The organism is Achromobacter aloeverae, assembly GCF_004121055.1.
Lineage (GTDB): Bacteria > Pseudomonadota > Gammaproteobacteria > Burkholderiales > Burkholderiaceae_B > Bordetella_C > Bordetella_C aloeverae.
On the sequence record NZ_PYAL01000002.1, the window covers coordinates 1 to 230,686 of the forward strand.

General features: G+C 66.9%; 200 protein-coding genes, 4 tRNA genes and 1 rRNA gene (1 of these 205 cut by a window edge). 118 read left to right on the plus strand and 87 right to left on the minus strand.

Annotated features, from left to right (window positions below; genetic code table 11):
- The 3 genes from rrf to C7R54_RS06900 all read left to right on the plus strand — a co-directional run.
- Positions 1-103: ribosomal RNA gene (gene rrf / locus C7R54_RS06890) — 5S ribosomal RNA — on the plus strand; the annotation flags it as partial.
- Positions 104-525: 422 nt separating this feature from the next.
- Positions 526-1,857: a dicarboxylate/amino acid:cation symporter gene (locus tag C7R54_RS06895; protein WP_129149487.1), complete on the plus strand. Its 1,332-nt coding sequence runs from the start codon at positions 526-528 to the stop codon at positions 1,855-1,857.
- A 180-nt stretch (positions 1,858-2,037) separates the two neighbouring features.
- A complete protein-coding gene (locus C7R54_RS06900) occupies positions 2,038-4,557 on the plus strand; it encodes an NEL-type E3 ubiquitin ligase domain-containing protein (protein WP_129149488.1) in 2,520 nt (839 codons plus the stop codon).
- A gap of 25 nt (positions 4,558-4,582) precedes the next feature.
- Here the strand turns inward: C7R54_RS06900 and C7R54_RS06905 are convergent, their stop codons facing one another.
- The 7 genes from C7R54_RS06905 to C7R54_RS06935 form a co-directional block, all read right to left on the minus strand.
- Positions 4,583-5,212, minus strand: a complete 630-nt coding sequence (locus tag C7R54_RS06905) for a Maf family protein (RefSeq protein ID WP_240039422.1) — start codon at positions 5,210-5,212, stop codon at positions 4,583-4,585.
- Positions 5,213-5,263: 51 nt separating this feature from the next.
- Positions 5,264-5,734 carry a 23S rRNA (pseudouridine(1915)-N(3))-methyltransferase RlmH gene (gene rlmH / locus C7R54_RS06910; RefSeq protein ID WP_129149490.1) on the minus strand — a complete coding sequence of 157 codons (471 nt, stop codon included), beginning with the start codon at positions 5,732-5,734 and terminating at the stop codon, positions 5,264-5,266.
- Positions 5,735-5,786: 52 nt separating this feature from the next.
- Entirely contained in the window at positions 5,787-6,212 is a 426-nt protein-coding gene (gene rsfS, locus C7R54_RS06915; protein ID WP_129149491.1) for a ribosome silencing factor, read from the minus strand.
- A 71-nt stretch (positions 6,213-6,283) separates the two neighbouring features.
- Complete coding sequence (nadD, locus tag C7R54_RS06920) at positions 6,284-6,874, minus strand: nicotinate-nucleotide adenylyltransferase (protein WP_129149492.1); 591 nt, start codon at positions 6,872-6,874, stop codon at positions 6,284-6,286.
- A complete protein-coding gene (gene hemF, locus C7R54_RS06925) occupies positions 6,871-7,818 on the minus strand; it encodes an oxygen-dependent coproporphyrinogen oxidase (protein ID WP_129149493.1) in 948 nt (315 codons plus the stop codon). The genes nadD and hemF overlap by 4 nt, the downstream gene beginning before the upstream one ends.
- Positions 7,819-7,846: 28 nt before the next feature.
- Positions 7,847-9,157 (minus strand): phosphoribosylamine--glycine ligase, encoded by a 1,311-nt coding sequence (gene purD, locus C7R54_RS06930; RefSeq protein WP_129149494.1) that lies wholly within the window; start codon positions 9,155-9,157, stop codon positions 7,847-7,849.
- 113 nt (positions 9,158-9,270) lie between these two features.
- Positions 9,271-10,002, minus strand: coding sequence for a YebC/PmpR family DNA-binding transcriptional regulator (locus C7R54_RS06935; protein WP_129149495.1), 732 nt, complete (start codon positions 10,000-10,002; stop codon positions 9,271-9,273).
- A 161-nt stretch (positions 10,003-10,163) separates the two neighbouring features.
- On the opposite strand from C7R54_RS06935, the gene C7R54_RS06940 reads away from it, so the two are divergent.
- Complete coding sequence (locus tag C7R54_RS06940; protein WP_129149496.1) at positions 10,164-11,759, plus strand: helicase HerA-like C-terminal domain-containing protein; 1,596 nt, start codon at positions 10,164-10,166, stop codon at positions 11,757-11,759.
- Positions 11,760-11,835: 76 nt separating this feature from the next.
- Here the strand turns inward: C7R54_RS06940 and C7R54_RS06945 are convergent, their stop codons facing one another.
- The 8 genes from C7R54_RS06945 to C7R54_RS06980 form a co-directional block, all read right to left on the minus strand.
- Positions 11,836-13,203 (minus strand): aspartate aminotransferase family protein, encoded by a 1,368-nt coding sequence (locus C7R54_RS06945; RefSeq protein WP_129149497.1) that lies wholly within the window; start codon positions 13,201-13,203, stop codon positions 11,836-11,838.
- Positions 13,204-13,320: 117 nt separating this feature from the next.
- The gene (locus C7R54_RS06950; RefSeq protein WP_129149498.1) at positions 13,321-14,244 is read right to left on the minus strand and encodes a DMT family transporter; all 924 of its coding nucleotides are present in this window, start codon (positions 14,242-14,244) and stop codon (positions 13,321-13,323) included.
- 15 nt (positions 14,245-14,259) lie between these two features.
- Positions 14,260-15,342 carry a histone deacetylase family protein gene (locus tag C7R54_RS06955; protein ID WP_129149499.1) on the minus strand — a complete coding sequence of 361 codons (1,083 nt, stop codon included), beginning with the start codon at positions 15,340-15,342 and terminating at the stop codon, positions 14,260-14,262.
- A gap of 105 nt (positions 15,343-15,447) precedes the next feature.
- The gene (locus C7R54_RS06960) at positions 15,448-15,774 is read right to left on the minus strand and encodes a cupin domain-containing protein (RefSeq protein ID WP_129149500.1); all 327 of its coding nucleotides are present in this window, start codon (positions 15,772-15,774) and stop codon (positions 15,448-15,450) included.
- 100 nt (positions 15,775-15,874) lie between these two features.
- Positions 15,875-17,572: an ABC transporter ATP-binding protein gene (locus C7R54_RS06965; protein ID WP_129149501.1), complete on the minus strand. Its 1,698-nt coding sequence runs from the start codon at positions 17,570-17,572 to the stop codon at positions 15,875-15,877.
- A 22-nt stretch (positions 17,573-17,594) separates the two neighbouring features.
- The gene (locus tag C7R54_RS06970; protein WP_129149502.1) at positions 17,595-18,434 is read right to left on the minus strand and encodes an ABC transporter permease; all 840 of its coding nucleotides are present in this window, start codon (positions 18,432-18,434) and stop codon (positions 17,595-17,597) included.
- Positions 18,431-19,435, minus strand: a complete 1,005-nt coding sequence (locus tag C7R54_RS06975; protein ID WP_129149503.1) for an ABC transporter permease — start codon at positions 19,433-19,435, stop codon at positions 18,431-18,433. Before C7R54_RS06975 ends, C7R54_RS06970 begins: the two co-directional genes overlap by 4 nt.
- 61 nt (positions 19,436-19,496) lie before the next feature.
- Entirely contained in the window at positions 19,497-21,068 is a 1,572-nt protein-coding gene (locus tag C7R54_RS06980; protein ID WP_129149504.1) for an ABC transporter substrate-binding protein, read from the minus strand.
- Between the two features lie 342 nt (positions 21,069-21,410).
- Between C7R54_RS06980 and pdxR the strand changes: the two genes are divergently transcribed.
- From pdxR to C7R54_RS06995, 3 genes are all read left to right on the plus strand, one after another.
- A complete protein-coding gene (gene pdxR / locus C7R54_RS06985; RefSeq protein ID WP_129149505.1) occupies positions 21,411-22,922 on the plus strand; it encodes a MocR-like pyridoxine biosynthesis transcription factor PdxR in 1,512 nt (503 codons plus the stop codon).
- A 48-nt stretch (positions 22,923-22,970) separates the two neighbouring features.
- On the plus strand, positions 22,971-24,038 hold the full coding sequence (locus C7R54_RS06990; protein WP_129149506.1) for a tartrate dehydrogenase: 1,068 nt from the start codon (positions 22,971-22,973) through the stop codon (positions 24,036-24,038).
- Between the two features lie 373 nt (positions 24,039-24,411).
- On the plus strand, positions 24,412-25,416 hold the full coding sequence (locus tag C7R54_RS06995) for a hypothetical protein (RefSeq protein ID WP_240039423.1): 1,005 nt from the start codon (positions 24,412-24,414) through the stop codon (positions 25,414-25,416).
- A 104-nt stretch (positions 25,417-25,520) separates the two neighbouring features.
- On the opposite strand, the gene C7R54_RS07000 is transcribed toward C7R54_RS06995, so the two are convergent.
- The 4 genes from C7R54_RS07000 to C7R54_RS07015 all read right to left on the minus strand — a co-directional run bounded on the left by C7R54_RS07000 (position 25,521) and on the right by C7R54_RS07015 (position 30,433).
- Positions 25,521-27,125, minus strand: a complete 1,605-nt coding sequence (locus C7R54_RS07000) for a DHA2 family efflux MFS transporter permease subunit (RefSeq protein ID WP_129149507.1) — start codon at positions 27,123-27,125, stop codon at positions 25,521-25,523.
- A 45-nt stretch (positions 27,126-27,170) separates the two neighbouring features.
- A complete protein-coding gene (locus C7R54_RS07005; RefSeq protein ID WP_129149508.1) occupies positions 27,171-28,361 on the minus strand; it encodes an HlyD/EmrA/EmrK family protein in 1,191 nt (396 codons plus the stop codon).
- Between the two features lie 19 nt (positions 28,362-28,380).
- Positions 28,381-29,832, minus strand: coding sequence for an efflux transporter outer membrane subunit (locus tag C7R54_RS07010; protein WP_129149509.1), 1,452 nt, complete (start codon positions 29,830-29,832; stop codon positions 28,381-28,383).
- A gap of 100 nt (positions 29,833-29,932) precedes the next feature.
- Complete coding sequence (locus C7R54_RS07015) at positions 29,933-30,433, minus strand: MarR family winged helix-turn-helix transcriptional regulator (RefSeq protein WP_192903611.1); 501 nt, start codon at positions 30,431-30,433, stop codon at positions 29,933-29,935.
- Between the two features lie 154 nt (positions 30,434-30,587).
- Between C7R54_RS07015 and C7R54_RS07020 the strand changes: the two genes are divergently transcribed.
- From C7R54_RS07020 to C7R54_RS07030, 3 genes are all read left to right on the plus strand, one after another.
- Entirely contained in the window at positions 30,588-31,553 is a 966-nt protein-coding gene (locus C7R54_RS07020) for a DMT family transporter (protein WP_129149510.1), read from the plus strand.
- A gap of 58 nt (positions 31,554-31,611) precedes the next feature.
- A complete protein-coding gene (locus C7R54_RS07025) occupies positions 31,612-32,601 on the plus strand; it encodes a quinone oxidoreductase family protein (protein ID WP_129149511.1) in 990 nt (329 codons plus the stop codon).
- Positions 32,602-32,794: 193 nt separating this feature from the next.
- Complete coding sequence (locus C7R54_RS07030) at positions 32,795-33,016, plus strand: YgdI/YgdR family lipoprotein (protein WP_129149512.1); 222 nt, start codon at positions 32,795-32,797, stop codon at positions 33,014-33,016.
- Positions 33,017-33,130: 114 nt separating this feature from the next.
- On the opposite strand, the gene C7R54_RS07035 is transcribed toward C7R54_RS07030, so the two are convergent.
- Positions 33,131-34,150, minus strand: coding sequence for a class 1 fructose-bisphosphatase (locus tag C7R54_RS07035; protein ID WP_129149513.1), 1,020 nt, complete (start codon positions 34,148-34,150; stop codon positions 33,131-33,133).
- A gap of 23 nt (positions 34,151-34,173) precedes the next feature.
- Entirely contained in the window at positions 34,174-36,879 is a 2,706-nt protein-coding gene (gene pepN, locus C7R54_RS07040; RefSeq protein WP_129149514.1) for an aminopeptidase N, read from the minus strand.
- Positions 36,880-37,044: 165 nt separating this feature from the next.
- Between pepN and C7R54_RS07045 the strand changes: the two genes are divergently transcribed.
- On the plus strand, positions 37,045-37,689 hold the full coding sequence (locus tag C7R54_RS07045; RefSeq protein WP_129149515.1) for a DUF4136 domain-containing protein: 645 nt from the start codon (positions 37,045-37,047) through the stop codon (positions 37,687-37,689).
- A 253-nt stretch (positions 37,690-37,942) separates the two neighbouring features.
- Here C7R54_RS07045 and C7R54_RS07050 read toward each other — a convergent pair whose 3' ends face one another.
- Positions 37,943-38,305 carry an H-NS histone family protein gene (locus C7R54_RS07050; protein ID WP_129149516.1) on the minus strand — a complete coding sequence of 121 codons (363 nt, stop codon included), beginning with the start codon at positions 38,303-38,305 and terminating at the stop codon, positions 37,943-37,945.
- 150 nt (positions 38,306-38,455) lie between these two features.
- On the opposite strand from C7R54_RS07050, the gene C7R54_RS07055 reads away from it, so the two are divergent.
- From C7R54_RS07055 to glcF, 7 genes are all read left to right on the plus strand, one after another.
- Positions 38,456-39,256, plus strand: a complete 801-nt coding sequence (locus C7R54_RS07055) for a carbon-nitrogen hydrolase family protein (protein ID WP_240039424.1) — start codon at positions 38,456-38,458, stop codon at positions 39,254-39,256.
- Between the two features lie 81 nt (positions 39,257-39,337).
- Positions 39,338-40,798, plus strand: coding sequence for a metalloprotease TldD (gene tldD, locus C7R54_RS07060; RefSeq protein WP_129149518.1), 1,461 nt, complete (start codon positions 39,338-39,340; stop codon positions 40,796-40,798).
- Between the two features lie 281 nt (positions 40,799-41,079).
- Complete coding sequence (aroG, locus tag C7R54_RS07065) at positions 41,080-42,153, plus strand: 3-deoxy-7-phosphoheptulonate synthase AroG (protein WP_129149519.1); 1,074 nt, start codon at positions 41,080-41,082, stop codon at positions 42,151-42,153.
- Positions 42,154-42,243: 90 nt separating this feature from the next.
- Positions 42,244-43,653: an FAD-binding oxidoreductase gene (locus C7R54_RS07070; protein WP_129149520.1), complete on the plus strand. Its 1,410-nt coding sequence runs from the start codon at positions 42,244-42,246 to the stop codon at positions 43,651-43,653.
- Positions 43,654-43,750: 97 nt separating this feature from the next.
- Complete coding sequence (locus C7R54_RS07075; RefSeq protein WP_129149521.1) at positions 43,751-45,253, plus strand: FAD-linked oxidase C-terminal domain-containing protein; 1,503 nt, start codon at positions 43,751-43,753, stop codon at positions 45,251-45,253.
- 14 nt (positions 45,254-45,267) lie between these two features.
- Complete coding sequence (gene glcE / locus C7R54_RS07080; RefSeq protein WP_129149522.1) at positions 45,268-46,380, plus strand: glycolate oxidase subunit GlcE; 1,113 nt, start codon at positions 45,268-45,270, stop codon at positions 46,378-46,380.
- A 6-nt stretch (positions 46,381-46,386) separates the two neighbouring features.
- Positions 46,387-47,691, plus strand: coding sequence for a glycolate oxidase subunit GlcF (gene glcF, locus C7R54_RS07085; protein ID WP_129149523.1), 1,305 nt, complete (start codon positions 46,387-46,389; stop codon positions 47,689-47,691).
- Between the two features lie 40 nt (positions 47,692-47,731).
- Here glcF and C7R54_RS07090 read toward each other — a convergent pair whose 3' ends face one another.
- From C7R54_RS07090 to C7R54_RS07100, 3 genes are read right to left on the minus strand one after another with little or no spacing between them, the layout of a single operon-like run.
- Positions 47,732-49,180: an NAD(P)(+) transhydrogenase (Re/Si-specific) subunit beta gene (locus C7R54_RS07090; protein ID WP_129149524.1), complete on the minus strand. Its 1,449-nt coding sequence runs from the start codon at positions 49,178-49,180 to the stop codon at positions 47,732-47,734.
- A complete protein-coding gene (locus tag C7R54_RS07095) occupies positions 49,177-49,509 on the minus strand; it encodes an NAD(P) transhydrogenase subunit alpha part 2 (protein ID WP_129149525.1) in 333 nt (110 codons plus the stop codon). Before C7R54_RS07095 ends, C7R54_RS07090 begins: the two co-directional genes overlap by 4 nt.
- Positions 49,510-50,628, minus strand: a complete 1,119-nt coding sequence (locus C7R54_RS07100; protein ID WP_129149526.1) for a Re/Si-specific NAD(P)(+) transhydrogenase subunit alpha — start codon at positions 50,626-50,628, stop codon at positions 49,510-49,512. It abuts the gene before it with no gap.
- Between the two features lie 253 nt (positions 50,629-50,881).
- Here C7R54_RS07100 and mnmA point away from each other — a divergent pair, with 253 nt between their 5' ends.
- Entirely contained in the window at positions 50,882-51,994 is a 1,113-nt protein-coding gene (gene mnmA / locus C7R54_RS07105; RefSeq protein ID WP_129149527.1) for a tRNA 2-thiouridine(34) synthase MnmA, read from the plus strand.
- Between the two features lie 125 nt (positions 51,995-52,119).
- On the opposite strand, the gene C7R54_RS07110 is transcribed toward mnmA, so the two are convergent.
- Complete coding sequence (locus tag C7R54_RS07110; RefSeq protein ID WP_129149528.1) at positions 52,120-52,731, minus strand: glutathione S-transferase; 612 nt, start codon at positions 52,729-52,731, stop codon at positions 52,120-52,122.
- A 157-nt stretch (positions 52,732-52,888) separates the two neighbouring features.
- Between C7R54_RS07110 and purB the strand changes: the two genes are divergently transcribed.
- From purB to C7R54_RS07125, 3 genes are all read left to right on the plus strand, one after another.
- Positions 52,889-54,265 carry an adenylosuccinate lyase gene (gene purB, locus C7R54_RS07115; protein WP_129149529.1) on the plus strand — a complete coding sequence of 459 codons (1,377 nt, stop codon included), beginning with the start codon at positions 52,889-52,891 and terminating at the stop codon, positions 54,263-54,265.
- 491 nt (positions 54,266-54,756) lie between these two features.
- Complete coding sequence (locus C7R54_RS07120; RefSeq protein ID WP_129149530.1) at positions 54,757-54,936, plus strand: hypothetical protein; 180 nt, start codon at positions 54,757-54,759, stop codon at positions 54,934-54,936.
- Positions 54,937-55,029: 93 nt separating this feature from the next.
- Complete coding sequence (locus tag C7R54_RS07125; RefSeq protein WP_240039425.1) at positions 55,030-55,335, plus strand: hypothetical protein; 306 nt, start codon at positions 55,030-55,032, stop codon at positions 55,333-55,335.
- 321 nt (positions 55,336-55,656) lie between these two features.
- Here C7R54_RS07125 and C7R54_RS07130 read toward each other — a convergent pair whose 3' ends face one another.
- Positions 55,657-55,974, minus strand: a complete 318-nt coding sequence (locus C7R54_RS07130; protein ID WP_129149531.1) for a hypothetical protein — start codon at positions 55,972-55,974, stop codon at positions 55,657-55,659.
- A 364-nt stretch (positions 55,975-56,338) separates the two neighbouring features.
- Here C7R54_RS07130 and C7R54_RS07135 point away from each other — a divergent pair, with 364 nt between their 5' ends.
- A complete protein-coding gene (locus C7R54_RS07135; RefSeq protein WP_179283975.1) occupies positions 56,339-56,545 on the plus strand; it encodes a cold-shock protein in 207 nt (68 codons plus the stop codon).
- Between the two features lie 247 nt (positions 56,546-56,792).
- Positions 56,793-57,113, plus strand: a complete 321-nt coding sequence (locus C7R54_RS07140) for a hypothetical protein (protein ID WP_129149532.1) — start codon at positions 56,793-56,795, stop codon at positions 57,111-57,113.
- 353 nt (positions 57,114-57,466) lie between these two features.
- Here C7R54_RS07140 and C7R54_RS07145 read toward each other — a convergent pair.
- Together C7R54_RS07145 and egtD are read right to left on the minus strand one after the other, a co-directional pair.
- Positions 57,467-57,543: transfer RNA gene (locus tag C7R54_RS07145), tRNA-Met, on the minus strand.
- Positions 57,544-57,698: 155 nt separating this feature from the next.
- The gene (gene egtD, locus C7R54_RS07150; protein WP_129149533.1) at positions 57,699-58,706 is read right to left on the minus strand and encodes an L-histidine N(alpha)-methyltransferase; all 1,008 of its coding nucleotides are present in this window, start codon (positions 58,704-58,706) and stop codon (positions 57,699-57,701) included.
- Between the two features lie 311 nt (positions 58,707-59,017).
- Here egtD and C7R54_RS07155 point away from each other — a divergent pair, with 311 nt between their 5' ends.
- From C7R54_RS07155 to C7R54_RS07170, 4 genes are all read left to right on the plus strand, one after another.
- Positions 59,018-59,353, plus strand: a complete 336-nt coding sequence (locus tag C7R54_RS07155; protein WP_129149534.1) for an ElaB/YgaM/YqjD family protein — start codon at positions 59,018-59,020, stop codon at positions 59,351-59,353.
- A 43-nt stretch (positions 59,354-59,396) separates the two neighbouring features.
- Positions 59,397-59,939 (plus strand): hypothetical protein, encoded by a 543-nt coding sequence (locus C7R54_RS07160; RefSeq protein ID WP_129149535.1) that lies wholly within the window; start codon positions 59,397-59,399, stop codon positions 59,937-59,939.
- A 1-nt stretch (position 59,940) separates the two neighbouring features.
- A complete protein-coding gene (locus C7R54_RS07165; protein WP_129149536.1) occupies positions 59,941-60,261 on the plus strand; it encodes a hypothetical protein in 321 nt (106 codons plus the stop codon).
- 142 nt (positions 60,262-60,403) lie between these two features.
- Complete coding sequence (locus C7R54_RS07170; protein WP_129149537.1) at positions 60,404-61,849, plus strand: phospholipase D-like domain-containing protein; 1,446 nt, start codon at positions 60,404-60,406, stop codon at positions 61,847-61,849.
- Between the two features lie 23 nt (positions 61,850-61,872).
- On the opposite strand, the gene C7R54_RS07175 is transcribed toward C7R54_RS07170, so the two are convergent.
- Positions 61,873-63,360 carry an RNA polymerase factor sigma-54 gene (locus C7R54_RS07175; protein WP_129149538.1) on the minus strand — a complete coding sequence of 496 codons (1,488 nt, stop codon included), beginning with the start codon at positions 63,358-63,360 and terminating at the stop codon, positions 61,873-61,875.
- Positions 63,361-63,704: 344 nt separating this feature from the next.
- Between C7R54_RS07175 and C7R54_RS07180 the strand changes: the two genes are divergently transcribed.
- Positions 63,705-64,157 (plus strand): PRC-barrel domain-containing protein, encoded by a 453-nt coding sequence (locus C7R54_RS07180; RefSeq protein WP_129150361.1) that lies wholly within the window; start codon positions 63,705-63,707, stop codon positions 64,155-64,157.
- A 45-nt stretch (positions 64,158-64,202) separates the two neighbouring features.
- On the opposite strand, the gene C7R54_RS07185 is transcribed toward C7R54_RS07180, so the two are convergent.
- The gene (locus C7R54_RS07185; RefSeq protein ID WP_129149539.1) at positions 64,203-65,210 is read right to left on the minus strand and encodes a sigma-54 interaction domain-containing protein; all 1,008 of its coding nucleotides are present in this window, start codon (positions 65,208-65,210) and stop codon (positions 64,203-64,205) included.
- Between the two features lie 319 nt (positions 65,211-65,529).
- Between C7R54_RS07185 and C7R54_RS07190 the strand changes: the two genes are divergently transcribed.
- The gene (locus C7R54_RS07190) at positions 65,530-66,921 is read left to right on the plus strand and encodes a sigma-54-dependent transcriptional regulator (protein ID WP_129149540.1); all 1,392 of its coding nucleotides are present in this window, start codon (positions 65,530-65,532) and stop codon (positions 66,919-66,921) included.
- A gap of 90 nt (positions 66,922-67,011) precedes the next feature.
- A complete protein-coding gene (locus C7R54_RS07195; RefSeq protein ID WP_129149541.1) occupies positions 67,012-67,554 on the plus strand; it encodes a type 1 glutamine amidotransferase domain-containing protein in 543 nt (180 codons plus the stop codon).
- A gap of 80 nt (positions 67,555-67,634) precedes the next feature.
- Here C7R54_RS07195 and C7R54_RS07200 read toward each other — a convergent pair whose 3' ends face one another.
- The 3 genes from C7R54_RS07200 to C7R54_RS07210 form a co-directional block, all read right to left on the minus strand.
- Entirely contained in the window at positions 67,635-68,018 is a 384-nt protein-coding gene (locus C7R54_RS07200) for a hypothetical protein (RefSeq protein WP_240039426.1), read from the minus strand.
- Between the two features lie 155 nt (positions 68,019-68,173).
- On the minus strand, positions 68,174-69,163 hold the full coding sequence (locus C7R54_RS07205) for a tripartite tricarboxylate transporter substrate binding protein (protein ID WP_129149542.1): 990 nt from the start codon (positions 69,161-69,163) through the stop codon (positions 68,174-68,176).
- 64 nt (positions 69,164-69,227) lie between these two features.
- A complete protein-coding gene (locus C7R54_RS07210; RefSeq protein WP_129149543.1) occupies positions 69,228-70,316 on the minus strand; it encodes a tartrate dehydrogenase in 1,089 nt (362 codons plus the stop codon).
- Between the two features lie 113 nt (positions 70,317-70,429).
- On the opposite strand from C7R54_RS07210, the gene C7R54_RS07215 reads away from it, so the two are divergent.
- Entirely contained in the window at positions 70,430-71,380 is a 951-nt protein-coding gene (locus C7R54_RS07215) for a LysR family transcriptional regulator (protein ID WP_129149544.1), read from the plus strand.
- Positions 71,381-71,461: 81 nt separating this feature from the next.
- Here C7R54_RS07215 and C7R54_RS07220 read toward each other — a convergent pair whose 3' ends face one another.
- From C7R54_RS07220 to C7R54_RS07235, 4 genes are all read right to left on the minus strand, one after another.
- Positions 71,462-73,123: an FMN-binding glutamate synthase family protein gene (locus tag C7R54_RS07220; RefSeq protein ID WP_129149545.1), complete on the minus strand. Its 1,662-nt coding sequence runs from the start codon at positions 73,121-73,123 to the stop codon at positions 71,462-71,464.
- Positions 73,124-73,441: 318 nt separating this feature from the next.
- Positions 73,442-74,668, minus strand: a complete 1,227-nt coding sequence (locus C7R54_RS07225; RefSeq protein WP_129149546.1) for a YeeE/YedE family protein — start codon at positions 74,666-74,668, stop codon at positions 73,442-73,444.
- 382 nt (positions 74,669-75,050) lie between these two features.
- The gene (locus C7R54_RS07230) at positions 75,051-76,343 is read right to left on the minus strand and encodes an arsenic transporter (RefSeq protein WP_129149547.1); all 1,293 of its coding nucleotides are present in this window, start codon (positions 76,341-76,343) and stop codon (positions 75,051-75,053) included.
- A 19-nt stretch (positions 76,344-76,362) separates the two neighbouring features.
- Complete coding sequence (locus C7R54_RS07235) at positions 76,363-77,313, minus strand: AEC family transporter (RefSeq protein ID WP_129149548.1); 951 nt, start codon at positions 77,311-77,313, stop codon at positions 76,363-76,365.
- 191 nt (positions 77,314-77,504) lie between these two features.
- On the opposite strand from C7R54_RS07235, the gene C7R54_RS07240 reads away from it, so the two are divergent.
- Complete coding sequence (locus C7R54_RS07240; protein WP_129149549.1) at positions 77,505-77,939, plus strand: GNAT family N-acetyltransferase; 435 nt, start codon at positions 77,505-77,507, stop codon at positions 77,937-77,939.
- Between the two features lie 158 nt (positions 77,940-78,097).
- Here C7R54_RS07240 and C7R54_RS07245 read toward each other — a convergent pair.
- Positions 78,098-78,182: transfer RNA gene (locus tag C7R54_RS07245), tRNA-Leu, on the minus strand.
- A 214-nt stretch (positions 78,183-78,396) separates the two neighbouring features.
- Positions 78,397-78,481 (minus strand) — tRNA-Leu (locus C7R54_RS07250).
- A gap of 94 nt (positions 78,482-78,575) precedes the next feature.
- Between C7R54_RS07250 and rnr the strand changes: the two genes are divergently transcribed.
- The 6 genes from rnr (at position 78,576) to C7R54_RS07280 (ending at position 86,511) form a co-directional block, all read left to right on the plus strand.
- Complete coding sequence (gene rnr, locus C7R54_RS07255; protein ID WP_129149550.1) at positions 78,576-81,026, plus strand: ribonuclease R; 2,451 nt, start codon at positions 78,576-78,578, stop codon at positions 81,024-81,026.
- 239 nt (positions 81,027-81,265) lie between these two features.
- Positions 81,266-82,027: a 23S rRNA (guanosine(2251)-2'-O)-methyltransferase RlmB gene (gene rlmB, locus C7R54_RS07260; RefSeq protein ID WP_129149551.1), complete on the plus strand. Its 762-nt coding sequence runs from the start codon at positions 81,266-81,268 to the stop codon at positions 82,025-82,027.
- Positions 82,028-82,083: 56 nt separating this feature from the next.
- Positions 82,084-84,123 (plus strand): COG3904 family protein, encoded by a 2,040-nt coding sequence (locus tag C7R54_RS07265; RefSeq protein WP_129149552.1) that lies wholly within the window; start codon positions 82,084-82,086, stop codon positions 84,121-84,123.
- A gap of 192 nt (positions 84,124-84,315) precedes the next feature.
- On the plus strand, positions 84,316-85,560 hold the full coding sequence (locus C7R54_RS07270; RefSeq protein ID WP_129149553.1) for a cystathionine gamma-synthase family protein: 1,245 nt from the start codon (positions 84,316-84,318) through the stop codon (positions 85,558-85,560).
- Positions 85,561-85,921: 361 nt separating this feature from the next.
- On the plus strand, positions 85,922-86,194 hold the full coding sequence (locus C7R54_RS07275) for an HU family DNA-binding protein (RefSeq protein ID WP_057650488.1): 273 nt from the start codon (positions 85,922-85,924) through the stop codon (positions 86,192-86,194).
- A gap of 241 nt (positions 86,195-86,435) precedes the next feature.
- A tRNA-Val gene (locus C7R54_RS07280) sits at positions 86,436-86,511 on the plus strand.
- A 140-nt stretch (positions 86,512-86,651) separates the two neighbouring features.
- On the opposite strand, the gene C7R54_RS07285 is transcribed toward C7R54_RS07280, so the two are convergent.
- Together C7R54_RS07285 and C7R54_RS07290 are read right to left on the minus strand one after the other, a co-directional pair.
- The gene (locus tag C7R54_RS07285) at positions 86,652-87,347 is read right to left on the minus strand and encodes a DJ-1/PfpI family protein (protein ID WP_129149554.1); all 696 of its coding nucleotides are present in this window, start codon (positions 87,345-87,347) and stop codon (positions 86,652-86,654) included.
- 120 nt (positions 87,348-87,467) lie between these two features.
- Entirely contained in the window at positions 87,468-88,076 is a 609-nt protein-coding gene (locus tag C7R54_RS07290; protein ID WP_338026131.1) for a nucleotidyltransferase family protein, read from the minus strand.
- A gap of 69 nt (positions 88,077-88,145) precedes the next feature.
- Here C7R54_RS07290 and C7R54_RS07295 point away from each other — a divergent pair, with 69 nt between their 5' ends.
- Positions 88,146-89,318, plus strand: a complete 1,173-nt coding sequence (locus C7R54_RS07295) for a Fic family protein (protein ID WP_158021168.1) — start codon at positions 88,146-88,148, stop codon at positions 89,316-89,318.
- An 86-nt stretch (positions 89,319-89,404) separates the two neighbouring features.
- Here C7R54_RS07295 and C7R54_RS07300 read toward each other — a convergent pair whose 3' ends face one another.
- The 5 genes from C7R54_RS07300 to C7R54_RS07320 all read right to left on the minus strand — a co-directional run bounded on the left by C7R54_RS07300 (position 89,405) and on the right by C7R54_RS07320 (position 95,043).
- On the minus strand, positions 89,405-90,316 hold the full coding sequence (locus C7R54_RS07300) for an NAD(P)-dependent oxidoreductase (protein ID WP_129149556.1): 912 nt from the start codon (positions 90,314-90,316) through the stop codon (positions 89,405-89,407).
- Between the two features lie 35 nt (positions 90,317-90,351).
- Positions 90,352-91,674 (minus strand): cation:dicarboxylate symporter family transporter, encoded by a 1,323-nt coding sequence (locus C7R54_RS07305; protein ID WP_129149557.1) that lies wholly within the window; start codon positions 91,672-91,674, stop codon positions 90,352-90,354.
- 60 nt (positions 91,675-91,734) lie between these two features.
- Positions 91,735-92,721: a Bug family tripartite tricarboxylate transporter substrate binding protein gene (locus tag C7R54_RS07310; RefSeq protein WP_129149558.1), complete on the minus strand. Its 987-nt coding sequence runs from the start codon at positions 92,719-92,721 to the stop codon at positions 91,735-91,737.
- Between the two features lie 80 nt (positions 92,722-92,801).
- A complete protein-coding gene (locus C7R54_RS07315) occupies positions 92,802-93,830 on the minus strand; it encodes an amidohydrolase family protein (protein WP_129149559.1) in 1,029 nt (342 codons plus the stop codon).
- Between the two features lie 76 nt (positions 93,831-93,906).
- Positions 93,907-95,043: a 4-oxalomesaconate tautomerase gene (locus tag C7R54_RS07320; protein ID WP_129149560.1), complete on the minus strand. Its 1,137-nt coding sequence runs from the start codon at positions 95,041-95,043 to the stop codon at positions 93,907-93,909.
- A 93-nt stretch (positions 95,044-95,136) separates the two neighbouring features.
- Between C7R54_RS07320 and C7R54_RS07325 the strand changes: the two genes are divergently transcribed.
- Positions 95,137-96,522 (plus strand): LysR family transcriptional regulator, encoded by a 1,386-nt coding sequence (locus tag C7R54_RS07325; RefSeq protein WP_129149561.1) that lies wholly within the window; start codon positions 95,137-95,139, stop codon positions 96,520-96,522.
- Between the two features lie 114 nt (positions 96,523-96,636).
- The gene (locus C7R54_RS07330; RefSeq protein ID WP_240039427.1) at positions 96,637-97,536 is read left to right on the plus strand and encodes an amidohydrolase family protein; all 900 of its coding nucleotides are present in this window, start codon (positions 96,637-96,639) and stop codon (positions 97,534-97,536) included.
- Between the two features lie 65 nt (positions 97,537-97,601).
- Here the strand turns inward: C7R54_RS07330 and C7R54_RS07335 are convergent, their stop codons facing one another.
- From C7R54_RS07335 to C7R54_RS07350, 4 genes are all read right to left on the minus strand, one after another.
- Positions 97,602-98,225, minus strand: coding sequence for a UdgX family uracil-DNA binding protein (locus C7R54_RS07335; protein ID WP_129149562.1), 624 nt, complete (start codon positions 98,223-98,225; stop codon positions 97,602-97,604).
- Positions 98,226-98,377: 152 nt separating this feature from the next.
- Positions 98,378-99,991: an inorganic phosphate transporter gene (locus C7R54_RS07340; RefSeq protein ID WP_129149563.1), complete on the minus strand. Its 1,614-nt coding sequence runs from the start codon at positions 99,989-99,991 to the stop codon at positions 98,378-98,380.
- 97 nt (positions 99,992-100,088) lie between these two features.
- On the minus strand, positions 100,089-101,072 hold the full coding sequence (locus C7R54_RS07345) for a Bug family tripartite tricarboxylate transporter substrate binding protein (protein WP_129149564.1): 984 nt from the start codon (positions 101,070-101,072) through the stop codon (positions 100,089-100,091).
- A gap of 53 nt (positions 101,073-101,125) precedes the next feature.
- Positions 101,126-101,959, minus strand: coding sequence for an alpha/beta fold hydrolase (locus C7R54_RS07350; RefSeq protein WP_129149565.1), 834 nt, complete (start codon positions 101,957-101,959; stop codon positions 101,126-101,128).
- Positions 101,960-102,228: 269 nt separating this feature from the next.
- Here C7R54_RS07350 and C7R54_RS07355 point away from each other — a divergent pair, with 269 nt between their 5' ends.
- The 18 genes from C7R54_RS07355 to C7R54_RS07440 all read left to right on the plus strand — a co-directional run bounded on the left by C7R54_RS07355 (position 102,229) and on the right by C7R54_RS07440 (position 121,986).
- Positions 102,229-103,053 (plus strand): energy transducer TonB, encoded by an 825-nt coding sequence (locus C7R54_RS07355; protein ID WP_129149566.1) that lies wholly within the window; start codon positions 102,229-102,231, stop codon positions 103,051-103,053.
- A gap of 1 nt (position 103,054) precedes the next feature.
- Complete coding sequence (locus tag C7R54_RS07360) at positions 103,055-103,966, plus strand: MotA/TolQ/ExbB proton channel family protein (RefSeq protein WP_129149567.1); 912 nt, start codon at positions 103,055-103,057, stop codon at positions 103,964-103,966.
- Positions 103,967-104,425, plus strand: a complete 459-nt coding sequence (locus C7R54_RS07365) for an ExbD/TolR family protein (RefSeq protein ID WP_129149568.1) — start codon at positions 103,967-103,969, stop codon at positions 104,423-104,425. It begins immediately after the preceding gene.
- Between the two features lie 342 nt (positions 104,426-104,767).
- A complete protein-coding gene (locus C7R54_RS07370; protein WP_129149569.1) occupies positions 104,768-105,448 on the plus strand; it encodes a response regulator transcription factor in 681 nt (226 codons plus the stop codon).
- A 252-nt stretch (positions 105,449-105,700) separates the two neighbouring features.
- Positions 105,701-106,726, plus strand: a complete 1,026-nt coding sequence (locus C7R54_RS07375; RefSeq protein ID WP_338026154.1) for a sensor histidine kinase — start codon at positions 105,701-105,703, stop codon at positions 106,724-106,726.
- Complete coding sequence (locus tag C7R54_RS07380; RefSeq protein ID WP_129149571.1) at positions 106,723-108,627, plus strand: potassium transporter Kup; 1,905 nt, start codon at positions 106,723-106,725, stop codon at positions 108,625-108,627. The genes C7R54_RS07375 and C7R54_RS07380 overlap by 4 nt, the downstream gene beginning before the upstream one ends.
- A gap of 137 nt (positions 108,628-108,764) precedes the next feature.
- Entirely contained in the window at positions 108,765-109,535 is a 771-nt protein-coding gene (locus C7R54_RS07385; RefSeq protein ID WP_129149572.1) for an IclR family transcriptional regulator, read from the plus strand.
- Positions 109,528-110,673, plus strand: coding sequence for a thiolase family protein (locus tag C7R54_RS07390; protein WP_129149573.1), 1,146 nt, complete (start codon positions 109,528-109,530; stop codon positions 110,671-110,673). The genes C7R54_RS07385 and C7R54_RS07390 overlap by 8 nt, the downstream gene beginning before the upstream one ends.
- The gene (locus C7R54_RS07395) at positions 110,670-111,011 is read left to right on the plus strand and encodes a Zn-ribbon domain-containing OB-fold protein (protein WP_129149574.1); all 342 of its coding nucleotides are present in this window, start codon (positions 110,670-110,672) and stop codon (positions 111,009-111,011) included. Before C7R54_RS07390 ends, C7R54_RS07395 begins: the two co-directional genes overlap by 4 nt.
- 70 nt (positions 111,012-111,081) lie before the next feature.
- Positions 111,082-112,071 (plus strand): tripartite tricarboxylate transporter substrate binding protein, encoded by a 990-nt coding sequence (locus C7R54_RS07400; RefSeq protein WP_129149575.1) that lies wholly within the window; start codon positions 111,082-111,084, stop codon positions 112,069-112,071.
- A gap of 17 nt (positions 112,072-112,088) precedes the next feature.
- Positions 112,089-114,272, plus strand: coding sequence for an acetate--CoA ligase family protein (locus C7R54_RS07405; protein ID WP_129149576.1), 2,184 nt, complete (start codon positions 112,089-112,091; stop codon positions 114,270-114,272).
- Positions 114,273-114,379: 107 nt separating this feature from the next.
- Positions 114,380-115,354, plus strand: coding sequence for a Bug family tripartite tricarboxylate transporter substrate binding protein (locus tag C7R54_RS07410; RefSeq protein ID WP_129149577.1), 975 nt, complete (start codon positions 114,380-114,382; stop codon positions 115,352-115,354).
- Between the two features lie 12 nt (positions 115,355-115,366).
- The gene (locus C7R54_RS07415; RefSeq protein WP_129149578.1) at positions 115,367-116,719 is read left to right on the plus strand and encodes an acyclic terpene utilization AtuA family protein; all 1,353 of its coding nucleotides are present in this window, start codon (positions 115,367-115,369) and stop codon (positions 116,717-116,719) included.
- Positions 116,720-116,735: 16 nt separating this feature from the next.
- Positions 116,736-117,101, plus strand: coding sequence for an AtuA-related protein (locus C7R54_RS07420; protein WP_129149579.1), 366 nt, complete (start codon positions 116,736-116,738; stop codon positions 117,099-117,101).
- A 5-nt stretch (positions 117,102-117,106) separates the two neighbouring features.
- Positions 117,107-117,868, plus strand: coding sequence for an SDR family NAD(P)-dependent oxidoreductase (locus C7R54_RS07425; RefSeq protein WP_129150368.1), 762 nt, complete (start codon positions 117,107-117,109; stop codon positions 117,866-117,868).
- Between the two features lie 91 nt (positions 117,869-117,959).
- Complete coding sequence (locus C7R54_RS07430) at positions 117,960-119,189, plus strand: acyl-CoA dehydrogenase family protein (RefSeq protein ID WP_129149580.1); 1,230 nt, start codon at positions 117,960-117,962, stop codon at positions 119,187-119,189.
- Positions 119,186-120,352, plus strand: a complete 1,167-nt coding sequence (locus C7R54_RS07435) for a phosphotransferase (RefSeq protein WP_129149581.1) — start codon at positions 119,186-119,188, stop codon at positions 120,350-120,352. Before C7R54_RS07430 ends, C7R54_RS07435 begins: the two co-directional genes overlap by 4 nt.
- Positions 120,349-121,986: an acyl-CoA synthetase gene (locus tag C7R54_RS07440; protein ID WP_129149582.1), complete on the plus strand. Its 1,638-nt coding sequence runs from the start codon at positions 120,349-120,351 to the stop codon at positions 121,984-121,986. Before C7R54_RS07435 ends, C7R54_RS07440 begins: the two co-directional genes overlap by 4 nt.
- Before the next feature lie 73 nt (positions 121,987-122,059).
- Here C7R54_RS07440 and argG read toward each other — a convergent pair whose 3' ends face one another.
- Both argG and C7R54_RS07450 read right to left on the minus strand, forming a co-directional pair.
- Positions 122,060-123,388 (minus strand): argininosuccinate synthase, encoded by a 1,329-nt coding sequence (gene argG, locus C7R54_RS07445; protein ID WP_129149583.1) that lies wholly within the window; start codon positions 123,386-123,388, stop codon positions 122,060-122,062.
- Positions 123,389-123,424: 36 nt separating this feature from the next.
- Positions 123,425-124,378, minus strand: coding sequence for a LysR family transcriptional regulator (locus tag C7R54_RS07450; RefSeq protein ID WP_192903612.1), 954 nt, complete (start codon positions 124,376-124,378; stop codon positions 123,425-123,427).
- Positions 124,379-124,571: 193 nt separating this feature from the next.
- Between C7R54_RS07450 and C7R54_RS07455 the strand changes: the two genes are divergently transcribed.
- The 11 genes from C7R54_RS07455 (at position 124,572) to C7R54_RS07505 (ending at position 134,607) form a co-directional block, all read left to right on the plus strand.
- Positions 124,572-125,435: an amidohydrolase family protein gene (locus C7R54_RS07455; RefSeq protein WP_129149585.1), complete on the plus strand. Its 864-nt coding sequence runs from the start codon at positions 124,572-124,574 to the stop codon at positions 125,433-125,435.
- A 50-nt stretch (positions 125,436-125,485) separates the two neighbouring features.
- Positions 125,486-126,439: a Bug family tripartite tricarboxylate transporter substrate binding protein gene (locus C7R54_RS07460; RefSeq protein ID WP_129149586.1), complete on the plus strand. Its 954-nt coding sequence runs from the start codon at positions 125,486-125,488 to the stop codon at positions 126,437-126,439.
- Between the two features lie 3 nt (positions 126,440-126,442).
- The gene (locus C7R54_RS07465) at positions 126,443-126,985 is read left to right on the plus strand and encodes a carboxymuconolactone decarboxylase family protein (RefSeq protein WP_129149587.1); all 543 of its coding nucleotides are present in this window, start codon (positions 126,443-126,445) and stop codon (positions 126,983-126,985) included.
- Positions 126,986-126,996: 11 nt separating this feature from the next.
- Complete coding sequence (locus tag C7R54_RS07470; protein ID WP_129149588.1) at positions 126,997-127,584, plus strand: DUF4286 family protein; 588 nt, start codon at positions 126,997-126,999, stop codon at positions 127,582-127,584.
- A gap of 233 nt (positions 127,585-127,817) precedes the next feature.
- Positions 127,818-128,402 carry a cupin domain-containing protein gene (locus tag C7R54_RS07475; RefSeq protein WP_129149589.1) on the plus strand — a complete coding sequence of 195 codons (585 nt, stop codon included), beginning with the start codon at positions 127,818-127,820 and terminating at the stop codon, positions 128,400-128,402.
- Between the two features lie 39 nt (positions 128,403-128,441).
- Positions 128,442-129,107 carry an amino acid ABC transporter permease gene (locus tag C7R54_RS07480; RefSeq protein WP_129149590.1) on the plus strand — a complete coding sequence of 222 codons (666 nt, stop codon included), beginning with the start codon at positions 128,442-128,444 and terminating at the stop codon, positions 129,105-129,107.
- A gap of 30 nt (positions 129,108-129,137) precedes the next feature.
- The gene (locus tag C7R54_RS07485; protein WP_129149591.1) at positions 129,138-129,893 is read left to right on the plus strand and encodes an amino acid ABC transporter ATP-binding protein; all 756 of its coding nucleotides are present in this window, start codon (positions 129,138-129,140) and stop codon (positions 129,891-129,893) included.
- Positions 129,894-129,971: 78 nt separating this feature from the next.
- The gene (locus C7R54_RS07490) at positions 129,972-130,814 is read left to right on the plus strand and encodes a substrate-binding periplasmic protein (RefSeq protein WP_240039429.1); all 843 of its coding nucleotides are present in this window, start codon (positions 129,972-129,974) and stop codon (positions 130,812-130,814) included.
- 70 nt (positions 130,815-130,884) lie between these two features.
- Positions 130,885-131,955, plus strand: a complete 1,071-nt coding sequence (locus C7R54_RS07495) for an arginase family protein (RefSeq protein ID WP_129149592.1) — start codon at positions 130,885-130,887, stop codon at positions 131,953-131,955.
- A gap of 2 nt (positions 131,956-131,957) precedes the next feature.
- On the plus strand, positions 131,958-133,211 hold the full coding sequence (locus tag C7R54_RS07500) for a M20 family metallo-hydrolase (RefSeq protein ID WP_129149593.1): 1,254 nt from the start codon (positions 131,958-131,960) through the stop codon (positions 133,209-133,211).
- 193 nt (positions 133,212-133,404) lie between these two features.
- Positions 133,405-134,607 (plus strand): GGDEF domain-containing protein, encoded by a 1,203-nt coding sequence (locus C7R54_RS07505; RefSeq protein WP_129149594.1) that lies wholly within the window; start codon positions 133,405-133,407, stop codon positions 134,605-134,607.
- A gap of 29 nt (positions 134,608-134,636) precedes the next feature.
- On the opposite strand, the gene C7R54_RS07510 is transcribed toward C7R54_RS07505, so the two are convergent.
- A complete protein-coding gene (locus tag C7R54_RS07510) occupies positions 134,637-135,293 on the minus strand; it encodes a glutathione S-transferase family protein (protein ID WP_129149595.1) in 657 nt (218 codons plus the stop codon).
- 186 nt (positions 135,294-135,479) lie between these two features.
- Here C7R54_RS07510 and C7R54_RS07515 point away from each other — a divergent pair, with 186 nt between their 5' ends.
- Positions 135,480-136,103 (plus strand): FMN-dependent NADH-azoreductase, encoded by a 624-nt coding sequence (locus C7R54_RS07515; protein WP_129149596.1) that lies wholly within the window; start codon positions 135,480-135,482, stop codon positions 136,101-136,103.
- A 1-nt stretch (position 136,104) separates the two neighbouring features.
- On the opposite strand, the gene C7R54_RS07520 is transcribed toward C7R54_RS07515, so the two are convergent.
- Positions 136,105-137,028, minus strand: coding sequence for a LysR family transcriptional regulator (locus C7R54_RS07520; protein ID WP_129149597.1), 924 nt, complete (start codon positions 137,026-137,028; stop codon positions 136,105-136,107).
- Positions 137,029-137,271: 243 nt separating this feature from the next.
- On the opposite strand from C7R54_RS07520, the gene C7R54_RS07525 reads away from it, so the two are divergent.
- Complete coding sequence (locus C7R54_RS07525; protein ID WP_129149598.1) at positions 137,272-138,021, plus strand: SDR family NAD(P)-dependent oxidoreductase; 750 nt, start codon at positions 137,272-137,274, stop codon at positions 138,019-138,021.
- Between the two features lie 64 nt (positions 138,022-138,085).
- Here the strand turns inward: C7R54_RS07525 and argF are convergent, their stop codons facing one another.
- On the minus strand, positions 138,086-139,027 hold the full coding sequence (gene argF / locus C7R54_RS07530; protein WP_129149599.1) for an ornithine carbamoyltransferase: 942 nt from the start codon (positions 139,025-139,027) through the stop codon (positions 138,086-138,088).
- Between the two features lie 322 nt (positions 139,028-139,349).
- Between argF and C7R54_RS07535 the strand changes: the two genes are divergently transcribed.
- Positions 139,350-139,694: a DUF3579 domain-containing protein gene (locus C7R54_RS07535; protein WP_129149600.1), complete on the plus strand. Its 345-nt coding sequence runs from the start codon at positions 139,350-139,352 to the stop codon at positions 139,692-139,694.
- Between the two features lie 62 nt (positions 139,695-139,756).
- On the opposite strand, the gene C7R54_RS07540 is transcribed toward C7R54_RS07535, so the two are convergent.
- Both C7R54_RS07540 and C7R54_RS07545 read right to left on the minus strand, forming a co-directional pair.
- Positions 139,757-140,716 carry a 2-hydroxyacid dehydrogenase gene (locus C7R54_RS07540; protein ID WP_129149601.1) on the minus strand — a complete coding sequence of 320 codons (960 nt, stop codon included), beginning with the start codon at positions 140,714-140,716 and terminating at the stop codon, positions 139,757-139,759.
- A 108-nt stretch (positions 140,717-140,824) separates the two neighbouring features.
- Positions 140,825-141,802 (minus strand): Bug family tripartite tricarboxylate transporter substrate binding protein, encoded by a 978-nt coding sequence (locus C7R54_RS07545; RefSeq protein WP_129149602.1) that lies wholly within the window; start codon positions 141,800-141,802, stop codon positions 140,825-140,827.
- Between the two features lie 314 nt (positions 141,803-142,116).
- Here C7R54_RS07545 and C7R54_RS07550 point away from each other — a divergent pair, with 314 nt between their 5' ends.
- The 4 genes from C7R54_RS07550 to garL all read left to right on the plus strand — a co-directional run bounded on the left by C7R54_RS07550 (position 142,117) and on the right by garL (position 146,043).
- Positions 142,117-142,815 carry a FadR/GntR family transcriptional regulator gene (locus C7R54_RS07550; protein ID WP_240039472.1) on the plus strand — a complete coding sequence of 233 codons (699 nt, stop codon included), beginning with the start codon at positions 142,117-142,119 and terminating at the stop codon, positions 142,813-142,815.
- Between the two features lie 69 nt (positions 142,816-142,884).
- On the plus strand, positions 142,885-144,009 hold the full coding sequence (locus tag C7R54_RS07555; RefSeq protein ID WP_275669687.1) for an Ldh family oxidoreductase: 1,125 nt from the start codon (positions 142,885-142,887) through the stop codon (positions 144,007-144,009).
- 219 nt (positions 144,010-144,228) lie between these two features.
- Positions 144,229-145,194: a Bug family tripartite tricarboxylate transporter substrate binding protein gene (locus C7R54_RS07560; protein WP_129150374.1), complete on the plus strand. Its 966-nt coding sequence runs from the start codon at positions 144,229-144,231 to the stop codon at positions 145,192-145,194.
- 84 nt (positions 145,195-145,278) lie between these two features.
- On the plus strand, positions 145,279-146,043 hold the full coding sequence (gene garL, locus C7R54_RS07565) for a 2-dehydro-3-deoxyglucarate aldolase (RefSeq protein WP_129149604.1): 765 nt from the start codon (positions 145,279-145,281) through the stop codon (positions 146,041-146,043).
- A gap of 248 nt (positions 146,044-146,291) precedes the next feature.
- On the opposite strand, the gene rpsT is transcribed toward garL, so the two are convergent.
- The 10 genes from rpsT to C7R54_RS07615 all read right to left on the minus strand — a co-directional run bounded on the left by rpsT (position 146,292) and on the right by C7R54_RS07615 (position 154,239).
- On the minus strand, positions 146,292-146,555 hold the full coding sequence (rpsT, locus tag C7R54_RS07570; RefSeq protein WP_129149605.1) for a 30S ribosomal protein S20: 264 nt from the start codon (positions 146,553-146,555) through the stop codon (positions 146,292-146,294).
- Positions 146,556-146,656: 101 nt separating this feature from the next.
- Positions 146,657-147,664, minus strand: coding sequence for a FecR family protein (locus C7R54_RS07575; RefSeq protein WP_129149606.1), 1,008 nt, complete (start codon positions 147,662-147,664; stop codon positions 146,657-146,659).
- Between the two features lie 272 nt (positions 147,665-147,936).
- On the minus strand, positions 147,937-149,493 hold the full coding sequence (gene murJ, locus C7R54_RS07580; protein WP_129149607.1) for a murein biosynthesis integral membrane protein MurJ: 1,557 nt from the start codon (positions 149,491-149,493) through the stop codon (positions 147,937-147,939).
- A gap of 113 nt (positions 149,494-149,606) precedes the next feature.
- Positions 149,607-150,365 carry a 3-hydroxyacyl-CoA dehydrogenase gene (locus C7R54_RS07585; RefSeq protein ID WP_129149608.1) on the minus strand — a complete coding sequence of 253 codons (759 nt, stop codon included), beginning with the start codon at positions 150,363-150,365 and terminating at the stop codon, positions 149,607-149,609.
- 10 nt (positions 150,366-150,375) lie between these two features.
- Positions 150,376-151,029: an adenylate kinase gene (gene adk, locus C7R54_RS07590; protein WP_129149609.1), complete on the minus strand. Its 654-nt coding sequence runs from the start codon at positions 151,027-151,029 to the stop codon at positions 150,376-150,378.
- 104 nt (positions 151,030-151,133) lie between these two features.
- The gene (gene kdsB / locus C7R54_RS07595) at positions 151,134-151,898 is read right to left on the minus strand and encodes a 3-deoxy-manno-octulosonate cytidylyltransferase (protein ID WP_129149610.1); all 765 of its coding nucleotides are present in this window, start codon (positions 151,896-151,898) and stop codon (positions 151,134-151,136) included.
- The gene (locus tag C7R54_RS07600) at positions 151,895-152,089 is read right to left on the minus strand and encodes a Trm112 family protein (RefSeq protein WP_129149611.1); all 195 of its coding nucleotides are present in this window, start codon (positions 152,087-152,089) and stop codon (positions 151,895-151,897) included. The genes kdsB and C7R54_RS07600 overlap by 4 nt, the downstream gene beginning before the upstream one ends.
- 10 nt (positions 152,090-152,099) lie before the next feature.
- The gene (gene lpxK / locus C7R54_RS07605; protein WP_129149612.1) at positions 152,100-153,164 is read right to left on the minus strand and encodes a tetraacyldisaccharide 4'-kinase; all 1,065 of its coding nucleotides are present in this window, start codon (positions 153,162-153,164) and stop codon (positions 152,100-152,102) included.
- On the minus strand, positions 153,161-153,577 hold the full coding sequence (locus C7R54_RS07610) for an ExbD/TolR family protein (protein WP_129149613.1): 417 nt from the start codon (positions 153,575-153,577) through the stop codon (positions 153,161-153,163). Before C7R54_RS07610 ends, lpxK begins: the two co-directional genes overlap by 4 nt.
- The gene (locus C7R54_RS07615; protein WP_129149614.1) at positions 153,574-154,239 is read right to left on the minus strand and encodes a MotA/TolQ/ExbB proton channel family protein; all 666 of its coding nucleotides are present in this window, start codon (positions 154,237-154,239) and stop codon (positions 153,574-153,576) included. The genes C7R54_RS07610 and C7R54_RS07615 overlap by 4 nt, the downstream gene beginning before the upstream one ends.
- 375 nt (positions 154,240-154,614) lie before the next feature.
- On the opposite strand from C7R54_RS07615, the gene xseA reads away from it, so the two are divergent.
- The 4 genes from xseA to pcaF all read left to right on the plus strand — a co-directional run bounded on the left by xseA (position 154,615) and on the right by pcaF (position 159,638).
- Positions 154,615-156,021 carry an exodeoxyribonuclease VII large subunit gene (gene xseA, locus C7R54_RS07620; RefSeq protein ID WP_129149615.1) on the plus strand — a complete coding sequence of 469 codons (1,407 nt, stop codon included), beginning with the start codon at positions 154,615-154,617 and terminating at the stop codon, positions 156,019-156,021.
- 130 nt (positions 156,022-156,151) lie between these two features.
- Positions 156,152-156,730 carry a superoxide dismutase [Fe] gene (sodB, locus tag C7R54_RS07625; protein WP_129149616.1) on the plus strand — a complete coding sequence of 193 codons (579 nt, stop codon included), beginning with the start codon at positions 156,152-156,154 and terminating at the stop codon, positions 156,728-156,730.
- 208 nt (positions 156,731-156,938) lie between these two features.
- Positions 156,939-158,321 (plus strand): chloride channel protein, encoded by a 1,383-nt coding sequence (locus tag C7R54_RS07630; RefSeq protein ID WP_129149617.1) that lies wholly within the window; start codon positions 156,939-156,941, stop codon positions 158,319-158,321.
- A gap of 111 nt (positions 158,322-158,432) precedes the next feature.
- On the plus strand, positions 158,433-159,638 hold the full coding sequence (gene pcaF / locus C7R54_RS07635; protein WP_129149618.1) for a 3-oxoadipyl-CoA thiolase: 1,206 nt from the start codon (positions 158,433-158,435) through the stop codon (positions 159,636-159,638).
- A gap of 256 nt (positions 159,639-159,894) precedes the next feature.
- Here pcaF and C7R54_RS07640 read toward each other — a convergent pair whose 3' ends face one another.
- Together C7R54_RS07640 and C7R54_RS07645 are read right to left on the minus strand one after the other, a co-directional pair.
- On the minus strand, positions 159,895-160,395 hold the full coding sequence (locus C7R54_RS07640) for a DUF192 domain-containing protein (RefSeq protein WP_129149619.1): 501 nt from the start codon (positions 160,393-160,395) through the stop codon (positions 159,895-159,897).
- A gap of 205 nt (positions 160,396-160,600) precedes the next feature.
- Positions 160,601-160,846 carry a cold-shock protein gene (locus C7R54_RS07645; RefSeq protein WP_012417758.1) on the minus strand — a complete coding sequence of 82 codons (246 nt, stop codon included), beginning with the start codon at positions 160,844-160,846 and terminating at the stop codon, positions 160,601-160,603.
- A gap of 223 nt (positions 160,847-161,069) precedes the next feature.
- On the opposite strand from C7R54_RS07645, the gene clpS reads away from it, so the two are divergent.
- From clpS to C7R54_RS07735, 17 genes are all read left to right on the plus strand, one after another.
- On the plus strand, positions 161,070-161,384 hold the full coding sequence (clpS, locus tag C7R54_RS07650) for an ATP-dependent Clp protease adapter ClpS (protein ID WP_094853072.1): 315 nt from the start codon (positions 161,070-161,072) through the stop codon (positions 161,382-161,384).
- Positions 161,385-161,523: 139 nt separating this feature from the next.
- The gene (locus C7R54_RS07655) at positions 161,524-166,722 is read left to right on the plus strand and encodes an alpha-2-macroglobulin family protein (RefSeq protein WP_240039430.1); all 5,199 of its coding nucleotides are present in this window, start codon (positions 161,524-161,526) and stop codon (positions 166,720-166,722) included.
- The gene (gene pbpC / locus C7R54_RS07660; RefSeq protein ID WP_129149620.1) at positions 166,674-168,923 is read left to right on the plus strand and encodes a penicillin-binding protein 1C; all 2,250 of its coding nucleotides are present in this window, start codon (positions 166,674-166,676) and stop codon (positions 168,921-168,923) included. The genes C7R54_RS07655 and pbpC overlap by 49 nt, the downstream gene beginning before the upstream one ends.
- Positions 168,924-168,975: 52 nt before the next feature.
- On the plus strand, positions 168,976-171,279 hold the full coding sequence (clpA, locus tag C7R54_RS07665) for an ATP-dependent Clp protease ATP-binding subunit ClpA (RefSeq protein WP_192903614.1): 2,304 nt from the start codon (positions 168,976-168,978) through the stop codon (positions 171,277-171,279).
- Complete coding sequence (locus tag C7R54_RS07670) at positions 171,279-172,592, plus strand: paraquat-inducible protein A (RefSeq protein WP_129149622.1); 1,314 nt, start codon at positions 171,279-171,281, stop codon at positions 172,590-172,592. Before clpA ends, C7R54_RS07670 begins: the two co-directional genes overlap by 1 nt.
- A 152-nt stretch (positions 172,593-172,744) precedes the next feature.
- The gene (locus tag C7R54_RS29195) at positions 172,745-174,679 is read left to right on the plus strand and encodes a PqiB family protein (protein WP_240039431.1); all 1,935 of its coding nucleotides are present in this window, start codon (positions 172,745-172,747) and stop codon (positions 174,677-174,679) included.
- A gap of 110 nt (positions 174,680-174,789) precedes the next feature.
- Positions 174,790-175,425, plus strand: a complete 636-nt coding sequence (locus C7R54_RS07685) for a PqiC family protein (RefSeq protein ID WP_240039475.1) — start codon at positions 174,790-174,792, stop codon at positions 175,423-175,425.
- Between the two features lie 122 nt (positions 175,426-175,547).
- Positions 175,548-176,420: an ABC transporter permease gene (locus tag C7R54_RS07690; RefSeq protein WP_377814358.1), complete on the plus strand. Its 873-nt coding sequence runs from the start codon at positions 175,548-175,550 to the stop codon at positions 176,418-176,420.
- 3 nt (positions 176,421-176,423) lie between these two features.
- The gene (locus C7R54_RS07695; RefSeq protein WP_129149624.1) at positions 176,424-177,485 is read left to right on the plus strand and encodes an ABC transporter ATP-binding protein; all 1,062 of its coding nucleotides are present in this window, start codon (positions 176,424-176,426) and stop codon (positions 177,483-177,485) included.
- Positions 177,486-177,496: 11 nt separating this feature from the next.
- The gene (locus C7R54_RS07700) at positions 177,497-178,420 is read left to right on the plus strand and encodes an ABC transporter permease (protein WP_129149625.1); all 924 of its coding nucleotides are present in this window, start codon (positions 177,497-177,499) and stop codon (positions 178,418-178,420) included.
- Between the two features lie 105 nt (positions 178,421-178,525).
- Entirely contained in the window at positions 178,526-179,773 is a 1,248-nt protein-coding gene (locus C7R54_RS07705) for a metal-dependent hydrolase family protein (RefSeq protein ID WP_129149626.1), read from the plus strand.
- 42 nt (positions 179,774-179,815) lie between these two features.
- The gene (gene putA, locus C7R54_RS07710) at positions 179,816-183,634 is read left to right on the plus strand and encodes a trifunctional transcriptional regulator/proline dehydrogenase/L-glutamate gamma-semialdehyde dehydrogenase (RefSeq protein WP_129149627.1); all 3,819 of its coding nucleotides are present in this window, start codon (positions 179,816-179,818) and stop codon (positions 183,632-183,634) included.
- Positions 183,635-183,776: 142 nt separating this feature from the next.
- The gene (locus C7R54_RS07715; RefSeq protein WP_129149628.1) at positions 183,777-184,895 is read left to right on the plus strand and encodes an ABC transporter substrate-binding protein; all 1,119 of its coding nucleotides are present in this window, start codon (positions 183,777-183,779) and stop codon (positions 184,893-184,895) included.
- A 153-nt stretch (positions 184,896-185,048) separates the two neighbouring features.
- The gene (locus tag C7R54_RS07720) at positions 185,049-186,662 is read left to right on the plus strand and encodes an amidohydrolase family protein (RefSeq protein ID WP_129149629.1); all 1,614 of its coding nucleotides are present in this window, start codon (positions 185,049-185,051) and stop codon (positions 186,660-186,662) included.
- Positions 186,652-187,830 (plus strand): CobW family GTP-binding protein, encoded by a 1,179-nt coding sequence (locus tag C7R54_RS07725; RefSeq protein WP_129149630.1) that lies wholly within the window; start codon positions 186,652-186,654, stop codon positions 187,828-187,830. Before C7R54_RS07720 ends, C7R54_RS07725 begins: the two co-directional genes overlap by 11 nt.
- Positions 187,831-188,174: 344 nt before the next feature.
- On the plus strand, positions 188,175-189,230 hold the full coding sequence (locus tag C7R54_RS07730; protein WP_129149631.1) for an extracellular solute-binding protein: 1,056 nt from the start codon (positions 188,175-188,177) through the stop codon (positions 189,228-189,230).
- A gap of 218 nt (positions 189,231-189,448) precedes the next feature.
- Positions 189,449-191,326: a PhoX family protein gene (locus tag C7R54_RS07735; protein WP_129149632.1), complete on the plus strand. Its 1,878-nt coding sequence runs from the start codon at positions 189,449-189,451 to the stop codon at positions 191,324-191,326.
- 152 nt (positions 191,327-191,478) lie between these two features.
- Here the strand turns inward: C7R54_RS07735 and C7R54_RS07740 are convergent, their stop codons facing one another.
- Together C7R54_RS07740 and C7R54_RS07745 are read right to left on the minus strand one after the other, a co-directional pair.
- On the minus strand, positions 191,479-192,765 hold the full coding sequence (locus C7R54_RS07740) for an Nramp family divalent metal transporter (RefSeq protein WP_129149633.1): 1,287 nt from the start codon (positions 192,763-192,765) through the stop codon (positions 191,479-191,481).
- A gap of 262 nt (positions 192,766-193,027) precedes the next feature.
- Complete coding sequence (locus tag C7R54_RS07745; protein WP_129149634.1) at positions 193,028-193,450, minus strand: OsmC family protein; 423 nt, start codon at positions 193,448-193,450, stop codon at positions 193,028-193,030.
- A 162-nt stretch (positions 193,451-193,612) separates the two neighbouring features.
- Here C7R54_RS07745 and lhpI point away from each other — a divergent pair, with 162 nt between their 5' ends.
- The 7 genes from lhpI (at position 193,613) to C7R54_RS07780 (ending at position 200,703) form a co-directional block, all read left to right on the plus strand.
- Positions 193,613-194,569 (plus strand): bifunctional Delta(1)-pyrroline-2-carboxylate/Delta(1)-piperideine-2-carboxylate reductase, encoded by a 957-nt coding sequence (gene lhpI / locus C7R54_RS07750; protein ID WP_129149635.1) that lies wholly within the window; start codon positions 193,613-193,615, stop codon positions 194,567-194,569.
- A 223-nt stretch (positions 194,570-194,792) separates the two neighbouring features.
- Positions 194,793-195,995: an ABC transporter substrate-binding protein gene (locus C7R54_RS07755; protein WP_420809125.1), complete on the plus strand. Its 1,203-nt coding sequence runs from the start codon at positions 194,793-194,795 to the stop codon at positions 195,993-195,995.
- Between the two features lie 247 nt (positions 195,996-196,242).
- Positions 196,243-197,154 carry an ectoine/hydroxyectoine ABC transporter substrate-binding protein EhuB gene (ehuB, locus tag C7R54_RS07760; RefSeq protein WP_240039432.1) on the plus strand — a complete coding sequence of 304 codons (912 nt, stop codon included), beginning with the start codon at positions 196,243-196,245 and terminating at the stop codon, positions 197,152-197,154.
- A 140-nt stretch (positions 197,155-197,294) separates the two neighbouring features.
- A complete protein-coding gene (gene ehuC / locus C7R54_RS07765) occupies positions 197,295-197,936 on the plus strand; it encodes an ectoine/hydroxyectoine ABC transporter permease subunit EhuC (protein WP_129149638.1) in 642 nt (213 codons plus the stop codon).
- Positions 197,933-198,655 carry an ectoine/hydroxyectoine ABC transporter permease subunit EhuD gene (ehuD, locus tag C7R54_RS07770; RefSeq protein WP_129149639.1) on the plus strand — a complete coding sequence of 241 codons (723 nt, stop codon included), beginning with the start codon at positions 197,933-197,935 and terminating at the stop codon, positions 198,653-198,655. Before ehuC ends, ehuD begins: the two co-directional genes overlap by 4 nt.
- Positions 198,652-199,422, plus strand: a complete 771-nt coding sequence (locus tag C7R54_RS07775; RefSeq protein ID WP_129149640.1) for an amino acid ABC transporter ATP-binding protein — start codon at positions 198,652-198,654, stop codon at positions 199,420-199,422. Before ehuD ends, C7R54_RS07775 begins: the two co-directional genes overlap by 4 nt.
- Positions 199,423-199,587: 165 nt before the next feature.
- Positions 199,588-200,703, plus strand: coding sequence for an NADH:flavin oxidoreductase/NADH oxidase (locus tag C7R54_RS07780; protein ID WP_129149641.1), 1,116 nt, complete (start codon positions 199,588-199,590; stop codon positions 200,701-200,703).
- A gap of 7 nt (positions 200,704-200,710) precedes the next feature.
- Here C7R54_RS07780 and C7R54_RS07785 read toward each other — a convergent pair whose 3' ends face one another.
- The 6 genes from C7R54_RS07785 to C7R54_RS07810 form a co-directional block, all read right to left on the minus strand.
- Positions 200,711-201,361: a dUTPase gene (locus C7R54_RS07785; RefSeq protein ID WP_129150380.1), complete on the minus strand. Its 651-nt coding sequence runs from the start codon at positions 201,359-201,361 to the stop codon at positions 200,711-200,713.
- Between the two features lie 121 nt (positions 201,362-201,482).
- The gene (locus tag C7R54_RS07790) at positions 201,483-202,076 is read right to left on the minus strand and encodes a hypothetical protein (protein ID WP_129149642.1); all 594 of its coding nucleotides are present in this window, start codon (positions 202,074-202,076) and stop codon (positions 201,483-201,485) included.
- 12 nt (positions 202,077-202,088) lie between these two features.
- Positions 202,089-202,736, minus strand: coding sequence for a DedA family protein (locus C7R54_RS07795; RefSeq protein ID WP_129149643.1), 648 nt, complete (start codon positions 202,734-202,736; stop codon positions 202,089-202,091).
- Positions 202,737-202,880: 144 nt separating this feature from the next.
- Positions 202,881-204,077, minus strand: a complete 1,197-nt coding sequence (coaBC, locus tag C7R54_RS07800) for a bifunctional phosphopantothenoylcysteine decarboxylase/phosphopantothenate--cysteine ligase CoaBC (protein ID WP_129149644.1) — start codon at positions 204,075-204,077, stop codon at positions 202,881-202,883.
- 97 nt (positions 204,078-204,174) lie between these two features.
- Positions 204,175-205,377: an aminotransferase class V-fold PLP-dependent enzyme gene (locus C7R54_RS07805; protein ID WP_129149645.1), complete on the minus strand. Its 1,203-nt coding sequence runs from the start codon at positions 205,375-205,377 to the stop codon at positions 204,175-204,177.
- Between the two features lie 114 nt (positions 205,378-205,491).
- Entirely contained in the window at positions 205,492-206,439 is a 948-nt protein-coding gene (locus tag C7R54_RS07810; RefSeq protein WP_158021170.1) for a Bug family tripartite tricarboxylate transporter substrate binding protein, read from the minus strand.
- Positions 206,440-206,587: 148 nt separating this feature from the next.
- On the opposite strand from C7R54_RS07810, the gene C7R54_RS07815 reads away from it, so the two are divergent.
- Positions 206,588-207,508, plus strand: coding sequence for a LysR substrate-binding domain-containing protein (locus C7R54_RS07815; RefSeq protein WP_129149647.1), 921 nt, complete (start codon positions 206,588-206,590; stop codon positions 207,506-207,508).
- A gap of 55 nt (positions 207,509-207,563) precedes the next feature.
- Here C7R54_RS07815 and lspA read toward each other — a convergent pair whose 3' ends face one another.
- From lspA to C7R54_RS07830, 3 genes are read right to left on the minus strand one after another with little or no spacing between them, the layout of a single operon-like run.
- Positions 207,564-208,082 carry a signal peptidase II gene (gene lspA / locus C7R54_RS07820; protein WP_192903615.1) on the minus strand — a complete coding sequence of 173 codons (519 nt, stop codon included), beginning with the start codon at positions 208,080-208,082 and terminating at the stop codon, positions 207,564-207,566.
- The gene (gene ileS / locus C7R54_RS07825) at positions 208,075-210,936 is read right to left on the minus strand and encodes an isoleucine--tRNA ligase (protein WP_129149648.1); all 2,862 of its coding nucleotides are present in this window, start codon (positions 210,934-210,936) and stop codon (positions 208,075-208,077) included. The genes lspA and ileS overlap by 8 nt, the downstream gene beginning before the upstream one ends.
- Positions 210,926-211,891, minus strand: a complete 966-nt coding sequence (locus tag C7R54_RS07830; RefSeq protein WP_129149649.1) for a bifunctional riboflavin kinase/FAD synthetase — start codon at positions 211,889-211,891, stop codon at positions 210,926-210,928. The genes ileS and C7R54_RS07830 overlap by 11 nt, the downstream gene beginning before the upstream one ends.
- 137 nt (positions 211,892-212,028) lie before the next feature.
- On the opposite strand from C7R54_RS07830, the gene purN reads away from it, so the two are divergent.
- From purN to C7R54_RS07875, 9 genes are all read left to right on the plus strand, one after another.
- Positions 212,029-212,628: a phosphoribosylglycinamide formyltransferase gene (gene purN, locus C7R54_RS07835; protein WP_129150383.1), complete on the plus strand. Its 600-nt coding sequence runs from the start codon at positions 212,029-212,031 to the stop codon at positions 212,626-212,628.
- 607 nt (positions 212,629-213,235) lie between these two features.
- A complete protein-coding gene (locus C7R54_RS07840; protein ID WP_129150385.1) occupies positions 213,236-214,618 on the plus strand; it encodes an RsmB/NOP family class I SAM-dependent RNA methyltransferase in 1,383 nt (460 codons plus the stop codon).
- Between the two features lie 350 nt (positions 214,619-214,968).
- Positions 214,969-215,649: an RraA family protein gene (locus C7R54_RS07845; protein WP_129149650.1), complete on the plus strand. Its 681-nt coding sequence runs from the start codon at positions 214,969-214,971 to the stop codon at positions 215,647-215,649.
- On the plus strand, positions 215,646-216,848 hold the full coding sequence (locus tag C7R54_RS07850) for an aminotransferase class I/II-fold pyridoxal phosphate-dependent enzyme (RefSeq protein ID WP_129149651.1): 1,203 nt from the start codon (positions 215,646-215,648) through the stop codon (positions 216,846-216,848). The genes C7R54_RS07845 and C7R54_RS07850 overlap by 4 nt, the downstream gene beginning before the upstream one ends.
- 58 nt (positions 216,849-216,906) lie before the next feature.
- Positions 216,907-217,728: an ABC transporter substrate-binding protein gene (locus C7R54_RS07855; RefSeq protein WP_129149652.1), complete on the plus strand. Its 822-nt coding sequence runs from the start codon at positions 216,907-216,909 to the stop codon at positions 217,726-217,728.
- 114 nt (positions 217,729-217,842) lie between these two features.
- Positions 217,843-218,532, plus strand: a complete 690-nt coding sequence (locus C7R54_RS07860) for an amino acid ABC transporter permease (protein WP_129149653.1) — start codon at positions 217,843-217,845, stop codon at positions 218,530-218,532.
- Positions 218,525-219,214 carry an amino acid ABC transporter permease gene (locus tag C7R54_RS07865; protein WP_129149654.1) on the plus strand — a complete coding sequence of 230 codons (690 nt, stop codon included), beginning with the start codon at positions 218,525-218,527 and terminating at the stop codon, positions 219,212-219,214. The genes C7R54_RS07860 and C7R54_RS07865 overlap by 8 nt, the downstream gene beginning before the upstream one ends.
- Before the next feature lie 10 nt (positions 219,215-219,224).
- Positions 219,225-219,959: an amino acid ABC transporter ATP-binding protein gene (locus tag C7R54_RS07870; protein WP_129149655.1), complete on the plus strand. Its 735-nt coding sequence runs from the start codon at positions 219,225-219,227 to the stop codon at positions 219,957-219,959.
- Positions 219,960-219,989: 30 nt separating this feature from the next.
- Positions 219,990-220,961, plus strand: a complete 972-nt coding sequence (locus C7R54_RS07875) for a LysR family transcriptional regulator (RefSeq protein WP_129149656.1) — start codon at positions 219,990-219,992, stop codon at positions 220,959-220,961.
- A 245-nt stretch (positions 220,962-221,206) separates the two neighbouring features.
- Here the strand turns inward: C7R54_RS07875 and C7R54_RS28845 are convergent, their stop codons facing one another.
- Positions 221,207-221,647, minus strand: a complete 441-nt coding sequence (locus C7R54_RS28845; protein ID WP_158021171.1) for a hypothetical protein — start codon at positions 221,645-221,647, stop codon at positions 221,207-221,209.
- Positions 221,648-221,923: 276 nt separating this feature from the next.
- Here C7R54_RS28845 and C7R54_RS07885 point away from each other — a divergent pair, with 276 nt between their 5' ends.
- Together C7R54_RS07885 and C7R54_RS07890 are read left to right on the plus strand one after the other, a co-directional pair.
- Positions 221,924-223,132: a DesA family fatty acid desaturase gene (locus tag C7R54_RS07885; RefSeq protein ID WP_129149657.1), complete on the plus strand. Its 1,209-nt coding sequence runs from the start codon at positions 221,924-221,926 to the stop codon at positions 223,130-223,132.
- On the plus strand, positions 223,129-225,438 hold the full coding sequence (locus C7R54_RS07890) for a UvrD-helicase domain-containing protein (protein ID WP_129149658.1): 2,310 nt from the start codon (positions 223,129-223,131) through the stop codon (positions 225,436-225,438). Before C7R54_RS07885 ends, C7R54_RS07890 begins: the two co-directional genes overlap by 4 nt.
- A 176-nt stretch (positions 225,439-225,614) precedes the next feature.
- On the opposite strand, the gene C7R54_RS07895 is transcribed toward C7R54_RS07890, so the two are convergent.
- The 5 genes in view from C7R54_RS07895 to dapC are tightly spaced (at most 24 nt apart) and all read right to left on the minus strand, a layout consistent with a single transcriptional unit that may run on beyond the window.
- Positions 225,615-227,570 carry an ABC-F family ATP-binding cassette domain-containing protein gene (locus tag C7R54_RS07895; protein WP_129149659.1) on the minus strand — a complete coding sequence of 652 codons (1,956 nt, stop codon included), beginning with the start codon at positions 227,568-227,570 and terminating at the stop codon, positions 225,615-225,617.
- A complete protein-coding gene (prmB, locus tag C7R54_RS07900) occupies positions 227,567-228,466 on the minus strand; it encodes a 50S ribosomal protein L3 N(5)-glutamine methyltransferase (RefSeq protein ID WP_129149660.1) in 900 nt (299 codons plus the stop codon). Before prmB ends, C7R54_RS07895 begins: the two co-directional genes overlap by 4 nt.
- On the minus strand, positions 228,463-229,614 hold the full coding sequence (gene dapE / locus C7R54_RS07905; protein WP_129149661.1) for a succinyl-diaminopimelate desuccinylase: 1,152 nt from the start codon (positions 229,612-229,614) through the stop codon (positions 228,463-228,465). Before dapE ends, prmB begins: the two co-directional genes overlap by 4 nt.
- Complete coding sequence (dapD, locus tag C7R54_RS07910) at positions 229,614-230,435, minus strand: 2,3,4,5-tetrahydropyridine-2,6-dicarboxylate N-succinyltransferase (RefSeq protein WP_129149662.1); 822 nt, start codon at positions 230,433-230,435, stop codon at positions 229,614-229,616. Before dapD ends, dapE begins: the two co-directional genes overlap by 1 nt.
- Positions 230,436-230,459: 24 nt before the next feature.
- On the minus strand, positions 230,460-230,686 hold the end of the coding sequence (dapC, locus tag C7R54_RS07915) for a succinyldiaminopimelate transaminase (RefSeq protein ID WP_129149663.1). Its footprint extends 973 nt past the window's final position; 227 of the gene's 1,200 nt are visible here — the last part of the coding sequence; the start codon falls outside the window, past its right edge; it ends in the stop codon at positions 230,460-230,462.

The window sequence follows — 230,686 nt, forward strand, 5'->3', positions numbered from 1 at the left end:
ATAGCGAGTTGGTCCCACTCCTTCCCATCCCGAACAGGACAGTGAAACGACTTTGCGCCGATGATAGTGGACGGACGTCTGTGAAAGTAGGTCATCGTCAGGCTCTTATCCTCAAACCCCCGCTGGTCACCCAGCGGGGGTTTGTCTTTGGGCGGACGGAATGTGCGCGGGCTGAGGCAGGGATCGCTTGCCCCGCCCCGCGGCCGAAGGCGCAAGCCAGGCGCGCCCCGAAACGAACCCAAGCATGCACGAAAACAAGGCCCGCCCAGGTAATCCAGGCGGGCCTTTGTCCGGCATTCCGCCCATCCATGGATGGATTGCTGTTTTCCACCCGCTCGCGGCGACATCTCCCCGTAAGTTGGACTACCATTACTAATTACCACCGGGCGGCACGTAAGCTGGGACACCAGCACGGCCGAAATTCCCATAAGTGAACCCTCATAAGTGAGAAGGGTAGTAAAGCTAACGTGACCTTCCCGCCGCACCCAAGGCGGAGAGCGCACGACCGACATCACGGATTATTAAATGATTGACGCAGACCACATCGAAGTCCCGAGCAAGCCGCACAAGTGGTACCAGATTCTTTACGTGCAGGTGATCATCGCCATCGTCATCGGCATCGCGCTGGGGCATTTCAAACCTGACCTGGGCGAGGCCATGCGGCCGCTGGGCGACGGCTTCATCAAGCTGGTGAAACTCATCATCGCGCCGGTGATCTTCCTGACGGTGGTGACCGGCATCGCCGGCATGAGCGACCTCAAGAAAGTGGGCCGTGTCGCGGGCAAGGCCTTCATCTACTTCCTGACGTTCTCCACCGCCGCGCTTATCGTCGGCATCCTGGTCAGCCATGTGGCGCAGCCGGGCGTGGGCATGCATATCGATCCCGCCACGCTGGACGGCAAGAAGGTGGCCGATTACGTGACCAAGGCGCACGACTCGACCATCACCGGCTTCCTGATGAACATCATCCCCAGCTCGCTGGCCGGTCCCTTCGTCACCGGCGACATCCTGCAGGTGCTGTTCGTCTCCGTCCTGTTCGGCGTGGCGCTGGCCCTGGTGGGTGAACGCGGCCGTCCCATCTACAACCTGCTGACGTCCTTGAGCATTCCCGTCTTCAAGATGGTCGCCATCCTGATGCGCGCCGCGCCCATCGGCGCGTTTGGCGCCATGGCGTTCACCATAGGCGCATATGGCATCAAGTCGGTGGTCAACCTGGCGGCCCTCGTCGGCACCTTCTACGCCACGGCCATCCTGTTCGTGCTGATCGTGCTGGGCGCCGTCGCGCGCTACAACGGTTTCTCCATTATCAAGCTGGTCCGCTACATCCGCGAAGAACTGCTGCTGGTGCTGGGCACCAGTTCTTCGGAAGCCGCCCTGCCTTCGCTGATGCAGAAGCTGGAGCGTGCCGGCGCCGCCAAGTCGGTAGTCGGCCTGGTCGTGCCCACGGGTTACTCCTTCAACCTCGATGGCACCAACATCTACATGACCATGGCTGCGATGTTCATCGCGCAAGCCTGCGATATCCATCTGACCTGGTCGCAACAGATCCTGCTGCTGCTGGTGGCGATGGTCAGCTCCAAGGGCGCGGCGGGCGTGACGGGCTCGGGCTTCATCACCCTGGCAGCCACCCTGACCGTGATTCCGGACCTGCCGGTCGCCGGCATGGCGCTGATCCTGGGCGTGGACCGTTTCATGTCCGAATGCCGCGCCTTGACCAACCTGGTCGGCAACGCTTGCGCCACGGTGGTGGTGGCGCGCTGGGAAGGCCAACTGGACAAGAACGCCCTGGATGCCGCGCTCAACGGCGATCCCCTGCCGGGACCGACGTCCACGCCGGCTGCCACCGGCTCGCACTAACCCCTGGCTCCCGCGCCGGCCGACCGCCGTCCCGCCGGCCCACCCAAAGGCCACGCCGTCCGCGGCGTGGCCTTTTTGCCGCCCGCGGCCGCTCCCAGGCAAGAGAGTGTTAATAAGCTGGAACGATTGTGGAGCATAGGTAACTGATCGCCGTCACTCTTTACCGAGCGGAGATCAGGAATGACAGTGCCTCCTTTATCCGGCCACGGCGTCGTGTGGAACATCGCCCCCGACGACACGCTGCCGCCCCCCATCTTGTGCGGCGACCCGGTATTGACGCCATGGTTGCTCGGCTCCCTGCCGCCGGCACAGTACGAACGCCTGCACGCGACGTTGAAATGCGTCTCCGCGGATCCCAATGGGCGGACCCTGCTACGGGCCTACGCGATCTGGGCGGAAGTGCACGGAACGACGCCGGATATCGTCTGGCGCGAAAGCAGCGGTCCGGCCATCCGGCAAGGCATCTCGATCGGCGCGCAAGGAGGCGTGGGCTGGCTGGTGGACCTGGACTACCTGGCGGACGCGGCGCTTCCGCAAATGCTCAAGACCTTGGGCGATTTGTACGTGGACCTGACGCAGGTGCGTCGCCGCGATCCTTTTGCCTCCCTCGCGCCGGACCACGTCTTGCGCGCCGTGGACCCAGCGCTCGAACAGGCTTGGAATCAGTGGCTGGTCAGTGTCCCGGAGGGGGCACGGCGGGATGCCCGGGCGCGCGCCATCGTGCAGATGCGCGCCAGTCTCTTTGAAATGCGTTGTCATGGCGGTTTGGATCTTGAGCAGTTTCGGCACCTGCTGACCGTGTTGAGCGCGGCAAGGTCGCGCACCTTGCCGATCCCGGCCTCGCTGGATCTCAGCAACCTGGGCCTGGACAGCGTTCCGCCCATTCCTCCGTCGATCGATGCACTGAATTTGTCCGGAAATAGCATCAGCGACTGGGGCAACATGCCCGCCTCGTTGCGAATGCTGGAGCTGCGCCGCCAGCGCGGGACCTGGCCCGAGATGCTCATGTTGCCGCCGGGCTTGACCGATCTTGATCTTTCGCAGAGCGACCTGCGGCAGGCTTCGTCCGGCTTCCTGGACAACTTGCAGGCCTTGGGCCGGCTCAAGACGCTATTGCTCGCCGACACGGATATAGCGTCCTTGCCGCAACTGGGAAACAGCATTCGGTCGCTCGATATCTCCGGCAATCGGTTTTCCGCCATTCCCGCGAATCTGCCGACGGGCGTCGTGTTCCTGTATGCCGCACGCAATCCCCTGGAGTCCTTGCCGGCAAGAAGGGAGGACCTGCCCGCCAGCTTGCGGGGGCTGTACGTACGGTCGATCTCGACCCAGTTTCTTGAGGTTCCCGAGGCCTTGCTGCGCGACCGCGATTTGTCGATAGACATGGGGCCTAGGCGCGAGCGGGCGACCGGACAGACGGAAATCCTGCTGCGCGCCCAGCTGCGGTCCTTGCTGATGCGCCCGGACGGCGCCTCTGACGTGCAACGCTGCAAGGACGCCGCGGCGCGATGGGATGGAATATGCCGCGACCTTTTCACGGTGTCTCACCAGGCAGGGCATAACCCTGGCCTCCATCAGGCCGGCGGCCCAGGTCACTCCCATGCCGGCGAAGCGACGGCGTTCTATTCCTTCCTGCAACGCCTGGAACAGGTCCCCGCCTACCGGAAGCATGAGGATTTCCGCCGTAACGTACGCGACTGGCTGGTGGACCTTGCGTCTCGCAAAGGCTTGCGGGAAACCACGCTGGGCGCATGCCTGGAGGCCAACGAGACATGCTCCGACAGGCTGCTGCTGGCCTATAACCGTCTGATGATGCACCGACTGGGCAGCGATATCGAGGAGGGACTCCTGGATGAGGACATCCCCCGCGTGATCGATATTGCCCGGCAGGCCTACACCCTGGAAGTATTGACCGATATCGCCGAGCAGATCGTATCCGAGTTCAGGCGCAATTCCGTTGAACGCTTCATCCAGGCGGCGGGCCGCTCACGCGCCTCCAGCCACCTGGGCGACGATGCCATCGACGGGTTCGATTACGTCGCGGAGGGCGGCCGCCTCGATGCCGATTTCGTCGGCGCGCCCGAGGCGTTGGGCCAGTTCAGCGAGCTCGAACTCCGGATAAACCGGGACTCCCAGCAGGACTTCGTCCTGGACGAGGTGGAAATCCATCTGGCGATCCTGTGCCTGGTATGCGCCCCGGACGCACTGGACCTGTGGGCGATCGCGCCCGAGCGCATGGCGCTCGAGTCCTCCCAGATAGACGGGCCGTCCGTCAAGGTCATGGCCATGGCCGAGGTGCGGCGGCGCGGCGAGCAGGAATTCCTGTCTTTCCTGGCGCTGGACTATTCCCCGTGGACCGGGCTGCTCAAGCGCAAGGCGGCGCAGGCGTATGACGAGGCCGACGCGCGGCGGCATGCAGCGCTGGAAACGGACTACGAGGCGGGCCTCGATGCCGCGATGCAAGCCCTGGCGCTGGAGGCGGGCGAGGGCGCGGTGCGCGACGACGCCCGCAAGGATGCAGGGCCGGCCGTGGCGCGTCGCCTGCAACTGGAAGCCTTGCTGCCGGTGACCCTGGCGGTGTTGGAGGGGGCGGCGGCGGGGACGCCGATCAGGCTGCCGTTCGGCGCGGGGAGGAGCAAGGACGCATCGGCAGCCCCACCCCCGTCCACGGCCTCGGCGGCCGGCTGGCAACGAGTCTAGGAGATATCAGCGCGGCAGGAAGATATCAGGGCAGCAGGACGCCCGCGCGGCCCAGCAGCTCGGCCGTCTCGAAGACCGGCAAGCCCATCACCCCGGTATAGCTTCCCGCGATGTGCGCGACGAAGATTCCCGCCAGGCCCTGGATGCCATAGGCGCCGGCCTTGCCGAAGGGTTCGCCGCTATCGCAATAGCGCTCGATGTCGCGCCGGTCGAGCGGACGCAGACGAACGTCGGTCACGGAAACGGCCTCGTGCAGCATGCCGCCGGCGGCCACCACCACGGCGGTATGCACCTGGTGCGCGCGGCCGGACAGGCGTTGCAGGATCGCGATGGCGTCTTCGCGGTCGGCGGGCTTGCCCAGCACGTCGCCGTCCAGGATGACCGTGGTGTCCGCGGCCAGCAGCGGCAGGGGCGCCAGCGCCTGGTCGCGCAGGTAGCGGACGCCGCGCTCCGCCTTTTCCCGCGCCGTACGGCGCACGTAGACTTCCGCCGCTTCGCCGGCATGGCGCGGTTCGTCCTCTCCGGGCGGCGCCGGCACGGCGAGCACCTGGTGGGCGACGCCGATCTGGGCCAGCAGTTCGCGCCGGCGCGGGCTCGCGGAAGCAAGGTAAATGCGGGGCGCGTCCTGCGCGGGGTCGGAGAGAACAGTCGTCACGGTAACGTCACGGTAAGTGCAGGCCATCCGGGCCGGCGGCGGCGCGGCCCATCAGGCCCGATGATAGGGATGATTGGTGAGGATGGCCCAGGCCCGGTACAACTGCTCGGCCAATACCACCCGCACCATGGGATGGGGCAGGGTCAATGACGACAACCGGATCTGCGAGGCGCACGATGCCTTCAGCGCCGCGTCCAGTCCGTCGGGCCCGCCGACCAGGAACGCGACGTCGCGGCCCCCGGCCCGCCACTGCTCCAGGGTCTGCGACAGCGCCATGGTCGTCAGGTCGCGGCCGCGCTCGTCCAGGGCGATGCGCAGGGCTTGCGGCGGCAAGGCCGCGTCGATGCGGCGCGCTTCGGCCGCCATCATCTGGACCGGCGTCTTGCCGCTGGTACGGGGTTCCGGCTTGATTTCGCGTAATTCCAGCGCGCAATCGGGCGGCATGCGTCGCGCATAGTCGTCCCAGGCCGTTTCGACCCAGGCCGGCATGCGGTTGCCGACGGCGGCGATGATCAGTTTCACGGCGTGCGGGCGTCAGTGGCGTGCCTGGAAAGCAGGCGGGTTCGGACGGCGGTCAGAGTTCGTCGCCGTCGTCGTAGGTCGAGCCGCTCATCGTGCCGGTCATGCTGCCCGAGAGGGCCGGCGAGGTCGATTGCGGCAGCAGCTTGACCCGCACCGGCTTGCCGCCCCAGATTTCCTCCAGGTTGTAGTACTGCCGGATCGCGGGTTGCATGATATGCACGACGATGTCGCCCAGGTCCACGACCACCCATTCACCGGTGTCCTCGCCCTCGATCGTCGGCTTCAGCTTGAGGAAGTCGCGGGCGCGTTCGCTGACGCTGGCCGCCAGGGCGCGCGTCTGCCGGTTGGACGTCGCGCTGGCGATGATGACGCGATCGAACAGGCTGGTCAGGTGGGTGGTGTTGAAGACCTTGATGTCTTGTGCCTTGACGTCCTCGAGGGCGTCAATAACGGCGCGTTGCAATTTTTGTATGTCCATAGTCGCAAATATAACCTCCGGCGAACGGCGCGCCGGTTGTTGTGCAGCCGGATGCACAAATGCCGGCAGGCTCAATCGTGATAGAGATGATGGGTGCGGATGTAATCGACCACCGCCGCGGGCAGCAGCTCGTCGACCGGCAGATCTTGCGCCAGTCTGCGCCGGATTTCCGACGCCGACACCGGCATGTCGGAAAAAGGCAACTGTTGCAATTGACGGTTCAGGCGGCCCAGGGCGCCGGCGAGGGCTGGCGGCGGGGTCAGCGAGCTGCCGGGACGGGTGGCCACGGCCAGGTCCACCAGGGCGACGATGTCTTCCCAGGCGTGCCAGGTGCAGAAATTGGCCAGTTGGTCGGCGCCCAGCAGCCATACATAGGAGGCGTCCGGGGGCAGGGCGCGCAGGGTGTCCACGGTATAGGTGGGGCCTTCGCGGTCGACTTCCATGGTGTTCAGGGCGATGCCGGGCGCGTCCGCGATGGCCAGGCGGATCATGTCGCAGCGCTGCCGCGGGCTGGCTTGCAGGGGCGCGCGCTGCCACGGCTGGCCGGCGGGCAGCAATTGCACCTGGTCCAGCCCCAGGCCGTCGAGCGCGCTGCGGGCCAGCGCCAGGTGCGCCAGGTGCACCGGGTCGAAGCTGCCGCCGAGCAGGCCTATCTTCTTCAAAGCCACTCCCGCGGCTTCAGGTAGCCGGCCAATACCGCTTCCGGCGTGCCGCTTTCCGGGGCCCAGTCGTAGCGCCACTGGGCCAGCGGCGGCATGGACAGCAGGATGGATTCGGTGCGGCCGCCCGATTGCAGGCCGAACAGCGTGCCACGGTCATAGACCAGGTTGAATTCGACGTAGCGGCCGCGCCGGTAGGCCTGGAAATCGCGTTCGCGTTCGCCATAGGCCTGGTCCCGGCGCAGGGCCACGATGGGCATGTAGGCGGGCAGGAAGGCGTCGCCGACATCCCGCACCAGGGCGAAGGCCGCGTCGAAGCCGCCTTCGTCCAGGTCGTCGAAGAAAATACCGCCCACGCCGCGCGTTTCGTTGCGGTGCTTGAGGAAGAAATACTCGTCGCACCACTTCTTGTAGCGGGCGTAGTAGTCCGCCCCGTGCGGCGCCAGCGCGTCGCGGCAGGTCCGGTGGAAATGCCGGGCATCCTCTTCGTAGGGGTAGTAGGGCGTCAGGTCCATGCCGCCGCCGAACCAGAACACATCGGACTCGCCGCTATGGCGGGCCGGCGCCACGAACAGGCGCACGTTCATGTGGACCGTCGGGATATAGGGATTGCGCGGATGCAGCACCAGCGACACGCCCATGGCCTGCCACGGGCGTCCCGCCAGCTCGGGGCGGCGGGCGCTGGCCGTCGGCGGCAGCGCGGCGCCATGCACGTGGCTGAACAGCACGCCCGCGCGCTCCAGCAGCTGGCCGCCTTCCAGCAGGCGCGAGCGCCCGCCGCCGCCTTCCGGACGTTGCCAGGGATCGCTGCGAAAGGCGGCGCCCTCGGCCTGCTCCAGCGCCGCGACGATGCGGTCCTGCAGGCCGGTGAAATAGTCGCGCGCCGCGTCTATCGGCAATTCGTCCGGCAGGGCGGATGGGACGGAGGGGAGGGTGCCCGCATTCATGGCCGTACCCGCGATGAGCCGCCGCGGCTCACGACCCCGCCTTCGGCTTGGCCGGGGCGGGGGTGCGCTTGAGCGCGCGCCAGCCGATGTCGCCACGGTACTGGCGGCCGTCGAACACGACGCGGTCCACGGTTTCATAGACCCGCTCGCGCGCCATGCGCACCGAGTCGCCCAGCGCCGTGACGCATAGCACGCGGCCGCCCGAGGTCTTGATGGCGTCGCCGTCGCGCTTGGTGGCGGCGTGGAAGACCATGCAGTCGGCGGCGTCTTCGGGCAGGCCGGAGATCGCGTCGCCGGTGCGCGGCGTGCCAGGATAGTTGTGCGCGGCCAACACCACGCCCAGGGCGGTGCGCCGGTCCCACACGATGTCGGCCTGGTCCAGGGTGCCGGCCACGGCGTGCTCGAAAACGTCCAGCATGTCGCTTTTCACGCGCATCATGATGGGTTGGGTTTCGGGGTCGCCCATGCGGCAGTTGAATTCCAGCACCTTGATCGCGCGGTCGGGATCGTCGCCCGGCGCGATCATGAGGCCGGCATAGAGGAAGCCTGTGTAGGGGATGCCGTCGCGCTGCATGCCCTGCACGGTGGGCAGGATGACTTCGCGCATGATGCGGTGATGCATTTCCGGGGTGACCACCGGAGCGGGCGAGTACGCGCCCATGCCGCCCGTGTTGGGGCCTTCGTCGCCGTCGCGCAGGCGCTTGTGGTCCTGGCTGGTGGCCAGCGCCAGCACGTGGCGTCCGTCGACCATGACGATGAAGCTGGCTTCCTCGCCCAGCAGGCATTCCTCGATGACCACGCGGGCGCCGGCGGCGCCCAGCGATCCGTCGCCCAGCATGGCGTCGACGGCGGCGTGGGCTTCTTCCAGCGTGGCGGCGACCACCACGCCCTTGCCGGCGGCCAGGCCGTCGGCCTTGATCACGATGGGCGCGCCTTCACGGTCGATGTAGGCGTGGGCGGCCGCCGGGTCGGTGAAGGTCTCGTAGCGGGCCGTGGGGATGTTGTGCCGCACCATGAAGGCCTTGGCGTAATCCTTGGAGCTTTCCAGCTGGGCGGCGGCCTTGGTGGGGCCGAAGATCTTCAGGCCGCGGGCGCGGAAGGTGTCGACCACGCCGGCCGCCAGCGGCGCTTCGGGGCCGACCACGGTCAGGGCGATGCCTTCGCGCTGGACGAAATCGGCCAGGTCGTCGGCGCTGGTCAGGGCGACGTTTTCAAGGCTGCCGCCTTGCGTGCCGCCGTTGCCGGGCGCGACATAGACCTTGTGCACGCGCGGCGATTGCGCGAGGCGCCAGGCGAGGGCATGTTCACGGCCGCCCGAGCCGATTACCAGGAGTTTCATGATGGAGGGTTCTGCGTCTGGAGGATTCTGGGTGCGGGCCCCGCGCCGCCTGGCGCGGGAGACCCGACGCCCGCCGGCCAGGTGGCCGGCGGGCCGGTACGGATGGAATGGCGTTATTGCGCCTCGTCGAGCACGGCCGTCGTGTAGACATCCTGTACGTCGTCCAGCGCTTCCAGCGCGTCCAGCAATTTCTGCATCTTGGCGGCGTCGTCGCCGACCAGTTCGGTTTCGTTCAGCGCCTTCATGATGATGCCGTCCACTTCGGCCTTCAGGCCGGCGGCATCGAAGGCCTGGCGCACGGCCGCGTAGTCGGCCGGCGCGGTGATGACCTCGATCACGCCTTCCTCGTCCGTGACGATGTCTTCGGCGCCCGCTTCCAGCGCGACTTCCATCACCTTGTCCTCCGGCGTGCCGGGGGCGAAGATGAACTGGCCGCAATGCTTGAACATGAAGGCCACCGAGCCTTCCTGGCCCAGGTTGCCGCCGTTCTTGGCGAAGGCATGGCGCACTTCAGCGACGGTGCGGGTACGGTTGTCGGTCATGCAATCGACGATGACCGCCGCGCCGCCGATGCCGTAGCCCTCGTAGCGGACTTCATCGTAGTTGTCGCCGTCCGCGCCGCCGGCGCCCCGCTGGATGGCCCGCTGGACGTTGTCCTTGGGCATATTGGCGTCGGTGGCCTTGTCCCAGGCCAGGCGCAGCCGGGGATTGCTGTCCGGATCGGCGCCGCCGGCCCGTGCGGCGACGGTGATTTCACGAATGATCTTGGTCCACAGCTTGCCGCGCTTGGCGTCTTGGCGACCCTTGCGGTGCTGAATATTGGCCCATTTACTGTGTCCGGCCATGGCGTTCCGATTTTTGATTTAAGCAAAGACGGCTATTTTACCGTGCCGCCGGGTGCGCCGCCCGGGCCCGGTGTTGCGCGGACGCAGCGTCCGGCCCCGTACACTCGGGCGGCGGCTCGCTCTACACTTGCCGCAACCGTCCTATTCACGGAGTTTCAGCCATGTCCGACCCCGTCGCTTCCGTCCCCCCGCTGCTGGTCGCCAAGAACGGCGCCGCCGAACTGGCCCTGCTGCCGGCCCTCGCCAACCGGCACGGCTGCATCACCGGCGCGACCGGCACCGGCAAGACCGTCACCCTGCAGGTCCTGGCGGAGCAGTTCTCGCGCATCGGCACGCCGGTCTTCATGGCGGACATCAAGGGGGACCTGACCGGCATCGCGCAGCCGGGCACGCCCGCGCCCAAGCTGATGGAAAGGCTGCAATCCCTGGGCGTGCCGGCGCCGGCCTGGAGCGGCAGCCCCGTGGTCTTGTGGGATGTATTCGGCGAACAGGGGCATCCGGTCCGGGCCACCATTTCCGACATGGGGCCGCTGCTGCTGGCCCGCATGCTGGAACTGAACGACACCCAGGAAGGGGTCTTGTCCCTGGTGTTCAAGGTGGCCGACGACGAGGGCCAGCTGCTGCTGGACCTTAAGGACCTGCGGGCCATGCTGCAGGACGTGGCCGACCGCGGCGCGGAACTGAAAACCCGCTACGGCAATGTGTCGGCGGCTTCGGTGGGCGCCATCCAGCGGGGTCTGTTGACCCTGGAGTCGCAAGGCGCGGACAAGTTTTTCGGCGAGCCCATGCTGGACGTGGCGGACCTGATGCGCACCGACGCGCAGGGCCGCGGCGTGGTCAACATCCTGGCCGCGGACAAGCTGATGCAGGCGCCGCGCCTGTACGCCGTCTTCCTGCTGTGGCTGCTGGCGGACCTGTACGAGAAGCTGCCCGAAGTGGGCGACCCCGACAAGCCCAAGCTGGTGTTCTTCTTCGACGAGGCGCACCTGCTCTTCACCGATGCGCCCAAGGCCTTGCTGGACAAGATCGAGCAGGTGGTGCGGCTGGTGCGCTCCAAGGGCGTCGGCGTGTATTTCGTGACGCAGAATCCCCTGGATATTCCCGATACGGTGCTGGGCCAGCTGGGCAATCGCGTCCAGCACGCCTTGCGCGCCTTCACGCCGCGCGACCAGAAGGCGGTGCGCACGGCCGCGCAGACCATGCGTCCGAATCCCGGGCTGGACCTGGAGGCGGCGATCACCGACCTGGGCGTGGGCGAAGCACTGGTGTCCTTCCTGGACGTGAAAGGGCGTCCGGGCATGACCGAGCGTGCATGGATACTGCCGCCCGCCAGCCGCATCGGTCCTTGCACGGCGGCCGAGCGCCAGGCGCTGCGCGATGCGTCGCCGCTGAAGGGCAGGTATGAGCAGGCGATAGACCGCGTTTCGGCTTATGAGGTGCTGACCCGGCGCACCTTGGGGAACGACGTCGGCCAGGGGGCGGGGCCGGCGGGGGCTGATGGGAATGGGGCCGGTGGGGCCAGTGGTCCGGGCGCCGCCGTGCCGACGGGCACCGCATCGGCTGGCCAGGCGGGACAGTCCCAGGGCGAGGGCGGGCTCATGAAAGAGGTGAGCGACGTCCTGTTCGGTTCAACCGGCCCGCGCGGCGGCAAGCGCGACGGCGTGGTGCAAAGCATGGCCAAGACCGCCTTGCGCCAGGCCGCGCGCGAGCTGGTGCGCGGCGTCCTGGGTTCCCTGATGGGGTCGCGTCGACGCTGATCCGACCGCGCCCGGCGGCGCATGAAAAAAAACCGGCCGCGGGAGACCGCGGCCGGTTTTTCTCCTGCATGGCCGGTCAGGCCCCGACGTAGCGGGTAACGTCGTCCAGCGTGCGCTTGAAGCGCGTCACCATTTCGCGCACTTCGGCCGGCGTAATGATCAGCGGCGGGCAGAAGGCCACGGTGTCCTGGATGCCGCGGATGATCAGGCCGTGTTCGTGGGCCTGTTCATAGGCATAGGCGCCGGCCTTGCCCAGCGGGTCGAAGGGCCGCTTGGTGGCCTTGTCGGCTACCAGCTCGACGCCGGCGATCAGGCCGGTGCCGCGCACTTCCCCGATCAGCGGGTGATCGGCCAGGGCGCGCAATTCCTCGTGCAGCAGCGCGCCGCAGTCGGCGGCGTTCTCGATCAACCCGCGCTCGTCGATGATCTTGAGGTTTTCCAGCGCCACGGCCGTGGCCACGGGGTGGCCGCTGGCGGTGTAGCCGTGTCCCAGCGTTCCCACCTTGCCGCTGTTTTCGGCGATGACTTCATTGACCTTGGGCGACAGCAGCACGGCGGCCAGTGGCTGGTAGGACGAGGTGATCTGCTTGGAGAACACCATGATGTCCGGCTCGATGCCATACACGTCGCTGCCGAAGCGCTTGCCCAGGCGGCCGAAGCCGGTGATGACCTCGTCGGCGATGACCAGGATGTCGTGCTTGCGGCATACGGCCTGGATTTTCTGCCAATAGGTGCGCGGCGGCGCGATGACGCCACCGGCGCCCATCAACGGCTCGCCGATGAAGGCCGCCACGGTGTCCGGGCCTTCCTGCTGGATCAGCGCTTCCAGCTCGTTGGCCAGGCGGGTGGCGAAGTCCTCTTCGGACTCGCCGGGGTTGGCATGGCGATAGTGGTGCGGACACGAGGTGTGCTTGATCTGCGGCAGGGGCAGATCGAAATCGCGATGGTTGCCGGCCAGGCCGGTCAGGCTGGCCGACGCCACGGTCACGCCATGATAGGCGCGCTGCCGGGCGATGATCTTCTTCTTCAGCGGCCGGCCCAGGGCGTTGTTGTAGTACCAGACGAACTTGACGACCGTATCGTTGGCCTCGGACCCGGAGTTCGTGAAAAAGGCCGTCGCCATGCGCCCTTCGGTGTAGTCCACCAGGCGCTGGGCCAGCTCGATGACGGGCAGGTGGGACTTGTGCGTGAAGGTATGGTAGTACGGCAGCTGGCTCATCTGGCGCGTGGCGGCCTCGACCAGGCGCTGTTCGCCGAAGCCCACGGCCACGCTCCACAGGCCGGCCATGCCTTCGATGTACTGCTTGCCCTGGTCGTCGTACACGTAGATGCCGGCGCCGCGGTCGATGACCCGCGGGCCGGTGCCGCGGTGCTTGATGACGTTGGTATAGGGATGGAGGTGGCTGCGGACGTCGGTGCTATGGCTGTCTTGGAGGGAGGACATGGTTTGCGTTTCCTGCTGTGGGGGCCGCGGCAACAAGTGGGTATTGCAAGGGAACGATGCGCGGCCAATAGACGGATGATATATGGGACGGCCAGCGCCGTCAGCGTGGCGGCCTTCCTAGGTGCGTGGCCGGCGGCTCAGCGCCAGGAACAGGCCGGCGCCGCAGATCAGCGCGATGCCCGCGGCGGCGACGAGGTCGGGCGGCCGGTCGAACAGGAAGGTGCTGTAGGCGACCGCCATCGGCAATTGCAGGTAGTTCAGCGGCGCCAGGGTGGACGCCGCCACCCGTTGGAAGGCGGCGATAAGCAAGACCTGTGCGATGCCGCTGCACATGCCCAGGACCAGCAGGGCCAGCAGCTCGCCGGCCCCCGGCGTGGCCGCCGGCGGGAAGAAGGGCGCCGGCAGCGCCGCGCCTATCCAGCAGATTGCCGTTGCGTAGCCGAATTGCACGTAGCCGGGCGTCTGCGCGGCCAGGCGCCGCGTGACCAGCTGGAACAGGGCGTAGGCGATGGCGGCCGCCACCATCAGCGCCGTGCCTATCCAAGGCAGCTCGCCGCCCGGACGCACGATCAGCAGCATGCCGCCGAAGCCGACCCCCACCGCCAGCCATTGCAGCACGCGCACGCGCTCGCGCAGCAGCCACGGCGAGAGCGCGACCATGATGAGCGGGGACGTGAAATAGATCGCCGTGGCCTCGGACAAAGGCATCCAGATCAGCGCGGTCATGTAGCAGGTGCCCACCGTGCAGAGCAGCAGTCCGCGCGTCACCAGCAGGCGGGTGGGGACAGGGCGTGCCTGGGCGTCGGTGTCCGGCGCGCCCCGGTCGCGGCCGCGCCAGACGCGCAGCAGCCAGAACGCGCCCACCAGCGCCACCGACGTATAGCGCATCAGGTTGAGGAAGGTGGGCGGATAGCGCGTGATCATGTACTTCGAGCCGGCGTCGAAGGTGGCGAAGGCCACCAGCGCGCCCAGGAACAGCAGGCAGCCGGCGCGCTGGGCGGCGGCCGCCGAGGGCGACAAGGCGCGGGTCGCGGTGTTCATCCTAGGGTGTTCATCCTAGTTGGCGCGCTGCGGCTGGCCGTCCGGCACCAGGCCTTGCAGGAAGGCGTCCAGGGCCGCGCCGATGGCTTGCACCATGTAGCCGCCTTCCTGCACCACCACCGTGGGCAGGCCCAGGCCGGCAATGCGTTCGCCCAGCTGGCGGTAGGCGTCGATGTCCACCTGGAGCACGCTGATGGGGTCGTCCTTGTAGGTGTCGAAGCCCAGCGGTAGCACCAGGGCCTGCGGCCGGTAGTCGCGCAGGGCGGTCAGGGCCTCGTCCAGCGTGGCCAGGAAGGCCGCGCTGTCCGCCCCATGCGGCAGCGGGTAGTTGATGTTGTAACCGTGTCCGCCGCCATGGCCCCGTTCGTGCGCGTAGCCGGTGTAGAAGGGGTAGTACTGGGCGGGGTCGGCGTGCAGCGACAGCGTCATCACGTCGGCGCGGCGGTAGAAGATGTTCTGCGTGCCGTCGCCGTGATGGGCGTCGACGTCCAGCACGGCCACCTTGTCGTAGCTCAGGCGCAGGCGCTGCGCGGCGGCGGCGCTGCTGTTCAGGTAGCAGAAGCCGCCCGCGCGGTCCGCGTGCGCGTGGTGGCCCGACGGGCGGCATAGCGCATACGCGCTGCCCTGCGTGGCGCGGGCGTGGTCGGCGGCGGCGACGGCGCTGTGCGTCGACCGCAGCGCCGACCGCCAGGTGTGGGGGCCGATGGGGCAGGACAGGTCGCTCAGGTAGTAGCCGGTCTGGGCCACGATGGACGGCGACGGGCAGGGGCCGCGCGCGTCGTCCTCGACGCGGCCGTTGTAGTAGGGCGAGAGGTTGGGCAGCACCTCGATGCCGGGCTCGATGGCGCCGGGTTTTTTCAAGGCCTGCCAGCGGTCCCAGGCGCTTTCCAGGTAGTCCAGGTAGGCGTCCGCGTGCACGCCCGCCAGTGGGGCGCGGCCAAAGTCCGGCGGCGTTTCGACGGGGATGCCGCGTCCCCGCAGTTTGGCCAGCAGCGCTTCGGCGCGCGCCGGCAGGTCGGTGGGCTTGCTGATGCGGCCCAGCCGCATGAATTGCTGCGGGTCGTGCAGGATCTGGTCTTCGGAGAAGAAAGCCTTCATGGCGGTCCTTCGGGGGCGGTGGTTATTGGGGGCGCTGGATCGCGGATGCGGAAGAAGACGCGGCGCGGGCGTGCTGGCCAGCGCCGCGTGCTCCGTGCGCAGGCGTCAGGTGCCGCCCGCCGGTCCGCAGCAGCCCTCGCCGCCCGCGCCCTTGAGCTCGATCTCGACGAAAACGAATTCTTCCTTCCCGGGATTGATCACGTTGTGCTCGACCCCGACCGGGCGGTAATAGGACTTGCCCGTGGTCAAGGGGCTGCGAACCTCGCCTTGCGGGGTCTCCAGCAGCAGTTCGCCGGTGGTCTGCGGCACCACGACGTAGTGCATGCCATGGCGGTGCCAACCGGTTTCGCCGCCCGGAGGAAAGCGCCACTCCGTGACTTTGACGAGTTCGTTGTCGATCTGGACGGTGGGGATGGCGGCGGGGCGTTGCATCGTATGTCTCCTGATATCTGAATTGGGATTGCCGATGGCGATGGCGCTGGCGAGGCGGCGATCGGGGTCGAGTCCGGGGCGGGGCAGGCCGCCGCCGGCCTCAAGCCTGGGCGCCTCCCGTGTTCACGCGCGTGCTGTCCCAGCCGCGGCCGGGCACCGCGCCGATAAGGCGCTGGGTGTAGCCATGCTGGGGGGCATCGAAAATCTGGGATGGGCTGCCGTATTCGACGACCTTGCCCTGGTGCATGACCAGCACGGCATTGCAGATCTGTGCCGCGACGCGCAGGTCGTGGGTAATGAAGACCAGGCCGATGCGCAGCCGCTGCTGCAGGTCGCGCAGCAGCTCCAGCACCTGTGCCTGCACCGACACGTCCAGGGCCGAGACGGATTCGTCGGCCACCAGGACCTTGGGGTCCAGCGCCAGTGCGCGCGCGATGCCGATGCGCTGGCGCTGGCCACCGGAGAACTGGTTGGGGTAGCGGTCGAACGCCGAGGCGTCAAGGCGCACCAGCTCCAGCAGCTCGCGCGCGCGGGCATGGGCCTGCTCGCGAGTCTTGCCGGCCGCGATGGGGCCGTCGCTGATGATGCGGCCCACGGTCTGGCGCGGATTGAGCGACGCGAAAGGGTCCTGGAATATCATCTGGATGTCCTTGCGCAGGGGCCGGAACGCGCTTTCCGACAGGGGAGCGATGTCCTGCCCGTCGAACAGCATCTGGCCGCCGTCGATGCCCACCAGCTTGAGCAGGCATTTGCCGATGGTGGACTTCCCCGACCCCGATTCGCCGACGATGCCCAGGGTTTCGCCCCGGCGCACGCGGAAGCTGACATCGTCGACGGCGCGCACCACGCGCTTCTTGCCGAACCAGCCATGGCCGGTGACATAGGTCTTGCGCAGGTTCTTCACTTCCAGCACCACCTCTTCCCGCGCCGCGTCGGCTTGCTCCCTCGCGCGCCGGTGCGGCACCGCCGCGATGAGGCGCCGCGTGTAGGGATGCACCGGCCGGTTCAGCACCTGTTCGGCCGGTCCCTGCTCGACCACCAGTCCCTTTTCCATGACCACCACGCGGTGCGCGATCTCGGCCACCACGCCGAAGTCATGGGTCACGAACATGACGCCCATGCCTTTCTCTTTCTGGATGCGGGCGATCAAGGACAGGATCTGCGCCTGCGTGGTGACGTCGAGCGCCGTGGTGGGCTCGTCGGCGATCAGCAGCGCCGGCTCCAGCGCCAGCGCCATGGCGATCATGACGCGCTGGCGCTGGCCGCCGGACAGGCGGAAGGGGTAGGTGTGGAACAGCGTGGCGGGATCCGGCAGGCCGACGAACGCCAGCATTTCCAGCACCCGCTGCTCGCGCGCGGGACCGGGATAGGCGTCGTGCACGCGCATGACTTCGGCGATCTGCTCGCCCACCGTCATCAGCGGGTTCAGGGCCGACAGCGGCTCCTGGAAAATCATCGCCATGTCCTTGCCGCGCATGCCGCGCAGCACGCCTTCGGGCTGGGCCAGCAGGTCCTGGCCGCGGAAGAGGATCTGGCCCCGTTCCGGACGCAGGTAGTTCGGCAGCAGGCCCATGATGGCGTTGGCGCTCATCGACTTGCCCGAGCCCGATTCACCGACGATGCAAAGGATCTCGCCGGCGCGGATGTCATAGCTGATGTCGCGGACGGCGTACGGACGGTCGCCGCCGGCGGGCAGGGCGATGCTCAGGTCGCGGATGGCCAGCAGCGGCGCGGCGTCATCGCGCGGCGGCTTGGGCTGGGGTTCGGGCTGGATGGTCGTATCTTGTCGAGGGGGCATTTGCAGGGTCATCGTCCGCCTCCTATTCGCCGCGGCGGCGCAGTTGCGGGTTCAGCGCGTCGTTCAGGCCTTCGCCGATCAGGTTGATGGCCAGCACGGTCAGCAGGATGGCCAGGCCGGGCCAGACGCTCATCCACCACGCATCGCGGATCATGGTGCGCGCCGCGCCTATCATGAATCCCCAGCTCATCAGGTTGCGGTCTCCCAGGCCCAGGAAGGACAGCGACGATTCCGTCAGGATGGCCGTGGCCACCATGAAGGACGCCGACACGATGATGGGCGACATCGCATTGGGCAGGATTTGGGTGGCGACGATGCGGGCCGGCTTCTGCCCGATGACGATGGCCGCCTGCACGAATTCGCGCTGCTTCAGGGTCATGAACTCGGAACGCACCAGGCGCGCGGCCGGCGGCCACGAAACCACGGCGATCGCGCCCATGATGGAGTAGATCGAAGGGCCCAGCACGGCCACGATCACCACTGCCATCGCCAACTGCGGGATGGTCTGGAAGAACTCGGTGAAGCGCATCAGCACGTCGTCGACGCGGCCGCCGCAGTACCCGGCGGTGGCGCCTACGGCCACGCCGAACAGCAGGGCCACGCCGGTCGACAGCAAGCCTATCATCAGCGACACGCGCGCGCCCCATACCAGTCCGGCGGTGATGTCGCGCCCCAGCATGTCGGTGCCGAAGGGGTAGGCGGGATCCGCGAAGGGCTTGATCAGCGGCGACGCCACCATCATCCAGGGCGAGTCCTCGTAAAGATAAGGCGCGGCGATGGCGGCGGCGATCACCACCAGGATGATGACCAGTCCCACCACCGCGCCGTAGTTGCGCGCATAGCGCCTGAAAAAAGCCTTCATGCGCCCGCTCCTTGTCCGCCGGCGCCGATGCGCGGGTCGACCAGCCGGTAGATAATGTCCGTGATCACGTTGAAGACGACCACCATCACGGACGTGACCAGGAAGATGCCCAGCAGCAGCTGGTAGTCGCGCTGCAACAGGGCGTCGAACATCAGGCGTCCGATGCCGGGCCACGCAAATACCGTTTCGGTGAGCACCGCGCCGCCCGCCATCTGCCCCAGCTGGATGCCGGCGAACGTAATCACGGGCAGCAGCGCATTGCGCAGCACGTGGGCACGGATGACGCGGCCCGGCGCCACGCCCTTGGCGCGGGCGGTCTTGACGAATTCCATGCCGATGACCTCCAGCATGGACGCGCGCGTCAGGCGCACATACACGGCCATGAAGAAGCAGCCGAGCGTGATCACGGGCAGGATCAGGTGTTCGGCGATGTCGCCCACCCGCGTCCAGCCGGTCAGGTTGGCGCCCACCGTCTCCATGCCGAAGGCCGGCAGCCAGCCAAGCAGCACCGAGAACAGCAGGATTCCCATCAAGGACAGCCAGAACAGCGGCGTGGCATAAAGCAGCAGGGCGCCGCCCGTGACGACGCTGTCGAGCCAGCGGCCGCGGTTGTCGTAGCGCGCGCGCGCCGCCACCACGCCGAACAGCACGCCCAGCACGATGGAGAAGACGAAGGCGCAACTCATGAGAAGAAAAGTGGCCGGCAGGCGTTCGACGATGAGGTCGATCACCGGCACGTGGTTGCGATAGGAAAAGCCCAGGTCCAAGGTGGCCACGCCTTTCAGGTAGAGGCCCAGCTGGGTCAGCACCGGCTTGTCCAGGCCGAAGGCGGTGCGCAGTTGCTCGACGTAGGCGGCGTCGCTGGCGCCGGCCTGGCCCGCGAGCACCGCGGCCGGATCGCCGGGCGCCAGGCGGATAAGGAAGAAATTGATGATCACGACGCCCAGCACGACCACCAGGGCCTTGCCGACGCGCGACAACAGGAAAGACAGGAATTTCATGCAGGCATCCCGGTGGGCGCGCGCCGCGGCGGCGCGTTCGTGGCCGCGGCGCGCGCGTGCATCACTTGTCGATATAGACGTCGTCGAAGCTCTCGTTCAGCCCGATGGCGGTCTTCACCAGGTTGTGCACCTTGCCGCGATACAGCGTGGGGTATTCGAGATCGAGCAGGAAGCCGTTGGCGACGTCGGTGACCAGCATCGTCTGGATCTTCGTATAGAGCTCCTGGCGCTTGGCCTTGTCCACCTCGGACGCGGCCTGGTTCCACAGCTTGTCGGCCTCGGGGTTGTTGTAGCCCTGCACGTTGGCGAAGGGCGAGCCCTTCACCATGTTCGACGCGACATACAGGCGCTGCACGCCCAGCGCGGGATCGCCATACTGGTAGGTGAAGTTCAGCGTGATGTCGAAGTCCCAGTTGCCGGTGCGGCTGGCCCAGCCGCCGGCATCGGTCGATTCGGTATCGACCTTGAAGCCCAGCTGCTCCAGCGCCTGCTTGACGTATTCGCCCAGGCGATCCCAGGTTGCGCCGTAGGGGAAGGCCAGTTGGCGGATGGTGTAGTCGCCCGGCTTGATGCCCGATTCCTTGATCAGTTCGCGCGCCTTCTTCATGCTGAAGTCCAGCGGCGGCGTGTTCTTGTCGTAGAACATCTCGGTGGCGACCAGGGGGCCGGTCGACGGCTTGCCCAGGCCGAAGAAGATGTTGTCGACGATGAGCTTGCGGTTGAGCGCGGCCATGACGGCCTGGCGTACCTTGACGTTGTCGAAGGGCGGCTTGCGCATGTTCATCAGCAGGTAGGCCTGCGGCGAGAACATTTCCCAGCCCGCGGTCGTGTACTGGACGTTGGGCAGGGCGCGCATGCGCTTGACGTCGACGTTGTCGATGTCGCCGCCGCGCAGCACGTCGACCGAGCCACGTTCGAACGCCACGGCGCGCGAGGCGGAATCGGGGATGACGTTGAAGACCAGCTCGTCCAGGTAGGGCTTGCCCGCTTTCCAGTAATTGGGATTGCGTACCAGCTTGATGTACTCGCCGCGTTTCCATTCCTTGAAGATGAACGGGCCCGTGCCGACCGGCTTCTGGTTCGCCGGATTGGTCATGTAGTCGGTGCCGGCATAGATGTGCTTGGGCATGATGGGCGCGAAGCCCGGCTCGAAGGCCAGCAGGAAGGCCGGGAACGGCGACTTAAGCTTGACCACCACCGTCAGGTCGTCGGTCTTCGCGACCGACGCCACGAACTGGTTCAGCAGCACGCGGGCGCGGGCGTGCGTCTTGGGCAGCATGTCGGCCAGGGAGAACACCACGTCATCGGCGGTGAAGGGCTGGCCGTCCTGCCATTTGACGCCGTCCTGCAGATGGAAGGTATAGGTCAGTCCATCGGCCGACACATCGTAGGACTTGGCCAGGCTGGGCTGCGGCTTGAGGTCGGCCGAGTAGGTGAACAGGCTTTCGAAGATCTTGCCGGCCACGAACTGGGTGGGGGCCTGCTGGTTGATGGCCGTCACGATGACCGGCGGCTCGGGCTGCACGATCATGTTGAGCGTGCCGCCGCGTGTTTGCGCCTGGGCGCCCAAAGGCAGCGCGGCCGCGACGGCCAGCGACGCCAGAACGAGTTTGAAGCTTAGTTCGAGTTTCACAACAGGCCTCCATGGAGGAAGTAAGTGCGTCGCCTGGCGGCCCTTGTGGGGACGCCGGGGGTGGGAGAAAGCAAAAAACAGGTTCAGTTCCCGCCGGTCGGCGGAATTACGGCGTGGGAGGAGCCTTGGCGGGCAAGCGTGGATGGCGACAGCCGCATCGTCGGCGCGGGCGCGTGGCTGGCAATGATGTGTCGTCCGACTGCAAGATATTCCCCTTGAGGCGGGCCCTTCCAGGCCCGGACTAAGCATTTTTCTTGTGGACTGCCTTGAACCGCTGGGCGCAGCGTATCGAATATTTGGTACTCTCAATAGAGCCAAATTTCTTCGCATGGATGGTGCCACTTGCGCGATGTCAATCTGTCCGAGGTCCTGCTGCGTCGACTGGATCGCAGCGAGAAGGAGCCCTTATCGCGGCAGATATATACCGTTCTGCGCATGTTGATACTCGACGGGGAGATCGCCGCGGGGGTCAAGATGCCCGCCACGCGGACCTTGGCGACCGACCTGGGGTTATCCCGCAACACCGTCATGCACGCCTACGAACAGCTGCTGGCGGAGGGCTATGTCGAGTCCGCGTTTGGCAGTGGCACCTTCGTTTCCGACACGGCGCCGCGTATCCGCGGCAGCGGGCCGCCCGAGCACCGCCCCGATGATCCGGCCTGGCACCAGGCCGCGCTGTCCGCCCGCGGCAACCAGCTGGTGCGCCTGGCCTCGGTATCGGACCGCCAATTGGGCGCTTTCGTCGCCGGCGTGCCGGATGTTTCCCTCTTCCCGCACGGGATCTGGAACAAGCTGCTGAGCCGGCACTGGCGCGCGCCGCCGCCGGAGTTGCTGACATATGCGCACGGGGCCGGCTACATGCCCCTGCGCCGGGTCCTGGCCGAGCACCTGCGCATGTCGCGCGCGGTGCGCTGCGAGCCCGAGCAGGTGGTGCTGACCACGGGCATCCACCAATCCATCGGCTTGCTGGCTCGCCTGCTGGGCGATCCGGGGCATACGGCCTGGATGGAGAACCCGGGCTACTGGGGCGCGCGCTCCATGCTCCAGGCCTGCGGCATAACGACCATACCGGTGGACGTCGACGACGAGGGCCTGGCGCCCGACGCCAGGCAATTGGCGCAGCCGCCGCGCTTTATTTTCGTGACGCCGTCGCACCAGTACCCGCTGGGGCACATCATGAGCCTGACGCGCCGGCGCGGCTTGCTGGACTACGCCCGCGAGCATGGTGCGTGGATCGTCGAGGACGACTACGACAGCGAATTCCGTTTCGGCGGCAAGCCGCTGGCGTCCCTGCAAAGCATGGACCAGCACGATCGCGTCCTCTACCTGGGCACGTTCTCCAAGACGCTTTACCCCGGCATACGGCTGGGCTATATGGTGCTGCCGCGGGCGCTGGCCACGCCGTTCGGCATCGGCCTGTCCGAGCTGTACCGCGAGGGGCGGCTGATGGACCAGGCCGTGCTGGCGGAGTTCATCGAGAAAGGCCACTATGCGACCCACTTGCGGCGGATGCGCCAGGTGTACGCGCGCCGCCAGACCTTGCTGCGCGATGCCATTACCGCCCAGTTCGGGGCCGACTGGCCTATTTCGACCCACGAAGCGGGCCTGCATCTGGTCATGCACCTGCCCGCCGGCACCGACGACCTGGGCATCGCCATCGCGGCGCGCACGCTGGGGTTGACGGTGCGTCCGCTGTCGCGCTATTACGAGGGCTCGGCCGGCGCGCCCGGCTTGTTGCTGGGGTATGCCTGCGTGCCCGATAATCTCATCGGCCCGTCCTTCCAGCGGCTGGTGCAGGTGATCACGCCCGCGCTGGAGCACAGCCGGCGTGCCCCCGTGGCGCGCCGCGCGTGACGCGGGCGCCGTCCGGATTCCCGGCATCGTATCCAAGGAGACAGCCCAGTGGCAAAGAAACACAAGATCGCGGTCATCGCCGGTGATGGCATAGGCAAGGAAGTCATGCCGGAAGGCCTGCGCGTGCTGGAGGCGGCGGCCACGCGCTTCGGCATCGATTTCCAATGGGACCATTTCGACTGGAGCTGCGACTATTACGCCAGGCACGGCAAGATGATGCCGGACGACTGGCGCGAGCAGATCGGCGGCCACGAGGCGATTTTCTTCGGCGCCATCGGCTGGCCGGACAAGGTGCCCGACCATGAGGCCTTGTGGGGCTCGCTCTTCCGTTTCCGCCGCGATTTCGACCAGTACATCAACCTGCGCCCCGTGCGGCTGATGCCCGGCGTGGTTTCCCCGCTGGCCAACCGCAAGCCGGGCGACATCGATTTCTTCATCGTCCGGGAGAACACCGAGGGCGAGTATTCGAACAGCGGCGGCACGCTGTTCGCGGGCACCGAGCGCGAAGTCGTCATCCAGGAGAGCGTCTTCACCCGCATCGGGGCCGAGCGCGTGCTCAAGTTCGCCTTCGAGCTGGCGCGCAAGCGGGGCAAGCACCTGACCGCGGCCACCAAGTCCAACGGCATTTCCATTTCCATGCCGTGGTGGGATGCCCGCGTGGCCGAGATGGCCCAGCATTATCCGGACGTGCGGTGGGACAAGTTCCACATCGACATCCTGTGCGCGCACTTCGTGCAGCATCCGGACCGCTTCGACGTGGTGGTGGCGTCCAACCTGTTCGGCGACATCCTTTCCGACCTCGGTCCGGCTTGCACGGGGACGATAGGCATCGCGCCGTCGGCCAACCTCAATCCGGAGCGCAAGTTTCCGTCGCTGTTCGAGCCGGTGCATGGGTCGGCGCCCGACATTTATGGCAAGGGCATCGCCAATCCCATCGGGCAGATCTGGAGTGGGGCGCTCATGTTGGACTTCCTGGGATATCCGGAGGCGTCGCAGGCGGTGGTGCGCGCCATCGAGGCCGTCCTGGAGCACGGCCCTCGCACGCCGGATATGCAAGGCGGCGCCAAGACGGTCGATGTGGGCAAGGCGGTCGCCGACCGGCTGGCGCAGGGGTGAGGCCTAGGAAAATCCAGGGAACCGAGGTTGCGTCGTTGTTACAGACGACGCGACGCGCCGATGCCGCACTGAGTGAAACGGAACGTCCCTTTGATGTAACAATCCTATGCTGATCCGTATAAACGGCCACAAATCCACGAAAATCACAAGGTGTTCAGCGAGGATCCTCGGTTTTGAATTCTGCGTTTCATCAAATTTTCAATTTTGAATGCGGTTGTAAGGTTATAGTCGCCTATGCAGTGCCGGACCGATGGGCGCGGGGGCGTCCAGTGACACTGGCGGAGCTGCATTCCTTATCCGCACTAAATGATCACTGAGTACGAGTTTGGCATTGTTACCATCTACAAGTCTGGCTATCGACACCGCTGAGGGCATGCCCGGTGCCGCGCCGCCGCGTACCTACGGCGACGGCGGCGGCGTGGTGCTTTACAACGGCAAGGTGGGGAACCAGCGGCTGGATCGTTTCTGGCGCAAGTTCTATGCGGCAATGCGCAGCCGGCGCATGCAGCACAATCGGCACCTGTGGCCGTACGTCTCGATCAAGCGCGACGCGACGGGCGCCATTTCGGCATTCAAGGCTTTCCGCCATTCCGTGCCGCTGACTCCGGTCGCCGAAGCCTTCACCGATTCCCCCGAACTGGTGCACCTGATACTCAGCGGCCCTTCCATCGCCGAGATCCAGTACGACCGCCTGCCCATCGCCGCGGCCATGGGCGTGAACGGTTCCATCGCGCTGGTTCACAAGTTCGATATCCCGTTCAAGTATTACTGCGTCATCGACCAGAATTTCGTCCGGCGCCGCATCGACCTGATGCGCGAAGTGGTCTCGCGCGACCTGACGCTGTTCGTCACGCCGGATGTGTTGCGCTACCTGATGCAGGGCATTCCGCCGGCGACCTACAAATGCCGCATCTGCGTCATCGAAGTGGTATCCGAGCGCGCCTACCAGCCCTCGTCGACGCCGCAGGAGTTGCTGGCGCTGGCGCGGGCGCGTCCGGAAATGTCGGTGTTCGACGCCGAGCGCGCACTGGGCTACAGCTTCAACGTGGCGCGTGGGGTGTTCGACGCGGATACGGTGGCCTATGCCGCCTTGCAGGTGATGGTCGCCGGCGGCGTGAAAAAGCTGTACATCCATGGGCTGGACCTGGGTTTTTCGAGCGGCCGCCGCTTCTATGACGAGGGCGAGCGTCCCGAGACCAGCCGGCTGGTGCGTAATTTCGAGCGCATGATAGAGCCGTCCTTTGCCCAGGCCGCCGGCCTGTTGAAGGAGCGCGGCGTGGAGCTCTACAACCTGTCCCTGGACAGCGCGCTGTCCGAACGCATCATCCCCAAGGTGGACTGGCGCAGCCTGTTGTCCCCCGTCGCAGCGGCAGCCTAGCGGCCGCGCCGTTTCCCGCCGATGCATGAAAGACATACGGGCCGCGCAAGCGGCCCGTATGTCTTTCAACGCGCGGCCCGTTCGTCACGGGCCGGCAGCCGGCTTCAATGCGCCCCGGCCGCCGCCTCGGCCGCGCCGCCGCCCTTGGCGGCCCGCTGGGGGCGGGCGAACCAGACCAGCACGATCAGCATCAGGAAAATCAGCGCCGACGCATAGAACACGTCCAGCGCCGACAGCGTGAAGGCTTGGGCGTTGACGATGCCGTCCACCGCGGTGAGCGACTGTTGCGGCGACATGCCGACGTTCGACAGCGCATGCACCGCCTGGTCGAATGCCTGCGTCCCCGGCTTGGCCGTCTCGGTCAAGTGGGCATGGTGCATGGTCGCGCGGTTTTCCCAGACCGTGGTGGCGATGGAGGTGCCGAAGCCGCCCATCGTCAACCGGCAGAAGTTGGACAGGCCCGAGGCCGCGGGAATGCGCCAGGGCTCGATGCCGGACAGCGTGATCGATGTCAGCGGAACGAAGAAAGCCGCCATGGCCGCGCCCTGGATGATGGTCGGTATGACCAGGTTGCGCATGTCCGTCTGCGGCGTGAAGCCGGCGCGAAGGTAGCACACCAGCGCGAAGACGCAGAAGGCGAACGTGACCAGGTGGCGGGGATCGCGCGTGGCCAGCAGGCGGCCGACCACGGGCGTCAGCAGGATGGCGAGGATGCCGACGGGCGCGGTGACGATGCCGGCATCCGTCGCGGTGTAGTTCATATTGCTTTGCAGCCATAGCGGCAATAGCACCACGTTGCCGAAGAACACGCCATACGCGACCGCCAGGGTGATCGCGCCCACCGAGAAATTGCGGATCTTGAAGAGCCGCAGGTCCACCACCGGATGGGCGTCGGTCAATTCCCAGATCACGAAGAACACGAAGGCGACGATGACCACGACCGCCAGGGTGACGATGGTCGAGCTCTGGAACCAGTCCAGCTCCTTGCCCTTGTCCAGCATCACCTGCAGCGAGCCGACCCAGACCACCAGCAGGATCAGGCCCACCTTGTCGATGGGGCGCTTGTGCGTGACCGATTCGCGCTTGCCGTAGATGCGCCAGCTGACCCAGGCGGCCAGCAGGCCGACGGGGACGTTGATATAGAAGATCCAGGGCCAGGTGTAGTTGTCGGAGATCCATCCTCCCAGCAGGGGCCCGGCCACGGGCGCCACCAGCGTGGTCATGGCCCAGACCGCCAGCGCCATGCCGGCTTTCTCCTTCGGGAAGCTGGCCAGCATCAGCGCTTGCGAAAGCGGGATCATGGGGCCGGCGACGGCGCCCTGCAGCACGCGAAAGCCGATCAGCGCCTCCAGGGTGGGCGCGAAGCCGCACAACCAGGAGGCCAGCACGAAGAGCAGGGTGGAGGCCAGGAACAGCCTCACCTGGCCGAAGCGCTGCGTCAGCCAGCCCGTCAGCGGCACGGTGATGGCGTTGGCGACCGCGAACGACGTGATGACCCAGGTGCCCTGGCTGGTGCTGACGCCCAGGTCGCCTGAAATGGTCGGGATCGATACGTTGGCGATCGAGGTGTCCAGCACGTTCATGAACACCGCGGTCGACAGGGCCACGGCGCCGATGATCCGCGTGGCCCCCGTCAGGGGCGCATAGGTGCCGGCGGGCGGCGCCGGCGTGGCCGGCGCCGAACCGGCGTTGGAGGTTTGCTCGCTCATGGCGTCTGTTCGAGAGGGGCGGGGACGCGTGGTGCGCGGATGGGTTTATTGCGCCAGGTTGGCCTGGATGATCTTCTGGATCATGGCATCGGCTTCCTTGTGGTCAGGCTCGAACGCGCGGGTGACCCAGACCGGCTCGGTGCGGGTGGCTTGCGTCACGGCCTGGCCTTCCTGCTTGCCGACGTCCACTTCCACGTCCATCGACAGGCCGATGCGCAGCGGATGCGCCTGCAGTTCCTTGGGATCCAGGGCGATGCGCACGGGCACGCGCTGCACCACCTTGATCCAGTTGCCGGTGGCGTTCTGCGCCGGCAGCAGGGCAAACGCGCTGCCGGTGCCCGCGTCCAGGCCTATCACCTTGCCGTGATACTTGACGCTGCCGCCATACAGGTCGGCGGTCAGTTCCACGTCCTGGCCCACGCGCATATTGCGCAGCTGGCCTTCCTTGAAATTCGCTTCCACCCAGACCTGGTCCAGCGGCACGATATTCATCAGCGTGTTGCCGGGCGCCACGCGCTGGCCGACCTGCACGCCGCGCCGCGCCACCATGCCCGTCACCGGCGCCGGCAGCACCGTGCGCGAAGTCGCCAGCCATGCGTTGCGCACGTTGGCGGCGGCTTCCAGGACGTCGGGATGCCGTTCCACCGTGGTGCCGTGCGTCAGGGCCTGGTTGGTGGCCAGCTTGGCCTTGGAGGCGGCCAGCGAGGCCTTGGCCTGGGCCAGGCCGGACTCGGCGCTTTTCAGCGTGGTCTGCGCGTGCAGGATTTCCTCGCCGCTGACGCCGCCGGACTTGGCCAGGGCCTGGCGCCGCGCGAGATCGCTGCGGGCGCGCGCCAGGTCTGCCTGGGCGCGTTCGATGTCGGCCAGGCGCACGTCGACGTCGGCGGCCAGCGCATCGTTCTGCACATACAGCGTGCGCACTTGCCGCACCGTCTGGCCCAGCTTGGCCTCGGCCTGCGCCAGCGCGATGTCGGTGTCGGCGGGATCCAGGCGCACCACCGGCGCGCCGGCCTTGACGGTTTCGGTGTCGTCGGCTTCGATGGCCACTACCGTGCCGGGCACCTGCGGGGTGATCTGCACGAGGTTGCCGTGCACGTAGGCATCGTCGGTGCTTTCGAAGTGCGAACCGACTACCCACCACCAGACGGCGTAGGCGATGGCGATCAGAACGAAAATGCCGGTGGCCAGCAACATCAGGCGTTTGCGGGCGGAATTGGAAGTCTGCGGGGCATTCATGACGTAGTGTCCGAGGGGTTCAATGGGTGTTGTTCTGGTCGTCGGAGGCCGGGGCAGTCCCTGCCGCGGCAAGGGCCGCGTCGGCGGTCTCCACATAACCGCCGCCCAGGGCCTTGGCCAGGTCGGCGTCGAGCTTGTACGCGCGGAAGCGCAGGTCGGTGTCCAGGCGCGCCTGCACCAGCACGCTATCCTGCGCGATCAGCACGGTCAGGTAGTTGCCCAGGCCGGCGCGATAACGGTTCACGGCAAGTTCATAGGCCGCGTCGGTGGACGTGCGCGCCTGGCGCTGTTCCGTGGTTTCGCGTTCCAGCAGGCGCAGCGCGTCAAGCGCATCGGCGGTCTGGCGCACCGCGGTCAGCACGGTCTGGTTGTAGTCGGCGGCCGCCAGGTCGGCATCGGCGCGGCGGCCTGCCAGATTGGCGTTGAGCTCGCCGTTGTGGAACAGGGGCAGCGAAATCGCCGGGCCGATGTTGGCGGCGCGGCTGCCGGCGTCCAGCAGGTTGTTGGTGCCCAGCGCCTGGAAGCCGATGAAGGCGGTGAGGTTCACGTTGGGATAGAACTGCGCCTTGGCGACGTCGATTTCCTTGCGCGCCGCTTCCGCGCGCCAGCGCGCGGCCGTGACATCGGCGCGATGGCCCAGCAGCTCCAGCGGCACGGAGGCTGGCACGCCGCCTCCGGGCGCCGTCATCGTGGCCGCGACCAGCCGCTGGCCGCGTTCGGGACCGGCGCCGACGAGGGCCGCGACCTGGTTGCGCAGTTGCGCCAGCGTGGTCTCGATCTGGGTCAACTGCACCTTGCCGGCGGCCAGCGCGGCGTCCGCCTGCTTGACTTCCACCTGCGTGTCCAGGCCCGCGCTGAAGCGCTGGGCGGTGATGGCCTGCACATTCTCGCGCTGCTTGAGGATGCGCTGCAGGACCTCGCGCTGGGCGAAGGCGTCCTGCAGGTTGAGATAGGCTTCCACCACCGCGCTGCTCAGCATGACGCGCGCCGCCTGGCGATCGGCCTCGGCGGCTTGCTGCTGCGACAGCGCCGCCTTCAGGCGGGAGCTGTTCTTGCCCCAGAAATCCAGCTCGTAGCTGAAGTCCAGGCCCAGGCGAGTATCGCTCTGCGCCGAGCCGGCCAGCGGGGCAGGGTAGATATAGTTCTTGGAGATGTGCTCACGCTGCAGGCTGTAGTCCGCATCCACGCGCGGCAGCAGCGGTGCGCGGGCGGTGCCCACGGCCGCGTTGGCCTGCGCGAGGCGCGCCTGGGCCGCGGCCATCGAAGGGCTGTTGGCCAGGGCTTCTTCCACCAACGTGTCGAGCTGGGTGTCCTGATAGCGCCGCCACCATTTCTCCACGGGCCAGTTGGCGGTCGTCGTGCTCAGGCCCAGCGCGGTCCCATCGACCTGCTTGACCGGTTGGGGGCCTGGCTCCATCAGCGCGCAACCGCCCAGCGTCAGGACCAGCAAGGAGCTCAATAAGCGTTTCATAGCGACCAGAGATTCAATTGAGATGCTTTAAGTAATTGTTCAGGATGTAATTGCCTAGGCAGTGATTTAGGCGAACTACAGGACCAGTCATGTCGCCTGGTCATTTGGACGGCGGCACGGGCGCGGAGCCGTTTGCCAGCATGCGGCGCATGAAGTGGGACAACATCTGGGCCTCCTTTTCCGTGAACCCCCGCAGGAAGTGGTTCAAGGTGCGGGCAATATTCAGGGGGATCTGGCGGGTGACGGCGGCGCCTTCCTCCGTGACCTCGATCTTGATCACGCGGCGGTCGTGCTCGCAGCGCTGGCGGCGCAGCAATCCCTTGGCTTCCAGGCGGTCCAGGGTCCGCGTCATGGCGCCGGTGTCGACGTCCGACATGCGTGCCAGCTCGGCCGCGGTGTCGGCGCGCCCCATGCTGACCATGGCCAGCGGCCGCCACTGGGTGGCCGTCAGCCCGAGCGGGGCCATTTCCTGGTCCAGCGCCCGGTTCAGCGAGTTGTACACCAGTTTGATGAGATACCCGGGGTTCTCTTCAAACATTTGCAGGCGATCGCAGCGGTAGGGCGGCGAATCGTCTGACGGGTCAGGGGTTTCGGTATTCATGCCGCGCAATGTAGCTGCCTAAACAGTAACTGTCAATAAAGCCCCGACTTGCCACAGGGTTATGGGGGACGGAATGTGGCCGGCGCGCCTGCGTGCTGTCGATGTCGTAGAAAGGGGGTGCAAACGTGGCGCTCCCGCACATAAAATCCGGCCCATGACATCGACGACCGTTCCCCCGGCCAGCAGCGGGTTCTCGCAACGCGCAATGGGCTTTACGCTTGCTGCCCTGGGCGCCATCCTCTTCTCGGGCAAGGCCATCGTCGTCAAGTTCACCTATGCGTATGGCGTGGACGCCGTCACGCTGATTGCGTTTCGCATGCTGTTCTCGCTACCGTTCTTCGCCCTGATCGCGCTGGACCAGGCGCGCCGGGCGCGGCGCGGCCAGCTGCCGGTGCTGACGGCGGGCGAGCGGGGCCGCGTGGTGGTGCTGGGCCTGCTTGGCTACTACCTGTCCAGCTTCCTGGATTTCCTGGGCCTGCGCTATATCAGCGTCGGGCTGGAGCGCCTGATCCTTTTCCTCTCGCCGACGCTGGTGCTGCTCATCACCGCCTTCTGGCTCAAGCGCGCCATCGCGCGCAGCCAGTGGGTGGCGCTGGCGCTGTCCTACGCGGGCGTGGTGCTGGTGTTCGCGCATGACCTGTCGCAATCGGCGGGCGATGCGGTCTGGCTGGGCGCGGGCTTCGTCTTCGCGTCCGCGCTGACGTATGCCCTGTACCTGATCGGCTCCGGCGAGTTGGTCAAGCGGGTGGGCTCCACACGCCTGACAGCCTATGCCATGACCGTCTCCAGCATTGCCTGCCTGGTCCAGTTCTTCGTGCTGCATCCGGTATCGGCGCTGCTCCAGCCCATGGGTTTCTACGGCTTGTCGCTCATACACGCCACCGTCAACACCGTTCTGCCGGTCTTCATGATCATGGCCGCCGTCTCGCGCATCGGCGCGCCCCTGGCGGCGCAGCTTGGCATGCTGGGGCCGGTCTCCGTATTGTTCCTGGCATATTGGTTCCTGGGCGAGCCGGTGACATCCTGGCAATTGGCGGGCACCGGCCTGGTCCTGGCCGGCGTGTTCGCGCTCACCGCCAAATCGCGGGCGTCCGCCAAGCCCCGGAACGCGCCGGCATGAATTCCCTTGCTTTCCATTCATCCTGTACCCAACGATAAACGCACAAAAGGAGCGTTGCATGGCCAGCACTATCGCAAAGGCAATCCAGCTCGAAACCCATGGCGGTCCCGAGGTCCTGAAACTCGTCGACCTGGAAGTGCCGCCCCCCGGCCCGAAGGAAGTCACGATACGCCAGCACGCCGCGGGCTTGAACTTCATCGACATCTATTTCCGCACCGGCCTGTATCCGCACCCCTTGCCGCACGGCCTGGGCTCGGAGGGCGCGGGCGTGGTCGAAGCGGTGGGCAGCGAAGTCACCCATGTCAAGAAGGGGGATCGCGTCGCCTATGGCCAAAGCCCGCTGGGCGCCTATGCCCAAGTGCGCAATGTGCCGGCCGTGAACGTGGTGAAGCTGCCGAAGGGCATCAGCTTCGACGAAGCCGCCGCCATGATGCTCAAGGGCTTGACGGTGCAATACCTGTTTCGCCAAACCTACCGCCTGCAAGGTAATGAGACGATTCTTTTCCACGCGGCGGCGGGCGGCGTGGGCCTGATCGCCTGCCAGTGGGCGCGCGCGCTGGGCGTGAAATTGATCGGCACCGTTTCCAGCCCGGAGAAGGCCGCGCTGGCCAAGGAGCACGGCGCCTGGGCCACCATCGATTATTCGCGCGAGAACGTCGCCGAGAAGCTGCTGGAACTGACCGGTGGCAAGAAGGTGCCGGTGGTGTATGACGGCGTTGGCAAGGATACCTGGGAAGCGTCGCTCGACTGCATCGAACCGCGTGGCCTGATGGTCAGCTTCGGCAACGCGTCGGGTCCGGTGACCGGCGTGAATGTCGGCATCCTCAACCAGAAGGGCTGCCTGTACCTGACGCGTCCGTCGCTGGGCCTGCACATCAATACGCTGGACAAGCTGCAGGCCGCCTCCAGCGAGTTGTTCGACCTGGTGGTCAAGAAGAAGATCAAGCTGAACATCGGCCAGCGTTATCCGCTGGCGCAGGTCGGCGACGCGCACACCGCGCTGGCGGCGCGCAAGACCACCGGCGCGACGATCCTGACGCTGGATTGATGGTTGTATGAAGACGCCGCATCGCGGCGTCTTTTTTCCCGCGCCGCGGACGGGCGACCGCATGCCCCGCGGCGCGCGCCGTCGCCGGGTTTCCCTCCTTACAGTCACTCGCATTTTGTCCACAGTCCGTCACGTCCTACGGGCGGCAGCGTGGGCTAAGGTGATTAGGTCACTGACCTAGAGGAGCTGCGACATGACCCGAAAACTTCTGGCTTTGGCCCTGGCTACCACCGCGCTGGGCGGCCTTGCGGCTTGTTCCCATCCGAATGTCGTGCAGACCAAGGACGGACAGCAGATCGTCACTCCGGACGAGCCGGAATACAACAAGAAGTCCGGCACCTACCAGTACGAAGACAATGGCAAGAAGGTGCAGATCAACAAGGACGACGTCCATTCCATACAGGAAGTGAAGTAGGACGCCGCTTGTGCCCCCCGAGGGGGGCTTTTTGTCTTGGGGCCGCCCCAAGACAAGAAAGACCCGCATCACAGCCATGGCGCGGGTCTTTTCATTTGGGCTCGCGGAACCGGATCAGCCCTGGCCGTGTTCCTTGTGATAACGCGCCACGGTTTCGACTTCGTTCTTCGAACCGAGGATGACGCTGACGCGCTGGTGCAGCTGCATGGGCTGGATGTCGAGGATGCGCTGCGTGCCGTCGATGGCGGCGCCGCCGGCCTGCTCGATCAGCAGGCTCATGGGGTTGGCTTCATACATCAGGCGCAACTTGCCCGGCTTGTTCGGCTCGCGCGAGTCCCACGGATACATGAAGATGCCGCCACGCGTCAGGATGCGGTGCACGTCGGCCACCATGGACGCCACCCAGCGCATGTTGAAATCCTTGCCGCGCGGCCCGGTCTTGCCGGCCAGGCAGTCGTCGATGTAATGCTTCACGGGCGGCGCCCAGTGACGCATGTTCGACATATTGATGGCGAATTCCTTGGTGTCCTCGGGAATGCGCATGTCTTCGTGGGTCAGCACCCAGGATCCCATTTCGCGGTCCAGGGTGAAGCCGGCCACGCCATTGCCCACGGTGATGACCAGCATGGTCTGCGGGCCGTACACCGCATAGCCCGACGCCACCTGCTTGTTGCCGGGCTGCATGAAGTCCTGTTCGCCCACGGGCTGGCCGGGCGTGTCGTGATGCGCGCGCAGCACCGAGAAGATGGTGCCGATGGACACGTTGACGTCGATGTTCGACGAACCATCCAGCGGATCGAACAGCAGCAGGTATTCGCCCTTGGGATAACGGTTCGGAATGGGATGGATGGTTTCCATTTCTTCCGATGCCATGGCGGCCAGGTGGCCGCCCCATTCGTTGGCTTCGAGCAGGATTTCGTTGGACATCACGTCCAGCTTCTTCTGCACTTCGCCTTGCACGTTTTCCGTGCCCAGGCTGCCCAGCACGCCGCCCAGGGCGCCCTTGCTGACGGCGTGGCTGATGGCCTTGCAGGCGCGCGCGACCACTTCGATCAGCAGGCGTACTTCCGGCACGACCACGCCGTGTTCGCGCTGCTGCTCGACCAGGTATTGGGTGAGGGTCTTTCTTTTCAAGGGATTCTCCAGGATGAATGAAGTCAGGCGGCCAGTTCCAGCGCCTTGGACACGATTTCGTTGACGTTGCGCGAAAGGCCCGCGTGCGCGCGGACTTTTTCCAGCGCGCGCCGCATGGGTTCACGCAGGGCCGGCGTATAGCGTGCCCAGTTGTCCAGCGCGCGGGCCAGGCGGGCGGCGATTTCGGGGTTCAGCGCGTCCAGCGCCAGCACCTGCTCGACCCAGAACGCATAGCCGCTGCCGTCAGGCAGGTGCAGGCCGCGCGCGTTGTTCAGGCAGAACTGGAATACCAGGGCGCGGGCGCGATTCGGATTGCGCAGCGTGAAGGCGGGATGGGCCATCAGGCCTCGAACCGTTTCCACGGACGTGGAGCGCGCCGTGGCCTGCAGTGCGAACCACTTGTCGATGACCAGCGGGTCCTGCTGCCACTGCTCGTAGAAGTCGCCCAGCGTGCGCGTGGCGTCGTCGGGACGGCCATGGTTGACCAGCGCGCCCAGGGCGCCGAGGCGGTCGGTCATATTGCCGGCCTGGTCGTATTGCTCCAGCGCCCACGCTTGCGCGCGCGCATCGCCGGCCGCCATCAGGTGTGACAGGGCCAGGTTCTTCAAGGCGCGCCGGCCCGCCGGGACGGGCGCGGGGCTGTAGGCGCCCGGCGTCTGGTTGTTCTCGAACGCGGCCGTCCAGGCCTGGGCCAACTGGCGGCCCAGGTCGGCGCGCACGAAATCGCGCGCGACGGCGAGGGCGGGCGGGTCGATATCGGTCATGCGTTCGGCCAGCGTCTTCTCCGACGGCAGGGCGAGCGCACGGGCGCGATAGGCGGCATCCAGCCGCGGATCGGTCAGCAGGGTGCGCCAGGCCTCGACAAAAGCGGGTTGCAGGCTCAGCGCGTCCCCTTGCTGGACACGTGCAGCCAGCGCCAGGATCTGGCGCGTGGCCAGTTCCTGGCCGGCCTCCCAGCGGGCGAAGGGGTCGGGATCGTGCGCCGACAGCAGGGCCAGTTGGTCGTCACGCCAGGGGTACTCGACGATGACGGGCGCGGAGAAACCGCGCAGCAGCGACGGCACGGGCTCGCTGGAAATGCCATCGAACACCCATTCCTGGCGTTCGGTGGTCAACTCCAGCAGCACCGTGTCCACGGCCGGCGCGCCGTCGAGCGAGAGCGGCAGGGGCCGGCCGGCGCGGTCCAGCAGGCCCATCGCGAACGGGATATGCAACGGCGGCTTGTCGGCCCCGTCGGCCGTGGTTTTTTCGACCCCGACCGGCGCGCAGCGCTGCGACAGGGTCACGGCGCAGCGCCGCGTCGCCGCATCGTAGGCCAGCGAGACGGCGACGCGCGGCGTGCCGGCCTGGCGGTACCAGCGGCGGAACACGGACAGGTCGCGGCCGGGATGCTGCCGCGTGTAGACCGATTCCATCGCGGCCACGAAGTCGTCGCAGGTCACGGCCTGCCCGTCATGGCGGCGGAAATACTCGTCCATCCCCGCGCGAAAGCCTTGCTCGCCCAGCAGCGTATGCTGCATGCGGATGACCTCGGCGCCTTTCTCGTAGACCGTGGCCGTGTAGAAGTTGCCGATCTCCTGGTAGCTTTCGGGGCGGATGGGATGGGCCATGGGGCCGGCATCTTCCGGGAATTGCGCGGCGCGCAGCGTGGCGACGTCATCGATGCGCTTGACCGCGCGGGCGCTGGCGGCGGCCGCGGCATCCAGACCGTGCGCCATCATGTCGGCGCTGAATTCCTGGTCGCGGAAAACCGTGAGCCCTTCCTTGAGGCTCAACTGGAACCAGTCGCGGCAGGTCACGCGGTTGCCGGTCCAGTTGTGGAAATACTCGTGGCCGATGACCGACTCGATGCCTTCGTAGTTGGCGTCGGTGGCCGTATCGGGATTCGCCAGCACGTAGGCCGCGTTGAAGATATTCAGGCCCTTGTTCTCCATCGCGCCCATGTTGAAGTCGCGCACGGCGACCACCATGAAGCGGTCCAGGTCCAATTCCAGGCCGAAGCGGGTCTCGTCCCAGCGCAAGGCCCGTTCCAGCGATTCCAGGGCCCAGGCCGTGCGGTCCTCCGACCCCGGGTCGCTATAGACCTGCAACAGCACTTCACGGCCGCTGGCGGTGCGCGCACGGGTCTCGCGGCAGGTCAGCTGCCCCGCCACCAGGGCAAACAGGTAGCAGGGCTTGGGGAAAGGATCTTCCCATTCCACTTCCTGGCGACCGTCGGGCAACGTACGGCTGGCGACCAGGTTGCCGTTGCTTAACAGGTGGGGGTACTCGGGCAGGGCGCGCAGCGTCACCCGATAGCGCGACATCACATCCGGCCGGTCCGCGAACCAGGTGATGCGGCGGAAACCTTCGGCCTCGCACTGCGTGAAGAAATTCCCGCTCGATACGTACAGGCCCATCAGCGTCGAATTGGCCTGGGGGCGGCAGCGGCTGACGATCTCGACCACGGCCTGGTCGGGCAGGCCGGGTAGCGTCAGGGTCTCCGCGGTCAGCGTATGGCGGCCGGCATCCCAGGCGGCGCCGTCGACATGAACCGAGACCAGCTCCAGCTCGCTGCCGTCCAGCACCAGCGGCGCCGTGTCGCCGGCCGTGCGACGGCGCACGGTCAGGCGTGACGTCACGGTGGTGACCTCGGGTTCGAGATCGAACGCCAGCGCCACTTCGGGAATTTCAAAAGGATAGGGCCGGTAGTCCTTGCGGTAGATGGTCACGGAAGTATCGGTGCGCATGGGCTATTTTTCCCCGGAAAGAAGTCATGACCTGGCTATTGTAGGACGCGGCCTGGTGCTTGCTGCGCAAAACTTTATACGCTAAGCCTGGTCTCAAGGGCATGGGCAAGACGTATGATGCGTCGCGGCCGTGTACGAGGTTCGCCGTACTCCAGGAGTCATTTCATGAATCGCTATAAACATCTGTCCTTTGCACGGTGGGTCCGGGCGTGCTGCGCCGCCTTGTTCGCGCTGGCGCTGGCGGGATGCGCGACGACCAATACGGTGTCGGCGCGCGTGACGTCCTTCCAGCATTGGCCCGACAACGCGACCGGGCAGACGTATCGTTTCGTCGCGGCCGATGCTGGCCAGGAAAATAACCTGGAGTATCAGTCTTACCAGGACATGGTGCGGGCCGGCATAGGCGCGACCGGCCTGGTGGAAGCCGCCAAGGGGGCGCCGGCGCGATTCAATGTGTCCTTCACGTATGGCGTCGCGCAAACCCAGGTCATGGTGCGGCGTCCCTATGATCCCTATTTCTATGGCGGTTATCCCGGATTCTATGGTCCGCGCGGCTATTGGGGCGGTTTCGGCGGCTATTGGGGCCCTGACTGGGTGGATGTGCCCACGGTCGCTTATCGCAACTCGCTCGGAATCTCGATTCGCGACGCCAGTAACGGCGGCGCCGAAGTGTATCGAGCCAGCGCTTATAGCGTATCCGGCAGCGACCGCCTGCTGCAGGTCATGCCTTATCTGGTGCGGGCGGTCTTCGACCAGTTCCCGGGTAATAATGGCTCGGAGCGCAGGGTCGAATACCCGGTGGGTCATTGATATATTAGTTGTTTTAATGAAGATACAATGTAATGGTTGTAATGTACTAAGCAGTGAAATAAGTCAGGGAATGTGCCATTTATCCGCATAAATACGTGTATTTGCCGGTCCGTCCTCGATGGTCGGCCGGCATAACGGCGGAGATAAAAAAACATCGCGCCGGATATCGGCGCGATGTTTTTGCGGCAGCCTCGCGGGGCGATCGACAGCGGTCCGCGGCGGGCTGCTTCGCGCCCGCGGGCGCTTATCGGGCTTATTGGATAAGGAAGCTGTCCCGCTTGGCGCCTTCCGCTTCGGCGGCGGTCAACCAGCGCGGGGCCTTGCCGCGGCCGCTCCAGGTTTCGCCCGTCTCAGGGTGGCGGTACTTGGGAGCCACGGCGCGCTTGGCCCGGGGAGCGGCCGGCGCGGCGCTCTTGCGCGTGGCGGGAGCGCGGGCGGGCTTGCCGAAAGCGGCGGCGATTTCCTCGGGAGTGATATTGTATTCACGCATCGAGCGAATGATCGATGCCACCACGGGCTTGCGCCGCTTGGTCTGCAGCAATTCGGCTCGCTTGCGGAGTTTGCCGATTTCCTTTTCTATCTTGGCCTGCTGTGCCGCGTAGTTTTCTCTAACCATGGTGCTGTGATCCTTATTATGGAAATTCGGTTTTCCCGACAGGATGAGGTTATTGTATCCGCAATGGTACAAAATTTATACCGCCATTATCCTCAGAATTCTTGAATCCATATGTTTCAGTCCACCGATTGTTCAAGGGAAGTATCAACCATGTCCTTCAAAGTCGCCGCGATTCAAATGGTCAGCACACCGGACGTGCAGGAAAATATTCAGGCGGCCGGCGCCCTGATCGCCGAGGCCGCCGCGGACGGCGCCGCCCTTGTCGCATTGCCTGAATATTTCTGCCTTATGGGACGCAAGGATACCGATAAGGTGGCTGCGCGCGAGAATGAGGGCGACGGGCCGATTCAGGCATTCCTGGCGCAGCAGGCGCGTACGCATGGCATATACGTCGTCGGCGGCACGCTGCCCATGGTCTGCCCCGAACCGGAAAGAGTCTATAACACGACGCTGGTGTTCGGGCCGGATGGTGCGCCGATTGCGCGCTATGACAAAATCCATCTCTTTAACTTCCAGCGTGGCGCCGAATCGTTCGACGAGGCGACGAGCATACGGCCGGGAACGGCGCCGCGGGTTTTCGACACCCCTATCGGCAAGGTCGGGCTGTCGATTTGCTATGACCTCAGATTTCCTGAGTTATATCGAGCTTTTGGAGGCGTCAGCTTGATTTTGGTTCCCGCCGCCTTTACCTATACGACAGGAAAGGCGCACTGGGAGTTGCTGTTGCGCGCTCGCGCGGTCGAAAACCAGTGCTATGTGCTGGCGCCGGCGCAGGGCGGCGTGCACCCGACCGGGCGCCGCACTTGGGGGCATTCCATGCTGGTCGACCCCTGGGGTGAAATCGTCGCGCAATTGCCGGAAGGGCCGGGCGTGGTGGCGGGTAACATAGACACCGATCGCCTTGAGGAAATCCGAACGGCCTTGCCCGCATTGCGGCATCGCGTCATGTAATCGCATATTGTCTACACCCGATAAATACCGGGACAGGCAAATAGCGTGAAGAAATTGTGAAGTTCGCCATCGAGTCCAGCCATGAAAATTACCGATCCTGCCATTCAATCGCTTGCCACCGCCAAAACCTTGCTGCTCGACCCCTGGGGATTGAGCGAGGCCGATATGGCGCGCGCGCTGGGAGAAATATTCACGCATAAGGTCGATTACGCCGATCTTTATTTCCAATACACGCGCAGCGAGGGATGGAGCCTGGAAGAGGGCATCGTGAAAACCGGCAGTTTTTCCATCGGCCAGGGCGTGGGCGTGCGCGCCATCAGCGGCGAGAAAACCGCTTTCGCCTATTCGGACACGCTGTCGCCGGAAGCCTTGCTGTCGTCGGCGCGGACGGTGCGCAGCATCGCCCGCCAGGGCGCCGGCAAGGCCCGCGTCACCGCGCCGGCCGATCCCGGCCCCGGGCGGGGCCTGTATCCGGCCATCGATCCCTTGCTGACATTGGGGGCGCCGGAGAAGGTGGCCTTGCTGGAACGGGTGGAACGGATGGCGCGGGCCCGCGACCCCCATGTGATCCAGGTCATGGCGGGGCTGGGGGCCGAGTACGACGTCATCCTGGTTGCCGGCAGCGATGGCCGGCTGGCCGCCGACGTGCGTCCGCTGGTGCGCCTGTCGCTGACGGTGATCGCCGAACGCAACGGACGGCGGGAAATGGGGCACGCGGGCGGCGGCGGCCGTTCGGGACTGGCGTATTTCACGGATGACATCCTGCGCGGGTATGTCGAGCACGCGGTGCATGAGGCGCTGGTGAACCTGGACGCCCGTCCCGCGCCGGCGGGCGAAATGACCGTGGTGCTCGGTTCGGGCTGGCCGGGCATCCTGCTGCACGAAGCGGTCGGCCATGGCCTGGAAGGCGATTTCAACCGCAAGGGTTCCAGCGTGTTTTCCGGCCGCATCGGCGAGCGTGTGGCGTCCAAGGGGGTTACCGTGATCGACGATGGCACGATACCTGACCGCCGCGGCTCGCTGAATGTCGATGACGAAGGTAATACGACCCAGCGCAATGTCCTGATCGAGGACGGTATCTTGCGTGGCTATATGCAGGACACCATGAATGCCCGCCTGATGAAGACGGCCGCTACCGGCAACGGCCGGCGGGAGTCGTTTGCGCACTTGCCCATGCCGCGCATGACCAATACCTACATGCTGGCGGGCCAGACGCCGCCCGAGGAGATCATTGCGTCGGTCAAGCACGGGCTGTACGCCGTCAATTTCGGCGGCGGCCAGGTGGATATCACCAGCGGCAAATTCGTTTTCTCGGCGTCCGAGGCCTATATGATCGAAAACGGCAAGGTGACCTATCCGGTCAAGGGCGCGACGCTGATAGGCAACGGGCCGGACGCGATGACCAAGGTCAGCCTGATCGGCAATGATTTGCGGCTCGATTCCGGCGTGGGGACCTGCGGCAAGGAAGGGCAGAGCGTGCCGGTGGGCGTGGGCATGCCGACGGTGCGCATGGAGGGTCTTACCGTGGGCGGCACGGCCTGAATCAACGAGCGTCAACGGGCGCGGCGGCGCGTGGGTTTTTTTCACGGCCGCTTTCTTGTGACAAGAATTTATGCTATGGTTGCCGCCATGAATACCGCAATCCAGTCCGTCGGCGCCGGCCGATTTTATTTTTACTTTTTTGGCTTTCCGATGCCGCTGGCGGAGGAAGGATTGCGCGCATACTGAAGTTTGCACAGAATCCCCCCAAAAAAGCCGCCAGCAAACTGGCGGCTTTTTTTATGTCCGCCAGCCTGGCTACCCCACCCCAGGAAGGAAATACCGTGTCTCACAATACTGACGATCTTCGAATCCGCGAAATCAAGGAACTGACCCCGCCCGCGCACGTCATGCGTGAATTTTCGTGTACCCAGGCCGCATCGGCGGTGGTGCACGATACGCGCCAGGCGCTGCATCGCATTCTGCACGGGATGGACGACAGGCTGGCGGTGGTGATCGGCCCTTGCTCCATCCATGACACCAAGGCGGCGCTGGAGTACGCGGACAGGCTGAAGGTCGTGCGGGAAAAACTGAAGGCCGACCTTGAAATCGTGATGCGGGTGTATTTCGAAAAGCCGCGCACCACGGTGGGCTGGAAGGGGCTGATCAACGATCCCGACCTGGATGGCAGCTTCAATATCAACAAGGGCGTGCGCATCGCGCGCGAGCTGCTGCTGGAAATCAATAGCCGTGGCTTGCCGGCCGGCTGCGAATTCCTCGACATGATCACGCCGCAATACATCGCGGACCTCGTGTCCTGGGGCGCCATCGGCGCGCGCACCACGGAAAGCCAGGTGCACCGCGAGCTGGCGTCGGGCCTGTCCTGCCCGGTCGGCTTCAAGAACGGCACCGACGGCAATATCAAGATCGCGGTGGACGCCATCAAGGCGGCATCGCAACCGCACCATTTCCTGTCGGTGACCAAGGGCGGGCATTCGGCCATCGTTTCGACCGCCGGCAACGAAGATTGCCATGTCATCCTGCGCGGCGGCAAGGCGCCCAACTACGACGCGGCCAGCGTCGAAGCCGCCTGCCAGGACCTGGCGAAGGCGGGTCTGGCGCAGCGCCTGATGATAGACACCAGCCACGCCAATAGCAGCAAGAAGCCGGAAAACCAGCCGATGGTGGCGGACGATATCGCGCGCCAGATGGAGGCGGGCGATACGCGCATCGTCGGCCTGATGATCGAAAGCCATTTGCTGGCGGGGCGCCAGGACCTGGTGCCGGGACAGGCGCTCACCTATGGCCAGAGCATCACCGACGGCTGCATCGATTGGGACTCGTCGGTGCAGGTGCTGGAGCGTCTCGCGGCCGCCGTGCGCGAACGCCGCCGCAGTGGTTCCGCCAGCGGAAAGTGACGCCCCGGAGGGGCGTCACTGGAGGAGCGGCGTAAAATACGCGATCCGCGGGGCCGCGCGATGTGGTTCCGGTTGATCTCCAGGAATGCCATGAACGCTCCTCTGCACGCCGATACTTTGCGCCGTCCGATTCCCGCCGCCTGCCTGGATGCGTTGCGCGCGCTGTTCGGCGAGCGGTTTTCCATCGCGCAAGCGGTGCGCGAGCATCATGGGCATGACGAGTCGCCGTATCCGGACGTGTTGCCCGATGCGGTGGTGTTCGCCCTGAGCACCGAGGAAGTGGCGGCGTTCGCGCGGATCTGCAACGAATACCGCGTGCCGGTGGTGCCTTACGGCGCGGGCTCCTCGCTGGAAGGGCATCTGTTGCCGGTGCAGGGCGGGATCACGCTCGATCTTTCGCGCATGAACGCGGTGCTGGCGCTCAATGCCGAAGACTTCACCGTGACCGTGCAGGCGGGCGTGACGCGCAAGCAACTCAATGAAGAGATCCGCGATACGGGCCTGTTCTTCCCGGTCGACCCTGGCGCCGACGCCAGCCTGGGCGGCATGGCGGCGACGCGCGCGTCGGGCACCAACGCCGTGCGCTACGGCACGATGCGCGAGAACGTGGTGTCGCTGACCGTCGTCACGGCGGATGGCCGCGTCGTGCGCACGGCGCGGCGCGCGCCCAAGTCCTCGGCCGGCTACGACCTGACCCGCATCTTCGTCGGCAGCGAAGGCACGCTGGGCATCATCACCGAAGTGACGGTCAAGCTCTATCCGCAACCCGAAGCCGTGTCGGCGGCGGTCTGCAATTTCCCGTCCCTGGGCGACGCGGTCGACAGCGTCATCGAAATCATGCAGATGGGCATCCCGGTGGCGCGCGTGGAGTTCATGGACGAACACGCCGTACGTTCGGTGAACCTGCACAGCAAGCTCGCCTTGCGCGAAACGCCGCTGCTGGTCTTCGAATTCCATGGCAGCGCCGCGGGCGTGCAGGAGCATGCCCAGGCCGTGCAGGCCATCGTGCGCGAGCACGGGGCCATGGACTTCGATTGGGCGGAACGCCCCGAAGACCGCAGCCGCCTGTGGGCCGCGCGCCACAATGCCTACTTTGCCGGCCTGCAACTGCGACCAGGCTGCCGGGCCAGCACCACCGACGTCTGCGTGCCGATCTCGGCCTTGGCCGATTGCGTGCGCGAGACCGCGCAGGACCTGGCCGGGGCGCCGTTTCCCTTCACCATCGTCGGCCACGTCGGCGACGGCAATTTCCACGTCCTCATGCTGCTGGACCCGGACAGCGCCGAAGAGTGGCAGGCGTCCGAACGCATCAACCACGCGCTCGTGCGCCGCGCCATCGCCGCGGACGGCACCTGCACCGGCGAGCATGGCGTCGGCCTGCACAAGATGCAGTTCCTGGAAGAGGAGCACGGCGCCGATGCCCTGGCGTTGATGCGCAGCCTCAAGCACGCGTTCGACCCCAACAACATCCTCAATCCCGGCAAGATCTTCCACTGGTAGCGGGCGCGTCGAAAGTAACCTTGGGTACTATGTGGTTAAACCCCCCGGGTAAATCCCGGCCTGTGCGAATCCGTCCCTCGCGCTATTGTTCTCCATCATGGATAACAAGGCAGAGACAGACCTCACGGACGCCCAAAGCGCCCCTCCCGCCGCGGCCGACCTGATCGCGGCCCTGCAGGCCGTACTGCCGTCCCATTGCGTCCTTTTTCGCGAAGAGGACACGCGTCCGTTCGAGTGCGACGGCCTCTCGCTCTACCGTGCCTTGCCCGCCGTCGTCTGCCTGCCCGAGACCGAAGCGCAGGTGCAGGCGGTCATGCGCATCTGCCGCAAGCTCAACGCTCCCGTCGTTCCCCGCGGCGCCGGCACCGGCTTGTCCGGCGGCGCCATGCCGCATTCGCAAGGCGTGCTGCTGGGCCTGTCCAAGCTCAATCGCATCAAGCACATCGACCGCGACAACGCCACCGCCGTCGTCGAACCCGGCGTCCGCAACCTGGCGATCTCCGAAGCCGCCGCGCCTTATGGGCTGTACTACGCGCCGGACCCGTCCAGCCAGATCGCATGCTCGATAGGCGGCAATGTCGCCGAGAACTCCGGCGGCGTGCGCTGCATGAAATACGGCCTTACCGTGCACAACATCCTGCGCGTGCGCCTCGTCACGATAGACGGCGACATCGTCGAGCTAGGCTCGGAGGCCCCCGACGCGGCCGGCCTGGACCTGCTGGCGGTGTTCATCGGGTCGGAAGGCATGCTGGGCGTGGTCACCGAGATCACCGTCAAGCTGCTGCCCAAGCCCGCTTGCGCGCAGGTGCTGCTGGCCAGCTTCAATAGCGTGGAGGCGGCCGGCCACGCGGTGACCAGGATCATCGGCGCCGGCATCATCCCCGCCGGCCTCGAAATGATGGACCGCCAGGCGATCCATATGGTGGAACCCTTCGTGCAGGCCGGTTATGACATGGACGCGCAGGCCATCCTGCTGTGCGAGTCCGACGGCACGCGCGAGGAAGTGGACCACGAAGTCGAACGCATGGAGGCCGTCCTGCAATCCGCCGGCGCCACGCGCTTGCAGGTATCCGGCTCGGAACCCGAGCGGCTGCGCTTCTGGGCCGGCCGCAAGAACGCTTTTCCCGCGGCGGGCCGTGTCTCGCCGGACTATTACTGCATGGATGGCACCATTCCGCGCCGCCACCTGGCGCGCGTCCTGAACGCCATCGAGCAGATGGAAGACGAGTTCGGCCTGCGTTGCGCGAATGTGTTCCACGCGGGCGACGGCAATCTGCATCCCTTGATTCTTTTCGATTCAAACAAGCCGGAAGAGACGGAGCGCGCCGACAAGTTCGGCGTGGCGATACTCGAACTGTGCGTACAGGTAGGAGGCACCGTGACTGGAGAGCACGGCGTGGGCATGGAGAAAATCAATCAGATGTGCGTGCAGTTCTCGCGAGAGGAACTCGACACGTTCCTGGCGGTCAAGCGGGCATTCGATCCGCGTTGCCTGCTGAACCCTCAAAAGGTGATACCGACGCTGGCGCGCTGCGCGGAGTACGGCAAGATGCACGTACACGCGGGCGAACTGCGCTTTCCCGATCTTTCGCGCTTCTAGGTCCGGACTCGTTCATGGAATTCGTCCTGTCGGAGTTGTGCGACCAGGTCATGACCGCGCACGCCGGGCACAAGCCTGTGTTCATCACGGGCGGCGGCAGCAAGGCCTTCTATGGCAATCATCGGCCGCTGCGGCCGCAGGATGGCCATTGCCTGCTCGAGGTCAACGCCTATCACGGCATCGTCAACTACCAGCCTTCCGAGTTGATGGTCACCGTGCGGGCGGGCACGCCGCTGCAGGCGCTGGAGGCTGCCCTGGCGGAACACGACCAGATGCTGGCCTTCGAACCGCCGCACTACGGGCGCGGCGCCACGGTCGGCGGCTGCGTGGCGACCGGGCTGTCGGGCCCGCGCCGCATGGCCGCGGGGGCCGTGCGCGATTTCGTGCTCGGCGCGCGCCTGCTCGATGCGCAGGGCCGGGTACTGAATTTCGGCGGCGAGGTGATGAAGAACGTCGCGGGCTATGACGTATCGCGCCTGCTGGCCGGCTCGCAAGGCATTTTCGGCGCCATCCTGGAGGTCTCGCTGAAGGTAGTGCCACGGCCGATGGAGGAGGTCACCTTGCGCCTGGAGGCCGACGAGGCGCAGGCGCTGGCCTCGTTCGCACGCTGGCGCGGCCTGCCCATGCCGGTGTCGGCGACGGCGTGGTTGCCGGTTCCCGGCCTGCCCGGTCAGTTGTGGGTGCGCCTGTCGGGGGCGCCGCCGGCGACGGCGGCAGCGCGCGCGCGCATCGGCGGCGAAGTCGTCGATGCCGACGTGGCGGCGCGGCACTGGGCGTCCATGCGCGAGCAGACGCACGCCTTTTTCGACCGCGGACATAGCCTCTGGCGCCTGGCCGTGCCGCCGTCGACGCCGCCGCTGGACCTGGGCCCGACGTTGATCGAATGGGGCGGCGGCCAACGCTGGCTATGCGTGGGCGCGAACGGCGACGCGGCCGCCTTGCGCGCCGCGGCGCAGGCTCGCGGCGGCCACGCTACCCTGTTTCGCGCGGCGCGGCAGAAGGATGTTCCCGCCGATGGCGTCTTTCATCCGCTGACGCCGGGCGTGGCGCAGCTCACGCGCCGCTTGAAGCAGGAGCTTGACCCCTTGGGCCTGTTCAATCCGGGCCGGCTGATCCTGGAGCTATGACGCATCATGCAGACCCAAATCGCATCGTGGGCGCGCGACACCGATTTCGGCCGGGAGGCCGACGCCATCTTGCGGCGTTGCGTGCACTGCGGGTTTTGTACCGCCACGTGTCCCACTTACCAGGTGTTGGGCGATGAGCTGGACAGCCCGCGCGGCCGCATCTATTTGATCAAGCAGATGCTCGAAGGCGCGGAACCGGGGCCTTCGACACAGATGCACCTGGACCGCTGCCTGACCTGCCGCAATTGCGAGACCACCTGCCCCTCGGGCGTGCAGTACGGCCACCTGCTGGATATCGGCCGCAACCTGGTCGAACAGCGCGTGCCGCGTCCGTGGCGGCAACGGCTCAAGCGCGCCTTGTTGCGCAAGGGATTGAATTCGCCGTTGTTCGCACCGGCCTTGCGGCTGGGCCAGGCCCTGCGCGGCATGCTGCCCGAGGCCTTGCAACGCAAGCTGCCGCGGCATCGTGCCGCCGGCGCGCTGCCCGATACGCGCAGCCATCCGCGCCAGGTGCTGCTGCTGGCCGGCTGCGTGCAGCCGGCCTTGATGCCCACCATCGACGCGGCCACCGTGCGTGTGCTCGATGCCATCGGCATCGGCACGCGGCTGGGCGTGGGCGGCTGTTGCGGCGCGGTGAACTTCCACCTGGACGACCAGCAGGCGGCGTTGCGGCAGATGCGCGCCAATATCGATGCGTGGTGGCCAGCCGTGCGCGATGGCGAGGTCGAGGCCATCGTCATGAATGCGTCGGGGTGCGGCGCCATGGTCAAGGAATATGCGCATCATCTGCGCCATGATCCCCAATACGCCGACCGCGCGGCGCGCATCGTCGCGCTGGTGCGCGATGTGTCCGAAATCGTCGCGCCGCACGCGGCGCAGTTGCGGGCACGGCTGGCGCGCGCGGCACGCGTGGGCGGCGCCGGCAAGGGAGAGGGCAAGGACGAAGGCAAGGGCGGGGGCGAGGCACATGCGCCCGTGCGCGCGGCCTTCCATCCGCCATGCACGCTGCAGCACTGGCAGGCGCTGCGCCCACGGACGGAAGCCTTGCTGGCGGACCTGGGCTATGAGCTGCAGCCTTTCAGCGAGGCGCATCTTTGCTGCGGCTCGGCGGGGACCTATTCGGTCCTGAATCCGGACATCTCGCTGTCCTTGCGCGATCGCAAGCTGGCGGCCGTCGCGCCGACGCAGGCCGACATCATCCTGTCGTCCAACGTCGGCTGCATCGGCCACCTGCAAAGCGGGACGGCCACGCCGGTGCGGCACTGGATCGAGTCGCTGGACGAACGGCTGGCGGAAGCGCGGACGTCTTGACCGCCGCCCGCGCCCTGGATGGGCGCGGGCGGCCGGGGGCTTATTCCACCGCCTTGCCCATGTCCTCGATGACTTTCTTGGCGTCGCCGAAGACCATCATCGTGCGGTCCATATAGAACAGCTCGTTGTCCAGCCCGGCGTAGCCGGCCGCCATGGAACGCTTGTTGACGATCACCGTGCGCGCCTTGTAGACCTCCAGGATGGGCATCCCGGCGATGGGCGATTTCGGATCGTTCTTGGCGGCCGGATTGACGACGTCGTTCGCGCCCAGTACCAGCACCACGTCGGTCTGGCCGAATTCGCCGTTGATGTCGTCCATTTCGAACACCTGGTCGTACGGCACCTCCGCCTCGGCCAGCAGCACGTTCATGTGCCCCGGCATGCGGCCCGCCACCGGGTGGATGGCGTATTTCACCGAAACGCCCTTGGCCGTCAGCTTGGCCGCAAGCTCCTTGAGCACGTGCTGGGCGCGCGCCACCGCCAACCCATAGCCGGGCACGATGACCAGCGATTCCGCGTTCTCCATCAGGAAGGCGGCATCTTCGGCGCTGCCCGACTTCACGCTGCGCTGCGGGGCCGCGGCGGCGGCATCGGCGCCGCTCGCGCCATTGCCGAAGCCGCCCAGCAGGACGTTGAAGAAGGAGCGGTTCATCGCCTTGCACATGATGTAGGAGAGAATCGCGCCCGACGATCCCACCAGCGAGCCCGCGATGATCAGCATCGGGTTGTCCAGCGAAAAACCGATGCCCGCCGCCGCCCAGCCCGAATAGCTATTGAGCATGGACACCACCACCGGCATGTCGGCGCCGCCGATGGGGATGATGATCAGCACGCCCAGGATGAAGGCGATGGCCAGCATCACGACGAAGGGCATCCAGGCGTTGGGGCCCTGGCTGGTGACGAACCAGATGCCGTACGCCAGCATGGCCACCGCCAGCAGCAGGTTCAACGCATGCTGGCCGTTGAACACCACCGGCGCGCCCTGGAACAGGCGGAACTTGTATTTGCCGGACAGCTTGCCGAAGGCGATGACCGAGCCGGAAAACGTGATGGCGCCGACGAAGGACCCGATGAAGATTTCGATGCGGTTGCCCAGGGGCAGCCCGCCTCCCGGCGCGGCGATGCCGAAGGCGTGCGGCTCGGCCACCACGGCTACCGCGATGGCCACGGCGGCCAGGCCTATCATGCTGTGCATGAAGGCCACCAGTTCGGGCATTTTCGTCATCTCGACGCGCAGGGCCATGAAGGTGCCCACGCTGCCGCCGACCACCAGTCCCAGCAAGACCCAGCCCAGCCCCAGGGAGGCCGCGCCGGGCCGCGCCAGGCCGGCGATGAGCGCGGCCGTGGTGAGCACCGCCAACGCCATGCCGACGATGCCGAAGGTATTGCCGATGCGTGAGGTGGTGGGATGGGACAGGCCCTTGAGCGCCTGGATGAAGCAGACCGAAGCCAGCAGGTAGAGCAGGGTGACCAGGTTCAGGGAGATCATGCCCGGCCTCCCTTGGCCTGGCCGGCCGTCGCGGCGGGACGTTCTTTTTTCTTGAACATCTGCAGCATGCGGCGCGTGACCAGGAAGCCGCCGAATACGTTGACGGCGGCCAGCGCCACGGCCAGCACGCCCATCGCGCGCGCCAGACCGCCTTCGGTCAGCGCCGCCGCCAGCATCGCGCCGACGATGATGATGGCCGAAATCGCGTTGGTCACGGCCATCAGCGGGGTGTGCAGGGCTGGCGTGACGTTCCATACCACGTGGTAACCCACGTAGACGGCCAGCACGAAAATGATGAGATTGATCAGGGTAGGGCTGATGGTGTCCATTCACGCGCTCCGCAAAACGTTGCCGCCTTCGCAGACCAGGCAGGCCGCGACGATTTCATCTTCGCGCTGGATCGCCAGCGCGCCATCCTTGGCGGTGATGAGCTTGAGGAAATCGAGCAGGTTGCGCGCATAGAGCGCCGAGGCGTCGGTGGGAACGAGGGCGGGCAGGTTGGTGAGCCCGACCAGCACCACGCCGTGCTTCTCGACCACGCGGTCCTTTTCCGTGAGCGGGCAATTGCCGCCGCGCTCGACGGCCAGGTCCACCAGCACCGAACCCGGCTTCATGGCCTGCACCGTGTCCGCGCCGACCAGGGTGGGCGCGGGCCGGCCGGGGATCAGCGCGGTGGTAATGATGATGTCGGCCTGGCGGCAGCGTTCGGAGACCAGCGCTGCCTGTCGCGCCATCCACGCGGCCGGCATGGGCCGCGCGTAGCCGCCCGTGCCCTGGGCGATTTCGCGTTCCTCGTCGGTCTCGAAGGGGACGTCGATGAACTTCGCGCCCAGCGATTCCACCTGTTCGCGCGCGGCGGGACGCACGTCGGACGCTTCGACCACGGCGCCCAGCCGACGGGCCGTCGCGATGGCCTGCAAGCCGGCGACGCCGGCGCCCAGGATCACGGCGCGCGCGGCTTTTAGCGTGCCGGCGGCGGTCATCATCATGGGAAACAGCCGGCCGTAGTGATGGGCGGCCAGCAGCACCGCCTTGTAGCCGGCCAGGTTGGCCTGCGAGGACAGCACGTCCAGGCTTTGCGCCCGCGTGATGCGCGGCGCGGCCTCCAGGGCAAAGCCGGTGACGCCGGTGGCGGCCAGCGCCGCCAGGCCGGCGGCGTCATAGGGATCCAGCATGCCGGCCACGACCGCGCCCGGCTTGAGCAGGCCCAGTTCCGGGCCCGCCGGCGCGCGCACCTTCAGCACCAGTTCCGCCCCCAGGGCCTGGGCCGCCGATCCCAGGGTGGCGCCCACCGCCGTATAGGCCTCGTCGGGGTAGCGTGCCGCCGTCCCGGCGCCGGATTCGACGCAGACGGCATGCCCCGCGCTCACGTACTTCTTCACCGTTTCCGGTGTTGCAGCGACGCGAGTTTCGCCCGGCAGGGTCTCGCGTGGAACTCCGACTATCATGGATCCTCCAGAAATGGCCCCGCCGCCGCGCCCGTGCGCGGTTCCCTTCCGGGGCGGTTTTCGTTCTCAGGTGATGCCGTGAAGCTGTGTTGCCGGGTGACATGATGCCGTGTTTGGGGGACTTTGTGGGGGTTATCGGGGCCGGGCAGGGGCCTGGCGGTAAAATGCCCGCCAGGATGGCCGTGGCTTCCCCCTTCGTGTCACCCCTTCCTGTCGCCCCTGTGCTTCCGTGGTTTTTCCTTCCTTTTCTCCTATGTCGCATTCCTCCTCCAAGGGCCGTGTCGTCGTCGGCATGTCCGGCGGCGTCGATTCCTCCGTCACTGCCTGGCTGCTGAAGCAGCAGGGCTATGAAGTCGTCGGCCTGTTCATGAAGAACTGGGAGGACGATGACGATTCCGAATATTGTTCGACGCGCCAGGACTGGCTGGATGCCGCCAGCGTGGCGGACCTGATCGGCGTGGATATCGAGGCCGTCAATTTCGCGGCCGAGTACAAGGACCGCGTGTTCGCCGACTTCCTGCGCGAATACTCGGCCGGTCGCACGCCCAATCCCGACGTCCTGTGCAATGCCGAGATCAAGTTCAAGGCCTTCCTGGACCACGCCATGAGCCTGGGCGCCGAGCGCATCGCCACCGGGCACTATGCGCGGGTGCGCCGGGTCGACGAGGCCGCCGGTCCGCGCTACGAGCTGCTCAAGGCCCTGGACGCCACGAAGGACCAGAGCTATTTCCTGCATCGCCTGAACCAGGCGCAACTGGCGCGCACCCTGTTCCCGCTGGGCGAAATCCCCAAGACCGAGGTCCGCCGCATCGCCCACGAGATCGGCCTGCACAATGCGGCCAAGAAGGACTCCACCGGCATCTGCTTCATCGGCGAGCGGCCGTTCCGCGAGTTCCTCAACCGCTACCTGCCCACCGAACCGGGTCCCATCCTGACGCCGGAGGGCAAGCGCGTCGGGACGCACGAAGGCCTGTCGTTCTATACGCTGGGCCAGCGCAAGGGCCTGGGCGTGGGAGGCATCAAGGGCGCGCAGCGCGAGGATGGCACGTCCGACGCCTGGTACTCGGCGCGCAAGGACCTGGCGGCGAACACGTTGTACGTGGTGCAGGGGCACGACCACCCCTGGCTGCTGTCGCGTACGCTGGCCGCGCAGGATGCCAGCTGGGTGGCCGGCGTCCCGCCCGTGCCCGGGGCGTACGGCGCCAAGACCCGCTATCGCCAGGCCGACGCGGCCTGCACGCTACGCGACGCGGCGGGCGAGGTGTTCACACTGGATTTCGAGCAGGAGCAATGGGCGGTCACGCCTGGGCAGTCGGCGGTGCTGTACGACGGCGACGTTTGCCTGGGCGGCGGCATCATCGCCTGAGAAGAAGGCGCCTGACAAAGCACCTGACAAAGCGACCAACAAACGCCCAACCAAACGAAACGCCCAACAAAATGCCCGCAGCCGGATCCCGGTGCGGGCGTTTCGTCGACCTGCGGCAACCTGGTTCAGACGGCGGGCGGAACCGTGTCGGTGAACGAGGCGCGCGTCATCAGTTTCTCGTAGAGACGCGACAGATTGGCATGGCCTTCACGCCAGTTGAGGTGACCGAAACGCAGGTCCAGGTAACCCAGCGCGCAACCCACGGCGACGTCGGCCAGGCTGTAGTTGATCCCCATGCAATAAGCGTGCTCGCCCAGGCTCTTGTCCATGGCGTCCAGGCTGGCGTGGATCTTGGAATACTGACGGCTGATCCAGTCGGGGCTCTGCTGCGCTTCCGGCCGCTGCTTTTCCTTGACGATGGCCACACAGGCATCCAGCACGCCGTCGGCGATGGCTTCCCAACACTTCACGGCGGCGCGGTCGCGGCCGGATTGGGGGATCAGCCGGGCCACCGGCGACAGGGTATCCAGGTATTCGACGATCACGCGCGAGTCGAACAAGGCGCCGCCGTCTTCCATGACCAGGCAGGGCACCTTGCCGAGCGGGTTGTATTGCTGGATCCGGGTGTCGGGCGACCAGACGTTCTCGACATCCATCCGGTAATCGAGTTTTTTCTCCGCCATGACGACACGCACTTTACGCACGTAGGGGCTGGTATGAGAACCGATAAGTTTCATGGTGTCACTGTCATAGTCGGAAAGCGGCCGCAGTATAGCAGGATGCCGTCGCATTGACCGGCGGGTGGATGCGTGGCGCGCGGCGTCCGGGCCGCGCAAGCGTGGATGATAAAATCGCCTCGCTTTTCAACGGTTTCCTCTCTTTTAGCCCTATTCCATGCATATCGCTCCCGCACTCAGCCAACTCAACGCTCTTTCGCCGCTCGACGGCCGCTACGCCTCGCGCGGCGATGCCTTGCGCGGCCTGTTGTCCGAGGCGGGGTTCATGGCGCATCGCGTCGAGGTCGAAGTGGCCTGGCTGGTGGCCCTGTCCGACGCCGGCCTGCCCGAACTGCCCCGTTTTTCCGATGAGGCGCGCGCGCGGCTGGCGCGGCTGGTGGCCGATTTCAGCGAGGCCGATGCCGCGCGGATCAAGGAAATCGAGCGCGTCACCAACCATGACGTCAAGGCCGTCGAGTATTGGCTGAAAGAAAAGGTGGCGGATCACGTCGAACTCTCCAGCGCCGCGGAATTCATTCATTTCGCGTGCACTTCGGAAGATATCAACAACACCTCGCACGCGCTCATGTTGTCGCGTGCATGCAACAACGTTGTGCTGCCGACGTTGAAGAAGGTCGCCGCCAAGCTGGTGGCGCTGGCCCAGGCCCATGCCGACCAGCCCATGCTGTCGCGCACGCACGGCCAGCCGGCCAGCCCGACGACGCTGGGCAAGGAATTCGCCAACGTGGCGGCCCGCCTGCTGCGCGCCATCGATGCCGTCGCCGCGGTGCAGCCGCTGGCCAAGCTCAACGGCGCCACCGGCAACTACAACGCCCACCTGTCGGCCTATCCGGAAATCGACTGGCAGGCTTTCAGCCAGCGTGTCCTGGGCGGCCTGGGGCTGACCCAGAACCGCCACACCATCCAGATCGAACCGCATGACTGGATGGCGGCGCTGTTCGACGCCGTGGCGCGCGCCAACGTCATCATCCTGGACCTGGATCGGGATATCTGGGGGTATGTCTCGCTGGGCTACTTCAAGCAGCGCCTGAAGGAAGGCGAAGTGGGTTCCTCGACCATGCCGCACAAGGTCAATCCCATCGACTTCGAAAACTCGGAAGGCAACCTGGGCCTGGCCAATGCCACGCTGCGCCATCTTTCGGACAAGCTGCCTGTGTCCCGCTGGCAACGCGACCTCACGGATTCGACCGTGCTGCGCAACCTGGGCGTGGCCTTCGGCTATTGCATGGTGGCCTGGGATGCCTGCCTGCGCGGCCTGGACAAGCTGGAGGTCAACGCGGCCGCCATCGACGCCGACATCGATGCCGCGTGGGAAGTCCTGGCGGAGCCGGTGCAGACGGTCATGCGCCGTTATGGCCTGCCGCAGCCGTACGAGCAGCTCAAGGCGCTGACGCGCGGCAAGGGCATCACGGAAAGCGCGCTGCGCGAGTTCATCCAGGGCCTGGCCTTGCCGGAGGAGCCCAAGGCACGGCTGCTGGCCATGACGCCCCGGTCGTATATCGGCCTGGCCGCCGACCTCGCCCGCGCCATCTGACGGGCAGGGCGGGCCTGCTGGCCCTGCCTGGTCCGCGCCTGCCCGGCATAGGTGGCCTATGGCCCATGGCCCATGGCCTTATGGCCATCCCCCATGCCTTATGCCTAAACGCCCCTGATCAGGGGCGTTTTCTTTTTCATGCCCTCGGTCAGGGGTGTTTTTCTTTGCGACGCCCCGTCCCGAATGCCGTTCCGTGCCCTGGGACAGCCTCCCCCAGCCTGCATCCGGGATGCGCGACGGCCCCGGGCGTGTGAAAAATCGGGTTACGCGCCCATACGGTTTTGTATCTATTTCCCTGCGGCTGGCAAGGCCGAAATAAGGCGTACGGCGGTCGGCATGCTCCCACGGAAGCGCGCGCTTCATAGGGCAGACGTTCGAAAACTTCCGTTATGGCGGCGCCGGGCACGCTGCTTGCTTAGGACCTTCATCCACGGCAAATACGAAACGCAATGGAAGTTTTTGCAAAAAATTCGAATGGGTGGGGAGCCACCTTGCTGGTCGATCCCGCGGGAAACGGGAAATACAACTGGCGCATCCTGGTGGAGGACCGACGTCGCGCGCCGCCGTCGGTCCGCTTCATCGTGTCGCCGGTGTGTTTCGCGTCCGTCGGGGAAAGCATCGACGACGGCAGGGCGGTGCTGGAAATCCTGACTCCTGACGATTTGACTTGATACACGTATTACCGTTTTTCGGTCTTGCTTGCGCTGCGGACGGAGGCGGACTACCGCGTCCGTTTATATCTATATCAATACATGGAGAATAATATGAGTGCCATGATGTGCCTGCCTTGCCAGGGCATTGCCATTGCGACGTCGGGGCTGCAAGCCCATTCCAGCCTGGTGCACGAGGGCTTCGTACGGCCTACCGAGAAGCACCGTGAAAACCATCGCGAAGACCGGTATCGCTGCTCGTGCTGCCATACGCTGTGGGTGCGGGAAACCGATCGCTGGGGGATGGACCTGGGATTCCGCCTTGCCCCGGTCCAGACGGGCGCGCGGCCGCGTTTCATTTACACGGAAACGCCCGCGCGCATGGCCGAAAAACGTATTTACCAGGTGCCCGCGGGCTGAAGGGAATGAGGCATAAGGATTAAAAGAGGGATGAATTGCGGCGCCCCGGGAGCGCTGCATCCTGTATGCCGGCATCGCCGCCGGCCAAGTCCGGTGAAGAAAAAGCCACGCGATGCGTGGCTTTTTCTTCACCGGGAAGCCGGCTTACCGCGGCGCTCAGATCACGTGAAACAGCCAGAGCAGGATAATGATGGGGATGGGAATGCCCAATAGCCAAAGCAGAATGCCGCGCATGTCGGTCTCCTTATGTGAACGCGGTCGGGACGACCGCCTCACCTGGAAGATGCAAGACGCGTGCCGCACCCTTTCCGGGTTCGCCTCCTAGTCGTCGCGCAGGCCCAACTGGGCGAGGGCGGCGGCATAGGCAGCCTCGTTGGCGCACAGGAACACGGCGATGTCATTGGGGTTGATGTTGTCGAGCACGTCGGCCACCTGGCCCTCGGCGCTGTCCGGATCGGTCACCGCGGTGGCGTGGATCTCGCCGCCGGCCTCCACTTCCTCGGGGGGAACGATATGCGCGATTGCGTTCAGATCCGGCGCGCTGATCACCGCGTAGGCGCGGATCGGCTCGCCGTCCAGCGTGGTGTGCAAGGCCATGCCGCCGACGATGTCCTGGCGGCGGGTACTGATAATTTCCATGAGTTCACCTGATGGGATTGCGCTCTTCATGTCAGTGCTGCGTAAAAAATAAGCAGCATTACCGGAGCGTGTAGTGAAATATTCGCCAAATGGCGGGTTATAAGCGCCCGTATGTGCAACGCTGAGTAAGTGTGACCGTTAGTTTGCGGGTGGTTGTAGCATCCAGTTTCAATTAAAGCGATTTTCCACTAAAATGTTTTTGACTTAAACCATCGACGGTCTCATAGTGTCGTCGAGGTTTTCAAGCGTGCGGTATTTGTACAGTTGTCGAGTTCTTCCCGGTCTCCCTATTGTCATGTCCCTTGCTTGAACACGCTCCTATCCCGGGCTTCTAATTGCCCAATTTATGCAAGGAAACGACGGTATGGAAGAAACCGGCATCGTTAAGTGGTTTAACTCCGAAAAGGGTTACGGCTTCATCACCCCGGACGCGGGTGGCAAGGACTTGTTCGCGCACTTCTCGGAAATCCAGGGCTCGGGCTTTCGCTCGCTGGAAGAGAACCAGCGCGTCAGCTACGTTGTCGCCAACGGTCCCAAGGGTCCGCAAGCTACCAAGATTCAGCCGCAGTAAGCCGCTGAGACTAGCCTAGGCAGCCTTGCCGGCTGCCGAGGCGTGGGAAGCCCCGCAATCGGCGGGGCTTTTTTATTTCCGGCGCCCTTGCCGGAACCGGGCTCGCCCCGCTGGCGCGGCTTTTTTACAACGCCGTGATCCCTCCCGCTACCCTTACGGGTTAGTCTATCCCACCACGCCGGGCGCCGGCCCTGGCTCGGGAACAAAGAGAAGAATTCACAAGACTGGAGTATGGGTGGTGATAAGCATGACGGGCACGCTTGGGGCGGCCTTGAGCACGGGGATATGGAGCTTGATCGCGGGAACGGTGCTGGCCTGGCTGTGCGAGGCATGGTTGCGCCGCAAGGCCTGGCCTCGCCAGTTCCTGTGGGTGGGCCGCATTGTCATCGTGGCGGCCATCGTCCTGTTTCCGCAAGGGGTGCGCCTGTGGTTCCCGGGGACGTTCGTAAGCCAATACCTGCCGCATACCTTGACCAATCTGGAGCTGCGCTTGCTGGTGAAAATCGCCTTCGGCGCATCGTTCGTGGGCGTTCTGCTGGCAGCGTTTTATGACCCTGGCGTGAAATAGAAATGCGCTGCGGATAATGTCTCTAGTTCAATACAAATAATCCTTTGGTAGCGGTCGGAGCGTTTCCGCATGTAAATACCGAGGGTTGAGATAATGATGGCAAACTCGATTTGCTCGCGCCGTAATCTGTCGCGCAATAGTCATCCGCATGGTTGGCCGGTACGGAAAAGGTCCACCATACGGACGGGTATATATAGCAGCAGTATTGACTGCGTGACTGCGGTGCGCAGCGTGACATCCTCGAGGCCACCGGCAATGCAGTTTCCGGCGGGACGAGATGCAAGCCGCAAGGCCGGCGGGGACGCCCCGTAATGCAAAAAGGCCTCCGCGCGAGCGGAGGCCTTTGAATTCTCTGGTGGCGCATCCCTGATTCGAACAGGGGACCTGCGGATTATGATTCCGTCGCTCTAACCGGCTGAGCTAATGCGCCATCTCTTCCCATGCTGGCCCGCTAGCTATCACCTGCTTTTTGTCACGGTGGCCGGGGCTGCCGCGACGCCTGCAATGCGATCCAGAGAGCGCTCTAGGAAAGAATGCGATTCTAGCACGGAAAAACTTTCTTCAACAAGACCATCGCCAATTCTTTTATCCGCGGGCGCTGAACAGGGCGAACCACTCGCGGTCGTCCGTCCAGTAGCGCACGTGGTGGAATCCCGCCCGTTCCAGCATGGCCTTGAACGTGGACGGCCAGTACTTGTACGAGTTCTCGGTGTGGATGCGCTGGCCACGCGCGAATCGGCGCTGCCCCCGTGGCCAGGTGACGGTGAGGTCGGCCTCTGCCTGCAGGTGCATTTCGATGCGCGATTGCGCCTCGTTGTAGAAGGCCACGTGGGTCCAGCGTGCCACGTCGAAATCGGCGTCGATGATGCGATTGGCGTGCCGCAAGGTGTTCAGGTTGAAGGCGGCGGTAACGCCCAGCGCATCGTCATAGGCGGGTTCCAGCAGGGCGCGCGGCTTGACCAGGTCGACGCCGATCAGCAGGCCGCCGCCGTCACAGGCGCCGCGAATGCGCTGCAGCAGCGCGGCGGCATGGTCGGGCGCCAGGTTGCCGATGCTGGACCCTGGGTAGAAGAACAGCCTTTCCGTTTCCCCTACGTCCGGCGGCAGGTTCAGCGTCTCGAAGAAATCGGTGCCCACGGCCACCAGGTCCATGTCCGTATAGCGCGCGCCCAGGCGGTCGACGGCCTGCCGCAGGTATTCGACGGAAATATCCACGGGCACGTACTGCGCGGGCGCCAGGTAGGGGAACAGCCGTTCGGCCTTGGCGCAGTCGCCGGCTCCCAGGTCGATGAGGCTGCGGACGGGCCCGACGTGACGGGATATCTCCGCCGCGTATCGCTCGACGATCTGGCGCTCGCAGCGGGTGGGGTAGTACTCGGGCAACTGCGTAATGGCCGCGAAGAGATGGGAGCCCAGCTCGTCATACAGGAACTTGGGGCTGATGCTGGGCCGCTCGGCGCGCAGGCCGCGCTCGATTTCCGCTCGCACCGCATCATCATCCTCGGAATGCAATTGATGAAAACGCGGGGACGTGGCGGGCTTGGCGTGATGGTTATATGCGGGCGCGTACGGCGAGTAAGACGGGTTGTACATGGTCGGCCTCGGAAGTGGGTTCCTGCAACGGCGATGCACTGTCATTGGGTCGCCCGGCAAAGCAAGCCTTGTGCCTGCCCGGTGGCGCCGGGGGCCGGGCGCCAGGGGCGGAGCCGGGCCAACGCCGTGGAACTTCGGACAATACCGCGTTAAGCCTTCCCGTGTGCACGATGAAATAGCGCTTTACCCCTGGTTGCCAATACAAAACAAAGCGCTAACACACCGCCGCCACAATGAATGTGTCAGGCGGGCCCTCCGCCCGTCGCCGCGTTTGCGTTCCGGCAGCGCGGAGTATCCATAAAGGAGCCGTCATGGGATCGAATTCGCATACCGCCGAGGTCATCGCCAACAAGGAAAAGGTCGCAGCCAGCTTGCGGGAACTCATGGCGGGCACCGAGGATCTGCTGCGTTCGACCGCCTCCTATACGGGCGAAGAGGTCGAGGGCGCCCGCAAGCGCCTGCGCCGCCAGCTTGACGCCGCGCGCAGTATGGCCGGCGAATGGGAGCAGTCCGCTTCGGAACGCTATCGCCGCGCCTCGGCGGTGACAGACGAGTACGTGCACGAGAACGCCTGGAAGTCGATAGGCGTGGCTGCCCTGGTGGGGCTGCTGCTGGGCGCTTGCCTGACCTCGGGCGACCGCCGCTAGGCGGCTTGCGCCCCCGACCGGGGGCGCATCCAGGCAGCTCATCATGTCGTCCATCATCGTCGCTGGTTTTGAAAGCGTGGAGGCCGCGGAAAGCGCCATGCACGCGTTGTTGGCGGAGGGTTTCCGCGACGACGCCGTGCATGTCTTCAACGTGGACGGCGATGCGAAATACCTCGCCGGCCTGCGCCGCGCCGCGCGTGCCGCCGTGCTGCATACCGCCATCCTGGCGGCCGCCGGCGCGGCCCTGGCCGTGGCCGGGCTGATGTACGTCGACGTCCCGGGCGCGTTCGGCATCGTCGCGGCGGCGCTGGGCGCGCTGGCGGGCGCGGGCGCGGCGGCGCTGCTGTCGGTATTGCACCGCAACTGGCTGGGCCGGCCGCGCCGCATGGCGCTGGTGGCGGTGCTGGCTGAGGCGGGCGAGGAAATCCAGGGGGCGCAGCTGCTTTCCGATGCGGGCGGCGTCAGGGTGCCGCGGCGCGGCGGCCGTTGGCCGGGATGGTCGGGCACGGCTGCTGCGATGGTCCATCAAGAGGGCGGTCATGGAAAAAACCGTGACTTTCGATTGGTCAAGGCCAAGGGAGGCTAGGATGACGGCGACACACAACGACGAACACAAGATCCCCACCACGGGCAACACCAAGGGGAGCGCGGAGACGCCGGCACGCACGCGCAACCAGACGGAACGAGAGGGCCCGCCGCGGGTATCGCATGAACTCGACCGCCAGGAGCAGTGGGATGACGCCGCGCGCGATAAGGGATACCAGCGTGGCGACCAGGGCGGATACAAAGGCGACTACGATCAGGGCAAGTACGAAAACCGCGACTTCGGCTTTCCTCCAGAAAAGGAAAATGACACGCACCCGGGGGAGGGCCAGCGGCCCGCCCCGAAGACAGGGGGCAAGACGTAGCGGAACGGGATAGCGCCCCGCAGCGGCAGCGCCCGATGCAGGACGCGATGCAGGACCCGATGCAGGACCAGAAGAAATAATTATCGCGGCGGCTGTCCCGTCTACGACCGGGGCGAGCGCCAGCCGCGGAAAAGGAGTTCCTATGCGACGGCTGGCGCGCTTGCTGGCCATGGCGACCCTCACTGCCATGACGGCCGGCCTGCTGGGCGCTTGCGCCAGCGTGCCCGACACCGACGGCCTGCCCGTGGCCGGCAGCCAGATCCGGACGGCCACCGATTCGGGGTGGCAGAGCTACCGGCACGGCCAGGACATCGTCAAGAAGCTCGACGCCCGGCCCGTGCCCGCGGGACAGGAAGACTTTCTCGCGCGGCACCTGGCGGTGGAAGAGGCGCTCGCCGGCGCGCCGCTGGTGATCGGCAACCGGGTCACGCTGCTGGCGGACGGTCCGCGGACCTACGCGGCGATGCTGGACGCCATACGCGCGGCGCGCCAGTACATCCATATGGAGAGCTACATCTTCGACGACGACGAGGCCGGGCGGAAGTTCGCGGACGCCTTCATCGCCAAGCGCGCCGAGGGCGTCGCGGTGGCTTTGATGGTGGATGGCGTCGGCACCCTCGGTACCCCGGATGCCCTGTTCAAGCGCATGCGCGACGCCGGGGTGGAGGTCGTTGTGTTCAATCCCGTCAATCCCCTGCGCGCCAAGGCGGGATGGGTGCCCAACAACCGCGACCATCGCAAGCTGCTGGTGGTGGACGGCAAGGTCGGATTCCTCGGCGGAATCAACATCAGCGACGTCTACGCGTCGGCGCCCTCCAGCGGCGGCAGCGCGGGTTCGGCCCTCTCGTTTTCGCGTGGCGACAAGGTCGGCGGCGCGGGGCCGGATGCCAAGACCGCGCCGTGGCGCGACACGCACATACAAGTCGAAGGGCCGGCGGTGGCGGAAATCGAGCGCGTCATGCAGCAGGGCTGGGCCGAGCAGCACGGGCCGCCGCTGGATCCGCGCGAGTTCTATCCCCGTGCGACGCCGCTGGGGCCGACCATGATGCGCATCGTTGCCAATCGACCGGGCGACAAGGACGGATACACCTTGTACCTGACCTTGATCTCCGCCATCAAGAGCGCGCGGCGTTCCATTCATATCACCATGGCGTATTTCGTGCCCGATCCGGCGTTCGTGCAAGCCCTGGTCGACGCCGCGCAGCGGGGCGTCGATGTGGGCATGGTGTTGCCGGGCTTCAGCGATTCATCGCTGGTGTGGCATGCGGGGCGTTCGCATTACACGCGCTTGCTGGAGGCGGGCGCGCATCTCTACGAGCGGCGCGATGCCATGCTGCACGCCAAGACCGCCGTCATCGACGGCGTCTGGTCCACGGTCGGGTCGAGCAACATGGACTGGCGCAGCTTCGCGCTGAACTATGAATTGAACGCGGTGATCCTGGGCCCTGAATTCGGCCGCGAGATGGAGGCGTTGTTCGCGCACGATGTCGCCGAGGCCGCGCCCATCACCAAGGAGGAGTGGGCGCGGCGCGGTTTCGACGAGCGCTTCATGGAGGCCTTCTCACGCCTGTTCGAGCGCTGGCTCTAGGCCTTCCGGGGCCTCGCGCCGGCTCAGTACTGGCGCCGCATTTCCGCCGGCGGATACTTCAGCTGCCCGCGATACTTCGACACGGTGCGGCGCGCGACCATGACGCCTTGCTCGCCGAGCTTCTGCGCCAGGTCGACATCGGACAGGGGCGAGTTGCCGTCCTCGCCGTCTATCATCTCCTTGATCAGCGCACGCACCGCGGCGGCCGAGCAACTGCCGCCGGTGTCGGTATAGAGTTCGCGCGAGAAGAAATGCTTGAACTCGAAGATGCCTCGCGGCGTCGCCATGTACTTGTTGCTGGTGGCGCGCGACACCGTGGATTCGTGGATTTCCAGTTCGTCGGCGATCTCGCGCAACATCAGCGGCCGCAGGGCAATCTCGCCATATTCGAAGAAGGTCTGCTGGCGCAGCACGATGGCCTCGGCCACGCGCTGTATGGTGCTGTAGCGCTGTTCGACGTTGCGTATCAGCCAGCGCGCCTCCTGCAGCTCCTGCGCCATCGGCGAGCGGTCGCTGTAGCGGGCGCTGCGGAAAAGGTCGGCATAGGCGCGATGCAGGCGCGCGCGCGGCATGGACGCGCGGTTGGGCGTGACGATCCATTGCCCATTGAACTTGTGCACCATCACGTCCGGCACGATGTAGTTGGAATCCGGCTTGGCGTAGCGCAGGCCCGGCCGTGGATCGAGGCTGCGGATCAGGGCGCACGCGCCGCGCAGGTCATCGTCGCTGCATTGGCAGCTGCGGCCCAGGCCGGAGAAGTCGTGCTTGCCCAGCCGCTCCAGTTCATTGGCCACGATATACAGCGCCAGTTCGCGTCCGTCGGTCCCGGCCGGCAAGGCCTGCAATTGCAAGGTCAGGCATTCCGCCAGGTTGCGCGCGGCGATCCCGGGCACGTCCAGCTGCTGCACCAGCTTCAGCGCGACTTCCCACTCCTCGCGCTCCGGCGGCGGATTGAAGGCGCCTTCGCCGGCGAGTTCCTCGAGGTCGGTACGAAGATAGCCATCCTCGTCCAGGCCTTCGATGACATAGGCGGCCAGCAGACGGTCGCGTTCCGCCAGGCGATAGCTGCAGAGTTCATTGCTCAAGTGGTCGCGCAAGTCCAGGACGCTGCGCGCCCATTGGCCCACGTCGGTCTCGCCGTCGCCGGTGCCGCGCGCGGCCGGATAGTCGCCCGAGTATTCCGTCTGGGGGTCGGGCAGTTCCGGCAGCTCGGTCACCGTTTCGGCCGGGACCTCGGTCGTCGCGGCCGCGATGCCGTCCGCGTCGGCCGGAGTCGCGGGACTGGTCAAGGCGTCCGCGCCGATGGCCTGCGTGGTCTGGACGGCCTGTGCGTCCGCCTGCGGAGGACCGTCGTCCTCCACTTCTTCCAAAAAGGGGTTGGTGGCCAGCGCTTGCTCGATCTCGTGGGTGAATTCGAGCGCGGACATTTGCAGCAGTTTCACGGACTGCTGCAAGCGGGGGGTCAGGCTGGTCTGCTGCCGGGCCCTCAACTCGTAAGTGGCTTGTGCCAATTGCTGTCTCCGTAAAGCGGGTCAAGGAAAACGTTGTGCCCATACATATGAAAGGAAGAAAGCAAAGTCCATGCCACATTTTCAAAACGCCGCTGGAAATTTGGGTGGGTCGCGGCAAACCCGCGTCAATGCTGGGTTTGCGCGGCACGGCATATGCTGGTCGACAATCTGAAACGCCATCAAGGGCGCCCGCCAGGCGTCCGCGAACAGGCGGAATTACCACGTCCGTGTAAGAACTTCAGCGACCGGCGACGCAGGGACCCGGGACGAGGCCGCCGCTGGCTTGGGAGCGCGCCATGATAGGCAAACAGACTGAATCCGGCACCGCGCCGGCGGCCGTGGGGATGCCGGCCGAGGGTCGCATCGTGGGATCGCCCAAGCATACGGCCAGCGGGCCGGGACCCGCCATCATGGCGGCACAAACCCTGGAAGGCGATGACGTGCTTAACCTGGCCGGCGAAAAGCTGGGGGTATTGCGGGACATCATGCTGGATGTCCACGCCGGCCGCATCGCCTATGCGGTGCTGGAGCGAGGTGGCGTCATGGGTATCGGCGACAGGCTTTTCGCGATCCCATGGGATGCATTGACGCTGGACACCGATCGGAAGTGCTTCCTGCTGGATCTCGACCTGGAGCGGCTGCGCCAGGCGCCCGGCTTCGACAAGAACAACTGGCCCCGCACGGCCGATGAGAGCTGGGTCGCCCTGCGGGGCGGTCCCGGCGCCAGCCGCGGGGCGGAAGGCGTGGCGATGCAGGAGCCGCAGGCGCTGGACTGCGGGCTGAGGACGGACGACTGAGTCGGCGGCGGGCCAGCGTTTGCCTGCTCGCGGCCGGCCGCTGCATCAGCCGCGCGTGGTAGCCGCTTCGTAGTTGCCCAGGCGGTTGTATAGCGTCTTCAGGCTGATGCCCAGGGTGCGCGCGGTCCTGCGCTTGTCGCCCTGGTGGTGGGCCAGCGTCGCCAGGATCAGGTCCTGCTGCGCCTGCATCAACGACGTGCCGACGGCCATCCGCACGCTGCCCGCCTCCACGGCGGCCGTCTTCACCGGCTTGCGCGCGGCAGCCAGGGGCGGGATCGTAACCTCGTCGTCGGCCATGATGAAGGCGCGATGCACCGTGTTTTTCAGCTCCCGTACATTGCCCGGCCAGTCATAGGCGGTCAGGGCCTGCATGCTGTCCTTGGCGAATACCTTGGCGCTACCCTCGGCGGCATTGAAACCGTCCAGGAAGCGCTGCGCCAGGTAGGGCACGTCCTCCATGCGTTCGCGCAGAGGCGGCACACGCAAGGGCACCACGGCCAAGCGGTAGAGCAGGTCTTCCCGGAACTGGCCCTGTTCCACGGCGGCGTAGGGGTCGCGGTTGGTGGCGGCGACGATGCGCACGTCCACCTTCACGGGGTGCAGCCCGCCCACCCGGTGGAATACGCCGGTTTCCAGCACGCGCAGCAGCTGCACCTGCATGTCCAGGGGCATCTCCGTGACTTCGTCCAGGAATAGCGTGCCGCCGGTAGCGTGTTCGAAATAGCCGATGTTCTGCGCTACCGCGCCGGTGAAGCTGCCTTTCTCGTGGCCGAACAATTCGGCCTCGATCAGCGACGGCGGAATGGCGCCACAATTGACGGGGACGAAGGGCTTGCCGGCGCGTTGGCTGCCCGTGTGGATGGCGCGGGCCACCAATTCCTTGCCACAGCCGCTTTCGCCCACGACCAGGACGCTGGCTTCCGTGGTGGCGACTTTGTTGATTTGCTGGGCGAGGGCCTGCATGACAGGGCAGCGGCCCATGGCGGCGGGTTCAAGAACGGCGGGGCGGTCGGCACGCGACGCGTTCCTGCGCGTCGAAGAGGGGCTGGGCATGGGGTCTTACCTTTACTGGGACGCGTGTCCGCCTGTTGTGGGTGGCGGGACTGTTTTAATGATCGTACTCATCAAGAATACCTGGCATTGCAAGCACTTGAAAGCGGATGAAAATCTTAGCCAACTGTACGAATTGATTACGATTTTGGGACGCACCCCAAGATAAGCTTCGCTGCGGGTCGGCCTCCATGGCACCATTTGGATGGCGGCGGATATGCGTCGCGACCCGCTAAAATGCCGGATGGCAAGCCCTACGCTCACGCAAGGAAGACGCGGGCGACAGGGTAGAAAAATATCGTACTCCAGGGAATTATTGCGCATGCCACATGTTTTGATCGTCGATGATGAATCGCCCGTGCGGACGGCACTGGCAGAGATCGTCAAAGACGAGGGGTTCACCGTTGCGCAGGCCAGCGACCTGCGCGAAGCGAAGATACAGATCCTGCGCCAGGCGCCGGACCTGGTGCTGTCCGACCTGCAGCTTCCGGACGGGAACGGCCTGGAGATTTTCCAGGCGCTCAGTTCGCCCAATGTGGACGTGGTGTTCATCACCGGGCACGCCAGTGTGGAAAGCGCGGTGGACGCCTTGCGCCTGGGCGCCATCGATTACCTGCTCAAGCCGGTGAATATACAGCGCCTGAAAATGGTGCTGGGCCGGATGCCGCGCAATGCGGACCTGTCGTCCTGGGGCGGCACCTTCGAGGAAGACGGCCGCTTCGGCAAGATGCTGGGCCGGTCCGAGCCGATGAAATTGCTGTACAAGCAAATCGCCAAGGTGGCGCCGACAGAAGCGACGGTGCTGCTTATGGGGGATAGCGGAACCGGCAAGGAGTTGGCGGCCCAGGCCATCCATGAATTGAGCGCCCGGCGCAAGGGGCCTTTCCTGCCGGTCAATTGCGGCGCCATTTCGCCCAACCTGATAGAAAGCGAAATGTTCGGCCACGAGCGCGGCAGTTTTACCGGCGCCGACCGCCAGCACAAGGGCTATTTCGAGCGGGCCGCGGGCGGCACGCTATTCCTGGACGAAATCACCGAAATGCCGGTCGACCTGCAGGTCAAGCTGCTGCGGGTGCTGGAGACCGGCCTGTTCATGCGGGTTGGGACCAACCGCGAGATCGCCAGCGATGTGCGGGTGGTGGCGGCGACCAACCGCAATCCCGAAGAGGCCGTGGCCGAGGGCAAGTTGCGCGAGGACCTCTATCACCGCCTGAACGTCTTCCCGTTGGAATTGCCGCCGCTGCGCGAACGTGGCGACGACGTGCTGCTCATCGCCCAGCGGTATCTGGACATACTCAACAAGGAACGCGGCGCGGACAAGAAATTCACGTCCGGCACGCTGGACGCCATGCGCCGGCATGCCTGGCCCGGCAATGTGCGCGAGCTCAAGAACTATGTGCATCGCGCCTTCATCCTGGCGGATGACAACGAGATCCGGGCCAACGTCGTGCCCCTGCAAATGGCGCCGGAAAAGGCCACGGTGGGGACGCAGATCACCGTACCGGTGGGCGTGCCGCTGGCCGACGCCGATCGGCAGCTGATTTTCGCCACGCTGGAGCAATGCGGCGGCGTCAAGAAGCACGCCGCGGAAATCCTCGGCATCAGCCTGAAGACGCTCTATAACCGGTTGGAGGAGTATGCCGCCGCCGGTTATTTCCCCAAGGTCTCCGATGGCGCGGGCAAGGGGGAAGCCGCGTTGAGCGAGTCGAAGTAGCTTCGCCGGACCGGCATCCCGCTTGCTGTTTTACCGCCTCCAGCCGCCGCGCCATCCTGTGCGCGGCGGGTAGCACAACGGAGGTGGAACATGGCTGAAGCATTGAAGGATGTCTCCGTCGCCATCCTGGCGGTGGACGGTTTCGAACAGGCGGAATTGCTGGAGCCGCGCAAGGCGCTCCAGGCGGCCGGTGCGCGCACGGTGGTGGTCTCCGCCAAGAAGGGCAAGATCCAGGGTTTCCAGCATACCGACAAGGGCGAGCAGGTCGACGTCGATCTTACGTTTGCCGAGGCGGACCCGTCCCGCTTCACGGCGGTCCTGCTGCCGGGCGGCGTGGTCAACGCGGATGCCATCCGCATGGATCCCAAGGCGCGGGAGTTCGTGACCCGCATGCAGGACGCGGGCAAGCCGCTGGCCGTGATCTGCCATGGCCCCTGGCTACTGGTTTCCGCCGGGCTGGTGCGGGGCCGCACACTGACCAGCTGGCCATCGTTGCAGGACGACCTGCGCAATGCGGGCGCCCAGTGGGAAGACAAGGAAGTGGTGGTGGACGGAAATTGGATCAGCAGCCGCAAGCCGGATGACATTCCGGCGTTCAACAGGGAATTCCTGAAGCGCCTGCAGGGGCAGTAGCGGCCGTGGGCACGGGGCGGGCGAGGGTGGGAAAGTCCTCCCAGGCCCCCGTCCTCCCACGCCTTCCCTGCCTGCGGGGTTCAGCCGCCGTTGCGCGCGGGGTCGGGCCGCGTATGGGCGAGGCCAGCCCCGTCGTCGTTGACGACTCTGTCGATACCGATATCGCGGCTGCGGCCGTCGCCCTGGTCGTTTTCCACGTCGGCGCGCTCGCCCGTCCCCACGGCATCGGTGTCGGTGTCGGGCGCGTCGGCGCCCAGGTCGCTGCCTGAATCCGAGGAGTCGCTCGGTCCCAGGGAGCGGTTGCCGTGGCCCGGCGGGATGCCGGAGGCGGCGTCCGCGATGTCCGCCGTGTCCAAGGGGTCGACGACGCCCGTGGCGTCGTCCTCGTAGAATTCCTCGTCGTTGTCTTGCGCGTCATTGTCGTTGTCCGGATTGGCTTGGTATTGGGTCTTGCGGGTTGCCATATATGCCTTCCTGCGGCGCGGTGCCGCGGTCATCGTAGGGCCGGCGCAATGGCCGGGATGATGGCTGGCCAGCAAAGCCCATGCCCCGGCCGGCGACGATGCATCGTGTCGCCGCCGGGGCGGATCCGGGTACCCGAGGCGGGGTACTACGGGTACTACTCGACCTTGACGTTTCCTTCCTTGACCAGCTTGGCGAACTTGCGGGTCTCGTCGGCGATGCGCTGGCCGAACTGGGCCGGCGTTTCCTTCATCGGTTCCGCGCCCGCGGCGGCCATGCGCTGCTTGAATGCCGGCGACGCGGTGATGCCTTCCACTTCGCTGCTAAGGCGCGCCAGCAGCGGCTTGGGTGTCGCGGCCGGCGCGAAGACGCCGAACCAGGTGCCGATGTCGAAGCCTGGAAGGCCGGTCTCGGCCAGTGTCGGCACATCGGGCAGCGCGTCGCTGCGGCGGGCGGTGGTCACGGCCAGCGCGCGCAGCTTGCCTGCCTTGATGTGGGGCAGGACGGTGGTGATGGTATCGAAGGACATCGACACCTGGCCGCCCAGCAGGTCGGTGGTCAGGGGGCCGCTGCCCTTATAGGGCACATGCAGCAGCGGAGCGCCGGTGGCCGCCTGGAATTGCGTGCCGATCAGGTGCTGGGCGGTCCCGTAGCCGTTGGAGCCGTAGGTCAGGCCCTTGGGCGCCTGCTTGGCCAGCGCCACCAGCTCCGCCACGTTGTGGGCAGGCGTGTAGGCTGGGTTGATGGTCAGTACGTTGGGGACCATGGCGATGGGTGCGATGGGCGCCAGATCCTTCTGGAAGTCGTAGCCCAGCGACTTGTAGACACTGGTGGCGATCGTATGATGGACGGCGCCCATCAGCAGTGTGTAGCCATCCGGTTTAGCCTTGGCGACGTAGTCCGCGCCTATGGTGGCGCCCGCGCCGGGCCGGTTTTCCACGATGACGGCCTGCCCCAGCTTGCGGGAGAGCTCGTCGCCCAGGGCGCGCGCCAGCACGTCGGTGGTGCCGCCGGTCGGGAAGGGGACCACCAGGGTGATCGTGTGCGAAGGCCAGTCGGCCGCGTGGGCGGCGGCGCCGCCGGCCAGGCTCGCGCCCGCGAGGGCGAACGCACGGAGCCGCCGGGACAGGGTCGGGGTCAAGCGCATCGTTGTCTCCTTGTTGTCGTTATCCGGCGTCCGATGCGGGACGCCGGTGGTGTGAGGCGGACGATCAGGCGGCGCGCGCGGCGTCGTGCCGCGCCAGGTGGGCGCAGACCGCGCGTGTCACGTCGTCCGTGCCGGCCTGGCCGCCCAGGTCGCGGGTGTGCAGGGCGGGATCGGCGGTGACGGCTTCGATGGCCGCCATCACGCGTCGCGCGGCGGCGGCCTCGCCGAGGTGTTCGAGCAGCATCACCACCGACCAGAAGGTGCCGACGGGATTGGCCCAGCCCTTGCCCATGATGTCGAAGGCCGATCCGTGGATGGGTTCGAACATGGACGGGTAGCGGCGTTCCGGATCGATATTGCCGGTCGGCGCGATGCCCAGGCTGCCGGCCAGCGCCGCCGCCAGGTCGCTGAGGATGTCGGCGTGCAGGTTGGTGGCCACGATGGTGTCCAACGTGCGGGGGCGATTGACCATGCGGGCCGTGGCGGCGTCCACCAGTTCCTTGTCCCAGGCGACGTCGGGGAATTCGCGCGCGACCTGTGCCGCGACTTCGTCCCACATCACCATGGCATGGCGCTGCGCATTGGACTTTGTGATCACCGTCAACTGCTTGCGCGGCCGCGATTGCGCCAGCCGGAAGGCGAAGCGCAGGATGCGCTCGACGCCGACCCGCGTCATGATGGATACGTCGGTGGCGGCTTCGATGGGATGTCCCTGGTGGACGCGGCCGCCCACCCCTGAGTATTCGCCCTCGGAGTTCTCGCGCACGATGACCCAGTCCAGGTCCTCCGGCGCGCATCGCTTCAACGGACCGTCGATGCCCGGCAGGATGCGCGTGGGGCGCACATTGGCGTATTGATCCAGGCCCTGGCAGATTTTCAGGCGCAGGCCCCACAAGGTGATGTGGTCGGGGATGTTGGCGTCGCCCGCCGACCCGAACAGGATGGCGTCCTTGCCGCGCAGCGCGTCCAGCCCGTCTTCCGGCATCATCACGCCGTGCTGGCGATAGTAGTCGCCGCCCCAGTCGAAATTCTCGAATTCGAAGCGCAGGTCGCCCTGCGACGAAGCCACCGCCTCCATGACGATGCGTCCCGCGGGCACGACTTCCTTGCCGATGCCGTCGCCGGGGATGGTGGCGATCTTGTACGTCTTCATGTTCTGCTCCAGCTGGATGACCGGTAGCGATTTTGTGCCGTGGACGCTGTTCACGGACGGGGCTAAAGTTGAACCATCATTAACTTGAAGTTGATAATCAGGCGGAGCGTTCCATGAATCATGTCGCAGGCATCCAGGCGGCGGACCTGGGGTTTTTCGTGACGGTGGCGACGGCCGGCAGCCTTAGCGCGGCGGCGCGCGACCTGGGCATCACCACCGCCGCCGTCAGCAAGCGCCTGGCCCTGATGGAGAGCCGCCTGGGCCTGCCCCTGCTGGTGCGCACGACCCGGCGCAGCGGCGTGACGCCCGAAGGCGAAGTGCTGCTGGAGCGGTCGCGCGCCATCCTGGGGGAGATCGACGACCTGCGGCAGTTGCTGGGGCGCGCCAAGGACAGGCCCAGCGGCCTGCTGCGCGTGAACGCCACGCTGGGGTTCGGGCGCACGCACGTGGCGCCGGTCATTTCCGACTACAGCAAGCGCTACCCGGAGGTCGAGGTGCAGTTGCAGCTGTCGGCCGATCCGCCGGCCCTGGTGGACGACGTCTTCGATGTCTGCGTGCGGTTCGGCGCCCCACCCGATGCGCGCTACGTGGCCCGGTCGCTGGCGCCGAACCGGCGTTTGCTGTGCGCGTCGCCCAAGTACCTGCGCGAGCATGGCGTACCGCAGGCGCCGTCCGACCTGGCGCGGCACAATTGCATAGGCATCCGGCAGGGCAGCGATGCCTATGGCGTGTGGCGCCTGACGCCGCTGCGGCGATCGCGCGTGAAGCCGGGCAGCGCCGCGCCGCGCGCGGAGGCGGTGCGCGTGCGCGGCAACCTGACCACCAACGATGGGGAAATCGCCGTGAGCTGGGCCCTGGACGGGCATGGCATCGTCATGCGCGCGGAATGGGACATCCAGCGCTACCTGGCCAGCGGGCGCCTGGTGACGGTGCTGCCGAACTACGCGACGCCGGAGGCGGACATCTATGCGGTGTACCACCCGCGGCACCAGATGGTGTCGCGGGTGCGCAGCTTCGTCGATTTCCTGGGGGAGCGCTTCAGCGCGCTGGGACGGCGCGCCTGAAGGGACGGCGCGGGCCGGGACAGGGGCCGCTGCGGACTGCGCGGATGACGGGGCGTGGCCAGCGCCTGTCCTGGCATGGCCTCAGGCCGGGACGGGCTCCGGCGGCCGCGATTCGCGCGCGATGCTGGCGGTGATGTCGCGCGCGGGCTGGAAGGAGTCCGCGCGGGCCATGGCCCAGTTGACTTCGAAGACCTGGTGGCGGAACTTGCCTTCCAGCAATTCGCCCGGCGCCAGTTCGGGGAACAGCGAGGACAGCAGCCGCACTTCGGACGGCGAGATGCGGCGCGCGATGTGGTGCGGCCGCAGTTCGCCGGGGTGGGTGAGGCCCGCGGCGCCCAGCAGTTCGGCCAGCGCGTGCAAGGTGTTGTCGTGGAAGTTGGCGACGCGGCGCGCCTTGTCCGGCACCACCAGCGCGCGCTGGCGCAGGGGATCCTGCGTGGTCACGCCGGTGGGGCATTTGTCGGTGTGGCAGGCCTGCGCCTGGATGCAGCCCACCGCGAACATGAAGCCGCGCGCCGCATTGCACCAGTCGGCGCCCATGGCCATGGCGCGCGCCATGTCGAAGGCGGTGATGATCTTGCCGGACGCGCCGATACGGATGCGGTCCCGCAGGTTGACGCCGACCAGCGTGTTATGGACCAGGCGCAGGGCCTCGCGCAGGGGCGTGCCCACGTGGTCGACGAATTCGACCGGCGCCGCGCCGGTGCCGCCTTCGGCGCCATCGACCACGATGAAGTCTGGCGTGATGCCGGTTTCCAGCATGGCCTTGACGATGGCGAACCATTCCCACGGATGGCCGACGCACATCTTGAATCCCACCGGCTTGCCTTCGGACAACTCGCGCAGGCGCGCGACGAAGCGCATCAGGCCGATGGGGCTGTCGAAGGCGCTGTGTCCGGCTGGCGAGTTGCAGTCCTGGCCGATCGCCACCCCCCGCGCCGCGGCGATCTCCGCCGTGACCTTGGCGCCGGGCAGGATGCCGCCGTGCCCGGGCTTGGCCCCCTGGGACAGCTTGATTTCTATCATCTTCACCTGCGGCGTACAGGCGTTGCGCACGAAGGCCTCGGGCGAGAAATGGCCTTGCTCGTCGCGGCAGCCGAAGTAGCCCGAGCCGATATTCCAGATCAGGGCGCCGCCCGGCTTGCGGTGATGGCTGCTGATGCCGCCCTCGCCGGTGTCGTGCGCGAAATTGCCCAGGCGCGCGCCTTCGTTCAAGGCCAGGACGGCATTGGCGGACAGGGCGCCGAAACTCATCGCCGAGATATTGAAGGCGGACAGCGAATAAGGCTGGGTGCAGTCCGGGCCGCCCACGGTGATGCGGAAGTCGCTGTCGGCCACGTGGGCCGGCGCCAGGGAATGGTTGATCCATTCGTAGCGGTCGTCGTAGACGTCCTTCTGCGTGCCGAAGGGGCGCTTGTCTATTTCCTTCTTCGCGCGCTGGTAGACGATGGAGCGCTGGGCGCGCGAGAACGGCGCGGCCTGCGTGTCGTCTTCGAGGAAATACTGGCGGATCTCCGGGCGGATGGCCTCGAACAGGAAGCGCAGGTTGCCGAGGATGGGGTAGTTGCGGCGGATGGCATGGCGGGTCTGGACGAGGTCATAGATGCCGAGGCAGAACAGCGCCAGCAGCGGGATGGCGGCCCATAGCCACCAGGCCGAGTCCATGGCGGCGAGCGCCACGGTGATGATGGCGCCCAGCGTCACCAGGGCCAATGTCGAAAAGCGGATTGCCAACCAATGCATGTACGGACCTCCGGAAGCCGGGCCGGCGCGGGCGCGGCCGGTCATTTCTTTGCCGGCAACCATACCAGAAAGCGATGGCGGCAAATATGGGGGAGGTGGCGGTGTGTTTTGCAAGGCGCCGTCTTGCATTTCGCCTTTGCGCGTGCATGCTGGGCGACGCCTGGTGGGGGCCTAGACGGAAAGAGGAAAAACGGCAAACGGCAAACGGCAAACGGCAAACGGCAAAAGAGCGAAAGGCCCGGCAATCGCTCGCCTGTGGGAGCATTGCCAGGCCTTGCCATTTGCCTGCGCGGGCCCTTGCCGGCCAGGCGGCGGATCTCAGCAGACGGCGGGCGCGGCTGTCTTCTCCACGTTCAGGCCGAACCACGGGCGCAGGTACACGCCCAGGGCACTGCCCGCGAAGGCGGCGGGCAGCCACAGCCAGGCATGCAGGCTGCCCGAGAGGATGCCGCTGAAGTATGCGCCGATGTTGCAGCCATAGGCCAGGCGGGCGCCGAAGCCCAGCAGCAGGCCGCCGACGATGGCGCCCAGCAGCGAGCGCAGCGGCAGCTTCCACACCGGGGCGAACTTGCCTGCCACCGACGCGGCGGCCAGCGCCCCGAGCATCAGGCCGATGTCCATGACGGTGGTGACGTCCATGCCGACCGGCGCGGCCAGGGCTTTTTGCTGCTTGGCCCAGTAGGCCCAGCTGCCGACATCGATGCCGGCCGAGGCCAGCGCCTTGGCGCCCCAAAGCGCGAAGGCCGAGGTGATGCCCCAGGGGCGTCCGGCCAGTGCCAGCGTGGCGAAGTTCAAGACGACCAGGGCGATGCCGCCCCACACCAGCGGCCACGGGCCGCGCAACAGGCTGGCGGGCCGGCTCGTGCGGCTGGCGTGGGAGATGACGGCGCCATGGCGGCGGCGTTCCAGGCGGGTGGCGATCCATGCAATCAGCGCGAAGACCACGAGGTTGGCGACGATGGCGGGCGCGGGACCCCAGGCCAGCACCATCGACGTCGGCTTGATGGCGGGCAGGGCCGACCACCACGGGAAGACATAGGTGGCGGCGACCGAGCCGATCACGAAGAACAACAGCGTCACGACCATGCGGGTATTGCCGCCGCCGACGGCGAACAGGGTGCCGGAGGCGCAGCCGCCGCCCAGTTGCATGCCGATGCCGAAGAGGAAGGCGCCCAGCAGCACGGAGACGCCGGCCGGCGAGACCAGGCCGGCCACCGGTTGGCCGAACAGCGAGCCCTGCGACAGGACAGGGAAGAACAGCAGCACGCCGACGGCCAGCATCAACATCTGCGCGCGCAGGCCCGCCGCGCGACGATCGGAGACGAATACGCGCCAGGCCTGGGTGAACCCGAAGGAGGCGTGATACAGCGTGACGCCGAGCAGGGCGCCGACGATCCATAGCGCGGCCTGGCGCCAGCCGGCCAGGTCGTTGAAGTAGAAGACGCCGCCGAGCAGCAATAGCAGGGAGATCCACAGCGGTGCGCGGTTGGTGCGCACGGGAGGAAGGGCCGGGGCGAAATCCAGGGAGGAGGCGTTGGCGGACATGACGGTGAGGGAAGGGGATGCGGCTTGCGGGTCGCTTGCTGCGGCGCAAATCCGGTAGAAAAGCGCCAATGTAATTGGGAGGGGAAATTAATAAAAGAAATTGATGATTATTTTTTAATGACTTTTAGTTATTTGTGGCCGCGTTGCGGGAAGGGGATCCCGGTCGCGCGCGCGACCGGGATTTTTGTGCGCGGGGAGGGGCCGGCGCAGCGGGCTCGGCTCGGCCCTGCGCGGCCCGGCTCGGCCCGGTGCGGCCCGGCCCGGCTCGGCTCGGCCCGGCTCGGCTCGGCCCGGCTCGGCCCGGCTCGGCTCGGTCCGGCTCGGCCCGGCCCGGCCCGGCCCGGCCGGGCGCGGCTCGGCGCGGCCGGCACGGGCGGCGTTGTTACGAGAGGCGCCAGGACAGCGCGGCGAGGGTGGCGGCCAGGACGGGGAGGGTCAGCACGATACCGATGCGGAAGTAATAGCCCCATCCGATCGTCAGGCCCTTGCGCGCCAGGACGTGCATCCACAGCAGGGTGGCGAGGCTGCCGATGGGCGTGATCTTCGGGCCCAGGTCGCTGCCGATGACATTGGCGTAGATCATGGCGTCCTTGATCGCGCCGGTGACATGCGCGTCGGCGACATGCGCGTCGGCGATGGACAGGGCGCCCACCAGCACGGCGGGCAGGTTGTTCATGATGGAGGACAGCAGGGCCGCCGCGCCGCCGGCGCCGAACGCGGCCCCCCACACGCCGCCCTGGGCGCACCAGGCAAGGAAATGGGCCAGGTACTCGGTCAGGCCGGCATTGCGCAGGCCGTAGACCACCAGGTACATGCCCAGCGAGAAGACGACGATGTGCCAGGGCGCCTGCTTCATGACGCGGCGTGTGCCGACGATATGCGACCGTCCCGCCACCAGCAGCAGCCCCAGCGCGCCCGCGGCCGCGATCGCGCAGACCGGCACGCCCAGGGGTTCCAGCAGGAAGAATCCCGCCAGCAGCAGGGCCAGCACGATCCAGCCCGCCTTGAAGGTCAGGGGATCGCGAATGGCGCTGGCCGGATCGGGCAGGCCGCTGTCGCCGTAGGTCCTGGGGATGTCACGGCGGAACACCAGCAGCAGCATGCCCAGCGACGCCGCCACCGCCATGAAGTTCACCGGCACCATGACCGATGCATAGCGGTCGAAGCCGATGCCGAAGTAATCCGCCGACACGATGTTCACCAGATTGGAAACGATCAGCGGCAGGCTGCCGGTGTCGGCGATGAAGCCGGCGGCCATCACGAAGGCCAGCATCGCCGGCCGCGACAGGCCCAGCGCCAGCAGCATTTCCATGACGATGGGCGTCAGGATGAGGGCCGCGCCGTCGTTGGCGAACAGGGCGGTGACGGCCGCGCCCAGCAGCACGATCAGCGTGAACAGCCGCAGGCCGTGGCCACGGCCCCAGCGCGCCACGTGCAGCGCGCACCATTTGAAGAAGCCGGCCTCGTCCAGGATCAGGCTGGTGATGATGATGGCGATGAACGTGGCGGTGGCATTCCAGACGATATGCCAGACGGCCACGACGTCGGCCAGTTGCACCACGCCCAGCAGCAGCGCGACCGCGGCTCCGGCGCTGGCGCTCCAGCCCACGCCCAGGCCGCGTGGCTGGATGATGACGAGCGTCAGGGTGACGATGAAGATGGCGAGGGCGAGCATGGGGCGTGGGTCCGGGGAATCAGTGGTGCAGCATCCCTTGATGCTGGATGAGCGCGATCAGGGCGGAAATCGTCAGCACCGAGATCACCGTGGATACCAGGATGGCGCGCGAGGCCGACTGCGCGTCGCGGTGATACATCTGGGCCAGCATGAAGGGGCCCGTGCCGATCGGCAGGGCGCCCATGAGGATGGCGGTCCAGGCCCAGACCGGCGGCATGTCGAAGACGAACAGGACCAGGACGGCGGTGACCGCGGGCTGCACGATGAGCTTGGCGAAGACGATGCGGGCGACGGTCGACGGCGTGCCGCCCGCGCCGGCCTGCGCCAGGAAAAGGCCGATGGCGACCAGCGCGCAGGGGCTGGCGGCGTCGCCCAGCAGCACGATGAAGCGGTCCAGCGCCAGGGGCAGTTGCAGTCCGGTAAAGGCCCAGGCCAGGCCCAGCACCGGCGAGAGCAGCAGCGGATTGCGCAAGAGGGCGCGGCCGGTCTTGAGCACGGTGCGCAGGGGATGCTGGCCCTGGTGCTGGTCGAATTCGATCAAGGTGATGGTGACGCCGAACAGGACGCAGGCCGTCATCAGCACGGCGATGATGGCGGGCGCCAGGCTGTCGGGGCCCAGCACCACCAGGCACAGCGGGATGCCCATGAAGCCGGAGTTGGCGTAGGCATTGGCCAGGGCCTCGATGGCCACGTCGGTGCGGCGGGCGTCGCGCGGGCGCTTCACGCAAAAAGCGATGACGAAGGGAACGACGATGCCGACGATCAGCGACAGCACATAGCCGCCGTGCGCCAACTGCTCGGGCCGGACCTGGGTCATGGCATGAAAGAGCAGGGCAGGCAGGGCCAGGTAGATGACGAAGCGGTTGAGGGCATCGCCGCCCGAAGGACCCAGCAATTGCCGGCGCGCGGATAACCAGCCCGCCAGGATCAGTGCGAAGACGGGCAAGGTGGCGTTGATGACGGCCAGCATGGAGTGGGTGTCGTGGTCGAGGGCGAAAGCTGCACATTCTACTTCGGCGGGAGCTGGGCGCCGGTGGGGGCGCACTGCGGTGCGTCCGGCCTTTTGCCGAGCCGGCGGCATGGCCTGCGCGCTGCCGCCTGGCCTGTGTTCTTCCGGCCTGTCAAAATGGCGCCTGGTCTCGACAAGCAAGGATAGCGATCATGAAAGACATTCCGCTACGCATCGAAATCGGCGGGTGGGCCGAGCTCGCGCGCGATGCCGCATCGGTGCGCCAGACGGTGTTCGTGGAGGAGCAGGGCGTGCCGCCCGAACTGGAGATGGACGACGAGGATGCCCGTTGCGTGCATGTCGTCGCATACGGGCCGGACAATGCGCCGCTAGGTACGGGACGCCTGCTGCCCGACGGCCATATCGGCCGCATGGCCGTGCACAAGGTGGCGCGCGGGGCCGGCGTCGGCGGCGCCATCCTGGGCGCGTTGATCGAGGTCGGCCGCGACGCGGGGCATGAGGAACTGCTGCTGAATGCGCAGACCCACGCGACCGGCTTCTACGAGGCCCAGGGCTTCGTCGCGTTCGGCGAGCCTTTCGAAGAGGCCGGCATTGCGCATGTGGCGATGCGCCTGCGCCTGGCGTAGATACCGGCGCGGGCATCGGGTCACAGGCGTCGCGGCGCATGCAGTGTGGACAAGGCTGCCGCGATGCGCTCCCGCGACAGAAAACAAAAAACCCCGAAAACACACGGTTTACGGGGTCTCTGCCTATTTCTTGCCGAAAAACTGCTTGCGGAAAACTATGGTGCCCAGGAGAGGACTCGAACCTCCACACCTTGCGGCACATGGACCTGAACCATGCGCGTCTACCAATTCCGCCACCTGGGCACTATCGCTATCTCGTTGCTTGCGCGTCGTTCAGCGAAGAATTGAATTATGCACATTTTTTTAAAGCCGTGCAAGTTTGGTAGGATTTTTTTCTCCCCGGCGGCGCTTTGTTGTGCCCGCGCGTCGAACGGCGCCGCGGATCGGAAAACAAACATCGAACGTAGAAAAGCGAAACCCCCGCCAGCGTTTCCGCCGCGGGGGTTTCCGTATTCCGTGGTGCCCAGGAGAGGACTCGAACCTCCACACCTTGCGGCACATGGACCTGAACCATGCGCGTCTACCAATTCCGCCACCTGGGCACTATTTAAAGCCGTATTTAGTTAGAATACCGCTTTGCAGCACATCCAGTGGGCAAGCCACAGAAGCTGCGCATTATAAACAGGATTTTTCGCTTTGGCAAAACGATCAAGCAACGACTCCAATAACAAGAACAGATCTGCTGTCGTGCCAGAGGCGCCTCCCGACTTCGATCCGGACGTTCCCAGCCGCGAAGCGATATTGCGCGCCCTGCGTTCCGCGGGCAGCCCGTTGTCGCCGGCCGAGCTGGCCGAGCGCATGGGCGTCGAGCGCGACTCCACCCTGGTGGGATTCGAGCGGCGGTTGGGCGCGATGGAACGCGATGGCCAATTGCTGCCGAATCGCAAGGGGGTGCTGCTGCTGGCGACCAAGCTGGATTTCGTGCCCGGGCGGGTCCTGGGGCATCGGGACGGCTTCGGTTTCCTGTTGCGCGACGATGGCGGCCCGGACATCTTCCTGTCCCCGCGCGAGATGCTCAAGGTACTGCACGGCGATCGCGTCCTGGTCAAGCCGGGCGGCGAATACCGCGGCAAGCCGGAAGGCACCATCGTCGAGGTCATCGAGCGGCGCACCAACAAGCTGGTGGGCCGCTTTTTGCATGAGCACGGCCTGTCCATCGTGGTCCCCGAGGACCAGCGCATCAAGCACGACATCCTGATTCCGCCCGGCGACACCAATGGCGCGCAGCACGGCCAGGTGGTGTCGGTGCAGATCATGGAGCAGCCGACCCGCCATACGCAGCCGCTGGGCCGTGTCGACGAGGTACTGGGCGAGATCGACGATCCCGGCATGGAAATCGAAATTGCCGTGCGCAAGTTCGATGTGCCCGTCGAGTTCTCGGAAGCCGCGCGCAAGCAGGCCGCGCGCCTGCCCGACGTGGTGCGCAAGAGCGACCTGAAGGACCGCGTCGACCTGCGCGATGTGCCGCTGATCACCATCGATGGCGAGGACGCGCGCGACTTCGACGACGCCGTCTACTGCGAACCGGTGGAGCTGGGCACGGGGCAGCGCAAGCGTCCGGCCTGGCGCCTGCTGGTGGCCATCGCCGATGTCAGCCATTACGTGACGCCCAACGACGCGTTGGACGACGACGCGGTGGAGCGCGGCACCAGCGTGTATTTCCCGCGCCGGGTCATCCCCATGTTGCCGGAATCGCTGTCCAACGGATTGTGTTCGCTCAATCCCAATGTGGACCGCCTGGTGCTGGTGTGCGACATGGTCATCCCGGCCAGCGGCGCCAAGGCCGGCACGGTCACGGCCTACCAGTTCTACAACGCCGTCATGCACTCGCATGCGCGTACGACCTACACCAACGTGTGGGCCGCGTTGCAGCAGCCCACGGGGCCGACGGCGCAGGCCATGCGCGCGGTCATGCCGCAGGTCCAGCATCTCTATGACCTGTTCCAGCTGCTGGCGCAGGCGCGCCGCAAGCGGGGGGCCATCGACTTCGATACCGTTGAAACCAAGATCGTCTGCAACGAGCTGGGACGGATCGAGCAGATCGTCGGCGTGGTGCGCAACGACGCGCACAAGCTGATCGAGGAATGCATGTTGGCGGCCAATACCTGCGCCGCGGACTTCATGGCGCGCAGCAAGCATCCCGGCTTGTATCGCATCCACGAAGGGCCTACGCACGATCGCTTGCAGTCGCTGCGCGAATTCCTGCGCACCATGGGGCTGTCGCTTGGAGGCGGCGACGAGCCGACGGCCAAGGACTATGGCGAATTCCTCGACAGCGTGCGCGCGCGGCCGGATTATCCGCTGTTGCAGACCATGTGCCTGCGATCGATGCAGCAGGCGATGTACAGCCCCGACAATGTCGGGCACTTCGGCTTGTCCTATCCGGCCTACACGCACTTCACGTCGCCGATCCGGCGTTATCCGGACCTGCTGACGCACCGCGTGATCAAGAGCCTGCTCGTGGGCCAGCGCTATGTGCCCACGCTGGAGGACCAGCCGGTGCCGGTGGGGCGTTCGCACAAGGAGCAGGAACACGCCATCTGGGAGAAGCTGGGGCTGTTGCTGTCGGCTACCGAGCGACGCGCGGACGAAGCTTCGCGCGACGTCGAGGCCTGGCTCAAGTGCTGGTTCGTCAAGGAGCGCGTGGGCGAGGACTTCAGCGGAACGGTCACGGGCGTGGCCAGCTTCGGCATTTTCGTCACGCTGGACACCCTGCACGTGGAAGGCCTGGTGCACGTGTCCGAACTGGGCGGCGAGTACTTCCAGTTCAACGACGCACTGCACGAGCTGCGCGGCGAGCGGACCGGCATGCGCTATCGCCTGACCGACAAGGTCCAGGTGCAGGTGGCGCGTGTCGACCTGGAAGCGCGCCGCATCGAGTTTCGCCTGGTCAAGGGCACCAGCTTCGATTCCCTGCGCAAGGCGGCCGCGCGCGGGCCGGAGGAGCCGCCGCGGCGCATCAAGAAGGCGGCTGGCACCAAGCCGGCGGCGCTCAAGGGGCAGACCGCCAAGGTGCGCCGCGCCGAGGCCAAGAAAGCCAGCAAGGCGGCGGCGCGGCCAGCGTCGGCGCCGCGCAAGCGGCGCTGAGGTCGGCCGTGGACGGGCTGGGGATGGACGTTCGTCCTGGCCTGCCCGCCGACCGCGCTCAAGCTGGTCGTCGTCCAATGATGAATAATGCGGATGAATAATGCGTTCCCCGCCAGGCGGGGAACGCATGCAACACGGGATTTCCCGTCCGGCCGCCGCAGGCATCGCTACGCCTTGCGAGCCGGCAGGCGGCGCAAGCCGCGCGGCGTCGGGAACAGCTTTTTTTTGAGAGGTTCAATATGGCGTCAACCCAGGTTCTCGCGGGGTTTCACGCAGTGGTGGCGCGGCTGCGCCACGCGCCGGATTCCATCAAGGATATCTATGTCGAAGCCAATCGGCGCGACAAACGGATGACGGCCCTGATCGAGCAGGCCGCTCATGCGGGGTGCAAGGTGCATCCGGTGGCGGCGGACAGGCTGGAGGGCCTGGCGCGCGGCACGCGCCATCAGGGCGTGGTGGCGTTGGCCGAGCCGCGCCAACTGGCGGTTGATGTGGACGAGGTGCTGGACGTGATCGAGGGGCCGGCGCTGCTGCTGATCCTCGACGGCGTGACCGATCCGCACAATCTCGGCGCCTGCTTGCGTACCGCCGATGCCGCCGGCGTCCATGCTGTGATCGCGCCGCGCGACCGCGCGGTGGGCCTGAATACGACCGTGCAGCGCGTGGCCTGCGGCGCCGCCGACACCGTGCCTTACCTGATGGTCACGAACCTGGCGCGCACCATGCGCAGCCTGAAGGACCGGGGCGTCTGGCTGGTTGGGACCGACGACCAGGCCAGCGAGCCCATGCATGCCGTCGATGCCCGGCAGTCCATGGCCTGGGTCATGGGCGCCGAAGGCGAGGGGATGCGTCGCCTGACCCGCGAGACCTGCGACCAGCTGGTGCACATTCCCATGCTGGGGTCCGTGGAGAGCTTGAACGTCAGCGTGGCAAGCGCCGTATGCCTTTATGAGTCGGTGCGGCAGCGCGGGACGGGCCAGGCGGGCGGCAGGCCGGGATAAGAAGCGGCCAGCATCCTCCTGGGGTCGATCCGCTGACATAACAACAGGCGAGCAGCATGCAGGAATCCTGGTTTGTCCGTCTCATGCGGCGCATCAATGCGCTGCGTCTGTTTTTCATGGTGGCGATTTCGATCTGGGTGTCCGTGCAGGGCGGCCGGCCATGGAATTCTTTCAGCGACGCCGTGTTCTGCGGATTGGCGGCGCTGACCGCCTGGGCCGGATTGCGGCCTGCCGCGCCGCCCTGGCTGCGCCGGCTTGCGCTGGCCTCCAACCTGGCGGTCACGGTGTTCACGATCGTCGACGGCGCGGCGCTGTTGCTGTCGCCGGACGCCGCGGCGGGGATCGTATCGCGGTCAGGGATGATCTTCGTGGTCGTGTCAGGCGTGCTGGGGCCGTTCAATGCCTGGGCGTTGCGGCGGACAGCGGCAGCCCGCTCGAAGGAGCGCGCGGCGGCGGAGCCGAGTGTGGCGGGCGGGATGTCGACGGTACCGGCGGCATTCACTACATCGCCGCCATCCACGACACCCACGACACCCACGACACCCACGGCGCCCGTCGCGTCCACGCGATCGCGACGCGGCAACTATTTCCTGCGCCACTGGCGTGGCCAGCTGCCGCTGTGGTTGACCTTCTGGATCAACGGCTTCGTGTTCGGCCTGGTGTTCCTGTTCGCCCACGGCTATTTGGCCCTGAGCCTGAAGGGACAGGCCTCCCTGCAACTGCTGTCGCTGGAAAGCGTAGCCGCGCTGGCGCTGGCCCTGCTCGGATTGGCCTGGTGGGCCGTGGGGCTGTGGCGTTGTGCCGATGTCCGGCTCGCGGGTGGCCGGGCCAGGAAACGATCGGTCGCGGTGCAGGTCATGCTGGTGTGCCTTGCCTGGGTCATGCTCGAACTCGCGACCACCGCGCCGTTGGGGCCGGTCAAGGACCTGGCGATGCTGGCCATCGGCAAGGACGTGCTGGGCGGCGACCTCGAAGTCAAGGCGTCGCCGGACGGCAAGTCGGTGATCCTCGTGGGTTTCCTGCACCTGGGCGCGGCGGACCGCGTGCGCCAGGCGCTGGACGCGGCGCCCCAGGCCAGGACCTTGGTCCTGAGCTCGCCGGGCGGACGGCTGCAGGAAGGCGAGTTGCTCGCCAACCTGGTGCGGGCGCGGCAGCTCGACACCTATGTCGACGAGTATTGCGCCAGCGCGTGCACCTATGCCTTCCTGGCTGGCCGGGAGCGGGCAGCCACGCCCAATGCGCGCATCGGATTCCATCGCCCGTACTCGCCTTTCGGCGGCAAGACCATCGATTTCCTCGCCAGCGAGGACATGATGGATCGTTACCGCGTAGCGGGCCTGCCCGATTGGTTCATCAAGCGCGTCGCCGATACCCCCAGCACATCGGTCTGGTATCCGACCGGGCAGCAACTGGCCGACGCCAGGGTGGTGACCCGCGTGTCGCTGGGCGGCGAGTCCAGTCGCCTGGCCTTCTACAAGAGCCGCGACGACCTGTTGCAAGCCGTGCGGCGCGAATCCATCTTCGCGGCCTACGAGCGGCGCTTTCCCGGCACCATCGACAAGGCGGTGGACCAGGGATGGGCCGTGCAGCAGCGCGGCGGCAATGACGGGGAAATCATGACGGCGATGCGGGGCGTGGTGGCGGGCACCTTGCCCGCCTTGCTGCGCGCAAGCGATACGCCGGGCCTGGAACGCTTCGGCCGACTGGTGCTGACGGAGCTGAACGCGGCGCGCGCGGTCAGCCCGCAGGCCTGCCTCCAGGTGTCGGAAGGCACGCTGGACATTACCCGGACGCTGCCGCCGGCCGTCATGGCCGAAGAGGTGGCGGTGGTAACGCAGCTGCTGGCCGCGCCGCCGACCACCGCGCCGCCGCCCTCGGCCAGGAAGGCGTCCGAGGCCTTGAAGGCCGTCGTGGGCGCCATGCCGCCGCATTTGCGCGATGCGCTGACCGACGAGCAGGCTGCCCCGCCGTCGTCCGCGGATGACCGGGCCAGCTTGCGTTGCGACGCCAATATCGTTTTCTACGAGACCTTGCTCAGGCAGCCCGCCGCGACGCGGGCCCTGGCGCTGCAGGCGATGTTCCGCACCGGTAACTGAGCCGTAGGGCCGGCTTCCGGCGCCCGGGCGTGGAGGCGGAGACGACGCGCAGGCGACGACGAGGCGGCGTCGGCGGTAGAATGCCTGGTCCTTCCCGGATGGCGCGGCGTTCCCGCGACGTCCTTGCCGCGGTCTTCGCCCCCCGCGGCTATCGTCTCCGTGGCGATCACCTTGCGGCTTCATACACGCACCATGAAAAAGAACGGCTTCACCACTTCCATCCTGCATTCCGATCGACGCAGCCCCATCGAGCACGGCGCCGTGCACAAACCCATGCACACCGCATCGGAATATGGGTACGAGGATGCGCGTGAATTGGCGGCGGTGTTCCAGGGCAAGGCGGGTTTCACGTACGCGCGCCAGGGCACGCCAACGACCACCGCGCTCGAAGCCAAGATCACCGGCATGGAAGGGGGGGTGTCTTCCGTCAGCTTCGCCACCGGCATGGCCGCGTTGTCGGCGATTTTCGGCACCTTGCTGCGCGCCGGCGACCACCTGGTTTCGAGCCAGTTCATCTTCGGCAATACGACCAGCCTGCTTGGCACCATGGCCGCGCTGGGCGTGGAAGTGACCTTCGTCGACGCCACCGACGCCGAGCAGGTGCGCGCCGCGCTGCGACCCAACACACGCATGGTGTTTGTCGAGACCGTTGCGAATCCGGGGACCCAGGTCGCGGACCTGCGCGGCATCGGCGCGCTGTGCAAGCAGCACAACCTGGTCTATGTCATCGACAACACCTTGACGTCGCCCTGGATGTTCCGAGGCATCGACGTCGGCGCCGCCCTGGTGATGAATTCGCTGTCGAAGTACATCGGCGGCCATGGCCATGCGCTGGGCGGCTCGGTGACGGACACGGGCTTGTACGATTGGTCCGGTTACGCCGCCATCCACGACGCGTACAAGAAGGGTCCGCCGACCGGCTGGGGCTTGCTGCAGATCAAGAAGAAAGGCCTGCGCGACATGGGCGGGACGCTGGCGGCCGAACCGGCCCACCGTATCGCTGTCGGCGCGGAAACGCTGGCGCTGCGCATGCGCCAGCATTGCAACAACGCGCTGGCGTTGGCGCGCTTCCTGCAGGGCCATGATGGCGTTTCCAAGGTTTATTACCCTGGCCTGGAGGGGCATCCCCAGCACGAGCGCGCCAAGGACCTGTTCGGTGGCCGCTATGGCGCCTTGATGGGCGTGGAACTGGTCGACGGCATCGACTGTTTCGAATTCCTGAACCGTCTGGAAGTGGTGATCCTGGCCACCCACCTGGGCGATACGCGCACCCTGGCGTTGCCGGCGGCTCACACCATCTATTACGAAATGGGTCCGGCCCGCCGTGCGCAAATGGGCATTGCCGACAGCTTCTTGCGGATCTCCGTCGGCATCGAGGACGAGGCCGACCTGCTGGGCGATTTCGACCAGGCATTGCACGCCTGCCTGAAGGCCTGAGACGCAGGCGAGCGACCTCGATTCGGCCGTCCGCCATGGCGTGGGCGGGCCGCAGGTAATCACTTGTATGTATTAGGCACAAGGATGGCGCAACGTCAATCGATAGCCAGGAAAACCTAGTAACGGCGCGGCTTTGAGAGGGTTTCACCCTTGACAGCCCATGCGCGGCGAGGCCTAATACGCCTCTACGTCGCCGGCGCTCCCCCGCGGTTTGATCAGCGCTTGCAGGCTGGGCGGCGTGGCACTGAATGTAGTGGTTTGCAGTGCAAACGCGCTTGAAGAACCCGTTCGAATGTTTTGCCGGCCGCATTGCCAGCCGCAGGCCGGTGGACTTCTATTTTCCTGTGAGGGGTAGAACTGAATGAATAAAACTGAGCTCATCGACCACATCGCCGGCAAGGCCGACATTTCGAAGGCCGCCGCTGGTCGTGCCCTGGACGCGCTGATCGGCGCCGTGAAGGGTACGCTGAAGAAGGGTGGCACGGTCACGCTGGTGGGTTTCGGCACGTTTGCCGTCACCACGCGCGCCGCTCGCACGGGCCGCAACCCGCGCACGGGCGAAGCGATCAAGATCAAGAAGGGCAAGGTGCCGAAGTTCCGTCCGGGCAAGGCCCTGAAGGACGCGGTGAACTGAGTCCTCTGAAGGGCGCCGTTATGAAAACGGCACAATGGCGAGCACTTGGATGCTCGCCATTTTCTTTTGTACGGCGGTATCTGCCGCAGCGCGTTTGCAGCGAATTGCGCCGGCAGATATAATCCGTTCCTTCTTGCTCGGTTTGTCGCTTGATCCCAAGCGTAAGTCGAGATCAAGGCGTGGCTACCCGCGCAATTGTGCAGCAATGCAAGCAGCATCGCATTGCGTCCCGCACAACCCCGGGTGCTTAGCTCAGTTGGTAGAGCGGCGCCCTTACAAGGCGTAGGTCACAGGTTCGACCCCTGTAGCACCCACCACACCTGTTTCATTAGGCGTTTATTGCCCGGCGTATGCTGGGCCGCATGGCGTCTTCATCCGAAGAAAGGCGCTCGGCCTGAAACGAGTGACGTCGCACTTGGCCCTATTTCGCGGCGCGCATGTGAGTGGGCTGGTTGAATCAGCGCTTGAGAAATGCCTTGCCTACTCGTTCCGAGACGCTGAGTCGGCGCGCCAGGAATGCAGCCATTCTGCTTTGGACGGACTCGGCAATGCTCTTGGGGGCCGTTTGCAACGACCCGGAATCAAAAGGCGGGTGTGGGTCATATTCCATCTGCAACTGGATCTCCTGGGCGAGATCGGCGCCGAAGAGATCCGCCGCTACCGTGAGAGCGAAGTCGATCCCCGACGTCACGCCCGCCCCCGTCACTACGTTCCGATCACGTACTACGCGGCCATGCGTTGGGTGTGCGCCCAGCACGGCTAATTGATCGATTGAAGACCAATGGCTGGTCGCCCGGTAGCCGCGTAATAGGCCAGCGGCACCCAAGATCAAGGAGCCGGTACATACGGAAGTCACAAGCCTGCAGCCAGTTGCGACGCGTTGCAGGAAGCCCAGCACCGTGGCGTCTTCCATCATTTCGACTTGCCCCGGGCCTCCTGGCACACAAATCAGGTCCAGCCGCGGGCAGTCATCGAAGGTTGTGCTTGGCAAAATACGCAGTCCACGATCCGATGAGACCGGCTCCAGGTTTTTCCAAAGGAAGTGCAGTCGTGCACCGGGCATGCGTCCGAAAACTTCCGCCGGCCCCGTGAGATCCAGTTGGGTGAGCCTGGGAAAGAGCAACAGACCGATATTGAATGCGCTGTGGTGCATGGCATGTCCTCCGGGGGCAATGGCACTAATCGTATCGTAAGCATGGCAAAAGCCGCTCGCCTGCATGTCCACCCGGGCAGCGGGTGCTCGGGGGCGGGGAGGATCCTTGATGCGCGCCAGTCAACGGTCCTCTATCGCCGACCGTGGTGACGGCGGGAAAATGGTCAGCCTGGGCCATCGTTCGCGAAATTGCTTGGAGCGCACACGTTCGAGATATGTCGCAGCGCTGGCCCGGCAAGTATTGTGGCGGACTTGCAGTTCGAACAAGTCATTCAGGCCGTATGGCGCGACCACCTTCACTACATCGTGACTTGTCAGGTATACACCGACGCAGGTGGCGAACTCCGGCCATGTCGCCAAACCGCCTTCCAATGAATCCACTGGCGGCACCGCGTGGCCAGCGTCGTCCACGAGCCATTCATGCACCTTGGCCTGGTTCGTGACTTCCCATGCGAGTGCGGGATTCAGTACTGACAACTGCCGTTGCAGTTCCCTATCCAGGTATGCAGCCGCGTCTGGCGCAAAGTACGCAACGTCCACATCCTGAACGTGAGAAGGCTCCCGAAAGCCGTGCAGGGAGTCCCATACCAAGGACCGGATGACTCCGGCGCCTATGCACCATGACGCCAAGCCCAGCGAGCGGACCGCGCGCAGGGCGTCCATCAATTGTCTTGATGCTTCAACGAGGCCGCGCAGCCTTTCTTCATAGTCCACGTGAACGTTCGCCACGCTTGTTCCTTCGACACGATGTTTGAGGACGGTATCGCAGTGAAAGTACCCTGCACGAGGTGCGATGTCATGGAGGCGGCGGTCAGGTTGCGTGCGGAAATCGGAGATCGCTCACTGGTCGCGCTGTCGACGCTGCTGCGGGCGATGAACTCTTACTACACCAACAAGATTGAAGGCCAACATACGCTGCCAGCGGACCTCGAAGCCGCCATAGGCGAACGGTTCTCCACGAATCACGAGATATATCGGCGGCAGGGGTTGGCCATCGCTCACATGAAGCTGGAAGCGAGCCTTGAGCCCATTGCCCGCCAGATGAGTTGGGCCGAGCAATTCGACGTTGCATGGCTCTGTCGCATCCATCGCGAGCTTTATGAACGGCTGCCGGAAGATTTTCATCGTGTCTTCGACGGCGAGGGTAATGACCGGGGGGCCTTGGTGCCAGGCGGCCTGCGAGAGCACGATGCCCGCGTCGGAACCCACCAAGCTCCGCCACATGAAATGGTTTTGGACCTGCTTCGCCATTTCGCGTTTCGATATGGTCCGGATTACTCGATCAGTCGCAAGGTGGTTGCCGCAGGGGCTTCCATGCATCGCCTGTCCTGGATACATCCATTCGCCGACGGCAACGGCCGGGCCAGCCGTCTGCACAACCATCTTCTTCTTACGCACCTTGGCATTACGAATGGGCTTTGGTCTCCCATGCGCGGATTGGCTCGTCGGCACGCCGATTACTATGCTGCGTTGAGCGCCGCGGATGCGCGGCGGCGCAATGCCACCGATGGAAGGGGGAATCTGAGCTCAAGCGGGCTGACGACCTGGCTGACTTTCTGGCTCGACGTTTGTCTGGACCAAATCAGATTCATGTCGGGTCTCCTGGCGTTCGATACCCTGGAGCAACGCTATAACAGCCTGGCTCTGCTGGTGACGCAGGACTTTGGCCGAGGTTCGATGCACCATCGCAGCGTGCTGGAACCAAGGAGGCTCGGCCGTGCGCTGTATCAGCTGTTTCGTAACGGCAGTATGGAAAGAGGCGTTTTCAAGAACTTCCTCGATGTGCCCGATCGATCCGCCTCCCGCCTCATCTCGCAGCTTTTGTCCTTGAGGCTGATAAAGAGCGAAGGGCGAACCAGGCTTCTGGAGCCTGCATTTCCGTTTTATTCGCTGCGCTTCCTTTTTCCTGGCCTATGGCCGGAAGCGGAAGGAATCGAGCCGCCTGCGGAGCCGACCGCGCGCGATGAATGAGCGAAGCACGGGAATGTGTCGCCGAGCCGGCCATGTGTCGCAGTCGAGTTATCGCGTGCGGCCGGCTCAGAACGTGTGATTCTCCATCACCCGATATCCGAGTTCTCCAGCAGCGTGCGCCATTCCGGCAGGCGACCCTGGTCGTCGAGGTCCTTGCGCAGCGACAGGCCCTTGCGCGCCAGGTTCTCCTGCACGTCCGCGATGGCGGTGGCCAGGCTGCCGTTCATGCCGATCTCTCCCAGCATCGCGGCGGCTTCGCGCATTTCTTCCGAGCGCCGCTGTCCATGTTCGGCGACCCGGCCGATCAGGTAAGCCTCGTATCCCTTGTCCCAGCCCACGCCCGGAAAGGTCGCGGCCAGCGAGGCCAGTACGCGGTCGTCGACGCCGAAGTGGCGGGCCGCGAGCATGGACTGCACGCACAGCGCTTCGGTGCCCTTGATCATGATGCTGCGGCAAAGCTTGATGGCGGAGGCCAGGCCCACGTCGTCGGCGACCGCCTGCGTGCGCAGGCCCAGCGCATTGAGTTCCTCGGATATCGCGCGGGCGCTGCGGCCGCCCAGCAGCATGGGCACGCGTATGCCTTGCGGAGGCACGGGCGCCATGACGGCTGCTTCCACATAGTCCGCGCCGCTGCGCTGGATGCGCTCGCAATTGCCTTGCTTGACCTTGGGCGACACGGAGTTCAGGTCGATGAAGGTCTGGCCCGGTTTCATGAGCGGAGCGGCTGCCGTGGCGACAGCCTCGGCCTGGCTGGCGGTCACGGCCGACAAGACCCACTGCGCGTTCGCCAGCGCGGCGGCCAGCGTATCGGCGACGCTGGCGCCGCTGCGTTCGGCGCGCGCCAGGATTTGCGACCGCGTGTCGGCCCGGTCCAGCTTGGTGTCGTAGGTGGTCACCGGGCATCCTTGCTCGACGAGCGCCTGCGCGAGGATGGGGCCGACTTCGCCGAAGCCGATGATCGCAATGGCGTGCGCGGCGTTCGAGGTGTGTTGTTGCATCGTGTTCTCCGGAATGCGGGGTAAGACGGATAGTGTCAGGTGGCGTGGTCGCCGACGGACGGCTTCAGCGCCTGCGCCGACGCTGTTTGCGTCGGGGCAGCGCTCTCGGCGCGCCCATGGGCATCGAAGCGCTGGCGGTCGAACATGCCTTCCCATTTGGACAGCACGAAGACCGCCACGCTGTTGCCGATCACGTTGGTGGTCGAGGTGGCGATGGCGAGGATGCGGTCGATGCCGAACAGCAGGCCGACGCCGCCCAACGGCAGCACGCGCGTCGATTGCAGCGTGGCCGTCAGCTTGACCAGGGCGCCACCCGCGGCGCCGGCGCCGCCCTTGGACGTCACCAGCATCACCGCCAGCAGCGCCAGTTGCTGCGACAGCGACAGCGGCGTGTCGGTGGCCTGCGAAATGAAGCCGACCCCGCAAGCCATGTAGAGGCATGCGCCATCGATGTTGAAGCTGTAGCCCGCCGGCAGGACAAAGCCCACCACGGCTTCGTCGCAGCCCGCCTGGCCCAGCTTGGTCACCAGGCGGGGGAATGCCGCCTCGCTGGCGGCCGTGCCCATGGCGATGATGGCCTCGTCCTTGATGATCGACAGGATGCGGAAGATGGACAGGCCGGCAATCCCGGCCACCGCGCCCAGGACGACAAAGATGAAGATCAGCGCGCTGGCGTAGTAGGTGAGGATGTAGCGCAGCAGGTACAGCAGCGTCGTGCCGCCGTAGCTGCCCACGGCGGCCGCCATGGCGCCGAAGGCGCCCAGGGGCGACAGGCGCATGATGAAGCCGAGGATCTTGAAGACGATGGCCTGCGCCTCGTCGAGCAGCTTGTAGGCGTTCCAGTCCGGCTTGCCGGCCAGGCTCAGCGCGGCGCCCACCAGCAGCGAGACGAACAGCACCGGCAGGATGTCGCCCGACGTGAAGGCCGAGAACAGCGTGCGCGGGATGATGGACAGGAGGAAGTGGGTCAGCGAAAAGTCAGCCGTGCTCGCCTTCAGGATGCCGTCCGCGGCATGTCCCGTTGCCGCCGCATCGAGGACCGAGGCATGCAGGCCGTCGCCGGGACGCAGCACGTTGACGACGGTGAAGCCCACCAGCATGGCGAGGGTGCTGACAACCTCGAAATAAAGCAGCGTCTTCACCCCCAGGCGGCCCAGCCTGCGGAAGTCCCTGATGTGCCCGACGCCGTGCACGACCGTGCAGAAAATGATCGGTCCCAGCATCATCTTCAACAAGGCGATGAAGGCTTCTCCCAAGGGCTTCATCTGCACCGCGTGACGCGGCGAGAGCAGGCCGAACGCGATGGCCAGCGCGATGGCGATGAGCACTTGGATGTAGAGTTTGCGTAGAAGTTTCACGGGTTTCCCTGTCGAGTCATGCGCGCGGCGCGGCAGTCCCGCGCCGCCGCGCGCGACGGATCATTCCGGCTTGATGCCCGCCAGGGCGACAGCCTGCCTGGCGTTTTCGTACTCGTCGCGCAGGAAGGCGCCGAAGCCGGCGGACGTCCGCTGTTGCCCGGACGCCGCGACCACGCCCAGTTCGCCCAGCTTGCCGGCGATGGCGGCATCGGCAAGGCTGGCCGCCACCCCCTGCTGCAAGGAGGCAAGCACCGGCGGGGGCGTCTTCCCTGGCGCCAGCAGGCCGACATAGCTGGATGCGATGAACTTGGGCACGCCGGCCTCGATGAAGGTGGGGATCTCGGGCGCCAGCGCCATGCGCTGCTCGGACGCCACCGCGATGACGCGGACCTTGTTCGCGCGCAGCAGCGGAAGCACCGTGGAGAATTCGGTCATGGTGGCGTCCAGGCTGCCGCCCAGAAGGTCAGGGATCAGCGCGCCGCCGCCGCGATAGGGCACGTGGACCAGCTGGGCGCCGGACGCCGCGTTCAGCCGCATCAAGGTCAGGTGCGTGGCGCTGCCGATGCCGGACGTGCCGGTGTTGATGTGCCGCTGCTTGGACAGGGCGACCAGCTCCGCCAGGCTGTGCGCGGGAATCGAGGGATTGACCACGATCACGTGCGGCACATAGCCGAACATGGCCACCGGCGCGAAATCGCGCAGCGGCTCATAGGGCAGGTGGGCCTGGATGAAGGGGTTGACCGTCAGCGGGCCGTTCGATCCGACCAGCAGGGTGTAGCCGTCCGCGGGCGCGCGCACCACCATGTCCGCGCCGATGCTGCCACCCGCGCCAGGCTTGTTCTCCACCACGGCCGACACATGCAGGGCCTGCGTCAACCCAGCGCTGACGACGCGTGCGGTGGCGTCCACGTTACCGCCCGGTGCGAAGGGGACGATCAGCCGCAGGGGCCGGTCGGGGAAGTCGCCGGCGCGGGCCAGCGAGGGCAGCAGGGTGGCGGCCAGGGCGCCGGCCGTGCCCAGGACGAATTCGCGGCGGGATGTCTTCATAGTCTCTTCCTTTGTTGTTTTGATGATGCGTGCGTCGGTATTCATGCATTCATGCGTTCATGCGAACGCGCCGGCGCGCCTCACTTGCCTCGCGCCTTGAGCGCGGCGTCCAGGCGCGGATAGACGCGTCGCGCATTGCCTTCATAGATCAGGCGCCGATCCGCGTCGGTGAGATGGGGCGCCGCGTCGATGTAGCGTCGCGTGTCGTCGTAGTGAAAGCCGGTGGTGGGGTCGATGCCGCGCACGGCGCCTATCATCTCGCTGGCGAACAGCACGTTGCGCACGGGGATGACTTCCGCCAGCAGGTTGACGCCGGGCTGGTGGTAGACGCAGGTGTCGAAGTAGACGTTGTCCAGCACGGATTCGTCCAGGGGCGGTTTCTTCATCTCCTGCGCCAGGCCGCGGAACCGGCCCCAGTGGTAGGGCACCGCGCCGCCGCCGTGCGGGATGACGAACTTCAGGTCCGGAAAGTCCTTGAACAGGTCCGACGTCAGGCACTGCATGAATGCCGTGGTGTCGGCATTCAGGTAATGCGCGCCGGTCGTGTGGAAGCAGGCGTTGCAACTGGTGCTGACGTGGATCATGGCGGGGATGCCGTACTCCACCATTTTTTCGTACAGCGGATACCAATAGCGGTCGCCCAGGGGCGGCGATGTCCAGTGGCCGCCTGAAGGGTCCGGGTTCAGGTTGATGGCGACGAAGCCGTATTCCTTCACGCAGCGCTCCAGCTCCGCGATGGACGTGGCAATGGGCGCGCCCGGCGATTGCGGCAGCATTGCCGCGCCGATGAAGTGGTCGGGAAACAGCGACGCGACGCGATGGCACAGCTCATTGCAGATCGACGCCCAGGCCAGGCTGGTCTGCAGGTCGCCGATGTGATGGGCCATGAAGCTGGCCCGCGGGGAGAAAATGGTCAGGTCGCTGCCGCGTTCCCGCATCAGGCGCAGTTGGTTGGCGACGATGGACTCGCGGATCTCGTCGTCGCTGATGCGCAGGTCGGCAACGCGGGGCGCGGAAGCGGGGTCCTTGAGGCCGGCGATTTGCCGGTTGCGCCAGTCCTCCAGCGCCTTCGGGGCGGTGGTGTAGTGGCCGTGGCAGTCTATGATCATGGGAGTCTCCAGAAGCTGATGAGGCGGGGCCCCCGCGCGGCGTGGGGCCCGGCGCCGGAGGTATACGCCAAGCGGATCAGGCGGCCGCGGCGTGCACCGCCGGGGTCCGTACCGGCAGTTGTACGTCGCCGCGCATGATCAGGCGCGCGGTGCGCAGCAGCGCGGCACGCAGGACATTGCGTGGATTGGCGGGATCCAGCTCCAGCCCGACGCTGAACTCGCCCGAGGGATGCTCCACCGACACCTGCTTGTTCAGGCCGGGCGCCAGATGGGCCACGCCCGCCGCGACGGATTCCTCCAGCACGCAGGCGGTGGCCACGGTCACCGCCGCCAGCACGCCGATCGCGTCATGGCAGACATGGGGAATGAAGCAGCGCGTGGCGATCGCGCCGCCGGCTCGCGGCGGCGCGACCAGGCACATCTTGGGATAGGGTTTTTCGGTGACGTCGCCCAGGCCCATGAGCCGCGCGGCCGCCAGGCGGATGGCCTCCACGCGGCGCTTGAGATCGGTATCGGCGTTCAACTCGGCGACAGTTTCGTAACCGCTGCGGTCGAGATCGGTGGCGCGCATCAGCACCATGGGCATGCCGTTGTCGATACAGGTGACCTCCAGGTCGGGTTCGCCATCGATGGCAATGCGGTCCAGTGCGCGACCCGTGGGTAGCAGGCCGCTGCATACGGAGCCGGCCGTATCGAGGAAGCTGATATAGATGGGCGCGGCGGTGCCGGGCACGCCGTCGATGCGGGCATCGCCGTCATAGCGCACGCTGCCGCCGGGCGTCTGCACGGTGATGTCGCATTGCATGCCCGTGTTCAGGGCCAGGACCCGGAAGGTGCTGCTTTCGCCTTGCGCCGCCAGCATGCCGGTTTCCAGGGCGAATGGCACCGCGGCGGCGAGCATGTTGCCGCAATTGGGCGTGGTGTCTACTTTCGCCTGCGCCACCGAGACCTGCGCGAACAGGAATTCCACGTCCACGCCCGGCGACGTGCCGGGGCCGACGATGCCTACCTTGCTGGTGAGGGGGTGGGCGCCGCCCAGTCCGTCTATCTGTCTCGCGTCGGGCGAACCCATGGCCGCCAGCAGCACGGCGTCGCGCGCCGCGATGTCGGCGGGCAGGTCCGCCGCCTTGAAAAACGGTCCGCGCGAGGTGCCGCCCCGCATCAGCATGCAGGGCACGGCCTGCTGCCTTTGGTTTTCCTTAGGGATGCTCATCGTCTCCGGTCTCTTTATGGGTTTGAGCGCAGTATGGTGCTGCGACGGGAGATGCGGGTTGCCTTGTATGGGGGAGGGCGTTCTAATATGTTTATGGCCCATCCTCATTCCTTGCTCGACCAACGCCCTGGCGCGCATGACGATCCCGCCGGCCGTCTTAGCCTGCATCACCTGCATGTCTTCAATACCGTGGCCGCCACCGGCGGGGTGCGCAGCACGGCGGAGGCCTTGTTTCGCGCCTCTTCGGCGGTGACGCGCGCGGTCAATCGCTTCGAGGAGAGCCTGGGCGTCAGGTTGTTCGAGCGCAAGGGCACGGGCATGTTGTTGACGGCGGAGGGCGAGGCGGTACGCGTGCGCGCCTCGCATATCGCCGCCGAGCTTGCCGCGGTGCACGACGAGGCGCTGGCCCTGCGCCGGGCCCGCGGGGGGGCGACGGCGGCCGGCGTGGGCGCCGTCGCTTCGCTGTTTCATACCCGTCGCCTGATGCACGCGGCCTTGCTGGCCGACGTGCATCACATGTCCACGGTGGCGCATCTGGCTGGTCTGACGCAGCCGGCCATCAGCGCGTCCATCTCCGGCCTGGAGGAAACGCTGGGCCAGCCCCTGTTCCAGCGCACGCCGCGCGGCATGGTGCCCACGCCGGCGGGCGAGCGCTGGGTGGTGCATTTCAAGCGGGTGCTGGCCGAGTTGCGGAATATCCAGGCCGACGTCGCCGCCTTGCAGGGCGTGCTGGAAGGCATCGTCACCGTGGGCGCGCTACCCCTGATCCGTACCATGGTCTTGCCGGCGGCGATCGCCAGCGTGCTGGGGCGGCATCCCAGGTTGCGCATACGTACGCTGGAAAGCCCTTATGGCGATCTGTGCGCCGGACTGCTGAGCGCGGACGTGGACTTCATCCTGGGGGCCCTGCGCCCCTTGCAGGACTCCGCGCTGACCACGGAAGTGTTGCTGCATGAGGACATCGTGCTGATCGCGCGCGCCGGCCATCCGCTGGCCCGCAAGCGGTCCGTGGATTTCGACGACCTGCAGGCCTATCCCTGGGTGCTGTCACGGCAGTCCACGCCTTTGCGTGACCAGCTCAATGCCTTCTTCGTGCGCCATGGCAGGCCCGCCCTGGTTCCGTCGGTGGAGACGGCCGACCTGGCCTTGCTGCGCGGACTGCTGCTGCATTCGGACATGCTGACCGCCTTGTCGGTCCATCAGCTCTATTACGAATTCGAGGCCGGCGGCCTGGCGGCCCTCGCGTTCCCGCTGGATGGCATGCAGCGCCAGATCGGCGTCACGCTGCGCACCGGCGCGCAATTGCAGCCGGGCGCGCGAGCCTTGCTGGACGAGGTCAAGCGCCTGGCCGTCTCCATGGACGTGCGGCCGTCCGCGTCGTCCGCCGGGCCTGCATCCGGGCGCATCGTCCATAAGCGAAATAGAGCGGCACGGGTGCAGCAAGGCAACCCCGGCGGGGCGGTTGGCGGCGATACTTGAGCGCTGGCGCCCAGGAGCCCAGCCCTGCCGCTACGGGTACCACTGCTACCACCGGTACGCCAGGCACGAATACCTGGCCTGGCTGTCGGACACGCCGCCGGGTGCCCTGCCGATATGAACAACAAAGAGCGAGACTTCATGAAGCGCGTGCCGCCGCCGCATCCCCATCCCAGCAAACCCGTCTTCGTCCTGCCGCGCGATGCATGCGATACGCATGTGCACGTCTATGGCCCCGCCGCGCGCTTTCCGCTGGACCCCGCGCGCGCCTACGATCCGCCGGATGCGCCTATCGAGCAGTTGGAAGCCCTGTACCGCCTGCTGGGCATCGACCGGGCCGTGCTGGTGCAGGCCACCGTGCACGGCACCGACAACAGCGCCATGCTGGATGCCATTGCGCGCGCGCCGCGGCGCTATCGCGGCGTGGCCCTTGTCGATGACGACGTATCGCCGCAAAGGCTGAAGGAGCTACACGCACAAGGCGTGCGCGGGGTCCGGTACAACTTCATGCCGCATCTGGGGCATTCCGCCGATACCGGCAAGGTACGAGCGGTCGCCGAACGGATCGCGCCGCTGGGCTGGCATGTGCAGTTGCATGTCACGGCCGCCCACCTGGGTGCGCTGCGCGGGTTCCTTGAATCGCTGCCGGTGCCTTTCGTGATCGACCACATGGGGCGCACGATGGTGGCCGATGGCCTGGACCAGGCGCCGCTGGCAGAATTGCTCGACGTGCTGCGCCATCCGCGCGCATGGTTGAAGATCAGCGGGCCGGAGCGCATCTCCGCCGCATTGTCCGCGCAGGACACGCCCTACGCGGATGCCGTGCCTTTCGTTCGCCGCATGCTGGAGGTCGCGCAGGATCGCATCGTGTGGGGCACCGACTGGCCGCACCCGAACGTGCGCGAGGTGCCGGACGACGGCAAGCTGGTGGATCTGCTGCCGCTGTACTCGGACGATCCGGCCGTGCTTGACCGTATCCTGGTGGAGAATCCGCGGCGGCTGTATTGGTATGACTGAGTCGGTACGGCCGGGTTTGCACGACTGAGTCTGTACGGCTGGGTCGGCACCGCCGCGTAGCCCGGCTATTCGTCTCCAGCCTGGGACGCCAGCTTGCGCGCGCGGGCGATCGCGTTGGCGATGGCCGCGATGACGCTGTCCCGCTCCGCCGCGTCATTGACCCGCAGGGCATAGGACGGGTGCCATGTGGCAAGCAGCCAGGCTTCGCCCAGCCGGACGGGCTGGTCCAGGTAATCCTGCATGCGCACCGGGCGCCGCACCATCGCGCGCAGCGCCGTGGCGCCGAGCGTGACGATGACCGGCGGCCGTATGCGGTCCAGCTCCTGGTCCAGCCAGTAAAGACAGGCGTCCACTTCGCGCTGGGCGGGCGTCTTGTGCATGCGCCGCTTGCCGCGCGGAATCCATTTGAAATGCTTTACCGCGTTGGTGACATAGACCTCGTCCCGCGCGACGCCGGCACGCGCCAGCGCCTGGTCGAGGATGCGGCCCGCGGGGCCGACGAAAGCCTGGCCCGCCAGGTCTTCCTGGTCACCGGGCTGCTCGCCGATGAGCATGATGCGGGCCGATCGCGGTCCGCTGCCGGGGACGCCATGCGTCGCATTGCGCCACAGGTCGCAGCGCCGGCACTCGTCCAGCGTAGCGGGCGTATCGCCGCGTGGCGGCGAACGGGGTGGGGTGGCGTCCTGCATGAGCTGGCGGGAGTCCTGGATGCGCGGATACGGATAAGGGCACGGATGACGCCATCATGCTCGCACGAAGCGTGCCGGCCCCGGCTCCCGCGCAGGAACTCCATCGCCAAGGCGACGGCCGCGGCCGTCCGCCGCGCCAGCCGCCGCCGGGTTCAGAACACGTGCCGCATCGCCCAGTACAAGCCGCCGGACAGCAGCATGGCGGCGGGCAGGGTCAACACCCAGGCCAGCGCCAGGTTGCGCAGCGTGCTCCATTGCAGCCCGGAACGGTTGGCGGCCATGGTGCCCGCCACGCCGGACGATAGGACGTGCGTGGTGGAGACGGGCAGGCCATACATGTCGGCGGCGCCGATGGTGGCCATGGCGACCAGTTCCGCGGACGCGCCCTGCGCATAGGTCAGGTGGGTCTTGCCGATCTTTTCACCGACCGTGACGACGATGCGCTTCCACCCCACCATGGTGCCCAGGCCCAGCGCAATCGCCACCGCCACCTTCACCCACAGGGGGATGAACTTGGTCGAATCGTCGAGCGACCGCTTGAACGCATCGAGGTTGGACTGCGTTTCGCTGTCGAAGGCGACGCCGCCGTTTTTCTTGATGCGGGTGATGGTTTCCGAGGCCAGGTACATGTCGTTGCGGACGTTGCCCACGGCATCGGCCGGGACGGCGGCCAGCGAGCCGAATTGGCGCACCTGGGCGCCGATGGAGCCGGTCAGCGCCGCCAGTGAGGGGACGACGCCGGCGCGCATTTCGTTGGTGCGGATGTAGGTCGTCAGCGCGGCGCGCGGATCGGCCGGCGCGGCGATCGGCGACGTGCGGACCAGGGATGCCTGCGTGGCCTGCGCCACCGCGGCGAAGCGGTTCATTTCCTGGACGGGCATGGCGCGGTTCAAGCCATAGGTCAGCGGCACGGTGCCCACCAGGATCAGCATGATCAGGCCCATGCCCTTCTGGCCGTCGTTCGATCCGTGGGCGAAGGACACGCCGGTGCAGGTAAGGATCAGCAGGCCGCGGATCCACCACGGCGGCGGCGTGTCGCCCTTGGGTTCCCGGTACAGCTCGCGGTTCTTGACGAAGGTGCGCAGGACGACCAGCAGCAGCGCCGCGCACACGAACCCGACGACGGGCGACACCAGCAGCGTGATGCCCACGCTCTTGGCCTGCGCCCAGTCCACGCCGGCGGTGCCGTCGCGGCCATTCATCAGGGCGTTGGCCACGCCCACGCCGATGATGGAGCCGATCAGCGTATGCGAGGACGATGCCGGCAGGCCCAGCCACCAGGTCGCCAGGTTCCACAGGATCGCGGCGATCAACAGCGCGAACACCATGGCGAAGCCGGCGCTGGAGCCGACCTGCAGGATCAGCTCGACCGGCAGCAGGGAAATGATGCCGAAGGCCACCGCGCCGCTGGACAGCAGCACGCCGAGGAAGTTGAACAAGCCCGACCACATGACGGCGAAGTTGGGGGCCAGGGAGTTGGTGTAGATCACCGTGGCCACGGCATTGGCCGTGTCATGGAAACCGTTGACGAACTCGAAGCCCAGCGCGATCAGCAGGGCCACGCCCAACAGGACGAAGGGGAGCCAGGAGATGAAGTCGACATGGGCGTTGTCCATGTCCCGGAACAGGCTGTAGCCCGTGTAGAACAGGCCGATGGCCAGCAGGCCGAAGAAGACGATCACGGTCGTGGGGCCGGTGCGCTGGTCGAAGCGCGCGCGCACGCCGTGCGCGGACGGCAGGGCCGCGGTCTCGGTTGCGGTATTCATGGGTTTGCCTCTCGGGGTGGCTTATCGTTTGGGGGGTGCCAACGATGCTATGACCGACCGATGACAACGACATGACCGCAACCCGCCGCGGGGCGATTCATTGCGGTTGGATCCCGGCCACGTCTACCCATTCCTTCCAGCGCTGCGTGTCCGCCTTGACGAAGGCGTCGAACCGCGGAACGTCCATGCTCTTGGGCATCAGGCCGAGGGCGCGCAGCTTATCGGCCGTGGCCTTGTCCTGCAAGGCCTGCGCCATATAGCCGTTCATGGCCTGGACGATGTCCTCCGGCGTGCCGGCCGGCGCCGACAGCCCGAGCCAGCCTTCCACCACGTAGCCTGGATAGTAGGAATCCATGGTCGGGACGTCCGGCCAGCTCGGGTGGCGCTGGGCGCCGGTGACCGCCAGGGGGCGCAGGCTCTTGCCGTCGATCTGGCCCATGGCGGTCAGGTAGTCGACGAAGGCGAAGTCGATCTGCCCGCCGCGCAGGTCGGTGATGATCTGCGTGATGTTCTTGTAGGCGGCGCCATCGATCTTGATGCCGGCGCGCGCCTTGAACAGTTCCGGCGGCACCTGCGAGGATGAGCTGTAGTAGCCGAAGAAGACCTTGCCGGGATGGGCCTGGGCGTATTGCACCAGTTCCGGCACCGTCTTGTAGGGCGCGTCGGGCCGCGCGATGGCCACCGTGCCGAAGGTGCCGAACATGCCTACCTGGCGGAAGTCCTGCTGCGCGTCGTAGGGCAGCGACTTGTAGAGGAACTGGTTGGCCGAATGCGTGGAATTGGTCGACAGCAGGAAGGTATAGCCGTCGTGCGGCGCGATCTTGGCCGCATGGGTGCCGACGATGCCGCCCGCCCCGGCGCGGTCCTCGACCACGATGCTCTGGCCGGTCCTGGCGCCGAGGAATTGCGCGAACGTGCGCGCGGTCAGGTCGGCGGCGCCGCCGGCCGCCGACGGCACGATAAGGGTGACGGGTTTGTCGGGCCAGGCGGCCCGCGCGGCGTCCGGCAGGACGGCCAGCAGGGCCGCCGCGCCCAGCAGCAGGCCGGTGGCCGCGCGCGCGATGATGGGGGTGCGTTGCATGATGTCTCCCGATGGAATGTGATCGTTCTTATGGCCGGAAAAGGCGTCCTGGATCAGCGCGGGCCGCGCCGGCGCCTGTCGAAGGTGCGCTGGTACCAGTCCAGCAATACGGCGGCGCTGCTTTCCCAGCGCTCGCCGTACATCATGGCGTGCGGCTGGTCCCGCAGCAGCTGGTGCTCGAAACCGAAGAAATCGGCGACCGCGCGGTCCTGGCCGTCCGGATGGCGCGCGGGGTCGTCCAGGCCCGCCTCCAGGCACAGGCCGGGGCTGCGCATGGCAAACGGATTGACGGCCACGCGCAACGCATAGCGGTCATTCAGCACCTGCGGGCTTTCGGCGCAGAGGCGCACCCGGATGGCGCTGACATCCACGTCCGCGGCGCAGCCGGCGAAGCGTTCCCGGATTTCGGCGTCCCCGGGCGGCGCGCGCAGGATGTCCTCCGGCACCAGGGGCAGGGCCGCCGCGCCGGGCAGGTTGGCGGGCGGGGAGGGCGCGATCAGGACGACGCCGGCCGGCGCACGCGCCATTTCCGTGGCGGCGACCAGGACCGGCAGGGCGCCCATGCTGTGGCCGACCAGGACGACGGCGCCTTCCAGGCGCTCCGCCGCGCGTTGCACCGAGACGGCGAGCGCGCGGATGCCGGCGTGCAGGAACGTGGCGTCCTGCGGCAGGCCGCCGTGGCCTGGCAGGTCCAGCGCCGCGCAGGCGACATCGTGCCGGGTGAAATAGTCGAGGTAGTTGGCGTAGCACCAGGCGCCGTGATACGCCCCATGCACGAAGAGCAGCAGCGGCTGCCCGTGCGCCGGGGGCGCGCTCAGCAGCAGGCGGCCCGCGCCGGCGGGGTAGGACGGCAGGCGGTCGATCAGGCTGAAATCGAAAGCGGTCATGAGGAAAATCGGGGCGTGTGTATCGGAGGATGTAAGGGGGAGGGAATAGCGGGCAAAGAATAGGAAGCAAAAATGGGCAATAAAGGCAGGCAATAAAGGCAGGCAGCAAGGACAGGCAACAAGGACAGGCAACAAGAATAATCTGATCCGATTTGCGAATAATTCCTATTTAATATATATTTCAGGGCTTCATTCGACCTGCGTCCCTGCGCGCGCGTTTTGCGCGTCGTGCCCAGGGTGTGCATAGATATCGTTCCCCCGGCTGATTCATGCCTAGCGTCAAAAGCGGTTGGTCAACATCCTCCTCGATTTCCCCAGGTTTGCGCATAGGCGCCGGCGTGGCGGTGGCGGTCCTGCATGCGGCAGTGGCGGCCGCGTTGTTCGTTGGCGACGAGACGAAGCTGGACATGCCGCAGGAAGCGCCCATCATGGTGAGCGTCATCGAGGCGCCGGTGCCGCAGATGGCCAAGGCCGACCCCACGCCGCAGCCGCCGCAGCCGCCCGTGGAGGAGCCGCCTCCGCCGCCGCAGGAAGAGACGCCGCCCCCGCCTGACACCAAGCCGGATCCCACGCCCGAGGTCAAGCCCGAACCCGAGCCGGAGCCGGAGCCCGTGGTCGAGAAGCCGCCGGAGCCGGCGCCCAAGCCGAAACCCAAGCCTAAGCCCAAACCCCAGCCCAAGCCGCAGCCCAAGAAGGTGGAGCCGCCGCCCAAGCCCGTGGAAACGCCGCCGCCCGCCACGCCGCCTTCGGGCACGCCCCAGGGGGACAGCAAGCCGCAGGCGCCGACGCAGGGGCCGCCGCCGGACCAGCCGGAGCTGGTGTCCAACGTCGCCTATGACGGGCGCGGTCCGCGCCCGGTCTATTCGGACACGTCGCGTCGCATGGGCGAGCAGGGGCGCGTCATGGTGCTGGTGGTGATCAGTACGGATGGCACGATAGAGAAGGCGACGGTGGTGCAGTCGTCGGGTTACCCGCGTCTGGATCAGGCCGCGCTCGATGCACTGCGCTCGGTCCACTTCAAACCGTACACACGCAACGGCGTGGCCTACACGGTGCAGGCCAAGATTCCGTTCGATTTCAAACTGAGGAACTGATATGTCCAACGCTCTTGACCTTGCCGCCATCCTGTTGGCGCAGGCGACCACCGCCGCGCCGGCGGCGCCGGGCGTCGCGCAGCAGGGCGCCGGCGGCTTGCCGGCGGCCGCCAACACCATCCAGCAGGCCGCCGCCGCCTTGCCTGCGCCCGCGCCGGTTACTCCCGACATGGGCATCATGCATTTCATCGCGCAGGCCGATGGCGTGGGCAAGACGCTGTTCGTCATCCTGTTGGTGATGTCGGTGATCACGTGGTACCTGATCATCGTCAAGGTCATCAACAACATGCTGGTGCGCAAGCGCTCGCGCGAGTTTCTCAACAAGTTCTGGAACGCCAGCTCGCTGGACCAGGTGGAAAACGAAATCGCCACGCATGGCGCGCGCGATCCGTTCTCGCACCTGTCCAGCCACGCGATGCATGCGCGCGCCCACCACGCCAAGTACGGCGCCACCAAGCTGGAAGAAACCGGCACCAACGGCGAGTTCGTTACCCGCACGATGCGCAAGGTGATCGACGAGGAGACCGCGAAGCTCGAAAACGGCCTGACGGTCATGGCCTCGGTCGGCTCCACGGCGCCTTTCGTGGGCCTGTTCGGCACGGTGTGGGGCGTGTACCACGCGCTGGTCGGCATCGGCCTGTCCGACGGCGTGACCATCAACCGCATCGCCGGCCCGGTGGGCGAATCGCTGATCATGACCGGCCTGGGCCTGGCGGTGGCGATCCCCGCCGTGCTGGCCTATAACATGTTCGTGCGCAACAACCGCGTGTTCCTGTCGCGTTTGGATGCCTTCGCGCACGACTTGTTCGCCTTCCTGATGACCGGCCAGCAGGTGGCCCTGTCCGATGGCAAGGTGCGGGCGCTGCGCCGTTCGGCGGGCGTGCCCAACGCGCAAGCCCGTGGGAGCGAATAAATGGCATTCGGCGGTTTCGACAACAAGGGCTCGGGCGGCCATGCGATGTCCGAGATCAACATGGTGCCGCTGATCGACGTGATGCTGGTGCTGCTGGTGATCTTCATCATCACGGCGCCGCTGCTGGCGCATTCCATCCGCATCAACATGCCGCAGGTCAGCGCCGAGCAGATCCAGGAAGATCCGAAGGTGATCGACCTGGCCATCGACGACAAGGGCCAGTTGTTCTGGGACGAGAAACCGGTCTTCCTTGACGAGCTGCAGGCGCGCTTTGCCGCCGAGGCCGGCAAGAAGCCGCAACCCGAGGTGCGTATCCGCGCCGACCTGAACACCCGGTACGAGACCCTGGCCAAGGTGATGGCCTCGGCGCGCCGTTCCGGGCTGGGGCGGATAGGCTTCGTCACCACCCCGGCGCCCGGGCAGCCGGCCATCGCGCCCGCGGCGGCGCCCGCGAACTAAATAGCCGACGGAGGGCCCGGGGCGCTTTTCCCTGGGGAGCGGGGCCTGCTTGGTCCGTCCATTCCGCTACGCGGAATGGACGGTTCAGCCCGGCATACCCGGGCGGCTACCCCGATTTCTGCAGGCAGGGCCCCGAGACCCAGTTGGTTCTCGGGGCCCTGCCGTTTTCCGAAGGGCCCCGGCGTCCGCCCGGCGGTGGAAAAGGGGCTCCCGCGCCGCGCGGCTGCGCCGCTTGCTGCCCCCAAGGGGGCTTTTTTTACTTGGGCCGGCCCGGCGTAAAAAAAGTGTTGCGGCGTTGAGCACGTCATGTCGTTGCAAGCTGGATCGCGCTAGAATCGCGCAATGCGAGTACTCGTAATCGAAGATGACACCACCCTGGGCCACGCGCTCCAGGAATTCCTGGCGGACCAGGGGTATGCGGTCGACTGGCTGACCGACGGCGACAAGGTGCTGGGCGCCTTGGCGGGTCAACCCTACGACCTCCTGGTCCTGGATCTCAACCTGCCCGGCATGAGCGGCCTCGACGTGCTGCGCCAGTTGCGACTGGACGGCAACCAGGTCCCGGTCCTCATTCTTACCGCGCGCGACGGCATCGAAGATCGCGTCGCGGGGCTGGACGCCGGCGCCGACGACTACGTCACCAAGCCTTTCGACCTGCCGGAACTGGCGGCGCGCGCGCGCGCCTTCGCCCGTCGCCGCAGCGGACAGGCGCAGCCGCTCATCGAGGTCGGCCCGCTGGTGTTCGACACCGTCGGCCGCGAGGTGCGCGTCAATGGCGAAAGGCTGGCCCTGTCGGTGCGTGAACTGTCGGTGCTGGAAATGCTGATGGCGCGCGTCGGTCGCGTGGTCACCAAGCGGCAAATCGTCAATTCGCTGTCCGCCTGGGACGCGGATTTCAGCGAAAACGCGGTCGAAGTCTACGTGTATCGCCTGCGCAAGCGCCTGGAAGGGACGGGCGCCAGCATCCAGACGGTGCGCGGCTTCGGCTACCTGTTGGACGTGGAAACGGCCCCCGCGGCCTGAGCGGCGATTGCTCCGCGTGGCCCGCGACGCCATTTCTTCCTTCGAGCCTTCTTTCGACGCTCGGCCGGGACGGTGTTCCGGACGGGGTTGCCCCAGACCATGAGCGTGGATACACGGTCCGAACCAGTCGTCCCCCACGCCCCGCGCAGCAGTGGACCGGACGCGCCGGCCCAGCCGGTGGCTGCCCAGACCGCCGCCCGTCCCGGCCTGCTGCCCGCCGGCTCGCTGGCCCGCCATCTGGTGGTGCGCCTGCTGCCCGCCATTCTTCTCCTGGTGCTGCTGGACCTGGCGGCCACCTGGGTGATCACCCACAAAATCGATCTTGCCATCTGGATGCTGGAAGATTTCTTCTGGCTGATGGTGCTCGGCCAGGTCATCCTCATGGTGGCGTTCGCCTGGGTGGTGGTGCACGGGGTGCGCTCCGGCCTGCGCTCGGTGAACCTGCTTTCCGAAGAGATCAGCCAGCGTTCCATCGACGACATGCAGCCGCTGGAAGTGGCGGGCGTGCCCGCGGAAATGGAACCCCTGGTCCTGCACACCAATGACCTGCTGGCACGCCTGGATTCCTCCCTGGCGGCCCAGCGGCGTTTCATCGGCCATGCGGCCCATCAGCTGCGCACGCCCCTGAGCGGCCTGCGCCTGGAATCCGAATTGATGCTGTCGCGGCCGCTGCCCGACGACGTGCGCGCCCGCGCCGAACGAATCAAGGCGGTCAGCGACCGCATGATCCGCCTGGGCCAGCAATTGCTGGTGCTGGCGCGAGCCGATCCCAATGCGCGGCCGCAGGACAGCTTCCAGCGGGTGGACCTGTGCGACTGGGTACGCGCCAGCGGCGCCGAGTGGATACCGCGCACGCGGGCTGCCCAGGTCCAATTGGACCTGGTCGCGCCGGACGAGCCGGTGTGGATCGACGCCGATCCCCTGCTGCTGGACGAACTGCTGGGCAACCTCATCGACAATGCCATGCGCTACGGCAATCCCGGTGGCTGCATTACCCTGCACGTGGGCAGCAATCCTCCCTCGTTGACAGTGATGGACGATGGACCGGGGATCCCGGCCGAGGACCAGGATCGCGTGTTCGAGGCCTTCTACCGTTCGCCGTCGGCGACGGCGGGCGGCTCCGGACTGGGATTGGCCATCGTGCGTGAGATCGCCCACGCGCACGGCGCGTGGTGGAAGCTCACCAGCCGGCCTGAGTACCCGGGCACCCGCCTGACGGTGGTGTTTCCCGGCCCGCGCAAGGGGGCGCAATTGACCCGACACGATAAACAAGTATGACTTCAAGCACCGCAACCGTGGACAAGGGCCCGATGGCGCACGCGCCATCCTCCAAGGCCGCGCTGATCATGGGCGCGCTGGGCGTGGTGTACGGGGATATCGGCACCAGTCCGCTGTATACCTTGCGGGCCTGCCTGACGGGCTATGGCGACCTGCAGCCGGGCCACGTCCTGGGCGTGCTCTCCATCCTGTTCTGGATGCTGATGCTGGTGGTCTCGTTCAAGTACGTGACGCTGGTGCTGCGCGCGGACAACCGCGGCGAGGGCGGTACGCTGGCCCTGCTGGAGCTGGCCATCCGCGGGCGCACCGGCCGCGTGCGCGTCCTGCTCATCATGCTGGCGATTTTCGGCGCCGCCCTGTTCTACGGCGACAGCATGATCACCCCCGCGATTTCCGTGCTGTCCGCGCTGGAAGGCATCAGCGTGGTGTCGCATCGCTTCGAGCACTGGGTCGTGCCGCTATCCATGATCGTGCTGATCGCGCTGTTCGTCATCCAGTCGCGCGGCACCGGCACGGTCGGCAAGCTGTTCGGCCCCATCATGGCCTTGTGGTTCGGCACGCTGGCGGTCGTCGGCGGCTGGCAGATCTGGCAGACGCCCGCCATCCTGGAGGCGCTGGACCCGATCTGGGCCGTGCGCTTCGTCATCGAGTCGCCCGGGGCCAGCTTCGTGCTGCTGGGCTCCGTGGTGCTGGCCTTGACGGGCGCCGAGGCGCTCTACGCGGACATGGGCCACTTCGGCCGCAGCCCCATTCGCCGCGCCTGGTTCTGGATGGTGCTGCCGTCGCTGGCGCTGTGCTATTTCGGCCAGGGCGCGCTGCTGCTGCGCGATCCGGGCGCGATCAAGAACCCGTTTTTCCTGATGGCGCCGGACTGGTTCGTGGCGCCCCTGGTCGCGCTGGCCACCGTCGCCACCGTGGTGGCGTCCCAGGCCGTGATCTCGGGCGCGTATTCCATGACGCGGCAGGCCGTGCAACTGGGCTACTGGCCGCGCATGGAGATCCTGCATACCTCGGCCGTGGAAAAGGGCCAGATCTACCTGCCCCAGGTCAACGCGCTGCTGCTGGCGGCGGTGATGGTGCTGGTGCTGGTGTTCCGCAGTTCGGACAACCTGGCGGCCGCGTATGGGTTCGCGGTCACGGGAACGATGCTGACCACGTCGGTGCTGCTGTTTTCGCTGACCATGCGCCTGAACGCGGGCGCCAAGCGCGTCATGTGGTCGGTGGTGCTGGGCTTCCTGCTGGTGTTCGACCTGCTGCTGTTCTCGGCCAACGCCCTTAAGGTGCATGAAGGGGGCTGGCTGCCGCTGCTGGTCGGCATCGTCGTGTTCACCCTGATGATCACCTGGCGGCGCGGCCGCTACCTGCTGGGCGAGTTGCAGCAGCGCGATCGCCAGCCGCTGAAGGAATTCATGGAGCAGCTCGAAGCCTATCCGCCGGCGCGGGTGCATGGCACGGCCATCTTCATGACCATGAGCCCCGGCTTCGTGCCGCCGGCCCTGCTGCATAACCTCAAGCACAACAAGGTGCTGCACGATCATGTGCTGTTCTTCACCATCCGCAGCGCCGACGTGCCGTATGTGCTGGCCGAGGAGCGTTTCACGGTGGCCAAGTTGAGCGCGTCCAGCTGGCAGGCCGTGGTGACCTACGGCTTCAAGGAAGAACCGGACGTGCCGGAAGTGCTGCGCGAGATCGCCGAGGCCTATCCGGAGCTGGACCTGGAGCCGATGCGCACGTCCTTCTACCTGTCGCGCCAGACGGTGGTGTCGGCGCGCCGCCCGGCCATGCGGCGCTGGCGGCGCGCGCTGTTCGCCTTCATGGCGCGCAATTCCACGCGCAGCACCAAGTTCTTCAAGATCCCGCCCAATCGCGTGGTGGAAATGGGGATGCAGGTGGAGTTGTAGGAGGGCGGCAGGGCGGGCGGGAACCCAAGGGCAAGCGTCGACTTTCGTCCCGCGAAAATTTGCTGCGCCGCAACTTTACCGGTGTTCCCCCGGTCTCTATCTTTGGGTCGTGTTCAGCATGAGACCAGGCCAACGCCATGTCGTCGCAGGACCCGACCATCGTATCCGCCACGAAGAAGACATGCCGCGTGCTGGCGGCGCTGTCGGATCGCCGGCTTTGCCGGCTTACCGATATCGCGCGCAATGCCGCCCTGGACATGTCGACCACGCTCCGCATCCTGAAGGAGCTGGAATCCGAAGGTTTCGTGGAACGAGACCCCGTAAGCAAGGAATACATGCTGGGCCCGCAGGTCTACGCCCTGCATCACGCCATGGTGGCCGGACTGGACGTGCGCAGCCTTGCGCGCCCGGCCCTGATCCGGCTGGCACGCCGCTTCGGCGATACGGTGATCCTGTCCGTGCCGATGGGCTGGGAGTCCGTTTGCCTGGACCTGTGCTTTGGCGACTACCCCATCCGCGCCAATTACCTTGAAGTCGGCAGCCGCCGGCCGCTGGGCGTGGGCGCGGGCAGCCTGGCGCTGTATTCCGTGCTCGCGGAGAACGAGCAGCGCACGGTGCTGCCCATGGTCCACCAGCGCCTGACGGCGCGCTATCCCCGTTTTTCGGCGCCGGCGCTGGACGCCGCCGCGCAGCGCGCGCGCGAACGGGGCCATGCCATGCTGCTGGATGTCGTGCAGGAGAAAATGGGCGGCCTGGGCGTGGCGGTGCGTGGTCCCGATGGACGCGCCATCGCCGCGTTGAGCGTGGCCGCGCTGAACGAACGCATCGAATCGCGCGAGGGCGAACTTGCCCAGGCCCTGGCGGTCGAGGCCCGGCAGATCGAACAAGCCTGGATGCCCCATGCCTGACCGCCGCCATCCATACCTGCTGGCCGCGGCGGGCACGCCCTTCGGACGCCTGGAGGGCAGCAGCGCGCTGGACCTGATGGCGCAAGCCGCCAACGCGGCGATCGCCCGCGCGGGCATTGCGCGGGCGGATATCGACGGCGTGCTGTGCGGCTACGCCACGACTTATCCGCATTTGATGCTGGCGACCTTGCTCGGCGAGAAGCTGGGACTGGACCCACGCTACGCGCACGGCATCCAGATGGGCGGCGCGACGGGCGCGGCGATGGTGATGCTGGCGGGGGAACTGCTGCGCGGCGGCGTGTGCCGCCGCGTGCTGGTGGTGGCCGGGGAGAACCGGCTGACCGGGCAGGCGAGGGATACGTCCATCCAGACCCTGGCCCAGGTGGGGGAGCCGGACACCGAAGTGCCGAATGGCGCGTCGGTGCCGGCCTATTACGCGCTGCTCGCATCGGCCTATATGGCCTGCACAGGAACGCGGCGCGAGGACCTGGCGGAGTTTGCCGTGCTGATGCGCCGCAATGCGGCGATGCATCCCCGCGCGCATCTGCGGGAGCCGATCGACGTGCGCCAGGTGCTGGAAGCGCGGCCCATCGCCACGCCGCTGCATCTGCTGGATTGCTGTCCCATTTCGGATGGCGCCGTGGCGCTGGTGCTGTCCACCGATGACGGCCCGGTGCGGCTGGCGGGCGCCGGCCAGGCGCATCGCCACCAGCACCTGTCGGCCTTGCGCGACGTGCTGGACACGGGCGCGGCGCGCGCCGCGCAGCGCGCCATGGCGCAGGCCGGCGTGACGCGCGGGCAGATCGATTACCTGGCCATCTACGATTCCTTCACCATCACCTTGGCCATGTTGCTGGAGGAGCTCGGCCATGCGCCGCGAGGCGGCGCCGCGGCGCGCTTGCGACACGGGGATTACGATCCGGACGGCGTGCTGCCGCTGAACACGCACGGCGGCTTGCTGTCCTTCGGCCATTCCGGCGTGGCGGGCGGGTTGTCCCATGTCGCCGAGGCATGGGAGCAACTGGCCGGCGTGGCCGGACAACGTCAGATCGGCCGGCGCCGGCGCGCGCTGGTGCATGCCGACGGCGGCGTGCTGTCGGCCCATGTCAGCCTGGTGCTGGAAGCGGAGGCGGCATGACGGCGCGGCATCCTCTCGATATCCAGCGTTGCGCGGATTGCGGCACGTGGTGGGCGCTGCGGCCCTATGCCTGCGCCGCTTGCGGCGGCACCACGCTGGCCTGGGCGCGCGCCTCCGGCGACGGCGTGGTGACCGCCTGCAGCGTGGTGCATCGCGCGCCGGACGCCGCCTGGCGCGAGCGCCTGCCCTATGCATTGGTGCTGGTGCGCTTGCGCGAGGGCCCCGTCCTGATGGGGCATGCCGCGCCCGGCCTGGCCGTGGGCGATCCGGTGCGCGCCGAGACCTGGGCGCATGGGCAACACCTGCTGCTCCGTTTCGAGGCGCGCCGGCCGCCCTGATGCGCCGCCGGTAATCCACTGCTGGTCCATTCAAGAACATAACGTCCCCATGAGGACGGAGGAGACACGCATGCCTGCAATTTCGATATGGCGGGCGGCCTCGGCCGTGTTCGCCCTGGCCCTGGCCTCGGCTCTTGCCGTAACCACCGCCTCGGCGGCCACGACCTGGCCGGCCCGCCCCATTACCCTGGTCGTGCCCTATCCGCCGGGAGGGCCGACCGACATCGTGGGCCGCGTCGTGGCGCAAGGGCTGGGCGAAGTGCTGGGGCAGACCATCATCATCGACAACCGCTCGGGCGCCGGCGGCAATATCGGCGCGGAGATGGTGGCCAAGAGCGCGCCCGACGGCTACACGCTGCTGCTGGCGACGACGGCGCATGCCATCAACATGTCGCTGTTCGCCAACCGCACCTACGACACGCAGAAGAGCTTCGCGCCCGTGTCCCTGTTGACCAAGGGACCCCTGGTCATCGTGGCGCGGCCCGACCTGCCGGCGCGCAACGTGGGCGAGCTGATCGCCCTCGCCAAGTCGCGGCCCGGCAAATTGACGTTCGCGTCGTCGGGCAACGGGCAGTCCACCCACCTGGCCGCCGCCTTGTTCAACAGCATGGCCGGCACGCAGATGGTCCATGTGCCGTATCGCGGCAGCGCGCCCGCGCTGACCGACGTGATGGGCGGGCAGACCGACATCATGTTCGACACCATGCTCTCGTCCATGCCGTTCGTGGAGGGCGGCAAGCTGCGCGCGATCGCGGTGACCAGCGCGAAGCGGTCGCCCGCCGCGCCCGAGGTGCCGACGGTCGCCGAATCGGGCCTGGCCGGCTACGAGGCCACGGCATGGAACGGGTTGATGGCGCCGGCCGGCACGCCCGCGCCCGTGGTGCAGCGCCTGAGCGACGCGCTGCGCGTGGTGCTTGGACGTCCGGACGTGCAGGCCAAGTTCTCCGCGCAGGGCTTCGCCGCCGAATGGATGACGCCGCAAGACTTCGGTCGCTTCGTCGGCGACGAGGTGGACAAGTGGGCGGGCGTCGTGCGCGCGTCCGGTGCGACCATCAACTGAACGCAGCTGGGGAACACATGCCTATTCGCAACGATGCCACGCTCAAGCAACTGCTCGATCCGGCCTCCATCGCCATCGTGGGCGCTTCCGATAATCCCGACAAGATCGGCGGGCGCCCCATCCACTACATGCGGCGCCATGGCTATGCGGGTCGGCTTTTCCCCATCAACCCGCAGCGCGCCGAAGTGCAGGACGAACGCTGCTGGCCCGCCTTGAAGGACCTGCCCGCGACACCGGAACTGGCCATCGTCGCGGTTGCCGGCGAGCAGGGCGTGCGAGCGGTGGACGAGTGCGCGGAACTGGGCGTGGGCGCGGCCATCGTCATTTCCGCCGGGTTCGCCGAGACCGGGACCGCCGGGCGCGCGTTGCAGGATGCCATGACCGCGCGGGCCCGGGCGGCCGGCATGCGCATCGTGGGACCGAACTCCCAAGGCTTGGCCAATTTCGGCACCGGTGCGGTGGCGAGCTTTTCCACCATGTTCCTGGAGGTGGCGCCGGCGGATGGTCCGGTCGCCGTCATCAGCCAGAGCGGCGGCATGAGCGCCATGGTCTACGGGCTGCTGCGCCAGCGCGGAATAGGCGTGCGGCATGTGCATGCCACCGGCAACGAAGCGGACGTGACGGTGGCCGATCTGGCTTGCGCCGTATTGCGCGATCCCGAAGTGCGCATCGTATTGCTCTACCTGGAGTCCTTGCGCGAAGCCGGCGTGCTGGCCGAAGCGGCGGCGCTGGCGCGCGAGCGGGGCGTGGCCCTGATCGCGGTGAAGGCGGGCCGTTCCGAGGCTGGCGCGCGCGCCGCCGCCTCGCATACGGGCGCGCTGGCCAACGAGGACCGCGCGGTGGACGCCTACTTTGAACAGCACGCCATCCTGCGCGCCCGCGACCCGCAGGAACTGGTGCGCCACGCGGAACTGGCGCTGCGCGGGCCCCTGCCGCGGGGACCGCGCGTGGTGGTCGTCAGCAATTCCGGAGCCAGTTGCGTGCTGGCCTCCGATGCGGCGCTGGAAAGAGGGCTGGAGATCGCCCCCTTGGGCGCGGCCACGCAAGCCGAACTGGCGCGGCGCCTGCCGGGCTTCGCCACGACGGTGAATCCGGTCGACATCACGGCCGCGCTCCTGTCGAACAATGGCTTGTTTGGGGAAGTGCTGCCCGTGATCGCGCCCGACCCCGCCGCCGACAGTTTTCTTATCGATATCCCGGTCGCCGGACGCGGCTATGACGTGGCGGCGTTCGCGGCCGACACCGCCAGTTTCGCCGCCCGCGCCGGCAAGCCGGTCGCCGTCGTCGCGTGGCAGGAGGCCGTGGCCACGGCCTTCCGCGAACGCGGCGTGGCGGTCTATGCGGACGAACAGCAGGCCTGCGACACCTTGGCCGCGCTCTACCGCTTGCAGCGGCTGCGCGAGCGCCGCGCACGCGGGGCGCGGGCATGGGAACCGGCCGCGGTACCCGGGGATGCGTCCGAGGTGATGCCCGAGGTGATGCCAGCTACCGGCCGCCACTACGGCGCGGGCACCCTCTCCGAAGCGGACAGCCTGGCCGTGCTGGCGCGGCACGGGCTGGCGGTGGCCGAGCACGCGCTCTGCGCGGATGCCGATGCCGCGGTCGCGGCGTGGCGGCGCATTGGCGCCCCCGTGGCTGTGAAGGCCTGCTCGGCCCGCCTGCCTCACAAGTCCGAGCACGGCCTGGTGGCCCTGCGCTTGGACGACGAGGCCGCCGTGCGCGAGGCCGTGACGGGGCAGGCACGGACGCTGGCGCGATTGGGCGTGCACGATGCCGCCTGGATCGTGGCGCGCATGCATGATGGCCTGCACGAATGCGCGCTGGGCGTGCGCAACGACCCGGTGTTCGGTCCGGTCATCCTGGTCGGCGCCGGCGGCAAGTATGTCGAGGCCATCGACGACGTGGCCGTGCTGCTGCCGCCTTTCCATCGGGACGACGTGGCGGCCAAGCTGCGCGGCCTGCGCATCGGCGCCTTGCTGGCGGGCGTGCGCGGCGATCCGCCCGCCGACATCGATGCGCTGGCCGAGCAGGCCGTCCGTCTGGGCCGTTATGCCCAGGCCGCGCAAGACAGCGTGGCCTCGGTCGACATCAATCCGGTGCTGGTCGGCGCGCGGGGGCAGGGCGCCGTGGCATTGGACGCACTGGTCGAACTGGTCGGCGCGTCGCCGGCTTCGGGTTGGGCCGATCAGGGGGCCAAATGATGCCATTGCGGATCCAGGCGCGAGTCCAATCGCTTCTTCGTTCATGTCCAGGCGTGCGCGCGGGTTTGCCTGGCCGCGCGCGGATGCGCGCCGCCACGCTGGCAGCCATGGCAGCCAGCGCGATCACCGCCGCCGCCGCCATCACGGCCATGACGGCCATGGCGCCCGTCCATGCCGCGACGGCATGGCCCGCGCGCCCTATCACCCTGGTCGTGCCGTTCCCGCCAGGCGGCACCACGGATTTGCTGGCCCGCCTGGTAGCGCGCGAGGCCGGAACCCGGTTGGGCCAGGGCATGGTGGTGGAAAACAGGCCGGGCGCCGGCGGCGGCATAGGCGCCGCCGCCGTGGCCCGCGCGGCCCCCGACGGCTACACCCTGTTGATGGGCACCGTCGGCACGCAGGCGACCAACCAGTTCCTCTATGCCAACGTGCACTACGACCCGGCGCGCGACTTCGCGCCGGTGACGCTGGTGGCGAATTCGCCCAATGTCCTGATGGTCAATTCAAAGCTCGGGATCGCCTCCGTGGCGGCGCTGATAGAGCGGGCACGCGCCCAGCCCGGCGTGCTGAACTTCGCGTCGACCAGCCTGGGTGGCACCCCGCATCTGTCGGGCGAGCTATTCGACAGCATGGCCAAGGTGGACATCCGGCATGTGCCCTACAGCGGTTCGGCGCCCGCCATGACGGCGCTGCTGGGCGGACAGGTGCAACTTATGTACGACAACCTGCCCTCCGCCATCAGCCAGATCCGGTCCGGCAGCGTGCGCGCGCTGGGCGTCACCACGCGCGATCGCGTTCCCATGCTGCCCGACGTCCCGACCGTGGCCGAGGCAGGCCTGCCGGGCTACGAGGTGAATTCCTGGTTCGGCCTGCTGGCCCCCGCGGGCACGCCCGACGCGGTGGTGCAGCGCTTGCAGGCGGTGGTGGCCGATGCCATGCGCACCCCCGAAATACGGCGGCAGGTGGAAGCGCTCGGCGCCGTGCCGGTGGCCAACACCCCCGCGGAATACGCCGCCGTCATCCGCCAGGACACCGCCAAGTGGCGCAAGATCATCCAGGACGCCGGCATCCAGCCGCAATGAAAGGAGACACGCATGACGGAAAAAACTGGCAGGCTGCGCATCGGCTCGGGCGCGGGCTGGTGGGGCGACCGCATCGAGCCGGCGCGCTGGAACGCCGAGCGCGGCGCGCTGGATTTCCTTTGCTTCGAGACCATGGCCGAGGCCACGGTGTCGGCGGCCCAGGTTCGCAAGCGGCGCGATCCCGGCTTTCCGGGCTACGACACCTGGCTGGACGATCGCATGCGCGCGGTGCTGCCGCATTGCAAGGCGAACGGTACGCGCATCGTCTCCAACCAGGGGTGGATCAATCCGCTGGCCGCGGCGCGGCGCGTGAGCGAGCTTTGCGCTGAAGCCGGATGGAAGGATGCGCGGGTGGCCGCGATCCACGCCACCGACCTGACCGCCGACATCGCGGCGCGCGGGCTGGCCATCATGGAAAGCGGGGCGCCGGTATCGACGCTGGCCGCCAGCTTGATATCGGCCGAGCCCTATGCCGGCGCCGAAGCCATCGTGCAAGCTTTGGACGAGGGCGCGGATATCGTCATCACCGGCCGCGTGGCCGACCCCTCGCTGTTCCTGGCGCCCATGATGCACCACTACGGCTGGCGGGCCGACGACTGGCAGCGGTTGGGCCAGGGCAGCGGCATCGGCCATTTGCTGGAGTGCGGCGCCCAGGTCACGGGCGGCTATTTCGGCGACCCGGGCTACAAGGACGTGCCGCAGCCGTGGAACCTGGCCTTTCCCTATGCGGACGTCGAGTCCGACGGCACGGCGGAGATCGGCAAGGTCGCGGGCACCGGCGGATGCATAGACCCGCGCACGGTGAAGGAGCAGATGTTCTACGAGGTCCACGATCCGGCGCGCTACATCACGCCGGACGTGGTCGTGGATTTCACCACGGCGCGGCTGGAGCAGGCCGGCGCCGACCGCGTGCGCGTGGCCGGCATGGGCGGGCGTCCCCGCACCGATACGCTGAAGGTGTCCATGGGATGCACGGAGGGCTATATTGGCGAGGACATGTTCTTCTTCGCCGGGCCGGGTTGCCTGGAGAAGGCCAGGCTGGCCGAAACCATCCTGCGCCAACGCCTGGGCGACTTGCAGTTCGAGGACCTGCGCATCGATTTCCTCGGCCTGAACGCGGTGCTGGGCGCGGCTTCGGCGGCGCCGGCCGGGCCGCCGGCGGAGATCGCGCTGCGCATCGCGGCCCGCTGCGCCACGCGCGCCCAGGCCGAACGCGTCGGCCGCGAGGTGGACGGCATGGCGGTTTGCGGCCTGGCCTCCACCGGCAAGCGCGTGCCGCACCAGGACCGGGTGCGCGAGGTGATCGGGTTGTGGTCCACGCTGGTGCCGCGCGACAGCGTGCGCTGCACGGTTCAATTCGTTTGAATGGCAGGGAGACATCATGCAGGTCACTTTGCGGCGCATTGCGCATACGCGGTCGGGCGACAAGGGCAATACCTCGAATATCGCCGTGATCGCCTATGAACCCCAGTTCTATCCCGTCATCAAGCGCGCCCTGACGGTGGCCGCCATGCGTGGCATCTATACGGAGCAGGCCGTGCGCGGCGCCATCTTCCGCTACGAAGTCGACGGACTGGGCGTCCTGAATTTCGTGCTGGAAGGCGCGCTGGGCGGCGGCGTGTCGCGCAGCCTGGCGATCGACAACTACGGCAAGGCCCTGGCCAGCGCGGTGCTGCGCTTCGAGCTGGAGGTGCCCGATGCATGGCGTCCGTTGCTGCGCGGCCCGGCGCCGGACGGGGAGGCGTGATGGCCATGTTCGACGACCTGAAGTCGAAGACCATCCTGGTCACGGGCGCCTACAGCGGTCTGGGCCGCCATTTCGCGACGGTGCTGGCGGCGGCCGGCGCGCGGGTGGCCCTGTGCGGACGCCGCACGGCCCTGGGAGAGGAGGTCGCCGCGGGCCTGCGGGAGGCCGGCGGCCAGGCCGCGGTGATCGCCATGGACGTGACGCGTGCGGACAGCGTGCCGGCCGCATTCGATGCGGCGGCGCAGGCGCTGGGGCCGGTGGATGTCGTGATCAACTGTGCCGGTATCGCCATGACGGCGCCCGCGCTGGAGATCGACGAAGCGGCCTGGACCGGCCTCATCGATGTGAACCTGAACGGCGCGTGGCGGGTGGCTCAGGCCGGCGCGCGGCATTTTCGCGCGCATGAGCGACCAGGCGTCATCGTCAACATCGCCTCTATCCTCGGACGCAGGGTGGCCGCGCAGGTGGCGCCGTATGCCGCGGCCAAGGCCGCGCTCCTGCACCTGACACGCGCGCTGGCCCTGGAATGGGCGCGCCATGGCATCCGCGTCAATGCGCTGGCGCCGGGCTATATCGCCACCGACCTGAATCGCGACTTCTTCGCCTCGCCGGCCGGCGAGGCCCTGATCAAGCGCGTGCCGCAGCGCCGCCTGGGCGAGTTGCAAGACCTCGATGGACCGCTGCTTCTGCTGGCCTCGGACGCGTCGGCCTTCATGACGGGCGCCGTGATCGATGTGGACGGCGGCCATCTGGTCAGTTCGCTTTGAGACCGCGCGAGGGTGCGGGCGCGTTGAACGATGCGCTTTGAAGGATGCCGCTTTGAACGGTGCGTTTTGATTGATCGATCTGGAGATGCACATGGACTTTTCCCTACCCCCGGCGCTGGAGGACTACCGCACCCGCGTGCGTGATTTCGTCGACCGCGAACTCATTCCGCTGGAAGCCGACCGCGCCAACTACGACGCCCACGAGAACATTGCCGAGCACGCCCTGGAGCGCGTGCGCGCCCGTGTGCGCGAGGCCGGCCTGTGGGCCTTGCAGATGCCGCGCGAACGGGGCGGCCAGGGCTTGCCCATGGTGGGACTGGCCGCGTGCTACGAAGAAATGAACCGGTCCATTTTCGGCCCGGTGGCGTTCAACGCGGCCGCCCCGGACGACGGCAATATGCGGGTGTTGTCCCAGGTGGCGCGGCCCGACCAGCAAGACCGTTGGTTGCAGCCCATCATCGACGGCAAGGTGCGTTCGTCCTTTGCCATGACGGAGCCGCATCCCGGCAGTGGTTCCGATCCCTCCATGATGTTGACCACGGCGACCCGCCAGGGCGACAAGTGGATCGTCAACGGCCGCAAGTGGTTCATCACGGGGGCGGGCGTGGCGCGGCATTTCATCCTGATGGCGCGTACGTCCGACGATGCGCGCAAGGGCTTGACGGCCTTCCTCTTTGACGCCAACCAGCCTGGCTGGCGCATCGAAAGACGGATTCCCATCATGGGACCGGAGGAGCACGGCGGCCATTGCGAACTGGTGTTCGACGACCTGGAAATCCCCGATGAGAACCGCTTGATGGGCGTGGGCGATGGCCTGAAGCTGACGCAGATCCGCCTGGGCCCGGCGCGCCTTACGCACTGCATGCGTTGGCTGGGCCTGGCGCGCCGCGCCATGGCGGTGGCCGTCGAGTACGTGGGCCAGCGCGCCAGCTTCGGGCAGACGCTGGCCCAGCGCGAAGGCGTGCAATGGCTGCTGGGCGACGCCGCGATGCAGATCGAGATCGGGCGCCTGCTGACCATGCGGGCGGCGGCCAGGCTGGACCAGGGCGACTATGCCCGCAAGGAAATCTCGATGGCCAAGATCGTCGTGTCCGAAACGCTGCACAAAGTGGTGGATACGGCCTTGCAGCTCAACGGCGCGCGTGGCTATTCCAAGGACACGCCGCTGGAGTGGATCTATCGCTATGCGCGCCAGGCGCGCCTGGTGGACGGCGCGTCGGAGGTGCACAAGATGGTGCTCGCGCGCTACCTGATGGACGAAGGCGACGGCTATTGGCGTTGGGACGAGGCCGGCGCCGGCGCGGCTGGGGGCCAGGCATGAGCAGGCCGGACCGCCATACGCGTGCATCTTCCCCAGGCGAGGAGGTCGGGCAGCGGCAGGACGATAGTCCGGCCAGTGCGCCGGCGTGGCTGCCGGCGTTCTTGGATTATGTCTCCCGCCACGGCCTCGCGGACGCGGCCACCCTGCGACTGCGCCGGCTGTCGGGCGGGCAATCCAATCCGACCTATTTGCTGGAAGACCGCAATGGCTGCCAGGTGCTGCGCAAGCAGCCGCCGGGGCAGCTGCTGCCTTCCGCGCATGCCGTGGACCGCGAGTATCGCGTGATGTCGGCGCTGGCCGATACCGACGTGCCTGTCCCGCCCATGCTGCACTACTGCGACGATCGCGCCGTCATCGGCACGCCTTTCTACCTGATGGGCTACGCGCGTGGACGGGTCTTCCTGGATCCCGCGCTGCCCGGCCTGGCGCCGGACGAACGCCGCGATATCTATCGGGAAGTGGGCCGCGTGCTGGCCGCCCTGCATGACATCGAGCCGGCACGCGTCGGACTGGCGGACTATGGTCGCGCCGGCGCCTACTACGAACGCCAGGTGGCCCGCTGGAGCCGCCAGTATCGCGAGACCGAAACGCAGCGCATCCCGGCCATGGACGCCTTGATCGACTGGCTGCCGCGTCACCTGCCGGCGGAGGAGGGGGCGGCCCTGGTGCATGGCGACTACCGCATCGACAACCTCGTCTTCGATCCCGTGGCGCCGCGCGCCATCGCCTTGCTGGATTGGGAACTGTCCACCTTGGGCCATCCGTTGGCGGACCTGGCCTACCACTGCATGTGCTGGCGCATTCCGCCGTCCTTGTGGCGCGGCATCGCGGGACTGGACCTGGACGCGCTGGGCATTCCCGGCGAAGCGGATTTCGTCGGCGGCTACTGCCGCGCGCGCGGGCTCCAGCCGCCGGCCCATTGGGATTTCTACCTCGCCTACAGCTTCTTCCGTATTGCCGCCATCCTGCAAGGCGTCTACGCACGCAGCCTGGCGGGCAACGCGGCGGCCGACGACGCCCGCGAGATGGGAGCGCGCGTGGCGCCGCTGGCGGAACTGGGGTGGGCGGCGGCCGGGTCGCAGCGCGGGGACGGCGGCGCTTGCACGGAGGTCCATCGCGCCAGTTCCCGCCGTGCGGCCGGTCCCACTGGAGACAAGACATGATCGATGACGACCTGCCGCGCAACCCGGCCAATCACGTTCCGTTGACGCCGCTGGGCTTCTTGCAGTGGGCAGCCAGCGTCTATCCGGACCACCCGGCGCTGGTGCATGGCGCCGACTATCGGCAAAGCTGGAACGAGACCTGGCGCCGCTGCCTGCGCATGGCCGCGGCCTTGCGGGCCTGGGGCGTGGGACGCGGCGATGTGGTCGCCGTGCTGGCGCCCAACATACCCGCGCTGTACGAAGCCCATTTCGGCGTCCCGATGGCGGGCGCGGTGCTCAATGCGCTGAACACCCGGCTCGATGCGTCGTCCCTGGCCTACATCCTGGGGCATGGCGAGGCGTCGGTGCTGCTGTTCGACAGCGAGTACGCCGGCCTGGTCGGCGAAGTGGCCGGATGCCTGGCCAGTCCGCCCCGCCTGGTGCGCATCGAGGACCGCGAGTATCGCGGGGAGCACGGCACGCTGGGCGAGACCGACTACGAGCAATGGCTGGCGCGCGCACCGGCCGACGTCGTGCCGGTCGGTCCCGATGACGAATGGCAGGCCATCTGCCTGAACTACACCTCGGGCACCACCGGCCATCCCAAGGGCGTGGTCTATCACCATCGGGGCGCCTATCTCAACGCGACGGGCAATGTGCTGGCTTGCGGCATGCCGCCCCATGCGGTCTATCTGTGGACCCTGCCCATGTTCCACTGCAACGGCTGGTGCTTTCCGTGGACGCTGGCCGCGCTGGCGGGCACCAGCGTCTGCCTGCGCAAGGTGGAGCCGACCGCCATCTTCGACGCCATCGTCCGCCACCACGTGGGCTTTTTCTGCGCGGCGCCGGTGGTATTGAACATGCTGGTCAACGCCCCGGCGGCGGTGCGCCGGCGCGCCCCGCATCCGGTGCGGGCGATGACGGGCGGGGCCGCGCCACCGGCCGCCGTGATCGAGGCGATGGAAGACCTGGGCATAGGCGTGACCCATCTGTACGGCCTGACGGAGACCTATGGACCGTCGATCAGTTGTGCCTGGCACGATGCCTGGGATGCCTTGCCGCTGGTCGAGCGGGCCGCGCTGAAATCCCGCATCGGCGTGCGCAAGCTGAACGTGGAGGAAGTGCGGGTGGTCGACCCGGCCCTGCGGCCCGTGCCGGCCGATGGCGCCACGCTGGGCGAAATCGTGTTGCGCGGCAATACGCTGATGAAGGGCTACCTGCGCAACCCCGCGGCCACGGCTGACGCTTTCGCCGGCGGCTGGTTTCATTCGGGCGACCTTGGCGTGGTGCATCCCGACGGTTATATCGAGATCAAGGACCGCATCAAGGACATCGTCATTTCGGGCGGCGAGAACATCTCCACCGTGGAAGTGGAGAGCGTGCTGTATCGCCATCCCGACGTGCTGGAGGCCGCGGTGGTGGCGCGGCCGGACGCCGTGTGGGGCGAGACGCCGTGCGCCTTCGTCACGTTGAAGGAGGGCGCCTCCTGCACCGGCGAGGACATCGTCGCCCATTGCCGCAAGCATCTGGCCGCCTTCAAGATCCCTCGTACCGTGGTGTTCGGCGAGATACCCAAGACGGCGACCGGCAAGATCCAGAAGTACCTGCTGCGCGAGACAGCCGCCAGGCTGGACGGCCAGCCCGGCGGCAAGTAGCCTCGAATCGCCGAAAAAAGAAAACGCCCCCGAATGACAAAGGGGGCGTCTTTTTGTCGCGGCGGCAGGCGGCTTACTTGTCCTTGAGCTGCGGCAGGGCGGTGCCCGCGGCAGGCGCCAGCAGGCCCGTCTTGACGTAGGTGATCAGCTTGTCGCGCGTGTCGATGATGTCGAGGTTGCGCATGGTCAGCTGGCCGATGCGATCCTGCGGCGAGAACACCGATTCGCCCTTTTCCATCGTCAGGCGCTCCGGCTTGTAGGTCAGGTTGGCCGATTCCGTATTCAGCAGCGAATAGTCGTTGCCGCGGCGCAGCTCGATGGTGACTTCGCCGGTAATGGCGCGGGCCACCCAACGCTGGGCGGTTTCGCGCAGCATCATCGCTTGCGGGTCGAACCAGCGGCCCTGGTACAGCAGGCGGCCCAGCTTGCGGCCGTTCTCGCGGTACTGTTCGATGGTGTCCTCGTTATGGATGCCGGTGACCAGGCGCTCGTAGGCGATGAACAGCAGCGCCAGCCCCGGGGCTTCGTAGATGCCGCGGCTCTTGGCCTCGATGATGCGGTTTTCGATCTGGTCGCTCATGCCCAGGCCGTGGCGGCCGCCGATGCGGTTGGCTTCCAGCAGCAGTTCGACGAGGTCCTTGTATTCGACGCCGTTAAGGGCGACGGGACGACCTTCCTCGAAGCGCACGCGCACTTCCTCGCGCTTCACTTCGACCTCGTCGCGCCAGAACGCCACGCCCATGATGGGCTGGACGATCTTGATGCCGGAGTTCAGGTGCTCCAGGTCCTTGGCTTCGTGGGTGGCGCCCAGCATGTTGGAATCGGTGGAGTACGCCTTTTCCGCCGACATCTTGTACTCGAAGCCCGACTGGCGCATGTAGGCCGACATCTCGGCGCGGCCGCCCAGTTCGTCGATGAAGGTCTGGTCCAGCCAGGGCTTGTAGATCTTCAGGTCGGGATTGGTGAGCAGGCCGTAGCGGTAGAAGCGCTCGATGTCATTGCCCTTGAAGGTACTGCCGTCGCCCCAGATATTGACGTCGTCTTCCTTCATGGCGGCCACCAGCATGGTGCCGGTGACGGCGCGGCCGAGAGGCGTGGTGTTGAAGTAGGTGACGCCGGCGGTCGAGATATGGAAGGCGCCGCTCTGCAGGGCGGCGATGCCTTCGGCGGCCAACTGCTGGCGGCAGTCGATCAGGCGGGCTTTCTCGGCGCCGTACTGCATGGCGCGGCGGGGAATGTCGTCGTAGTCGGGTTCGTCGGGCTGGCCCAGGTTGGCGGTGTACGCATAGGGCACCGCGCCTTTCTCACGCATCCAGTGGAGCGCGGCGCTGGTGTCGAGGCCGCCGGAGAACGCGATGCCGACCTTTTGGCCGGAGGGGATGTGCTGAAGGATCGTTGCCATTGCGTATCGCTAGGAAAAGGGACGAAACCGTGGATTTTATCGCGTTTGCGGCGCGGGGACAGGCGATCCGCGCGTGGGCATGGAACCCCGGCCCTGAAACAGGGCGACCAGGTCCAGGCCGCGCAGCAGCGCCGCCGTGGCGGTGGCCAGGCGGGTGGCGGGCCGGTGGCGCGGGCTGGCCAGGGCCAGGTCGTTGAGAATGCGCGGCGCCACGATGCCGGCCACGGCCAGGTCCGGCTGCGGTTCCGGGCCGCGCACCGCCGACCGCGGCAGGATGGCGCAGGCGGGACCCTGGTTGGCCAGTTCGACCAGGGTATGCACGGCATCGACCTCGGCGACCACGCGCAAATGCACGCCATGGGCGCGGCAGACGCTTTCCACCAGGGCGCGGATGGCGTTGGGCGCGGAAGGCAGGATCAAGGGATAGTCGCGCAGCTGCGCCACCGACACGCGGGCGGGCAGGTCGGGCCGGTGGCTGCGCGCCGCGGCCAGCACCAGTTCCTCGCGGAACAGCGATTCATACGTCAGCTGAGGGGAGGGCGGCGGGTCGTACAGCATGGCCAGGTCGATGCGGCCGGCCAGCAGCCACTCGCGCACCTGCACGCTGAGGCCTTCCGCCACGGTGATGGAGGCGTCGGGAAAGGCCTGGTGGAAGGCCCGCACCAGCGGCGGCGTCAGGACCAGCGCGATGCGCGGCGGCAGGCCGATGATCAGCTTGCCGCTGGGGATGTCGCCCATGCCCCGCAGGTCCTCCTTGGCGCGCGCGGCCAAGGCCAGCAGCGCGCGTGCATGGTCCAGGAACCGCAGGCCGGCTTCGGTCGGCTCGACGCCGCGACCGTTGCGGTAGAGCAGGTGCTGGCCCAGCTCCTGTTCCAGCAGGCCGACCTGGCGGCTGAGGGAAGGCTGCGACACCGCCAGCTGTCCCGCCGCGCGGGAAAAACTGCGGTTTTCGGCGACGCGGACGAAATATTCGATCTGGCGCAGGTCCATGGTGGGAAGCGGGCGGGTAAAAACGGCAAGCCCAATGATATCGAATTTAGCTATAACAGAAATCCAAGATATAGCGTTGTTTTGGATTCTGCTTTGCCTCACCATGTCGTACCCGTGGCTGGCGCTTCCGCGTCCGCCCCGGTGGCGACGACAGCCACGACGACAACGACAACGAATTCGAGACACGGATCCCATGCCGGATTGCCTGCCCCCGCTGGACGCGCCCTCGCGTCCGCACCATGCGCTGCCGCCGCTGACTTGCGACAGCCATTGCCATATCTTCGGCCCCGCGGACGTTTTTCCGTACGCCGCCCAGCGCTCCTATACGCCGCCCGACGCCCCGTACGAGAAACTGGCTGCCTTGCACCGCCACCTGGGCGTGGAGCGCGCCGTGATCGTGCAGGCTGCCTGCCACGGCGACGACCATTCCGCCTTGCTGGACGCCGTGGCGCGCAGCGAGGGCCGCTATCGCGGCGTCGGCCTGCTGGGCGCCGAGACGACGGACGCGAAAATCGAGGCCTTGCACGCGGGCGGCATCCGCGCCGCGCGCTTCAACTTCGTGGCCCACCTGGGCAAGCCGCCCGCGCCCGATGTCTTCGACCGCATCGCCCGGCAGGTGGCCGCGTTCGGCTGGCATCTCTGCCTGCACGTGGACGGCCCCGCGCTGACCGCGCTGCTGCCCACGCTGCGCCAGCTGCCCTTGCCCTTCGTGGTGGACCACATGGGGCGCGTGCGGGCCGGCGACGGCCTGGACCAGCCTGCCTTCCAGGGCCTGCTGCAACTGGCGGACGTGGCGCAGGCCTGGGTCAAGGTATCGGGCGTGGACCGCATCAGCCTGGGCAAGCGCCCGTATCCGGAAGGCCTGCCTTTCGTAAGCGCGCTGGCGCGCGCCATGCCCGACCGTGTGCTGTGGGGAACCGACTGGCCGCATCCCAACGTGGCGGGCGACATGCCCGACGACGGCGAGCTGGTCGACCTGTTCTTCCAGGCCGTGCCCGACGCGCAGGCGCGCCAGCGCATCCTGGTCGACAACCCGGCCCGCCTGTACGGCTTCTAAGCCCGATACGGCCGTATCGCGGCGCGACAAGAATTCAAAGGAGACTTGCCATGTTCAAACGATTATTCGCCGCCGGCGCGCTCGCCCTGGCCGCTTGCGGCAGCGCCCTGGCCGACGGACCCGTCCGGCTTATCGTGGCCTTTCCGCCGGGCGGCCCGGTGGACCTGGTGGGCCGCGTGCTGGCCGAGCAGCTGACGCGCGAACTGCACCAATCGGTGATCGTCGAAAACAAGCCGGGCGCCAATGGCAATATCGGCGCGGCCTATGTGGCCAAGGGGCCGCGCGACGGCACGGTGCTGTTCCTGACCAGCGTCGGCGCGGTGTCCATCAGCCCGGCGCTTTACCAGAGCCTGCGCTACGATCCGGTGAAGGACTTCGCGCCCGTTTCCCGCGTGGTCAACAACGCGACCGTGCTGGTGGTGAATCCGTCCAACCCGGCCACCGATGCCGCCGATTTCGTCGCGCGGTCCAAAGCCGCGACGCAGCCGGTGGCCATCGGTTCGTCGGGCGTGGGCAGTATCCCGCACCTGGCGCTGGAAATGTTCGCCGACGCCAGCAAGGCGAACGTGCTGCACGTGCCGTACAAGGGCGCCGCGCCGGTGATCAACGACCTGATGGGCAACCAGGTGGCGGGCTTCTTCGGCGACGTACCGGGCTTGATCGCGCACATCCAGGGCGGCAAGCTCAAGGCGCTGGGCGTGGCCGCGCCGGCGCGCCTGGCGGTGCTGCCCAATGTGAAGACGCTGGCCGAACAAGGTATCCCGGGCGTCGAGTCGAATAATTGGTACGGCCTGCTGGCGCCGGCCGGCACGCCGCCCGACATCGTCAATAAACTCAATGCCGCGGTGCGCGCCGCGCTGTCGAACCCGGAGGCCAGCAAGAAGCTGGCAGGCTTCGGCGCCGAGCCCGCGCCGTCCTCGCCGCAGGAACTGGCGGCGCTGATCGCCAGCGATCGCGCCAAGTGGGGCGATCTCATACAACGCAAGCACATCAAGGTGGATTGACACATGTCGGAATCGCACAAGGGACCGCGCGTCGCGCCGGTCGTGCCGGGCACCCGGCCGGAACTGGCCGAGATGGAAGCGCGCATCATGGCCGAGCGCGGCCGCATTTCGCCGCTGTACCAGGTGCTGTTGAACAGCCCGGCGGTGGTGCAGGGCTGGGAGGCCATGCTGACCGCCATCCGCAACCGCATCGGCCTGTCGCCGCGCCTGCGCGAACTGGTCATCCTGCGCGTGGCGGTGCTCAACCGCGCGCCGTATGAATTCGAGGCGCATGTGCCGCATGCCTTGAATTCCGGCATGGACGCCGGCCTGGTCGACGCCTTGCGCACGGACCGCGCGCCCGCGGATATCCCGGGCCTGTCCGCGCAAGAGCGCGACGTCCTGGCGTTCACGGACGCGATGACGCGCGACATCGACGTCAGCGATGCCTGCTACGACGCGCTGGCTCCGACGCTGGGCGAACAGGGAATGGTGGAACTGGCGGCCACGGTGGCCGCCTACAACATGGTGTCGCGCTTCCTGTCCGCGTTGCGGATCGGGCATTGAGGGGAAAGGCAATGATGGAAATACTGCTGCTGCGCCTGCCGGGGCGCAGCCTGGACCAGGCGGACCTGCAGGCCTTGCGCCAGCAGATCGCCATGGATGCCGGCGCGGGCGCGGCGATCGTGCGCGGCTACACGGCGGTGGAGCATGTCGAGACCTATGTATACCTGTCGCCCGACGAGCGGTCCGCCGAGCGCAGCGTGGCCGCCTTGCGCGCCATCACGGGCCGCCTCTATCCACAGGCCGACGCGCGCGCGCTGCGCCTGACGACGGACCGTCCCGGGGCGTCGGCGGGCCTGCCGGCGCCATGGCACTACATTGTCGAGACCGATGTGCTGGCGGACGCGGAACAGGATTTCAATGCCTGGTACGAGGAAGAGCACCTGCCGGGGCTGGCTTCGGTGCCGGGCTCCGTGCGCGCGCGCCGCTATCTGTGCGACGCGGCGCCCCGCTATCACGCCTGCTACGACCTGCATACGCGCGAGACCTTCGGCAGCCCGCCCTGGCTGGCGGTGCGCGCCAGCAGCTGGAGCGACCGTGTACGGCCGTCCTTCCGGAACACCAAGCGGACGATGTTCCGGGCGGTGGAGGAAAGCCGCTAGCAGCGAAGGCAAAGCCCCCAGCGGCAAAATACCGGGCAGCAAAATACCGGGCAGCAAAGCCCCCGGCGGAAAGCCCCTGGCGGCAAGCCCCCTCATGCGGCGCCGGCATCATTGCCGGCGCCGCGCTGCTTTCCGCGTCGTACGCCGGGAAAACCCCGACTATCCAAAAAAAGAGCCTTTCCTCATAATCAAGTAACTTGATTATTGAGAAAGCCGCTTTCGGCCTGGAGCGTATGACCGATACCCGACCCGCCACTCCCGACAGCGCCGCGCTGGAACTGGGAACCCGCATCAAGCACGCCCGCCTGGCGCGCAAGATGACGTTGAAGGATTGCGCGGTCAAGGCGGACTGTTCGGAGAGCCAGGTCTCCAAGGTCGAGCGCGGCCTGGTGGCGCCGTCGCTGGCCATGCTGCACCGCCTGGCGGCGGCCCTGGACACCAATGTTTCCTACCTGATCGGCGAGCGCCCGGCCGCCGGCCCCGTGCTGCGCGCGGGCACCCGCCTGATCTCGCAGTTCGCGCACGGCCAGGGCGGGATCCAGCTGGAGCGCCTGGACAACGCCGAGCGCGGCTCGCTGTTGCAGGCGCACATCCACATCATCCCTCCCGGCGCGCGCAGCGACGGGCAGATCGAACACCTGGGGGAGGAGGTCGGCATCGTGCTGGAGGGCGTGGTGCGGCTCACCCTGGGCGATACGCAATACACCCTGCACGCGGGCGATGCCTTCCATTTCCCCAGCCAGGTTCCGCACGGTTATGAAAACGCCGGGCCGGAGGCAGCCCGTATCTACTGGGTGAACACGCCCGCCACGTTCTAAGGCCGCCGCAGCGCGGCCAGGGCATATCAAGGGGATTTCATGGGTTACAGCTGGCAGTTCCACATCATCGCCACCTATTGGCCGGTGTTCGTGCGCGGGGCGATGGTCACATTGCAGATCACATTGGCGGCCACCTTGCTGGGCCTGCTGATCGGCCTTCCGGCCGGGGTGGCGCGCATGGCGCGTTCGCCGGTCTGGCGCGTGCCGGTCTCGGTCTACGTGGAGTTCTTCCGCGCCACGCCTGCCCTGGTGCAGATCGTCTGGATTTACTACTGCTTTCCGATCCTGTTCGGCTTCCAGCTGGAAGCCAAGACCGCGCTGATCGTGGCGCTGGGCGTGCATTCGGGCGCCTATATCGCCGAGATCGTGCGGGCGGGCGTGAACGCCGTGGACAAGGGGCAGTTCATGGCCGCGCGCTCCATCGGCATGCCTTACCTGATGGCCTTGCGCCGCATCATCCTGCCGCAGGCGTTGCAGAAGATGATCCCGCCTTTCATCAACGAGTTCGCCAATTTGATGAAGCTGTCCACGCTGGGCGCGATGATCGCCGTCTACGAGCTGCTGCAGGAATCGAACAACCTGATCGCCACGACCTACCGGCCGCTGGAAATCTACACCTTCCTGGCGCTGGTGTTCTTCGCGATCACGTTTCCGTGGATATGGATCTCGCGGCGCCTTGAGCACCGCATGCAGCGGCACGCCTGACGCGCCGCGCGACAAGACAAGGGGAAAGCAATGCTCGATATCGAGAACCTGGGCAAGTCCTACGGCAGCCTGGAGGTATTGAAGGACATCAACCTGCGTGTCCACGCCGGCGACGTGGTCGCCATCATCGGGCCCAGCGGGTCGGGCAAGAGCACGCTGCTGAAGTGCATCAATTTCCTGGAGAACTACGACCAGGGCGCCGTGCGCTTCGATGGCCAGCTGGTGGGCTATGCCGAACGCGACGGCAAGCGCGCGCCCGCCAGCGAGCGCAGCGTCAACCAGCTGCGCTCGCAGATGGGCATGGTGTTCCAGAACTTCAATCTCTTTCCGCACATGACCATCCTCGAAAACGTCATCGAGGGACCCACGCAGGTCTTGCGCGTGCCGCGCGACGAGGCGGTCCGGCATGCCGAGACCTTGCTGGCGCGCGTGGGGCTGGCGGAAAAACGCGACGTCAAGCCGACCCGCCTGTCGGGCGGGCAGCAGCAGCGCGCCGCCATCGCCCGCGCGCTGGCCATGAAGCCGCGCCTGATGCTGTTCGATGAACCGACCTCGGCCCTGGACCCCGAACTCGTGGGCGAGGTGCTGTCCGCCATGCGCCAGCTGGCGCAGGAGGGCATGACCATGGTCATCGTCACGCACGAGATGGGCTTCGCGCGGGACGTGGCCAATCGCGTGGTCTTCATGGAGGGCGGCTACATCGTCGAAGAAGGGCCGCCCGACCAGGTTTTCTCCTCCCCCAGCAATGCTCGAACCCGGGAATTCCTCTCCCGCGTCCTGAACTGACCTGGTTGCATTTCGCGCCAGACCGCCGGATGGCGGGGACGGCGCTCGCCTTCACAGTCACCTCACCTAGGAAGCATCATGAAAAAACGCATGTTTTCACTGGCCGCGTGGGGCGCGGCCGCCATCCTCGGCCTGGCCGCCCTGGCCCCCGCCCATGCCGCGGGCGAACTCGAACAAATCAGCAAGCGCGGCGAGTTGCGCATCGGCTACGTTCCGTCGCCGCCCGGAACCGCCAAGGACCCCGTGTCGGGTGAAGTTACCGGCTTCTACGTCGACGCCGCCAAGGCCATCGCCGAGCAGATGGGCGTGAAGCCGGTGTTCATCGAGACCACGTGGGGCAATTTCGTGGCGGGCCTGCAGTCCAACCAGTTCGATATGTCGATCGCCGCGACCTTCGCCACCGTCAAGCGCGCGATGGCGGTGGACTTCAGCAAGCCGCTGGTCTACCTGGGCAGCGTGGCCGTGGTGCGCAAGGACGAGGCGCGCTTCAAGACCGTGCAGGACATGAACGATCCGGCCATCAAGATCGCGGTGGTGCAGGGCACGGCCGCCGAGGACTGGGTGCGCCGCACGATACCCAAGGCCAAGCTGGTGTCGCTGGGCGGCGGCAACCTGACCGCGGGCTTCATGGAAGTCGCGGCCGGCCGCGCCGATGCCAGCTTCGAGGATGGTTTCACGGCCGGGCGCTTCGTCGAGCAGCAGCCGTCCACCAAGGTCCTGTTCGCCGAAAAGCCAGTCTTCTTCCTGCCTGTCGCCTGGACGGTGAAGAAGGGCAATAGCGAACTGCGATCGGTGCTCGACATCGGCCTGGACAACTTGCTGATCTCCGGCCAGTGGGACGCCATGGTGGGCAAGTACCTGGACGGCGGCCGCTACGTCGACCAGCCCAACCTGCGCGCCTTCCCCGCCAAGGCCCAGTAATCCTCCTTTCCTCCATTCCTCCATACACCCGATATCGGCGGATGGCTCCATCCGCCGCAAAGGAAGCGATATGCCGCACTATCCAACCTGGGAACAGACCCTCGCCGGCAAGCACTGGCGCACCACGCATTTCCCGCGCATCCGCGAGGACATGCCCACTTTCCTCGGCGTGCCATACGCCATCCGCGAGGAGGACATCCAGGGCGCCGACGTGGTGATCATCGGCTCGCCGTTCGCGGCCGGCTGGGGCAAGAAGTACAGCGGCGTGGACAAGGCCGAGTGGCTGGCGGCGACGACGCGCGTGCGCCAGCAGTCCATCCGCTATCGCGGCGGCTATGTGCAGGACATGGACATCGACGTGTTCGAGCACCTCAAGGTAGTGGATTATGGCGACGTCGATATTCCGATCGAGGCCAGCTACGAAGGGACGGTCGAGCGCATCCTGGAGGCCCAGGAAGGCGTCGAGGCGCGGGTCAAGCAGGCCCTCGCCGCGGGCGCCGTGCCCATCGTGATCGGCCAGAACTCGCCATGCGCGTCGTACGCCGTGGGTCGTCCCATCGCCCAGCACGTCAAGGGTCCCGTGGGCATGGTCAGCCTGGACACGCACTGGGACTGCTGGCCGTACGATTGGGCGACCATGAACGATCACATCGCCGGGTCGACCAACTGGAAGGACAAGCTGTTTCGCGACTGTCCCGAATACGCCATCAAGAACCTGGTGGAAATCGGCGAACGGGGCATGCTGGAGAACCCCGACGTGGTGCGCCGTTTCCTGCGCGAGGGGTGCTGCTTCATGCCGATGTGGAAGATACGCACCGAGCTGGGCATCGAGGGCGTCGTCAAGAATCTGGACCAGGCCTACCAGGGCACGCAGGCCGTCTACGCGCATTTCGACATGGACGTGCTGGGCGGCGCCGGCCCCACCGAAGGCGACCTGCTCGGCGAACTGGCGGAGCCGATAGGCATGACCGACTACGAGGCGATCCGCATTGCCTACGAAGTGGGCCGCAAGGGCTGCGCGGGCCTGTCCTTCCTGTGCATACCGCCCGGCTCGGCCATCATGTACCGCGTCATCGTGTATGCGCTGACCTACTTCCTGGCCGGCATGGCTCAACGCAAGCTGGAACAGGCCAAGCGCTGACCATGATGCAGATCGATACCGAGCGGGTATTGGCGACGCTGCGCCGCCTGGCGCGGTTCGGCGCTAGGGGCGAGGGGGTCTGCCGGCCCGCGCTGTCGGAAGACGACATGGCCGCCCGCCGCTGGCTGGCGGACCAGATGCGCGAGGCCGGTCTTGACGCGCGGATCGACGCGGTCGGCAATGTGTATGGGCGGACGCCGGGCGCGCGGCGCGCCTTGCTGGTCGGCTCGCATTCCGACAGCGTGCCCACCGGCGGCTGGCTGGACGGCGCGCTGGGCGTGGTCTTCGGCATCGAAGCCGCGCGCGTCTGGCGGTCGCAATGGCCCGATGCGCCCATCGGCATCGACGTCGTGTCCTTCTCCGACGAGGAGGGCCGCTATCTCAGTTGCCTGGGCAGCCGCGCCTTCTGCGGCGAGCTGGACGCGGGGCAGTGGGATGCGCTGGCCTACGAGGGCCGGACGCTGCGGCAGGCGGCCGCGGATGCGGGCCTGCCATCCCCGCAAGACCTGGCCCGGCTGGACCCGCAACGGCACCTGGCCTATCTGGAAGCGCATATCGAGCAGGGGCCGCGGCTGGATCGCGCCGGCCTGGATATCGGCGTGGTCACCGGCATCGCCGGCATGCATCGCTATATCGCCACGTTCAGCGGGCGGGCCGATCATGCGGGCACCACGCCGATGGACATGCGGCACGACGCCGGCATGGCCGCTTTCGAGTTCGCCGTCGAGTGCGAGGCCCGCTTCAGGCAGGTTGGCGCGGCCGATAGCGTCTGGAATTTCGGCGCGGTGGCATTCAAGCCCGGCGTGGCCAATGTGGTGCCCAAGGTGGCCGAACTGACGGTGGAACTGCGCGATCTGTCCGAGGACGTGATGGCGCGCATGGGCGCGGCCCTGGCCGCGCTGGCGGCCGAGCGGGATGGGGTGCGGCAGGTAGGCGTGCGGTTGGCCAGGCAAGGGGCGCTGTCGCCCGCGTCGATGGACGCGCGCCTGTGCCAGGCCCTGGACCAGGCGGCCGCGGCGCGCCAGGGCAGCCGCATGGCCATGCCCAGCGGCGCCATCCACGACGCCATGCTGCTGGCGCGCCACGTGCCCACGGGCATGATGTTCGTGCCCAGCATCGACGGGCGCAGCCATACGCCGGTGGAGAACACGGCCGATCGTCATCTGGCCCTGGGCGCGCAAGTCTTCTTCGACGGGCTGCGGGAAGTGGCGCGGATGTTCCAGGCGACGCTGCCGCCGGGTGTGGCGGCGACTTGACCCCCTTGCTGCCGACCTCGCACTGGCGCGGCTCGGCAGCTCATCAGTACGGGAAATATAATTGCAAACCGCGATGCCTGCGGCGCCGGGCCTATCCGGCCTGGCGCCGGCGGCAAGGCGCGTTCCTCGCCCGGCCTCCTATCCTGCGCGAGGCGGGTACGCACCCCGACCATTTTGCAAGGTCCTGCTACTGATGTCCGTTGCTCTGCTCGAATGGTCCGTTCCCGCCGCCATCCTGCTATGCGGCCTGGGATTCCTGGGCGCGAGCCTCCTGGAATTCAAGACGTCGCTGTGGGGAGCGTCGCTATGCTCCCTGGGCATCGGCTATGCCATCATGCTGTTCCAGCCGCAGGGATGGTCGCCCTACAAGCAGATCGTCGAAGACGGCTTCATCCTGCTCGGCGTCATATTGGCGGGCAGGGCGCTGCACAAGCGCGGCGATGGCGATCATCCCTCCCAGGCGCCTGCGCTTTATTTCGATGCCGCGATCCTGCTGGCGTCGACGGCGATGGCCGTCATATCCATCGTGTTCTTCGAAAGCGCGAGGCTGGAGACCTTCTTCGTCCAGGCGTGCTGCGCGCTCGTCGTCTGGCGCGCCACGCTGCGCTTCCTGCCACGCGCGACGTCGGTGTCGGACAAGGTGCTGGGGGGCACCTTCCTGTTCATCGCGGTGGTGCTGACCTGCCAGTGCCTGCTCTATATCGGCGCGCACGACACCAGCCCGGAGGCGGGGGCATGGCGCACGTCGGTCTGGGGCAACCTGGTCCAATACACCGGCCTGCTCGGCAGCATCCTGTTGACGTTCGCCGTGATGATCGCCACCAGCTACGACGCCATCGACAAATACCGCCGGCACGCGTACACCGACACGCTGACCGGCCTGCTCAACCGGCGCGGCCTGGAAGCGCTGCTCGCGTCGGCTTCGGGCCGGCGCTACAAGAACGCGGCAACCGCGTTGATCCTGATCGACATCGATAACTTCAAGGCCATCAATGACCAGTTCGGCCATCCCTTCGGCGACCTGGTGCTGGCCAGGTTCGGCGCCCTGGCCCGGGCGCGCGTCGGCGCCCAGGCATGCGTGGCGCGCCTAGGCGGCGAGGAATTCGTCGTCCTGTTTCGCGATGCGCGGCTCCAGGATGCCATCGCCGCCGCCGAGGGCATACGCCTGGCCTTGCTGGCGCAAAGCTGGGCGCCCCATCGGGATGACGTGCGCATCACGGCCAGCCTGGGGGTGACGCTGGTGAAGGACGGGGAAGCCTACGCGACCACGCTGCAACGCGCGGACGAACTGCTCTACGCGGCCAAGCGGCGAGGACGCAATTGCACCGTCGCCAGCGTCTCCGGCGCAGGCGAGACGGCGCTCCCCGGCCTGGACGATCGCGACAAGGCCGCCTAGCCGCGGCCAGAACAGGTACGCCCAGGCGATCATGCCTTCCGCGCGTCGGCCGGCGCCGGTTGTTCCGGCATCGGTTTGCCATTGGCGGCGATCGCCCGCCTGACCGCTGGCCGCTGGTTGATGTCGTCCAGCCAGCGCTGCACATGGACGTAGGGCATGATGTCCAGGTCCAGTTCTTCCCAGGTTCGCAACCAGCTATAGGCGGCGATGTCGGCGATGGAATAGGCCGATGTCGCGATGAATTCCGACTCGCCCAGGCGGCGGTCGACGACATCGTACAGGCGCAGCGCCTCCCGGTGATAGCGATCGATCGCTTCCCGGTTGTCGGTCCTGGATCCGTGCCGGAACCACCACAGCTGGCCCAGCATGGGGCCGATGCCACCCACCTGGAAGTGCAGCCACTGCTGTATCCGCACCTGGTCGGCATAGCGCGCGGGCTGGAGGCAGCCGGTCTTCGCGGACAGGTACGTAAGAATCGCGCCGGACTCGAAGACGGTCATGCGGGCGTCGTGGTCCACGATGGCGGGGATTTTTCCGTTCGGGTTGATCTTGCGGTAGCCGGGCTGGTGCTGCTCGCCGGCGGCCAGGTCCACCGTGACCTGCTTGTGCGGGAGGCGGGCTTCCTGCAGGTAGATGCTGACCTTCAGGCCGTTCGGCGTATCGGCGGTATAGAAGCTGAGAGACATGTCGTTTTCATCCTTTGACTCTGGGAAATAATTGCAATTACAATCGTTGCAAATACAATCGTATAGGGTGTCGCGCCAGCGTGCAATCGCTGCCGTACGAGGAGATCGGCGCGATCGCCGTGCCTCGCGGTGTCCCTGGCGGGTGGCACGCCTTCCCTGTATTCCCCTGGAGCTGGAGCACACGTCATGCGTCTGTTGAATATCGTTTCCTCCCCCCGCGGCCCGGCGTCGGCCTCCGTGGCCGTCGCCGAAGCGTTTATCGATGCCTATCGGAAGGCCCGTCCCGGGCTGGAGGTGGATACCCTTGATGTCTGGAACGAGGACCTGCCCGAATTCGACAGCCTGGCGATCGGCGCCAAATACAAGCAGGTATCCAAGGCACGCCTGACGGGCTATGAGCTATCGGTCTGGGCGCGCATCGAGACGCTGGCCAGGCGCTTCAAGGAGGCGGATCGCATCCTGCTGGGCGTGCCGATGTGGAACTTCGGGTATCCGTACAAGCTGAAGCAGCTGATCGACCTGGTCAGCCAGCGCGGCCGCCTGTTCTCCTTCGACGGCGTCGCGTATGGCCCCCTGCTGGAAATACCGCGCGCCCTGGTCGTCCACGTGCGCGGGCAGAGCGTCGACGAGGGCGCGGACGCCAGCAATCCCGGCTTCGCGCATCAAGCGGACTACATCCAGTTCTGGCTGAAGTTCATCGGCGTGCGCGAGGTGCGCAGCCTGACGGTGGAACATACCTGGGACGCGAGGGCCCCGGCGACGATAGAGCAAGCCAGGGCGCGGGCGGCGGAAATGGCGGCGGACTTCTGACCTAGCCTCGGTCGGCGGCGCCCCCGCGGACCTTCGCGGGGAAGCAATCCGCCAGCCACTCGATGAATACCCGCAGGCGTTGCGTCACATACCGGCTCTGTGGGTACACGATATGGAAAGGGTAGGGCGCGGGACGCCACTTCTTGAGGATTTCCACCAGCGTGCCGTCCCGCAACGCCGCCTCGCACGCATACGTGAAGGTCTGTACGATGCCGATGCCCGCGACGGCCGCCGCCAGATGCGCATTGCTTTCGTTGACGCCGACGCGGTGTTCGACCTTTATGTCGATGCGCTCGCCGTCGCGCTGGAAGCGGAACGGCATGGCTCGGCCATTCTGCGTCGAGACATAGCTCACCAGGCGGTGTCCGTTCTTCAGTTCGTCCGGATAGGCGGGCACGCCGAACTGCTTCAGGTACGCGGGCGTGGCGCAGGTGATGAGCACGGCATCGCCGATATGCCGCGCCACGAGCGATGAGTTGTCCAACGGCCCGCCCCGTATGACACAGTCGACGTTGTCGCCGATGAGATCCACCGCGCGATCCGATACGCCCAGGTCGACGCGGATGTCCGGATAGCGCCCGAGGAAATCCGGCAATAGCGGAATCAGTACGTCCTTGGCCGTCGAACCGCCCACATCGATGCGGAGATGGCCGCGCGGTTTGCCGCGCGCCAGGTTGAACGAGGTGTCGATATCCTCGATGTCGCGCAGTACGCGCGTGGCCTTGGCGTAGTAGTCCTGGCCTTCCGGCGTCACGGTGACCCGCCGCGTGGTCCGCTGCAGCAGCCGCGTGCCCAGATGGGCCTCCAGGTCCTGGACCAGCTTGCTCATGGTCGCGTTGGGCATGTCCAGGCTGTCGGCGGCCCGCGTGAAGCTGCCGGTCTCCACCACGCGCGCGAACGCGCGCATCGCCAATAACTGGTCCATGTGGGCGCCTGTGAAGGAAGGGCGGAAGGGAAATCCGCCTGATTGTCTGCCTGATTGTCCGGTTGATTTTACATGGTCATGGATAGTGATTTTGTTTTTTCAGTATTTTTTAATAAACCCGCCATCGCTAAAGTGACGTCCATGCACTGAACGACAGCCGGGCCGGCAAGAAAAGCCGGCTCCAGGCAAGGCGGTCGCCAGGGCCATCCCACTTCCTACGAACATCCACGCATGGAGTCCATCATGAGCAAGCAACTGAACGGCAAGATTGCCCTCGTCACCGGCGGCAGCAGCGGCATAGGCCTGGCGGCCGCACGGGAACTCGCGGCGCAGGGCGCGCGCGTCTTCATCACGGGCCGGCGCCAGGCGGAACTCGACGCGGCCGTGGCCGCCATCGGCCCGGCCGCCACAGGCATCCGGGCCGACGCGTCGGTGCTGTCGGACCTCGACGCCGTCTATGCGCGGATCGCCGGGTCGGCCGGCAAGCTGGACATCCTGTTCGCGAACGCCGGCGGCGGCGACATGATGCCGCTGGGCGCCATCACCGAGGAACATTTCGACCGCATTTTCGGCACCAACGTGCGCGGCCTGCTGTTCACGGTGCAGAAAGCCTTGCCTTTGCTGGTCGACGGCGCTTCGGTCATCCTGACTTCATCGACCACGTCCATCCAGGGAACGGCCAGCTTCAGCGTCTACAGCGCCAGCAAGGCAGCCGTCCGCAACTTCGCCCGCTCCTGGGCCCTGGACCTCAAGGATCGCCACATCCGTGTCAACGCCATCAGCCCCGGTCCGGTTCGCACGCCCGGCCTCGGCGGCCTGGTGCCTGACGAGGCCCGAGCGGGGCTGTTCGACTACCTGGCCTCGCAGGTGCCGCTGGGCCGCCTTGGCGAACCCGAGGAAATCGGCAAGGCCGTCGCCTTCCTGGCCTCCGATGCGGCAAGCTTCGTCAATGGCACGGAGTTCTTCGTCGACGGCGGCATGGCCCAGGTGTGATCGCGTCGCGGGCCGGGCGCATGCGCCGCCGGGCCCGCGCCTATCCACGGCAAGGGCCGGAACGTCAGTCCAGCTTCCCGAGCAGCAGGAATTCCATCAAGGCCTTCTGCACATGAAGGCGGTTTTCCGCTTCGTCCCAGACCACGCTTTGCGGGCCGTCGATGACTTCGCCCGTGACTTCCTCGCCGCGGTGGGCGGGCAGGCAGTGCATGAAGATGGCGTCGGAGGCGGCAGCCTGCATCATCTCGGTGTCGACGCACCAGTCGGCGAAGTCGGCGCGGCGCTGTTCGTTTTCCGCCTCGTAGCCCATGCTGGTCCACACATCGGTGGTGACCAGGTGGGCGCCCTTGCACGCTTGCATCGGGTCCTTGAACTGGCGCAGCACCGATGCCGGCGGGGAGCCGATGCGCGACGGCTCCAGCTCGTAGCCGGACGGCGTGGACACATGCAGGGTGAAGCCCAGCAGCTCGGCCGCCTGCAGCCAGGCATAGGCCATGTTGTTGGCGTCGCCCACCCACGCCACCGTCTTGCCGGCGATGGGACCGCGGTGCTCGATGTAGGTGAAGATATCGGCCAGGATCTGGCAGGGATGGTATTCGTTGGTCAGGCCGTTGATGACCGGCACGCGCGAGTGCGACGCGAAGCGCTCGATGCGGGTCTGCTCGAACGTACGTATCATGACGATGTCGACCATGCGCGAGATGACGCGCGCGGTGTCCTCGATGGGCTCGGAACGGCCCAGCTGCGAATCGTTGGAGGTCAGGTTGATGACCGAGCCGCCCATCTGGTACATGCCCGCTTCGAAGGAGACGCGGGTGCGGGTGCTGGCTTTTTCGAACACCATCGCCAGGGTGCGATCGTGCAAAGTCATGTGCGGTTCGTAGCGCTTGAACTTGTCCTTGATCAGGCGTGCCCGGTCGAACACGTAGTTCAGCTCAGAGGCCGAGAAGTCACGCACTTGGAGGAAATGCCGCAGAGGGCCGTTTTGGGTGCTGGCTGTCGTCATGATGTTTTGCAGGTCGTTGAGGCCGCGCCACCTCGCGGTGGGGTGCTCATTATGCCTTGTCCGCGTGAAAATCCACTAGCGCACGCTTTTTGCCGGGAAAACGGGGCTCCCGCGTGAACCTGCCGTCTTGTCGGATAGTTCGCGTTGGATAGTCCGGGCGATTGGTGGCACGCGAAATGCGATCCGGCGCCGAACGTCGCGCCGGCTAGTCTGGCCGTGGCCGAACCCGTGCGCGGACGGCGCTGAAATGTTCGGTGCAGGCCTATCATATACAATCCGCAGCGCGGCTCGGATGATCGAGGGCGTCCCACCCGGGCGCTTCATGCATCCGTCCCCGGTAGCAAAATCAACGGTATTCCGCGTGCGACAACTTTTTATCCTTGGTGTCACGGAAGATGGTCATCGTTTTCGCCCCAGTGACTGGGCGGAGCGGCTGGCCGGCGTCATGGCGCAATTCCGACCTCCTGGCATGGCACCCAGCCATCTCACGTACTCGCCGTACGTGTTGCCCGTCATAGTCGAAGGCAACCGCAGCGTCGTCGTCGACGAGCGCTTGCGCGAGCTCGAACCGCTGGCCTGGAAGTTCGTGGTGGATTTCGCCCGCGACAACCGGCTCCAGACGAAAGAGCACGACACCGACAATCCGGACTCGGTCGCGCCGGCCTGAGGGCCGCGCATGGGAATCGGGCTGGCCGCGATGCGGCGGCCAGCCTGGCCGCATGCCGTGTATCAGCCCTCGACCGGGGTGATCACCTTGCCGGTCTTCAGGAAGGATTCCAGGTTCTCGACCATCAGGTCTTCCATTGCCTTGCGGGTCTCAAGCGTCGCGCTGCCGATGTGCGGCAGCAGGACCGCCTTCTCGTTGGCCTTCAGCGCGTCCGGCACCTTGGGCTCCTGCTCGAACACGTCCAGCGCCGCGTTGCCGAGCTTGCCCGATTCCAGGCATTCGACCAGCGCCGCCTCGTCGATGACGGGACCGCGCGCGATGTTGATGACGGTGCCCGTCGGCCCGAGCGCCTCCAGTACTTCCTTGTTGACCAGGTGGAAGGTGCCGGGACCGCCCACGGTGGCGACGACCAGGAAGTCCGCCCACTTGGCCAGGTCGACCAGGGACGCTTCGTAGCCATAGGACACGTCATTGCGCTGGCGCCGGCTGTGGTACCGCACGTCCATGTCAAAGCCGATGCCCCGCTTGGCGATGGCTTCGCCGATGCGGCCCAGGCCGACGATGCCCAGCTTCTTGCCGCTGACGCGCGTGCCCAGCGGGATGCCGCCATGCACCTGGCCCCACGATCCGGCGCGCACGAAGCGGTCGCCCTGGGCGATGCGGCGGGCGCCCGCGAGCATCAGGCCCCAGGCGAGATCGGCCACGCAATCGGTCAGCACGTCGGGCGTATTGCTGACCTGGATGCCGCGCGCGTGCGCGGCCTTGATGTCCAGGGTTTCGTAGCCCACGCCCCAGCTGCAGATGGCCTTCAGGTCGGGCAGGGCGTTGATGATCTCGGCCGAGCAGCCGTAGTTGGCCGACGTCACCAGCGCGGTGATGCCCTTGCCGTGCTCGGCCAGCGCCGCCTTGCGGTCCGGATACTTCCAGAGTTCGACGATGTCGTATGCGCGCGCCAGGCGATCGTTGGCGGTGGGCGAGCCGGCATACGAGCCGACCTGGATGATGCGGGTCTTGGCGGTCATGATGTGTATCGATAACGAGGTTGAAAAGGGTGGAATAAAAAAGCGAAAAAGCGAAGCGGCCGCCGGTCGCCTTTTGCGGAGCGACCGGGACCAGCAGGTCGACGAATGCTACTCCATCTTGATGCCGCTCTTGGCGATGACGTCCTGCCAGCGCTTCACTTCGCCCTGCTGGAAGGCGGTGAAGTCGGCGGGACTGTTGGCGACGACTTCGAAGCCCAGGCCGTGCAGGGTCTCCTGCACCTGCTTCTCGCGCAGGGTCTTGCGCAGCGCGTTGGACAGCTGTTCGACCACCGGCTTCGGGGTGCCGGCCGGCACGGCGAAGCCCTGCCAGGAATAGACGACCATGTCCTGCAGGCCGGCCTGCGCCATGGTGGGCACGTCGGGCAATTCAGGAATGCGGGCATCGCCCGTGGTGGCGAGGGCCTTCAACTTGCCCGCCTTGATGTGGGTCAGCACGGCGCCAAGGTTCTGGAAGGAAACGTTGACCTGGTTGCCCATCAGGTCGCTGATGGCGGCGGCGCCGCCGCGGTAGGGCACGTCCACGCCGGTGGTGCCGGTCTTCTGGCGGAACAGCACGGCGGACAGGTGATCGGACGAACCCGTGCCGGACGAGGCATAGGACACCGCGCCGGGATTGGCCTTGGCGTAGGCGACCAGTTCGGCGACGTTGTTGGCCGGGAACTTGGGCGCGGCGACCAGCACGTTGGGATTGCGGACCGCCATGGTCAGGTACGTGAAATCCTTGCTCGGGTTGTACGATAAGTTCTGGTACAAGGCCTGGTTGATGGAGAAGGTGCCGATCGAACCGACCATCATGGTGTACCCGTCGGGGGCGGACCGGGCCAGCGCCTGCGCGCCGATGGCGCCGTTGGCGCCCGGCTTGTTCTCCACCACGAAGTTCTGCTTGAGCTGCTGCGACAGGCCCGGCGTCACGGCGCGCGCCGTGATATCGGACGAGCCCCCCGGCACGAAGGGAACGATGACGGTCACGGGCTTGTCAGGGTAGGACGCGGCCTGGGCGGCGCCGGCGCTGGCGAGCAGCAGCCCGGCGGTCGCCGCGGCAAGGGTGCGGATTACGGATTTCATGTTGTCTCCTGATTTTCTTGTGGCAGGCGCGGCAATCTTGGCCCGGCCTGGTCCGCGCGCGGGGCTTGGCGGTCCCGGAACCGCCTCGGTGCCGGTATGCGATGCCCGCGCGTGCAGCTTATGTTATCGGTTGTCCGATGTCTAGCTTGTTAAACAAGCACAGGTGTTCAGGCATGAATATGTCAACCAAGTATACTGGCGTCCCCTTCGAGGGACTGGAGAAGCCCTTGCCCAAAGCCCGTAGCCTACCGATCCCGAGCGCCGGCGCGGCGGACCGCGCCGTTGCGTCCGCGCATGAGGCCCGGGCGCCCGCGCTGGACCGGGGCCAGCGGGTGCGGCTGGGGGACCAGCTGTACGGCCAGATCTTCGACCAGATCGCCTCGGGCCGCTTGAATGTGGGCGACAAGCTGCCCTCCGAACATGAGATCTGCGAACAGTTCGGCGTGTCGCGGCCTGTCGTGCGGGAAGCCTTGTTGCGCCTGCGCGCCGATGGGCTGGTCAGCGCCTATCAGGGCCTGGGCACCTTCGTCAGCCACCAGCCCGCGCCGCGCCTGAAGACCCTGGGCGACGTGCGCAACGTCAGCGCCTATTTGCGCGCCCAGGAAGTGCGCATGGCGCTGGAAGGCGATGCCGCCCGCCTGGCGGCCTTGCGCCGCACGGACGAGCAACTGAAGAAAATTGTCGACGCGGACCGCGCTTTCGCCGAAGGCCTGGCCCATGGCCGGGTTTCGGCCGAGGCCGACCTGGCATTCCATGCCAGCATCGCCGAGGCCAGCGGCAATGATTTCTACCTGGCCGTGCTGGAGACCATACACGAGTCCATACAGGGATTCATGCGCCTGTCGCTGAACCTCACCCGCACCGGCTCGCGCCAGCGCGCGGAGCGGGTGGCGGACGAGCACGCCGCCATCCTGGCCGCGATACGCGAGCAGGACGGCGAGCGCGCGCGCGTGGCCATGCAGTTCCATCTGGGCCAGGCGCGGCATCGGCTGGTCGACAAGGAAAGGGATTAGCGGGGACGGGCGGGGCATGCCCGCGCGGCCGGGCGCAAGAACATCCAAACGCAAACACGGAGACAGCAAGTGGCAGTCAAGGATAGTGAAATCTTCAAGGCGCCCCTGGACCAGGTGCGCGAACAGATTCTGCGGGTCCTGCAGGCCTGGGGCATGCCGGCCGACCTGGCGACGACGACCGCCGCGTTGATGAGCGAGACGGACGCGCTGGGCATCGATTCGCACGGCATCTCGATGCTGCCCAGCTACGAAGACAAGGTACGCGCCGGCACGCTGAACATCGCCGCCCGCGCGCGCGTGGTGCGCGACAGCCCCGCCAGCGCCTTGCTCGATGCCGAAGGCGGGCTGGGCTACCCGGCCGCCGCGCAGGCCATGAACCTGGCGGTGGACAAGGCGCTGGCACAAGGCGTGGGCGCGGTGGCGGTGCGCAACTCGCATCACTTCGGCGCGGCCGGCGTGTACGCGCGCATCGCCGTGCGCCGCGGCGTCGTCGGCCTGGTGACCAGCAGCGCCAACGGGGTGATCATGGTGCCCACCGGGGCAGCGCGGCCGATGCTGGGAACCAATCCCTTGTCCTTCGCGGCGCCGGCCGGCAAGCACGAACCCTTCGTGCTGGACATGGCTACCACCACGGTCGCGGCCAACAAGGTCAAGGTCTACGATTTCCATCGCAAGGCGCTGCCCTCGGGCTGGGCCGTCGATGGGCAAGGCCAGCCGGTGACCGATTCGGCCGAGGCCATGGCGTATATCTTCGACCGCCCCGACGGCGGGCTGACCCCGCTGGGCGGCACGCCGGCCATGAGCAGCCACAAGGGCTATGGGCTGGCGATGATGGCGCAGATCCTGGGATCGACGCTGACCGGCAGCGAATTCGCGCTGACCTATGCCCAACGCCGGCAAGCCGGCCAGCCGGACAATATCGGCCACTTTTTCCTGGCCCTGAATCCGGCGGCGTTCCGCGACGCCGGCGCGTTCGAAGCCGACCTGGACCAGATGATAGATGCCGTGCACGATATGCCGCGCGCCGATCCGGCCGTGCCCGTGATGGTGGCGGGCGAGCCAGAGGCCGCGCACCGCGCCCGCCGCGAAGTCGAGGGCGTGCCCATTCCGCCGGCCCTGGACCAGCGTCTGCGCGCTATCTGCGAGCGTTGCGGCGCGCCTTACCTGCTGCGCGATCGACCTGCCGCGCATTGACCTGCCTGCATCGACAGATGACGATGTTCATGAAAGCAGGGTCTGTAAAGCAGGGCCATGAAGGCAAGACCGATAAGGCAAGACCGATAAGGCAAGACCGATAAGGCAAGACCGATAAAGCAAGGTCCATAAAAGCAGGATCGATAAGCAAGGTCCATGAACACAGGAGACAGCATGGCATCGAACCGTATTCCCTTTCCGGCGCCCCGCCGTCGCGTAATGGCGGCGTTGGCCTTGAGCCTCGCGGGGCTGGCCGCGACAGCACTGGCGCCGGCCGCGCGGGCCGCGGATTGGCCGGACCGGCCCCTGCGGCTGGTGGTGCCTTTCCCGCCTGGCGGCAGCACCGACGCAGTGGGCCGCCTGGTCGCCGCCGAGCTGGCCAAGGAGCTGAAGCAGACGGTGATCGTCGAGAACAAGGGCGGGGCCAACGGCAATATCGGCTCGGACTATGTCGCCAAGGCCGAGCCGGACGGTTACACGCTGCTGTTGTCGGGGGTGGGCTCCAATGCCATCAACTACGCGCTGTACCAGTCCATGCCATACAAGAACAGCGATTTCGCCCATATTTCGCTCCTGGCGACCGGCCCCAACGTGCTTGTTGCCAACCCCGAATTCCCGGCCAGGACGTTCAAGGAGTTCATCGCGCTGGCCAAGGCCAGTCCCGGCAAGTACACGCATGCCAGTTCGGGCAACGGTTCATCGGGGCATCTTGCGATGGAAATGCTCAAGCAGGCGGCGGGCATCGACCTGATGCACGTTCCCTACAAGGGCGGCGCGGCAGCCATCACGGACACCATCGCCGGCCGTGTGTCGGTGCTGTTCCTCAACCAGGACAATGTGCTGCCGCAGGTCCAGGCGGGCAAGCTGCGGGCGCTGGCCGTAGCCAGCGAAAAGCGCAACCCGGCCTATCCGGATACGCCGACCATCGCCGAGTCGGGCTACCCCGGCTTCGCCGCGGAATCGTGGTTCGGCCTGTCGGCGCCGGCGCGCACGCCGCCGCAAGTGATCGAGCGCCTGCACCAGGCCACCGTCAAGGCCATGGCCGACGCGGAACTGCGGCAGAAGCTGGAAAAGGTGGGATTCGTCGTGGTGGGCAACGGTCCGCGCGAATTCTCCACGTTCGTCACCGCTGAAATCCAGAAATGGGGCAAGGCGGCCAAGGAGTCCGGCGCACGGATGGACTGACGCGGGCAACCGCGCAAGGCCATCCGCCCGGATGTTGCGGCACTTCGAGGTGTCCGCGGATCTACACAGGAAGCAGGAAGCAATATGACCTCACCCTTACCCAATCGTTTTCGCCAGCGCATCCTCGCGCGTGAGCGGGTCATCGGTTTCTGGATGTGCATGTCCAGCCACATCACGGCCGAATTGGCCGGCCTGGCCGGCTACGACTGGCTGCTGCTGGACGGCGAGCATTCGCCCAACGAGATCCCGATGTTCCTGCAGCAGTTGCAGGCCCTGCAAGGCAGCGAGGCGGCGCCCGTGGGACGGCCGACGCAGAACGATCCGGTGGAGATCAAGCGCTTCCTCGACATCGGTTTCTACAACTTCCTGATTCCCTTCATCGAATCCGCCGACGAGGCGCGCCGGGCGGTGGCGGCGACGCGCTATCCGCCCGAGGGCATCCGTGGCGTGGCGGGCATGCATCGCAGCAATCTGTACGGCACCGTGCCGGACTACCTGAAGACGATCAACGACAACATCTGCGTGCTGTTGCAGATCGAAAGCCAGGCCGGCGTCGACGCGATCGACGAGATTGCCGCGGTGCCCGGCGTGGACGGCATCTTCATCGGTCCTTCCGACCTGGCGGCGGCCTTGGGGCATCTGGGCAATCCCGGCCATCCGGACGTGCAGAAGACCATACGTCACCTGTACGAACGGGCGAGCGCGCATGGCAAGGCCGTCGGCATCCTGGCGCCGGTGGTGGAGGACGCGCGCCGCTACATCGACATGGGCATGCACTTCATCGCCGTCGGGACGGACCTGGGCGTGTTCAAGCAGGCCACGTTCGCCTTGCGCGAGACCTTCCGTTGAGAGACGGGTAAGTTCGCGGGCAAAAAGTCAAAGGGCCGATTCCACGAGGACTCGGCCCTTGATTTGCCTATCTTGCCTTGCTTTGCGCGCGCTGAACGACTGGAGCGTGGCGGACCGCAGTGGACATTCCCGACTGCCGTTTTCACATCAACGACACGCGCGCTTGCCTACGCGTGGATATCAAGCCGGCAAGGGGCCGGCGATTCCGCGCGAGGCAGGTCCGGATCCGGGGATCCGGACAATCACAATCAGGCCAGGGCCTTGACGGCGGCAGCCAGGCGGCTCTTGTGGCGAGCGGCCTTGTTCTTGTGGATGATGTTCTTGTCAGCCACGCGATCGATCACGCTGGTCGACTTTTGCAGCACGGCGGCGGCGGCAGCCTTGTCGCCCGCTTCAATGGCTTGGCGCACGCGCTTGATGGCGGTACGCAGCATCGAGCGCAGGCTCGAGTTGTGCTTGTTGCGCTCGACGGATTGACGGGCACGCTTGCGGGCTTGGGCAGTGTTGGCCATATTGCTATTTAGTTAAGAATTCGGCAAAGCTCAACATTATAACAATGATCGACGTTTATGCAAGCGTTTGTCGAGCGTGTTGTCTCAGCCCTGCACGTGTCTCAGGCCTGCAGGACGTCGATGGTGACCAGCCAGGGCAAGCGCCTGATTGTAATGGGTATCGTGCGCGCCAGTGTGTCCAGCGTGGCATCGGAGTCGTCCAGCGGGAACTGGCCGGTGACCAGCAGGCCGCCAGCCGCCATCGAGACGCGCAGCACGCCGCTGCGGTAGGGACGCAAGGCCGCCACGATATCGGCCAGGGGGCGGTTGCGCACGGCGATCCAGCCCGTCTCCCAGGCCGCGTCGGCCATCAGCTCGGCACGGGGGGTATCGATCTGCATGCCGTCGAAGCGCGCCCCGGTGCCCGCCGCCACCGTCGCGCGCGCCTGGCCGCTTGTGACGATTTCCACTTCGTGCTCGTGGACCACCACCAGCGAACGGCGCATCTGCTGGCGCACCATATAGCGCGTGCCCAGGGACCGCACGGACCCCTGTTCGGTATGGATATAGAAGGGACGGTTGGGATCCTTCGCCACGGACACCGTCACCGCGCCTTCCAGCAGCCGCACATTGCGCGTGGGGCCGGCGAAGTCCAGTTCGACCCGGGTCCGCGCGTCCAGCAGGATCTGGCTGCCGTCGGACAGCAGGTACTGGCGCCGTTCACCGGTCGCCGTGGCGGCATCGGCCGAGAGATTCTTCAGCGGGTACAGCTCATTGACCAGGCCCAGCCCGACCAGGCCCGCCGCCAGGGCGCCGCCGCCGGCCAGCAGGCGGCGCCGCAGCGGACCGCGGGCCAGCCTGGGGGGCACCAGGGGCGCCTGGCCCGCCGATCGGGCTGGCGCGACGGGCAGGCGGCTGACGCCGGCGGCCGTCTGGGCGGGGGTGGAATATCCGGCTGGGTAGTAGTCGCTCAGTCGGCCAAAGGACGACCCCAGCGCCGAGGTCAGCTGGTTCCAGGCCTTCTCATGCAGGGGGTCCGCTTCCCGCCATGCCATGAAGTCCGCGTAATCGGCAGGCGATGCGCGGCCGGAACGCAACAGCAGCAGCCAGTTCACAACCTGGTCTGCCACGGGCGAAGCGGGTTCCGGTATTGCGTCCTGTCTCAATGGCGTTCCAGGGCGGGCTCAGTCGGTATGAGGGGATATTGCATTGTAAATCTGATTGTAAATATTAAAGCGTTTTCTAAGCTATCGGGCAATTTCCCCAATGATTTTAAAGAGAACTAGTCCATTCTCGTCTTTGCGGATGAGCACCAGGGCAGAAATATACGGAAATTTATTGAAATAGGCTTAATTCCGGGGACGGGCCCAGGGGCATAGGTTCGTCCGTGCCGCCGGCGGGTTCAGGGCGATTCCTTTCCGCGGCGCGCGAAATCACGCGGCCGTACGCCGCACAGGAGCAGCACGGCGCCGTAGGTGGCGGCGCTGCCCGCGAGGACGGCGGCCAGCCACAGCAGGCGCCGGGTGCCATGCGCCTGCAGGGCGATCCAGTCCAGGTGATGGTTGGCGTAGCGCAGCACGGCGGCCATCGCCAGCAGGGCCGGGACCAGGCGCAGGACGAATACGCCCCAACCCGGGCTTGGCCGGTAAGCGCCACGGCGCAGCAACAGCGCCAGCAACATCAGAGCGTTCAGGCACGCGCCCAGGCCGATGGCCAGGGCGAGGCCGGCATGGGCCAGGCGGGGCACCAGGACCAGGTTCAGGCACTGCGTCAGCACCAGTACAAGCACGGCAACCTTGACTGGCGTACGGATGTCCTGGCGCGCGTAGAAGCCGGGCGCCAGGATCTTGACCGACAGCAGGCCGATCAGGCCCACGCCGTAGGCCATGACCGCGATGCGGGTCTGGGCCACGTCGTGGGCGGAAAAAGCGCCGTAGTGGAAAAGGGTGGCGACCAGCCCGTCCGACAACAGCGCCAGGCCCACCGACCCGGGCAGGCCCACCAGCAGGGTCAGGCGCAGGCCCCAATCCAGCAAGGCGCTGTAGGCCTGGGTGTCGGCGCGGGCGTTGGCGGCCGACAGGCTGGGCAGCAGCACCGTGCCGAGCGCCACGCCCAGCATGGCGGTGGGAAATTCCATGAGGCGGTCGGCATAGGACAGCCAGGTGACGCTGCCGGCGGGCAGCCAGGTCGCGATGTTGGTATTGATCAACAGCGAAATCTGCGCCACCGAGACCCCCAGCGTCGCCGGCAGCATTTGCTTGAGTATGCGCTGTACGGTCGGGTCGGCCCATGCCTCGCCCAGGCGGGCCGTGTAGCGGGGCGCCATGCCCAGTCGAACCAGTGCTATCCATTGGATGGCAAGTTGCAGGACGCCGCCGGCCAGCACGCCGATGGCCAGCGCGTAGACGGGCGGGTCGTAGTGCGGCGCCAGCCAGATGCAGGCCACGATCATGGCGATGTTGAGCAGCACCGGCGTGAAGGCCGGCACGGCGAAATGGCGCCAGGTGTTGAGCACGCCCGACGCGAACGCCACCAGGGACATGCACAGGATGTAGGGGAACATCACCCGCGTCATCCACACCGCGCCGTCGAAGCCGGGGCCGCTGCGCAGGCCGCTGGCCATGGCGGTCACGACCCAGGGCGCGGCCACCATGCCGATCGCCGTGACCAGCATCAGCGCCACGGTCAGCAGCAGCGCCACCTTGTCCAGCAAGGGGCGCACGCCCGCGTCGCCATGCTGCGCGCGCGCCGCCCCCAGGATGGGCACGAAGGCCTGGGCGAACGCGCCTTCGGCGAACAGTCGCCGCAGCAGGTTGGGGATGCGGAAGGCGACCCAGAAGGCGTCGGTGAGCGGCGCCGCGCCGAACGCGCGCGCCACCAGGATGTCGCGGGCCAGGCCCGCGATGCGCGACAGCAAGGTGAAGCTGCTGACCGTGGAGGCGGAGCGCAACAGGCTCATGGCGGATGGCGGCGCAGGGAAAGGGGTGACGGCGCGTCGCGGTGAAACTGGCCCGGCAGTCCCCGGGAGCCGGGGAACCGCCGGGCCGGCGCGGTCGCGCTCGTCCGCGGGCCTTACTTGGGCGGCATGCGGATGGCGCCATCCAGGCGGATGGTTTCGCCGTTCAGCATGTCATTGGTGATGATGCTTTGCACCAGCTTGGCATAGTCTTCCGGACGGCCCAGGCGGGCAGGGAAGGGGATGCTGGCGGCCAGCGAGTCCTGCACTTCCTGCGGCATGCCGAAGATCATGGGCGTGCCGAAAATGCCGGGGGCGATGGTCATGCAGCGGATGCCGACCTTGGACAGGTCGCGCGCTATCGGCAGGGTCATGCCCGCCACGCCGGCCTTGGACGCGGCGTAGGCGGCCTGGCCGATCTGGCCGTCGAAGGCCGCGACGGAGGCCGTATTGATCAACACGCCGCGCTCGCCGGTGGGCTCGGGCGTATTGGCGCCCATGGCTTCGGCGCACAGGCGCATCATGTTGAAGCCGCCGATCAGGTTGATCGAGATGACCTTCTGGAACAGGTCCAGCGGGTGCGGGCCATTCTTGCCGACGATGCGGGCGGCGGGCGCCACGCCGGCGCAATTGACCAGGCCGAACAGCGGGCCCAGCGCGACGGCGGCGGCCACCGCCGCCTTGGCGTCGGCCTCCTGCGTGACGTCGCAATGCACGTAGTGCTGGCCCAGCTCCTGCGCCAGCTTGCCGCCGGCTTCGTCCTGCAGGTCCGCGATCACGACCTTGGCGCCGTTGGCCACCAGCATGCGCACGGTGCCCGCGCCCAGTCCCGATGCGCCGCCCGTGACGATGAATACCTTGTTGGCGATTTCCATGGGGCGGGCCTCAGCTTTGCAGGGCGGCGAACAGGCGCGCCTTGATCTCGTCGACCGCGCCGACGCCCGAAATCTTGCGGTAGCGCGGCGCCTGCGTGTCGCTCTTGGCCCAATCGGCGTAGTAGTCCACCAACGGACGGGTCTGGTTGCGGTAGACCGTCAGGCGGTTGCGCACGGTTTCCTCGCGGTCGTCGTCACGCTGCACCAGCGGTTCGCCGGTGACGTCGTCCTTGCCTTCGGCCTTGGGCGGATTGAAACGCACGTGGTAGCTGCGGCCGCTGGCGGGGTGCACGCGGCGCCCGCTCATGCGTTCGATGATGTCGTCTTCGGGAACTTCGATTTCGACCACGTAGTCCAGCTTGACGCCGGCATCCTTGAGCGCGTCGGCTTGCGGGATGGTGCGGGGAAAACCGTCGAACAGGTAACCCTTGCCGCAATCCGGCTGGGTCAGGCGGTCGCGCACCAGCCCGATGATGATGTCATCGGAGACCAGGCCGCCCGCGTCCATGATCTTCTTGGCTTCCAGGCCCAGCGGCGTGCCCGCCTTCACCGCCGCGCGCAGCATGTCGCCGGTGGAAATCTGCGGAATACCGAAGTGCTGGGTGATGAAAGCGGCTTGAGTGCCTTTACCGGCGCCAGGGGGGCCGAGCAGGATGAGACGCATGAAAGCTCCTGGGATGGGTGTGTATTTTTGTGATCGGGCCGATTATGCCGCAATGCGGGGCGGGTTGCGCCGCTGCCGCCGGGCGAGCCTGTTGGGATAGGCCCTTATAACCGATTTGCGTAGACGCGGCGCACGCGCTCCAGGTCTTCCGGCGTGTCCACGCCCGCGGCGGGCGCCTGGTTGACCTGGTGCACCACGATGGCATGGCCATGTTCGAGGGCGCGCAATTGCTCCAGGGCCTCCCAGCGTTCCAGCGCGCCTTGCGGCAGCGTCGGGAAACGGCGCAGGAAACCGGCGCGGTAGGCATAGAGGCCGATGTGGTGCCAGGCGGGCAGGCCGGGCGCCAGGATGCGGTCGCCGCCGGCCAACGCGTCGCGCGCCCAGGGGATGGGCGCGCGCGAGAAGTAGAGCGCGCGGCCATCGGCGGCGCAGACGGCCTTGACCACGTTGGGGTTGAACAACGCCGCCGCGTCGGCGATGGGACACGCGCAGGTGGCGATGGCCGCGTCGGGACGTTCGGCCAGCAGGCCGGCCACGGCGTCGACCAGCGTGGGTTCGATGAGTGGCTCGTCGCCCTGGACGTTGACCACCACGGCATCGTCCGCCAGCCCCAGCGCGTGCACGGCCTCCGACAGGCGGTCGGTGCCGGTGGGATGGTCGGCGCGCGTCATCAGGGCTTCGATGCCGTGCTCGCGGACGGCGCGCGCCACGCGTTCGTCGTCGGTGGCCACCAGCACGCGGGCGGCGCCGGAAGCGGCCGCGCGTTCAGCCGTGCGCACCACCATGGGCTTGCCGGCGATGTCGGCCAGCGGTTTGTCGGGCAGGCGGGTGGAGGCGGCGCGGGCCGGGATGATGGCGACGAAGCTCATTGCGGCTGGTTGGCGCCGTTGCGCTCGCCGTCGAGCGAGCGCGCCTCGGATTCAAGCATGACGGGGATGCCGTCACGCACCGGAAAGGCCAGGCGGTCCGCCGCGCAGGTGAGTTCAGCCTGCTGGCGGTCGTATTTCAGACGGCCCTTGCAGATGGGGCAGACGAGGATGTCGAGCAGTCGGGATTCCATGGGCGGAATTCTAGTGCAGATTGGCGGGCTGCGCCGGGCGCGCGGACGCTTGCAGCGCGCCGGCCAGCCAGTCGAAGAAGCGCGGATCGGAAAAGCGCGGCACCGCCGGCACCACCCACAGGCGATGATCGCCCAGGCCCAGGCACTTGACCGCGTCCTTGGTCGTGACCAGGATGAGGTCCGCGGGCACGTGGCGGAACGGGGAGTGGCTGTAGCTGTAGTGGTCCGGCAGGGGCACGGTGGCCGCCAGCGGCATGCCGCTGGCGCGCAGGGACGCGAAGAAGCGCTGCGGGTTGCCGATGCCGGCGGCCGCGGCGATGCGGTCCTGGGCGTAGTCCTCGCGCAGCTCCCACAGGGTGCGGCGCTGGCCGTCGCGCAGGCGCCAGGCCTCGGTCAATTCCATCCACATGTTCACGCGGCGTGGCTTGCTGTCCGCCGCCGGCGCCGGGGCCTCGGCATCGGCCACGTTGTCGATGATGACGTCGACGTCGGCCAGCCGGCCGGGCGGCTCGCGCAGCGGGCCGGCCGGCAGCAGCCGGCCGTTGCCGACGCCGCGGTCGTCCTGCACCACGATCTCGATATCGCGCGCCAGCGCCAGGTGTTGCAGGCCGTCGTCCGAAATGATGACGTCGACTTCCGGATGCGCGCTGAGCAGGGTGCGCGCCGCGCGCGGCCGGTCCGGATGCACCGAGATGGGCGCGCCGGTGGCGCGGGCGATGAGCGCCGGCTCGTCGCCGAAGCGGTCCGCCGACAGGTCGCCGCGACCCACGTGCGCATGTTTCCCGACCTTGACGCCGTAGCCTCGGCTGACCACGCCGGGCGTATGGCCCCGTTCGCGCAAGGCCTTGACCAGCGCCACCACGACAGGCGTCTTGCCGGTGCCGCCGACGTAGATGTTGCCCACGACGATGACCGGCACCGGCGGGCGATAGGCCTCGCGCCAGCCGCGCCGGTAGGCGGCGCGCTTGGCCGTGACCGCCAGCCAGGCAAGGCCGGAAAGCGGCAGCAGCAGGTTGGAAAGCCAGCCGCCGTGTTGCCACTGCCGCTGTATCAGGCGGGTTGCGAGGGTGCTCACCGGGCGGTCTGCGTGGCGAAGTTGACGCGGGCGATGCCGGCCTGGCGGGCGGCTTCCATGACGTTGACCACCGTCTGGTGGGTGGCCAGCGCATCGGCGTTGATGACCAGGACGGGACCCTTGCGGTTGGCCGCCACGCCGCGCAGCGCCGCGGCGATGTCCGTGGCGGTGCTGGCTTCCAGCAGCTTGCCGTCCAGCGCGTAGTGGCCGTCCTGGCTGATCGCCACTTCGATGGGCGCGGCCACCTGCTGCTCGGCGGCGGCCTGCGGCAGGGTGACCTTGAGCTGGCTGAAGCGGGCGAAGGACGTGGTGGCGGCCAGGAAGATCAGGATGACGAGCAGCACGTCGATGAGCGGGATCAGGTTGATCTCCAGTTCATCCCCGCGGCGGGAGCGCAAGCCGCCGAAATTCATGACAGCGCATCCTGGAAGACGGGTTCGCGCAGGCCGCCATCCTCGTCCTGCCCCGTGGCGCGGCGGGCGCCGCCGAGGATGCGGGCCGCGCGGCCCGCCGCCTGTTCCATCTGGTGCAGGTAGCCGTCGATGCGGCCGCGCAGGTAGCGGTGGAAGATCATGGCCGGGATGGCGATGAGGATGCCGAACCCCGTGTTGTAGAGGGCGACCGAGATGCCGTGCGCCAGTTGCGCGGGGTCGCCGCCCACCGGCGAATAGGAGCCGAAGATGTCTATCATGCCCACCACCGTGCCGAACAGGCCCAGCAGGGGCGCCACCACGGCAATGGTGCCCAGCGCCGACACGTAGCGGTTCAGGTCATGGGCGACGGCCCGGCCGGCATCCTCGACCGCCGCGCGCATTTCGTCGCGCGGCGCGTGGCGGTTGCGCAGGACCTCGGCCAGGACGCGGCCCAGCGGGGAGTTGCGCTCCAGCCGGTTGATGGCTTCGGGACTGTCCTGCCGGTTGCGCACCATGTCGAGCACCTGGGACAGCAGGCCGGACGGCACGACCAGGCTGCGGCGCAGTGAGAGCAGCCGCTCGAAAATCAGGGCCAGGCAAAGGACCGAGGTGGCGAGCAAGAACCAGATCGGCCAACCGGCGTCGCGAAGAATGGACAGCAAGGAGGGGCTCCAGGAAGGGCGCGGCTAGCGTCCCGAGGGCGGGAAATCGGGGGGACCAAGGCGAACTGTAACGGGCCGGACGCCGCCCTGGCAATAGCGGCCGATCGCGCCGGGATCGCCCGGACGGATGGGCGATCTATCCACAGATTCTGTGGATAATTCTGTGCAGAAATCGGCCGGAACCCGCATTCATGCGGGCTGCGCGTCGGTACGCGGGCAGTGGGTAAAAAGGGCTTTGTGGTCTTTTTTTATAGAAATCAATGGGTTGCGGAAGGTTTATAAAGTAAAAGCGAACGTCGCGTAAGAATTCCGGGCCGAGGTATCATTCAGCCCATATTTCTTTGGCCTGTGGAAAGGTTCGGCCCGGAAAGCCTCATGACAATTGAATTTACGGTCAAAGACGACGTATTTACGCGGGATATCCTGACAGTTGCCCAGTTGAACCAAGCCGTGGGGCGGGTCCTGGAGCGCAATGTCCCGGCCCTGTGGGTTCGCGGCGAGATTTCGAATTTCACGGCCGCGGCGTCCGGCCACTGGTACTTCACCCTGAAGGACAGCCAGGCAGCGGTGCGCGGCGTCATGTTCCGCAGCCGGGCGGCGGCCGTCGGCTTCATGCCCCGGGCGGGCGACAAGGTCGAGGTGCGGGCCCGCGTCACCCTTTACGAACCGCGCGGCGACTACCAGTTGCAGGTCGATGCCATGCGGCGGGCCGGCCTGGGCGACCTGTACGAGGCCTTCCTGCGCTTGAAGCAGAAGCTGGGGGCGGAGGGATTGTTCGAGGAGGCGCGCAAGCGTCCCCCCGTCCTGCTGCCGCGCGCCATCGGCGTCGTGACCTCGCTGCACGCCGCCGCGCTGCGCGACGTCCTGACGGCCCTGGAGCGGCGCGCGCCGCAGGTGCCCGTCATCATCTATCCCGCACCGGTGCAAGGGGCCGACTCGGCGCCGCGGCTGGCGGCCGCCATCGCCAGCGCCAACCGGCGCGCCGAGGTCGACACGCTGTTGCTGGTGCGCGGCGGCGGCAGCATCGAGGACTTGTGGAGCTTCAACGACGAGGCGCTGGCGCGCCAGGTGGCGGCCAGCGCCATTCCGGTGATCTGCGGCGTCGGCCACGAAACCGATTTCACCATTGCCGACTTCGTCGCCGACGTGCGGGCGCCCACGCCCACCGCCGCGGCGGAACTGGCCTGCCTGCCGCGCCAGGAGCTGTACCAGCGCGTGCGCGTCGTGGCGCGTGAATTACAGCGGGTTCAGCAACGCCTGCTCGACCGCGCGGCCCAGCGCCTGGACCGGGCGGCCGGTCAACTGACCTCGCCGCAGCAACGGCTGGCGCACCAGGCCGACCGCCTGGCGGCCTTGCGCCACCGGCTGCTCAATGCCTGGCCGGGGCCGCGGGGAAGGCGGCAGGCGCGCCTGGACCTGCTACTGGCACGCCTGCGCCACCGCGGTCCGGACGTGGCGCGCGCCCGCGACGCGCTGGCCGGACAGGCACGTCAGTTGCTCCAGGCGCACAGGCGCCTGCTGGAGTCGCGACGCAGCCGGCTGCAGTCGCTATCGGCCCAGTTGCGGGCTTTCGATCCCGGCCAGGTGCTTGCCCGCGGCTATGCCCTGGCGCGCGATGGCGAAGGCCGCCTGGTCCGCGATGCGGCGGCGCTGGCCCCGGGACAGCGGCTGGCGCTGGAGTTCGCGCGGGGCGGCGCCCGCGTCGACGTGGTCGACGTGTTCGACATGCCGCAAGACGGCCGCGCACCCGCGGCGGACCGGCCCGGCGGTGGCGCCGATTGAATACCCCAGGATCGAATATCCAAAGATCGATTTTTTATCCCGCGTCCCCGCAGGGATAAGACGGTGTCCCTCAAAACAGCCGATACAATGATCGGTTGTGATCGTGCTCTCAACCAAGAAGGAATCGACAATGGCGCACACGCTTCCCCCCCTGCCTTATGCACTGGATGCCCTGGCCCCCCGCATTTCCAAGGAAACGCTGGAGTTCCACTACGGCAAGCACCATCAAACCTACGTCACCAACCTGAACAACCTGATCGGCGGCACCGAGTTCGAGAACGCCTCCCTGGAAGACATCGTCAAGAAGTCGTCCGGCGGCGTGTTCAACAACGCGGCCCAGGTCTGGAACCACACTTTCTACTGGAATTCGTTGTCCCCCAAGGGCGGCGGCGAGCCCACCGGCAAGCTGGCGGACGCCATCAAGGCCAAGTGGGGCAGCGTCGATGCCTTCAAGGAAGCCTTCAACAAGTCGGCCGCCGGCAACTTCGGCTCGGGCTGGACCTGGCTGGTCAAGAAGCCCGACGGCACGCTGGACATCGTCAACACCAGCAACGCCGCCACCCCGCTGACCACCGCCGACAAGGCCCTGCTGACCTGTGATGTGTGGGAACACGCCTACTACATCGACTATCGCAACGCCCGTCCCAAGTACCTGGAGAACTTCTGGGCGCTGGTGAACTGGGAGTTTGCCGCGCAAAACCTGGGCTGATCCGGCGCATTTCGATTTTCCGGAACGGTTCACGGGCCGGTCCTCCGCAAGGGGGACCGGCTTTTGTTTGGCCGGCCTGCTTCGTTTGGCCGAGCCGCTACGTTTGGCGGACCCGCTTCCTCGTCACGCCATTCAGGTCAATTTGGCGCGGCAAGTGCTATCTTGTCCGGTTTTCCCGCTACGTCCCTATCCCGGGCGCATCCCGACCATGCCATCCTCCTCCCTGACGCGCCGGCTGCACCTGAGTCTACGCCGGCAGTTGCGCCATGCGCGCCGGCTTTCCCGCAAGAGCGTGCAGCTTGGCCTGGTGCTGGGGGGCGCCGCCCTGGTGGCGCTGGCTTCGCTGGCCTTCGCCAGGCTGGCCGACATCGCCCTGGAATGGAACGCCCTGTGGGTGGCGCGCGCCGGCTGGGCCGCCTTCATCGTCATGCCCCTGGGCCTGGCCGCGATACGCTGGCTGACCCTGCGCTACGCGAACTACGCCGCCGGCAGCGGCATTCCCCAGGTGATCGGCGCATTGACCTTGCAGGGACGGCCGGTAGCGCAGGGCGGCCTGGTAACCCTGGCGCACGCGCTCTGGAAGATCCCGCTGACTTTCGCCGGCATGCTGGTAGGCGCGTCGATCGGCCGCGAAGGGCCGTCGGTGCAGGTCGGCGCCGCCGTCATGCTGGCGTGGGGCAGGTTCTGGAAGAACCGCCAGTTGCCGCTGCAAGGTTTCCACAACAACGAACTCATCGCCGCCGGCGCGGCCGGCGGCCTGGCCGCCGCGTTCAACGCCCCCCTGGCGGGCGTCATTTTCGCCATCGAGGAACTGGGACGCGGCACCGCGCTGCGCTGGCAGCGGCTGGTGTTGATCGGCGTACTGGCCTGCGGCTTCATGGTGGTGGCCGTCAGCGGCAACAATCCCTATTTCGGCACCTTCGCCGGCAGCGTCTTGCCCAGCATGCTGGGCTGGGTGCTCCTGTGCGGCGTCATCAACGGCGCGCTGGGCGGTCTGTTCGCCCGCCTGCTGGGCAAGGGCGTGACGGTGCTTGCGCCCTTGCCATGGCGGGCCTGGATGCGGGCCCACCCGGTGCTCACCGCCGCCGCGATAGGCCTGGTGCTGGCGGCGATCGGTTATGCGACGCATGGGGCCATCTACGGCACCGGCTATGGCGCGGCCGCGGCGCTCCTGTCGGGGCAGCCCTTCGGCCATGAGGGCTTCGGCCTGCTGAAGTGGCTGGCCACGCTGCTGTCCTACTGGGCCGGCATCCCGGGCGGCATCTTCACGCCCGCGCTTACCACCGGCGCCGGTATCGGCCAGGAGATCTGGTCATGGACCGGCGGGTTGGTCGACCAGCGCGTGCTGGTGCTCGTGTCCATGGCGGCGTTTCTTGCCGCCGCCACGCAGGCGCCGTTGACCGCCGCCGTGGTGGTGATGGAAATGACGGGCAGCCAGCCCATGCTGTTCTGGCTGATCGCCGCCGCACTCGTCGCGTCGGTCGTGTCGCGCCAGTTCAGCCCCCATGCCTTCTATCACATGGCGGCGGGACGCTTCCGCCGGCAGATCCTGGTCGATACGGGACGCGCCCGGCAGTCGGCGGGGACTTGAGCCGGCTGTCCATCCTGTAGACGTCCATTCAATGGACGTTAAGGCCTTGCATCGCGGTGATGCAAAGCGGGCTGCGCTACCATCTCCGCTCCTATCTACTGAGAGCCTGCCATGACCGAGCAAGCCTTTATCTGCGATGCCATCCGTACTCCCTTCGGCCGTTACGGCGGCGCACTGTCCGCGGTGCGCGCCGATGACCTGGGAGCCGTGCCGATCAAGGCATTGATGGCCCGCAACACCGGAGTGCAGTGGGACGAACTGGACGACATCATCTTCGGCTGCGCCAACCAGGCCGGCGAAGACAACCGCAACGTGGCCCGCATGGCCTCCCTGCTGGCCGGCCTGCCGGTCGGCGTGCCGGGGTCCACCATCAACCGCCTGTGCGGCTCGGGGCTGGATGCCCTGGGCACCGCCGCGCGCGCCATCCGCGCCGGCGAAACCACCTTGATGCTGGCCGGCGGCGTCGAAAGCATGAGCCGCGCGCCTTTCGTCATGGGCAAGGCCGAAACGGCGTTTTCGCGCAATGCGGCGATCTACGACACGACCATCGGCTGGCGTTTCGTGAACAAGCTGATGAAGGCGCAATACGGTGTCGACGCGATGCCGGAAACCGCCGAAAACGTTGCTGACGACTTCAAGATCAGCCGCGAGGACCAGGATATTTTCGCCTTGGCCAGCCAGGAAAAGGCCGTGCGGGCCCAGCAATCCGGTTTCTTCGATGCGGAATTGACGTCGGTGTCGGTGCCGCAGAAGAAGGGCGACGCCATCATCGTCGACAAGGACGAGCATCCGCGCTCGACCAGCCTGGAAGCGCTGGCCCGCTTGAAGGGCGTGGTGCGCGAGGGCGGTTCGGTGACGGCCGGCAATGCATCCGGCGTCAACGATGGCGCGGCCGCCTTGTTGCTGGCGAGCGAGGGCGCCTTGTCGCGGCATGGCCTGAAGCCGCGCGCCCGCGTGGTCGGCATGGCCACCGCCGGCGTACCGCCGCGCATCATGGGCATGGGCCCCGCGCCGGCCACCCGCAAGGTGCTGGCCCTGACGGGCCTGAAGCTGGAGCAGATGGACGTCATCGAGCTGAACGAGGCCTTTGCCGCCCAGGGCCTGGCCGTCCTGCGCGACCTCGGCATCGCCGATAACGACCCGCGCGTGAATCCCAATGGCGGCGCGATCGCCCTGGGCCATCCCCTCGGCGCCAGCGGCGCCCGCCTGGCCACCACCGCGGTCAACCAGCTGGAACGCAGTGGCGGCCGTTATGCGCTGTGCACCATGTGCATCGGCGTCGGCCAGGGCATCGCGGTCATCCTGGAACGCGTTTGAAGTAGCCTGGGTCGACCCGGCGGTAAAAATGCCCCCACGCCGCGCGGCTGGCGCCGCTTGCTGCCCCCCAAAGGGGGCGCTTTTACCTTGGGGGCGGCCCGGCGGTAAAAATGCCCCCACGCCGCGCGGCTGGCGCCGCTTGCTGCCCCCGGAGGGGGCGCTTTTACCTTGGGGGCGGCCCGGCGGTAAAAAAACCCCGGACGGTGTCTGGGGTTTTTTATGCCCACGCCAAACAGCGGGCTTTTATCTGGCGACGTCAGGGTAGGCCGTCGATTTTCTTGCCGGCGCTGATGCCGTGGTCGGCGAACCAGCCTTGCGCCATTTCCAACGCATAACGCACGGGCTTCTTGGAGCAGTGCGTATCGTCGGTTTCGGGCGCCATGTCGGCGAGGTTCACGATGGTGCCGTCATCGGCGATGAAGGCGATCGACAGCGGCAAGGGCGTGTTGTGCATCCAGAAGCACTGCAGGTCCGGATCATCGAACACGAACAGCATGCCGTCATTGGCGTCCAGCGCCTTGCGGAACATCAGGCCCCGCCGCCGGCTTTCTTCGGTGTTGGCGATTTCGGCGTGGATCACGTGGATGCCGGCCGACAGTTGCACCGTGCGCAAGACGGGCTGGGCCGACTTCGCTTCCTGGGCATGGGCGGGGCCGGCGCCGAAGGCGGCGGCAAGCGCCAGCAGGGCGGCCATCGCTGCGCCGCGCCCTCGTTTGAAACTGGATCGGGTCGGCAAGGCAGCGCTGGTATGTATCATGACTACTTCAGTGAGGAAGCACGCGGCTGGGCGGGCACGCAGGCAAATATGAACGCACAGGCGAAACGCGAAAGCGAACCGCGATAGCGGGGGCAAGGGGCGCAGGCAATACGGCGCAGGCAGAACGGCAAAAAAGGCAGGGCGTTCGCCGCCCCGCCTTCGTCGTATGGTACCCGAAGACGCCGAGAAAACCAGGCCCGATCGCTCAGGCTGAGGTTATATTCAGTGCCTGCTTACCCTTGGGGCCCTGGATGATCTCGAAAGACACCTTTTGGCCTTCTTTTAAGGTCTTGAAACCGTTCATCTGGATCGATGAGAAGTGGGCAAATAGGTCTTCGCCGCCGTCGTCCGGCGTGATGAAGCCGAACCCCTTCGCATCGTTGAACCATTTTACGGTTCCGGTTGATTTTGGATTGTCCCCCTGGACAGCGGTTGCGGTCGTATCAGACATGCGGACTGCCTCATGAATCGTATGTTGACAGAAGGGCTCCCCAGCCGGGCTGTCCCCCCCCTTTTGGTTCCCGACGCTAACAGTGGCCTGAAAACGGCAAGAATTGCGCGAATAATGCGCTTGTTTTCTTTTGCGCGTCAAGTATGGAAACCACGCATTTCTACATGTAAAAGTGGACGATTTGTGTGCCACTTATTCAAGGTTTAAATAAAATACCGCCGCTATGAGCACAAGCATGGATACCCAACACGATCTGGTCGTTGAAAAGGAGGCGGCGCGCACGGCGCCGCCCCCGATGTACCAGGTTGTCCTGCTTAATGACGATTACACCCCCATGGAGTTCGTGGTGAAGGTGCTGCAAAAATTTTTCGGCAAGAATCAAGAAGAAGCGACCCGGATCATGTTGCAAGTTCATCACGAAGGTCGAGGCGTATGTGGGGTTTATCCCCGTGACGTCGCGGCGACGCGCATCGCCCAGGTAGGCCAGTATGCGCGCGCCAAGCAGCACCCATTGCAATGCGTGATGGAGCCGGTTTGAGCGGGCTACGCCGGGCCGGGCCGGCGTAATAACGTCGGCGCAAATTAAAAACCAAAAAACTTTTTCATAAATGTATTGATCCCAATCAAGACATTTATTCGGCAGTTTTCGCCTTCGCGGCGCGGGAGAGGGGTTTAGCGTGAGCAAAAACAGGGGTGTTTTGGGCGCGGTCGCGGCCGTCGTCGTCGTTTTGCTTGTTGCCGTCGTGGTGTTTTTGAATCGATCCCCGGAGTCCCGGGCGCCCATTGCGCAATCGTCCTCCAGCGCGCCGGCCGGGGCACCCGCCGCATCGGGCAAGGTGACGCCGGCCGCCCCGGCCACGCCCACCTTGCCGTCGGCCGCCACCGTGGGAGCGGCCGATCCGTTCGGCGCGCTGTCGTGCAAGGCGCGCCAGTACGCGGACAGCCTGTCGCTGGCGGTGACCTTTACCCAGCCGGTTGATCGCAAGGCCGAACTCACCCGCTTTATCGAAGTCATCGACACGGGTCCGCTGAAAGGCGGCGATGCCGATGCGAAAGCCAAGGTACAGGCCGCCGCGGGCGCCGATACCGGCAAGACGGTGCAGGGATCCTGGACGGTGGGCGATAACCCCCGCATGATTTATTTCCCCTACGTCGTGCCGCAGCACCGCTACGTCATCCGCCTGCGCGCGGACCTGCCTGGCGAGGGCGGCAAGGTGACGCTGGGCTCGCCGTCGCATTGCGACGTGGAAACCGAAGCCATGCCGCCGTCGTTCTATTTCGCCAGCAAGGGCGTGGTCCTGCCGGCCGGCCAGAATGGCGGCCTGCCGGTGACCACGGTCAACATGCCGGAAGTGGACGTGCAGTTCCTGCGCGTGGCGCCCGAACGCGTGCCCGAGTTCTTCGACGCGGTGGTCGGCAATCGCGGCAGCGCGCGCGATGACGACGACGACGGCCGCGATTACGACGATTATTACGGCAACCGTTCGCTCAAGGGCCTGGTCAGTTCCTGGGACCTGGAACGCCTGACGACCCTGAGCACCAGCGTCTACCAGGGGCGTTTCCTCACCGACGATAAGGCGAACCGCAGCCACGTCACCTTCCTGCCGGTCGAGGGCATCAAGGAATTGCAGGAGCCGGGTATCTATATAGCGGTCATGAGCCAGCCTGGCCATTTCCGCGAGGAATACCAGACCACCTATTTCTACGTCAGCGACATCGGCCTGCACGCGCGCCGCTATGCCAACCGCATCGAGGCGTACACGGTGTCGCTCAAGCAGGGCCAGGCGATCTCGGGCGATACGGTCGAACTGATAGATGCCAATGGCAAGACCCTGGCCAAGGCCGCCGCCGACGCCCAGGGGCATGTGCGCTTCGACGGCTCCTTCGACAAGGCGCGCGTCATCCGCGCCTCGCGCGGCAAGGAAATGACCGTGCTGTCGCTGGGCGATCCGGCGCTGGACCTGTCGGAATTCGACATCCAGGGCCTGCCTTCGGTCGATAACAACCTGTTCGTCTATTCCGGCCGCGATCTTTATCGCCCGGGTGAAACCTTCAACGTGTCCGTGTTGCCGCGCGATGCCGACGGTCGCCCGTTGTCCGGCGCGCCGCTGACCGCCACCATCAAGCGTCCCGACGGCCGCACGGTGCAGACCGCGCTGTGGAGCCCGGACAAGGACCAGGACAAGCCCCGTTATGTGCAGCACGCCATCGAGCTGCCGCCGGACGCGCAGACCGGTACGTGGATGCTGGAACTGCGCGTGGATCCCGCCGCCCGCCGCGCCGATGCCACGTGGGCCTTCAAGGTCGAGGAATTCCTGCCCGAGCGCATGAAGCTGGCCTTGCAGGCCGACGACGGTCCGCTGGCGCCCGGCGACGCGCTGGATATCGACGTGCAGGGCGACTACCTGTATGGCGCGCCGGCCGCCGGCAATCGCCTGCTGTCCAGTTTCACGGTCAAGCGCGACCGCTACGCGCAGCAGCAGAAGTGGCCGGGTTTCATCTTCGGCGACGTCAACGACGACAGCATCAAGCATTACGAGGAACTGCCGGAATCGCAGCTGGACGACCAGGGCAAGGGCAGTATCGAGGTCGACACCACCAACTACAAGGACGCCTCCTCGCCGCTGAAGGTGCGGGTGTCGGCCAGCCTGCTGGAGTCTGGCGGTCGTCCCGTGGTGCGCTCGATCGAACGCAGCATCTGGCCCGCTGAAAAGCTGGTCGCCGTACGTCCGCTGTTCGACAGCGATGTCACGCGCGAGGGCGCGCCGGCGAATTTCGAGGTCATCCGCGTCGACGGCAAGGGTGAGCTGGCCCCGCTGGAGCACGCCCAGGTGCGCCTCTACAAGGAGGAGCGCCGCTACTACTGGCGCTATGACGACCAGCGCGGCTGGAACAGCGGCTATACCGATACCGAGGAACTGGTCGATTCGCGCGTGGTGGCCCTGCAAGCCCGCCTGCCGATGAGCCTGCCGGTCAACTACGGCCGTTATCGTCTGGAAATCAACGACCCCGAGACCAGCCAGACCCTGAAGTACCGTTTCTACGCGGGCTGGGGGGCGCAGGACGACGAGGCCGCCGGCAATCGCCCGGACCGCGTGCAGATGAAGCTGGAAAATGTGCCGGCCAAGCCGGGCGACAAGGTCAAGCTCACGCTGACCCCGCCGCACGACGGCCAGGCGCTGGTCACCGTGGAAGGCGACCGCATGCTGTGGTCCACCTGGGTCACGGCCAAGGCCACCGGCACGGAAGTGGAAATCCCGGTCGATCCTTCGTGGAAGCGCCACGACCTGTACGTGGGCGCGGTGGTTTTCCGTCCGGGCAGCGCGGGCGACCGTGTCACCCCGGCGCGCGCCGTCGGCCTGGCCTATCTGCCCTTGCAGGCGGAAGGACGCAAGCTGGACGTGCACCTGACGGCGCCCGCCAAGGTGCAGCCGGAAACCCGCACCACCGTCAAGATCAAGGTGGATGGCGCGGCGAACAAGAAGGCGACGGTCACGTTGTCGGCGGTGGACGTCGGCATCCTGAACATCGACCAGTTCCAGACGCCCGATCCGTTCAACTTCTTCTTTGGCAAGCACCGCTACGCGCCCGACCTGCTGGATATGTACGGCAAGCTGATCGAGAAGATGGACGGCACCCAGGGCCGCCTGAAGTGGGGCGGTGACGCGGCCATGCGCGGCGACACCAAGACCCTGCCGAAGAAGGTCAAGCTGGTGGACCTGTTCTCCGGCCCGGTGACGCTGAACGACAAGGGCGAGGCCGAGATCCCGCTGGACCTGCCGGACTTCAACGGCACGCTGCGCCTGATGGCCGTGGCCTTCACCAACGAGCAGTACGGCAGCGCCGACGCCGAAATGGTGGTGGCCGCGCCCATCGTCGCCGAATTGAGCACGCCGCGCTTCATCACGCCCGGCGACGAGGCGGCCATCGCGCTGGACGTGACCAATCTCAGCGGCGCTACCCAGAAGGTCACCGTCAAGCTGGAAGCCAACGATCCGCTGGCCATCACGGACGGCGTGCGCACCGTGACGCTGAAGGACAAGCAGCGCACCACCGTCCGCTTCAACGCCACCACGTCCGGCTCGTACGGGCTGGGCCTGATGCGCCTGACCGTGGACGGGCAGGGCGGCGACAAGCCGGTGCACATCGTGCGCGAGTCCGTCCTGCAGGTGCAGCCGGCCCAGGCCGCCGAGCGCCAGGTGCGCCGCCTGCGCCTCATGCCGGGCGAAACCTCGGCCACGCAGGCCGACTGGGTGGCCAAGTACTTCCCCGACTCCACCACCGTCAGCCTGACGATGTCCACGGAGCCGCCGTTCAACGTCGCGCGCCTGGTGCATGACCTGCTGTCGTATCCCTACGGCTGCACCGAGCAGACCGTCAGCGCCACCTTGCCGTGGCTGCTGATGGATGCCGATACGGCCAAGCGCTACGACGTCGACAAGTTCTCGCCCGCGCTGCGGCAGGACAAGGTCAATGGCGCGCTGGCGCGGCTCTCGGGCATGCGCTCGTCCAATGGGTCCTATTCCCTGTGGGGCGGCGACGCCGGCAGCCGCGATATCTGGTTGACCGCCTATGCCACCGGCTTCATGCAGGACGCCCGCGACCGTGGCTTCAGCGTGCCGGAAGCGACCATCGACCGTTCGCGCAACTGGCTGCTGCAGCAGGTGCAGCAGACGGGCAGCAGCTTCGGCTCCTGGTCGGCCAACCTGAAGCGCGGCGTGGAATCCGGCCGGGTCGGCACCAATGAACTGAGCGTGCTGCGCGAGGACCATCGCCGCTTCGCCGGCCTGGCCGCCGCGTCGCTGGTGCTGGCGCGCGACGGCAAGGCGCCGCTGTCCACGGTACGCCAGCTCTACGACACCTACCAGGAGCGCGCGCGATCGCCGTTGCCGCTGGTGCAACTGGCCGCCGCCTTCAAGCTGATGGGCGACGAGGGTCGCATGAAGGCCGCGCTGGACCAGGCCATGACGCGCCAGTACGGCATGGCCTTCATCTCCGGATCGTCGGCCTATGTCGATGAGTGGATGGGCGACTACGGCAGCCCCGTGCGCGACCTGGCGCTGTCCTATGCGTTGATGGCGCAGTACGACCTGCGCCACGAGCGCCGCGAGACGCTGCTGACCGACCTGGCCGCGCGCCTGGGCGGCCGGTCCTATTTCTCCACGCAGGAGCAGATGGCCCTGCTGCTGGCGGCCCGCACGGCCGGCGGCAAGCAGAATGCGCCGTGGGAAATGACGCTGGCCAACGGCACCGTCCGCAAGGTGGTGCAGGCCACGGGCGACCGGAGCGTATCGCTGCGGGCGGGCGACATGGGCGGCCTGCAACTGGTCAACACGGGCAGCCAGCCGGTGTTCGCCGAACTGGATATCCAGGGCAGCAGCATCAACCCGCCGGCCCCGCGCGCCGACGTCATCCGCGTACAGCGCCGCTGGTATCGTCCCGACGGCACGCCGTGGGACGGCGGCGTGCTGCAGACCGGCGACATCCTGGTTGCATGGATCCGCGCGGATGCAACCCGCCGCATTCCCGACGGCCTGGTGGTCGACCGCGTGCCGGCCGGCCTGGAAGTGGAGAACCTCAACCTGACGCAGAACCCGGACATGAACGACTGGACCATCGGCAACCGCCGCGTGGCCGACGCCCTGTCCAATCCCAATATCAAGCACACCGAATTCCGTGACGACCGTTATGTCGCCGCGGTATCGCTGGGCAGCGGCGCGGTGGATATTTTCTATCTGCTCCGGGTGGTCACGCCTGGCAAGTTCGCGGTCCCGTCGACGGTGGCGGAAGACATGTACCGTCCGGAACTGCGTGGCGTAGGCGATCAATGGAGCAAGATAGAAGTGCGCGACCGCAGCGCGGCGCGGACCCGGTAGGCCGGCGGCCGGCCTGGCGCCGGCGCCTGCGCCGCCTTTGCGTGGCGGCGTTGGCGTCGGTGGCCGTGGCGGCCGTACTGCTGCTGGTGCTGGATCGGCTTTTTCCCTTGCCGGCGCCTTATGCCGACGGCGCCACCGTGGTGGTGGCGGCCGACGGCACGCCGCTGCGCAACTATCCCAGCCGCGACGGCATCTGGCGCTATCCCGTCACGAGCGACCAGGTGTCGCCTCTCTACCTGCAATCCCTGCTGACCTACGAGGATCGCTGGTTCCGCTGGCACCTGGGCATCAATCCCGTGGCCATGGCGCGCGCGGGCTGGCAGTGGGCGGTGCATGGCCATATCGTCTCCGGCGGTTCGACGCTGACCATGCAGGTGGCGCGCCTGGTCGACCCGCAACTGAACGGCAGGCCCTCGCGCTCCCTCGGCGCGAAGGCGCGCCAGGCCTGGCGCGCGATCCAGCTGGAAATGCATTACAGCAAGGACGAGATCCTTTCCATGTACCTGAGCCGCGCCCCCATGGGCGGCATCGTGCAGGGGGTGGAGATGGCCTCGCGCCTGTGGCTGGGCAAGTCGGCCCGCGATCTCAGCGCCGCCGAGGCCGCGCTGTTGACGGCGCTGCCCCAGGCGCCGACGCGCCTGCGTCCCGACCGGCATCCCGACGCCGCCCGGCAGGCCCGCGACAAGGTATTGGACCGCATGGTCGAACTGGGCCGCTGGACCCCCGCCGACGTCGACGACGCCAAGATCGAAACCGTGGCGGCGCCCCCGCTGCGGGCGCGCTGGGTGGCGCCCCTGGCCGCGCAGCGCCTGCTGCGCGAGGCGCGGCCGCCCGGCAGCCGCCGCGACAGGCGCCCGCCCCTGCTGGCCAGCAACCTGGATGTCGAGATCCAGGACCGGGTCGAGCAGATGTTGCTGGATCGGGTCGACGGCCTGCCGCCCAAGGTATCGATGGCCGTGTTGGTCATGGACAACGACAGCCTGGCGGTCAAGGCCTATGCCGGGTCGGCGGATTTTTCCGACGATAGCCGATACGCCCATGTGGACATGGTCACCGCGATCCGCTCGCCGGGCTCCACGCTCAAGCCTTTCCTGTACGGCCTGGCGCTGGACGATGGCCTGATCCACTCGGAAAGCCTGCTGATGGACGTGCCCATGTCCTTCGGCGGCTACGCGCCGGGCAATTTCCAGGCATCGTTTTCCGGCCCCGTCAGCGTCTCCCAGGCCTTGCAACGATCCCTGAACGTCCCGGCGGTGGATCTTCTGGACCGTGTCGGACCGGCCCATTTTGCATCGGTTATGCTAGGTGGCGGCGTCCGCTTGCGCATGCCGGCCGGCGCGGCGCCCAATTTGAGCTTGATTTTGGGCGGGGGTGGCACCACCTTGGAAGAACTGGTGGGCGCCTACCGGTCGCTGGCGCGGGGCGGCTTGTCCGGAAAACCGCGCCTGCGCCCGGACCAGCCCCGCGTCGAGTCCCGTATGATGAGCGCGGGTGCGGCATGGATCGTGCGGGATATCCTTGAAGGCGGGGGGCATCCCGACCGGCCTTTCTATCAATCGCAGTCCGGTACGCCGGGCAAGCGGCTGGCCTGGAAGACCGGCACCAGTTTTGGGTTCCGCGATGCCTGGGCGGTGGGTGTCACGGACAATTGGACGATAGGCGTCTGGGTGGGACGACCCGACGGAACGCCCAACCCCGGCTATTTCGGGGCCAATGTGGCGGCGCCTTTGTTACAGGACATCGTGTCGGCCTTGCCGGACGGGCCGCAGCGGGAACGCGTGCGGCCGGACACGGTCAAGGCCGTGGTGACGTGCTGGCCCTTGGGGCTGCGCCAGGGTAGCGTGCTTGATGGCGCTTGTCCGGAGCAGCGGCCGGCCTGGGCCTTGAATGACACCGTGCCGCCGACCTTCGCGGGTTATGCGGACGGTACGCAGGCTCCCCTGCGTTTGACGGGCCTGGCCAACGGGTCGGTGCTACGGCCTGTGCCGGGCGCCAACCGCGTGGCGGTGGACGTCGATGCGCAGGGGGTTGAGGGGAATATTTGGTGGATGCTCGATGGGCGCGTGCTGGGGCATGGCCCGGCTGGGCGTCCGTTTACGGTGATGCTGGCGCACGACGGTCGTTATACGCTCACGGTCATGGACAGCCGAGGTCGTTACGATCGGGTAGGTTTTGAAATCGCTGGCGTTACAGCCCGATAGGCATAGAATATGTCTTGTGTTTATGTCCGCTTCGATGCGTTATGGAGGAAGCGTGATTTCCCAAGAGCTTGAAGTCAGCCTGCATATGGCTTTTGTCGAGGCCCGTTCGGCTCGCCATGAATTTATTACTGTTGAACATCTGTTGCTGTCCCTACTGGATAACGCATCGGCTGTCGAAGTGTTGCGCGCGTGCGCGGCGAACCTGGATGACTTGCGCCGCAACTTGCGCCAGTTCGTTTCAGAAAATACGCCTGTCATTCCCAGCGGCGCGGAAGTCGATACGCAGCCCACGCTGGGTTTCCAGCGGGTGATCCAGCGCGCGATCATGCACGTTTCGGCTGGCGGAACCGGCAAGAAGCCGGTCACCGGCGCCAACGTGCTGGTGGCGATTTTCGGTGAAAAGGATTCGCATGCCGTCTACTACCTGCAACAGCAGGGCGTGACGCGCCTGGACGTGGTCAATTTCCTGTCGCATGGCATCACCAAGCAGCCGCAGGTCGAATCGGCCGCGACGCAGAAGGAACAGCAGCCCAATCCCGAGGAACAGGGCGAATCGCGCCAATCCCCGCTGGATCAATATGCCAACGACCTCAACGCCGCCGCGCTGGCGGGCCGCATCGATCCGTTGATCGGCCGCGAGTCCGAGGTGGAGCGGGTCATCCAGGTGCTGTGCCGCCGGCGCAAGAACAACCCCTTGCTGGTGGGCGAAGCGGGGGTCGGCAAGACCGCCATCGCCGAGGGCCTGGCGTGGCGCATCACGCGCGGCGAAGTGCCCGAGATCCTGCAATCGGCGCAAGTCTATGCGCTGGACATGGGCGCCTTGCTGGCGGGCACCAAGTATCGCGGCGATTTCGAGCAACGGCTCAAGGGCGTGCTGAAGCAGTTGCGCGGCAACCCCGACGCCATCCTGTTCATCGATGAAATCCATACCCTGATCGGCGCCGGTTCGGCGTCGGGCGGGACGCTGGATGCGTCCAACCTGCTCAAGCCGGCCCTGTCCTCGGGCCAGCTCAAGTGCATCGGCGCAACCACGTACACCGAGTATCGCGGCGTGTTCGAGAAGGACCACGCGCTGTCGCGCCGCTTCCAGAAGATCGATGTCAGCGAGCCCAGCGTGGAGCAGACCGTGCAGATCCTGCGCGGCCTGAAGACGCGCTTCGAGGAACACCACAATGTCCGCTACTCGGCGGCCGCCTTGCTGGCCGCGGCCGAGTTGTCGGCGCGCCACATCAACGACCGCCATCTGCCGGACAAGGCCATCGACGTGATCGACGAGGCCGGCGCCGCGCAACGGCTGCTGCCGCGTTCGCGGCAGAAGAAGGTCATCGGCAAGGTGGACATCGAGAACATCGTTTCCAAGATCGCCCGCATCCCGCCGCAGTCGGTGTCCAACGACGACCGCAGCAAGCTGGCCACGCTGGACCGGGACTTGAAGACGGTGGTGTTCGGCCAGGACAACGCCATCGAGGCCCTGTCGGCCGCCATCAAGATGGCGCGCTCGGGCCTGGGCAAGCCGGAAAAACCCATCGGCGCCTTCCTCTTCTCCGGGCCGACCGGCGTGGGCAAGACCGAAGTCGCGCGCCAGCTGGCGTTCACGCTGGGGGTGGAGTTGCTGCGCTTCGACATGTCGGAGTACATGGAACGCCATGCGGTGTCGCGCCTGATCGGCGCGCCTCCGGGATACGTGGGGTTCGACCAGGGCGGCCTGCTTACCGAGGCCATCAACAAGCAGCCGCACTGCGTGCTGCTGCTCGATGAGATCGAGAAGGCGCATCCGGATGTCTTCAACATCCTGCTGCAGGTGATGGACCACGGCACGTTGACGGACAATAACGGTCGCAAGGCCGATTTCCGCAACGTCATCCTGATCATGACGACCAACGCCGGCGCGGAGACGCTGAACCGGCCGTCCATCGGGTTCGCCAACGCCCGCGTGGCCGGCGACGAGATGGCGGAAATCAAGCGGATGTTCACGCCGGAGTTCCGTAATCGCCTGGATGCCATCATCCCGTTCGCGCCGCTTTCGCGCGAAATCATCCTGCGGGTGGTCGACAAGTTCCTCATGCAGCTGGAGGACCAGTTGCACGAACGCCGGGTCGAGGCCGTCTTCACCGACGCCTTGCGGGAACACCTGGCGAAGGAAGGCTTCGATCCCCTGATGGGGGCGCGTCCCATGCAACGCCTGATCCAGGACACCATCCGCCGCGCGCTGGCCGACGAATTGCTGTTCGGCAAGCTGGTCGACGGCGGCACGGTGACCGTGGATCTGGATGCGGAGGGCAAGGTTGTGCTGTCGTATGGCGAAAAGCCGTCGTCGGACACGCCTGACGCGCAGGAAGTGGCCCTGGCTGACTGATGGCAGGCCCGCGACCGCTGGTTGCGTGCGAGAACTGCGCGAGCATCTATCGCAGGCATGAACTCGGCCCGGGCGAGGTCGCCACATGCGGCCGCTGCGGCACCACCTTGTGGCGCTACAGCGGCCTGACGCTGGGGGCCTGGCTGGCCCTGGCCGTGACGGCCTCCATCGTCTTCATGATCGCCAATGCCTATCCGGTGGCGATCATGCAGGTGCAGGGCATGGAACAGCGGGCCTCGCTGCTCGATGCGCTTACCGTGACCTGGCAGCAAACCCATTGGGCCGTCGCGTTGATGACCGGCGCGGCGGGCTTTGCCTTGCCCATGACGCAGCTGGTGCTGCTGATGTGGGTTCTCTATCCCTTGTCGCGCGGCCGCATGCCGCCCGCTTTCCGTTTCTGCATGCGGCTGCTGGGCCTGCTGCGGCCTTGGTGCATGGTGCCCGTGTTCATGCTGGGCGTGCTGGTGGCGGTGGTGAAGCTATCCGGCATGGCGTCGGTGGAACCGGGATTCGGCCTGGGCGGCTTCGCCATCCTCACTATCCTGTTGACCATGCTGGGGCGGCTGTCGCCGCATACCTTGTGGCGCTATGCCGAGGACATCGGCGTGGTGCAAGCCTATGTCCCCGAGGAGCGCCCCGACGAGATCCTGACCGGTTGCCACGTCTGCGGGCAGGTGCAGTCGGTGCCCATGGCGGCGCCGGAGGACATCCATCACTGCCATCGCTGCAATGCGGTCCTACACTTGCGCAAGCCCGATCACCTCGCGCGCACGTGGGCCTTGCTGATCGCCGCCGCGTTTTTCTACATTCCCGCGAATGTGTTGCCGGTGATGTCCATCACTTCCCTATTGGGGGACAGTGCGCATACCATACTGGGCGGCGTGATCGAGCTGTGGCAAATGGGTTCCTGGGACCTGGCCACGATCGTGTTCGTCGCCAGCATCATGGTGCCCTTGACGAAGCTGCTGTCGCTGGCGGCGCTGGCGCTTTTCATCCAGTTCGGCAACACCTCCAACCTGCGCCAGCGTACCCGGCTTTATTCCATGGTGGAGTTCATCGGGCAGTGGTCCATGCTGGACGTGTTCGTGGTTATCCTGCTTGCGGCATTGGCCAACTTCCACGGCCTGATGGAGATCAGCGCGGCGCCGGGAGCCGCGGCGTTCGGGATGGTGGTGATACTGACGATGCTGGCCGCGATGAGCTTCGATCCTCGCCGCGGCTGGGATATGGAAGCGGCGGGAACGCAAGTTGCTACCTCGGCGCCGGCCTCGACGGCAGAGCATGTGCCGCCGGGCGTGGGCGGCGGGGGTTGACGCCGACAGGTTGGCACCGTTAGGTTGATGTCGCCGGCGGGGCGCCGATGGGGTGGCGCCCGCCGGTTCAAGCCAATGATAGTGACAGGCTGCACGGACGGGCCTGGCGACGCGGATTGCCCGCGCCTCACAAGTACAAGGAAATCAGTAGCATGTCCGATCCTAACGCTCCCAACGAGACCAGTCGCATCAAGGTGCCGGAGGTCACGCGCAAGAAGCGGCGCATCTCCTGGATCTGGCTGGTGCCCGTGGTGGCCGCGCTGGCGGGGCTTTCCCTGGTGTTAAAGACCTGGATGGAAGCCGGCCCGACCATCACCATTACGTTCAAGACCGCGGAAGGCCTGGAGGTGGGCAAGACGCAGTTGCGCTACAAGGACGTCAATGTCGGGCTGGTGAAGGCCATCAAGCTGAGCGAAGACCGGTCCAAGGTGATCGTCACCGCGGATATCGACAAGGACGCCGCCAGCCTGGCGCGCGAGGGCAGCAATTTCTGGGTGGTGCGGCCGCGGCTGGGACTGAGCGGGGTGTCGGGCCTGAGCACGCTGGTATCGGGGGCCTATATCGGCGTGGATGCGCCGGCCAGCACGGCCGCGGACGGCAAGCCGACGACGAAGGCGGAGAAAACCTTCTTCGTCGGATTGGAAACCCCCCCGGAAGTGACGCACGACCGGCCGGGCAAGCGCTTCACGCTCAAGGCCGATACCCTGGGCTCGCTCGATGTCGGTTCGCCGGTCTATTACCGCCGCATCAGCGTGGGGCAGGTGATCGGTTACCAGCTGGACAGCTCCGGCAAGAGCGTCAACGTGCAGGTGTTCATCGATGCGCCGAACGACAAGTTCGTCACGACGACCACGCACTTCTGGAATGCCAGCGGCGTCGATTTCACGGTCAACGCGGACGGGCTGAAGGTGCGCACGCAATCGCTGCTGTCCGTGGCGGTAGGAGGCATCGCCTTCGAGGATATGGATGACGCCGCGATTGGGGCATCGCCCGGCGCGGGCGCAACGCCGCAAAATGCGCCAGCTGGTGCGCAGGGCAATACGCCAGGCAATGCGCCCGGTACCGCACAAGGCAATGCGCCCGGTACGGCACAAGGCAAAGCCCTCGACAACGCGGCCGGGCAGCAGCAGCCTGGCGCAACCACGCCCAGGTCGCCGCAGCAGGCCATCCAGCCGCCGGGATCGAGCGGCGCGCCGTCCAGGCCGTCGCCTGCCGTGCAGGGTAGCGGCAAGATCGCCAAGGCCGATTCGGTCTTCACCCTCTACGGCAGCGAGGCGACGGCCAAGGCCACGCCGGATGGCGAACCTTTCCCCATCCGCATGCGCTTCGACCAATCCATCCGTGGCCTGAGCGTGGGCGCGCCCGTCGATTTCAATGGTATCGTGCTGGGACAGATCGACGCCATCAACATGGACTTCGACACCACCAAGAAGCGCTTCTATGCCGTGGTCGAGGCCAATCTCTATCCGCAGCGCCTGGGCTCCGTGTTCGAGCGCGTGCGGGACTACGCCGTCCGCGAGGAAGGGGAAAACCCCGCGCATCCGGGCGGCCGCCTGCTCGGCTCGATGATCCAGCATGGCTTGCGCGCGCAGTTGCGCACGTCCAACCTGCTCACCGGACAGCTCTACGTGGCGCTGGACGTCTTCCCCAACCAGCCACCGGTGACTTTCCATTGGGACGGCATCGGACGGGCCGATATTCCCACCACGCAAGGCAACCTGGACCAGTTGCAGCAGCAGATCAGCAACATCGTCAGCAAGATCGAGAAGATTCCCTTCGACAAGATCGGCAACGAGCTGAACGCCACGCTGACCAGCGCGTCGCGCCTGATGAACAAGCTCGACAAGCAGGTCGCGCCGGAGGCCCAGGCGATGATCAAGCAGGCCAGCAAGTCGCTGAACGACATCAGCAACATGCTGTCCTCGGACAACGGCGTGCTGGCGAATTCGGATCGCGCCATCCAGGAGCTCACCCGTGCGGCACGCTCGCTGCGCGTGCTGTCCGACTTCCTCCAGGCCAACCCGGAAGCCCTGCTGCGCGGCCGCGGCGACGATCCGATACCCGGACGCAATCAGACCAGGAAATGAAGAACATGAAATCTCGTTCGTCGGCGCTTCGATCGATGTCCTGGCTGGCCAAAGCCGCGGCGCGGCGCTTGTCTCCCCTTGCCGTGGCGCGTCGCGTGTCCCCCCTGGCCATGCCCGCCGCGCTGCTGGGCGCCACCCTGCTGGCCGGCTGCGCCGGCTCGCCGCCCGTGCATTACTACACGCTCACCGGCGCTGCCTTGCCGGCCAGCGCCACCCAGGCGCAGCCGGCGCCGGCCTTCATGCTGGAGGTATTGCCGGTCAACGTGCCGCCGCAAGCCGACCAGCCGCAATTGATGCTGCGCGAGCAGGAAGGCGGCTTGACGCCCCTGTACTCCGAGCGCTGGTCCGCGCCGCTGGCGGACGAACTGCGCGGGGCGCTGGCCGATACGCTGACCCGGGTACTGCAGGCGCCGGACGTGCAGGCCATGCGGGCGCCCGCCGGCGCGCCGGTGTGGCGGGTGGTCGTCGACGTGCAGCGCTTCGAAAGCGCGACGGGTGTCGAGGCCATCGTCGACGCCACGTGGCGGGTGCGGCCGGTCAACCTGAAAGGGCAGGCCTGGCAGTGCCGCAGCATCAGCCGGGTTGCGGTCAGCGGGACGGATGCGCCGTCGGCGGTGCACGGGCTGCGGGTAGCGACGCGCGACCTGGCGCTGACCATAGCCAATGCCATCCAGGACGGGACGGGACATCCGCAACCCGGGTCGCCGCAAGTGCAATTAATGGGGTGCAACCGGATTTCTGAATAGGTTGCACCTTTTTGTGAATCCGGGTTAACCTTTATTTCTTTCGGGTAACCCGGCGCGTAGGATGTGGTTTCACTACAGACCGGATGGTACTTGCCGTCCAGCGTTCCAGGGGGAATCACGTCGTGGCTGTCACCTATACGTCCACATCGCGGCACCCCCCCGAGTCTGCCCCCCCGCGCCGCGCGCCGCTTCCCTGGCCCTGGCTGCGCTGGTTGCATCTGGCCTTCGTCGCGCTGATCTATCTGTTCATGCTGAGCCCGCTGCTGTTCGTGGTGTGGCTCAGTTTCTTCAAGGACGCCATCCTCTATTTCCCGCCGTCGGGCTACACGCTGTCCTGGTACGTCAAGGCCTGGGATAACGCGGCGTTCGCCAACGGTTTCCTGTTCAGCGTGCAGGTGGCGCTGATAGCCGCCCTGTGCGGTGTGGCGCTGGGCGTGCTGGCCGCGCTGGGCATCATCCGCCATCGCTTTCGCGGCGCGCAGGCGGTCAATACGCTGCTGCTGTCGCCCCTGCTGGTGCCGGGCATCGTCGCCGGCGTCGCCATCTACCTGTTCTACCTGCGCGCCGAGAACGCGCTGGATGTCGATATCGTGGGCACCTATGGCGGCCTGGTGCTGGCGCACATTTGCCTGACCATCCCCTGGACCGTACGCCTGGTCTCGGCCAGCATGAGCGGCCTGGATCCGTCCATCGAAGAGGCCGCGCGCAATCTGGGCGCCAGCGGGCGCGTGGCGTTTTTCCGCGTGACGCTGCCCATGCTGCGGCCCGCCATCGTCGCGGCGGCGCTGTTCTCCTTCATCGTTTCCTTCGAGAACCTGGAGCTGTCCCTGTCGCTGGTGGGGCCGGGGCGCACCACGCTGCCCATCGCCATCATGCAGTACCTGGAGTTCAACCTGGACCCCACCATCGCCGCGGTGGCGTCGGTGCAGATCCTCTTGCTCGGCGTCGTCATGCTGGTGACGGACCGCTACGTCAAACTCAGCCAGGTGGTGTGACAGATGGCGCACATAGCTCTCGAAGGATTGCGCAAGCAGTATGGCGGCGCGCTGGCGGTGGCGGATTTTTCCCTGGACATCGCCGACGGCGAGCTGGTCGCCTTCCTGGGCCCCAGCGGCTGCGGCAAGACCACCACGCTGCGCATGATCGCGGGCTTCATCGCGCCCACCGCGGGCAGCATACGCATCGGCGATGCCGATGTGACGGCGCTGCCGGCGCATCGTCGCGACACGGGCATGGTGTTCCAGCGCTATGCCCTGTTTCCGCACATGACGGTGGCCGAGAACGTCGCCTTCGGCCTGGAAATGCGCAAGGTGGCGGCGGCCGAACGGCAGCGTCGCATTGCCGATGTGCTGGACATGGTGCGCATGGGGGAATTGCGCGACCGCTATCCGCGCCAGTTGTCCGGCGGCCAGCAGCAGCGGGTGGCCATCGCGCGCGCGCTGGTCGTCCAGCCCAAGGTGTTCCTGCTCGACGAGCCGCTGTCCAACCTGGACGCCAAGTTGCGGCTGGAAGTGCGCGACGAGATCCGGTCCTTGCAGCGCCGCCTGGGCCTGACCACGATCTTCGTCACGCATGACCAGGAGGAGGCGCTGTCCATCGCCGATCGCATGGCCATCATGCATGACGGGCGCGTGCAGCAGGTCGGCACGCCCGAAACGCTTTACGAAAGGCCGGCCAATCTCTTCGTCGCCGACTTCCTGGGCAAGATGAATTTCTTCGACGGCCGCCTGGAGCAAGGCCACTTCGCCACGGCGCGCGGGCTGCGCCTGGCGGTGACCGATGCCGCGCCGGGCAGCACGCGCATAGGCGTGCGGCCGGAGCGCGTGGTGCTGCGCACCCGGGCCGAGGGGCCCAACGCCTTGGCCGGCAAGGTGGATGGGGTGTCCTACCTTGGCGCGCATATCGACGTGCGCGTGCGGTTGGACGGCGGCGATGTCCTGAGTTGCCGCTGCCCGAATGCGGGGTCCGCCCAGGCGGATTCCCGCGCGTTCGTGCCAGCGCCTGGCGTCCCGGTCTACGCGTGCTTCCACCCCGCCGACTGCGTGGCGTTCAGCGCTTGAGGAAGGACGCCATGCAGACATCCGCCCACGCAGAGCCCCGGACGCCATCGCGCCCGGCGCCCGGCGCCGCCGCCTCGGACGGGACGCGCCGGCGCGGTCCCGGCATGGCGTTCCCCGCCTCGCTGGTGGTGCTGGTCATCGTGCTCGTGCCCATCCTCATGCTGTTCCGCTACAGCTTCGAGCACTTCGACCCGGCGCGGACGGTCCAGGCCGGCTTCACCTTCGAAAACTACGTCAAGTTCTTCAGCGATCCGTACTACCGCGATGTGTTCCTGACGACGCTGTGGGTGGCCGGCCTGTGCACCGCGCTGGCCCTGGCACTGGGGTTTCCCGTGGCCTATTTCCTGGCCAGGACGCAGACCCGGTACAAGAGCCTGTTGATCATCCTGCTGGTGTTCCCGCTGCTGGTCGGCAACGTGGTGCGCGCGGCCGGTTGGATGATCATCCTGGGCAATGCCGGGGCCGTCAATGCGCTACTGGTGGGGCTGGGCCTGGCGGCCGAACCCGTCAAGCTGCTGTATACGCCGCTGGCCGTGGTGATCGGAACGACGGCGGTGGTCTTGCCGTACTTCATCCTCACCTTGCAGAGCGTGCTGGAGGGCATCGACTTTTCCGTCGAGGAGGCGGCCCGCAACCTGGGCGCGAACTTCTTCACCACGCTGCGCCGTGTCGTGCTGCCCATCGCGGCGCCCGGCGTGGCGGCCGGCACGGTGCTGGTCTTCATTCTTTGCATGAACGCCTATGCCACGCCCGTGCTGCTGGGTGGCAGCGGCATCACCATGATGGCGCCGGCCCTGTACGACCAGATCACGCGCGGTTCGAACTGGCCCTTCGGGTCGGCGCTGGCCCTGGTGCTGGTATGCGCCACCTTGCTGATGGCCTTGCTGTCGAACTGGCTGATCCACCGCCGCTATGTGAAGACCATGGCGTCCTGACATGTCCTGCCTGTTACGCCCGGCTGCGTTGCCGATGCCCTGCCGCGCGTTGCGCCTCGCACCCTTGAACCTCTTGAAGCCCGTGAACCCGTCCGGAGTACGCCGATGACTACCGTCCTGTTCAAGAATGGAAATCTGCTGGACCCCACCGTGGGGGAATTGCTGGAAGGCCATGATGTCCTGGTCGAGCAGGGCCTGATCAAGGAGGTCTCCGACCGGCCCTTGCAGGCGGGGTCGGCCCGCGTGATAGACGCCAAGGGCAAGACCGTCATGCCCGGCTTCATCGACCTGCACGGCCACGTCATGGCGACGCAATTGAACCTGAGCACGCAAGGGGTGCTGCCCGATGCGCTGGTGATGATGCGGTCCGTACCCATCATGGCGGCCATGCTGCGGCGGGGCTTCACCACGCTGCGCGACGCGGGCGGCGCCGGCTGGGGCCTGAAATGCGCGGTCGAGGAGGGCACGGTCGTGGGCCCGCGCCTGTTCATTTCCGGGCGGGCCATCAGCCAGACCGGTGGGCATGGCGATCCGCGGCCGCGCTCGGATCACCTGCGTCCGATGAGCTTTTGCGGCTGCTGTTTTCGCGCCGGCGACATCGGGCGCGTGGCCGATGGCGTGGATGACGTGCGCAAGGCCGTGCGGCAGGAACTGCAGATGGGCGCGGACCAAATCAAGATCATGGCGTCGGGCGGGGTGGCGTCGCCCACGGACCCCATCGCGTCCTGGGGCTATTCGGAGGACGAGATCCGCGCAATCGTGCACGAGGCGCGGGCCCGGCAGACCTATGTGATGGCGCACTCCTATACGGCGGAGGCCATCGAGCGCGCCGTCAACCTGGGCGTGCGCACCATCGAGCACGGCAACCTGGTCGACGAGCGCGTGGCGCGGCTGATGGCGGAGAAGGGCGCTTACGCGGTGCCCACGCTGGTCACTTACGAAGCGCTGGCCAACGAGGGCGCGCAGTATGGCCTGCCCCAGGAGAGCGTCGCCAAGATCGCGTCGGTGCGCCAGGCCGGGCTCGATTCGCTGGCGCTGTTCAAGCGCGCCGGCGTGAAGATGGGCTTCGGCACGGACCTGCTGGGCCCGTCGCAGCGCCTGCAAAGCGAGGAGTTCCGCATACGCGCCGAAGTCCTGGGCAACCACGAGGTCATCCAGAGCGCCACGCTGGTCGGCGCCGAGGTATTGAACATGACGGACAAGCTGGGACGCCTGGTGGCGGGCGCCCATGCCGATGTCCTGGTCGTCGACGGCAATCCCTACAAGGACATTTCCTGCCTGCTGGGGCAGGGCGAGCGCATTCCCCTCGTCATGAAGGGCGGCACGATCCACCACAACCATCTCAACCCATAGTTCCAGTTCAACCCTTACTTCTTCCCTCCCTGATCAAGCAGCATGGCTACCACTACTCTAGGCGTCAAGGTCGACGACGCATTGCGCGACCGTTTGAAGAATGCCGCGGCAAAACTCAATTGCACGCCGCACTGGCTGCACAAGCAGGCCATCGTGTCGTATCTGGACCGCATCGAGCGCGGGCAGCTGCCGGTGGAGATTTCGCATTACAGCGAGGGCGGCCATGCCGGCGTGGAGGACGCCGATCCGCCCGCGCAGGCACAGGTGCCGCCGTTCTTCGAGTTCGGCCAGGATGTCCAGCCGCAATCCGTGCTGCGCGCCGCCATCACGGCTGCCTACCGGCGTCCGGAACCCGAGTGCGTGGCCCTGCTGCTGGGCCAGGCGCGCGTGGCCCATCCCGAGAAAGTCCATGCCATGGCGGCTGGCCTGGTCAAGGCGCTGCGCGGCAAGCGCAGCGGCGGCGGCGTCGAGGGCTTGATCCAGGAGTTCTCGCTGTCCAGCCAGGAAGGCGTGGCGCTGATGTGCCTGGCCGAGGCGCTGCTGCGCATCCCGGATCGCGCCACGCGCGACGCCCTGATCCGCGACAAGATCGCGCGCGGCGACTGGAAGTCGCACATGGGCGGCTCGCCGTCCATGTTCGTCAACGCCGCGACGTGGGGGCTGATGCTCACCGGCAAGCTGGTCGCGGTCAACAGCGAGCAGTCGCTGTCGCGCGCCGTGACGCGCCTGATCGGCAAGGGCGGCGAACCGCTGATCCGCAAGGGCGTGAACATGGCCATGCGCATGATGGGCGAGCAGTTCGTGTCGGGCCAGAGCATTTCCGAAGCGCTGGCGAACAACCGCAAGATGGAAGCCAAGGGCTACGGCTATTCCTATGACATGCTGGGCGAGGCGGCCACCACGTCGGCCGACGCCGACCGCTACTATGCCTCGTATGAGCAGGCCATCCACGCCATCGGCAAGGCATCGGCCGGCCGCGGCATCTACCAGGGCCCCGGCATTTCCATCAAGCTGTCGGCGCTGCATCCCCGCTATTCGCGCGCGCAGCGCGACCGGGTGATGAACGAACTGCTGCCGCGCGTGCTGCAATTGACCCGCCTGGCGCGCGGCTACGACATCGGCCTGAACATCGACGCCGAGGAGGCCGATCGGCTGGAAATCTCGCTGGACCTGCTGGAAGCGCTGTGCTTCGATCCCGAGCTGGAAGGCTGGAACGGCATAGGCTTCGTCATCCAGGCTTACCAGAAGCGGGCGCCCTTCGTGATCGACTACGTCATCGACCTGGCGCGCCGCAGCCGCCATCGCCTGATGATCCGCCTGGTCAAGGGCGCCTACTGGGACAGCGAGATCAAGCGCGCCCAGGTCGACGGCCTGGAGGGCTACCCGGTCTACACCCGCAAGGTGTACACCGATGTGTCCTACCTGGCCTGCGCCCGCAAGCTGCTGGGCGCGCCGGAGGCGGTGTTCCCGCAGTTCGCCACTCACAATGCCTACACGCTGTCGGCGATCTACCAGATGGCCGGCCAGAACTACTATCCCGGCCAGTATGAGTTCCAGTGCCTGCATGGCATGGGCGAATCCCTCTACGACGAGGTGGTCGGGCCGGCGGGGCAGGGCAAGCTGAATCGCCCCTGCCGTATCTACGCACCGGTCGGCACGCACGAGACCTTGCTAGCCTACCTGGTGCGCCGCCTGCTGGAGAACGGCGCCAACACGTCCTTCGTCAACCGCATCGGCGACGACAGCGTGTCCATCGACGAACTGGTCGAAGACCCGGTCGAGGCCGCCCAGGCCATCGTGCCGCTGGGCGCGCCGCACGAGAAAATCCCCTTGCCGCGCGAGTTGTACGGCGCGGCGGGCAGCGGCGCGCGACTGAATTCGCAAGGCCTGGACCTGAGCAATGAACATCGCCTGGCGTCCCTGTCGGCCGCCTTGCTGGCCAGCACGGCCGCGCCGTGGCGCGCCGCGCCCACGGTAGGCGAGCGCCTGGCCTGGGACGACGAGCGCGCGCAGCCGGTGCGCAATCCCGCCGACCTGCGCGATGTGGTGGGCCAGGTGGTCGAGGCGGCGGACGCCGATGTCGAGGACGCGCTGCGCCACGCCGTGGCGGGCGCGCCGATCTGGCAGTCCACGCCCGTGCCGGAGCGCGCGCAATGCCTGCGCCGCGCCGCCCAGCTGTTCGAGGAGCAGATGCAGACGCTGCTGGGGCTGATCGTGCGCGAGGCCGGAAAATCCTTGCCCAACGCCATCGCGGAAGTGCGCGAGGCGGTCGACTTCCTGCGCTACTACGCCGACCAGGCCGAGCGCGAGTTCGACAACCATACGCATCGTCCGCTGGGGCCGGTGCTGTGCATCAGCCCCTGGAATTTCCCCTTGGCGATTTTCACGGGCCAGGTGGCCGCGGCGCTGGCGGCGGGCAACACCGTGCTGGCCAAGCCGGCCGAGCAGACACCGCTGATCGCCGCGCAGGCCGTGGCCATGTTGCGCGCGGCCGGCGTGCCGGCCGATGCCGTGCAACTGCTGCCCGGTCGCGGCGAGACCGTGGGGGCCGCGCTGGTGGCGAATCCCGCCGTCAAGGGCGTGATGTTCACGGGTTCGACCGAGGTGGCGCGCCTGATCGCCCGCAACCTCTCCGAGCGCCTGGACGATGCGGGGCACCCCATTCCGCTGATCGCCGAGACCGGCGGCCAGAACGCCATGATCGTCGATTCCTCGGCCCTGGCCGAACAGGTGGTGTTCGACGTACTGACCTCGGCCTTCGATTCCGCCGGACAGCGCTGCTCGGCCTTGCGCGTGCTGTGCCTGCAGGAAGATAGCGCGGACCACGTGCTGCACATGCTGCGTGGCGCGATGGAGGAGTTGCGGGTGGGCAATCCCGATCACCTGTCGACGGACGTCGGGCCGGTCATCGATGCCGAGGCGCGTGACAATATCCAGCGCCACGTCGACGCCATGCGGGCGGCCGGCAAGCCGGTGACGCAAACCACGCCGCTGGCGGCGGCGCGCCATGGCACGTTCGTGCCGCCCACGCTGATCGAGATCGGCAGCGTGCGTGAGCTCAAGCGCGAGGTCTTCGGGCCCGTGCTGCACGTGGTGCGCTACAAGCGCGACCAGCTGGATGCCCTGCTGGACGAAATCAACGGCAGCGGCTACGGCCTGACCTTCGGCGTGCATACCCGCATCGACGAAACCATCGCCCATGTCACCAGCCGCATCCATGCGGGCAATATGTACGTCAACCGCAATATCGTGGGCGCGGTGGTGGGCGTGCAGCCCTTCGGCGGCGAGGGCCTGTCGGGCACCGGTCCCAAGGCGGGCGGCCCGCTGTATATGTACCGCCTGTTGTCGGTGCGCCCGAGAGGGCTGCCGGCGTCGCTCAACGGCGGCAGCCTGCCGCTGTCGGTGGCCCTGCCGGGGCCGACGGGCGAGTCCAATACCTACCGCCTGGAGCCGCGCGGCACGGTCCTGTGCATGGCGGCGACCGAGGCCGGCGCGCAGGCGCAATTGGCGGTGGCGCGAGCCAGCGGCAACCGTGTCCTCTTCGTCGACAACGCCGCCGCCCGCGGCGCGAGGGACGGGCTGGATGCCGGGCGGCGCGCCAACGTCGCCCTGGTGGCCGACGCGGACCTGGAGCAGGCCGATTTCCAGGCTGCCTTGTTCGAGGGGGATGGCGACGCCTTGCTGGTGTTCCAGCGCCGTATCGCCGCGCGCGATGGCGCCATCGTGCCGGTGCAAGGCCTGACCACCGAAGCGCTGGGGCAGGGCGAGCAGTATGTGCAGGACCGGCTGCTGGCCGAACGTTCGATCAGCGTGAACACGGCGGCCGCGGGGGGCAACGCCAACCTGATGACGATCGGGTGACCAAAGCGAGGTGACCAAAGCGGGGTGACAACAGCGGGGTGACAACAGCGGGGTGAGAGGGAAACGGTAACGGACGGCAACGTGACAAGCGGACGGACATGGGATGACAATGAGGACCCTCACAGGCATTGGAGTTCATGACATGGCCGCTTTGCGCGCTCGCCGCTCGTTCCTGATCACCGCTGGCGCGATCGCGCCAGCCCTGCTGGGGCTGCCGCGATTGGCGGGCGCGGCGGCGCAGTGCGGCGCCGGCGTCGTGGTCGGAATGCCGGCGGGCCCGCGCCAGGCCTTGCTGCACGAGGTCCTCGATCCCTTGCTGGCTCCGGCCGGCCTGGTCCCCGCGTACCAGACGGCCAGCGCGCTGGCGCAGCGCACGCGCATCCGCGCGGAGATGGGCGCGCGGCATCCCTCGCTGGACCTGGTGGTGTTGCGCGATCGCGATCTGCATGCGATCCGGGCCGAAGGCGGCCTGGCGCCCGTCGACGCCCAGGCGGTGCCCCGCAGCGCCCAGCTGCTGCCGCCGTTCAAGTCCTTGCCTGCGCTGGTCCATGCCTGGACCGGACTGGTGCTGGTCTATGACAAGAGCAAGTTCAAGACGCCGCCGGATAGCCTGGCGGCGCTGCTGGCGCCCGCGGTCCAGGAAGGCGGTGACAAGGACGCGAAGGAAAGGCAGGAACGGGAAAGGCAGGAACGGGAAAAGCTAGGCGTCATCGGCCTGCTCGACGGCATGGCCGGCGCGCTGGCCGTGGCCGGTTCGCTGGCGGCGGGCAAGGGGGCGGCGGATCTCGATGCCGGGCGCGCCTGGTTGACGGCCCTGCATGAACAAGGCGCGCGCGCCTATGCCGATGACGCCGCGCTGGCGCAGGCCTTCCGCCAGGGACGGGTGCGCGCCGCGCTGGCGTGGCGGTCCACCGTGCTGCAATGGAAGAAGGACGGCCTGACCCTGGATACAGTGGTGCCGCGCGAAGGGCTGGTGCCGACGTTGTTCCAGGCCGCGCCGGTCGCCGCCGGCCCCGACCGCGCCTGCGCCGCGGCTTACCTGAATGCCTTGCTCGATCCCAAGGTGCAGCAGGCCTGCGCCGACCGCCTGTATCTGGCGCCTGCCGTCGACGATGCCGCGCTGCCGCCCGAGACCCAGGCGGCGGCCTTCACGCCCGAGGAAGTCGCGCGGGTGGTGTCCCGCGATATGGACTTGCTGGCACGCGCCGAGACCGACCTGGAGACGTTCTGGCGCACCACGTTTCATGCCCCGCCTGCGTGATGACCAGGGGCGCGGAGCGAGTAGGAAGTCGTATCCGATAGACCGTGGGCCGGCCCGCCAACCGCGGGGCGGGGCCGCGGATCCCGATGCCGGCCGCCGCCGGCGCCAACCGCGCTTGCTCCGCAGGCGCTCCCTTGTGCCGAAGGAATCGCCATGTCTGCCGATCAGCCTTACGCCAGCGCCGAAGTGGGCGAGGAATTACGGGAACTCAATGCCGCCAAGGGGTGGCACCCCGCCGTCGCGGCCACGTCGCGCGATCGCGGCGAGGGGCCTTACGACCGCCTGGTGCTGCGCGGCGCCACCGTCATCGACGGCACCGGCGCGCCGCCGTGGGGGCCCGTGGACATCGTCGTCGAGCGGGACCGCATCGTGGCCCTGGTCAATGTGGGCACGCCATTGAAGGAAATCAATCCGGCGCGGCGACCCGGGCCGGGCGACCACGAGATCGATTGCCACGGCAAGTACGTCACGCCGGGGTTCGTCGATGCGCACGCCCACATCGGCACGCCGTATCACTCGATGAGCGGCATCGTGCCGCCGGCCGACTACATCTACAAGCTGTGGCTGGCGCACGGCGTGACTACCATACGGGAGATGGGCTCCATCAACGGCCTGGGATGGAACCTGCAGCAGAAGGAAGCCGCCGAGAAGAATGAAATCGCCGCGCCGCGCATCCTGGCGCATGCCTATTTCCCGGCGGTCAACGATCGGGTCAAGACCATCCATACGCCGCAGCAGGCGCGCGAGTGGGTGCGCAAGATCAAGGCGCGCGGCGCCGACGGCATCAAGTTCTTCGGCGCGCCGCCGGCCATCATGCAGGCCGCGCTGGACGAGGCCCGCATCGAGGGCCTGCGCTCCGGCTGCCATCATGCGCAGATGGCCGTGACGCGGGTCAATGCCCTGAAGTCGGCGCAATGGGGGCTGACGAGTTCGGAGCATTACTACGGCCTGCCGGAGGCCTTGTTCGAGAACCGCGTGGTGCAGGATTTCCCCACGGACTACAACTACGGCGACGAGTACTTCCGCTTCGCCCTGGCGGGACAGACCTTCATGCAGGCCGCCCAGCCCGGCAGCGCCAAGTGGCGCGAGGTCATGGATGCCTTCCTGGAGGTGGGCCACACGTTCGTGCCCACCTTCAATATCTACGACGCCAATCGCGACCTGATGCGCGCCCGGCGCGCCGACTGGCACGACGACTACACCTGGAAGGCCATCTGGAAATACTTCCAGCCGCAGCGCGGCGGCCACGGCGCGTACTGGTACCGCTGGAGCACCGCCAACGAAATCGAGTGGAAGCAGAACTATCGGCTGTGGATGCAGTTCGTCAACGAGTACAAGAACCGGGGCGGCCGCGTATGCGCCGGCAGCGACTCGGGGTTCATCTTCCAGATCTACGGTTTCGGTTTCATCCGCGAGCTGGAGCTATTGCAGGAAGCCGGTTTCCATCCCCTGGAGGTGTTGCGCGCGGCGACGTCGCAGAGCGCCGCCTTGCTGGGCCTGGAGGACGATACGGGCGTGGTGGACCTGGACCGGCGCGCCGACCTGCTGGTGCATGACCGCAATCCGCTGGAGGACTTCAAGCTGCTTTACGGTACCGGGGCGATGCGCCTGAACGACGACACCGGCAAGGTCGAATGGCACCGCGCGCTGCGCTACACCATCAAGGCCGGGGTGGTGTACGACACCGAGCAACTGCTGGCCGACGTGCGCGAGCTGGTGCGCGGCAGCTGGGACGGCGATTCCGAGGGGCCGCCGCATGCACGCTGACTGGTCGGGCGAGGCGGCGGCGCCGGTCGACCTGATCGTCCTGTCGGGCTTCCTGGGCAGCGGCAAGACGACGCTGCTGCTGCAATATCTCAACGACGCCGGCACGGTCGATACAGGCGTCATCGTCAACGAGGTGGGCGAGATCGGGGTGGACGGCGTCATCGTCGCCGACGGCAGCGACGCCGTGCCGATGACCCTGCTCGCCAACGGCTGCGTCTGCTGCGCGATGCGCAGCAGCCTGGTCGATACCGTGGCCGCCTTGCTGGATGCGCCGCGTCCGGCGGGGCGCGGTCCCTTGCGCCGCATCATCCTCGAAACCAGCGGCGTGTCGCGGCCGGGGCCCATCATCGCGGCTTTGGCGGACCCCGAACTGGCGCGGCGCCGGCTGCGGGTGGCCGTCGTCAGCACGTACGACTGCGTCACCGGGGCGTTGCAGGCCGGGCGGTTCGACGAGGCCAGCGCGCAACTGGCCGCGGCGCAACGCATCGTGTTGACCAAGCGCGACCTGGCGGAGAACCGGGATGTCGCGCGGCACTGGGCGGCGCTGGCCGGGATCAACCCGCTAGCGGAGCTCATCGATGAAGAAGATAGGAGGCAGGCCGCAAGGCGGGCCTTCGAGGACACGGCGCCCGCGGGTGATGGCGGCGTGGCGCAAGCCCTGGCCGCGCTCCGCGCGACCGGGCGGATGCCTTTGGACGCCGGGGCCCTGCCGTCGCTGGCCCAGGCCGTGGGGCGCCGCTCGCCGCCCGGGTTCGACACGGCAGGCCATGCACGCGATGGCAGGGAAATGCCTGGGCAGGATGCCGGTGCGGCGCGCATCGACCATCCCCGCGTCCATGTGCTGACCGCGGCGTTGGCGGAGGGGGCGGGGTGGGAGGCGCTGGCGCTGTGGCTGGATGACCTATCCGCTTTTTGCGGCGAGCGGCTCTTGCGGGTCAAGGCGGTCTTGCGGGTCAGCGATTGCGACGATCCCATCCTGATCCAGAGCGTGGGCACGACCTTCAGCGCCCCCCGCCGGCTGCGCGCGGCCGAGGCGGCGGACAATCTTTTCGTCATCATCACGCGCGACCTGGACGCCGATGCGATCAATGGCATGGCGGCGAACGGGGCCGTGTCCGTGCAGGCGCCGCGTGGACAGCGGAAGCCGTCCTTGGCGGTTGGCGCTTGAATGCCTGCGCCTGAAAGCCTGGCGGTTGAATGCCTGGCGGCTGAGGCGACGCTGTGCCTTTTGATGGATCGCGGTTGCTGGGCCCTGCTGCCCTGCGACGCCGCGGCCCTGCGGCGTCGCCGCCGTGCCGCCGCGCGGCGGCGGCCGCGCCGGGCCACCCGCCTTGCGGGTTATCTCCTATTCAGGCGCGGTCGCCGGCCATCCACAATGGGTCGCGGCCGCGCGGCATGGGCGGTTGCGACCCATTGTGGGCGGCCCGCCGGACCTTGCGCGCCAGGCCCACGCTTCAGCGCCCGACTCGCGGGGGGCGGAGCGCGATCACCGTTCATCGAAGGAGTCTGGGCATGCAAGCATGGCATCGCAATCGGCGTACTTTCTTGAAATCGGCAGCGGGACTGGCGCTGGCGCCGGCCTTGCCCCTGGCATCTCGCACGGCGCACGCCGCCGGCGGCGACGTGGTGGTCGGCACCTGGGGCGGCGACTACCAGAATTTCCTCCAGCAGTTCATCGGTCCCACGGCCAAGCAGCTGGGGCTGGACGTGGTGTTCGACACCGGCAACGCGGTGCCGCGCATGACCAAGCTGAAGGCGGAAAAGAATTCGCGGCGCGGGTCCATGGACGTGGCCCTGCTGGGCGACCTGGACATGTACGACGTCGCGCGCAGCGAGTGCCTGCACGACGTGTCGGCCAAGCAGGTGCCCAACCTCGCCAACGTGCATGAGCAGTTCAGGACGCCGTATTCGATACCGCATATCTTCAGCGCCATGGTGCTGGTCTACAACAAGGAAAAGTTCAAGGCCGCGCCCGACAGTTGCAACATCGCGCTCGATCCTGCGTACAAGGGCCGCACCGGGTTTTCGGACATTCTCTTCAACTTCAACGGCATCTTCGTCGGCCTGGCGGCGGGGGGCGGCACCAACAGCTTCGAACCCGGCAAGAAATTCCTCTCGGAACTGGTGAAGAACCAGCCCCGTGTCTACCCCTCCAACGAGGCGGTGGCGGCGGCGTTCAAGTCCGGCGAGATCTGGATGGCCTGCATGTGGAAGGCGCGCGCCTTGCAATGGCGCGATGCGGGCTTGCCGCTGGAATTCGTGATTCCCAAGGAGGGGGCGATTCCCGTCACCTTCGAGGGCGGGCTGGCGCGCAACAGCCGCAATGCCGAGAACGGCTGGAAATATCTCAACGCGATGCTGGATCCTTCGGGCCAGTTGCAGTTCGCCAAGGCCATGGGCTATGCGCCGACGGTACGCAACGCGCAACTGCCGCCGGACCTCCAGGCCCGCGTCGGCTTTACCGACGACGAGATCAAGCGCATCCATAAGTACGACCTGAAGGCGCTGGTCGATAGCAAGAACGATTTCCTGGATTACTGGAACAAGGAATTCAAGGCCAGGATCTGAGCGCTGTCGGGTCGCGCCCCGCCGCGCCGTGCCGGGCGGGGGCGGCCGCCAACGACGGCCTTTTCGGTTCCTGGCTGGCTCGCGCCGGCCGGGACGGCATCATTTCGCCCAGCTGCGCCGTTTCTATCAGATTGCTTTTGAGTAACTGACAATATCCTGTCAAATTTCGCCGTCATCATGCATGGCTTTCAACCCCCATTCAGGAACGGAGAAGCCGCATGTCCCACACCACCGACGCCGCCAAGGCGGTCTGTACCAAGCCTTCGCGTATCAGCCCGAAACCGGGCCAGACCCTGGACGAGGTCCTGGCCGCCGACCCGGCGCGCCGCACCTGGCTCAAGTCCGGCTTCGGCATGGCGGCCCTGTCGGTCTTCGGCGCCACGTCGCTCACGGCCTGCGGCGGCGACAATGATGACGACGACGATACGCCGGTCGAGGACACCCCGCCGTCGACGGAACCGACGAATCCTCCCACCGAGACGCCCCGCGAGCCGGGGCTCGATCCCAGCAAGGATTACGCCATCCGCTTCCAGCCCGTGGCGCGCACCACCGCGGACACGGTGACCGTGCCGGCGGGCTACCAGGTGCAGGTGCTGTTCTCCACGGGCGACGCCGTGGAAGCCGGCTCGACCGCCTGGACCGAGGGCGCCTTCCCGGCCTGGGACGTGACCGACAAGCGCGCCGGCGGCGATAACGACGGGATGCACTACTTCGCCTTGCCCGGCGTGGACCCGCAGCAGGGAGGCCTGTTGGCCATCAACCACGAGCAGGTGGACATGCGGGTGTATTTCCCGTCCGGCACCTTTACCGGTTCCTTCAACGAAGCCACCGCCACGCTGGACCAGAAGCGCCTGGCGCTGTCGTCCGTCGGGGTCTCGGTCATCGAGGTGACGCAGGCCAACGGCACGTGGAGCGTCAAGCACGACTCGACCTACAACCGCCGCTATACCGGCAATAGCGCCTATGGCGTGGGCGGCCCCGCGCGCAGCCGCCTGGGCGCCACCATCATCGGCACCTTGAACAACTGCTCCAGCGGCGCCACCCCGTGGGGCACGTACCTGACCTGCGAGGAGACCACCAGCAATTATTTCGACAGCAGCCAGCCGGACGTCAACTACGGCTGGGTGGTGGAGCTGGACCCGCAGGGCGAGCTCCTGGCGCAAGGCGTCAAGCGCACCGCCATGGGCCGCTTCGCGCACGAGAACGTCGCGTACCTGGTCGGCGAGGACAATCGCGTCGCGTTCTACATGGGTGACGACACGACGCCGGGCTGCATCTACAAGTTCGTGCCGACGCGCGCCTACGATCCCGTCAATCGCGCGGCCAACGTCAACCTGCTGGATGACGGCACGCTTTATGTCGCGCAATTCAACGCGGGCGGCGGCGGCGTGTGGATTCCCCTGGTGCAAGGCAATGCGGGGCTGACGGCAGCCGACGGTTTCGCCACGCAAGCAGACGTGCTGATCGAATGCCAGGACGCCGCGGTGTCGGTGGGCGGCACGGTGATGGATCGTCCCGAGTGGATCACGGTGGGGCCGAACAAGGACATCTTCGTGACCCTGACCAACAACAGCGGCCGGGGCACCAATGCGCCCGTCGACGCGGCCAATCCGCGCGCGGAGAATCATCATGGCCACATCATCCGCTGGAACGAGGCCGGCAATTCGCCCCTGGCCACCACGTTCACGTGGAGCATCTTCCTGCTGGCCGGCGATCCCACGCAGGCCGCGACGCTGAACAAGCCCAACCTGGCCGGCAACATCAATGGCGACGCCTTCAGCAGCCCGGACGGCCTGCGCCTGGATCCGGCCGGCCGCCTGTGGGTGGAGACGGACATGAACCTCGGCTCGACCGCGACGCCCACGGTATTCGGCAACAATGGCATGTACTGCATCGACCCCGCCACCGGCGTGTCCAAGCGCTTCCTGGTCGGACCGGTGGGCTGCGAAATCACCGGCATCGCCTATACGCCGGACCTGACGACCTTTTTCGTCAATATCCAGCATCCCACCCAGGCATGGCCGGAGGCGGGCCGCACGCCGCGCTCGTCGACCATCGTGATCCGCCGGGCGGACAACCAGCCGGTGGGGGCGTAGGGTCCCGACACGGTGCGGCTGACGCCGCTTGCCGCACCCGAGAGGAGCGCTTTTATCTTGGTGGCGGCCGGCGGTGAAAAGGCCAGCGGCGCTGTGAGGCGCCGCTGGCCTTTTGTCGTCGGGCTCGCGATATAGGCCTTACATGGCTGGCATTACATGGCTTGCAACACCAGCAGGTAGCCGTCCAGGGCGATGATGCCCACCGTCGCCAGGATCGCCAGTACCGCCCACGTGCCACGCATCGTGTAGCTGCCCATCACGTCGCGGCGCATGGCCAGCCAGACCAGCGGCACCAGGGCGAAGGGCAGGGCAAGGCTCAGCACCACCTGGCTGAGCACCAGCAGTTCGTCCGGGTCCTGGCCGCCGGTGGCGATCAGCAGGGCGATGGCCACGCTGCCGGCCACCAGGCGGGTGAACAGGGCGCGCTTGCGGTCCGACCACTTGCTGGCGCGAAAACCGTTGGCCAGCACCCGCCCGGCCAGCACGCCGGTGATGGTGGAACTCTGGCCGGCGGCATACAAGGCCACCGCGAACACCACGGCGGCGCCCACGCCCAGCGTCTTGCCGATGACGGCGTGCGCTTCGTCCAGGCTGGTCACGGGCAGCGGGCCGCCCGACAGCGAAGCCGCGGCGACGATGATGATGGCGGCATTGATCAGCGTGGCGATGCCCAGGGAAAAAATCGTGTCGTTGCGCGCGATGCGCATGGCCAGGCCGCGGGCCTCGCGCGGCACTTCGCGGGCCCGGTGCGCCAGCGATCCGGAATGCAGATAGAGGTTGTGCGGCATCAGGGTGGCGCCCAGGATGCCCAGCGCGATAAGAAAGCCGGCGGGATCGCGCAAGGCGCGCGCCGGGGTCACCGTACCGTGCGCCACGGCCGACCAGTCGGGCTGGACCTTGAACAGCAGGAAGATGAAGGACACCGATACGATGGACAGCAGCACGGCGATGATGCGTTCGTGCCGGTCGGCATTGCCGCGCGCCACGGCCAGCACGGCGAAGGTGCCCGCGGCCGTCACGCCCACGCCCGCCAGCAGCGGCAGGTTGAACAGCAGCCGCAGCGCGATGGCGCCGCCGATGAGTTCGGCCAGCGCGGTGGCGAGGATGGCGGCCTCGCCGGCCAGCCAGGACACGCGCGCCAGGGAACGGGGCAGGTGACGCACGGTCAGCGTGGCCAGGTCCTCGCCCGTGGCCAGCGCCAGGCGCGACACCAGCACCTGGAAACCCAGGGCCAGGAAGGCGGCGACGAACACCACCATCATCAGGTGGTAGCCGAAGCCGCTGCCGCCGGCGATGTCGGTGGCCCAGTTGCCCGGGTCTATGTAGCCGACGGCGACCAGCAGGCCGGACCCCACCAGTCGGCGCAGGCCCAGCGACACCTGCCTGTCATGGGCAGCCAGTGCTTTATTACCAGAGAGTGCCAGGATGAGTTTGGTCACGGATGCCGCCGGTTGTCATTCCCACGCCGCTCGCGTTCCCCGTCACCCGGGCGCTGCTGCATGAGAGGTCCGTGGCAAACCGCGCCAAGCGGACTGTTTTGAGAATGATTCCTATTGTGGGTGCTCCGGCGGAATCGGTCAACTAAATTGATACTTAGTGCGTGATTAATGAAACCTATCAGGCGTCCGGACTGCCCCATCGCCCCGGCGCCGCCGCCTACCGGCAAGCCCCATGCCGGCAGGAGACGCATGGCGCGTATGCTCAGGCCAGCTTGGCATCCATGGTGATATTGGCCTTCAGGACCTTGGAGACCGGACAACCGGCCTTGGCCTTGTTGGCGGCCGCTTCGAAGGCGGCGGCGTCCGCGCCCGGGACCTTGGCGACCACGGTCAGGTGCACGGCCGTGATGGCGAAGCCGCCGTCGGCCTGGTCCAGCGTGACGACGGCCTCGGTCTGGATACTGTCGGCGGTCAGGCCGGATTCGCCGAGGATATTGGACAAGGCCATCGAGAAGCAGCCTGCGTGGGCCGCGCCCAGGAGCTCTTCGGGATTGGTGCCGGGAGCGTTTTCGAAGCGGGTCTTGAAGCCGTAGGGAGCGTCCTTCAGGGCGCCACTTTCCGTGGAAATCTGGCCCTTGCCGGTTTTCAGGTCGCCTTTCCAGATTGCGGATGCCTTCTTCTTCATGCTGCTACTCCTTGGAAGGGGAAGCGGTCCGCGCGGGACCGCGGCGCAAATGGCTCCGCCTGGCGGAACCGGACTTTCGATCATATACCCGGCCGCGGGATTTCTCCCCTAGCCGTGCGAACGCGCCTTGGGGATAATCCCTGGCGACCAGGAGGTAGCCAGATGTTGCTTATCGATACCGAACAGACCCGTTCGGCGCTGTCCTTTGACGTACTGATCCCCGCCTTGCGCACGGCTTTCCAGCAAGGCGCGACCGTGCCCTTGCGGCACACCCATGCCATCGAGTCCGGCGGCCACCACGGCACGGCGCTGATCATGCCGGCTTGGAACGAGCAGGGCTACCTGGGCGTGAAGATCATCAATATCTTCCCCGGCAATGGCGCGCGGGGGCTGCCCGGGCTGCACGCCACCTACACCTTGTACAGCGCGCATACGGGCATTCCGCTGGCCCATGTCGACGGCGACGTCGTCACCGTCTATCGGACCGCCGGCGCGGCGGCCCTGGGCGCGGACTACCTGGCGCGGCGCGACGCGCGCGTGCTGGCCATTATCGGGTCCGGCCGTATCGCCGGCCTGGTGGCGCAAGCGATGCGCACGGTGCGGCCCATCGAACGCGTGCTGGTCTGGAACGTGCGTCCGGCCGGCGCCCAGGCGCTGGCGGCCAGCCTGCGCGAGGCGGGCATGGATGCCGTCGCGGTGGCGGACGCGCGCGAGGCCGTCGAGCAGGCGGACATCGTCAGTTGCGCCACGTTGTCGACGCAACCGCTGGTGCGGGCGGAGTGGCTGCGGCCGGGCACCCATCTCGATCTCATAGGCAGCTTCAAGCCGGACATGGTGGAAGCGCATCCGGACTGCTTCCGCGGCGCGTCCGTCTACGTCGATACGGACGAAGCGCCGGCCAAGGCTGGCGACCTGTTGCAAGCCTTCGAGGCCGGGGCCCTGGCGCGCGGCGATATCCGCGGCGACCTTCATGGGCTGGCGCGCGGGACGGTGGCGGGACGGCGGCACGATGAGGAGATCACGATCTTCAAGGCCGTGGGCAGCGCGCTGGAGGACCTGACCACGGCAGCGCTGGTCTACGAGGCGGCGCGAGGCGACGGAGCAAACACTAAGGTTTGAGGCAAAATCGGGGTGTGCGCGCTCGCGCCCATGTCGGAGCCTTGCCATGTTCGCAGTCTTGTCATCGTGTCTCCGCGCAGGACCGCGGCGGATCGCCGCGGTTGCCTCGTTGGCCTGGGCGGCATGCTTGTTGCCAGTGGCGGGGCCGGCTCACGCCGCCGGCGCGCAGGTGCCGGAGAGCGGTAAGGCGTCCACGGCGGCCGCGAACGCGCCGGCCACGGTGATCGTGGGCGTGGACTTGTCCTTGACCGGCCGCGCCAGCGTCCTTGGCTTGCAAAGCCGCAACGCCGTGCGCCTGTGGCCCACGACCCTCGGAGGACTGCCGGCCCGCTATGTGGTCCTCGACGACGGCAGCGACCCCGCCCGTGCGCTTGCCAATATGCGGGCGTTTACCGATGCCGGCGATCCCGCCGATCCCGCCGATGCGTCCGGCGCCCCCCGGGGCGGCGTAGGCGGGACGAAGGCCACGGCCGAACAGCCGCTGGCGGCCGGGATGACCAGTGGCGATACGTCAACCAGCCTTCCTCGGACCGACGCCGTGGTCGGTTTCGTGACCACGCCGCTGGCGCAGCAGGTCCTGCCCGATGCCGCGCGGACGCGGACGCCGCTGATCGTCCTTGCCGGCGCGCCCAGCCTGGTTGCGCCGATGGACGCGACCCGCGCCTGGGTCTTCAAGATGGCGCAGAACGACGACGCCATGGCGCGCGCCCTGGTGGACGACATGGCACGGCGGGGCTATCACGACGTTGCATTCCTGGGCTTCGACGATGCGTATGGCGACGGCTGGCGGCAGGCCTTCGGCCAGGCGGCGGCAGGCAAGCTGCGCATCGTCGCGCAGGAACGCTATCCGCGCGGCGCCCAGTCGCTGGTGAGCCAGGCGCAGCGCGTCATCGCGGCGCATCCCGCCGCCGTGCTGGTGGCCGCGACCGGCGCGGACGCCGTCCTGCCGCAACGCACGCTGCGCGAGCGCGGCTACGGCGGCCAGGTCTACCAGACCCACGGCATCGCCACCCCCGACTTCCTCAAGGACGGCGAGGACGACGTGGAGGGTACCTTGTTCGCCGCCGGCCCCGCCATGTTCGCGCGCGCCTTGCCGCCCGGCCATCCGGCCAGGCCGGCAGCCCTGGCGTTCGCCGACCTCTACGAGGGCAGGTATGGCAGGGACACGGTGACCCAGTTTTCCGCCGATGCCTATGGCGCGTGGATCCTGCTCGACCGCGCCGTGGCCGACGTCCTGCGCGCCGGCCTGCGTCCCGGCAACGAGGCCTTCCGTGTCGCCCTGCGCAAGGCCCTGGAGGACACCCGCGGCCTGGCCGTACCCAACGGCATCCTCAACCTCTCGCCCATCGACCACCAAGGCCTTGGGACCGACGCCGCGGTGATGGGCGCGGTGCGTGGCGGACGGTATGTTTACCCTCCCGATTGAGGCCGCCGCGCCAAGCTCGCCGCGCCGCAGGCCCCACGCGTCCGATACCGTCCGGCGTGCCCGCCGCTGTCCCGCGTGGCGGGCACCACTCCGCGATATTCCCCGGCGGTTGCCTTGACAGCCCAGTCCCGCCAAGGCGGCACGTAGCCAGGCCGCCTGATTGATTAGCGATCAAGTAATTTGTATTGAAATGGTTTTGTGCAATATCATTTCGGCAACATTGAATTTTGGAAAAGGGGGACAGGGTTTGCCGAAAAGCCTGAGACTGGCCATCGTGGCCGCCATCGGCGCGGGCCTGCTGGGTTATGCGGCCGTGCGCGCGGGCGGCGACGGCGGCGGGCGGCCACAGGCGCAAGCGCGTGCGCCGGATACGCTGGCCCAGGCCCGTGCGAAGGGGGAGATCCGTGTCGGCTACGCCAATGAGGCGCCGTTCGCCTACATGGACAGCCGCGGCAACCAGGTCACCGGTGAATCGGTGGAAATCGCCCGCGTCGTGCTGCGGCGCCTGGGCATCCGCCATGTCCAGGCGGTGCTGACCGAATTCGGTTCCCTGATTCCCGGCCTGAACGCGGGCCGCTTCGACATCATCGCCGCCGGCATGTACGTGACGCCGGACCGCTGCAGGCAGGTGGCGTTTTCCGATCCCACCTACGGCGTGGGCGCCGCCTTCCTGGTGCCGGCGCACAACCCGCGCAACCTGCACGGCTACGAAGACCTGGCGCGCCAGGCCGACGCCAGGCTGGGCATCGTCGTCGGCGCCATCGAGGGCGACTACGCGGCGGCCGTCGGTATCCCGGCCGACCGCATGGTGATTTTTCCCGACGCCGTCAGTGCGCTGGCGGGCGTGCAGGTCGGCCGCGCCGACGCCTATGCGGCCACCGCCCTGACCATCAATCACCTGCTGGGCAAGCTGCCGCCCGACGGGGGCCTGGAAACGGCCCAGCCGTTCAGCGATCCCGTGATCGACGGCAAGCCGGTACGCGGCTATGGCGCGTATGCCTTCCGCAAGGACGACCAGGCGCTGGTCGATGCCTTCAATGCCGAACTCAAGCGCTTCATCGGCACGCCCGAGCATCGACGCCTGGTCGCGCCCTTCGGCTTCACGGAAAAGGAACTGCCGCGGGGCATGACCGCCGCGCGCCTGTGCGCGGGGCAGTGAGCGCGCGGGATATCGAGCGCGCGTGGCAGTGGGCGCGCGGCCGGCGAGCACGCGCCGGCGCCGCCGGCCCGCATTGGCGTCCGGTGCCGGATCTGGCCGTCGCTTGCGGCGCAACTTCAAACGAAACGGGGAATCCGCCCATGGAAGACTTCCAGGTATTGATAATGCCGCTGCTGCGCGGCCTTGGCGTGACCTTGCAGATCACCGCCGCCGCTGCCCTGCTGGCCATACCGCTGGCCTTGCTGGCCGGCCTGGGCCGCCTCTCTCCGCAGCCATGGCTGCGCTGGCCCGCCACCGTGTACGTGCAGGTATTCCGCGGCACCTCGGCGCTGGTGCAGCTGTTCTGGTTCTATTTCGTCCTGCCGCTGTTCGGCATCGAACTGCCCGCCATGGCGGTCGGCATCGCGGTACTGGCCGCCAACACCGGCGCCTATGGGGCCGAGGTCGTGCGCGGCGCCATCGCCGCCGTCCCGCGCGGCCAGCGCGAGGCGGCGCGCGCGCTGAACATGCCGCCGGCCCTCGCGTTGCGGCGCATCGTCCTGCCGCAGGCCTTGGCCGCCATGCTGCCGCCGGCCACCAATCTGTTGATCGAACTGCTGAAGAACACCGCGCTGGTCTCCCTGATCACGATCACGGACCTGACCTTCAGCGGCCAACTGGTGCGCAGCGACACCTTGCGCACCACGCCCGTTTTCCTGGCCGTGCTGCTGCTGTATTTCGTCGTGGCGCTGGCCATTACCGGCGTCATGCGCCGGCTCGAAAGCAAGGTCGCCGTCCGATGAACACCGCAGCCGCTCCCGTCCGTTTCGATTGGCACTACGCCTGGGACATCCTGCCGCAACTCGGCAGCGCCTTGCTGGTGACGCTCGCGGCCACCGTGCTGGGCATGCTCATCGCCGTCGTGCTGGGCCTGGCCCTGGCGGTGTGGCGCCGATCGCCGATACGGGCCTTGTCCCTGCCCGCCGCCCTGCTGATCGAGTTCGTGCGCAGCACGCCCTTGCTGGTGCAGATGTACTTCCTGTTCTATGCCTTGCCGCTGACGGGCGCCAGCCTTTCGCCGCTGGCCACCGGCGTGCTGGCGCTGGGCTTGCACTATGCCTCGTACTGCGCGGAGGTCTACCGGGCGGGCCTGGAGTCGGTGCCGCGCGGGCAGTCCGAGGCGGCGCGGGCCCTGAACATGTCCGCATGGCGCACGCTGACCCGCATCGTGCTGCCGCAGGCGCTGCCGCCGGTCGTGCCGGCCCTGGGCAATTACCTGATCGCCATGCTCAAGGACACGCCCATGCTGTCGGCCATCACCGTGGTCGAACTCCTGCAGCAAAGCAAGATGACGGGCGCGGCGACCTTCCGCTATACCGAACCGCTGACCCTGGTCGGCCTCATCTTCCTGGCGCTGAGCCTGGTCGCCGCGCGCGCCGTGGCGGGGCTGGAGCGCCGGCTGGCGACGCGCGGCAATCGGGCCGCGGTGTCGTCCCCAACCATTCCGGGAGCCCAAGCATGAGCGCGAGCATACGCCTGACCAACGTCCACAAACGCCATGGCGACCTGCATATCATCCGGGGCCTGGACCTGGACATTCCCGCCGGCCAGACCGTCGCCATCGTCGGTCCTTCAGGCTCGGGCAAGTCCACCTTGCTGCGCCTGCTGATGACCCTGGACCGCCCCAGCGAAGGCACCATCGAAATCGATGGCGCGCCGATGTGGACGGATGGCCAGGGGCAGCCCGCCACGGCCGATTCCGCCCACGTGCGCGCGGTGCGCGGCAAGATAGGCATGGTGTTCCAGCAATTCAACCTGTTCCCGCACCTGACCGCCCTGGGCAATGTGATCGAGGCGCCCATGTACGTGCAGGGCCTGGCGCGCGCCGACGCGGAAAAGCTGGGGCGCGAGTATCTGGACAAGGTCGGACTGGGCGACAAGCTCGACGCCTATCCCGCGCAATTGTCGGGTGGCCAGAAGCAGCGCGTCGGCATCGCCCGCGCACTGGTGATGCGCCCGGAGATCATGTTGTTCGACGAAGTGACGTCGGCGTTGGATCCGGAACTGGTCGGCGGTATCCTGCAGATCATGCGCGAGCTTTCGGCGCAGCGGACCATGACCATGCTCATCGTCACCCATCAGATGAAATTCGCCGAGCAGTCTTCCGACCGCACGCTGTTCTTCGACGGCGGCCGCGTGGTGGAGGATGCGCCGTCGGACCGGTTCTTCAGCAATCCCCGGCATCCGCGGGCGCGCCAGTTTCTTCAGGCGGTCATCGAGGCGGAATAGGGGCGGCCGCCAGGCAGGACGCCAGTCCCGCCCATCGTGGCGATGCCGATCCGTCCCCTGGCGGGCGGCTCGCGACGGCACGAGGCCGTATCGCCTGTGGGGGCTTCAGGCGCCCGTGCCGGCGGCCAAGGTATAAACGGTGGGTCTACCCATTCTGGAGCTCGCATGAGCCATCACCTGTTTTCGCCCGTCGCGCTGGGCAAGCTGCCGCTGGTCAACCGTATCGCCATCGCCCCGATGTGCGAATACTCGGCCGAGGACGGCAATGCCACCGACTGGCACATGATCCACCTGGGCCATCTGGCGCTGTCCGGCGCCGGCCTGCTGACCGTCGAGGCCACTGCCGTCGAACCGGGCGGGCGCATCACGCCGGCCGATGTCGGCCTTTGGAACGACGATAACGAGCAGGCCCTGGGCCGCGTGGTGCAGGCGATCCGCCGCTATTCGCCCATCAAGCTGGGCCTGCAGCTGGCGCATGCCGGACGCAAGGCTTCCAGCCAGGCGCCATGGAAGGGCGGCCAGCAACTGCCTGTCGCCGAGGGCGGCTGGATCTGCGACGCGCCGTCGGCCATCCCGCACGGCAAGGACGAAGTGCCGCCGCATGCGCTGGACAAGGACGGGCTGGCGCGCATCCGCCAGGCTTTCGCCGATTCCGCGCGGCGTGCCGCGCGCCTGGGCTTCGACACGGTGCAGGTGCACTCCGCGCACGGCTACCTGCTGCACCAGTTCCTGTCGCCGTTGTCGAACCAGCGTACGGACGAATACGGCGGCAGCCTGGAAAACCGGCTGCGCTTCCCGCTGGAGGTGTTCGATGCCGTCCGTGCCGCGTTTCCCGCCGACAAGGCCGTGGGCGTGCGGGTCTCGGCGTCGGACTGGGTCGAAGGCGGTTGGGACGTGGCGCAGACCCTGGTCTACGCGCAGGCCCTGAAGCAGCATGGCCTCGACTATATCGACGTTTCGTCGGGCGGCCTGTCCACGGCGCAGAAAATACCGTTGTCGCCCGGCTACCAGGTGCCTTTCGCCGAAGAGATCAAGCGGCAGACCGGCCTGCCGACGATGGCGGTGGGCCTGATCACGGAACCGCGCCATGCCGACGAAATCATCGCCAGCGGGCAGGCCGACGTCGTGTCGCTGGCGCGCGGCATCCTCTACGACCCGCGCTGGCCCTGGCACGCGGCGGCCGAACTGGGCCACAACGTGCAGGCGCCGCCTCAGTACTGGCGCTCGCAGCCGCGCGAGCTGAAGGACCTGTTCGCCGACGCCAGCTTCGGCGGGCGCTGAGGCGACGCTACTTCAGTTTGGCGTAGGCCTGTTCCAGTTGCGCCAGCAGCTGTTCGGCGAAGTCCGGCCGCGCGGCTTCCAGGCCGGCCATCAGGCGGGCGAGGACGACATTGTCCTCCTCGCCATTCCATTCCTTGATGTAGGTGCCTTCCTTGTAGCCGTGATCCTGGCGGAACAGGTTCAGCACGTTCTTCGACACGTACTGCTTGAACGCCTCGTCCCACGTCAGCTGGCAGCGTCCCATGGTGGTCGCCAGCACCTTGAAGCTGGCGCGGCCGCACACGGCCAGGCCACCCAGCAGTTCCAGCAGTTCGGGAATGTCCAGCGCGGGCAGGGAATAGGTCTTGCCATCCAGCAGGACGTCGTCCCCGCCGGCCAGGTCGGCCATCAGCGCGCGGGACGCACCGTCCGCGCCGTCATGGGCGACGATGGCGTGCGAGAGATAGAAGTGCAGGATGTCGATCAGTTCCATCTGCACCTGCGGCAGGTCCAGGGTCTGCTTTTTCCACCACTTCCAGCCGTGGTGTTCCAGCGCTTCGGCGGCCTCGACGAAGGCGGCGCGCAGGAAGCGCTGGCCGGCGCGCGTCCAGTCGGGATTGATGCGGCGATTGAGCTGGTCTTGCAGCTTCAGCATGGTCGCCGCCTGGGCGGGCAGCAATCCGGCGGGGGTCTGGGTCACGGGCACTCCATTCAAAAGCAGGGCGCGGCCACGCGCGGCAGCCGGCGAAAGATCAAGGGAAGCCGGGCATGTTAGCACCGGCGGCCGCCGCGCCCGGTGCCTACCTGGGCCGGTTGCCCTGGCCGGGCTTGTTGCCGGACACGGTCGTCAGCGGCGGCAGCTTGGCCGCCGGCCGATCGGCGTTGCGGCGGATATTGCGGCTGATGCCGTACACCATCAGCGCGAAGGCCAGCAGGAAAACGCCGGGCATCAGGGCCGAGACATCGACATTGCCGTCATCGACGGCGCCCAGGATCAAGCGCACGGCGTGCCAGGCGATCAACAGGGCCACCACGAGGATCACGGCGGAAATCTTGCGCTGCGCCGATCGCGCCGCCAGCGAGGGCGCCGGGCCGGCCTCGGCGCCGGTGCGCATGGCATTGGCCTGGCCGTTGTCGGGCGCGGGATCGCGCGCGGGGCTGCCGGCAGGATAGGCGCGCGTGCCTGTCCTTGCCGTGGCGCCGCTGCTGCCCTGGGCGGGCCGCCGGCTGGCCGGGCGGCCCACCTCGCCCGGCGAAAGCGCGGCGTCGTGCTCCTTGGCGCCACCGGCGGCGTCCTGCGCGATCACCTGTCCCGGCGGCGGTGCGCCGCGGTTGACCAATCGTTCGACGTAGCGGACGTAATCGCCGTCCTTGGGTTCGCCATCCAGCGCCATGATCGGGGCCTCTCAGATTTTCGCGCGGCGGGCGCCGGCGGACTGGCGGCGCGGGCGCAGCAGGGCGGCCAGCAGCCAAAGTCCCAGCATGACCGATATGCCCGTGCCGACCAGCATCACGACCTGGCCGCCGCCGCCCGCCAGGCCGTCCTCCATGCCGCGCGCGGCCAGGTAGCCGGGCGCCAGCATGACAGGCATCCAGATCAGGGCGGACAGCACGTTGGCCAGCTGGAAGCGCGCGTGCGGCATGCCCATGACCCCGGCCACGGTGGGAATGATCGCACGGATCGGCCCAAGGAAGCGGCCCAGTACGACGGACGCGAAGCCGTAGCGGTGGAAGAACAGGCGCGCTCGCGCGACGGTCTGCCGCTGGCGGTTCAGTGGCCGGCGCCGCAGGATGCCCGGTCCCAGCCAACGACCCAGGCTGTACGAGATGGCGTCCCCGATGACCGCGCCGGCGATGCCCCAGGCCAGGACGGTCCCGCCGTCCAGCGTACCGCTGCCCACCAGTCCCCCGGTCGCCAGCATGAGCGCCGTGGCCGGCACGAACAGCCCGACCAGTACCAGGGACTCGCCCAGGGTCAACAGGCCCGTGACCAGGCCCGCCCATTCCTGGTGGGTTTCGATGAACTGCCGGACCTGCTCGATGAAATCTGCCATGCGGGGACCTCGGGCCGTCAGGGAAGTCGACCTTGCGGGATGCGCTATCTTAACCGTCGTTGCATGTCACGCTTGCGTCACGCGGCTGTTTCGGCGCGCGGCGGGGGGCAACGGCTTGCGCAGGCTTCCGATGGCTATCGCGCCTCAGCGCGGCAGGCGCGCCGCGATTTCCGCGACCAGGCGCCGCGCCGCGTCCAGCTTGCCGGCGGCGGGAAGGGGGTGTTCGCCCCGGTCGTCGAACAGCACCAGGCGGGTGTCGTCCGCATCCATGACTTCATGGGCAAGATTGCCCACCAGCAAGGGGATGTTCTTGCGCTGGCGCTTGGCCTGGGCGTATTCGGACAGATTCTCGGTCTCCGCCGCGAAGCCCACGCACCACGGCCCGCCGTCCAGGCGCGCGACGTCGGCGAGGATATCGGGGTTGGGTTCGAACTCCAGCACGGGCGCGCCGGCGCCACTTTCGGTTTTCTTCATCTTTTGCGTGGCGGCGTTCTTGACGTGCCAGTCCGCCACCGCGGCCACGGCGATGAAGATATCGGCCTGGCGCGCCTGGGCCATGACCGCCTGGTGCATCTGACGGGCGGTCTGGACGGGATACACGTCGACGCCGCGCGGCGCGGGCAGGGCGGTGGGGCCGCTGACCAGGGTGACCTGCGCGCCTGCTTCGCGCGCCGCGCGTGCCAGGGCATAGCCGGTCTTGCCGGAGGAACGGTTGCTGATGACGCGGACCGGATCGATGGGCTCGACCGTCGGGCCGGCGGTCAGCAGCACGCGCTTGCCGGCCAGCGGCTTGGGCTGGAAGAAGGCGATGAGGTCGGCCAGGATCTCGTGCGGCTCGATCATGCGGCCGCTGCCGATCTCGCCGCAGGCCTGGTCGCCCGAGGCGGGGCCGAGTAGGGTGATACCGTCCTGCGCCAATTGCGCGGCGTTGCGCTGGGTGGCGGGGTTGGCCCACATTTCCCGGTTCATGGCCGGCACGACGATGAGCGGACAGGCTCGGGCGACGCACAGCGTGGACAGCAGATCGTCCGCCATGCCGTGCGCCAGCTTGGCCATGAAGTCGGTGCTGGCCGGCGCGATCAGGATGGCGTCCGCGCCGCGGCTCAGGTCGATGTGCGGCATGTTGTTGGCGATGCGGGCGTCCCAGGCGCTGACGTAGACCGGGCGGCCGGACAAGGCCTGCATGGTCACCGGCGTGATGAACTGGGTGGCGGCCTCCGTCATGACGACGTCGACGGTGGCGCCTTGCTCGGTCGCGCGACGCACGAATTCGGCGATCTTGTAGCAGGCGACGCCGCCGGTTAGGCCTAGGACGATGCGTTTTTTGGCTAGATCTTGCATGGGGCGCCGACGGGCAGGGTAGGTTGCAATCGGCCCATTATCCGTCAAATCCGCCGCGCCGCACCAGGCGCCAGGACGTCCCCGCCGCCGCGCCCCGTCAGCCGCCGGCAGCCGCCAGGGCCGCGCGGGTCGCCGCTATGGCGGCGTCGACGTCGTCCTGGTTGTTGTACAGGTGCAGGGAATAGCGCAGCATGCTGCCCCTGACCGTGGCGTGGATCCCGCGCGCGCGGATTCCGTCGAGCACGCCGGCGGCGCGTGGCATATCGCCCTGGAAGTCGATGCAGACGATGTTCGACGGCCGCGCCCGCGCATGGCGCACGACCGCGGCGCCCGTTTCACGCAGGCCATCGGCCAGGCGGCTGGACAGGCGTGTCACGTAGTCGTCGATGCGCCGGGTTCCATAGGACAGCAGCACGTCCAGGCTGGCGCCCACCAGCGCCGCGGCCAGGAAGTTGTAGTTACCCAGGTCGAAGCGCAGCGCGGCGTCGCGATAGCGGAGGGGACCGGGATCGTAATCCGCCTCGTGTTGCGCCTCGATGTCGACGCCGAATCGCGCCAGGCCCTGGGGGCGCATCCTGTTCGCCCAGTCGCGTCGCACGTAGAGGAAACCCATGCCGTAAAGCGCGCAAAGCCCTTTCTGGGTGCTCGCGGCCAGCGCCCCGACGGGCTGCGCGCGCATGTCCAGGTGCGCGATCCCCACGGACTGCGCCGCGTCCACGACCAGCAGGGTGCCGCGCTGTTCGCAGGCGCGGGACAAGGCATCCAGGTCCGCGCGCAAGCCGGGCTTGAAGGAGGTGCTGGAGAGCGTCACGACCTTGGGTGCGCGGCCCGGCCCGGCAAGGCGGTCGAGGGCGGCCGCCATCGGGAATGCCCCGTCGTCGGCCGGCAGGTCCGTCACGGTGACGCCCTTGGCCTCCAGGTTGCGCCAGGCATAGATGTTGTTGGGATGCTCGATCCGCGAACAAAGCATCACCTCGTCGCCTTTCTCCCACGCCAGGGCGCCGGCGACGATGTTGAGTCCCTCGGAAACGTTCTTGGTAATGGCGATTTCGTCGGCATGCGCGCCGATGAGACGCGCGAATTTTTCGCGCGCGGCCTCGACCAGCGCGAAGTAGTGCTTCTTGTCCGCGATGCCGTCGATGCGGTCCTGCAAGTGGCGGGCGGCCAGGTCCTTGGCCCTGCCCGGCAGCAGGCCGCGGCTGGCGACGTCCATGTAGACCTTGTCCAGGGCGCCCGGAAAGCAGTTCCGGGCCAATTCGAAAGCGGGCGTGTCCGCGGCGGCTAGGGAGGGCTGATTCATGAGTGATAGACCGAGTACGGTTCGAGTGCGGTTCGCGTATGTTTGGCGGAGGGTTGAAGGATGCAGGGCGATGCGCGGCGGGCGGGCGCTGGCTGGCGCCGCGCGTGGGCGCGATCAGTTCGTCACGATGCCGGAAGTGGCGACCACGCTCTTCCATAACGCGCTCTCGGCCTGGATTTTCTCCATGCCGCCGGCATTGCGCGGGTCCAGTTCGTCGATGCCCAGCTCGTCCAGTTTGTGGCGCACGGAAGCGTCTTGCAGCGTCGCCTGCAGCGCGCCCTTGAGCTTCTGCAGCGACGGCGCGGGCGTATCGCTGGGCGCGAGCAGCGCGAACCAGTAGCTGGCCTCGAAGTTGGCGATGCCGGACTCGGCGAAAGTGGGTACGTCGGCGTAACGGGCGTCACGCTTGGCGCCGGACTGAGCCAATACCGATATCTTGCCGCTCGCGCTGTACGAGGCGCCCGAGGCGGGGTTGGAAAGCACCAGGTCGATGTGTCCGGCCATCAGGTCGGCCAGCGCGGCCGATGCGCCCTTGTAGGGGACGACCTGCAACTTGATGCCTGCCCTGGCCTGGAACAGTTCCGTCATGAGGTGGCTGGGCGAACCCTGGCCCGTGCCGATCGCCAATTTACCGGGCTGCGCCTTGGCTTTTTGCAACAGGTCCCGCAGCGACGCGATGCCGGAAGACTTGCTGGCGAACAGCATGACCCGCGAGTCGCCGACGAAGCCCACCATGGAGAAGTCGCCCACCGCATCGTAGGACAGGTGGCTGAACATGGCCGGGGCGACGGCCTGGGCATTGTCCGCCAGCAGCAGGGTGTAGCCTTCCTGCCCGCGCCGTCCCGCGAATGCGGTGCCTATGGTGGCGCCCGCGCCGGCGCGGTTCTCGACGATGAACGGCTGCTTGAGCACTTCGCCCATTTTCTGGCCCACCAGGCGGGCGACGGCGTCGGAGCTGCCGCCGGCGGAGTAGGGCACAATCACGTTGACCGGCCGGCTGGGGTAGTCGTCGGCCTGTGCGTTAAGCGATATGGCAAGACTGGCGGCCAGGGCGGCTTTCATGGACAGACGCCGGGCGGCTGCAAACTTCGTGGCTTTCATATATCAAGGTTCCCCGTTGTTTTCGCGACGCGCGGTTCAATGGGCCGCGCGGGGATCAACAATAGACTTGCGCCGTTTTGGCGGCCAATGAGTAAACACGGTGCCCGATATGCATCCACCGAATACCTTTCCGCTACAGCGCATGCCCTCCCTGCGGACCCTGCTCGTGTTCGACACGGTCGCCCGGCATCTGAACCAGGTGCGCGCGGCGGAGAGCCTGGCCTTGACGCAGAGCGCCTTGAGTCGCCAGATCAAGGCGCTGGAAGACCATCTTGGCGTGGCCCTGTTCGAGCGCAATTCGCGGGGCCTGAAGTTCACGCAGGAAGGTGAACTGCTTTACGACTTCACGCGTCGCGCCTTCGAGCTGCTCAACGATGGCCTCGGCCGCCTGGTCCTCGATGTCGAGCGGCAGACGCTGGTGGTGTCCGCGGCGCGCAGCTATGCGGAGCGCGTGCTGGCGCCCAGGCTGGGCGACTTCGTGCGGGCGCATCCGTGGATAGACGTGCGTATCGACGTGCACCGCTACTACGCCGACATCGAGGCGTCGGGGGCGGACATTTCCGTGCGGCTGGGGGACGGCAATTGGCCGGGCTACGACGAGTTGCAGTTATCCGACGACGGCCTGATTCCGGTCTGCGCCCCCGGCGTCGCGCAAGCCCTGCGCGACGCCCGGCCCGGCGACGTCGCCGGCCATCTCGTCTTCCGCAACATGGAGCGCGACTACGTCGACCAGTGGAATCGATGTAATCCCGAAGCCGCCTTCGTCAACGAGCAGGCGACCCTGAAGTTCAACGACTCCACGACCCTGCTGTCCGCGCTGGAGGCAGGGGAGGGCGTGACCGTGGGGCGTGTTTCGCTGGTCGCCGACGCGTTGGCGCGCGGCGCGCTGGTGCGCCTGTGGTCGGGGGAGGCCAGGGATGGGTTGAACTATTACGCCATCTGCGCGCAGCGCACGGCTCACCGCAGCGCGACGGTGTCGTTCATGGCGTGGTTGCGGGAGACCTTGATCCGTCCGCGCGAAGGCGCGTGAGGAACCGGGACCGGGCCGGTCTGGCCCGGTTCGGCCGAGTTGGGCTGGCTGTGGCTCAAGCCGCCTTGGGCTTGCGCATCCGCAGCAACTCATCCAGGACCAGCAGGATGGCGCCGCAGGTGATGCCGACATCCGCCAGGTTGAAGGCGGGGTAGTACCAGTTCTTCCAGTAGAAAAGCAGGAAGTCGATGACGTGGCCGTAGGCCACGCGATCGATGACGTTGCCCAGGGCGCCGCCCAGGATCATGGCCAGGGCCAGGGAAAGCCGTGGCTGGCGGCCCGCCGTGCGGCGCAGGATCAGGCCGATGACCACGGCCGCGACCAGGCCCAGGGCCGTGAAGAACCAGCGCTGCCAGCCTGGCTGGTCGGCCAGGAAGCTGAAGGCCGCGCCCTGGTTGTAGACCAGGGTCAGGTCGAAGACCGGCAGCACGCTGATGCGCTGGGCATAGGTCATGGCCTGGTCGAGGTAGAGCTTGGTCGCCTGGTCCAGGATGATGATGGCCAGGGCCACCATCAACCAGAATCCCAGGCTCCGGCCCCCATCGGTCGATGGCTGCGGCGTGGCGTCAGGCATGGTCGCGTTGCTCGCCCGTGCCGAACAGGTTGGTGACGCAGCGGCCGCAGATCAGGGGATGCGCCTTGTCGGCGCCCACGTCCGCGCGGTAGTGCCAGCAGCGTTCGCACTTCGCATGCGTCGACGGCGTGATGCGGATGCCCAGTTCGCCGGCGCCTTCATGGACGTCGGCGCGCGAGACGATAAGCACGAAGCGCAGGTCGTCGCCCAGGCTGCGCAGCAGCGCCAGGTCTTCGCCGGCCGCATCGATGTCCACTTCGGCTTGCAGCGACGAGCCGATGTTGCCGGCCGTCCGCACTTCCTCCAGCTTGCGCAGGACGTCGGCGCGGATGGCGCGCAGGCGCGTCCACTTGGCCGGCAGCGTGTCGCCATCGCCCAGCGGCGGCAACTGGTGGAAGACCTCGGTGAAAATGGTGGTGCGCGCGGCATCGGCCTGGTGCTTCAGCGCCGAGTCGACCAGCACCTTCCACGACTCTTCCGCCGTGAAGGACAGGATGGGCGCCATCAGCTTGATCAGGGCCTGGGCGATTTCCACCAGGGCGGTCTGGGCCGAACGGCGGGCCTTGCTGGCCGTGCCGGTGGTATACAGGCGATCCTTCAGGATATCCAGGTAGAACGCGCCCAGGTCCTCGGAGCAGAAGGTCTGCAGGCGGGAGACCGCCGGATGAAAGTCGAACTTCTCGTAATGCCCCAGCACTTCGACCTGCATCTGCGCGGTCATCGCCAGCGCATAACGGTCGATTTCCGCCAGCTCGGCATAAGGCACCGCGTCGGCGGTGGCGTCGAAGTCCGCCACGTTGGCCAGCAGGAAACGCAGCGTGTTACGGATGCGGCGATAGCTTTCCACCACGCGCTTGAGGATTTCGTCGGAAATCGACAGTTCGCCCGAGTAGTCGGTCGACGCCACCCACAGGCGCAGGATTTCCGCGCCCAGCGAATCGGAGACCTTCTGCGGGGCGATGACGTTGCCGACGGACTTGCTCATCTTGCGGCCCTGGCCGTCGACGACGAAGCCGTGCGTCAGCAGCGCCTTGTAGGGCGGTTGGCCGTACAGCATGCAGCCGGTCAGCAGCGACGAATGGAACCAGCCGCGATGCTGGTCCGAGCCTTCCAGGTACAGGTCCGCGGGCCACGCCAGTTCGTCGCTGTGCATGCCCTTGTAGGCGCCGTCCTTGCCGCCCAGCACGGTGGCATGGGTGCTGCCGGAGTCGAACCACACGTCCAGCGTGTCATGGCTCTTTTCGTAGAGATCCGCATCGTCGCCGATCAGTTCGCGTGCATCCAGCGACTGCCAGGCCTCGATGCCGCCCGTCTCGACGCGCTGGGCGATCTGTTCCAGCAGCTCCAGCGTGCGCGGATGCAGCGTGCCGTTTTCCTTGTGCACGAAGAAGGCCATGGGCACGCCCCACTGGCGCTGGCGCGACAGCGTCCAGTCCGGCCGGTTGGCGATCATGGCGTGCAGGCGGGCGCGACCCCAGGCGGGATAGAAGGCGGTGGCATCGATGCCGGCCAGCGCGGACTCGCGCAGCGTGGGGCCGCCGTCCTTGGGCTTGACATCCATGCCGGCGAACCACTGGTTGGTGGCGCGGTAGATGATGGGCGTCTTGTGGCGCCAGCAGTGCATGTAGCTGTGCTTGTGCTTTTCAACGTGCATCAGCGACCCGGCTTCGCGCAGGGTCTCGGTGATCTTGGGATTGGCGTCCCAGATCGACAGGCCGCCGAACAGCGGCAGGCTGGGCGCGTAGCGGCCGTCGCCCATCACGGGACTGAGCATGTCCTCGTCGCGCATGCCGTGCGCCTTGCACGACACGAAGTCCTCGATACCGTAGGCCGGCGCCGAGTGCACCACGCCGGTGCCGGAGTCGGCCGTGACGTAGTCGCCCAGGTAGATAGGCGACACGCGGTCGTACCCGGCGTCGACATGCGCCAGCGGGTGCTTGAAGGTGATGCCGTCCAGCTTGGCGCCCGGCGCGGTGGCGATGACTTCGCCCTGCAGGCCCCATTGCTGGAGGCAGGCCTCGACCCGTTCGCGCGCCAGCAGCAGCAGCGGACCGTTGGCGGGGGCGGGCGTCACGCGCACCAGCGCGTATTCGATTTCCGGATGCAGGTTCAGCGCCTGGTTGGACGGAATGGTCCATGGCGTGGTGGTCCAGATGACGATGGCGCCATCGTCCACCCGCGGCAGGCCGAAGGCGCGCGCCAGGGCGGCCTTGTCGGCGAAGCGGAAGGCCACGTCGACCGCCGGGTCGACGCGGTCGGCGTATTCGACCTCGGCTTCGGCCAGCGCCGAGCCACAGTCGAAACACCAGTTGACCGGCTTCAGGCCACGGAACACGTAGCCCTTTTCCATGATGTGGCCGAAGACGCGGATCTCGTTGGCCTCGTTGGCATGACGCATGGTCATGTAGGGACGATCCCAGTCGGCCAGCACGCCCAGGCGCTTGAAGTCCTTTTTCTGGCGCTCGATCTGCTCCATGGCGTAGGCGCGCGCCTTGGACTGCATTTCGGCCACCGGCAGGTTCTTGCCGTATTTCTTTTCGATCTGGATTTCGATCGGCATGCCGTGGCAGTCCCAGCCCGGCACGTAATGCGCGTCATAGCCCGCCATGTTGCGGCTCTTGACGATGATGTCCTTCAGGATCTTGTTGACCGCATGACCGATGTGGATATCGCCGTTCGCATAGGGCGGGCCATCGTGCAGCACGAAGCGCGGCCGCCCCTTGCTGGCGGCGCGGATGGCCTGGTAGACACGGTTTTCCTCCCATTCGGCAATCCATGCCGGCTCTCGCTTGGCGAGGTCGCCCCGCATGGGGAAGGAGGTATCGGGGAGGTTGAGGGTCTTTTTAGAGTCCATGAACGGCAAAATAGGCGCGTGCATTACGCGCGTCGTCGGCGATGGCGGCGGTCAGGGTGGGGAGGTCGGGGAACTTTTCTTCGTCCCGCAGCTTGTGCAGGAATTCAACTCGCACGAGTTTACCGTATGCGTCCACACGCTCGTCGAGCACGTGTGCTTCAAGCAGCACGCGGCCATGGTCCTCGACCGTCGGACGCACGCCCAGGCTGGCGACGGCGGGCAGGGGCCGGTCGGCCAGGCCATGCACGCGCACCACGTAGATCCCGGACCGGGCGGCGCAACGCTCGGCCACGCGCAGGTTGAGGGTGGGGAATCCCAGGGTGCGGCCCAGTTTCTGGCCGTGGATGACGTGGCCGCTCAGGTGATAGGCGTGCCCCAGCAGGTCTCCGGCCCGCGCCAGGTCGCCGACCGCCAGGGCGGTGCGGACCTCTGAGCTGGAAATGCGGTGACCGTGGGTGTCGGTGACATCCTGGAGGATTTCCACCTGGAAGTCGTAGCGGGCGCCCGCGGCGACCAGTTGGTCGACGTCGCCCCGGCGCTTGCGGCCATAGCGGAAATCCGGGCCGACCAGGACCCGGCGCACCCCCAGCCCGCGCACCAGCAGGCGTTCCACGAAGGTTTCGGGCTCCATGTCGGCCAGGCGGGCATTGAAACGCTCGACCACGACCTGTTCCACGCCGGCGCGGGCGAGGGCGTCCAGCTTGTCGCGCAAGCCGGAAATCCGGGTCGGCGCGAGCTCGGGGCGCTGGTTCAGCTTGGCGAAATACTCGCGCGGATGCGGCTCGAAGGTCATTACCGTCGGGGTCAGGCCGTGTTCCTGGCTGATGTCGCGCAGGCGCGCCAGCATGGCCTGGTGTCCCCGGTGGACACCGTCGAAATTGCCGATGGTCAGGGCGCAGGGCCGGCGCGCGGCCGGCGGCGGCAGGGAGCGGAAAATATGCAGCGATGGTTTCACGACGCTGAGTTTACAATTTTGCACCGGGCTGTTCTTCGCCCATTACTGTTTTCACTGGAAGTCCTATCTTGGCGCACTCCGCTCCAACCACCGGCCGGCGCCGGATCGTCATTCTCATTTCCGGGCGCGGCAGCAATATGGTTGCGCTTGTCGAGGCCTGCAAACGCGAGGGCTGGCCGGCCGATATCGTCGCCGTCATCGCCAACAAGCCGGACGCCGGCGGCCTGGCCTGGGCGCGCGAGCGCGGCTTGGCCACGGCCGCCGTCAACCACCGCGACTACGAGGGCCGGGATGCGTTCGATGCCGCCCTGGCCACGGAAATCGACCGCCATGCCCCGGATTTCGTCATCCTGGCCGGTTTCATGCGGGTGCTGACGCCAGCGTTCGTCAATCATTATGCCGGCCGGCTGGTCAATATCCATCCGTCCTTGCTGCCCGCCTTTCCGGGCCTGCATACCCATGCGCAGGCCCTGGCGACGGGGGTGCGCGTGCATGGCTGCACCGTGCATTTCGTCACGCCGCTGCTGGACCATGGCCCTATCATCGCCCAGGGCTGGGTGCCCGTGCTGGCGGCCGATACGCCGGATTCCCTGGCCGAACGCGTGTTGCAGGTGGAGCACCTGGCCTATCCCGCGGCGGTGCGCTGGCTGGCCGAGGGCCGTGTGAGCATGACCGCCGACCATCGGGTCGAGGTGCGGGGCGAGCCCGACCGGTTGTTCGGCCTGGCCGCCGGGTAGTCGGCCGGCGTGGCGGCGCAGGCCGGGCGGACCGCCGAGGGGCAGGGCGGGCGCGGGGGCTGGGCCGCCGCGTGCGGAGCCGAAGCGTACTGGCCGAAGTGTCCTTGCCGAAGCGTATTGGGCCGACGCGTACTGGGCCAGCCGGCCTCTGTCGGTGCCGTTCCGGGCGGCAGGATGGGACGCCGGCATACACGGGCGTCGATGCATGCCGGACGCGCTGGGCGCGCCGGGCTATCGTTGTCGTTATCTTGAATTGCTTATATTGCTTGAATCGCGAGCCGCGTTGCGCTCGCCCTCTGGGATCACCATGAATAATCCGCGAAATTCCAACCGCCGTTCTTCCGGTCCGCGCCAGGGCGCGGCCCCTCAGGGAGCCGCTCGCGGCGACTCCCGCGTCGCTCGCGACAGCCGGGACAACCGGGACAGCCGGGACAGCCGGGACAACCGGGACAACCGGGACAACCGGGACAACCGGGACAGCCGGGGCTATCCGGACAGCCGCGACAACCGCGACAACCGGGGCAGCAGGGACAATCGCGGCGCTCGTAGCCGGTCCGACACGACGCCCTTGTCCGTCGCCGGCGTGCGCATCGAGCAGGTGCAGAACGTGCTCGGCGAAATCCTCCAGTGGGCCTGGCCCGCCGACGCGACCCTGTCGCGCTGGTTGCGCGCCCACCGCGAACTGGGTTCGCGCGATCGCGCCGAGGTGGCCGAGGCGGTGTTCGACGTCCTGCGCAACCTGCGCCGCTACCGCCAATTCGGCGAAAGCGGCGTGGGCCCGGCCTCGCGCCGGCTGGCGGTGCTGGGCCTGGCGGCCACCCTGGGCCGCGGGGAGCTGGAACCTGGGCTGGCGCCGGCCGAAGCCGATTGGCTGGACCACGTGGCGAATATCGATCCGGCTTCCCTTCCGCGCGCTGTGCGCGAAAGCCTGCCGGACTGGCTGGACGAGCGCCTGGGCGCCCTGGAGGACTCGGATGCCCTGATCGAGGCCCTGAACCAGCAGGCGCCGCTGGATATCCGCGTCAATCCGATGAAGGCGGACCGTGACGAAGTGCTGGCCGCCATGCAGGACGGTCCCGAATCCCGCTATCTGCCCCAGGCGTCGGCGTATTCCCCCTGGGGCATCCGCTTGCAGGGGCGCCCGGCAATCAACCGCTGGCCCCTGTTCGAGTCCGGTGGCATCGAGGTCCAGGACGAGGGCAGCCAGCTGCTGGCCTTGCTGGTGGCGCCCCGCCGTGGCGAGATGGTCATCGATTTCTGCGCCGGCGCCGGCGGCAAGACCCTGTTGCTGGGTGCCCTGATGCGCTCCACCGGCCGGCTTTACGCCTTCGACGTGTCGGCGGCGCGCCTGACGCGCGCCAAGCCGCGCTTTGCCCGCAGCGGCCTGTCCAATGTGGTCCCCGTCGTTATCGATGGCGAGAACGATGCCCGCGTCAAGCGCCTGGCCGGCAAGGCGCAGCGTGTGCTGGTCGACGCGCCGTGCAGCGGCATCGGCACGCTGCGCCGCAACCCCGACCTGAAATGGCGGCAGCATCCGGATGCCCTGGCCGAACTGTGCACGTTGCAGTCGCGCATCCTGTCGTCGGCCGCGCGTTGCGTCGCGCCCGGCGGCCGCCTGGTCTACGCCACGTGCAGCCTGCTGCCGGAGGAGAACGAGGCGCAGGCGGAAATCTTCCTGGCTTCGCATCCCGAGTTCGAGCGCGTGGATGCCGCCGCCTTGCTGGCAGCGCGTTGCGACGGCCTGGTCCTCGCGGGTCCTTACGTGCAACTGCGCCCCGACGTCCATGGCACCGACGGCTTCTTCGCGGCCGTCTTCGAGCGCCGCAAGACGCCGGCGCGCGCCGCTGAAGAGGAGGCCGAAGCCGTCGTCAAGGCAGCCGCCGCCTCGGCGGAGGACGATGGCGCCGAGGCCGTCGGCGACGAAGCCGGCGAGGACACCGGCCACGTCCAGGTTCCCGAAGCCGGCCGGTCCGCCGAGGACCAGGGCTGATTGCGCAGGGCAGTAGCCAAAGCCCGGCCCGCGAGCCGGGCTGGCCCCTGCCTGCCGCGCCGGACCGCGCCGCACGGCGCCCCCCCGGCACCTCGCAATTCCGCATCGGCATCGCCGTCGACCTGGCCCGCCTCGTTGGTTGCCTTGGCGGCCATCAGCGGCCTAGGGGTTTCCCTAGTCCAGCGTTCCTATCCTTATCGAAAAAGAGAGGCGCCAACGGCGCCTCTCCCTATGACAGCACCCATGCACGAAAAAATTTCGTGGATAAACGGGAATTTATATCGTTTTGAGGATAGTCATCCACGCCCTTGTAATGCGGCCTATTCATCCCACGCACCGCGTTACCGCCCATGACCCCCATCGGATTCCGCATACTTCCCCGACCAACTCCTGCCGTCGACGCCGCCCTGCTGGCAGCCTATGCCGAGCTGGGCTCGGCCCAGATCAGTGATTGCATGAACCGCCTGTACGGCATCGTGGGCCTGCGTCCGCTGCATGCCGGCGCGCGCCGCATCGTCGGCGTGGCCCTGACGGTGAAGACCCGCCCCGGCGACAATCTGATGATCCACCAGGCGATCTCGATGGGCGCCCCCGGCGACGTGATCGTGGTCGACGGCGCGGGCGAGACCGCCAACGCCCTGGTGGGCGAATTGATGATGATGGACGCCCGCAACCGCGGCGTCGTCGGCTTCGTCGTTGATGGCGCCGTGCGCGACGCCGATATCTTCGCCGCCGGCGATTTCGGCTGCTTCGCGCGCGCCGTGAACCACAAAGGTCCGTACAAGGACGGCCCCGGAGAAATCAACGTCCCGGTCAGCGTTGGCGGCCAGGTGGTCAACCCTGGCGACGTCATCGTCGGCGATGCCGACGGCGTGGTCGTGATCCCTGCCGAACACGCCGCCGCCGTCCTGGCCCTGGCGCAGAAAAAGGAGGCGGATGAGGCCGTCGCCAAGGAAAAATTGCTGGCCGGCACCTACACCAAGCCCTGGCTGGAAAAGACCCTGGCCGAGAAGCGGGGAGGCGCCAAGTGAGCATCGTCGCCGACCGCATCAAGCGCATCAAGCTGTCCCCCAGCGTCGCCGCGCGCGCCATCATCGCCGAGTTGCGCGAACAAGGCCGCCGCGTCATCGACCTGACCATCGGCGAGCCGGACTTCGGCACGCCCGCGCACATCTGCCAGGCCGCCACCGCCGCCATGGCGCGTGGCGAAACCAAGTATCCGCCCGCCCAGGGCACCGTGGCCTTGCGCCGCGCCGCCCGCGCCCAGCTGCTGGAATCGACGGGCGTGGACTACCCGGTGTCCGCGATCATCGTGGGCACCGGCGCCAAGCAGGTCATCTTCAACGGCCTGGCCGCCACGCTGAACGAGGGCGACGAAGTGCTGATCCCGGCGCCGTTCTGGGTCTCCTACCCGGACATGGTGTTGGTCAATGGCGGCACGCCCATCGCCGTGCCCACCACGCCCGCCACCGACTACAAGCTGACGCCGCGGGCGCTGGAAGACGCCATCACGCCGCGCACCAAGTGGCTGATGATGAACGCCCCGAGCAATCCCACCGGCTCGGTCTACACTGAGGCCGAACTGCGCGGCCTGGCCGACGTGCTCCAGCGCCATCCGCACGTATGGCTGATGACCGACGACATCTACGCCCGCCTGAACTTCACCGACACGCCCACCGTGCATCCCCTGCAAGTCGCGCCCGCGCTGGCGGACCGGACGCTGGTGATCAACGGCGTGTCCAAGGCGTATGCGATGACGGGTTGGCGCATCGGCTACGGCGCCGGTCCCGACGAACTGATCAAGGCCATGGCCATCCTGCAATCCCAGAGCACGTCCGGCGCTTCCTCGGTGAGCCAGGCCGCCGCCGTCGAGGCGCTGTCCGGCCCGCAGGATTGCGTGACCGAGTTCACTCGCGTCTTCCGCGAGCGCCGCGACCTGGCTATCGCCGAGCTGCAAGGCACGCCCGGCCTGGACATCGTGGTGCCGCAGGGCGCGTTCTATGTCTTTCCGGACTGCGCCGGCCTGCTGGGCCGCAAGACGCCCGACGGCAAGGTCATCCATAGCGACACCGACCTGACGCATTACCTGTTGCGCGAGGCGGGCGTGGCCGTTATCGATGGCCATGCCTATGGGGCGCCCGGCACCTTCCGCCTGTCCTTTGCCGCTTCGCTGGATGACATCCGGAAGGGCTGCGCAGCGATACGCGAAGCTTGCGCCCGCCTGGCTTGAGGGCGCTTTTTTTCCGCTTTTTCCCATCGTCCACCACAATCCATAAGGGGAACACTCCATGAAACGCAATACCCTGATCGCAGCCTGCCTGGGCCTGGCCGCGCTGACGCTGGGCGCCGCTGCCAGCGCCGACCAGCTCGACGACATCAAGGCCAAGGGCGAGCTGGTCTGCGGCACGCTGGGCACCTCGCAGCCCTTCAGCTTCCAGGATGCGTCCACGCGCCAACTGGTGGGCTATGACGTGGATATGTGCAAGCTCGTGGCGGACAAGCTGGGCGTGAAGATCACCTACAAGCTCCTGTCGGTGGCCGCGCGCGTGCCCGAGTTGAACGAAGGCCGCGTCGACATCCTGGCCGCCAACCTGGGCTACTCGCCGGACCGCGCCCAGCAGATCGCCTTCAGCCATGCCTACTACGTCAGCCCGCAGAAGCTGCTGGTGCGCAAGGACTCGGGCCTGGACACCATCGAGTCGGTCAACGGCCACCGCGTGGCCGCCACCAAGGGATCCAGCTCCGAGCGCGAAATCAAGCGCGTGCTGGACAAGTCGCAAGTCCTGGGCTTCGGCGACAGCTCGTCCGCCTACCTGGCCCTGCAACAGAAGAAGGTGGATGCGCAGTTCGCGTCCGAACTGGTGCTGGTGCGCCTGCAATTGCAGAGCCCGCCCACCGCGCCCGTCAGCATCATCCCCAAGTCCGTGTTCGACGAGTCCTGGGGCCTGGGCGTGCGCAAGTCCGAACCGCGCCTGCTGGACGCCGTGAACCAGGCGCTGGACGGCGCCGAGGCCTCGGGCGCCGCGGGGCAGCTGTTCGACAAGTGGTTCGGCGCGCAGACGCAGTACAAGCTGCAGCGCGCCTTCAAGATCGCGCCTATCGCCGGCTGATCGCCGCCACGTCGTCCAGGCGGCCGGCCGTGCGCCGGGCCGCCTGGTTTGCATCGCGGACGGGATCCTCCGCACTGCGTTCCGCCACGAGACCCGCCCCAGACGCCCGCGCCCATGAGCCTACTTGACGCTTCCCAATATCAAACGCTGCTGAGCGGCATGGTGGTGACCGTGCAGCTTTTCCTGGTGGCATGGGTCATGGCATTCGCCGTGGCCATTCTCCTGACCGTCGTGCGCGCTACCGAACTGGCGCCTTGCCGCTGGTTCGTCGACGCCTATGTGGAGTACCACCGCAACGTGCCCCTGCTGGTCCAGGTGTTGTTCTGGTACTTCGGCATGCCGGAACTGCTGCCCGACGGCTTGCGGGGCTGGCTATACCAGCACAACGCGGAAATGTCGCTGGCCGCCATCGCGCTCGCTCTCGGCTCCGCCGCCTATATCGCCGAGGACATCCGCAGCGGCTTGCGCGCCATTCCCTACACCCAGTTCGAGGCGGCGCGCGCCCTGGGCGCCAGCTACCTGCAATGCATGCGTTTCGTCATCGTGCCGCAGGCGGTGCGCATTTCCATCCCGCCGCTGGTCAGCCGCGCGCTGTTGCTGTTCAAGAACACCAGCGTGGCCATGGCCATCGGCGTGATGGAGCTGACCTACCAGGCGCGCGAGATCGAGAACGAGACCTACCGCACCTTCGCCACGTTCGGCGCGGCGACCATCATGTACCTGGCGGGTTCGCTGCTGATCATGTTCATCGGCTGGCGCGTGAACGCCCGCTACAAGCTGAATCGAGGAGGCCACGGTGCTTGATGTCCTGAACCAATACTGGCCCCTGCTGCTGGTCGGTCAGTATCCCAACGGCCCCCTGGGCGGCCTGGCCATGACGCTGGTCCTGGCGTTCTGCGGGCTGCTGCTGTCCCTGCCGCTGGCGCTGGGTATCGCCCTGGCGCGCGTCAGCCCCTACGCGTGGATGCGCCGCGCCAGCAAGACGCTGGTGGTCGTGGTGCGCGGCATGCCCCTGCTGATGCTGATCTTCTGGGCCTACTTCGTGGTGCCCAAGCTGACTGGCGAGGCGATCAGCGGCTTCTGGACCTTGATCTGCGCCCTGGTGGTCTATGAAAGCGCCTACCTGTCGGAGGTCATCCGCGCCGGCATCGAAGCGGTGCCGCACGGCCAGGTCGAGGCCTCGCGGTCCCTCGGTGTCGGCTACTGGACGACCATGCGCAAGGTGGTGCTGCCGCAGGCCTTGTTCAACGTACTGCCCAGCATGACCAGCCAGTTCGTGTCGACCATCAAGGAAACCTCGCTGGGCTATGTCATCAGCGTCAACGAACTGACGTTCGCGGCCAACCAGGTCAACAACCTGGTCCTCACCAAGCCGCTACAGGTGTTCGGGATCCTGGCCATCGTCTATTTCCTGGTGTGTTTCAGCCTGAGCCGCGGCCTCGGCTGGCTGGACCTGCGCATCCGCCGCGCGCGCGCCATGGCCTGAAGGAAAACCTATGATCAAGCTTGAAAAAGTAAACAAGTGGTATGGGACGCATCATGTCCTGAAGGATGTCGACCTGTCCGTCGCGCGTGGCGAGGTGCTGGTGGTGTGCGGCCCGTCCGGTTCCGGCAAGTCCACCATGATCCGCACCATCAATCGCCTGGAACCCATCGGCAAGGGCCGCATCCTGATCGACGGCGCGGACATCCACGCCAAGGGCGCGAATCTCAATGCGCTGCGGCAGAAAATCGGTTTCGTGTTCCAGCAGTTCAATCTGTTCCCGCACATGAGCGTGGTGGAGAACGTCGTCTTCGCCCCTGTCAATATCCGCAAGCAGCCGCGCAAGCAGGCCATCGAGCGGGCGCGGGAACTGCTCGCGCGCGTGGGTATGGAGCACAAGATCGACGCCTATCCGGGTTCGCTGTCCGGTGGCCAGCAGCAGCGCGTGGCCATCGCCCGCGCGCTGGCGCTGGAACCCCCGGTCATGCTGTTCGACGAGCCGACCAGCGCGCTAGACCCGGAGATGGTGGGCGAAGTGTTGCAGGTCATGAAAAGCCTGGCCAAGGACGGCATGACCATGGTGTGCGTCACCCATGAAATGGGTTTCGCGCGCGACGTCAGCGACCGCGTCGTGTTCATGGACGCCGGCGAAATCCTCGAAGCGGACACGCCCGAGAACTTCTTCAGCGCGCCGCGCCATCCGCGCGCCCAGCGTTTCCTGGCCGACGTGCTGCATCCGCGCGCCTGATGGCGGGCGAGTGGTAAGGTGAGCGGTTTCATGCGCCACGCGTCTACCGCCGCGATGTATACCCTGAAGCAGCTAGAGGCTTTTTACTGGAGCTCGGAACTGGGCAGCTTCAGCGCGTCCTCGCGCAAACTGCACACGACCCAGTCGGCGGTGGCCAAGCGGGTGGGGGAACTGGAGGGGTTTGCCGGCGCGCCCTTGTTCGAGCGCCATGCCCGCCGCCTGGTCCTCACCCAGCATGGGCGCCGGCTGTTCGATCTTGCGCGGCAAATGCTGGACCTGAACAGCCGCCTGGTGCGGCACATGGCGGATCCGGCCAGCTTCGAGGGCGTGATACGGCTTGGCGTCACCGAGCTGGTGGGCATGACCTGGCTGGCGCGGCTCATCAAGCACATCAGCCTGCGCTATCCGCGGGTGCAGCTCATGCCGGACATCGACGGCGGCATCACCCTCTACGAACGGCTGGAGCGCGACCAACTGGACCTGGCCATCATGCCGGGACCGTTCTGGAGCCATCACTATGACTGCACCCACCTGGGCGCGGTGACCAATGTGTGGATGGCCAGCCCGACGCTGGACATCGATTTCTCCGCGCGCTTGAATCCGCGCGACCTGGCGCCGTATCCGGTGATCTCGCAGCCCACCAACTCGGCGCTTTCCCATCTCTACGATGCATGGTTCGCCGAGCAGGGCCTTTCCGTCAAGCGGGTGCTGACCTGCAACAGCCTGGGGATGATGGCCCAGCTCACGATGCTGGGCCTGGGCATCAGCTATCTGCCGGGTGCGTATTTCGCGCCGCTGGTCGACCGCGGCGCGCTGCGGCAGCTGGACGTGCTGCCGCCGCTGCCGACGATCAACTATTACGCGGTCTACAAGAAGAGCCTGGTCAATCCCGTGGTGACGCGGGTCATCGAGATCGCCCGGGCGGAATGCGCGTTCGAAGTGGCGGGCGATTTCCTGCCGCGCGTGCCGGCGGCCGTGGAGCCGGGACCGCGCGAAGGCTAGCGCGCCGTCTTTGTCGCGGCTGGCGGCGCCGCCAGCTCAAATACACCACCATGACTACCTGGCTGGGACGGTCACCATCGTGGCCGTCAACGTGATATTGATCGCCAGCCACGCCATCGAGCCGCCGACGCTGCGGATGCTGCGCGCGGTCCTGCCGGACCTGCTGTATATGGGACCTGTCGCGGGCCTTGCCGATCCCGGGGCACGCGACCGCGGCCCGGCCTTGCCGGCAGCGCGGGCCTGCCCTAGCGCGCCCCGGGCGTCACCGCCACCGCGCCCTGGATGCGTTGCGTTCCCAGGTTCCGTGACTGGAAATGCACCTCCCAGGAAAAGGTGTCCTGCCCGGGCTGCATACCCGCCTGGTAATAGACCTGCGTCACCGGGACCTTGATGTTGGCGCACCTTGACGGGTTGTCGGCCAGCCCGACATCACTGCTGACGGTCAGGGTGCCCAGCGCCGGCCGGCTGAGTATGCGCACCGCCGGCGCCTTCAGGGGGCGGCAGTTGGCGTCGACGATTTCGTAGTAGGTGGCCAGCAGGGTGGCCTTGCCGGGCGGCACCGACCAGGCGCGCGGCTGGGGGATATTGTTATTGCCGCCGGCGTGCGCCGCCATTGAAACCAGGGCCGTCGCCGCCAGATACGGCAGCAGGCGGCGGCCCGGGACTTGCCGGCGGAAACGGGACAAAACGGTGCCGCGGAGGGCTGGGCTAGGCAGGCGCATCAGGGCAAAATAGGAAAAATACAACAGGCATGGTGCAGCCCTGGGCGGGTCGGGCACGCCGCCTGCGGGGTGGAGGGCGGGCTGGCGTAGCCCTGAATCTCAGTCAAAATCGGCGAAATGATAACCTTCGTCATTGATTATGGTCAAAAAAGCGTCGAACTATTTTGAAATGCCCCTGTCATAACCCCCCAAAGGTAGGCTAAACTTCCCGTACTCAATTTTGAGGCGCACACACGGTCTATGGATCACGTCCTTTCCTTCATCACTGGTGGCTTGTCCCAATCTTCCTGGTGGGAGATTCTCGCGTACACCCTGGTGATGACGCATATCACCATCGTCTCGGTCACGGTCTTCCTGCATCGCAGCCAGGCCCACCGGGGTCTCGACCTGCATCCCGCCGTGATGCACTTCTTCCGCTTCTGGCTCTGGATGACGACGGGCATGGTCACCAAGGAATGGGTCGCCATTCACCGCAAGCACCACGCCAAGTGCGAGCGCGACGGCGATCCCCATTCGCCCATGCTGTTCGGCATCTGGAAGGTGTTGTTCCGCGGCGCCGAGCTCTATCGCCAGGAATCGGAGAACAAGGAAACCATGGCCAAGTTCGGCCACGGCACGCCGGATGACTGGCTTGAGCGCAATATCTACTCGCGCCACAGCCTGTGGGGCATCATGACCATGCTGGCGATCGACATCGCCCTGTTCGGCGCCATCGGCCTGACGGTCTGGGCCGTGCAGATGGCCTGGATTCCTTTCTGGGCCGCCGGCGTGGTCAACGGTATCGGCCACTACTGGGGCTACCGCAACTATGCCAGCCCGGACACCAGCACCAACGTGTTCCCCTGGGGCATCGTGATCGGCGGCGAGGAACTGCACAACAATCACCACGCCCATGGCACCTCGGCCAAGTTCTCGTCGAAGTGGTATGAGTTCGATATCGGCTGGTGCTACATCAGCGTGCTGCGCTTCTTCGGCCTGGCCAAGGTGAAGAAGGTCGCGCCCAAGCTCAAGCTGGAAAACGGCCACAAGCCCATGATCGACCTCAGCACCTTGCAGGGCGTCATTACCCATCGCTACGAAGTCATGGCGCGCTACGCCGACGTCGTGAAGACCACGGCGCGCCAGGAACTTGCCAAGCTGAAGTCGACGCCGCAGGGGGCCGATGCCACCAATCTCACCATGCTGCGCCGCGTGCGCCGCTGGCTGCACCGTAACGAAGACGTGCTGCAGCCGGAGCAGGTGGCCCAGGTCGACCAGGCCATCGCCCGCAGCCAGTCGCTGTCCACCCTGGTGCAGATGCGCCGCGAACTGGGCCGCCTGTGGGAAAGCTCCAGCGCCAGCAGCGAGCAGCTGCTCAGCGATTTGCAGGCCTGGTGCCAGCGCGCCCAGCAGAGCGGTATCGAAGGTCTAGAGCAGTTCGCGATCCGGCTGCGTCGTTACGCGGCATGATCGAGAAACTCAATCCCCAGCAACGCGAAGCCGTAACTCTCGAACCGCAGCACGCCCTGGTCCTCGCCGGGGCGGGCAGCGGCAAGACCCGGGTGCTGATCACCCGCATGGCCTGGCTGATTCAAAACGGCCAGGCCAGTCCATTTGGGCTGTTGGCGGTCACGTTCACCAACAAGGCGGCGCGCGAGATGTTGACGCGCATCACCGCCATCCTGCCCATCGATACGCGCGGCCTGTGGGTCGGCACGTTCCACGGCCTGTGCAATCGCCTGCTGCGCGCCCATCATCGCGATGCCGGCTTGCCCCAGGCTTTCCAGATCCTCGATACCGCGGACCAGTTGGCGGCCATCAAGCGTTTGCTGAAGGCCAACGGCATCGACGACGAGAAATTTCCGCCGCGCGACGTCCAGCGCTTCATCAATGGCGCCAAGGAAGAAGGGCAGCGCCCCGACGATGTCGAGGTCTGGGACAGCCATCGGCGCCGCCTGGTCGAGATCTATCAGCTTTACGAGGCCCAGTGCCAGCGGGAGGGGGTGGTCGATTTCCCCGAATTGCTGCTGCGCGCCTACGAGCTGCTGTCGCGCAACGCGCCCGTGCGCGAGCATTACCAGCGCCGCTTCCGCCATATCCTGGTCGATGAGTTCCAGGACACCAACACGCTGCAATACAAGTGGTTGCGCCTGCTGGCCGGCGGCGGCGCCTACATTTTCGCGGTGGGCGATGACGACCAGTCCATCTACGCCTTCCGCGGCGCCAACGTCGGCAACATGGCGGATTTCGAGCGCGACTACGCGCACGGCACCGTCATCCGGCTGGAGCAGAACTATCGCTCCTACGGCCATATCCTGGACGCCGCCAACGCCCTGATCGATCACAACAGCGGTCGCCTGGGCAAGAATCTCTGGACCGAGCAAGGCGAGGGCGAGCCCATCCGCGTGATCGAGCAGCCCTCCGACGGCATGGAGGCGCACTGGATCGTCGACGAAATCCGCGCCCTGGTGGCCGATGGCCGCGCGCGACGCGAAATCGCGGTGCTCTATCGCAGCAACGCCCAGTCCCGCGTGCTGGAGCATGGACTCTTTTCGTCGGGTATTCCTTACAAGGTCTATGGCGGCTTGCGCTTCTTCGAGCGCCAGGAAATCAAGCACGCGCTGGCCTATTTGCGCCTGCTCGCCAATCCCGACGACGATACGTCCTGGATGCGCGTGGTCAATTTCCCCGCGCGCGGCATCGGCGCCCGCACGCTGGAACAGCAAGCCGACGCGGCCCGCTCGCAGGACACCAGCCTGTATGGCGCGGTGGCCCGCGTGCCGGGCAAGGGCGGCGCCAACCTGGCCCAGTTCGCCACGCTGATCCAGCGCATGGCCGAAGACACGCGCCAACTCCCCTTGCCGGAGATGGTCGAGCATGTTTTGCACGCCAGTGGCCTGCTCGATCACTACAAGGGCGAACGCGAAGGCGCCGAGCGCATCGAGAACTTGAACGAATTGATCACCGCCGCGGCGGTGTTCGCGTCCGAAGAGAATTTCGACGGCTTGCCGGGCGGCGTGGTGCCGCGCAGCGAACCGGTCACGGATGCCGCCACGGGAGAAGTCCTGCCCGGGGCGCCGGCCGATGGCGGCCTCACGCCGCTGGCCGCGTTCCTGTCGCATGCCGCGCTGGAGGCGGGCGACAACCAGGCCGAGGCCGGCCAGGACGCGGTGCAGTTGATGACCGTGCACGCCGCCAAGGGCCTGGAGTTCGACGCCGTCTTCATCACGGGCCTGGAAGAGGGCCTGTTCCCGCATGAAAACAGCCTGCTGGAGCAATCCGGCCTGGAAGAAGAGCGGCGCCTCATGTACGTGGCCATCACGCGCGCGCGCGAACGGTTGTACCTGAGCCTGGCGCAAAGCCGCATGCTGCACGGCCAGACGCGCTATGCCATGCGTTCGCGCTTCCTGACGGAAATCCCGGAACAGCACCTGAAATGGCTGACACCGCGCACCGGCGGCGGCAGCCAGGGCTATGGCGCGAGCCAGGGTGGCTATGGCGAAGACCGCTGGAGCGGGGCATCGCGCGATGCCTTCGGCCGCAAGCCTACCGGTACGGCCGCGCCCCGCGCGCCCCGCTCCGTCAGCAGCGGCGTGACGGTGGGCGACCGGCAATTCCGTATCGGGATGGGCGTGCGCCATGCGCGCTTCGGCGATGGCACCATCGTGGGCTTGAGCGGCAGCGGCCAGGATGCGCAGGCGCAGATCCAGTTCCGCGATGTCGGGACCAAGACGCTGGCGCTGGGCATCGCCAAGCTGGATGTGATTGCCGGCTGACCGGCTGGCCGGCTGGCCATGCAGGCCAGGTAGACCTAGCCAGATCGGCCGTTATCGTGCGCCCTCAAGCGGTAATGCTTGAGGGCGTCATTGCTTGGACCGCGGGGGGCGGGGCCGCCCGGGGCCGGGCGCGGCGTCAAGCCTGTGTCATGGTGCGGTGCCGATGCGATCGCCGCTCAGCCCGCGTCGCGCTCGATGGCCTCTATCTCTTCCTGCAACATGAGCCATTCCTCTTCCTGGCTCTCCAGCTGCTTGCTCAGCTCGCCATGCTCGCTCATGACCTGCTGGCGTTCGGCGCGCCGCGCGTCGGTGTAGAGGTCCGCGTCGGCGACCAGGGCATCGAGTTCGGCCAGCCGCAGCCGTGCCTTGTCCATGGCGGTTTCCACCTTGGCCAGCCTGGCCTGCAGCGGCTTGCGCGCGACGGCCAGGCGCTGCCGCTGTTCGGCTTCCAGGCGGCGCTGTTGCTTGCGGTCGACCACGGCGTCGGCGCCGTCCTCGGTGCGCTGCGCTTCGGCCTTGTCGGCCGCCCGTTGCCCGGCTCTTTCCTCCGCATTGCGCGCCGCCAGCCATTCCCGGTAGTCCTCCAGGTCGCCGTCGAACTCGCGCACCACGCCGTCGGCCACGATCCAGAAACTGTCGACCGTGGTGCGCAGCAGGTGCCGGTCGTGCGAGACCAGCAGCATGCTGCCCGCGAATTCGGCCAGGGCCGTGGCCAGCGCCTCGCGGGTTTCCACGTCCAGGTGGTTGCTGGGCTCGTCCAGCAGCAGCAGATTGGGTTTCTGCCAGACGATCAGCGACAACGCCAGGCGCGCTTTCTCGCCGCCCGACATGGGCGCGACCTTGCCGTTGACCGTGTCGCCGGAAAAGCCGAAGCCGCCCAGGTAGTTGCGCAGTTCCTGTTCGCGCGCGTCCGGGGCGATGCGCGCCAGGTGCATCAGCGGCGTCGCCTCCAGGTCCAGCATGTCCAGCTGGTGCTGGTGGAAATAGCCTATCGCCAGCCCGCGCGAGGCGCGCCGTTCGCCGCCCTGGATCTGCAATTCCTCGGCCAGCGTCTTGATGAGGGTGCTCTTGCCCGCGCCATTGGCGCCCAGCACGCCGATGCGGCTGCCGGCACGCACCATCAGCGTCACGTCGCGCAGGATGGACACCTGCTGGCCGTCGTCGGTGGTGTAGCCGGCCGACAGCTTGTCCAGCACCAGCAGCGGGTCCGGCATGTGGTCGGGGGAGGGGATGCGGATATCGATGCCGGCATCGACCTGCAGCGGCGCCAGCGCTTCCATGCGGGCCAGGGCCTTGACCCGGCTCTGGGCCTGCTTGGCCTTGGACGCCTTGGCCTTGAAACGGTCGATGAAGCCTTGCAGGCGCGCCGCCTCGCGCGTCTGCCGTTCGAAGGCGATGCTGGTCTGGCGCAGGCGTTCCGCGCGCTGGGTGAGGAAGTCCTGGTAGCCGCCGCGATAGCGCACCAGCTTGGCGTGATCGAAATGCAGGATGGACCGCGCCACCGCGTCGAGGAACTCGGTATCGTGGGAAATCAGCAGGACGGTGCCCTGGTAGGCCGCCAGCCATTTTTCCAGCCACAGCATGGCGTCCAGGTCCAGGTGGTTGGTCGGCTCGTCCAGCAGCAGCAGTTCGGACGGCGCCATCAGCGCGCGCGCGAGCGCCAGGCGCATGCGCCAGCCGCCGGAAAAACTGTTCACCGGCTGGGCCCATTCTGCGGGCTTGAAGCCCAGCCCGGCCAGCAGCTGCTCGGCGCGCGAATTCGCGCTCCAGGCGCCCGCCTCGACCAGGGCGGCCTCGGTTTCCGCGATTTCGGTGCCCTGGCTGTCGGCGAGGGTCGCGCGGCGCTGCTGCAACGCGCGCAAGTGCACGTCGCCATCGATGACGAAGTCCCGCGCCGAGCGGTCATCGGCGGCGATTTCCTGCTTGACGCTGGCGATGCGCCAGCCTTCCGGCATCGTCAGCGTGCCGGCGTCCTGGTCGAGGTCGCCGGTGAGCAGCGCGAACAGGGTGGACTTGCCGGCGCCATTCTTGCCGACGATGCCTACCCGTTCGCCCGGATTGACCACGAATTCCGCGCTGTCGAGCAGCACCTTGGTGCCGCGCCGCAGCGTCAAGCCTTGAGCACGAATCACGACGCCAATTGCTCTCGGGTAAGCAGCAGCAGCTGGTCGGACGCTTCGGAAGAGTCCAGCCAGACCGGTGTCAGATCGGGGAAGGCCGCCTCGAAGTGGCTGCGTTCATGGCCGATTTCCAGCACCAGGATGCCCTGGGGTTTCAGATACCGGGGCGCGTCGCGCAGGATGCGGCGCACCAGGTCCATGCCGTCGTCGCCGCCGGCCAGCGCCAGCTCCGGCTCGTGGCGATATTCGGCGGGCAGCGCGTCCATGGAGCCCGCGTTGACGTAGGGAGGATTGCAGATGATCACGTCGTACAGGCGGCCCGTGTTCAATTTGTCGAACAGGTCGCTCAGGTGCAGGCCCACGCGGTCGTGCAGATTGTAGGCGCCGACGTTGTGCATGGCGACTTCAAGCGCGCTGGACGAAATGTCCACGCCATCCACGTGCGCGAAGGGGAAGGCCAGGGCCGACAGTACGGCCAGGCAGCCCGAGCCGGTGCACATGTCCAGCACGTTCTCCACGGTTTCGGGGTCGTTGAGCCAGGGCGACAGGCCGTCGTCCAGCAGTTCGGCAATGGGGGAGCGGGGGACGATGACCCGGTTGTCGACATAGAAGCGATGGCCGCGCAGCCACGCTTCGTTGGTCAGGTAGGGCGCCGGCAGGCGTTCCTGCACGCGGCGCTCCAGCAGGCCCAGCACGCGCTGGCGCTCCTCGGCCAGCACGCGGGCGTCGAGGAAGGGATCCAGCGTGTCGGGCGGCAGGTGCAGGGCGTGCAGCACCAGGTAGACTGCCTCGTCCCAGGCGTTGTCGCTGCCGTGGCCGAAGGTCACTTCGGCGGCGTGCAGCCGCGATACCCCGTAGCGAACCAGGTCGCGTACGGTCGTCAGTTCCGGGTGGTCGGAGATGGTCATGCGGCGGATTCGGAGGGGAGCAAGAGATTTTCGAGCGTACGGCGGTAGATGTTCTTCAACGGCGTCAGCGCCGACAGCTCGATCCGTTCGTTGACCTTGTGGATGGTTGCGTTATTCGGCCCGAATTCGATCACTTGCGGGCAGATCTTGGCGATGAAGCGCCCGTCCGACGTCCCGCCGGTGGTCGACAGCTCGGTCGTCAGTCCGGTTTCGTCGGCGATGGCGCGCGTCAGCGCCGTGCTCAGCGTGCCGCGCGGCGTCAGGAAAGGCTCGCCGCCCAATTCCCACTTGATGTCGTATTCCAGCCCATGGCGGTCGAGCACCTCGGTCAGCCGGGCCTTCAGGCTGTCCGGCGTGCTCGCCGTGGAGAAGCGGAAATTGAACAGCGCCACCGCTTCGCCCGGCACCACGTTGGTGGCGCCGGTGCCGGCGTTCAGGTTGGACACCTGGAAGGTGGTGGGCGGAAAGTATTCATTGCCCTGGTCCCATTCGATGGCGACGATCTCGGCCAGCGCGGGCGCAAGCTGGTGCACCGGGTTGCGGGCCAGGTGCGGATAGGCCACGTGGCCCTGGATGCCCTTGACAGTCAATCGGCCGGACAGCGAGCCGCGGCGGCCGTTCTTGCAGACGTCGCCCAGCTTGTCGACCGAGGTCGGTTCGCCGACGATGCAGTAGTCCGGCGTCTCGCCTCGCTCGCGCAGGCGTTCGCACACGACGACCGTGCCGTCGGTGGCCGGGCCTTCCTCGTCGGAGGTCAGCAGCAGGGCGATCGAGCCCGCATGGTCGGGATGCGCCGTCACGAATTCCTCGGCCGCCACCACGAAGGCGGCGATGGAGCTCTTCATGTCGGCCGCGCCCCGGCCGTACAGATACCCATCGCGCTCGACCGGCACGAAGGGATCGCTTTCCCATTTCTCGCGCGGCCCCGGCGGCACCACGTCGGTATGGCCGGCGAACACCAGCAGGGGGCCGGCGCTGCCGCGCCGGGCCCACAGGTTGGTGACGTCCTTGCTGACGATGCTTTCGCAGGTAAAGCCGGAAGCCTGCAGGCGCTGCGTCAGCAGCTTCTGGCAGTCGACATCGTCCGGGGTGACCGACGGGCGGGCGATCAGGTCCTTGACCAGATCGAGTACCGGGGATGCGCTCATCAAGCCCTCAGCAGGTCGTTGATGCTGGTCTTGGCGCGCGTCTGCGCGTCCACGCGCTTGACGATGACGGCGCAGGCCAGGCTGTGCGAGCCGTCTTCCGAAGGCAGCGTGCCGGGCACCACGACCGAGCCCGAAGGCACGCGGCCATAGGTGATCTTGCCGGTGGCGCGGTCAAAGATCTTGGTGCTTTGCGACAGGAACACGCCCATGGCCAGCACCGAGTTCTCTTCCACCACCACGCCTTCCACGACTTCGGAACGCGCGCCGATGAAGCAGTTGTCCTCGATGATGGTGGGGTTGGCCTGCAGCGGCTCCAGCACGCCGCCGATGCCGACGCCGCCGGACAGGTGCACGTTCTTGCCGATCTGCGCGCACGAACCCACGGTGGCCCAGGTGTCCACCATGGTGCTTTCATCGACATAGGCGCCGATGTTCACGTAGGAGGGCATCAGCACCACGTTGCGGGCGATGAAGCAGCCGCGGCGCGCCACCGCCGGGGGCACCACGCGGTAGCCGCCATGCTGGAACGCGGCGTTGCCGTATTCCGAGAACTTGAGCGGCACCTTGTCGTAGAACTGCAGCGGCGCCTGGCCCATGATGGCGTTTTCCTGCAGGCGGAACGACAGCAGCACGGCTTTCTTGATCCACTGGTGCACGACCCATTCGCCGGTGTTCTTGTCGGCCACGCGCAGGCGGCCCGTATCGAGGCCGTCGATGGTGTGTTCGATGGCTTCGCGGATCTCCGCGCTGGCGTCGGTGGGCGACAGGGAGGCCCTGGCTTCCCAGGCGGCTTCGATGGTGGTTTGGAGGTCGAGAGTCATAGTATTCAGGATCTACGGGCAGGGTTAGTTGGTCTTCTTCACAAAATCGGCGATACGGTTGGCGGCATCCACGCACTGTGCCAGCGGCGCGACCAGGGCCAGGCGTACGCGGCCGGCGCCAGGGTTCAGGCCCTGCGCCTCGCGCCCCAGGTAGCTGCCCGGCAGCACGGTCACCGCGCATTGCGCATAGAGATCACGCGCGAAGTCGGTGTCCGAACCGGGGGTGGGTACCCACAGGTAGAAGGATGCGG

Coding starts and splice junctions, on each gene's coding strand:
- C7R54_RS07310 (WP_129149558.1), bottom strand. CDS start 92,721: ATGAAGACATCCCGCCGCGAATTCGTCCTGGGCACGGCCGGCGCCCTG.
- dapD (WP_129149662.1), bottom strand. CDS start 230,435: ATGACTCTCGACCTCCAAACCACCATCGAAGCCGCCTGGGAAGCCAGG.
- C7R54_RS07745 (WP_129149634.1), bottom strand. CDS start 193,450: ATGAAGAAGAAGGCATCCGCAATCTGGAAAGGCGACCTGAAAACCGGC.
- C7R54_RS06940 (WP_129149496.1), top strand. CDS start 10,164: ATGTCCGACCCCGTCGCTTCCGTCCCCCCGCTGCTGGTCGCCAAGAAC.
- C7R54_RS07415 (WP_129149578.1), top strand. CDS start 115,367: ATGACGGAAAAAACTGGCAGGCTGCGCATCGGCTCGGGCGCGGGCTGG.
- C7R54_RS07125 (WP_240039425.1), top strand. CDS start 55,030: ATGAGTGCCATGATGTGCCTGCCTTGCCAGGGCATTGCCATTGCGACG.
- C7R54_RS07450 (WP_192903612.1), bottom strand. CDS start 124,378: ATGGACCTGCGCCAGATCGAATATTTCGTCCGCGTCGCCGAAAACCGC.
- argG (WP_129149583.1), bottom strand. CDS start 123,388: ATGGCAACGATCCTTCAGCACATCCCCTCCGGCCAAAAGGTCGGCATC.
- C7R54_RS07705 (WP_129149626.1), top strand. CDS start 178,526: ATGACTACCGTCCTGTTCAAGAATGGAAATCTGCTGGACCCCACCGTG.
- C7R54_RS07200 (WP_240039426.1), bottom strand. CDS start 68,018: ATGGCAACCCGCAAGACCCAATACCAAGCCAATCCGGACAACGACAAT.
- C7R54_RS07335 (WP_129149562.1), bottom strand. CDS start 98,225: ATGCAGGACGCCACCCCACCCCGTTCGCCGCCACGCGGCGATACGCCC.
- C7R54_RS07005 (WP_129149508.1), bottom strand. CDS start 28,361: ATGAATGCCCCGCAGACTTCCAATTCCGCCCGCAAACGCCTGATGTTG.
- C7R54_RS07295 (WP_158021168.1), top strand. CDS start 88,146: ATGGAGGCGGCGGTCAGGTTGCGTGCGGAAATCGGAGATCGCTCACTG.
- C7R54_RS07025 (WP_129149511.1), top strand. CDS start 31,612: ATGGCCAGCACTATCGCAAAGGCAATCCAGCTCGAAACCCATGGCGGT.
- C7R54_RS07475 (WP_129149589.1), top strand. CDS start 127,818: ATGACCGATACCCGACCCGCCACTCCCGACAGCGCCGCGCTGGAACTG.
- C7R54_RS07020 (WP_129149510.1), top strand. CDS start 30,588: ATGACATCGACGACCGTTCCCCCGGCCAGCAGCGGGTTCTCGCAACGC.
- C7R54_RS07300 (WP_129149556.1), bottom strand. CDS start 90,316: ATGCAACAACACACCTCGAACGCCGCGCACGCCATTGCGATCATCGGC.
- glcE (WP_129149522.1), top strand. CDS start 45,268: ATGGAATTCGTCCTGTCGGAGTTGTGCGACCAGGTCATGACCGCGCAC.
- C7R54_RS07780 (WP_129149641.1), top strand. CDS start 199,588: ATGAGCCATCACCTGTTTTCGCCCGTCGCGCTGGGCAAGCTGCCGCTG.
- C7R54_RS07270 (WP_129149553.1), top strand. CDS start 84,316: ATGAAAAAGAACGGCTTCACCACTTCCATCCTGCATTCCGATCGACGC.
- C7R54_RS07480 (WP_129149590.1), top strand. CDS start 128,442: ATGGGTTACAGCTGGCAGTTCCACATCATCGCCACCTATTGGCCGGTG.
- C7R54_RS07220 (WP_129149545.1), bottom strand. CDS start 73,123: ATGCATTGGTTGGCAATCCGCTTTTCGACATTGGCCCTGGTGACGCTG.
- C7R54_RS07845 (WP_129149650.1), top strand. CDS start 214,969: ATGACCCCCATCGGATTCCGCATACTTCCCCGACCAACTCCTGCCGTC.
- C7R54_RS07055 (WP_240039424.1), top strand. CDS start 38,456: ATGTCCTTCAAAGTCGCCGCGATTCAAATGGTCAGCACACCGGACGTG.
- ehuD (WP_129149639.1), top strand. CDS start 197,933: ATGAACACCGCAGCCGCTCCCGTCCGTTTCGATTGGCACTACGCCTGG.
- C7R54_RS07235 (WP_129149548.1), bottom strand. CDS start 77,313: ATGCTGGCCGTCATCAACGCCACCTTGCCCGTCTTCGCACTGATCCTG.
- C7R54_RS07715 (WP_129149628.1), top strand. CDS start 183,777: ATGGCCGCTTTGCGCGCTCGCCGCTCGTTCCTGATCACCGCTGGCGCG.
- tldD (WP_129149518.1), top strand. CDS start 39,338: ATGAAAATTACCGATCCTGCCATTCAATCGCTTGCCACCGCCAAAACC.
- C7R54_RS07230 (WP_129149547.1), bottom strand. CDS start 76,343: ATGCTCGCCCTCGCCATCTTCATCGTCACCCTGACGCTCGTCATCATC.
- C7R54_RS06960 (WP_129149500.1), bottom strand. CDS start 15,774: ATGCAACGCCCCGCCGCCATCCCCACCGTCCAGATCGACAACGAACTC.
- C7R54_RS07325 (WP_129149561.1), top strand. CDS start 95,137: ATGGCCCATCCTCATTCCTTGCTCGACCAACGCCCTGGCGCGCATGAC.
- C7R54_RS07205 (WP_129149542.1), bottom strand. CDS start 69,163: ATGCGCTTGACCCCGACCCTGTCCCGGCGGCTCCGTGCGTTCGCCCTC.
- C7R54_RS07130 (WP_129149531.1), bottom strand. CDS start 55,974: ATGGAAATTATCAGTACCCGCCGCCAGGACATCGTCGGCGGCATGGCC.
- rsfS (WP_129149491.1), bottom strand. CDS start 6,212: ATGGACATACAAAAATTGCAACGCGCCGTTATTGACGCCCTCGAGGAC.
- C7R54_RS07390 (WP_129149573.1), top strand. CDS start 109,528: ATGCCTGACCGCCGCCATCCATACCTGCTGGCCGCGGCGGGCACGCCC.
- C7R54_RS29195 (WP_240039431.1), top strand. CDS start 172,745: ATGTCCGATCCTAACGCTCCCAACGAGACCAGTCGCATCAAGGTGCCG.
- lhpI (WP_129149635.1), top strand. CDS start 193,613: ATGTTGCTTATCGATACCGAACAGACCCGTTCGGCGCTGTCCTTTGAC.
- C7R54_RS07810 (WP_158021170.1), bottom strand. CDS start 206,439: ATGAAAGCCGCCCTGGCCGCCAGTCTTGCCATATCGCTTAACGCACAG.
- C7R54_RS07545 (WP_129149602.1), bottom strand. CDS start 141,802: ATGAAATCCGTAATCCGCACCCTTGCCGCGGCGACCGCCGGGCTGCTG.
- C7R54_RS07070 (WP_129149520.1), top strand. CDS start 42,244: ATGAACGCTCCTCTGCACGCCGATACTTTGCGCCGTCCGATTCCCGCC.
- C7R54_RS07395 (WP_129149574.1), top strand. CDS start 110,670: ATGACGGCGCGGCATCCTCTCGATATCCAGCGTTGCGCGGATTGCGGC.
- purN (WP_129150383.1), top strand. CDS start 212,029: ATGGTTGCGCTTGTCGAGGCCTGCAAACGCGAGGGCTGGCCGGCCGAT.
- C7R54_RS07805 (WP_129149645.1), bottom strand. CDS start 205,377: ATGAATCAGCCCTCCCTAGCCGCCGCGGACACGCCCGCTTTCGAATTG.
- C7R54_RS07470 (WP_129149588.1), top strand. CDS start 126,997: ATGATGGAAATACTGCTGCTGCGCCTGCCGGGGCGCAGCCTGGACCAG.
- C7R54_RS07440 (WP_129149582.1), top strand. CDS start 120,349: ATGATCGATGACGACCTGCCGCGCAACCCGGCCAATCACGTTCCGTTG.
- C7R54_RS07670 (WP_129149622.1), top strand. CDS start 171,279: ATGGCAGGCCCGCGACCGCTGGTTGCGTGCGAGAACTGCGCGAGCATC.
- C7R54_RS07045 (WP_129149515.1), top strand. CDS start 37,045: ATGAATCGCTATAAACATCTGTCCTTTGCACGGTGGGTCCGGGCGTGC.
- C7R54_RS07350 (WP_129149565.1), bottom strand. CDS start 101,959: ATGACCGCTTTCGATTTCAGCCTGATCGACCGCCTGCCGTCCTACCCC.
- C7R54_RS06965 (WP_129149501.1), bottom strand. CDS start 17,572: ATGCCCCCTCGACAAGATACGACCATCCAGCCCGAACCCCAGCCCAAG.
- dapE (WP_129149661.1), bottom strand. CDS start 229,614: ATGAGCGCATCCCCGGTACTCGATCTGGTCAAGGACCTGATCGCCCGC.
- C7R54_RS07360 (WP_129149567.1), top strand. CDS start 103,055: ATGTCCAACGCTCTTGACCTTGCCGCCATCCTGTTGGCGCAGGCGACC.
- C7R54_RS07435 (WP_129149581.1), top strand. CDS start 119,186: ATGAGCAGGCCGGACCGCCATACGCGTGCATCTTCCCCAGGCGAGGAG.
- C7R54_RS06945 (WP_129149497.1), bottom strand. CDS start 13,203: ATGTCCTCCCTCCAAGACAGCCATAGCACCGACGTCCGCAGCCACCTC.
- C7R54_RS07095 (WP_129149525.1), bottom strand. CDS start 49,509: ATGGACACCATCAGCCCTACCCTGATCAATCTCATCATTTTCGTGCTG.
- C7R54_RS07385 (WP_129149572.1), top strand. CDS start 108,765: ATGTCGTCGCAGGACCCGACCATCGTATCCGCCACGAAGAAGACATGC.
- C7R54_RS07320 (WP_129149560.1), bottom strand. CDS start 95,043: ATGAGCATCCCTAAGGAAAACCAAAGGCAGCAGGCCGTGCCCTGCATG.
- C7R54_RS07855 (WP_129149652.1), top strand. CDS start 216,907: ATGAAACGCAATACCCTGATCGCAGCCTGCCTGGGCCTGGCCGCGCTG.
- C7R54_RS07695 (WP_129149624.1), top strand. CDS start 176,424: ATGGCGCACATAGCTCTCGAAGGATTGCGCAAGCAGTATGGCGGCGCG.
- C7R54_RS07560 (WP_129150374.1), top strand. CDS start 144,229: ATGGCGGCGTTGGCCTTGAGCCTCGCGGGGCTGGCCGCGACAGCACTG.
- C7R54_RS07185 (WP_129149539.1), bottom strand. CDS start 65,210: ATGCCCAGCCCCTCTTCGACGCGCAGGAACGCGTCGCGTGCCGACCGC.
- C7R54_RS07170 (WP_129149537.1), top strand. CDS start 60,404: ATGCGACGGCTGGCGCGCTTGCTGGCCATGGCGACCCTCACTGCCATG.
- C7R54_RS07700 (WP_129149625.1), top strand. CDS start 177,497: ATGCAGACATCCGCCCACGCAGAGCCCCGGACGCCATCGCGCCCGGCG.
- C7R54_RS07520 (WP_129149597.1), bottom strand. CDS start 137,028: ATGGACCAGTTATTGGCGATGCGCGCGTTCGCGCGCGTGGTGGAGACC.
- C7R54_RS07050 (WP_129149516.1), bottom strand. CDS start 38,305: ATGGTTAGAGAAAACTACGCGGCACAGCAGGCCAAGATAGAAAAGGAA.
- C7R54_RS06895 (WP_129149487.1), top strand. CDS start 526: ATGATTGACGCAGACCACATCGAAGTCCCGAGCAAGCCGCACAAGTGG.
- pbpC (WP_129149620.1), top strand. CDS start 166,674: ATGGAGCAAGATAGAAGTGCGCGACCGCAGCGCGGCGCGGACCCGGTA.
- C7R54_RS07870 (WP_129149655.1), top strand. CDS start 219,225: ATGATCAAGCTTGAAAAAGTAAACAAGTGGTATGGGACGCATCATGTC.
- C7R54_RS07275 (WP_057650488.1), top strand. CDS start 85,922: ATGAATAAAACTGAGCTCATCGACCACATCGCCGGCAAGGCCGACATT.
- C7R54_RS07485 (WP_129149591.1), top strand. CDS start 129,138: ATGCTCGATATCGAGAACCTGGGCAAGTCCTACGGCAGCCTGGAGGTA.
- C7R54_RS07735 (WP_129149632.1), top strand. CDS start 189,449: ATGTCCCACACCACCGACGCCGCCAAGGCGGTCTGTACCAAGCCTTCG.
- C7R54_RS07405 (WP_129149576.1), top strand. CDS start 112,089: ATGCCTATTCGCAACGATGCCACGCTCAAGCAACTGCTCGATCCGGCC.
- C7R54_RS07685 (WP_240039475.1), top strand. CDS start 174,790: ATGCCCGCCGCGCTGCTGGGCGCCACCCTGCTGGCCGGCTGCGCCGGC.
- C7R54_RS07860 (WP_129149653.1), top strand. CDS start 217,843: ATGAGCCTACTTGACGCTTCCCAATATCAAACGCTGCTGAGCGGCATG.
- C7R54_RS07330 (WP_240039427.1), top strand. CDS start 96,637: ATGAACAACAAAGAGCGAGACTTCATGAAGCGCGTGCCGCCGCCGCAT.
- C7R54_RS06935 (WP_129149495.1), bottom strand. CDS start 10,002: ATGGCCGGACACAGTAAATGGGCCAATATTCAGCACCGCAAGGGTCGC.
- ehuC (WP_129149638.1), top strand. CDS start 197,295: ATGGAAGACTTCCAGGTATTGATAATGCCGCTGCTGCGCGGCCTTGGC.
- C7R54_RS07370 (WP_129149569.1), top strand. CDS start 104,768: ATGCGAGTACTCGTAATCGAAGATGACACCACCCTGGGCCACGCGCTC.
- C7R54_RS07885 (WP_129149657.1), top strand. CDS start 221,924: ATGGATCACGTCCTTTCCTTCATCACTGGTGGCTTGTCCCAATCTTCC.
- C7R54_RS07455 (WP_129149585.1), top strand. CDS start 124,572: ATGCCGGATTGCCTGCCCCCGCTGGACGCGCCCTCGCGTCCGCACCAT.
- C7R54_RS07180 (WP_129150361.1), top strand. CDS start 63,705: ATGCCGGCCGAGGGTCGCATCGTGGGATCGCCCAAGCATACGGCCAGC.
- C7R54_RS07240 (WP_129149549.1), top strand. CDS start 77,505: ATGAAAGACATTCCGCTACGCATCGAAATCGGCGGGTGGGCCGAGCTC.
- C7R54_RS07510 (WP_129149595.1), bottom strand. CDS start 135,293: ATGTCTCTCAGCTTCTATACCGCCGATACGCCGAACGGCCTGAAGGTC.
- C7R54_RS07465 (WP_129149587.1), top strand. CDS start 126,443: ATGTCGGAATCGCACAAGGGACCGCGCGTCGCGCCGGTCGTGCCGGGC.
- C7R54_RS07875 (WP_129149656.1), top strand. CDS start 219,990: ATGCGCCACGCGTCTACCGCCGCGATGTATACCCTGAAGCAGCTAGAG.
- mnmA (WP_129149527.1), top strand. CDS start 50,882: ATGTCGCATTCCTCCTCCAAGGGCCGTGTCGTCGTCGGCATGTCCGGC.
- adk (WP_129149609.1), bottom strand. CDS start 151,029: ATGCGTCTCATCCTGCTCGGCCCCCCTGGCGCCGGTAAAGGCACTCAA.
- C7R54_RS07775 (WP_129149640.1), top strand. CDS start 198,652: ATGAGCGCGAGCATACGCCTGACCAACGTCCACAAACGCCATGGCGAC.
- argF (WP_129149599.1), bottom strand. CDS start 139,027: ATGACGACAGCCAGCACCCAAAACGGCCCTCTGCGGCATTTCCTCCAA.
- C7R54_RS07425 (WP_129150368.1), top strand. CDS start 117,107: ATGTTCGACGACCTGAAGTCGAAGACCATCCTGGTCACGGGCGCCTAC.
- C7R54_RS07355 (WP_129149566.1), top strand. CDS start 102,229: ATGCCTAGCGTCAAAAGCGGTTGGTCAACATCCTCCTCGATTTCCCCA.
- garL (WP_129149604.1), top strand. CDS start 145,279: ATGACCTCACCCTTACCCAATCGTTTTCGCCAGCGCATCCTCGCGCGT.
- C7R54_RS06950 (WP_129149498.1), bottom strand. CDS start 14,244: ATGAACACCGCGACCCGCGCCTTGTCGCCCTCGGCGGCCGCCGCCCAG.
- C7R54_RS07210 (WP_129149543.1), bottom strand. CDS start 70,316: ATGAAGACGTACAAGATCGCCACCATCCCCGGCGACGGCATCGGCAAG.
- C7R54_RS07030 (WP_129149512.1), top strand. CDS start 32,795: ATGACCCGAAAACTTCTGGCTTTGGCCCTGGCTACCACCGCGCTGGGC.
- prmB (WP_129149660.1), bottom strand. CDS start 228,466: ATGACCATCTCCGACCACCCGGAACTGACGACCGTACGCGACCTGGTT.
- C7R54_RS07315 (WP_129149559.1), bottom strand. CDS start 93,830: ATGATCATAGACTGCCACGGCCACTACACCACCGCCCCGAAGGCGCTG.
- egtD (WP_129149533.1), bottom strand. CDS start 58,706: ATGTACAACCCGTCTTACTCGCCGTACGCGCCCGCATATAACCATCAC.
- C7R54_RS07460 (WP_129149586.1), top strand. CDS start 125,486: ATGTTCAAACGATTATTCGCCGCCGGCGCGCTCGCCCTGGCCGCTTGC.
- C7R54_RS07585 (WP_129149608.1), bottom strand. CDS start 150,365: ATGGAAATCGCCAACAAGGTATTCATCGTCACGGGCGGCGCATCGGGA.
- C7R54_RS07795 (WP_129149643.1), bottom strand. CDS start 202,736: ATGGCAGATTTCATCGAGCAGGTCCGGCAGTTCATCGAAACCCACCAG.
- rlmB (WP_129149551.1), top strand. CDS start 81,266: ATGGCGTCAACCCAGGTTCTCGCGGGGTTTCACGCAGTGGTGGCGCGG.
- C7R54_RS07410 (WP_129149577.1), top strand. CDS start 114,380: ATGGCAGCCAGCGCGATCACCGCCGCCGCCGCCATCACGGCCATGACG.
- C7R54_RS07610 (WP_129149613.1), bottom strand. CDS start 153,577: ATGAATTTCGGCGGCTTGCGCTCCCGCCGCGGGGATGAACTGGAGATC.
- C7R54_RS07430 (WP_129149580.1), top strand. CDS start 117,960: ATGGACTTTTCCCTACCCCCGGCGCTGGAGGACTACCGCACCCGCGTG.
- C7R54_RS07515 (WP_129149596.1), top strand. CDS start 135,480: ATGCGTCTGTTGAATATCGTTTCCTCCCCCCGCGGCCCGGCGTCGGCC.
- C7R54_RS07010 (WP_129149509.1), bottom strand. CDS start 29,832: ATGAAACGCTTATTGAGCTCCTTGCTGGTCCTGACGCTGGGCGGTTGC.
- C7R54_RS07345 (WP_129149564.1), bottom strand. CDS start 101,072: ATGCAACGCACCCCCATCATCGCGCGCGCGGCCACCGGCCTGCTGCTG.
- C7R54_RS07195 (WP_129149541.1), top strand. CDS start 67,012: ATGGCTGAAGCATTGAAGGATGTCTCCGTCGCCATCCTGGCGGTGGAC.
- clpS (WP_094853072.1), top strand. CDS start 161,070: ATGAGCACAAGCATGGATACCCAACACGATCTGGTCGTTGAAAAGGAG.
- C7R54_RS07890 (WP_129149658.1), top strand. CDS start 223,129: ATGATCGAGAAACTCAATCCCCAGCAACGCGAAGCCGTAACTCTCGAA.
- C7R54_RS07160 (WP_129149535.1), top strand. CDS start 59,397: ATGTCGTCCATCATCGTCGCTGGTTTTGAAAGCGTGGAGGCCGCGGAA.
- xseA (WP_129149615.1), top strand. CDS start 154,615: ATGACAATTGAATTTACGGTCAAAGACGACGTATTTACGCGGGATATC.
- C7R54_RS07340 (WP_129149563.1), bottom strand. CDS start 99,991: ATGAATACCGCAACCGAGACCGCGGCCCTGCCGTCCGCGCACGGCGTG.
- C7R54_RS07155 (WP_129149534.1), top strand. CDS start 59,018: ATGGGATCGAATTCGCATACCGCCGAGGTCATCGCCAACAAGGAAAAG.
- sodB (WP_129149616.1), top strand. CDS start 156,152: ATGGCGCACACGCTTCCCCCCCTGCCTTATGCACTGGATGCCCTGGCC.
- purB (WP_129149529.1), top strand. CDS start 52,889: ATGCATATCGCTCCCGCACTCAGCCAACTCAACGCTCTTTCGCCGCTC.
- rpsT (WP_129149605.1), bottom strand. CDS start 146,555: ATGGCCAACACTGCCCAAGCCCGCAAGCGTGCCCGTCAATCCGTCGAG.
- C7R54_RS07495 (WP_129149592.1), top strand. CDS start 130,885: ATGCCGCACTATCCAACCTGGGAACAGACCCTCGCCGGCAAGCACTGG.
- pcaF (WP_129149618.1), top strand. CDS start 158,433: ATGACCGAGCAAGCCTTTATCTGCGATGCCATCCGTACTCCCTTCGGC.
- C7R54_RS07525 (WP_129149598.1), top strand. CDS start 137,272: ATGAGCAAGCAACTGAACGGCAAGATTGCCCTCGTCACCGGCGGCAGC.
- C7R54_RS07100 (WP_129149526.1), bottom strand. CDS start 50,628: ATGATAGTCGGAGTTCCACGCGAGACCCTGCCGGGCGAAACTCGCGTC.
- C7R54_RS07090 (WP_129149524.1), bottom strand. CDS start 49,180: ATGATCTCCCTGAACCTGGTCACCCTGCTCTACCTGCTGGCTTCGGTC.
- ileS (WP_129149648.1), bottom strand. CDS start 210,936: ATGGACTCTAAAAAGACCCTCAACCTCCCCGATACCTCCTTCCCCATG.
- C7R54_RS07135 (WP_179283975.1), top strand. CDS start 56,339: ATGGAAGAAACCGGCATCGTTAAGTGGTTTAACTCCGAAAAGGGTTAC.
- C7R54_RS07165 (WP_129149536.1), top strand. CDS start 59,941: ATGACGGCGACACACAACGACGAACACAAGATCCCCACCACGGGCAAC.
- C7R54_RS07540 (WP_129149601.1), bottom strand. CDS start 140,716: ATGACCGCCAAGACCCGCATCATCCAGGTCGGCTCGTATGCCGGCTCG.
- C7R54_RS07365 (WP_129149568.1), top strand. CDS start 103,967: ATGGCATTCGGCGGTTTCGACAACAAGGGCTCGGGCGGCCATGCGATG.
- lspA (WP_192903615.1), bottom strand. CDS start 208,082: ATGCCTGACGCCACGCCGCAGCCATCGACCGATGGGGGCCGGAGCCTG.
- C7R54_RS06955 (WP_129149499.1), bottom strand. CDS start 15,342: ATGAAGGCTTTCTTCTCCGAAGACCAGATCCTGCACGACCCGCAGCAA.
- C7R54_RS07285 (WP_129149554.1), bottom strand. CDS start 87,347: ATGCACCACAGCGCATTCAATATCGGTCTGTTGCTCTTTCCCAGGCTC.
- coaBC (WP_129149644.1), bottom strand. CDS start 204,077: ATGCAAGATCTAGCCAAAAAACGCATCGTCCTAGGCCTAACCGGCGGC.
- C7R54_RS07640 (WP_129149619.1), bottom strand. CDS start 160,395: ATGATACATACCAGCGCTGCCTTGCCGACCCGATCCAGTTTCAAACGA.
- C7R54_RS07720 (WP_129149629.1), top strand. CDS start 185,049: ATGTCTGCCGATCAGCCTTACGCCAGCGCCGAAGTGGGCGAGGAATTA.
- murJ (WP_129149607.1), bottom strand. CDS start 149,493: ATGAGCCTGTTGCGCTCCGCCTCCACGGTCAGCAGCTTCACCTTGCTG.
- C7R54_RS07420 (WP_129149579.1), top strand. CDS start 116,736: ATGCAGGTCACTTTGCGGCGCATTGCGCATACGCGGTCGGGCGACAAG.
- C7R54_RS07265 (WP_129149552.1), top strand. CDS start 82,084: ATGCAGGAATCCTGGTTTGTCCGTCTCATGCGGCGCATCAATGCGCTG.
- C7R54_RS07725 (WP_129149630.1), top strand. CDS start 186,652: ATGCACGCTGACTGGTCGGGCGAGGCGGCGGCGCCGGTCGACCTGATC.
- C7R54_RS06975 (WP_129149503.1), bottom strand. CDS start 19,435: ATGAAATTCCTGTCTTTCCTGTTGTCGCGCGTCGGCAAGGCCCTGGTG.
- C7R54_RS07505 (WP_129149594.1), top strand. CDS start 133,405: ATGTCCGTTGCTCTGCTCGAATGGTCCGTTCCCGCCGCCATCCTGCTA.
- pepN (WP_129149514.1), bottom strand. CDS start 36,879: ATGCGCACCGATACTTCCGTGACCATCTACCGCAAGGACTACCGGCCC.
- C7R54_RS06900 (WP_129149488.1), top strand. CDS start 2,038: ATGACAGTGCCTCCTTTATCCGGCCACGGCGTCGTGTGGAACATCGCC.
- C7R54_RS06970 (WP_129149502.1), bottom strand. CDS start 18,434: ATGAAGGCTTTTTTCAGGCGCTATGCGCGCAACTACGGCGCGGTGGTG.
- glcF (WP_129149523.1), top strand. CDS start 46,387: ATGCAGACCCAAATCGCATCGTGGGCGCGCGACACCGATTTCGGCCGG.
- C7R54_RS07225 (WP_129149546.1), bottom strand. CDS start 74,668: ATGTCCGCCAACGCCTCCTCCCTGGATTTCGCCCCGGCCCTTCCTCCC.
- putA (WP_129149627.1), top strand. CDS start 179,816: ATGGCTACCACTACTCTAGGCGTCAAGGTCGACGACGCATTGCGCGAC.
- C7R54_RS07380 (WP_129149571.1), top strand. CDS start 106,723: ATGACTTCAAGCACCGCAACCGTGGACAAGGGCCCGATGGCGCACGCG.
- C7R54_RS07215 (WP_129149544.1), top strand. CDS start 70,430: ATGAATCATGTCGCAGGCATCCAGGCGGCGGACCTGGGGTTTTTCGTG.
- kdsB (WP_129149610.1), bottom strand. CDS start 151,898: ATGAGCTTCGTCGCCATCATCCCGGCCCGCGCCGCCTCCACCCGCCTG.
- C7R54_RS07490 (WP_240039429.1), top strand. CDS start 129,972: ATGAAAAAACGCATGTTTTCACTGGCCGCGTGGGGCGCGGCCGCCATC.
- C7R54_RS07730 (WP_129149631.1), top strand. CDS start 188,175: ATGCAAGCATGGCATCGCAATCGGCGTACTTTCTTGAAATCGGCAGCG.
- C7R54_RS07600 (WP_129149611.1), bottom strand. CDS start 152,089: ATGGAATCCCGACTGCTCGACATCCTCGTCTGCCCCATCTGCAAGGGC.
- C7R54_RS07500 (WP_129149593.1), top strand. CDS start 131,958: ATGATGCAGATCGATACCGAGCGGGTATTGGCGACGCTGCGCCGCCTG.
- C7R54_RS07015 (WP_192903611.1), bottom strand. CDS start 30,433: ATGAATACCGAAACCCCTGACCCGTCAGACGATTCGCCGCCCTACCGC.
- C7R54_RS07190 (WP_129149540.1), top strand. CDS start 65,530: ATGCCACATGTTTTGATCGTCGATGATGAATCGCCCGTGCGGACGGCA.
- C7R54_RS07790 (WP_129149642.1), bottom strand. CDS start 202,076: ATGGCGCTGGATGGCGAACCCAAGGACGGCGATTACGTCCGCTACGTC.
- purD (WP_129149494.1), bottom strand. CDS start 9,157: ATGAAACTCCTGGTAATCGGCTCGGGCGGCCGTGAACATGCCCTCGCC.
- C7R54_RS07110 (WP_129149528.1), bottom strand. CDS start 52,731: ATGAAACTTATCGGTTCTCATACCAGCCCCTACGTGCGTAAAGTGCGT.
- C7R54_RS07140 (WP_129149532.1), top strand. CDS start 56,793: ATGACGGGCACGCTTGGGGCGGCCTTGAGCACGGGGATATGGAGCTTG.
- C7R54_RS07535 (WP_129149600.1), top strand. CDS start 139,350: ATGCATCCGTCCCCGGTAGCAAAATCAACGGTATTCCGCGTGCGACAA.
- C7R54_RS07645 (WP_012417758.1), bottom strand. CDS start 160,846: ATGTCTGATACGACCGCAACCGCTGTCCAGGGGGACAATCCAAAATCA.
- C7R54_RS07400 (WP_129149575.1), top strand. CDS start 111,082: ATGCCTGCAATTTCGATATGGCGGGCGGCCTCGGCCGTGTTCGCCCTG.
- C7R54_RS07815 (WP_129149647.1), top strand. CDS start 206,588: ATGCATCCACCGAATACCTTTCCGCTACAGCGCATGCCCTCCCTGCGG.
- C7R54_RS06995 (WP_240039423.1), top strand. CDS start 24,412: ATGCCCGGTGCCGCGCCGCCGCGTACCTACGGCGACGGCGGCGGCGTG.
- C7R54_RS07075 (WP_129149521.1), top strand. CDS start 43,751: ATGGATAACAAGGCAGAGACAGACCTCACGGACGCCCAAAGCGCCCCT.
- hemF (WP_129149493.1), bottom strand. CDS start 7,818: ATGAATGCGGGCACCCTCCCCTCCGTCCCATCCGCCCTGCCGGACGAA.
- C7R54_RS07000 (WP_129149507.1), bottom strand. CDS start 27,125: ATGAGCGAGCAAACCTCCAACGCCGGTTCGGCGCCGGCCACGCCGGCG.
- C7R54_RS07630 (WP_129149617.1), top strand. CDS start 156,939: ATGCCATCCTCCTCCCTGACGCGCCGGCTGCACCTGAGTCTACGCCGG.